General features: G+C 35.9%; 242 protein-coding genes, 8 tRNA genes, 1 other RNA gene, 1 pseudogene and 1 riboswitch (2 of these 253 only partly in view). Of the genes and pseudogenes, 140 read left to right on the top strand and 112 right to left on the bottom strand.

What is annotated here, in order from left to right; all coding sequences use genetic code 11:
* From U5B17_RS04715 to U5B17_RS04600, 24 genes are all read left to right on the top strand, one after another.
* Positions 1-1,042 carry the 3' portion of a lipopolysaccharide biosynthesis protein gene (locus U5B17_RS04715; protein ID WP_430804210.1) on the top strand. Its footprint begins 458 nt before the window's first position, so only the last 1,042 of its 1,500 coding nucleotides appear in the window; its start codon lies off the left edge, out of view; its stop codon occupies positions 1,040-1,042.
* The gene (locus tag U5B17_RS04710) at positions 1,026-1,790 is read left to right on the top strand and encodes an HpcH/HpaI aldolase family protein (protein ID WP_430804209.1); all 765 of its coding nucleotides are present in this window, start codon (positions 1,026-1,028) and stop codon (positions 1,788-1,790) included. The genes U5B17_RS04715 and U5B17_RS04710 overlap by 17 nt, the downstream gene beginning before the upstream one ends.
* The gene (gene kdsB / locus U5B17_RS04705) at positions 1,787-2,563 is read left to right on the top strand and encodes a 3-deoxy-manno-octulosonate cytidylyltransferase (protein WP_430804208.1); all 777 of its coding nucleotides are present in this window, start codon (positions 1,787-1,789) and stop codon (positions 2,561-2,563) included. The genes U5B17_RS04710 and kdsB overlap by 4 nt, the downstream gene beginning before the upstream one ends.
* A complete protein-coding gene (locus U5B17_RS04700; protein ID WP_430804207.1) occupies positions 2,538-2,786 on the top strand; it encodes a hypothetical protein in 249 nt (82 codons plus the stop codon). The genes kdsB and U5B17_RS04700 overlap by 26 nt, the downstream gene beginning before the upstream one ends.
* A gap of 17 nt (positions 2,787-2,803) precedes the next feature.
* The gene (locus U5B17_RS04695) at positions 2,804-3,124 is read left to right on the top strand and encodes an acyltransferase (RefSeq protein ID WP_430804206.1); all 321 of its coding nucleotides are present in this window, start codon (positions 2,804-2,806) and stop codon (positions 3,122-3,124) included.
* Positions 3,125-3,137: 13 nt separating this feature from the next.
* A complete protein-coding gene (locus U5B17_RS04690; RefSeq protein WP_430804205.1) occupies positions 3,138-4,010 on the top strand; it encodes an FkbM family methyltransferase in 873 nt (290 codons plus the stop codon).
* Positions 4,010-4,939 carry an NAD-dependent epimerase/dehydratase family protein gene (locus U5B17_RS04685; RefSeq protein WP_430804204.1) on the top strand — a complete coding sequence of 310 codons (930 nt, stop codon included), beginning with the start codon at positions 4,010-4,012 and terminating at the stop codon, positions 4,937-4,939. The genes U5B17_RS04690 and U5B17_RS04685 overlap by 1 nt, the downstream gene beginning before the upstream one ends.
* Positions 4,932-5,591, top strand: coding sequence for a CatB-related O-acetyltransferase (locus U5B17_RS04680; RefSeq protein WP_430804203.1), 660 nt, complete (start codon positions 4,932-4,934; stop codon positions 5,589-5,591). The genes U5B17_RS04685 and U5B17_RS04680 overlap by 8 nt, the downstream gene beginning before the upstream one ends.
* A complete protein-coding gene (locus U5B17_RS04675) occupies positions 5,592-6,500 on the top strand; it encodes a class I SAM-dependent methyltransferase (protein ID WP_430804202.1) in 909 nt (302 codons plus the stop codon).
* A gap of 12 nt (positions 6,501-6,512) precedes the next feature.
* A complete protein-coding gene (locus U5B17_RS04670; protein WP_430804201.1) occupies positions 6,513-7,445 on the top strand; it encodes a phosphoglycerate dehydrogenase in 933 nt (310 codons plus the stop codon).
* On the top strand, positions 7,442-8,335 hold the full coding sequence (locus U5B17_RS04665; protein WP_430804200.1) for an NAD-dependent epimerase/dehydratase family protein: 894 nt from the start codon (positions 7,442-7,444) through the stop codon (positions 8,333-8,335). Before U5B17_RS04670 ends, U5B17_RS04665 begins: the two co-directional genes overlap by 4 nt.
* Positions 8,328-8,990 (top strand): cyclase family protein, encoded by a 663-nt coding sequence (locus tag U5B17_RS04660; RefSeq protein WP_430804199.1) that lies wholly within the window; start codon positions 8,328-8,330, stop codon positions 8,988-8,990. The genes U5B17_RS04665 and U5B17_RS04660 overlap by 8 nt, the downstream gene beginning before the upstream one ends.
* On the top strand, positions 8,983-9,621 hold the full coding sequence (locus tag U5B17_RS04655) for an HAD family hydrolase (protein WP_430804198.1): 639 nt from the start codon (positions 8,983-8,985) through the stop codon (positions 9,619-9,621). Before U5B17_RS04660 ends, U5B17_RS04655 begins: the two co-directional genes overlap by 8 nt.
* Positions 9,618-11,129: a hypothetical protein gene (locus tag U5B17_RS04650; protein WP_430804197.1), complete on the top strand. Its 1,512-nt coding sequence runs from the start codon at positions 9,618-9,620 to the stop codon at positions 11,127-11,129. Before U5B17_RS04655 ends, U5B17_RS04650 begins: the two co-directional genes overlap by 4 nt.
* Positions 11,126-12,412, top strand: coding sequence for an aminotransferase class I/II-fold pyridoxal phosphate-dependent enzyme (locus U5B17_RS04645; RefSeq protein WP_430804196.1), 1,287 nt, complete (start codon positions 11,126-11,128; stop codon positions 12,410-12,412). Before U5B17_RS04650 ends, U5B17_RS04645 begins: the two co-directional genes overlap by 4 nt.
* 14 nt (positions 12,413-12,426) lie before the next feature.
* Entirely contained in the window at positions 12,427-13,206 is a 780-nt protein-coding gene (gene rfbF, locus U5B17_RS04640; protein WP_430804195.1) for a glucose-1-phosphate cytidylyltransferase, read from the top strand.
* Positions 13,206-14,306 carry a CDP-glucose 4,6-dehydratase gene (rfbG, locus tag U5B17_RS04635; RefSeq protein WP_430804194.1) on the top strand — a complete coding sequence of 367 codons (1,101 nt, stop codon included), beginning with the start codon at positions 13,206-13,208 and terminating at the stop codon, positions 14,304-14,306. The genes rfbF and rfbG overlap by 1 nt, the downstream gene beginning before the upstream one ends.
* Positions 14,294-14,698 carry a dTDP-4-dehydrorhamnose 3,5-epimerase gene (locus U5B17_RS04630; protein WP_430804193.1) on the top strand — a complete coding sequence of 135 codons (405 nt, stop codon included), beginning with the start codon at positions 14,294-14,296 and terminating at the stop codon, positions 14,696-14,698. The genes rfbG and U5B17_RS04630 overlap by 13 nt, the downstream gene beginning before the upstream one ends.
* A 9-nt stretch (positions 14,699-14,707) precedes the next feature.
* Entirely contained in the window at positions 14,708-15,055 is a 348-nt protein-coding gene (locus tag U5B17_RS04625) for a hypothetical protein (RefSeq protein WP_430804192.1), read from the top strand.
* A gap of 32 nt (positions 15,056-15,087) precedes the next feature.
* Positions 15,088-15,420, top strand: a complete 333-nt coding sequence (locus tag U5B17_RS04620; RefSeq protein WP_430804191.1) for a hypothetical protein — start codon at positions 15,088-15,090, stop codon at positions 15,418-15,420.
* The gene (locus tag U5B17_RS04615; RefSeq protein WP_430804190.1) at positions 15,413-16,525 is read left to right on the top strand and encodes a DegT/DnrJ/EryC1/StrS family aminotransferase; all 1,113 of its coding nucleotides are present in this window, start codon (positions 15,413-15,415) and stop codon (positions 16,523-16,525) included. Before U5B17_RS04620 ends, U5B17_RS04615 begins: the two co-directional genes overlap by 8 nt.
* Positions 16,515-17,426 (top strand): glycosyltransferase family 2 protein, encoded by a 912-nt coding sequence (locus U5B17_RS04610; protein WP_430804189.1) that lies wholly within the window; start codon positions 16,515-16,517, stop codon positions 17,424-17,426. Before U5B17_RS04615 ends, U5B17_RS04610 begins: the two co-directional genes overlap by 11 nt.
* Before the next feature lie 276 nt (positions 17,427-17,702).
* Complete coding sequence (locus U5B17_RS04605; RefSeq protein WP_430804188.1) at positions 17,703-18,779, top strand: glycosyltransferase; 1,077 nt, start codon at positions 17,703-17,705, stop codon at positions 18,777-18,779.
* Positions 18,779-19,591, top strand: coding sequence for a glycosyltransferase (locus tag U5B17_RS04600; protein ID WP_430804187.1), 813 nt, complete (start codon positions 18,779-18,781; stop codon positions 19,589-19,591). The genes U5B17_RS04605 and U5B17_RS04600 overlap by 1 nt, the downstream gene beginning before the upstream one ends.
* Positions 19,592-19,593: 2 nt before the next feature.
* Here the strand turns inward: U5B17_RS04600 and U5B17_RS04595 are convergent, their stop codons facing one another.
* On the bottom strand, positions 19,594-20,535 hold the full coding sequence (locus U5B17_RS04595; protein WP_430804186.1) for a sugar transferase: 942 nt from the start codon (positions 20,533-20,535) through the stop codon (positions 19,594-19,596).
* A 100-nt stretch (positions 20,536-20,635) separates the two neighbouring features.
* On the opposite strand from U5B17_RS04595, the gene U5B17_RS04590 reads away from it, so the two are divergent.
* Genes U5B17_RS04590 through U5B17_RS04580 form a run of 3 tightly spaced genes read left to right on the top strand, consistent with a single transcriptional unit; the run spans position 20,636 to position 22,762 of the window.
* Complete coding sequence (locus tag U5B17_RS04590) at positions 20,636-21,391, top strand: RICIN domain-containing protein (protein WP_430804185.1); 756 nt, start codon at positions 20,636-20,638, stop codon at positions 21,389-21,391.
* Between the two features lie 10 nt (positions 21,392-21,401).
* Positions 21,402-22,208, top strand: coding sequence for a cytolethal distending toxin subunit B family protein (locus tag U5B17_RS04585; RefSeq protein ID WP_430804184.1), 807 nt, complete (start codon positions 21,402-21,404; stop codon positions 22,206-22,208).
* On the top strand, positions 22,205-22,762 hold the full coding sequence (locus tag U5B17_RS04580; protein WP_430804183.1) for a toxin: 558 nt from the start codon (positions 22,205-22,207) through the stop codon (positions 22,760-22,762). Before U5B17_RS04585 ends, U5B17_RS04580 begins: the two co-directional genes overlap by 4 nt.
* A gap of 89 nt (positions 22,763-22,851) precedes the next feature.
* Here U5B17_RS04580 and U5B17_RS04575 read toward each other — a convergent pair whose 3' ends face one another.
* The 4 genes from U5B17_RS04575 to sstT form a co-directional block, all read right to left on the bottom strand.
* Positions 22,852-23,694 carry a cysteine ABC transporter substrate-binding protein gene (locus U5B17_RS04575; protein WP_430804182.1) on the bottom strand — a complete coding sequence of 281 codons (843 nt, stop codon included), beginning with the start codon at positions 23,692-23,694 and terminating at the stop codon, positions 22,852-22,854.
* Between the two features lie 106 nt (positions 23,695-23,800).
* Positions 23,801-24,241, bottom strand: a complete 441-nt coding sequence (locus tag U5B17_RS04570; RefSeq protein ID WP_430804181.1) for a hypothetical protein — start codon at positions 24,239-24,241, stop codon at positions 23,801-23,803.
* Positions 24,235-25,956, bottom strand: coding sequence for a M3 family oligoendopeptidase (locus U5B17_RS04565; RefSeq protein ID WP_430804276.1), 1,722 nt, complete (start codon positions 25,954-25,956; stop codon positions 24,235-24,237). The genes U5B17_RS04570 and U5B17_RS04565 overlap by 7 nt, the downstream gene beginning before the upstream one ends.
* 84 nt (positions 25,957-26,040) lie before the next feature.
* Positions 26,041-27,300 (bottom strand): serine/threonine transporter SstT, encoded by a 1,260-nt coding sequence (sstT, locus tag U5B17_RS04560; protein ID WP_430804180.1) that lies wholly within the window; start codon positions 27,298-27,300, stop codon positions 26,041-26,043.
* 141 nt (positions 27,301-27,441) lie between these two features.
* On the opposite strand from sstT, the gene metK reads away from it, so the two are divergent.
* Positions 27,442-28,641 carry a methionine adenosyltransferase gene (metK, locus tag U5B17_RS04555; protein WP_430804179.1) on the top strand — a complete coding sequence of 400 codons (1,200 nt, stop codon included), beginning with the start codon at positions 27,442-27,444 and terminating at the stop codon, positions 28,639-28,641.
* A gap of 146 nt (positions 28,642-28,787) precedes the next feature.
* On the opposite strand, the gene U5B17_RS04550 is transcribed toward metK, so the two are convergent.
* On the bottom strand, positions 28,788-30,104 hold the full coding sequence (locus tag U5B17_RS04550; protein ID WP_430804178.1) for an apolipoprotein N-acyltransferase: 1,317 nt from the start codon (positions 30,102-30,104) through the stop codon (positions 28,788-28,790).
* Here U5B17_RS04550 and yajC point away from each other — a divergent pair.
* From yajC to U5B17_RS04475, 15 genes are all read left to right on the top strand, one after another.
* Positions 30,077-30,346: a preprotein translocase subunit YajC gene (gene yajC, locus U5B17_RS04545; protein ID WP_230056652.1), complete on the top strand. Its 270-nt coding sequence runs from the start codon at positions 30,077-30,079 to the stop codon at positions 30,344-30,346. The two genes, U5B17_RS04550 and yajC, sit on opposite strands and share 28 nt — an antisense overlap.
* Positions 30,347-30,349: 3 nt before the next feature.
* Positions 30,350-31,930: a protein translocase subunit SecD gene (secD, locus tag U5B17_RS04540; protein WP_430804177.1), complete on the top strand. Its 1,581-nt coding sequence runs from the start codon at positions 30,350-30,352 to the stop codon at positions 31,928-31,930.
* A gap of 2 nt (positions 31,931-31,932) precedes the next feature.
* Positions 31,933-32,904 (top strand): protein translocase subunit SecF, encoded by a 972-nt coding sequence (gene secF, locus U5B17_RS04535; protein ID WP_430804176.1) that lies wholly within the window; start codon positions 31,933-31,935, stop codon positions 32,902-32,904.
* 9 nt (positions 32,905-32,913) lie between these two features.
* Positions 32,914-33,252, top strand: a complete 339-nt coding sequence (locus U5B17_RS04530; RefSeq protein WP_230056649.1) for a DUF6394 family protein — start codon at positions 32,914-32,916, stop codon at positions 33,250-33,252.
* Positions 33,253-33,260: 8 nt separating this feature from the next.
* Positions 33,261-35,726 (top strand): leucine--tRNA ligase, encoded by a 2,466-nt coding sequence (leuS, locus tag U5B17_RS04525; protein WP_430804175.1) that lies wholly within the window; start codon positions 33,261-33,263, stop codon positions 35,724-35,726.
* A 3-nt stretch (positions 35,727-35,729) separates the two neighbouring features.
* On the top strand, positions 35,730-36,263 hold the full coding sequence (gene lptE, locus U5B17_RS04520; RefSeq protein WP_430804174.1) for an LPS assembly lipoprotein LptE: 534 nt from the start codon (positions 35,730-35,732) through the stop codon (positions 36,261-36,263).
* Positions 36,250-37,812 carry a GGDEF domain-containing protein gene (locus tag U5B17_RS04515; RefSeq protein WP_430804173.1) on the top strand — a complete coding sequence of 521 codons (1,563 nt, stop codon included), beginning with the start codon at positions 36,250-36,252 and terminating at the stop codon, positions 37,810-37,812. The genes lptE and U5B17_RS04515 overlap by 14 nt, the downstream gene beginning before the upstream one ends.
* 4 nt (positions 37,813-37,816) lie before the next feature.
* Positions 37,817-39,010 carry a Mur ligase family protein gene (locus U5B17_RS04510; protein WP_430804172.1) on the top strand — a complete coding sequence of 398 codons (1,194 nt, stop codon included), beginning with the start codon at positions 37,817-37,819 and terminating at the stop codon, positions 39,008-39,010.
* Positions 38,991-41,933: a transcription-repair coupling factor gene (gene mfd, locus U5B17_RS04505; protein ID WP_430804171.1), complete on the top strand. Its 2,943-nt coding sequence runs from the start codon at positions 38,991-38,993 to the stop codon at positions 41,931-41,933. Before U5B17_RS04510 ends, mfd begins: the two co-directional genes overlap by 20 nt.
* On the top strand, positions 41,930-42,706 hold the full coding sequence (locus U5B17_RS04500; protein ID WP_430804170.1) for an ATP-binding protein: 777 nt from the start codon (positions 41,930-41,932) through the stop codon (positions 42,704-42,706). The genes mfd and U5B17_RS04500 overlap by 4 nt, the downstream gene beginning before the upstream one ends.
* A complete protein-coding gene (locus U5B17_RS04495) occupies positions 42,706-43,359 on the top strand; it encodes an endonuclease III domain-containing protein (RefSeq protein ID WP_430804169.1) in 654 nt (217 codons plus the stop codon). Before U5B17_RS04500 ends, U5B17_RS04495 begins: the two co-directional genes overlap by 1 nt.
* Before the next feature lie 61 nt (positions 43,360-43,420).
* The gene (cysK, locus tag U5B17_RS04490) at positions 43,421-44,326 is read left to right on the top strand and encodes a cysteine synthase A (protein WP_430804168.1); all 906 of its coding nucleotides are present in this window, start codon (positions 43,421-43,423) and stop codon (positions 44,324-44,326) included.
* Positions 44,327-44,887: a serine O-acetyltransferase EpsC gene (epsC, locus tag U5B17_RS04485; RefSeq protein WP_430804167.1), complete on the top strand. Its 561-nt coding sequence runs from the start codon at positions 44,327-44,329 to the stop codon at positions 44,885-44,887.
* 63 nt (positions 44,888-44,950) lie between these two features.
* On the top strand, positions 44,951-45,580 hold the full coding sequence (locus tag U5B17_RS04480; RefSeq protein ID WP_430804166.1) for a hypothetical protein: 630 nt from the start codon (positions 44,951-44,953) through the stop codon (positions 45,578-45,580).
* Positions 45,581-45,589: 9 nt separating this feature from the next.
* On the top strand, positions 45,590-46,057 hold the full coding sequence (locus tag U5B17_RS04475) for a molybdate transport repressor (RefSeq protein ID WP_430804165.1): 468 nt from the start codon (positions 45,590-45,592) through the stop codon (positions 46,055-46,057).
* Here the strand turns inward: U5B17_RS04475 and U5B17_RS04470 are convergent.
* The 4 genes from U5B17_RS04470 to U5B17_RS04455 are packed head-to-tail and all read right to left on the bottom strand — an operon-like array spanning position 46,050 to position 48,785.
* Positions 46,050-47,900 carry a primosomal protein N' gene (locus U5B17_RS04470; RefSeq protein ID WP_430804275.1) on the bottom strand — a complete coding sequence of 617 codons (1,851 nt, stop codon included), beginning with the start codon at positions 47,898-47,900 and terminating at the stop codon, positions 46,050-46,052. The genes U5B17_RS04475 and U5B17_RS04470 overlap by 8 nt on opposite strands.
* A gap of 2 nt (positions 47,901-47,902) precedes the next feature.
* A complete protein-coding gene (locus U5B17_RS04465) occupies positions 47,903-48,313 on the bottom strand; it encodes a type II secretion system protein (protein WP_430804164.1) in 411 nt (136 codons plus the stop codon).
* Positions 48,313-48,549 carry a hypothetical protein gene (locus tag U5B17_RS04460; protein ID WP_430804163.1) on the bottom strand — a complete coding sequence of 79 codons (237 nt, stop codon included), beginning with the start codon at positions 48,547-48,549 and terminating at the stop codon, positions 48,313-48,315. The genes U5B17_RS04465 and U5B17_RS04460 overlap by 1 nt, the downstream gene beginning before the upstream one ends.
* Positions 48,550-48,551: 2 nt before the next feature.
* Positions 48,552-48,785 (bottom strand): hypothetical protein, encoded by a 234-nt coding sequence (locus tag U5B17_RS04455; protein ID WP_430804162.1) that lies wholly within the window; start codon positions 48,783-48,785, stop codon positions 48,552-48,554.
* 110 nt (positions 48,786-48,895) lie between these two features.
* Here U5B17_RS04455 and uvrB point away from each other — a divergent pair, with 110 nt between their 5' ends.
* From uvrB to U5B17_RS04440, 3 genes and pseudogenes are all read left to right on the top strand, one after another.
* A complete protein-coding gene (gene uvrB, locus U5B17_RS04450) occupies positions 48,896-50,875 on the top strand; it encodes an excinuclease ABC subunit UvrB (RefSeq protein WP_430804161.1) in 1,980 nt (659 codons plus the stop codon).
* A 151-nt stretch (positions 50,876-51,026) separates the two neighbouring features.
* Positions 51,027-52,921 (top strand): annotated as a pseudogene (locus U5B17_RS04445) (HsdM family class I SAM-dependent methyltransferase); the annotation flags it as partial.
* On the top strand, positions 52,895-54,100 hold the full coding sequence (locus U5B17_RS04440; RefSeq protein ID WP_430804274.1) for a restriction endonuclease subunit S: 1,206 nt from the start codon (positions 52,895-52,897) through the stop codon (positions 54,098-54,100). The pseudogene U5B17_RS04445 and the gene U5B17_RS04440, both read left to right, overlap by 27 nt.
* Positions 54,101-54,139: 39 nt before the next feature.
* On the opposite strand, the gene ybaK is transcribed toward U5B17_RS04440, so the two are convergent.
* The 5 genes from ybaK to U5B17_RS04415 form a co-directional block, all read right to left on the bottom strand.
* A complete protein-coding gene (gene ybaK / locus U5B17_RS04435) occupies positions 54,140-54,640 on the bottom strand; it encodes a Cys-tRNA(Pro) deacylase (RefSeq protein WP_430804160.1) in 501 nt (166 codons plus the stop codon).
* A 67-nt stretch (positions 54,641-54,707) separates the two neighbouring features.
* The gene (gene prfB / locus U5B17_RS04430) at positions 54,708-55,808 is read right to left on the bottom strand and encodes a peptide chain release factor 2 (RefSeq protein ID WP_430804159.1); all 1,101 of its coding nucleotides are present in this window, start codon (positions 55,806-55,808) and stop codon (positions 54,708-54,710) included.
* Between the two features lie 63 nt (positions 55,809-55,871).
* Positions 55,872-56,111: a hypothetical protein gene (locus tag U5B17_RS04425; RefSeq protein WP_430804158.1), complete on the bottom strand. Its 240-nt coding sequence runs from the start codon at positions 56,109-56,111 to the stop codon at positions 55,872-55,874.
* Positions 56,096-56,371: a hypothetical protein gene (locus U5B17_RS04420; RefSeq protein ID WP_430804157.1), complete on the bottom strand. Its 276-nt coding sequence runs from the start codon at positions 56,369-56,371 to the stop codon at positions 56,096-56,098. Before U5B17_RS04420 ends, U5B17_RS04425 begins: the two co-directional genes overlap by 16 nt.
* A 413-nt stretch (positions 56,372-56,784) precedes the next feature.
* Positions 56,785-59,694, bottom strand: a complete 2,910-nt coding sequence (locus tag U5B17_RS04415; RefSeq protein WP_430804156.1) for an autotransporter domain-containing protein — start codon at positions 59,692-59,694, stop codon at positions 56,785-56,787.
* A 200-nt stretch (positions 59,695-59,894) separates the two neighbouring features.
* Here U5B17_RS04415 and panC point away from each other — a divergent pair, with 200 nt between their 5' ends.
* Genes panC through tilS form a run of 3 tightly spaced genes read left to right on the top strand, consistent with a single transcriptional unit; the run spans position 59,895 to position 63,074 of the window.
* On the top strand, positions 59,895-60,716 hold the full coding sequence (gene panC / locus U5B17_RS04410) for a pantoate--beta-alanine ligase (protein ID WP_430804155.1): 822 nt from the start codon (positions 59,895-59,897) through the stop codon (positions 60,714-60,716).
* A gap of 56 nt (positions 60,717-60,772) precedes the next feature.
* Positions 60,773-62,080 (top strand): 30S ribosomal protein S12 methylthiotransferase RimO, encoded by a 1,308-nt coding sequence (gene rimO / locus U5B17_RS04405; RefSeq protein WP_430804273.1) that lies wholly within the window; start codon positions 60,773-60,775, stop codon positions 62,078-62,080.
* Position 62,081: 1 nt separating this feature from the next.
* On the top strand, positions 62,082-63,074 hold the full coding sequence (tilS, locus tag U5B17_RS04400) for a tRNA lysidine(34) synthetase TilS (protein WP_430804154.1): 993 nt from the start codon (positions 62,082-62,084) through the stop codon (positions 63,072-63,074).
* Positions 63,075-63,148: 74 nt separating this feature from the next.
* On the opposite strand, the gene U5B17_RS04395 is transcribed toward tilS, so the two are convergent.
* The gene (locus U5B17_RS04395; protein ID WP_430804153.1) at positions 63,149-64,267 is read right to left on the bottom strand and encodes a GGDEF domain-containing protein; all 1,119 of its coding nucleotides are present in this window, start codon (positions 64,265-64,267) and stop codon (positions 63,149-63,151) included.
* 178 nt (positions 64,268-64,445) lie between these two features.
* Between U5B17_RS04395 and U5B17_RS04390 the strand changes: the two genes are divergently transcribed.
* The 10 genes from U5B17_RS04390 to U5B17_RS04345 all read left to right on the top strand — a co-directional run bounded on the left by U5B17_RS04390 (position 64,446) and on the right by U5B17_RS04345 (position 67,134).
* Positions 64,446-64,521: transfer RNA gene (locus U5B17_RS04390), tRNA-Lys, on the top strand.
* A 1-nt stretch (position 64,522) separates the two neighbouring features.
* Positions 64,523-64,598 (top strand) — tRNA-Val (locus U5B17_RS04385).
* 84 nt (positions 64,599-64,682) lie between these two features.
* Positions 64,683-64,759: transfer RNA gene (locus tag U5B17_RS04380), tRNA-Asp, on the top strand.
* A 4-nt stretch (positions 64,760-64,763) separates the two neighbouring features.
* A tRNA-Lys gene (locus U5B17_RS04375) sits at positions 64,764-64,839 on the top strand.
* 13 nt (positions 64,840-64,852) lie between these two features.
* A tRNA-Glu gene (locus tag U5B17_RS04370) sits at positions 64,853-64,928 on the top strand.
* A gap of 22 nt (positions 64,929-64,950) precedes the next feature.
* Positions 64,951-65,026: transfer RNA gene (locus tag U5B17_RS04365), tRNA-Val, on the top strand.
* An 84-nt stretch (positions 65,027-65,110) separates the two neighbouring features.
* Positions 65,111-65,187: transfer RNA gene (locus tag U5B17_RS04360), tRNA-Asp, on the top strand.
* A 139-nt stretch (positions 65,188-65,326) separates the two neighbouring features.
* Entirely contained in the window at positions 65,327-65,671 is a 345-nt protein-coding gene (locus tag U5B17_RS04355; RefSeq protein WP_430804152.1) for a hypothetical protein, read from the top strand.
* Positions 65,672-65,674: 3 nt separating this feature from the next.
* Positions 65,675-66,847, top strand: coding sequence for a peptidase M50 (locus tag U5B17_RS04350; RefSeq protein ID WP_430804151.1), 1,173 nt, complete (start codon positions 65,675-65,677; stop codon positions 66,845-66,847).
* Positions 66,844-67,134: a metal-sulfur cluster assembly factor gene (locus U5B17_RS04345; RefSeq protein WP_430804150.1), complete on the top strand. Its 291-nt coding sequence runs from the start codon at positions 66,844-66,846 to the stop codon at positions 67,132-67,134. Before U5B17_RS04350 ends, U5B17_RS04345 begins: the two co-directional genes overlap by 4 nt.
* Positions 67,135-67,162: 28 nt before the next feature.
* Here the strand turns inward: U5B17_RS04345 and U5B17_RS04340 are convergent, their stop codons facing one another.
* The 3 genes from U5B17_RS04340 to rpmB form a co-directional block, all read right to left on the bottom strand.
* Complete coding sequence (locus tag U5B17_RS04340) at positions 67,163-69,244, bottom strand: RNA degradosome polyphosphate kinase (protein ID WP_430804149.1); 2,082 nt, start codon at positions 69,242-69,244, stop codon at positions 67,163-67,165.
* A 248-nt stretch (positions 69,245-69,492) separates the two neighbouring features.
* A complete protein-coding gene (locus tag U5B17_RS04335; protein ID WP_430804148.1) occupies positions 69,493-70,629 on the bottom strand; it encodes a potassium channel family protein in 1,137 nt (378 codons plus the stop codon).
* Positions 70,630-70,648: 19 nt separating this feature from the next.
* Entirely contained in the window at positions 70,649-70,840 is a 192-nt protein-coding gene (rpmB, locus tag U5B17_RS04330) for a 50S ribosomal protein L28 (RefSeq protein ID WP_430804147.1), read from the bottom strand.
* A 145-nt stretch (positions 70,841-70,985) separates the two neighbouring features.
* Here rpmB and U5B17_RS04325 point away from each other — a divergent pair, with 145 nt between their 5' ends.
* From U5B17_RS04325 to U5B17_RS04310, 4 genes are read left to right on the top strand one after another with little or no spacing between them, the layout of a single operon-like run.
* On the top strand, positions 70,986-71,720 hold the full coding sequence (locus U5B17_RS04325; RefSeq protein WP_430804146.1) for a hypothetical protein: 735 nt from the start codon (positions 70,986-70,988) through the stop codon (positions 71,718-71,720).
* A complete protein-coding gene (locus U5B17_RS04320) occupies positions 71,717-73,090 on the top strand; it encodes a hypothetical protein (protein WP_430804145.1) in 1,374 nt (457 codons plus the stop codon). The genes U5B17_RS04325 and U5B17_RS04320 overlap by 4 nt, the downstream gene beginning before the upstream one ends.
* Before the next feature lie 11 nt (positions 73,091-73,101).
* A complete protein-coding gene (gene rpe, locus U5B17_RS04315; protein ID WP_430804144.1) occupies positions 73,102-73,749 on the top strand; it encodes a ribulose-phosphate 3-epimerase in 648 nt (215 codons plus the stop codon).
* Positions 73,746-74,519: a 3'-5' exonuclease gene (locus U5B17_RS04310; protein ID WP_430804143.1), complete on the top strand. Its 774-nt coding sequence runs from the start codon at positions 73,746-73,748 to the stop codon at positions 74,517-74,519. The genes rpe and U5B17_RS04310 overlap by 4 nt, the downstream gene beginning before the upstream one ends.
* A 23-nt stretch (positions 74,520-74,542) precedes the next feature.
* On the opposite strand, the gene U5B17_RS04305 is transcribed toward U5B17_RS04310, so the two are convergent.
* The 6 genes from U5B17_RS04305 to U5B17_RS04280 form a co-directional block, all read right to left on the bottom strand.
* Positions 74,543-75,076: a hypothetical protein gene (locus tag U5B17_RS04305; RefSeq protein WP_430804142.1), complete on the bottom strand. Its 534-nt coding sequence runs from the start codon at positions 75,074-75,076 to the stop codon at positions 74,543-74,545.
* Entirely contained in the window at positions 75,069-75,590 is a 522-nt protein-coding gene (locus tag U5B17_RS04300) for a hypothetical protein (RefSeq protein WP_430804141.1), read from the bottom strand. Before U5B17_RS04300 ends, U5B17_RS04305 begins: the two co-directional genes overlap by 8 nt.
* Positions 75,587-76,591, bottom strand: coding sequence for a DUF8341 domain-containing protein (locus tag U5B17_RS04295; RefSeq protein ID WP_430804140.1), 1,005 nt, complete (start codon positions 76,589-76,591; stop codon positions 75,587-75,589). The genes U5B17_RS04300 and U5B17_RS04295 overlap by 4 nt, the downstream gene beginning before the upstream one ends.
* A 68-nt stretch (positions 76,592-76,659) precedes the next feature.
* The gene (locus U5B17_RS04290) at positions 76,660-77,175 is read right to left on the bottom strand and encodes a tetratricopeptide repeat protein (RefSeq protein WP_430804139.1); all 516 of its coding nucleotides are present in this window, start codon (positions 77,173-77,175) and stop codon (positions 76,660-76,662) included.
* On the bottom strand, positions 77,175-77,903 hold the full coding sequence (locus tag U5B17_RS04285; RefSeq protein ID WP_430804137.1) for a tetratricopeptide repeat protein: 729 nt from the start codon (positions 77,901-77,903) through the stop codon (positions 77,175-77,177). Before U5B17_RS04285 ends, U5B17_RS04290 begins: the two co-directional genes overlap by 1 nt.
* Positions 77,904-78,215, bottom strand: a complete 312-nt coding sequence (locus tag U5B17_RS04280) for a type II secretion system protein (protein ID WP_430804136.1) — start codon at positions 78,213-78,215, stop codon at positions 77,904-77,906.
* Positions 78,216-78,399: 184 nt separating this feature from the next.
* Here U5B17_RS04280 and U5B17_RS04275 point away from each other — a divergent pair, with 184 nt between their 5' ends.
* Complete coding sequence (locus U5B17_RS04275) at positions 78,400-78,888, top strand: tetratricopeptide repeat protein (RefSeq protein WP_430804135.1); 489 nt, start codon at positions 78,400-78,402, stop codon at positions 78,886-78,888.
* An 8-nt stretch (positions 78,889-78,896) separates the two neighbouring features.
* Here the strand turns inward: U5B17_RS04275 and U5B17_RS04270 are convergent, their stop codons facing one another.
* Genes U5B17_RS04270 through U5B17_RS04260 form a run of 3 tightly spaced genes read right to left on the bottom strand, consistent with a single transcriptional unit; the run spans position 78,897 to position 81,511 of the window.
* Complete coding sequence (locus tag U5B17_RS04270) at positions 78,897-80,090, bottom strand: MFS transporter (protein ID WP_430804134.1); 1,194 nt, start codon at positions 80,088-80,090, stop codon at positions 78,897-78,899.
* A 3-nt stretch (positions 80,091-80,093) separates the two neighbouring features.
* Positions 80,094-81,077 carry a hypothetical protein gene (locus tag U5B17_RS04265; protein WP_430804133.1) on the bottom strand — a complete coding sequence of 328 codons (984 nt, stop codon included), beginning with the start codon at positions 81,075-81,077 and terminating at the stop codon, positions 80,094-80,096.
* Positions 81,078-81,088: 11 nt separating this feature from the next.
* Entirely contained in the window at positions 81,089-81,511 is a 423-nt protein-coding gene (locus U5B17_RS04260; protein WP_430804132.1) for a copper resistance protein NlpE N-terminal domain-containing protein, read from the bottom strand.
* Positions 81,512-81,578: 67 nt separating this feature from the next.
* On the opposite strand from U5B17_RS04260, the gene U5B17_RS04255 reads away from it, so the two are divergent.
* Complete coding sequence (locus U5B17_RS04255; protein WP_430804131.1) at positions 81,579-82,493, top strand: SPFH domain-containing protein; 915 nt, start codon at positions 81,579-81,581, stop codon at positions 82,491-82,493.
* A complete protein-coding gene (locus U5B17_RS04250) occupies positions 82,490-82,897 on the top strand; it encodes an NfeD family protein (protein WP_430804130.1) in 408 nt (135 codons plus the stop codon). Before U5B17_RS04255 ends, U5B17_RS04250 begins: the two co-directional genes overlap by 4 nt.
* Before the next feature lie 23 nt (positions 82,898-82,920).
* On the opposite strand, the gene U5B17_RS04245 is transcribed toward U5B17_RS04250, so the two are convergent.
* Complete coding sequence (locus U5B17_RS04245; protein ID WP_430804129.1) at positions 82,921-83,256, bottom strand: hypothetical protein; 336 nt, start codon at positions 83,254-83,256, stop codon at positions 82,921-82,923.
* 142 nt (positions 83,257-83,398) lie between these two features.
* Here U5B17_RS04245 and U5B17_RS04240 point away from each other — a divergent pair, with 142 nt between their 5' ends.
* From U5B17_RS04240 to U5B17_RS04225, 4 genes are read left to right on the top strand one after another with little or no spacing between them, the layout of a single operon-like run.
* Positions 83,399-84,445, top strand: coding sequence for a dehypoxanthine futalosine cyclase (locus U5B17_RS04240; protein ID WP_430804128.1), 1,047 nt, complete (start codon positions 83,399-83,401; stop codon positions 84,443-84,445).
* The gene (locus U5B17_RS04235) at positions 84,446-85,672 is read left to right on the top strand and encodes a M16 family metallopeptidase (RefSeq protein WP_430804127.1); all 1,227 of its coding nucleotides are present in this window, start codon (positions 84,446-84,448) and stop codon (positions 85,670-85,672) included.
* Positions 85,669-87,483, top strand: a complete 1,815-nt coding sequence (recG, locus tag U5B17_RS04230; protein WP_430804126.1) for an ATP-dependent DNA helicase RecG — start codon at positions 85,669-85,671, stop codon at positions 87,481-87,483. Before U5B17_RS04235 ends, recG begins: the two co-directional genes overlap by 4 nt.
* 56 nt (positions 87,484-87,539) lie before the next feature.
* On the top strand, positions 87,540-87,725 hold the full coding sequence (locus U5B17_RS04225) for a hypothetical protein (RefSeq protein WP_430804125.1): 186 nt from the start codon (positions 87,540-87,542) through the stop codon (positions 87,723-87,725).
* A gap of 51 nt (positions 87,726-87,776) precedes the next feature.
* Here U5B17_RS04225 and U5B17_RS04220 read toward each other — a convergent pair whose 3' ends face one another.
* From U5B17_RS04220 to U5B17_RS04205, 4 genes are read right to left on the bottom strand one after another with little or no spacing between them, the layout of a single operon-like run.
* On the bottom strand, positions 87,777-88,232 hold the full coding sequence (locus tag U5B17_RS04220; RefSeq protein WP_430804124.1) for a hypothetical protein: 456 nt from the start codon (positions 88,230-88,232) through the stop codon (positions 87,777-87,779).
* Positions 88,222-88,962, bottom strand: a complete 741-nt coding sequence (locus U5B17_RS04215; protein ID WP_430804123.1) for a lysophospholipid acyltransferase family protein — start codon at positions 88,960-88,962, stop codon at positions 88,222-88,224. The genes U5B17_RS04220 and U5B17_RS04215 overlap by 11 nt, the downstream gene beginning before the upstream one ends.
* The gene (gene miaB, locus U5B17_RS04210; RefSeq protein ID WP_430804272.1) at positions 88,946-90,247 is read right to left on the bottom strand and encodes a tRNA (N6-isopentenyl adenosine(37)-C2)-methylthiotransferase MiaB; all 1,302 of its coding nucleotides are present in this window, start codon (positions 90,245-90,247) and stop codon (positions 88,946-88,948) included. The genes U5B17_RS04215 and miaB overlap by 17 nt, the downstream gene beginning before the upstream one ends.
* A complete protein-coding gene (locus U5B17_RS04205; protein WP_430804122.1) occupies positions 90,244-90,486 on the bottom strand; it encodes an HP0268 family nuclease in 243 nt (80 codons plus the stop codon). Before U5B17_RS04205 ends, miaB begins: the two co-directional genes overlap by 4 nt.
* A 148-nt stretch (positions 90,487-90,634) precedes the next feature.
* Here U5B17_RS04205 and nusA point away from each other — a divergent pair, with 148 nt between their 5' ends.
* Entirely contained in the window at positions 90,635-91,741 is a 1,107-nt protein-coding gene (nusA, locus tag U5B17_RS04200) for a transcription termination factor NusA (RefSeq protein WP_430804121.1), read from the top strand.
* A 670-nt stretch (positions 91,742-92,411) separates the two neighbouring features.
* On the opposite strand, the gene ruvX is transcribed toward nusA, so the two are convergent.
* Genes ruvX through ilvC form a run of 4 tightly spaced genes read right to left on the bottom strand, consistent with a single transcriptional unit; the run spans position 92,412 to position 95,965 of the window.
* Positions 92,412-92,813, bottom strand: coding sequence for a Holliday junction resolvase RuvX (ruvX, locus tag U5B17_RS04195; RefSeq protein ID WP_430804120.1), 402 nt, complete (start codon positions 92,811-92,813; stop codon positions 92,412-92,414).
* A complete protein-coding gene (gene dprA / locus U5B17_RS04190; protein WP_430804119.1) occupies positions 92,810-93,589 on the bottom strand; it encodes a DNA-processing protein DprA in 780 nt (259 codons plus the stop codon). Before dprA ends, ruvX begins: the two co-directional genes overlap by 4 nt.
* Complete coding sequence (locus tag U5B17_RS04185) at positions 93,573-94,940, bottom strand: divergent polysaccharide deacetylase family protein (protein WP_430804118.1); 1,368 nt, start codon at positions 94,938-94,940, stop codon at positions 93,573-93,575. Before U5B17_RS04185 ends, dprA begins: the two co-directional genes overlap by 17 nt.
* A 2-nt stretch (positions 94,941-94,942) precedes the next feature.
* Entirely contained in the window at positions 94,943-95,965 is a 1,023-nt protein-coding gene (ilvC, locus tag U5B17_RS04180) for a ketol-acid reductoisomerase (RefSeq protein ID WP_430804117.1), read from the bottom strand.
* Positions 95,966-96,115: 150 nt separating this feature from the next.
* On the opposite strand from ilvC, the gene U5B17_RS04175 reads away from it, so the two are divergent.
* From U5B17_RS04175 to rpsR, 6 genes are all read left to right on the top strand, one after another.
* Entirely contained in the window at positions 96,116-96,934 is an 819-nt protein-coding gene (locus U5B17_RS04175; RefSeq protein WP_430804116.1) for an HDOD domain-containing protein, read from the top strand.
* A complete protein-coding gene (locus tag U5B17_RS04170) occupies positions 96,931-98,865 on the top strand; it encodes an RNB domain-containing ribonuclease (RefSeq protein ID WP_430804115.1) in 1,935 nt (644 codons plus the stop codon). Before U5B17_RS04175 ends, U5B17_RS04170 begins: the two co-directional genes overlap by 4 nt.
* Positions 98,858-99,856, top strand: a complete 999-nt coding sequence (holA, locus tag U5B17_RS04165; RefSeq protein ID WP_430804114.1) for a DNA polymerase III subunit delta — start codon at positions 98,858-98,860, stop codon at positions 99,854-99,856. Before U5B17_RS04170 ends, holA begins: the two co-directional genes overlap by 8 nt.
* A gap of 84 nt (positions 99,857-99,940) precedes the next feature.
* Positions 99,941-100,363, top strand: coding sequence for a 30S ribosomal protein S6 (gene rpsF / locus U5B17_RS04160; RefSeq protein WP_430804113.1), 423 nt, complete (start codon positions 99,941-99,943; stop codon positions 100,361-100,363).
* An 11-nt stretch (positions 100,364-100,374) separates the two neighbouring features.
* Positions 100,375-100,956, top strand: coding sequence for a single-stranded DNA-binding protein (locus U5B17_RS04155; protein WP_430804112.1), 582 nt, complete (start codon positions 100,375-100,377; stop codon positions 100,954-100,956).
* Between the two features lie 13 nt (positions 100,957-100,969).
* On the top strand, positions 100,970-101,230 hold the full coding sequence (gene rpsR / locus U5B17_RS04150) for a 30S ribosomal protein S18 (RefSeq protein ID WP_430804111.1): 261 nt from the start codon (positions 100,970-100,972) through the stop codon (positions 101,228-101,230).
* A gap of 94 nt (positions 101,231-101,324) precedes the next feature.
* On the opposite strand, the gene U5B17_RS04145 is transcribed toward rpsR, so the two are convergent.
* The 3 genes from U5B17_RS04145 to U5B17_RS04135 are packed head-to-tail and all read right to left on the bottom strand — an operon-like array spanning position 101,325 to position 103,116.
* Entirely contained in the window at positions 101,325-101,822 is a 498-nt protein-coding gene (locus tag U5B17_RS04145; protein ID WP_430804110.1) for a chemotaxis protein, read from the bottom strand.
* On the bottom strand, positions 101,807-102,256 hold the full coding sequence (locus tag U5B17_RS04140) for a 2-thiouracil desulfurase family protein (protein WP_430804109.1): 450 nt from the start codon (positions 102,254-102,256) through the stop codon (positions 101,807-101,809). The genes U5B17_RS04145 and U5B17_RS04140 overlap by 16 nt, the downstream gene beginning before the upstream one ends.
* Positions 102,253-103,116 (bottom strand): D-amino acid aminotransferase, encoded by an 864-nt coding sequence (locus U5B17_RS04135; RefSeq protein ID WP_430804108.1) that lies wholly within the window; start codon positions 103,114-103,116, stop codon positions 102,253-102,255. Before U5B17_RS04135 ends, U5B17_RS04140 begins: the two co-directional genes overlap by 4 nt.
* Before the next feature lie 95 nt (positions 103,117-103,211).
* Between U5B17_RS04135 and U5B17_RS04130 the strand changes: the two genes are divergently transcribed.
* Positions 103,212-103,712, top strand: coding sequence for a hypothetical protein (locus U5B17_RS04130; RefSeq protein WP_430804107.1), 501 nt, complete (start codon positions 103,212-103,214; stop codon positions 103,710-103,712).
* Between the two features lie 28 nt (positions 103,713-103,740).
* Here U5B17_RS04130 and U5B17_RS04125 read toward each other — a convergent pair whose 3' ends face one another.
* On the bottom strand, positions 103,741-104,031 hold the full coding sequence (locus U5B17_RS04125; RefSeq protein ID WP_430804106.1) for a hypothetical protein: 291 nt from the start codon (positions 104,029-104,031) through the stop codon (positions 103,741-103,743).
* A complete protein-coding gene (gene rsmH, locus U5B17_RS04120; protein WP_430804105.1) occupies positions 104,028-104,951 on the bottom strand; it encodes a 16S rRNA (cytosine(1402)-N(4))-methyltransferase RsmH in 924 nt (307 codons plus the stop codon). The genes U5B17_RS04125 and rsmH overlap by 4 nt, the downstream gene beginning before the upstream one ends.
* Before the next feature lie 101 nt (positions 104,952-105,052).
* Here rsmH and U5B17_RS04115 point away from each other — a divergent pair, with 101 nt between their 5' ends.
* The 7 genes from U5B17_RS04115 (at position 105,053) to U5B17_RS04085 (ending at position 114,186) form a co-directional block, all read left to right on the top strand.
* Positions 105,053-105,631, top strand: a complete 579-nt coding sequence (locus U5B17_RS04115; RefSeq protein ID WP_430804104.1) for a class II aldolase and adducin N-terminal domain-containing protein — start codon at positions 105,053-105,055, stop codon at positions 105,629-105,631.
* 123 nt (positions 105,632-105,754) lie between these two features.
* Entirely contained in the window at positions 105,755-107,215 is a 1,461-nt protein-coding gene (locus U5B17_RS04110) for a peptidylprolyl isomerase (protein ID WP_430804103.1), read from the top strand.
* A gap of 6 nt (positions 107,216-107,221) precedes the next feature.
* Positions 107,222-108,604: a cell division protein FtsA gene (ftsA, locus tag U5B17_RS04105; RefSeq protein ID WP_430804102.1), complete on the top strand. Its 1,383-nt coding sequence runs from the start codon at positions 107,222-107,224 to the stop codon at positions 108,602-108,604.
* A 9-nt stretch (positions 108,605-108,613) separates the two neighbouring features.
* Entirely contained in the window at positions 108,614-109,747 is a 1,134-nt protein-coding gene (ftsZ, locus tag U5B17_RS04100) for a cell division protein FtsZ (RefSeq protein WP_430804101.1), read from the top strand.
* 119 nt (positions 109,748-109,866) lie between these two features.
* Positions 109,867-110,880 (top strand): bifunctional 3,4-dihydroxy-2-butanone 4-phosphate synthase/GTP cyclohydrolase II, encoded by a 1,014-nt coding sequence (locus tag U5B17_RS04095; RefSeq protein ID WP_430804100.1) that lies wholly within the window; start codon positions 109,867-109,869, stop codon positions 110,878-110,880.
* Between the two features lie 180 nt (positions 110,881-111,060).
* Positions 111,061-111,633 carry a cytochrome C gene (locus U5B17_RS04090; RefSeq protein ID WP_430804099.1) on the top strand — a complete coding sequence of 191 codons (573 nt, stop codon included), beginning with the start codon at positions 111,061-111,063 and terminating at the stop codon, positions 111,631-111,633.
* A 27-nt stretch (positions 111,634-111,660) separates the two neighbouring features.
* Positions 111,661-114,186 (top strand): molybdopterin-dependent oxidoreductase, encoded by a 2,526-nt coding sequence (locus U5B17_RS04085; RefSeq protein WP_430804098.1) that lies wholly within the window; start codon positions 111,661-111,663, stop codon positions 114,184-114,186.
* 61 nt (positions 114,187-114,247) lie between these two features.
* Here U5B17_RS04085 and U5B17_RS04080 read toward each other — a convergent pair whose 3' ends face one another.
* From U5B17_RS04080 to U5B17_RS04055, 6 genes are all read right to left on the bottom strand, one after another.
* Complete coding sequence (locus U5B17_RS04080; RefSeq protein ID WP_430804097.1) at positions 114,248-114,820, bottom strand: thiamine phosphate synthase; 573 nt, start codon at positions 114,818-114,820, stop codon at positions 114,248-114,250.
* Positions 114,813-115,973 (bottom strand): 2-iminoacetate synthase ThiH, encoded by a 1,161-nt coding sequence (gene thiH, locus U5B17_RS04075; protein ID WP_430804096.1) that lies wholly within the window; start codon positions 115,971-115,973, stop codon positions 114,813-114,815. Before thiH ends, U5B17_RS04080 begins: the two co-directional genes overlap by 8 nt.
* The gene (locus U5B17_RS04070; RefSeq protein WP_430804095.1) at positions 115,963-116,730 is read right to left on the bottom strand and encodes a thiazole synthase; all 768 of its coding nucleotides are present in this window, start codon (positions 116,728-116,730) and stop codon (positions 115,963-115,965) included. The genes thiH and U5B17_RS04070 overlap by 11 nt, the downstream gene beginning before the upstream one ends.
* Positions 116,731-116,754: 24 nt before the next feature.
* Complete coding sequence (gene thiS, locus U5B17_RS04065) at positions 116,755-116,949, bottom strand: sulfur carrier protein ThiS (protein WP_230056571.1); 195 nt, start codon at positions 116,947-116,949, stop codon at positions 116,755-116,757.
* 28 nt (positions 116,950-116,977) lie between these two features.
* A riboswitch (TPP riboswitch) is annotated at positions 116,978-117,077 on the bottom strand.
* Positions 117,078-117,094: 17 nt separating this feature from the next.
* Positions 117,095-117,544, bottom strand: a complete 450-nt coding sequence (locus U5B17_RS04060; protein ID WP_430804094.1) for a GatB/YqeY domain-containing protein — start codon at positions 117,542-117,544, stop codon at positions 117,095-117,097.
* 21 nt (positions 117,545-117,565) lie between these two features.
* Positions 117,566-118,507 carry a Ppx/GppA phosphatase family protein gene (locus U5B17_RS04055; protein WP_430804093.1) on the bottom strand — a complete coding sequence of 314 codons (942 nt, stop codon included), beginning with the start codon at positions 118,505-118,507 and terminating at the stop codon, positions 117,566-117,568.
* Positions 118,508-118,554: 47 nt separating this feature from the next.
* On the opposite strand from U5B17_RS04055, the gene U5B17_RS04050 reads away from it, so the two are divergent.
* On the top strand, positions 118,555-120,099 hold the full coding sequence (locus tag U5B17_RS04050; RefSeq protein WP_430804092.1) for an inorganic phosphate transporter: 1,545 nt from the start codon (positions 118,555-118,557) through the stop codon (positions 120,097-120,099).
* 42 nt (positions 120,100-120,141) lie between these two features.
* On the opposite strand, the gene U5B17_RS04045 is transcribed toward U5B17_RS04050, so the two are convergent.
* The 3 genes from U5B17_RS04045 to rnpB all read right to left on the bottom strand — a co-directional run bounded on the left by U5B17_RS04045 (position 120,142) and on the right by rnpB (position 121,975).
* Positions 120,142-121,020, bottom strand: a complete 879-nt coding sequence (locus U5B17_RS04045) for a TPM domain-containing protein (protein WP_430804091.1) — start codon at positions 121,018-121,020, stop codon at positions 120,142-120,144.
* On the bottom strand, positions 121,020-121,616 hold the full coding sequence (locus U5B17_RS04040; protein WP_430804090.1) for a LemA family protein: 597 nt from the start codon (positions 121,614-121,616) through the stop codon (positions 121,020-121,022). Before U5B17_RS04040 ends, U5B17_RS04045 begins: the two co-directional genes overlap by 1 nt.
* 44 nt (positions 121,617-121,660) lie before the next feature.
* Positions 121,661-121,975, bottom strand: an RNA gene (rnpB, locus tag U5B17_RS04035) — RNase P RNA component class A.
* Positions 121,976-122,029: 54 nt separating this feature from the next.
* Here rnpB and U5B17_RS04030 point away from each other — a divergent pair.
* The 11 genes from U5B17_RS04030 (at position 122,030) to U5B17_RS03980 (ending at position 134,710) form a co-directional block, all read left to right on the top strand.
* A complete protein-coding gene (locus U5B17_RS04030) occupies positions 122,030-122,851 on the top strand; it encodes a thiamine-phosphate kinase (RefSeq protein WP_430804089.1) in 822 nt (273 codons plus the stop codon).
* Positions 122,829-123,935 carry a tRNA pseudouridine(13) synthase TruD gene (gene truD / locus U5B17_RS04025; protein WP_430804088.1) on the top strand — a complete coding sequence of 369 codons (1,107 nt, stop codon included), beginning with the start codon at positions 122,829-122,831 and terminating at the stop codon, positions 123,933-123,935. The genes U5B17_RS04030 and truD overlap by 23 nt, the downstream gene beginning before the upstream one ends.
* Positions 123,936-124,018: 83 nt before the next feature.
* Positions 124,019-125,224: an ankyrin repeat domain-containing protein gene (locus tag U5B17_RS04020; protein ID WP_430804087.1), complete on the top strand. Its 1,206-nt coding sequence runs from the start codon at positions 124,019-124,021 to the stop codon at positions 125,222-125,224.
* 11 nt (positions 125,225-125,235) lie between these two features.
* Positions 125,236-125,982: an SDR family NAD(P)-dependent oxidoreductase gene (locus tag U5B17_RS04015; protein ID WP_430804271.1), complete on the top strand. Its 747-nt coding sequence runs from the start codon at positions 125,236-125,238 to the stop codon at positions 125,980-125,982.
* Positions 125,983-126,001: 19 nt separating this feature from the next.
* Positions 126,002-127,690, top strand: a complete 1,689-nt coding sequence (locus U5B17_RS04010) for a Na+/H+ antiporter NhaC family protein (protein ID WP_430804086.1) — start codon at positions 126,002-126,004, stop codon at positions 127,688-127,690.
* Positions 127,691-128,800: a tRNA (uridine(54)-C5)-methyltransferase TrmA gene (gene trmA, locus U5B17_RS04005; protein WP_430804085.1), complete on the top strand. Its 1,110-nt coding sequence runs from the start codon at positions 127,691-127,693 to the stop codon at positions 128,798-128,800. It abuts the gene before it with no gap.
* Positions 128,801-128,862: 62 nt separating this feature from the next.
* A complete protein-coding gene (ilvA, locus tag U5B17_RS04000; protein WP_430804084.1) occupies positions 128,863-130,074 on the top strand; it encodes a threonine ammonia-lyase in 1,212 nt (403 codons plus the stop codon).
* Positions 130,075-130,124: 50 nt separating this feature from the next.
* A complete protein-coding gene (locus U5B17_RS03995; protein WP_430804083.1) occupies positions 130,125-130,817 on the top strand; it encodes a DUF4230 domain-containing protein in 693 nt (230 codons plus the stop codon).
* 115 nt (positions 130,818-130,932) lie between these two features.
* Positions 130,933-132,078 (top strand): iron-containing alcohol dehydrogenase, encoded by a 1,146-nt coding sequence (locus U5B17_RS03990; RefSeq protein WP_430804082.1) that lies wholly within the window; start codon positions 130,933-130,935, stop codon positions 132,076-132,078.
* Positions 132,079-132,148: 70 nt separating this feature from the next.
* Complete coding sequence (locus U5B17_RS03985; RefSeq protein WP_430804081.1) at positions 132,149-132,862, top strand: CPBP family glutamic-type intramembrane protease; 714 nt, start codon at positions 132,149-132,151, stop codon at positions 132,860-132,862.
* Positions 132,863-132,904: 42 nt separating this feature from the next.
* Positions 132,905-134,710, top strand: coding sequence for a menaquinone biosynthesis decarboxylase (locus tag U5B17_RS03980; protein WP_430804080.1), 1,806 nt, complete (start codon positions 132,905-132,907; stop codon positions 134,708-134,710).
* A 38-nt stretch (positions 134,711-134,748) separates the two neighbouring features.
* Here U5B17_RS03980 and U5B17_RS03975 read toward each other — a convergent pair whose 3' ends face one another.
* The 17 genes from U5B17_RS03975 to U5B17_RS03895 form a co-directional block, all read right to left on the bottom strand.
* Positions 134,749-135,309, bottom strand: a complete 561-nt coding sequence (locus U5B17_RS03975; RefSeq protein WP_430804079.1) for a hypothetical protein — start codon at positions 135,307-135,309, stop codon at positions 134,749-134,751.
* A gap of 42 nt (positions 135,310-135,351) precedes the next feature.
* A complete protein-coding gene (locus U5B17_RS03970) occupies positions 135,352-136,143 on the bottom strand; it encodes a methyl-accepting chemotaxis protein (RefSeq protein ID WP_430804270.1) in 792 nt (263 codons plus the stop codon).
* A gap of 481 nt (positions 136,144-136,624) precedes the next feature.
* Positions 136,625-137,122, bottom strand: coding sequence for a PAS domain-containing protein (locus U5B17_RS03965; protein WP_430804078.1), 498 nt, complete (start codon positions 137,120-137,122; stop codon positions 136,625-136,627).
* A 47-nt stretch (positions 137,123-137,169) separates the two neighbouring features.
* Complete coding sequence (locus U5B17_RS03960) at positions 137,170-138,393, bottom strand: type II secretion system F family protein (RefSeq protein ID WP_430804077.1); 1,224 nt, start codon at positions 138,391-138,393, stop codon at positions 137,170-137,172.
* A gap of 2 nt (positions 138,394-138,395) precedes the next feature.
* Positions 138,396-140,123 (bottom strand): GspE/PulE family protein, encoded by a 1,728-nt coding sequence (locus tag U5B17_RS03955; protein WP_430804076.1) that lies wholly within the window; start codon positions 140,121-140,123, stop codon positions 138,396-138,398.
* Entirely contained in the window at positions 140,123-140,665 is a 543-nt protein-coding gene (locus tag U5B17_RS03950; protein WP_430804075.1) for a hypothetical protein, read from the bottom strand. The genes U5B17_RS03955 and U5B17_RS03950 overlap by 1 nt, the downstream gene beginning before the upstream one ends.
* The gene (locus U5B17_RS03945) at positions 140,662-141,402 is read right to left on the bottom strand and encodes a hypothetical protein (RefSeq protein WP_430804074.1); all 741 of its coding nucleotides are present in this window, start codon (positions 141,400-141,402) and stop codon (positions 140,662-140,664) included. The genes U5B17_RS03950 and U5B17_RS03945 overlap by 4 nt, the downstream gene beginning before the upstream one ends.
* Positions 141,395-142,192: an AAA family ATPase gene (locus U5B17_RS03940; RefSeq protein WP_430804073.1), complete on the bottom strand. Its 798-nt coding sequence runs from the start codon at positions 142,190-142,192 to the stop codon at positions 141,395-141,397. The genes U5B17_RS03945 and U5B17_RS03940 overlap by 8 nt, the downstream gene beginning before the upstream one ends.
* Positions 142,192-143,637, bottom strand: coding sequence for a pilus (MSHA type) biogenesis protein MshL (gene mshL, locus U5B17_RS03935; protein WP_430804269.1), 1,446 nt, complete (start codon positions 143,635-143,637; stop codon positions 142,192-142,194). The genes U5B17_RS03940 and mshL overlap by 1 nt, the downstream gene beginning before the upstream one ends.
* Positions 143,638-143,653: 16 nt before the next feature.
* The gene (locus U5B17_RS03930; RefSeq protein ID WP_430804072.1) at positions 143,654-144,001 is read right to left on the bottom strand and encodes a hypothetical protein; all 348 of its coding nucleotides are present in this window, start codon (positions 143,999-144,001) and stop codon (positions 143,654-143,656) included.
* Positions 143,998-144,630: a type 4a pilus biogenesis protein PilO gene (locus U5B17_RS03925; protein WP_430804071.1), complete on the bottom strand. Its 633-nt coding sequence runs from the start codon at positions 144,628-144,630 to the stop codon at positions 143,998-144,000. Before U5B17_RS03925 ends, U5B17_RS03930 begins: the two co-directional genes overlap by 4 nt.
* Positions 144,630-146,102 (bottom strand): hypothetical protein, encoded by a 1,473-nt coding sequence (locus U5B17_RS03920; protein WP_430804070.1) that lies wholly within the window; start codon positions 146,100-146,102, stop codon positions 144,630-144,632. The genes U5B17_RS03925 and U5B17_RS03920 overlap by 1 nt, the downstream gene beginning before the upstream one ends.
* Positions 146,103-146,111: 9 nt before the next feature.
* Complete coding sequence (gene era, locus U5B17_RS03915) at positions 146,112-146,981, bottom strand: GTPase Era (protein WP_430804069.1); 870 nt, start codon at positions 146,979-146,981, stop codon at positions 146,112-146,114.
* A gap of 19 nt (positions 146,982-147,000) precedes the next feature.
* The gene (gene hslU, locus U5B17_RS03910) at positions 147,001-148,323 is read right to left on the bottom strand and encodes an ATP-dependent protease ATPase subunit HslU (protein WP_430804068.1); all 1,323 of its coding nucleotides are present in this window, start codon (positions 148,321-148,323) and stop codon (positions 147,001-147,003) included.
* The gene (gene hslV, locus U5B17_RS03905; RefSeq protein WP_430804067.1) at positions 148,323-148,865 is read right to left on the bottom strand and encodes an ATP-dependent protease subunit HslV; all 543 of its coding nucleotides are present in this window, start codon (positions 148,863-148,865) and stop codon (positions 148,323-148,325) included. The genes hslU and hslV overlap by 1 nt, the downstream gene beginning before the upstream one ends.
* Positions 148,866-149,312 (bottom strand): 50S ribosomal protein L9, encoded by a 447-nt coding sequence (rplI, locus tag U5B17_RS03900; RefSeq protein ID WP_430804066.1) that lies wholly within the window; start codon positions 149,310-149,312, stop codon positions 148,866-148,868.
* A 13-nt stretch (positions 149,313-149,325) separates the two neighbouring features.
* Positions 149,326-150,552, bottom strand: coding sequence for an argininosuccinate synthase (locus tag U5B17_RS03895; protein ID WP_430804065.1), 1,227 nt, complete (start codon positions 150,550-150,552; stop codon positions 149,326-149,328).
* An 80-nt stretch (positions 150,553-150,632) separates the two neighbouring features.
* Between U5B17_RS03895 and U5B17_RS03890 the strand changes: the two genes are divergently transcribed.
* Genes U5B17_RS03890 through U5B17_RS03875 form a run of 4 tightly spaced genes read left to right on the top strand, consistent with a single transcriptional unit; the run spans position 150,633 to position 153,245 of the window.
* Positions 150,633-150,878, top strand: coding sequence for an RNA-binding S4 domain-containing protein (locus U5B17_RS03890; RefSeq protein ID WP_430804064.1), 246 nt, complete (start codon positions 150,633-150,635; stop codon positions 150,876-150,878).
* Positions 150,875-151,273 carry a tRNA (adenosine(37)-N6)-threonylcarbamoyltransferase complex ATPase subunit type 1 TsaE gene (gene tsaE / locus U5B17_RS03885; RefSeq protein WP_430804063.1) on the top strand — a complete coding sequence of 133 codons (399 nt, stop codon included), beginning with the start codon at positions 150,875-150,877 and terminating at the stop codon, positions 151,271-151,273. The genes U5B17_RS03890 and tsaE overlap by 4 nt, the downstream gene beginning before the upstream one ends.
* Positions 151,266-151,994 carry an LPS export ABC transporter ATP-binding protein gene (lptB, locus tag U5B17_RS03880; protein WP_430804062.1) on the top strand — a complete coding sequence of 243 codons (729 nt, stop codon included), beginning with the start codon at positions 151,266-151,268 and terminating at the stop codon, positions 151,992-151,994. The genes tsaE and lptB overlap by 8 nt, the downstream gene beginning before the upstream one ends.
* Positions 151,995-151,997: 3 nt before the next feature.
* Positions 151,998-153,245, top strand: coding sequence for an RNA polymerase factor sigma-54 (locus U5B17_RS03875; RefSeq protein ID WP_430804061.1), 1,248 nt, complete (start codon positions 151,998-152,000; stop codon positions 153,243-153,245).
* 175 nt (positions 153,246-153,420) lie between these two features.
* Here U5B17_RS03875 and U5B17_RS03870 read toward each other — a convergent pair whose 3' ends face one another.
* On the bottom strand, positions 153,421-154,245 hold the full coding sequence (locus tag U5B17_RS03870) for an adenylosuccinate lyase (protein WP_430804060.1): 825 nt from the start codon (positions 154,243-154,245) through the stop codon (positions 153,421-153,423).
* A gap of 395 nt (positions 154,246-154,640) precedes the next feature.
* Here U5B17_RS03870 and U5B17_RS03865 point away from each other — a divergent pair, with 395 nt between their 5' ends.
* Positions 154,641-155,609 (top strand): putative transporter, encoded by a 969-nt coding sequence (locus U5B17_RS03865; protein WP_430804059.1) that lies wholly within the window; start codon positions 154,641-154,643, stop codon positions 155,607-155,609.
* Between the two features lie 11 nt (positions 155,610-155,620).
* On the opposite strand, the gene U5B17_RS03860 is transcribed toward U5B17_RS03865, so the two are convergent.
* The 10 genes from U5B17_RS03860 to U5B17_RS03815 are packed head-to-tail and all read right to left on the bottom strand — an operon-like array spanning position 155,621 to position 167,330.
* Positions 155,621-158,365, bottom strand: coding sequence for a M16 family metallopeptidase (locus tag U5B17_RS03860; RefSeq protein WP_430804058.1), 2,745 nt, complete (start codon positions 158,363-158,365; stop codon positions 155,621-155,623).
* A 45-nt stretch (positions 158,366-158,410) separates the two neighbouring features.
* Positions 158,411-159,433, bottom strand: a complete 1,023-nt coding sequence (mnmH, locus tag U5B17_RS03855) for a tRNA 2-selenouridine(34) synthase MnmH (protein WP_430804057.1) — start codon at positions 159,431-159,433, stop codon at positions 158,411-158,413.
* On the bottom strand, positions 159,427-159,906 hold the full coding sequence (locus U5B17_RS03850; protein ID WP_430804055.1) for an HIT family protein: 480 nt from the start codon (positions 159,904-159,906) through the stop codon (positions 159,427-159,429). The genes mnmH and U5B17_RS03850 overlap by 7 nt, the downstream gene beginning before the upstream one ends.
* On the bottom strand, positions 159,906-160,694 hold the full coding sequence (gene trpC, locus U5B17_RS03845; RefSeq protein WP_430804053.1) for an indole-3-glycerol phosphate synthase TrpC: 789 nt from the start codon (positions 160,692-160,694) through the stop codon (positions 159,906-159,908). The genes U5B17_RS03850 and trpC overlap by 1 nt, the downstream gene beginning before the upstream one ends.
* On the bottom strand, positions 160,694-161,935 hold the full coding sequence (locus U5B17_RS03840) for a tetratricopeptide repeat protein (RefSeq protein WP_430804052.1): 1,242 nt from the start codon (positions 161,933-161,935) through the stop codon (positions 160,694-160,696). Before U5B17_RS03840 ends, trpC begins: the two co-directional genes overlap by 1 nt.
* A complete protein-coding gene (locus tag U5B17_RS03835) occupies positions 161,911-162,282 on the bottom strand; it encodes a YkgJ family cysteine cluster protein (protein WP_430804051.1) in 372 nt (123 codons plus the stop codon). The genes U5B17_RS03840 and U5B17_RS03835 overlap by 25 nt, the downstream gene beginning before the upstream one ends.
* Positions 162,269-162,973 (bottom strand): tRNA1(Val) (adenine(37)-N6)-methyltransferase, encoded by a 705-nt coding sequence (locus tag U5B17_RS03830; protein ID WP_430804050.1) that lies wholly within the window; start codon positions 162,971-162,973, stop codon positions 162,269-162,271. The genes U5B17_RS03835 and U5B17_RS03830 overlap by 14 nt, the downstream gene beginning before the upstream one ends.
* On the bottom strand, positions 162,970-165,012 hold the full coding sequence (locus U5B17_RS03825; protein WP_430804049.1) for a hypothetical protein: 2,043 nt from the start codon (positions 165,010-165,012) through the stop codon (positions 162,970-162,972). The genes U5B17_RS03830 and U5B17_RS03825 overlap by 4 nt, the downstream gene beginning before the upstream one ends.
* Position 165,013: 1 nt before the next feature.
* Complete coding sequence (locus U5B17_RS03820) at positions 165,014-165,973, bottom strand: NAD(P)-binding domain-containing protein (RefSeq protein WP_430804048.1); 960 nt, start codon at positions 165,971-165,973, stop codon at positions 165,014-165,016.
* Positions 165,957-167,330 (bottom strand): class II 3-deoxy-7-phosphoheptulonate synthase, encoded by a 1,374-nt coding sequence (locus U5B17_RS03815; protein WP_430804047.1) that lies wholly within the window; start codon positions 167,328-167,330, stop codon positions 165,957-165,959. Before U5B17_RS03815 ends, U5B17_RS03820 begins: the two co-directional genes overlap by 17 nt.
* 126 nt (positions 167,331-167,456) lie before the next feature.
* On the opposite strand from U5B17_RS03815, the gene rarD (U5B17_RS03810) reads away from it, so the two are divergent.
* From rarD (U5B17_RS03810) to U5B17_RS03775, 8 genes are all read left to right on the top strand, one after another.
* A complete protein-coding gene (gene rarD / locus U5B17_RS03810; RefSeq protein ID WP_430804046.1) occupies positions 167,457-168,350 on the top strand; it encodes an EamA family transporter RarD in 894 nt (297 codons plus the stop codon).
* Complete coding sequence (gene rarD / locus U5B17_RS03805; protein ID WP_430804045.1) at positions 168,337-169,233, top strand: EamA family transporter RarD; 897 nt, start codon at positions 168,337-168,339, stop codon at positions 169,231-169,233. Before rarD (U5B17_RS03810) ends, rarD (U5B17_RS03805) begins: the two co-directional genes overlap by 14 nt.
* Positions 169,234-169,293: 60 nt before the next feature.
* Complete coding sequence (locus U5B17_RS03800) at positions 169,294-169,824, top strand: isoprenylcysteine carboxyl methyltransferase family protein (protein ID WP_430804044.1); 531 nt, start codon at positions 169,294-169,296, stop codon at positions 169,822-169,824.
* A gap of 36 nt (positions 169,825-169,860) precedes the next feature.
* Complete coding sequence (locus U5B17_RS03795) at positions 169,861-170,307, top strand: hypothetical protein (protein WP_430804043.1); 447 nt, start codon at positions 169,861-169,863, stop codon at positions 170,305-170,307.
* Positions 170,308-170,318: 11 nt separating this feature from the next.
* Positions 170,319-170,522, top strand: coding sequence for a DUF4492 domain-containing protein (locus U5B17_RS03790; protein ID WP_430804042.1), 204 nt, complete (start codon positions 170,319-170,321; stop codon positions 170,520-170,522).
* Positions 170,523-170,628: 106 nt separating this feature from the next.
* The gene (locus U5B17_RS03785) at positions 170,629-172,158 is read left to right on the top strand and encodes a cytochrome ubiquinol oxidase subunit I (protein ID WP_430804041.1); all 1,530 of its coding nucleotides are present in this window, start codon (positions 170,629-170,631) and stop codon (positions 172,156-172,158) included.
* Entirely contained in the window at positions 172,151-173,272 is a 1,122-nt protein-coding gene (locus U5B17_RS03780; RefSeq protein ID WP_430804268.1) for a cytochrome d ubiquinol oxidase subunit II, read from the top strand. The genes U5B17_RS03785 and U5B17_RS03780 overlap by 8 nt, the downstream gene beginning before the upstream one ends.
* 10 nt (positions 173,273-173,282) lie before the next feature.
* Positions 173,283-173,417, top strand: coding sequence for a hypothetical protein (locus U5B17_RS03775; RefSeq protein WP_268250082.1), 135 nt, complete (start codon positions 173,283-173,285; stop codon positions 173,415-173,417).
* 53 nt (positions 173,418-173,470) lie between these two features.
* Here the strand turns inward: U5B17_RS03775 and U5B17_RS03770 are convergent, their stop codons facing one another.
* The 7 genes from U5B17_RS03770 to U5B17_RS03740 all read right to left on the bottom strand — a co-directional run bounded on the left by U5B17_RS03770 (position 173,471) and on the right by U5B17_RS03740 (position 179,714).
* Positions 173,471-174,874: a DNA recombination protein RmuC gene (locus U5B17_RS03770; protein WP_430804040.1), complete on the bottom strand. Its 1,404-nt coding sequence runs from the start codon at positions 174,872-174,874 to the stop codon at positions 173,471-173,473.
* Positions 174,875-174,963: 89 nt separating this feature from the next.
* A complete protein-coding gene (locus U5B17_RS03765; protein ID WP_430804039.1) occupies positions 174,964-175,530 on the bottom strand; it encodes a YceI family protein in 567 nt (188 codons plus the stop codon).
* A 100-nt stretch (positions 175,531-175,630) separates the two neighbouring features.
* Positions 175,631-176,278, bottom strand: coding sequence for a thiol:disulfide interchange protein DsbA/DsbL (locus U5B17_RS03760; RefSeq protein WP_430804038.1), 648 nt, complete (start codon positions 176,276-176,278; stop codon positions 175,631-175,633).
* Between the two features lie 59 nt (positions 176,279-176,337).
* Positions 176,338-176,613 carry a hypothetical protein gene (locus U5B17_RS03755; RefSeq protein WP_430804037.1) on the bottom strand — a complete coding sequence of 92 codons (276 nt, stop codon included), beginning with the start codon at positions 176,611-176,613 and terminating at the stop codon, positions 176,338-176,340.
* The gene (lpxD, locus tag U5B17_RS03750) at positions 176,610-177,560 is read right to left on the bottom strand and encodes a UDP-3-O-(3-hydroxymyristoyl)glucosamine N-acyltransferase (RefSeq protein ID WP_430804036.1); all 951 of its coding nucleotides are present in this window, start codon (positions 177,558-177,560) and stop codon (positions 176,610-176,612) included. Before lpxD ends, U5B17_RS03755 begins: the two co-directional genes overlap by 4 nt.
* A gap of 1 nt (position 177,561) precedes the next feature.
* Positions 177,562-178,023, bottom strand: coding sequence for an acetolactate synthase small subunit (ilvN, locus tag U5B17_RS03745; RefSeq protein WP_430804035.1), 462 nt, complete (start codon positions 178,021-178,023; stop codon positions 177,562-177,564).
* On the bottom strand, positions 178,020-179,714 hold the full coding sequence (locus tag U5B17_RS03740; RefSeq protein ID WP_430804034.1) for an acetolactate synthase large subunit: 1,695 nt from the start codon (positions 179,712-179,714) through the stop codon (positions 178,020-178,022). Before U5B17_RS03740 ends, ilvN begins: the two co-directional genes overlap by 4 nt.
* Positions 179,715-179,809: 95 nt before the next feature.
* On the opposite strand from U5B17_RS03740, the gene hemW reads away from it, so the two are divergent.
* The 5 genes from hemW (at position 179,810) to U5B17_RS03715 (ending at position 183,967) form a co-directional block, all read left to right on the top strand.
* Entirely contained in the window at positions 179,810-180,862 is a 1,053-nt protein-coding gene (gene hemW / locus U5B17_RS03735) for a radical SAM family heme chaperone HemW (RefSeq protein ID WP_430804033.1), read from the top strand.
* Positions 180,863-180,931: 69 nt separating this feature from the next.
* Positions 180,932-181,396, top strand: a complete 465-nt coding sequence (tatB, locus tag U5B17_RS03730; RefSeq protein ID WP_430804032.1) for a Sec-independent protein translocase protein TatB — start codon at positions 180,932-180,934, stop codon at positions 181,394-181,396.
* Positions 181,396-182,142: a twin-arginine translocase subunit TatC gene (gene tatC, locus U5B17_RS03725; protein WP_430804031.1), complete on the top strand. Its 747-nt coding sequence runs from the start codon at positions 181,396-181,398 to the stop codon at positions 182,140-182,142. The genes tatB and tatC overlap by 1 nt, the downstream gene beginning before the upstream one ends.
* Positions 182,139-183,161 carry a tRNA preQ1(34) S-adenosylmethionine ribosyltransferase-isomerase QueA gene (gene queA, locus U5B17_RS03720; protein WP_430804030.1) on the top strand — a complete coding sequence of 341 codons (1,023 nt, stop codon included), beginning with the start codon at positions 182,139-182,141 and terminating at the stop codon, positions 183,159-183,161. The genes tatC and queA overlap by 4 nt, the downstream gene beginning before the upstream one ends.
* Complete coding sequence (locus tag U5B17_RS03715) at positions 183,158-183,967, top strand: hypothetical protein (protein ID WP_430804029.1); 810 nt, start codon at positions 183,158-183,160, stop codon at positions 183,965-183,967. The genes queA and U5B17_RS03715 overlap by 4 nt, the downstream gene beginning before the upstream one ends.
* A 2-nt stretch (positions 183,968-183,969) precedes the next feature.
* Here the strand turns inward: U5B17_RS03715 and U5B17_RS03710 are convergent, their stop codons facing one another.
* The 4 genes from U5B17_RS03710 to U5B17_RS03695 form a co-directional block, all read right to left on the bottom strand.
* Positions 183,970-184,464 (bottom strand): GDYXXLXY domain-containing protein, encoded by a 495-nt coding sequence (locus tag U5B17_RS03710; RefSeq protein WP_430804028.1) that lies wholly within the window; start codon positions 184,462-184,464, stop codon positions 183,970-183,972.
* A complete protein-coding gene (locus tag U5B17_RS03705; RefSeq protein WP_430804027.1) occupies positions 184,451-185,683 on the bottom strand; it encodes a DUF2157 domain-containing protein in 1,233 nt (410 codons plus the stop codon). Before U5B17_RS03705 ends, U5B17_RS03710 begins: the two co-directional genes overlap by 14 nt.
* Before the next feature lie 62 nt (positions 185,684-185,745).
* Positions 185,746-186,159 (bottom strand): nickel-responsive transcriptional regulator NikR, encoded by a 414-nt coding sequence (nikR, locus tag U5B17_RS03700; RefSeq protein WP_430804026.1) that lies wholly within the window; start codon positions 186,157-186,159, stop codon positions 185,746-185,748.
* A gap of 137 nt (positions 186,160-186,296) precedes the next feature.
* Positions 186,297-188,870 carry an ATP-dependent Clp protease ATP-binding subunit gene (locus tag U5B17_RS03695; protein ID WP_430804025.1) on the bottom strand — a complete coding sequence of 858 codons (2,574 nt, stop codon included), beginning with the start codon at positions 188,868-188,870 and terminating at the stop codon, positions 186,297-186,299.
* A 201-nt stretch (positions 188,871-189,071) separates the two neighbouring features.
* Here U5B17_RS03695 and U5B17_RS03690 point away from each other — a divergent pair, with 201 nt between their 5' ends.
* The 8 genes from U5B17_RS03690 (at position 189,072) to U5B17_RS03655 (ending at position 196,258) form a co-directional block, all read left to right on the top strand.
* Positions 189,072-190,352: a S41 family peptidase gene (locus tag U5B17_RS03690; RefSeq protein ID WP_430804267.1), complete on the top strand. Its 1,281-nt coding sequence runs from the start codon at positions 189,072-189,074 to the stop codon at positions 190,350-190,352.
* Positions 190,353-190,367: 15 nt separating this feature from the next.
* The gene (purS, locus tag U5B17_RS03685; protein ID WP_430804024.1) at positions 190,368-190,601 is read left to right on the top strand and encodes a phosphoribosylformylglycinamidine synthase subunit PurS; all 234 of its coding nucleotides are present in this window, start codon (positions 190,368-190,370) and stop codon (positions 190,599-190,601) included.
* Positions 190,598-191,263, top strand: coding sequence for a phosphoribosylformylglycinamidine synthase I (gene purQ, locus U5B17_RS03680; protein ID WP_430804023.1), 666 nt, complete (start codon positions 190,598-190,600; stop codon positions 191,261-191,263). The genes purS and purQ overlap by 4 nt, the downstream gene beginning before the upstream one ends.
* Positions 191,257-192,525: an SH3 domain-containing protein gene (locus U5B17_RS03675; RefSeq protein WP_430804022.1), complete on the top strand. Its 1,269-nt coding sequence runs from the start codon at positions 191,257-191,259 to the stop codon at positions 192,523-192,525. The genes purQ and U5B17_RS03675 overlap by 7 nt, the downstream gene beginning before the upstream one ends.
* Complete coding sequence (locus U5B17_RS03670; protein ID WP_430804021.1) at positions 192,506-193,195, top strand: lysophospholipid acyltransferase family protein; 690 nt, start codon at positions 192,506-192,508, stop codon at positions 193,193-193,195. Before U5B17_RS03675 ends, U5B17_RS03670 begins: the two co-directional genes overlap by 20 nt.
* Positions 193,195-193,527, top strand: coding sequence for a fluoride efflux transporter FluC (locus tag U5B17_RS03665; RefSeq protein ID WP_430804020.1), 333 nt, complete (start codon positions 193,195-193,197; stop codon positions 193,525-193,527). The genes U5B17_RS03670 and U5B17_RS03665 overlap by 1 nt, the downstream gene beginning before the upstream one ends.
* Before the next feature lie 98 nt (positions 193,528-193,625).
* The gene (htpG, locus tag U5B17_RS03660) at positions 193,626-195,488 is read left to right on the top strand and encodes a molecular chaperone HtpG (RefSeq protein ID WP_430804019.1); all 1,863 of its coding nucleotides are present in this window, start codon (positions 193,626-193,628) and stop codon (positions 195,486-195,488) included.
* 230 nt (positions 195,489-195,718) lie between these two features.
* Complete coding sequence (locus U5B17_RS03655) at positions 195,719-196,258, top strand: DUF3237 domain-containing protein (RefSeq protein ID WP_430804018.1); 540 nt, start codon at positions 195,719-195,721, stop codon at positions 196,256-196,258.
* Between the two features lie 31 nt (positions 196,259-196,289).
* Here U5B17_RS03655 and U5B17_RS03650 read toward each other — a convergent pair whose 3' ends face one another.
* The 5 genes from U5B17_RS03650 to U5B17_RS03630 are packed head-to-tail and all read right to left on the bottom strand — an operon-like array spanning position 196,290 to position 200,938.
* On the bottom strand, positions 196,290-197,639 hold the full coding sequence (locus U5B17_RS03650; RefSeq protein WP_430804017.1) for a DUF945 family protein: 1,350 nt from the start codon (positions 197,637-197,639) through the stop codon (positions 196,290-196,292).
* Positions 197,636-198,214, bottom strand: a complete 579-nt coding sequence (locus tag U5B17_RS03645) for a DedA family protein (protein WP_430804016.1) — start codon at positions 198,212-198,214, stop codon at positions 197,636-197,638. The genes U5B17_RS03650 and U5B17_RS03645 overlap by 4 nt, the downstream gene beginning before the upstream one ends.
* Before the next feature lie 8 nt (positions 198,215-198,222).
* On the bottom strand, positions 198,223-198,810 hold the full coding sequence (locus U5B17_RS03640) for a lipid-binding SYLF domain-containing protein (RefSeq protein WP_430804015.1): 588 nt from the start codon (positions 198,808-198,810) through the stop codon (positions 198,223-198,225).
* Between the two features lie 12 nt (positions 198,811-198,822).
* Complete coding sequence (gene rny, locus U5B17_RS03635) at positions 198,823-200,376, bottom strand: ribonuclease Y (RefSeq protein ID WP_430804014.1); 1,554 nt, start codon at positions 200,374-200,376, stop codon at positions 198,823-198,825.
* A complete protein-coding gene (locus U5B17_RS03630) occupies positions 200,285-200,938 on the bottom strand; it encodes a 5-formyltetrahydrofolate cyclo-ligase (protein ID WP_430804013.1) in 654 nt (217 codons plus the stop codon). The genes rny and U5B17_RS03630 overlap by 92 nt, the downstream gene beginning before the upstream one ends.
* Before the next feature lie 53 nt (positions 200,939-200,991).
* Between U5B17_RS03630 and U5B17_RS03625 the strand changes: the two genes are divergently transcribed.
* From U5B17_RS03625 to radA, 5 genes are read left to right on the top strand one after another with little or no spacing between them, the layout of a single operon-like run.
* Positions 200,992-201,609, top strand: a complete 618-nt coding sequence (locus U5B17_RS03625; RefSeq protein WP_430804012.1) for a redoxin domain-containing protein — start codon at positions 200,992-200,994, stop codon at positions 201,607-201,609.
* Positions 201,609-202,475: a signal recognition particle-docking protein FtsY gene (gene ftsY / locus U5B17_RS03620; RefSeq protein WP_430804011.1), complete on the top strand. Its 867-nt coding sequence runs from the start codon at positions 201,609-201,611 to the stop codon at positions 202,473-202,475. Before U5B17_RS03625 ends, ftsY begins: the two co-directional genes overlap by 1 nt.
* Positions 202,472-202,852, top strand: coding sequence for a VanZ family protein (locus U5B17_RS03615; protein WP_430804010.1), 381 nt, complete (start codon positions 202,472-202,474; stop codon positions 202,850-202,852). The genes ftsY and U5B17_RS03615 overlap by 4 nt, the downstream gene beginning before the upstream one ends.
* Positions 202,849-203,730: a DMT family transporter gene (locus U5B17_RS03610; RefSeq protein WP_430804009.1), complete on the top strand. Its 882-nt coding sequence runs from the start codon at positions 202,849-202,851 to the stop codon at positions 203,728-203,730. Before U5B17_RS03615 ends, U5B17_RS03610 begins: the two co-directional genes overlap by 4 nt.
* Positions 203,731-203,732: 2 nt before the next feature.
* Positions 203,733-205,073 carry a DNA repair protein RadA gene (gene radA / locus U5B17_RS03605; protein ID WP_430804008.1) on the top strand — a complete coding sequence of 447 codons (1,341 nt, stop codon included), beginning with the start codon at positions 203,733-203,735 and terminating at the stop codon, positions 205,071-205,073.
* Between the two features lie 197 nt (positions 205,074-205,270).
* Here the strand turns inward: radA and cmoA are convergent, their stop codons facing one another.
* The 11 genes from cmoA to U5B17_RS03550 all read right to left on the bottom strand — a co-directional run bounded on the left by cmoA (position 205,271) and on the right by U5B17_RS03550 (position 215,300).
* Entirely contained in the window at positions 205,271-205,975 is a 705-nt protein-coding gene (cmoA, locus tag U5B17_RS03600) for a carboxy-S-adenosyl-L-methionine synthase CmoA (RefSeq protein WP_430804007.1), read from the bottom strand.
* Complete coding sequence (locus U5B17_RS03595; protein ID WP_230056487.1) at positions 205,972-206,832, bottom strand: bifunctional riboflavin kinase/FAD synthetase; 861 nt, start codon at positions 206,830-206,832, stop codon at positions 205,972-205,974. Before U5B17_RS03595 ends, cmoA begins: the two co-directional genes overlap by 4 nt.
* Positions 206,798-207,505 carry a 23S rRNA (cytidine-2'-O)-methyltransferase TlyA gene (tlyA, locus tag U5B17_RS03590; protein ID WP_430804006.1) on the bottom strand — a complete coding sequence of 236 codons (708 nt, stop codon included), beginning with the start codon at positions 207,503-207,505 and terminating at the stop codon, positions 206,798-206,800. The genes U5B17_RS03595 and tlyA overlap by 35 nt, the downstream gene beginning before the upstream one ends.
* Positions 207,495-209,441 carry an NAD-dependent DNA ligase LigA gene (gene ligA, locus U5B17_RS03585; protein WP_430804005.1) on the bottom strand — a complete coding sequence of 649 codons (1,947 nt, stop codon included), beginning with the start codon at positions 209,439-209,441 and terminating at the stop codon, positions 207,495-207,497. The genes tlyA and ligA overlap by 11 nt, the downstream gene beginning before the upstream one ends.
* Positions 209,442-209,489: 48 nt before the next feature.
* A complete protein-coding gene (folP, locus tag U5B17_RS03580) occupies positions 209,490-210,629 on the bottom strand; it encodes a dihydropteroate synthase (protein ID WP_430804004.1) in 1,140 nt (379 codons plus the stop codon).
* The gene (locus U5B17_RS03575) at positions 210,626-211,246 is read right to left on the bottom strand and encodes a DNA polymerase III subunit delta' (RefSeq protein ID WP_430804003.1); all 621 of its coding nucleotides are present in this window, start codon (positions 211,244-211,246) and stop codon (positions 210,626-210,628) included. Before U5B17_RS03575 ends, folP begins: the two co-directional genes overlap by 4 nt.
* Position 211,247: 1 nt before the next feature.
* Positions 211,248-211,787 carry a HobA family DNA replication regulator gene (locus U5B17_RS03570; protein WP_430804002.1) on the bottom strand — a complete coding sequence of 180 codons (540 nt, stop codon included), beginning with the start codon at positions 211,785-211,787 and terminating at the stop codon, positions 211,248-211,250.
* Positions 211,787-212,989, bottom strand: coding sequence for an aspartate kinase (locus U5B17_RS03565; RefSeq protein ID WP_430804001.1), 1,203 nt, complete (start codon positions 212,987-212,989; stop codon positions 211,787-211,789). The genes U5B17_RS03570 and U5B17_RS03565 overlap by 1 nt, the downstream gene beginning before the upstream one ends.
* Positions 212,989-213,453 carry an RNA pyrophosphohydrolase gene (locus U5B17_RS03560; RefSeq protein ID WP_430804000.1) on the bottom strand — a complete coding sequence of 155 codons (465 nt, stop codon included), beginning with the start codon at positions 213,451-213,453 and terminating at the stop codon, positions 212,989-212,991. The genes U5B17_RS03565 and U5B17_RS03560 overlap by 1 nt, the downstream gene beginning before the upstream one ends.
* Positions 213,454-213,563: 110 nt before the next feature.
* Positions 213,564-214,343: a glutamate racemase gene (murI, locus tag U5B17_RS03555; RefSeq protein ID WP_430803999.1), complete on the bottom strand. Its 780-nt coding sequence runs from the start codon at positions 214,341-214,343 to the stop codon at positions 213,564-213,566.
* Between the two features lie 54 nt (positions 214,344-214,397).
* The gene (locus U5B17_RS03550; protein ID WP_430803998.1) at positions 214,398-215,300 is read right to left on the bottom strand and encodes a LysR family transcriptional regulator; all 903 of its coding nucleotides are present in this window, start codon (positions 215,298-215,300) and stop codon (positions 214,398-214,400) included.
* Between the two features lie 150 nt (positions 215,301-215,450).
* Between U5B17_RS03550 and U5B17_RS03545 the strand changes: the two genes are divergently transcribed.
* The 8 genes from U5B17_RS03545 (at position 215,451) to U5B17_RS03510 (ending at position 222,252) form a co-directional block, all read left to right on the top strand.
* Positions 215,451-217,028, top strand: a complete 1,578-nt coding sequence (locus U5B17_RS03545) for a flavocytochrome c (protein ID WP_430803997.1) — start codon at positions 215,451-215,453, stop codon at positions 217,026-217,028.
* Complete coding sequence (locus U5B17_RS03540; RefSeq protein ID WP_430803996.1) at positions 217,028-217,441, top strand: cytochrome c3 family protein; 414 nt, start codon at positions 217,028-217,030, stop codon at positions 217,439-217,441. Before U5B17_RS03545 ends, U5B17_RS03540 begins: the two co-directional genes overlap by 1 nt.
* Positions 217,438-218,040 (top strand): cytochrome c3 family protein, encoded by a 603-nt coding sequence (locus U5B17_RS03535; RefSeq protein WP_430803995.1) that lies wholly within the window; start codon positions 217,438-217,440, stop codon positions 218,038-218,040. Before U5B17_RS03540 ends, U5B17_RS03535 begins: the two co-directional genes overlap by 4 nt.
* A 166-nt stretch (positions 218,041-218,206) precedes the next feature.
* The gene (locus U5B17_RS03530) at positions 218,207-218,392 is read left to right on the top strand and encodes a nitroreductase family protein (RefSeq protein ID WP_430803994.1); all 186 of its coding nucleotides are present in this window, start codon (positions 218,207-218,209) and stop codon (positions 218,390-218,392) included.
* Positions 218,341-218,883 (top strand): nitroreductase family protein, encoded by a 543-nt coding sequence (locus U5B17_RS03525; protein ID WP_430803993.1) that lies wholly within the window; start codon positions 218,341-218,343, stop codon positions 218,881-218,883. The genes U5B17_RS03530 and U5B17_RS03525 overlap by 52 nt, the downstream gene beginning before the upstream one ends.
* Positions 218,884-218,954: 71 nt before the next feature.
* Positions 218,955-220,019: a tyrosine-type recombinase/integrase gene (locus U5B17_RS03520; RefSeq protein ID WP_430803992.1), complete on the top strand. Its 1,065-nt coding sequence runs from the start codon at positions 218,955-218,957 to the stop codon at positions 220,017-220,019.
* Between the two features lie 53 nt (positions 220,020-220,072).
* The gene (locus tag U5B17_RS03515) at positions 220,073-221,233 is read left to right on the top strand and encodes a peptidoglycan glycosyltransferase FtsW (RefSeq protein ID WP_430803991.1); all 1,161 of its coding nucleotides are present in this window, start codon (positions 220,073-220,075) and stop codon (positions 221,231-221,233) included.
* Positions 221,227-222,252 carry a UDP-N-acetylglucosamine--N-acetylmuramyl-(pentapeptide) pyrophosphoryl-undecaprenol N-acetylglucosamine transferase gene (locus U5B17_RS03510; protein WP_430803990.1) on the top strand — a complete coding sequence of 342 codons (1,026 nt, stop codon included), beginning with the start codon at positions 221,227-221,229 and terminating at the stop codon, positions 222,250-222,252. The genes U5B17_RS03515 and U5B17_RS03510 overlap by 7 nt, the downstream gene beginning before the upstream one ends.
* 1 nt (position 222,253) lies before the next feature.
* On the opposite strand, the gene U5B17_RS03505 is transcribed toward U5B17_RS03510, so the two are convergent.
* From U5B17_RS03505 to U5B17_RS03495, 3 genes are read right to left on the bottom strand one after another with little or no spacing between them, the layout of a single operon-like run.
* Complete coding sequence (locus U5B17_RS03505; protein ID WP_430803989.1) at positions 222,254-222,886, bottom strand: YggS family pyridoxal phosphate-dependent enzyme; 633 nt, start codon at positions 222,884-222,886, stop codon at positions 222,254-222,256.
* Position 222,887: 1 nt separating this feature from the next.
* On the bottom strand, positions 222,888-223,994 hold the full coding sequence (rseP, locus tag U5B17_RS03500; RefSeq protein WP_430803987.1) for an RIP metalloprotease RseP: 1,107 nt from the start codon (positions 223,992-223,994) through the stop codon (positions 222,888-222,890).
* Positions 223,995-224,186: a hypothetical protein gene (locus U5B17_RS03495; RefSeq protein ID WP_430803986.1), complete on the bottom strand. Its 192-nt coding sequence runs from the start codon at positions 224,184-224,186 to the stop codon at positions 223,995-223,997.
* 123 nt (positions 224,187-224,309) lie between these two features.
* Here U5B17_RS03495 and U5B17_RS03490 point away from each other — a divergent pair.
* Together U5B17_RS03490 and U5B17_RS03485 are read left to right on the top strand one after the other, a co-directional pair.
* Positions 224,310-224,386, top strand: a tRNA-Arg gene (locus U5B17_RS03490).
* A gap of 100 nt (positions 224,387-224,486) precedes the next feature.
* Entirely contained in the window at positions 224,487-225,233 is a 747-nt protein-coding gene (locus U5B17_RS03485) for an imidazole glycerol phosphate synthase (protein ID WP_430803985.1), read from the top strand.
* Positions 225,234-225,533: 300 nt separating this feature from the next.
* Here the strand turns inward: U5B17_RS03485 and flgH are convergent, their stop codons facing one another.
* A complete protein-coding gene (gene flgH / locus U5B17_RS03480; protein ID WP_430803984.1) occupies positions 225,534-226,235 on the bottom strand; it encodes a flagellar basal body L-ring protein FlgH in 702 nt (233 codons plus the stop codon).
* Between the two features lie 65 nt (positions 226,236-226,300).
* Here flgH and pta point away from each other — a divergent pair, with 65 nt between their 5' ends.
* Complete coding sequence (gene pta, locus U5B17_RS03475; protein WP_430803983.1) at positions 226,301-227,659, top strand: phosphate acetyltransferase; 1,359 nt, start codon at positions 226,301-226,303, stop codon at positions 227,657-227,659.
* A complete protein-coding gene (locus U5B17_RS03470; protein WP_430803981.1) occupies positions 227,659-228,849 on the top strand; it encodes an acetate kinase in 1,191 nt (396 codons plus the stop codon). Before pta ends, U5B17_RS03470 begins: the two co-directional genes overlap by 1 nt.
* A 21-nt stretch (positions 228,850-228,870) precedes the next feature.
* Here the strand turns inward: U5B17_RS03470 and U5B17_RS03465 are convergent, their stop codons facing one another.
* Both U5B17_RS03465 and U5B17_RS03460 read right to left on the bottom strand, forming a co-directional pair.
* The gene (locus U5B17_RS03465) at positions 228,871-229,287 is read right to left on the bottom strand and encodes an SEL1-like repeat protein (RefSeq protein WP_430803980.1); all 417 of its coding nucleotides are present in this window, start codon (positions 229,285-229,287) and stop codon (positions 228,871-228,873) included.
* Positions 229,287-230,686: the 3' portion of a Mur ligase family protein gene (locus U5B17_RS03460; RefSeq protein WP_430803979.1), read on the bottom strand. It continues 34 nt past the right edge of the window; only the last 1,400 of its 1,434 coding nucleotides appear in the window; its start codon lies off the right edge, out of view; its stop codon occupies positions 229,287-229,289. Before U5B17_RS03460 ends, U5B17_RS03465 begins: the two co-directional genes overlap by 1 nt.

The following is a 230,686-nucleotide window of genomic DNA, read 5'->3' as shown; positions in this document are numbered from 1 at the left end:
TCATAAACTTTCTATGCTTGGACTGATTTTTTATATTGTATTTAATTTTTCATTAAATTTACAAAGCTACTTTATTTATCAGTTTATCTCTTTTGGTGTTTTTTTACTTGTTGTTTTGGTTGTATTTTTAAAGAGTAAAATTTTTTATGATTTGCCGAGATTAACACCGGATTTGTTTAGAAGTATATCAAATGAATTTATAAAATTTTGTCATCCACTGGTTGTCCATTCTGTTGTTACTGGATTTGCAGCCTTTTTTGATATTTGGCTTTTGCAAAAGGTTTCTGGTGGAGCAGAAGTTGGATTTTATGGACTTTCGTATAGCTTGGTCGCTGTTACTTTTATATTTTCAGCCTCTATGACACCCATAATCACAAGAGAATTCTCTCTAAATTATGCCAATAAAAACTATGAAGCACTAAAAACACAGCTTATTAAATATTCTCCACCACTTTATTGTATAGCTGCCTTTTTTGGAGTTTTTATATCGTTTCATTCTAGTGAAATTTTGCAAATTTTCGTTGATGATAAATTCAAAGGTGCTACCTTTGCGTTAAGTATTATGGCATTTTATCCGCTTCATCAAACATATGGGCAGATAAGCAACGGACTTTTATATGCTAGCTCTAGGACAAATTTGGCTAGAAATATCTCGCTTTATATAACACCTTTTGGGATTTTGATCAGTTTTATTTTGATATATTTTTTTCGTTTTGGCTCTGTAGGACTTGCCTTAAAAATAGTTTTAATACAAATAATAAGTGTCAATATCTCTCTTTATTTTAATACAAAAATGCTTGGCATAGGTATAAAATTTTTTATTTACCACCAAATTTATTCAGTTTGTATATTTGTAATTTTAGCCTTTTTTTCAGGATTTTTTAAATTTTTTGAAAGTGTTTTGCTAAATTTTTTCGTATTTGGCTTTTTTTATGTTTGTTTTGTTATAATTTCGTTTTTGTTATTTCCAAGATTATTGACGGCTGATGATGCAAAGAGTGCTGTCTATTTGCAAAGGATTAAAAGTGTCTTTAAAAAATAAACTTAAAAACAATGAAATAACGATAGGCTCTTGGATAACAATAGCTCATCCATCGGTTGTTGAAGTGATGGCTAGTGCTGGGTTTGAGTGGCTTGTTGTTGATATGGAACATACCTCTATAGATCTTTTTCAGGCTCAAATTTTAATCTCAACAATACAATCTTGCGGACTTAAAGCACTTGTTAGGGTGGCTAAAAATGAAGAAGTAACTATAAAAAAAGTTTTAGACATGGGTGCTGATGGCATTATAGTTCCCATGATTAAAAATTTATCTGATGCAAAACAGGCGGTTGATTATGCAAAATATCCACCAACTGGAAAAAGAGGCGTTGGGCTTTTTAGGGCTCAAAAATATGGGTCTGGATTTAATGAATACAAAAATTTTATGAAAGATGAGCTTGTTATAATAGCTCAAATAGAGCATTTTGAAGCAGTTGATAACATAGAAGAAATCATCAATATAGATGGTATTGATGGAGTTATAATAGGACCTTACGATTTATCTGCTAGTATGGGACTTGCTGGGCAGTATGATGATGCAAGAGTTGTTGAACGCATTGATAGAGTTGTAAAAATTTGCAAGGATAGAAATTTCCCATCCGGGTTTCACATTATACAAACAGATGCAAAACATATTCAGGATAAAATTTCTCTTGGTTGCAAATTTTTGGCTTATAGTTTGGATTTTTTATTTTTGGGCGATTGTGCGAGAGATGGAATGCGAAAAATTAAAGAGGAGTTAAAATGAACATAATATCAATCATACCAGCTAGAATGGGTTCAAGTCGTTTTCCTGGTAAGCCGATGAAAGAGATTTTGGGTATACCAATGATTGGGCATGTCTATAAGCGAGTAAAAATGAGTAAAATTTTAAACGAAGTTTATGTAGCAACCTGTGACAGTGAAATTTTTGATTATATTGTCTCAATTGGGGGCAAGGCTATTATGACTAGTGATACTCACGAGAGATGTTCTGATAGATGCGCGGAAGCTATGCTTAAAATAGAGGCTCAAAGTGGGCAAAAGTGCGATATAGTGGTTATGGTTCAAGGTGATGAGCCGCTAACTTTCCCCGAAATGATAAATGAGGCAGTAGAGCCCATGGTTAAAGATGATAAAATTTTAATTACAAATTTGATGGCAGATCTGCCAGACCTATACTCTTTTGAAAATCCAAACGAGGTAAAAGTGGTAGTTGATAAAAATAACAATGCACTCTATTTTAGCAGAGAACCAGTTCCTAGTCGCAAAAAGGGCGTTTTAGATGTTCCTATGAAAAAACAGGTTTGTGTGATACCATTTAGGCGAGATTTTTTATTGCAGTACAACCAAATGCAACCAACTGCACTTGAAGTAATCGAATCTGTTGATATGATGAGAATTTTAGAAAATGGACTTGATGTAAAAATGGTGCCAACTAGTTTTATCACAAAAGCTGTTGATACAAAAGAAGATTTGGTTGAAGTCTCGGAAATGATGGCAGAGGATAGGCTCTTTGAAATTTATAAGAAAAATATTTAATCTATCTTTTCAAATTTATATCGCATTTTTTAAATATATTCCAACTGAGATTGGCGTTAGACTTAGGTATTTTGCCTATAAGCCACTTTTTAAAAAAACAGATGGGTTTTTTAGGATAGACTGTGGCGTTACTATTTTGGGTTTTAAAAATATTAAGATTGGTAAAAATGCTAAATTTATGGAGCGTAGCTACATTTATGCCAATGAGGGGGGGGGGTTATAATAGGTGATAATTTTGCCATGAATACAAATTCTCAAATCGGAGCATCTGGTGGAGAAATCATCATAGGTGACAACTGTTGTATTGGTCCAAATTGCGTTTTAAGATCAGCTGATCATAATATAAAAAATTTACAAATTCCCATTAATAAACAGGGGCATATTGGTGGAAAGATTATTTTAGAAAATGATGTCTGGATAGCTTCAAATTGCGTTATATTAAAAGATGTTACACTTAAAAAAGGCACAGTTGTCGCAGCTGGTGCTGTGGTAAATAAAAATTTTGATGCATATAGTGTTCTTGGCGGTGTTCCAGCAAAGGTGATTAAAAAAAGAGAATAAACAAGGGGTTAAAATGAGTGTAAAGTCTGTAATATTTAATTTTGCAAAAAAGGCTTATGTTTGTTCGGCATTTGTCATTCCAGGTTATTTGGGCAAGAGATTTCGTTGTGAAGTTTCAGAACAGATGGTTGTCATAGATGAGATAAAAACTATTTACGGAAAAATTAAATATTTTTGTTTCGGACATATCTCTTTGTGGCGTTCAAAAACACTTTTTAGTAAAGAGCCAGAGATGATAGAGTGGCTTGATGCCATACCAAAGATGACCGGAAATAAGCCAACTATTTTTTGGGATATAGGTGCAAACATTGGGTTGTATTCTGTCTATGCTGGTATTAAAGGCTTGAATGTTTTTGCCTTTGAGCCATCTGCTTTAAATACCTTGTTTTTATCTAAAAATATAGAAATAAATGGGCTAAAAGATAGTGTCATTTTATATCCGATAGCAGTTAGCGATAAGAGTGAATTTGGATTTTTAAATATGTCAAGCACTCAACTGGGGGGGGCTTTTAATGAATTTAGTGATGAAAATTTACAAAAGGTTGGACAGGGTGATTATGAAATGAGTGTCGTTTTTAGACAGGGAATGTTTTCATATAGTATAGATGAGCTTGTGTGTAAATATGGTTTCGAAGCGCCGAATTTCATTAAAATAGATGTTGATAGTATAGAAGATAAGATAATATATGGCGCAAAAGAAGTTTTATCAAGAGATAATTGCGTGAAGTCAATCTTTGTCGAGCTTGATGAGTTTGATCTAAGAACGCAAGAGGTTATAAAATTTTTATCAGATAAGGGTTTTGAGCTAAAAGCCAAAAAACACTCAGATTTATTTAATGATAGTAAATTTAAAACTCAGTTTAATTATATTTTTGAAAGAGAGTGATGAAATTTTTAGTAACTGGTGGAGCTGGTTTTATCGGTGGAGCTTTGGCAAAAAGGCTTTTGTTGCAGGGTGATGAAGTATATATAATTGATAATTTAAAAACTGGCTACCTATCAAATGTTACAAAAGGGGCTATTTTCATAAATGGTGATTTTAGCAACGATGAAATCATATGCAAGCTAAATGATTTGAGATTTGATGGGATCTATCATATAGGCGGACAAAGTAGCGGTGAGATAAGTTTTGAAGATCCAGAGTATGATATACAGACAAATACAGTATCAACATTAAAACTTTTACAATATGCCGTAAAAAATAAAATCCCAAAATTTATATACGCTAGTACAATGTCTGTTTATGGCGAACAAGATGGAAAAGAGAGATTTTCGGAAACAGACAAGACAAATCCTAAGTCATTTTATGCAGTTGGAAAACTTGCTAGCGAAAAATATATGGATATTTTTTCAAAGCATTTTGGTATCAAGTGTGTTTCGTTAAGGTATTTTAATGTTTATGGGCCAGGGCAAAATTTACAAAATCTAAAACAAGGGATGGTTAGTATATACTTAAAACAGTTTCTTGATGATAGTTTTAAAAGAGTGATTGTAAAGGGTGATTTGGCAAGATTTAGGGATTTGGTCTATATAGATGATGTTGTGAGTGTAACGATCGATGCTATGCAAAAAGATATTTATGATAACCAAATTTTAAATGTCGGCACAGGCAAAAAAACAACTGTTGGTGAGATTTTAGAACTGATTAGAAAAGTTACGAAATCAACAAAACAGATTGAAGTCCAGTCTGGTACTCCTGGTGATCAGTTTGGTATCTATGCTGATAATTCAAAACTAATGTCGCTTTATAAAAAACCTATTGTGGAGTTTGAAATTGGACTTAAAAATATGATAGAGTGGATCAAAAATGAATAATATTATCCAAGAAAAAGTAATAATTGCTAAAACAGCAAATGTTAGTAATTCGACTTTAAAATATTATTCAAGACTTAAAGATTATGTTGAGTTTAGGGATAGTGAGCTTGGGAAGTATAGCTATGTGTCTCAATATAGCGTTATAAATAGAACAAAAATAGGCAAATTTTGCTCTATTGCCAGCGGTGTTTATATTGGACTTTGGGAGCACAATACCGATGTATCAACACACTCATTTTATCTTTATGAGCATTGTGGAAATTTTGTAAAAGGCTATAAAAGCTATAAAAAAGACGATATTACAACAAGTGTAGGAAATGATGTTTGGATAGGTGCAAATTCTATTATTTTAAAAGGAGTTAGTGTCTCAGATGGTGCAATAATAGGAGGTGGAGCGGTAGTAACAAAGGATGTGCCAGCATATGCGGTTATGGTTGGAAATCCGGCTAAAATCTTAAAATTTAGATATCCAAAAGAAGATATAGAATTTATGTTGCGGATAAAATGGTGGGATTTTAGTAGGCAAAAATTACAAAATTTAGTCGATCAAAATGCCTTTGATAATTTTCATAAATTTAAAAAAATAGTTATGGGGGGGGGTATGAGGTCATCTCTTCTTAGTCAAAATATTTACTCGTTAAAGGTTGCCTAGATGAAGTGCAGATTGTGTCAAAGTAACAAAGGTCAAAAACTTAGAGCAACAGATGTTTTTGGCGGCACGCAAGAGCATAAATTTTGGGAGTGCAACAATTGCGGAGTTGTCTATCTGTATCCGTATTTATCACCAGAACAAGAGAGGGAATTTTATAAAAAAGAATTTGAAAAATTTATGTCAAAGCGTGTTGGAGACCATAGGGATTGGAGTGGAGCCAAAGAGCACTCGATAAGCAATCTTGACCAGGTAAAAAGAAGATGGAAATTTCTGCAAAAGCATCTAGATATACATAAAGATGTTGGTGCAAATAAATTATTAGAAATAGGCTGCTCATCTGGATTTATGCTTAGTGCTTTTAGGGATTATGGTTTTGATTGTTATGGGATTGAGCCATCTGGTGAGTTTTTAGAATTTTTGCATAAAAATGACTTTAATGCCTATGAGAGTTTTGAAGAGCTTGTGCTTGCAAATAATGGGATTAAATTTGATATTATAACTCATTTTTTTGTATTTGAGCATATTTCAGATCCGCTTAGTTTTTTAAAAAACACCTATGATTTATTAAATGAGGGGGGGGTTATTGTGGCTGAGATACCGTCTTGCACAGATATTCTTACCTCTGGTTATAAAATTCCAGCCTTTGAAAAATTTTATTGGTCAATAGCTCACCATTACTACTATAACCCAAAATCCATAAAATATATTATGGATAAGCTCGGCTATAAATATGAAATTTTACCAGAACAAAGATACGATCTATCTAATCATATTACATGGCTTATGGATGGTATTCCAGGAGGACAAGGTAGATTTGAATTTTTCTCACAAGCTACACTAGATAGCTATAATCAAGATCTTAAAAATGCTTTTAAGTGTGATACTATGATTTTATTTATTTATAAATAGCAAGGATTTGCAATGCAACAAAAATTGGCAATAGCAGCTACTTCACCGTCTTTTTGTAAAAATAGTGTTTTGCGGAATGCAATTTGTAAGATTTTTCCAAATACTAGGTTAAATTTAGAAGGAAAAAAATTTAGCAAAGGTGAACTTGTTGAGTTTATAAAAGATTGCGATGGTGTAATCGTCGGTCTTGAAGAGATTGATGCTAATCTGCTTAGCAAATGCAAAAATCTAAAAATTATTTCAAAATATGGTGTTGGGTTAAACAATATAGACTTGGATGCTGTCAAAAAAAGAGATATAAAGATAGGTTGGAGCGGTGGCGTAAATAGGCTTTCTGTTGCCGAAATGACACTTGGATATATGATAATGTTTTGTAGAAATTTATTTGTTACTTCAAATCAGTTAAAAAATGGTATTTGGAATAAATCTGGCGGTTTTGAGCTTAGTGGTAAAAAAGTGGGCATAATTGGTGTCGGCTTTATAGGGAAAGAACTCATAAGACTCTTAAAGCCTTTTGGGTGCGAAATTTATGTTAACGACATAATTAATCAAGATCAATACTATGCTGAAAATGGATTAAAAAGTGTAAGCAAGAATGAAATTTTTAGTATTTGTGATATCGTAAGCATACATACACCTTATGATAAAAGTACAGAAAATATGGTTGATTTGGAAATTTTTAAAACTATGAAAAAGAGCAGTTTTGTCATAAATAGTGCAAGGGGTGGAATCTTAAATGAAAACGATCTAAAATTTGCTTTAAAAAATGGACTTATTGCCGGTGCCGCAATTGACACTTATATCGATGAACCACCAACTGATATGGATTTGTTGTCGTTGCCAAATTTAATATGCACTCCGCATATTGGAGGTAATTCACAAGAGGCTGTTCTGGCTATGGGAATGAGCGCAATAAAACATTTGAAGGAATTTTTTTACAAATGAAAAAGGTTGTGATTTTTGGCGGAAGTGGTTTTTTGGGTGGTTATGTAGCTGATGAGCTAACTAGGCGTGATTATAGTGTGATTGTGGCTGATAAATTTTGTTCGGATTATATCAAGGATAGGTATAAATTTGTTGAAGCTGATATTTTGGATGAAAAAAGTGTAGAAATGGCGGTTTTAGGTGCTGATATAGTTTATAATTTTGCTGCAGTTGCAGAGCTTGAAGAAGCTATAGCAAATCCTATTAAAACTATCAATATAAATGTTTTAGGAAATTCTCATATTTTGCAAGCTTGCAGAAATTCAAAAACTGTTCAAAGGTTTGTATATGCAAGTAGTGCTTATGCTTTAAGTATCGATGGTTCGTTTTATGGGATTAGTAAATATGCTTCTGAAAAAATTACGGCTGAATATTATAGAAGATATGGATTAAAATATACCATTATAAGATATGGCTCCTTGTATGGTGAAAGGGCAAGTTATAATAATTATATCTACAATCTTTTGACAAAGGCATTAAGAACGGGTAGATTGGAATATAAAGGGGATGGTCAGGATTTAAGAGAGTATATACACGCAGCTGATGCGGCAAGACTTTCAGTTGATATTTTGCAAGATATTCAGTATGAAAACGAGCATGTTATTTTGACTGGAATAGAGAAATTAAAAAGATTGGAGCTTTTGACTATGATAAATGAAATGCTTCAAAATAGACTTGAAATTTGTCAAATTTCTGATAGCAATTTTGGTCATTATAAGATTACTCCATACTCGTTTCACCCAACTACCGCCAAAAAACTCGTCGCAAATCCATATATAGATATAGGGCAAGGTTTGCTTGAATGTATTCAAGAAATTTATCAAAAACAGCAAGAAAAGCAAGATGATTAAGTTTCTTTCATACGCTATCAATGAAAATACTCCCACATATGGCAACAAAGATAAATTTAACATATCAAAAACCACTTGCATAAGCGAAGGTGCAGTTGCAAATAATAGTTTTATTTCCACAACAACTCATATTGGAACTCATATTGATATGCCATATCATTTTTACGAAAATGGACAGAGCATCTGTGATTTTGATGATAGTTTTTGGATTTTCAAAAATGTAGTTATAGTTTGCATAAATCCTTTAAGCCTTGTAATTGAAAAAGAGTTGATGCATAGTCTAGAAAATTTTGACTCAGATTGTGACTTTCTTATCGTTAAAACAGGCAGTTGCCTTTTTAGAGATGATAGTAAATATACAGAGGTAAATTATGGCTTTTCTCCAAATCTTTATGATTTTTTATTAAGCAAGATGCCAAATTTAAAAGTTTTTGGATTTGACACTATCTCTGTTTCAAGTTTTAAACATAGAGAGATTGGCAGAGATGCACATAGGCGATTTTTGAATCCAGATCGTCCAATATTGCTTTTAGAGGATATGGATTTAAATTCTGTTGATGAAAACACAAAATTTAGTCAAGTTGTTATTGCTCCACTTAGGATACAAAACTGTGATGGTTTGCCGTGTAGCGTGATTGGATTTATTGATGATTAAAAATATTATTTTTGATTTTGATGGAGTTGTGATTAATAGTATGCCTATTCGCGGATTTGGGTTTAGAAAAATTTTTGAAAATTTTGATAAAGAACAAGTTGATAAATTGATAGAATTTCATAATCAAAATGGAGGTCTTTCAAGGTTCATAAAAATAAGATATTTTTATGAAAGTATTTTAAATTCACATATTGGCGATGATGAAGTTCTCAAATATGCAGAAAAATTTAGTCAAATTATGAAAAAAATGCTTTGCAATAAAAAAATTTTAATACAAGATACTGTTGATTTTATTTTATCAAATTATGACAAATTTAATATGCATATAGTATCTGGATCAGAAGAAAATGAGTTAAATTTTCTATGCAAAAAGCTTGAAATATATAAATATTTTAAAACCATACAGGGTTCCCCAACAATCAAGCAAAATATACTTATGGATATTTTAGATAAATTTTCTTACCAAAAAAATGAAACTATATTAATCGGCGATAGTATAAATGATTATGACGCAGCAGTTGCGAATAAGATAGAATTTTACGGATTTAATAATATTGTATTAAAAAAATACTCAAAAACATATATTGATAGTTTTAAAAATCTGGATTTAATGCAGGAATTTGGGCTATGATTAAAGGTGGTTTTGATCCAATGTATTTAAATGAAAAGTATTTACAAAACAAAGATGGGTTTCACACATATATCAATAATATAAAAAGAAATAGTAAATGGGATATATATACTATAACTAATAACACATTAATAAAAAATCCATATTTAAGCACCTTCCCACTTAATTTTTTCTTATCAAAATCACCTAAAGATAGTATTGTTAGATTATTAATCAGAAATTTTGTGTTGTATTACATTAAAGGTTTTTACTATTTTATCTCATATTTTATCTCATATTTGATATTTAAATTTTATGGCAAAAGAATAGACAATAGTAAAATAGAAAATATAGTAGATACATTTTGTGTTGTTGATAATGTGAATAATTTAGGCTACTATAAAGAAGCATATTTGAGTGGTATATATGAAATTTTAGATGACTTTAATAAAAAATATTTTGTTTTATTAAGGCTTTATGGCATTAATAAAAATCCTTTTAAACTTATCAAGATGATAAAAATAATCAATAAAGATAGTAAAAATTTTATTTTTGAGTATGATGTCTTTGAGTTATTTGATTTCTTAATGTTATTTTGGATGTATGCTGCTTATCCTTTTAAAACTCTAAGATTGTTTCAAAAAAATAAAAACAAATATGATCAAATTTTCAATAAATCACTTATGCAAGATATTTCTAAATTTAACTTTCAGTCCTTTGTTAGGTATATTGTTGGAAAAAATCTAGCGAAGTTGCAAAATATAAAAAATATATACTCTTGGTCAGAATTTCAAGTGATTGAAAGAAGTTTTAATCTTGGCATTAGAAGACATAATAAAAATATAAAAATCTATGCAATTCAAGCTTTTATTGGTTATGAGATTTATTTTAATGCTATCGTAGATGATTTGGATTTTCAGATGCTTTCAAGTCCGCATAAAGTTTTTGTAAACGGCAAGCATTATCTTCAAAAGCGAAATCAGGTTATGTATGATATTTGTCCATCCTTTAGATATCAAAAGATATTTGAATTTGACGGCATAAGATCTGAAAGTAATATATTGTGCCTCGGATCTTATGTTTTAAATGATACATATAATATGTTAAAAATTTTGTCTAGCTTAAAAATGGATATTGTTTTTAAAAATCATCCTTCTGTAAATTTATCATCCTTTGGGCGGTTACCAAATAATATCAATGTATCAAATGAAGAAATATATAAACTTTTTGAAAACTCAAAAATAGTTATTTGCACCGCGTCGGGAACTGCCGTTGAAGCTGTAGCTTGTGGTTTATCGGTTATTATTATAGCGAGTTTTGATAATTTTACCGCAAATCCATTGGTGGATATTGGAAAGGGTGAAATTTGGGATTTAGTTTATGATTTTGATGAATTAGATACCGTTTTAAATATCTTACTAAAATTTAGAAATAGTAATCCACAAAAAGTCAATAATTTGTCTGCTTGGTATCGTGAAAATTTCTTTACTAAAATTACAAAAAGAAATCTAGATAAGGTATTTGTATGATAAAAAAAATAGTGGATAATTTATTTATTTACCCACATTATAAAATGAATATTTTTAGTGGGACAAATACAATCAAGGATTTTTTTGGGGTTTTTGGATATATGTTAAATCCTAAAAAAAATGATAGCAAAGATTATTTAATCGAATATAAGCAAAGAATAGATTGTAAAATTGGTACAAACTCTTTTTTGTTTGCCAGTGGCAGAATGGGATTTTATACCATTTTAAAAAGTATAGATATAAAACCAGGCGATGAAATAATAGTTCCTTCATTTACATGTGTAGTTGTTATTAATGCTATTTTATATTGTGGCGCAAAGCCTGTTTATTGTGATATTACTCAAACTGACTTTAATATAGATATTTTAAAAATAGAAAAATTAATAACGCCAAAAACAAGAATTATTTACGCCCAGCATACCTTTGGTCAAATGTGTGATATTGAAAATTTATTAATAATTACAAAAAAATATAGTATAATTTTGATTGAAGATGCCGCTCTTTCACTTGGTGCAAACAAGAATGGTAAATTTGCTGGAACAATCGGAGATTTTGGATACTATTCAACTGATAGAAGCAAGGTTATAAATACTGGGCTTGGTGGGATTGTAAGTGTAAATAATCCTATGTTTTTAGATAAATTTAATCAATTATATTCAAATGTTGAAAACCTAGATTATAAAATGGTATTTAAAATTTCATTTACATTTTTGGCAAATTTGATATTATTGCACCCTTTGGTTTATTGGATCGGAAAAATCATAAATTTGGTTTTACAAAAATTTGGCTTTTTGGTTTATTTTTTTGATGAAAATTTAAGAAGCAAGGATGATATAAAAAAATATCCATATCCAGCAAAAATGCCAAATATTTTGGCAAAAGTTGGTATATCGCAAATAGAAAGTCTTTCTAAAAATATACAAAATAGAAAACAAAAGGCAAAATTTTACAATAACATATTAAAATTTTACTCAGAAGAATATATGAATATGCCTGAAAATATATTTTTAAGATATAGTTTTTTAATAAATAATCGTGATAAATGGGAGAGAAAATTTTCTAAAGTAATTGATTTGTCGGTATGGTTTAAAAGTATCGCAAGCGGTTGCAATGATATTGCTAGTCTTGGATATAAAAGAGGGCAAAATCCTGTCTCTGAATATGTTTGCGAACATATATTTAATCTTCCAACTCATGATAACATAAATTGTAAAAAGATTAAAAAGTTGCTTATGGAGTTAAAAAATTCAGGAGATATTATAACATCTAAGTATATAATATAAATAGGAGCTGAAAAATGAAAGTATTATTATTAGCTGGTGGTCTTGGAACAAGACTAAGCGAAGAAACAGATATAAGACCGAAGCCTATGGTTGAGATAGGCGGAAGACCTATTTTATGGCATATTATGAAAATTTATAGTCACTACGGATTTAATGATTTTGTGATTTTGTTAGGCTACAAAGGTTATTATATAAAGGAGTTTTTTGTGAACTATTTTTTGCATAGAAGTGATATAGTCATTGATATTGCAAATGGCAAAATAGAGATCTTGAATAATTCAAGTGAGCCATGGAAGGTAACTTTGATTGATACTGGACTAGATAGTATGACTGGCGCAAGGATAAAAAAAGCAAAAAAAATAGTCGGAAATAACCCATTTATGCTTACTTATGGTGATGGTGTTGCTGATATAGATATTAATGCTTTGATTAAATTTCATAATTCTCATGGCAAGATCATAACTATGACCTCGGCGCAACCAGATGGTAGATTTGGCGCATTGGATATCTCAGATAGTAATCAGGTTTTAAAATTTAAAGAAAAGCCAAAAGGAGATGGAAGTTGGATAAATGCTGGCTTTTTTGTATGTGAGCCAAAGGTTTTTGATTATATAGATGATGGTGATGATGTTGTATTTGAACAAGAGCCACTTATGAATTTAGCTGATTGTGGAGAAATTTTTACATACAAACATGATGGTTTTTGGATGCCAATGGATACATTACGAGATAAAAACAAGCTTAATCAAATGTGGAATGATAAGCAGGCAAAATGGAAAATTTGGAATAAGTAATGTTTGGTAATGTTTATTATGGTAAAACAGTATTAATAACTGGCAATACGGGTTTTAAGGGTAGTTGGCTTACAGTATGGCTTTTAAAGCTAGGTGCAAAAGTTGTTGGTGTTTCAATAGATATTCCGACAAGTCCATCTATGTTTGAAGTTTTAAATTTAAGAAATAAAATTATCTACTATCAAGAAGATATAAGAAATTTTGAAAAATTAAAAGAAATTTTTGAGCTACATAAACCAGATTTTATCTTTCATTTGGCGGCACAGCCAATAGTTTCGGTTTCCTATAAAGATCCATTAGGCACTATATATTCAAATGTTATGGGAACCGCAAATGTTTTGGAAGTATTAAGGGTTTTGAACCAAAAATGTATAGCTGTCATTATAACAAGTGACAAGGCATATGATAATATTGAGCAGGTTTGGGGGTATAAAGAAAATGATTCTATGGGTGGCAAGGACATTTATAGTGGCTCAAAAGGGGCTGCCGAGCTTGTCATAAAATCATATTTTTATTCGTTTTTTAATAAGGATAATTCTAATGTCAAAATTGGAGTTGGCAGAGCTGGAAATGTTATTGGTGGCGGAGATTGGGCAAAGGATAGGATCGTGGTTGATTGTATGCTTTCATGGAGCCAAAAAAGACCAGTTGAAATTAGATCTCCAAGATCAACCAGACCTTGGCAACATGTTTTGGAGCCATTGAGTGGATATTTAAATTTGGGTATGGTTTTGCATAATAATCCAAGTTTTAATGGGGAGTGCTTTAACTTTGGACCTAGAGGTGAACAGAATCGTAGCGTCGAAGAATTACTCTTGGATTTGAGTCAAATTTGGAATTTTAAAAATGAAAATGAAGCATTTGATATAGTTCAAAATAGTGATTTTAATGAGGCTGGACTTTTAAAACTAAATTGCGATAAGGCACTTTTTTATCTCAAATGGCAAGCAAATTTAGATTATGATCAGATGATTGAATTTACTAGTGGTTGGTATCGAGATTTTTATAAGGCAGATGTAGATATGCTTGATAAAACATTGGATCAGATTTTGTTGTATGAAAATTTAGCAAAATCAAAAGGAATCTTATGGACGGAGTGATCTTAACGCCATTAAAGCAGATACATCATCCAAAAGGCGATATATTCCATGCCATAAAGGTTAGTGATAATGGCTATGTTGGCTTTGGTGAAGCATATTTTTCAACTGTAAAAAAAGGCGAAATAAAGGGGTGGAAAAAACATACAAAAATGATATTAAATCTCGTTGTTTGTCTTGGTGAGATTAAATTTACTATCTATGATGAGAAAAGTAAAGATAGGTTTTATATAAATTTATCCCATAAGAATTATCAAAGGCTAACCATACAAAATGGACTTTGGGTTTGTTTTGAAGGAATTGGAGATTATAATATGCTTTTAAATATAGCAAATTTAGAGCACGATCCAAATGAGGCTGTATCTGCTGGGCTGGATAGTATTAAAATTAATTAGGAAAAATATATGAGAAAAATTTATCAGAAAGATTGGTTTGGGATTAGGTTTTCTGATTTTTACAAAACTGATTCCAGTAAAATTGCAGATACAAAATTTTATGAAGAGTTTTATAAAAAATTTTATGACAAATTTAGCTCTTATGATGATTTGCCTGAGCATTATAAAGAATGCAAGATAAATATAGCTAAAGATATAATTAACTTTTCTAAGGATTACGATAAAGTTTTGTCAATAGGATGCGGCAATGGAATAATTGAAGATTTTTTAATCAATAGCGGCAAAAAATGCGTAACCGCAATAGAACCATCGGATAATTCAAGATGGCTTTCTAGTGAGGGGGGGGGTGTGAGCTGATAGTTGGGTATTTTCCCAGTGCTATAAATGGTATGATAAAGTATAAATTTGGATATTGTAGCACTATTGATTATGTATTCAATGATGAGCAGTATCTTGGCTTTTTAAGATCAATATATGATTATGGATTTAAAGAATTTTATTTGACTGAGATTATAATTCCCAAAGAGGGCTTTGTTGTAAGTTTAAAGGATTTTGTAAAAGACATATTATCTTGTTTTGGACTATATGACAAAGGACAATTTTGGGGATATTTAAGAAACTTGGACGAACATATAGATTTTTTAAAAAAAGCTGGCTTTAAAAATATTTACCATGGACAACACAAGCACGGATCTTATTGGATCGGATTAAAAAATGAATAAAATTAGACTATCAAAATCAAGCATTTCTAGACTTGAAAAAGATGCTGTTTGTGAGGTGTTGGATAAAGAATATCTTGGTATGGGCGAAGAGGTAATGAAATTTGAAGTGGCTATTAAAGAGTATTTAGATACAAAAATGGATGTTGTCTGTGTAAGCACTGGAACAGCAGCACTTCACTTGGCATTATCTGCTTTAGATTTAGAAAATGGTGATGAGATTTTGGTTCCAACAATAACCTATGTAGCAACATTTCAAGCGATTACCGCACTTGGATTAAAGCCTATTGCATGCGATGTTTGCGATGATACATTATTTATTGATGTTAATGATGCCAAAAAAAGAATAACCAGCAAGACAAGAGTTATAATGCCTGTTTATTATGCAAGTAGTTCTAAGGGCATCAAAGATGTTTATAATTTGGCACAAGAGTTTAATTTGCGTGTTGTTGAAGATGCCGCACAGGGATTTGGGTGCTTGTGTGATGGGCAGAAGATAGGAACTTATGGTGATATATTATGTTTTAGTTTTGATGGTGTGAAAAATATTACAAGTGGTGAGGGCGGCGCTGTATTGTCGTGCGATAAAAATATTATTGAACGAATTAAAGATGCTAGATTGCTTGGAGTTGAAAAGGATAGCGAGAAGAGATTTTTGGGACAAAGAAGCTGGGATTTTGATGTAAAATTTCAAGGATTTCGTTATCATATGAGTAATATTATGGCGGCTATCGGCTTATCTCAGCTATCTAGGATTGATGAGTTTATAATAAAAAGGCGAGAGATTGCAAGAGGCTATATCAAGCTTTTAAATGATATAGATGAAATTAAAATTTTAAATTTTGATTTTGATGATATTGTTCCGTATGTTTTTGTGATAAAAGTAAATAATCGCAATGAACTAAGGGATTTTTTGATGCAAAATAATATAGAAACTGGCATTCACTATAAACCAAATCATCTTTTGACAAAATTTAGAACAGATTATTCATTACCTACGAGTGAGAAATTGTATAATGAGATTTTAACCTTACCTTGCCATTTTGATTTAAAGTTTGAAGAAGTGATATTTGTTGTAGAAAAAATAAGGGAATTTTATGCAAAATAAAAAACCATTAGTTGCTATAATAATGAATTGCTACAATGCTGGCGAATTTTTAAGAGAGGCTATAGATAGTGTCTTGGCTCAAACTTATTGCAATTGGGAGATTATTTTTTGGGATAATCAATCGACCGATGAAAGTGCAAATATTGTAAATTCATATAACGATGATAGGATAAAATATTTTTATGCACCAAAATTTACAAAGCTCTATGAGGCTAGAAATTATGCGATAGAAAAGTCAAGCGGAGATTTTATATCTTTTTTAGATTGTGATGATAAGTGGCATCAAGATAAGTTGGAAATTCAAGTTAATGCCATGTTAAAAACAAGAAGTGACTTTTGTTATTCCAATTACTATAAACTATATCAAAATAATCAAATATTAAAAGCAAATCAATCTACTCAGCCATCAGGTGATATTTTAAAATATCAGATAGCCAACTATTCAATAGGTATCTTGACCGTAGTGATTTCCAGGATGGCATGGGATAGTATGGAGGAAAAATTTGATCCAGTATATAACTATCCAGGTGATTATGATTTTTTTATAAGACTTTTGAAAAAAGTTCATGCTTGCTACATTGATAGCCCTTTGGCATTTTATCGAATTGATAACCCAAATAGTATATCTAATATAAAAAAACTTGATAATATAAAAGAATCAAAACAAAATATAAAAAAACTAAAAAAGACTTTTAGTGATGTAGATTTTCAGAAATATTTTAAAGTATACCAAATGAAATTAAATCTAAAAGAATCAGTGATTTATGCGCAAAAAGGAGATATTGAATATGCAAGAAAAATTTTAAGCACCTATAAGTTTCACGGACTAAAAAATTTTATTATGTATTGTTTGACTTTTATTCCAAATTTACTTTTATTTCTTATTAGAAATAAGAAATGAGGCACTTTGTTTTTAAGCTCAATTTCATAATTTTGTTATTGATTGGTATGTTTTTAAATAATATGGCGACACAGAATTTTTCTAGATTTGTTATTGATTATCTATTATATTTGGTAGATTTTAAGATTAATCAATTTAGTTCGTTGTTGCCACAAAAGCATGATTTGTTTGAGTTGGTTTTTGCCATTAATCAAATCGGTTTAACAAATGATAGCTACCATATTGAGTCTTTCATGTAAAATTTGGGTTATTTTTTGTTGACTGGGAAATTTGCTGATGAAAAATTATAAGATTTTACATATCTTAAACGATCATAAAGGTGGTATAAATACTGTTGTTGCTAAATTTATAGAAATTTTTCCAAATAGCGATTTTATTAATATAGATAATATGGATTTTTTTAGAATTTTACCAAAATTTAAGAATATATCCAAAAATTATGATATCGTTCATTTTCACGGCGCTTGGAATCTAAACATAATTTTGTCTAGCTTTACATCAAGACCTATCATTATTTCTCCACACGGTTCTTTTCATCCAGAGGGATTAAAAAAAAGTAAATTGAAAAAAATTATTGCCAAATTTTTATATGTTAAACGCTGCTATAATAAAGCAAATATTATATCCGCCTTAACAAATCAAGAGATGTTATACATTAAAGAATTTGGTATATATACACCAAGCATATCTGTTGTCTCAAATGCTATTGATTTTGATGAAAAATTAAGCATAGACATAGATACTAGAAATTATTTTCTCAATATCGCAAATGGTAGAAGGATTGTACTATTTCTTGCAAGACTAGATCCGCAAAAGGGATTAGAGATGCTCATTGATGCATTTGCTGAAATATCATCTAGTGCGGTTTTGTTTATTGCAGGAGATGGAAGTGATGATTTCGTTAGAAAATTAAAAAATAGAGTATTTGAATTAAATTTACATGATCGTGTATTTTTTGTTGGATATTTAAGCGGCGATAAAAAAACAACCTCATTTGATATTGCCGATGTTTATGTCTTGCCATCTTTTAATGAGGGATTTAGCATGACAATTTTGGAAGCCTATCGTCAAAAAGTTCCAGTTGCTACTACTACTACTACTCCATTCGAAGAAATAGATAGAATAAAATTTGGTTGGTATTTTGATCCAAATAAAGATGAGCTAAAAAAAGCACTACAAGACTCATTAAATAAGGATAAAGTGGAGTTGCTACAGTTAGGAGAAAACGGATATAATTATATGAAAAATCATTATGATTTAAAAAATTTTAAACAATCATACGAGCAACTTTATGATTGGATATTGGGTTTTAGTGAAAAGCCAAATTTTGTTTTTGACAAAATGGATAAATAATGAATTTTAGTCTTTTAATATCAATTTATGTAAAAGAAAAACCTGAGTATTTTAATAGAGCTATGCAAAGCATTTGGGATGAACAGTCAATTCGTCCAAATGAGATAGTTTTAGTTCAAGATGGTGCTTTAACGCAAGATTTATATGCAATTATTGAAAAATGGAAAAACAAACTCGGCAATATACTAAAAATAATACAACTTGAAAAAAATTTAGGTCTTGGAGATGCCCTTGCAATAGGATTAAAGAAGTGCAGTAATGAAATTGTTGCAAGAATGGATACGGATGATATAAGTTTGCCAGATAGATTTGAGAAGCAGTTGAAAGTATTTAAAGAGCAAGATGTTGATGTTTGTAGTGGTTGGATAAGTGAATTTGAGGGTCATGAAAGTAGGATTTATGCTTTTAGAAAGCTACCAGAATATCATTATGACATAGTAAAATTTGCTAAGGCTAGAAGTCCGCTAAATCATCCAGCCGTAATGTTTAAAAAATCAGCCGTTTTGGAATCTGGCAATTATCAAAAAATGCTTTTTATAGAGGATTATTACCTTTGGGTTCGTATGATTTTAAAGGGTTATAAATTTTATAATTTGCAATGTGTTATTGTAAATATGAGAGCAGGACATAGTCAGCTTTCACGTAGACAGGGGATAAAGTATGCCATAAATGAGTTGAAGGTTCAAATATTATTCTATAAAATGGGGTTTTTAAATTTTTATGGGTTTTCACGCAACTCTATACTAAAATTTTTAGTTCGTATCATGCCAAACTTTGTTGTAAAAATAATTTATAAATTTTTTAGAAGGTAAGGCTAAACACCTTTTCCACTAAACACAACGGCTAGTGTTTTAACTATCGTTAAAATTTCTAGCCAAAGTGACCAGTGTTTGATGTAGTATAGATCATACATTAGCTTTTGTTTGGCATCATATGCGTTTGCACCATATGGGTAATTCACCTGAGCCCAGCCCGTGATGCCAGGTCTTACAAGATGTCGTTCGTTATAGTATGGGATCTCTTTTTCAAACAGATCTATCCAGTATTTTCGCTCAGGTCTTGGACCTATGAGATGCATTTCGCCTTTTAGCACATTTATGCATTGCGGTATCTCATCGATGCGTGTTTTTCGCATAAATTTCCCAAACTCAAAAACCCTATCATCATTTTGACTGGCAAATTTTGCGCCATTTTTTTCAGCGTCAAGACTCATGGAACGAAATTTAGCACATTCAAATTCTGCTCCATTGATTCCGACTCTTTTTTGTTTATAGTAAATCTCTCCAGGAGATTGCTCATCTATCTTTTTTTTCACATAAAATTTCACAAAAAAATGCACCACAAACAAAACACCGGCTCCTAAATAATCAACAATCCGCTTTGCAATCAGCTGGGCAAAATTATAAGGCTTTATGTCGTTTAAGAAATTTAAATCTATATCATCATCTGGGATGTAGCATTTTTTTAAGTATCTTTCTAGTAGTTTTTCTATCGTAATGATGCGTATTTTTTTATGTTGCTTGCGAAACTGCAAAAGCGTGAGATATTTTATCATTTTACTATCTACTGGTGCTTTTGTGTTGATAACTAGGTATTTATACGGCTTTGTTGTTATGAGATTTTCTATCTTTTTTCTGGTTTGTCTTGATAAATTTTCTTGATGGTTTATGAAATCAATGGCATGAAATTTGCGTTCTAGTCTTTCTAGATCAAGCTTGTCAAATTTATATTTATGTCCTAAAATAAGTACTGCCACTATATGCCTATCAATTTTATTTAAGATACATTTTACTACAATTATACTTAAAATTATAAAACTAAGGAAATGATGCAATAATAAAATATAAGGAGCAATTATGGTTAAAATCTTAAGGCTAACCGCTTTGATAATGTTGCTATTATCTTTAAGTGGTTGTGGTCAAAAACATTCAAGCAAGCCATCGGTGGCAAATCCGATCGGAGGTGCCTTTGGTAGCCAAAGCGATACCGATCCACTAAAATTGGGCAAAACTCCAACCTTGCCAGATAAAAATTTCAAAAACCCAAGACCTATAAAGACGCCAGGTAAACTACCAGAATTTGAACTTCCGATAAAAAATTCACTAACAAAAAATAAGCCGATTTTAGGAGCTAGCCCAAGCCTTCCTGATATTTTTTCAAACACTAGCGATTTTAGTGTTATCATGGCGCCAAATGGCGTAGTGATAACGGTTTGGGCGACAAGACCTGGTAACTGGCTTTGGGGATATTCGCTGTATGAGAGTGAGGATTTAGGGGCTTATCGCGTTTGGCGACTGGCTATTTTGCCAAATAATGAGGTAATGATAATAAATGCAAACACTCGCGCAACTTGTATGAATACTTACAACAACGGCGTTATCCATGCCAATTGTGATGTTAAGAACGATGCACAAAAATTTACTTTGCGACCTATGAGCAATGGTGCTGTTCAAATTTATAATAAAAAATCAAACATGTGCTTACAAACACCTATTGATGATACAGCTGGGCTTGATGTTTTTGGTGCTATAAATTTGACAGGATGTACCGATACCCTCGATCAACAATGGTATCTTGTACCGCCACCATTTAATGCAAAGTTGCTTTATTAAGGAGTGAGTCATGAAAAAGATTAAAATTTTATTATGTTTTATAGCAACGCTTTGTTTTGCAAGTCCAGATGATTACAAACTTGCCACTTGGAATTTGCAAGGAAGCTCTGCGGCAACAGAGAGCAAGTGGAATATCAGTGTAAGGCAGATAGTAAGTGGGGCAAACGCTGCAGACATCTTGGCAGTCCAAGAAGCTGGCAGCATTCCAACTACTGCCATGCTTACTGGCAGAAATGAGAGATCTGCTGACACGATTGTTACTGAGTTTTTATGGCAACTTGGAAGTGTATCAAGACCAGAGCAAGCCTATATATACTATGCAAATATTGACTCTGGCGCAAATAGAGTTAATTTAGCCATCGTTTCGCGCACAAGAGCCGATGAGATCATTATTTTGCCACCGCCAACGACCGTTTCAAGACCTATTATTGGCATAAGGATAGGCAACGATGTATTTTTTAGCATTCACGCACTCGCAAATGGTGGCACAGACGCACCTGCGATAGTAGATAGTGTATTTAGGCATTTTGCAAACCGCCCTGAGATTATTTGGACGATTATGGGCGATTTTAACAGATCTCCGGAGAGTTTGCGTCAGAATTTAGAGCTTTCTATAAGAGTAAGAACAAGAGCCATCTCGCCAAATGCGCCTACGCAAAGAAATGGAGGAACGCTTGATTATGCTATAGTTGGCAACTCAGCTGGTTCTCTTGTGACAACCACGCTTGCTGCGGTTTTAATGCTGGCAAATTTACGAACACATATAGTTTCAGATCATTTTCCGGTAAATTTTAGAAATTTTGGAGGTAGCCAATGAAGATTTTGATATTTTTATCTGTTTTTATGATGGGATTGTTTGCAGATAGTAGTGCCGAAGATATCACGGATGCCTTTCAGATACGAAACGCAAAGACTGGCATACCTATAAATTTAAATAGAACTTCTAAAATTTTTAATTACCAAAACTGGTTTTTAAACGATCTTGGTATCGACAAAAAGATAAGAATAACCGACCAGCATGCAGATGCGTTTCCGTTTGGATATGTTCAATTTATGGTCGCAGCTAATGTTAAAATGTGCCTATCAATCGCACCGAGTGGATTTTTGGCATTAAAGGACTGCAAAAAAGATTATGAAAGCGGCGAATTTGAAACGATTTTTCAGATCATACCTACCGATACCGCGGCTGTGCAGCTACGCTCGATGGTACTTAAAAAGAATGAGTGTCTTGGAATTTTTACAAATCCAAATGTGCCAATTGTCGATAGAGTAGGGCTTGTGGATTGTGTCTTGGAGGATATTTTTAGTATCGAGCCAGCTAGACTTTTTACATTTACGCCACCATTGCTTGGCGCTAGGGTCATAAGGTAAATTTCTAAACATTTATGATAAAAATAGAGTTAGATTTGCTTTTTAAAAATCCTAGAAGATAATAAGGTCGGGCTTTCCGACCTTTCATTTTAAATTTTTCCGCCTTCAACTACAAGTGACTCAGGGTTTACGCTATCGCCATAGACTGGTTTTAGTGTAGCATCATATGCCTTATGAAAGAAATTTTCCTTTCCAAGAGTCTCAATCTCTTTGTTTAGCCACTCGAGTAAAATGGTATTGCCTTTTTTTACGGCTGGCGCAATAACATCAATATCGCCAAAAGCTTCTATGCCGACCTTAAAGCCAGCATTTTCCTTAACCCATGCAAAAAGCATAGCGTTATCGTGAGCAAGTGCCGCACCGCGCCTATCAAGAAGCGCTGCAAAGGTTTCTGTGTTATGGTCAAATTTTAAAAGCTCGATTTCTGGATGATTTTTAGTAAAATATGCGTCCGCTGTCGTTCCTTTGTTTACGATAAGCTTTTTGCCTTTTAGTTGCCCTATATCGGTTATAAGCTCGCCCTCGGGGCTAACAAGACCTAGCGAGACCTTCATATATGGTAGCGCAAAGTCAACCACTTTTGAGCGCTCAGGTGTTTTTGTAAAATTTGCAAGTGTGATGTCAACTTTATTTGCCACTAGGACTTCAGCTCTACTGGCGGCTTCAACTAGCTCAAATTTTATCTTATTTTCATCGCCAAGCAAATCCTTTGCGATGCGTTTTGCAAAGTAGATGTCATATCCTTGGTTTTTGCCATCCTTATCGACATAGCCAAACGGCGGCTTGTCGCTAAAAACACCGATACGAACGAAACCTTGTTCTTTGATCTTAGCTATCGCGTCAGTTTGTGCGCTAGCAACTTTGTCATCACCACAACCCGTTAGAAAGACGGCGGCGAATAGTGCCAAAAATGAAAAAAATGCTTTTCTCACTCTTTCTCCTTTGTTTTGAAATAGGACTATTTTTATATTAAATTTTTACTAAAAGTTAGTTGAAATTTTTAGCTTTTGTTTGAAATTACCAGATTTGTGAGTAAATTTAATGTTTTTTGCCTAAAATGCCTTTATTTTTGGGATTTGACTTAAATATCGACATAGATTTTTTACTCTCTTTTTTTGGTTTTGCAACAGCAAAATTTATCATAATAGTATTTTCTTCAACCATGATCTGCACTATACCAGAGAGTTTAACGCTAACAACAGAAGCAAAGTCATTTGGTCCAAAGCCAGCTTCAAAGCTTAGTGTATCTTGTGTGAGTTTTGCACTTTCAAAAGTATAGCCACCAAGTGCAAAAACGATGACTTTGTGTGAAAAAGAGCCTGCTATCTCATCTGGCAAGGGCGGCTCAAAGCTTGTTAGGTCAAGATTTGCAACGATAGCAAAGTCTGTGCCATTTTGTAGTAAAAAATCAACACATTCATACACATGCATTTTCATCAAAAGTGCGAATTTTTCGTTATTTAAAAGCTCATTTAGCATACTATCTCCTCAAATTCATTTAACATTTTTTCTATCTCTTTAAGTCCTATCTGCCAAAATTTCTCATCATCTATATCAAGACCAAACATCCCTACAAGCTCTTGCGGGCTTTTGCTCCCGCCACTAGCTAGAAATTTCGTGTAAATTTCTACAAAATTTTCACATTTTGTGCTCTTATAAAGCCCAAAAAGCGCAAGCACTAAAAGTTGCGCATAAGAGTAAGCGTAGCAGTAAAATGGAGTATGAATGAAGTGCGGAATGTAGCTCCACCAAATATCGTAATGATCGCATAAAGTCACGCTTTTGCCAAACATTTTTTGACTCTCTTCTCGCCAAATTTTATTTAGCTCTTGGCTTGATATCTCGTCTTCATAGCTATGCACTCGGCGCTCAAAGGTTGTAAAGTTTATTTGACGGTAAAGCGTGGCAAATATATCTTCCAGTTTGCCAGCGAGCAAGGCTTGTTTTTCTTTGCCGCTAAGTGTATTTTTAATATGGTCAAACACAAGCATCTCGCAAAAAACCGAGGCTGTTTCTGCTGTAGTTAGTGGTGTATCTGAGTTTAGATAGCCTACGCTGTAGCTTAAATTTTGATGTATTGCATGCCCTAGCTCGTGTGCAAGTGTAAAAAGATCTCTTCGTTGGTTAGTGTGATTAAGTAGCACATAAGGGTGGGCGTCAGCAGAGCCCGAGTGGCTAAAAGCTCCACCACGCTTCGAATCGCTCGGATAGACATCTATCCAACATTCATTAAAAGCCTGATTTGCTATTTTCCCAAACTGGGTGCTAAATTTATTAAAAGCATCAAGCACTATCTCTTTACTTTTCTCAAATGAATAGCTTTCATTTTTAGCTTCTAAAGGAGCATATCTATCATAGTCATAAAGCTCGTTAAAACCTAAAATTTCGCGCTTTTTATCATAGTATCTATGAACTAGGTTAAAGCTATTTTCACTGGCTGTTATAAGAGCATCTACGCTTTTTTTTGTTATTTGATTATCAAGGTGGCGTGGTGCTTCTGGAGAGTTAAAGCCTCTTAATTCGCAATCAGTTTTTAAATCAGTTTTTATCATATTGTAGATAAAAGTTAGTAGGTGTTGATGGCGTGAAAGCTCAGCTGAAAGTGACTCTGCGGCATCTTTGCGTACGCTTCGATCAACATCATGAAGTTTGCTTAAAATTTCTTCTTCGCCCAGATGCTTGCCACGAAACTCAAATTTCATCGCACTTATGCTCTCATCAAAAAGCCTAGCAAATGCCTGAGCTCCAGTATTTGCCGTGCGCAGTAAGACCTCTTCTTCTTTTACGCTTAACTGATGTGGTTTTTGTTTTTGTAAATTTTGAAGAAAGTAAGCATGGTTTAAAGAAGCATTTATGAAGCTATTTTGTGTGCTTTCATCAAGTTTGTTAAACTCAAGCTCAAAAAAGAGTAGGCTTTGTTGGGCTTTAGTGCAAAGCTCTTCAAATTTTGCATAAAATGCACCCTTTTTAGTATCTTTGGCAAATACCAAAAATGCGTATGTCATTATCTTTGATATGTCAGCATTTAGGCTCTCATAAAGTTTAAGTGCTTTGTTAAAATCATCTGGCGCTAGAGCATTTAGTTTGCTTGAAAATTTCTGTGAAAACTCTGCGCAGTTACTTATAGTTGTCTTACTAAAACTCTCAAGTTCGGCAGTATTTTTAAAAAGTGGAGTTAAGTCCCAAGTGTTCATCATGTAAAATCCTAAAAAATTATTTTTTAGTATTTTACACAAAGTTGTTTAAAAAAAGAGAATTTAGTCCAAGTAGGACTAAATTTAATCTTTTATCGTTTGGCTTGCAAAAGCTGTAAAGACGACATCAGATGAGCTGTTTAGGGCTGTTTCTACACTATCTTGAACGACACCTATTATAAAGCCAACAGCAACAACTTGCATTGCTATGTCGTTGTTTATACCAAAAAGTGCGCATGCAAGTGGGATAAGTAGCAGTGAGCCACCAGCCACACCAGAAGCACCGCAAGCACCAATGGCTGAGATAAAGCTTAAAAGCACAGCGTCACCAAATGTAACACTGACATGATCAAGAGAATTTACAGCAGCCAACGCAAGTACAGAGATAGTAACTGCTGCACCACCCATATTTATCGTCGCACCAAGTGGAATAGATATAGAGTAAAGCTGCTCTTTTAATCCAAGTCTTTTGCAAAGTGCCATATTTACAGGTATATTTGCTGCTGAGCTGCGTGTAAAAAATGCAGTAATAGCACTCTCTTTTATAGATGTTATAATGATAGGATAAGGATTTTTGCCAGTTATCAAAAAGCCAATGAGTGCATTGATAACAAACGCACAAAATAGCATTGTACCAACTAAAACTATGATAAGTTTTAAGTATCCAGCAAGAGCGTCAAATCCTGTTTCATAAATGCTTGTAGTAACAAGACCAAAGATACCAAATGGAGCAAGGCGGATAATAAAGCGAACTATCTTTGTTACGCCATCGCTTACATCTTTGAATAAATTTTTTGTCTCTTTTGTGCAGTTTCTCATCGCAATACCGCCACCAACAGCCCAAGCTATGATGCCTATATAATTACCAGTGCTTAGGGCGGTAACTGGGTTTTGAACTATTTTAAAGATAAGATCTTTTAAGACATCAACAACATTTTGAGGTGCCCCAAGTTCGGCAGCATTTACATTTTTAAGGATAAGCTCAACCGGAAATAAAAAGCTAACGCAAACAGCCGCTACAGAGGCCAAAAGTGTACCTAAAAGATAGATAAAAACTATCTTTCCCATACCTTTTGCTTCGCCAAATTCTTTCGTGATAATTGAAGTTGCAACAAGAACAAATACAAGAACTGGAGCAATAGCTTTAAGTGCGCCAACAAAAAGGTTGCCAAGTACTGCTATGCTACTTATAACTTTACCTGCAAAAGCTGCTGCTTGCTCATCAGCGCCAAGCTGCGAATGAGCCCAAAAACCAATGATAAGACCAAGTGTGATACCTACTAAAATTTGAATGATCATATTGCCGTCAGCATAGCGTCTGGCTAAGTTTGAAATAGCATTCATGTTTAACCTTTGTTTTAAATTAGTTGCCAAAAGTATAGCGAAAAAAAGCAGAATTTTATATTTTTAATAATTGATTAATAAAAATTTCAACTATAAATGTTACAATTATGCAATTTTCAATAAATTAAAGAAGGAGTTTTAATGTATTTATTTACCTCAGAAGTGGTTAGCCCAGGACATCCCGATAAGTGTGCTGATATCATAGCAGATAGTATCGTAGATAAAGTTCTTGCTCAAGATCCAAATGGCAGAGTTGCAAGTGAGGTCTTTGTTGCTGGCAAAAATATAATTATAGGTGGAGAGATAAACTCAAAAGTTGCTTTATCCTATAAGGACTACGAATACATCGTAAAAGACGCTCTTGCCCATATAGGCTATAACGGCAATCCATACTTTACAAAACAGCAGTGCTTGCATCCAGATGATATCGAAGTTAAGGTTTGTATAAATCAGCAAAGCCCAGATATAAATCAAGGCGTTGATCAAGAAAGTGGGGAGATCGGCGCTGGCGATCAGGGTATAATGTTTGGCTTTGCAAGTTGCGAAGCAGATGAGTATATGCCAGCTGCTATTACTTATGCAAGAATGCTTTGCGATAAAGTTTATAAATTTGCAAAGGAAAATCCAGACAAACTAGGCGTGGATATAAAAACGCAGGTCACAATTGACTATGGAAATAAAGATAACTTTGAAAGTTGCCGTCCGCAAAGCATACACACTATCGTTGTTTCCGCTCCTTGTGTTGAGAGCATGGATATAGCTACACTTAGAGCTTTGGTACAAAATTTGATTGATGAAGCAGGCTTGCCAAAAAGCCTTTATAATAAAGAAAAAACGATAATTTACATAAATCCAACTGGCAGATATGTAAATCACAGCTCACTTCACGATAGCGGCTTAACAGGCAGAAAGCTTATCGTAGATAGCTTTGGCGGATACGCTCCGATAGGTGGCGGCGCTCAGTCTAGTAAGGATTACACAAAGGTCGATCGTAGCGGACTTTACGCGGCACGCTATATCGCTAAAAATATCGTAGCAGCAGGACTTGCTAAAAAATGTATCGTTCAACTAAGCTACGCAATCGGTGTGGCAAAGCCAACATCAGTGAGCGTAGATACGATGGGAACGCATGTAGCTGGTGTTGATGATGATAAGTTGTCTGTTTTTGTAATGGAAAATTTCCCACTCACGCCACGCTGGATCACGCAAAAATTTGCACTTGACCGCCCAAGTGAGCAGACATTTTTATATGCAAAAGTTGCAGCCAAAGGACAGGTTGGAAACGCAAAGTATCCATGGGAGCAGCTTGATAGCGTAGAAATATTTAAAAAACTTGCTTGAACTAAAAATTTAAAATTTAACCAAAAATTTTTGAAACACCTTTGCTTGTCTTCTAAAAACTAGGAGGCAAGTTATAAACTTATGAGCAGACAATAATTCTATCACGCAAGAAACAGCCTACAAAAAAGCTTTTAAGATAAGCCTGCTTAAAGCCCAAATTTTCCTTTAAGCAGGCTTTGTTTTGGAGTTATAATCTCTGAACTAGAGCCATTTACGCTGTGATATATCGTTTTGTCATACTTTGTAGCGTAGTATTTTAGTAAATTTCTTTGTAAAATAGGCTGAGTAGAAGGTAAAAATTTATGTAAAAACCAGCCGTTGTTTGAGATGGCAAACATAACATCAAACTCTCCTTTATAAAGCTCATTTGTAGTGACCTCATAGCAGATGGCGTTACGAATTTTTACACCTTTAATCTCATAATCACTAACTTTTTTTGCTGTGGCAAAGTCGCTAGCACCGTCATAAAATAGCTCGTTTATAAAATTTTTAGCAAATTTTGGCAAGGGAATTTCTTCTCCAAAAGGCACTAAAATATGCTTATCAAATCGTAACATTTCGCCATCTTTAAACAAAAATGCGGAATTAAAATTTTGTCCATTTTCGTGCGCTAGTGCACCTGAAATGATAGCTATATCTTTAGAAAGCTCAAGTAGTCTTTGCCTTAAAAATCGCTCGTGTGTGATAAATAAAGGAAGTGCGCTTTCTGGCAGAAGTATGACATCTTTTTTTGCTATTATAGCTTGTTGTATGAGAGCTAAAATTTCATCCACTTGCTCATTTTTTAGGTCTTTATTCCAGCGATTTGTCTGCTCTATTTTTGTGTTTGCAAGCTCAAGCGAAAATGGCAAATTTACACCACTCACACTTTTAAACTGCAAGGCACAGACAAAGCATAACAAGATAGCTAAAAATTTAAAAGCACCCTTTAAATAGCTTGCTAAAATAGCTGCTAAAAATACAAAGCCAAGTCCTCGAATACTTGGCTCAAAAGCCCCTAAAACAAGTGTAGCTTCAAGGTTAAACCAGTTAAATCCAAAAGGGGTAATATAGCTAAAAACAAAGAGCAAAATAGCACGCAAAACCACAAAGCTAGGAAAACTAGCCGCTAAAAATATAAGCCCATAAACAAGCGAGATGCTCAAGATGACAACTGGCATAAGCCACGCAAGATCGTAGTAAATAAAGCTAAAGCTAACCCAATAAAACCACAAAATTCCCGTGAAAAATCCAGCTAAAAAAAATCCAGCCCTATCCAAATTTATAATGATATAAATACCTAAAAATGTTAAAAATGGCGAGACAAAACTAATCCAAAAATTCTCAAAAATGGAAAAATATATAAAATTTGCCAGCAAAAATGCTCCGACAAAGGCTTTTATTATATTTTTAATGCTAAAATATGGGGTTAAAGATTTTATTTTAAGGAACCCAAATGCAAGAAGGAAATTTTCTAGCTTCATTACTACCTCTCATCGTGCTTTTCGCGATATTTTACTTTTTGGTTATCAGACCACAGCAAAAACAGCAAAAGCAACACGCAGCTATGATTGCAGCCCTAGAAAAAGGCGATAAGATCATAACAAGTGGCGGACTTATCTGCGAGGTGGTCAAACCAGAAGATGATTTTATCAAAGTAAAGCTTAACGATGATGTAATCGTGCGAATTTCTCGCGATTTTGTCGCTAGAAAGATTGAAGCATAAGATATGCGAAGTGCAAAAGTAACATATCGACTGATAATCTTTATTGTTGCAATTGTTCTTGGACTTGGCTTTTCTTTGCCCTCATTTTTGCAGACTGAAAATGGCGCAAAAGTAAGCCTTGGACTTGATTTGCAAGGTGGTTTGTATATGCTTCTTGGTGTTGAAACTGAAGCGGCAGTTTATTCAAAAATGAAATCAGTTGCTGGAAGCATTAACTACTATGCAAAAAAAGAGGATATTTTAGTTGATAAGCTTAGGGCAAAGGATGAGATTGTAAGCTTTAGTATAATTGACAGCGATGATGCTGTTAAGATAGATAAAATGCTGGCTGAAATTTCAGGTCTTGATATGCAAAAAGAGGGACTAAACTACACTGTAAAGCTAACTGAAGAAGAGCGACAAAAGACACTTGAGTACGCAGTTTCTCAAGCTGTTGAGACGATTAGAAACAGACTTGATCAGTTTGGCTTAGCAGAGCCAACAGTCGCAAAGCAGGGTAGTGACAATATATTAGTCGAGTTGCCTGGCATAAAAAGTGAAGCTGATGAGGCTAGAGCTAGGGATCTTATAGCTAAGGCAGCACACTTGCAGCTTATGGCAGTTGATGAAAAGCGTCAAGATCAGGCGCACACTATGAGTGCGGCAGATGCCGAAAGCTACGGAAATACTATATATCCAGATGTAAAAAATGATAAGATAAAATATGTCTTAAAAAGTGTTCCAGTTCTTGATGGCTCTATGCTAACAGATGCAAGAGTGGCTTTTTCTCATCAAAATAACTTACCTATAATAAATTTTACCCTAAATTCGGAAGGTGCTAGAATTTTTGGTGATTTTACAGCTGAAAGTGTAGGAAAGCGGCTAGCTATCGTGCTTGATGGCAAGGTTTACTCTGCGCCTGTGATAAATGAGCGCATAGGTGGTGGTAGTGGTCAGATAAGCGGTGGTTTTACCGTTGAAGAGGCCCATGATGTGGCGATAGCACTTCGCTCAGGAGCGCTTCTTGCACCTGTAAAACTTCTTGAAAAGCGCAGCATAGGACCATCGTTGGGCGCTGAAAGTATTAATAAAAGCATGACTGCGCTAGCTGGAGCCTCTGTTTTGGTTGTTATATTTATGGTGCTTTACTATGGTTTTGCTGGAATTTTGGCAAACATAGCCCTTATAGCAAATATATTTATACTTACGGCTGTTATGGCACTTTTTGGTGCTACACTAACACTTCCTGGCATGGCTGGTATAGTCCTTACTGTCGGTATGGCAGTTGATGCCAATGTTATCATAAACGAACGGATGCGCGAGATGATGCGTGAGGGTGCAAATTTGCGCCTTGCGATACAAAAAGGCTATGAAAATGCAATGAGTGCTATCATTGATTCAAACATTACAACGCTCATAACTGTCATTGCTCTTTATGCTTACGGAACCGGGCCTATTAAAGGTTTTGCGGTAACAATGAGCATAGGTGTTCTTGCTTCGATGCTTACGGCTATTTTGGGTACTCATGGCTGCTTTGATTTCCTTGCAGATAGGATAGAAAAAAGTGGCAATACAAGATTTTGGTTTGGATATAAAAGGGGTTAGGCGTGCAAATTTTTACAAAAGCTAAAGTTTATGATTTTATGAAGTTCAGATTTGCTTCGCTTAGTCTGTCTGCTATTTTGTTTTTTGGTTCAGTTTTTTTGCTTTTAACAAAAGGTTTAAACTACGGCATAGACTTTTCTGGCGGTACTTTGATACAGGTAAAATACGAGGGCGTTGCTCCGCTTGATAAGATAAGAGAGGCTCTTTCAAAAAGTGAAAAGTTAAAAAATGCAAATGTAACAGAATTTGGTAGCGAACATGAGGTAAATATCCGTTTTTCTGGCTCGGATTCAAGTGTGAGTGGCGACATTGGTGCAGAAGTTAAGGAGCTTTTAAAAGAGACTGGAAATGTTGAAATTCGCCGTGTGGATATAGTTGGTCCAAAGGTTGGTAGTGAGCTTAGAGAAAAAGGCTTAATGGCTATCTTGGTTTCATTTGTCGCAGTGCTTATTTATATCACGCTTCGTTTTGAATGGCGTTTTGCTGTGGCTGCTATCATATCTGAAATTCACGATATTGTCATAACATTGGGTGCTATATCGCTATTTGCTATAAATGTAAATTTGGATACATTGGCTGCCATACTTACGATACTTGGCTACTCGCTAAATGATACTATTATCATTTTTGACCGCATTAGGGAGGGTGTAGTAACAAGTAAGCGTAGCGATATGATGGGCGTTATAAATGAAAGTATATCAGCAACATTATCAAGAACTATACTAACATCATTTACAACACTTATGGTTGTAGTAGTACTATTCTTCTTTGGTGGCGATATGATACATGATTTCTCTTTTGTTTTAATAGTAGGAATTTTGATAGGAACTATAAGCTCAGTTTATATAGCGGTACCGTTTCTTATATGGTTTAAATTTAATATTGAGCAATACAGAGCCAAGCTTGCTGAGAAGCAAAAACAGCAAAAAGAGCGTGAGCGTGAGCGTGCAATGTTTGAAAAAGGTGTAGTGTAAGGAGTTTTTATGAATTGGGGAAAAGTTTTTTATATATTTTTTGCTCTGATGAGTCTTACTACAACGGCTGGGTTTTTATACGATAAAAATGAGATAGCACTGTTTGTGGCAGCTAGTATAAATTTAGTATCTACTTTGCTTAAAATCGGTGTGAAAAATATACTCTCAGCCGAGCTTTTTGCTAGCTCACTTGTTGCTGACTTGCACCTTATACCAGCATTTATCGTACTTCAAGTAAGCTCAAATATGACGCTTTGCTATTCGCTTGCCATTGGTGCGCTGATAGCAAATATCTTTTCGCTTGCTCTAGTGCTTATCGAGTCAAGTAAAACTCAAGAAGAATTTTAGGAGAAAAAATGGCTGAAATTTTAAAATACGATGCATTAAATATTGAAAAAAAATGGCAAGAAATTTGGTCGAAAAATGAGGAATTTGAGCCAAAAAATGACTACACTTTACCTAAAAAATACATCCTTTCAATGTTTCCATATCCAAGTGGACGCATCCATATGGGGCATGTTAGAAACTACTCTATAAGTGATGTTTTAGCTAGATACTACCGCAAAAAAGGCTTTAATGTCTTGCATCCTATCGGCTTTGATAGCTTTGGCATGCCAGCAGAAAATGCAGCTATAAAACACGGCACGCATCCTAGAAAATGGACTTATGAAAATATAGATTATATGATAAAAGAGCTTAGAACTCTAGGGCTTTCGTTTTCTAAAAAGCGTGAGCTAGCCACTTCTGATCCTCTTTATACAAAATGGGAACAGAGCTTTTTTATAAAGATGTTTGAAAAAGGGTTGGTATATCGCAAAAATGCGGTTGTAAACTGGTGTGAGCACGATCAGACAGTTTTGGCAAATGAGCAAGTTGAAGAGGGTTGTTGCTGGCGCTGTGGTAACGAGATAGTTCAAAGGGAACTTCCTGGCTATTATTTTAAGATAACACAGTATGCTGATGAGCTTTTAAATGATCTGAAAAAACTTGAAGGCAAGTGGCCAAGTCAGGTTTTAACTATGCAAGAAAATTGGATCGGCAAGAGTTACGGACTAGAGTTTAAATTTGAATTAGACGAGGACTCAAAGAGTACTTTAGATGGTAAATTTGATGGGTTTGAGGTCTTTACAACTCGCCCAGATACCATTTATGGCGTGACTTATACAGCTCTTGCGCCAGAGCATGGTATTGTCAAGGCGTTGCTTGAGAGTAAAAATTTAGACGATGATAAAAAGATAAAGATACGCACTATATTAAATCAAAGTCCACGGGAGCGTCAAGCTAGCGCAAAAGATGGTGTGTTTTTAGGCATTTATGTTGTCCATCCACTTACAAATGAAAAAATTCCAGTTTGGGTAGCAAATTTTATCTTAGCTGATTACGGTAGCGGAGCTATCATGTCAGTACCTGCCCACGATCAACGCGACTTTGACTTTGCAAATGAGTTTGGTTTGCCTATCGTGCAAGTTGTTCGTCCAGAAAATGAAGAAAATGACACTAGTAAAGCAAATAGCGAGCCAGGTATTGCTATAAATTCGCCACTTATAGATGGACTAAAAACTCAAGATGCAAAAGAGAAAATAATAGCAAATTTTGAAAACAAAGGGCTTGGACGAAGAGTGACAAATTTCAAGCTTCGTGACTGGGGTATCTCTCGTCAGCGATATTGGGGTGCGCCTATACCTATTGTGCATTGCCCGCATTGTGGAGTTGTGCCAGAGGATGAGAAAAATTTGCCAGTAGCGCTACCTGATGATGTAAATATAACAGGCGAGGGCAACCCTTTAGATAAACATCCAACTTGGAAGTATACAAAATGTCCAAAATGCGGTGGCGACGCCATTAGAGAGACGGATACTATGGATACATTTGTGCAAAGTAGCTGGTATTTTGCAAGATACGCAAGTGATGAGCGAACTTGGGAAGATATGGCACTTGATAAAGATGGTGTTGATTATTGGATGAATGTCGATCAATATATCGGCGGTATCGAACATGCTATACTTCACCTGCTTTATGCACGCTTTTTTCAAAAGGTTTTTCGAGATTTGGGCTATGTGAGAGATGATGAGCCATTTGAAAATTTACTAACTCAAGGCATGGTGCTAAAAGACGGTAAAAAGATGAGTAAAAGCAAGGGAAATGTCGTAGATCCAGATGATATTATAAATAAATATGGCGCTGATACAGCAAGGCTTTTTATACTTTTTGCAGCACCTCCTCAAAAAGAGCTTGAGTGGAATGATAGCGCAGTTGAGGGTGCATATCGCTTTTTAAATAGACTTTGGGATAGAGCTATAAATTTAGCCCCAAGAAGTCAAATTCCAACTATAAATCATTCAAATCTTAGCAAAGAGGAGAAGTATGCTAGACTTAAGGTGTACGAAGCTCTTGTAAAGTCGCAAGATGTTTTTACGCAAAGTTTTACATTTAACACCTTAATCGCAGCTTGTATGGAAGCTCTTAATGCTATAAATGCCCAAAATAACGATGATGTAAGTGCTGAGGGTTTTTATATTATCTTAAATTTACTTGAGCCTATTGTGCCACACATTGCCTGCGAGCTTAGTGAGAGGCTTTTTGGTAGGAGAAATTTTGGTGAGATTAAAATTTTAGATGAAGTTTTTGTAAAAGACACTATAAACTTAGCCGTTACCATAAATGGTAAAAAGCGCGCAGAGTTTGAAATTTCAGCATCAGCCAAAAAAGAAGATGTACTAAAAGAGGCAAAAACACAAACGGCAAAATGGCTTGACGGTAAGGAGATATTAAAAGAAATTTATATACCTGGCAAGCTTGTGAATTTGGTTATAAAAGGATAAAATTTGAGATTTTTATTATGGTTTTTTATAACTTTTTTGCTTATTGGTTGTGGATATAAGCCGATCTCAAAACTCACACAAGATATCATGGATGAGAGGGTTTATGTTGATGTTATAATTAGCAAAACTGAGCCAAAAAATAGTGTTTTGATAAAAGATGCAGTAAAAGAGGGTATCGTATCAAGACTACATAAAACCCTTAGTGATAAACAAAGTGCAAACACGCTTATAGAAGTGTCAAACACATCCATTAGATACCAGGCGATGGTTTATGATGAGTTTGGGTATATCTCGGAGTATAAGGTTGTTTTGGGATTAAATTTTAAGACAACCTTTAAAGATGGAAAAACCGAAAACATATCAACCGTAGGCGAATATGACTTTAGTGTTTCAAGGCGCATTAGTAACATACGCTATGCAGATAGTGTCATAAGCGATACGGAGAAATTTACAGCTATCAAAGAGGCTTCAAAAGAGGCCTTTGATGAATATATATCAAAATTAGCAATAAAAGGATACAAACATGGCAGCAATTAGCGTTGCACAGATAGTTAAGGAGGCATTGGGTGAGATAAAAAATCGTCAGCTCATGCTAACACCAGAAAACTATACTGATGTCTATAATGAAATTTGTAAAAAATATGGCTTTACAACTGCTGAAAAAAAGCGCATAGAACAATACATCTCGCGTTTAGGGGTTGAGTTTAAAACTCAAGCTGCAAATATGAACATAAGTAGCATTGATGAGTTTGTGGCTTTTGTTACAGCTAGACTTAATCGCTCATCGCAAAGTGGTGCAGCTAGCGTTGATGACGATAAGGGGTATAAGTCGCTAAATGCGTTTGCGCGCCGTGTGCTTCAGGTTGTTGCAATGCTTCATAATAAAGAGGCTAAAGCCATGGCTGAAAAGTCTATGCAAATTTTATCTAAAAAGTGCGATCCAGTCGCGCTTGATGAGATAAGGGAGAAGTGGTTTGAGATTGTTAGTAGCTATGATGATGAGTATTTGGACTTCTTAAAACATTATGGTGTTAAAGGTAACGAAGACCTAAAAACGATGATGGGCGAGCTTGAAAATTTCTTAATGCTACAAAACGATAACGATATGTTAAACTCATTTGTTGAGCTTGTCGGCATTATGCTTGAACCGTCTATCACAAAAGAGCTTGACGATGAGATAGCTCAGATAAATGCTAGCATTTCAAAAAATCCTATGGAGATAAACTCACCAAACATAAAAGATGAGATAAAAAATTTAGTTGCTCGTCGTATCGAAACCGATAAAAATGAAGTAGCTCAGAAAATTTCATCGCTTAATAGCGTTTTAGGCAGTATCGGAAGCAGAATTTCAGAGCTTGCCAATACATCACGAGATAGCACTGCTAAGATGCAGGGCATTAAAAGTGATATTGCTGAGATAAGACTTGATACAAATAGTTTTGAGCAAGTAAAAGAGATGCTTTTTAACATAGCAAATGCACTTGAGATAGAAAGCCGTGAATTGGGAGCTGAGATGAGTAGCAAGCAAGCAACTATATCAGAGCTTCAAGAGCGCATAAATTCTCTTGAGCAAGAGCTTGAAGAAGCTAAGATAGAAAGCCGTGAGGACTTTTTGACAAAGACAGCGACTAAAAGAGCACTTATGGAGGAACTAAGGCGAATCGAAGAGGCTTACAGAAGATATGGGACTGATTATTCTGTTTGCTTCCTTGATATCGACTTCTTTAAAAAGATTAATGATACTTATGGGCATGACGCTGGCGATGTTATACTCGCTACAGTTGCGATGATATTTAAGAAAAACATAAGAAAAATTGATTTTATAGGCAGATATGGTGGCGAAGAGTTTATCGTTATACTTCCAATCACAAGTCAAAGCGAAGCGATTGTATTTGCTGAAAAGATAAGACAAACTATTGAAAGTTTTAAATTTATCTATAAAAATGAGCGTATAAAAGTTACTATAAGCGCTGGAGTTGCAACTAGAAGCCTAAGTTTAAGCGATATGTCTACTATAGAAAATGCTGATAAGATGCTTTATCATTCAAAGCAAAACGGAAGAAATCAGGTATCGCCAAAAAACTAACTTTATGAAGCTAGAGAAATTTTTAGAAGGCAAACCGCTCTTTTATAAAGAGATTGATTATACTCGTATGCCTCGTGCTTGGCAAAGCATTAAAGATAAATTTAAACCGTTTAAGATTATTCATGTCATAGGAACAAATGGCAAGGGTAGCACAGGGCGCTTTTTGGCTCAAATTTTACATGCAAATGGCAAAACTGTTGGACATTATACAAGTCCGCATATATTTGAGTTTAAGGAGCGTTTTTGGCTTAATGGAAGTATCGTTAGTGATGAAAATTTGGAGCTAGCTCACCAGAGATTGTTAGAAATTTTACCAGATGAGTTTAGGGTAAAAACTAGCTATTTTGAGTATGCTACGCTGCTCGCGGCTACTTTATTTGAGGAGTGTGAGTATTTTGTATGCGAGGCTGGAATGGGCGGTGAGCTTGATGCTACAAATGTCTTTGAGAAAAAACTTAGTCTTTTTACTCCGATAGGACTTGATCATGTCGATGTTTTAGGTGTTGATCTAAAGGCTATAGCAACTACTAAATTTAAAGCCATAAATGCCAATTCACCAGCTATTTTAAACGATAAAATGGACAAAATTTGCTCTGACATAGGTTTTATGATAGCAAAAAAATTAGGTGCAAAAATAGACTTTGCGAGTCAAATTTTAAAAAATGATGATAGAGATAGTATAAAAAAATACGCTCAGAATTTTGAACTACCAGAATTTTTAGTTTCTAATCTAACACTAGCAGCCGCAGCTGCAAAGATACTTTTGTCAGAATTAAATATAACAAATCTTGGCGGGCTTGATATTAGGGGCAGGTGTGAGCAGCTTGCACCAAATTTATATATTGATGTAGGACATAACGAGCTTGGAGCGCAGGCTATCGCACAAAAATTTGATGGCAAAAAAGTTTGTCTTATATATAATGCGTTTGCTGATAAGGACTTTTGTGCGGTTTTATCTACTTTAAAAAATATTATAAAAAATGTAAAAATAATCGACTACGACGGACATGGTCGTGAGCTTGGCGGACAGAGATTAATAGCGACTTTAGATAATTTAGAGCTTAAATTTAGCTATTTTGATGATATAGATATGGATGAAATTTTGCAGACAAAAGATGATGAAATTTATCTAGTTTTTGGTTCATTTTACCTTGTCGAGGCATTTTTAAGGCGATATCATGCAAGAGAAAGTTTATGAATATTTTCTTGGCAAAAATAGCGCTGATATTTTAATTTGCCAAGATGATAAAAGTGCCAGAGAATGTGCTGATGCAGCGTCTTTGACTGGGCTTAAGACATTTGTTTTGCCGGATTTTAGGGCTAGGTTTGGCGATGATTTGCGAAGCTTTAATGAAGAACTTGTAGATATTAGCAAAATTTTAAGTGATTATTATAAATGTAGCGATAAAAAACTCATTGTCTCACCATATTCAACACTTCTAAACCCACTTCCATCAAGCTTACAGCTAAAAAGCATAACGATAAATTTTGGCGACAAAATAGACATAAACGCCTTGCGCGATGAGCTACTTTTTTCTGGATATGAGATAGTTGATATAGCTGAAAGTAGGGGAGAGTTTAGCATTCGTGGCGATGTGATAGATATTTTTAGTCTAAATTATGATGAGCCAGTAAGAATTTTGCTTTTTGATGATGAGGTTGAGAGTATTAGAAACTATGATATTTCAACGCAGATAAGCTCAAAGGCTGAGCTTGAAAGTATTGAAGTTGTGCCATTTTTAGCTAAACTTAGTAAAAATGAGTATGAAAAAGCAAATGAAAAACTCCAAGATATAAATACAAATGCTATCGTTAGCGATTTAAATTCCCTTGGTTTTTGGGCGATAGATGGTTTTGAAAACTACCTTGAGAAATTTCACTGTGTTTTAGCGCAAGATGTTAAAGAGATAGATGATGAGCGTGATTTAAGCATATTTAAAAAATTTAGCGTTATTCCCCAAGCAAAGGAATTTAAACCACTTTTAGCAAGCCCAACTTCTGATTTTTTCGAGATAAACAAACACAAAGATATAACTGTTTTAGCTCGCAACGAGTCGCTTTTTAGCGCTTTAAATGTTGACAATGAGAATGTAAAATTATTAATTAGCCCACTTGTTGTAAATTTAACTTCGCCAACAAAAGTAATTATATCATTAAATAAATTTATCAAAAAAACAAGAGCTAAAAAGGCTTCACTCGTAGTTGATGAGTTAAAAGTAAATGATTATGTTGTGCATGAAGAGTATGGTATCGGTAAGTTTTTAGGGCTTGAAAAGATTACGGTTTTAGGGGCTACGAAAGAGTTTGTAGTTATCGCCTATCAAAATGATGACAGACTGCTTTTGCCAGTTGAAAATTTAAACCTTATAGATCGCTATATCGCCGTAAATGGTTCAATCGCCGTACTTGATAGACTTGGAAAAGCAAGCTTTACCAAGATAAAAGAAAAAGTACGCGAAAAGCTATTTTTAATAGCCTCAAAAATTATCGCTATGGCAGCCCAGCGTGAGTTGGTACAAGGGATTGTGATACAAAAAGACGATGCGCAGTATCTGAAATTTCTATCTCAAGCTGGCTTTGAATACACCACCGATCAACTTACAGCCGTTGGCGAAATTTCAGATGAGCTAAAAAGTGGTCGCGTGATGGATAGACTGCTTAGTGGTGATGTCGGCTTTGGCAAGACTGAAGTTGCCATGAATGCCATTTTTAAATGTGTGCTTTCTGGCTTTGTTGCGCTATTTTTTGTACCGACAACACTTCTTAGCTCACAGCATTTTAAGAGCCTAAAAGAGCGTTTGACTGAGTTTGATATCAAGGTTTTTAGACTTGATAGGTTTAGCTCAGCTAGGCAAAAGGCTGAGGTCACAAAGGCTTTAAGTGATGGCGAGCCTTGTGTTTGTGTTGGTACGCATGCTTTGCTTAATCTAAAGGCAAAAAATGTAGGACTTATTGTTGTTGATGAAGAGCATAAATTTGGCGTAAAACAAAAAGAAAAACTAAAAGAAATTTCATCAAATTCGCATGTTTTAAGCATGTCTGCTACGCCTATCCCTAGAAGTTTGAATATGGCTCTTTCAAAGATTAAGACCTATAGTGTGCTTAAAACTCCACCAAGTGAACGCCTTGATGTAAGGACTAGCGTAAAAGAGTGGGATGAAAAGATCATAAAAGAGGCGATAATGCGCGAGATGAGGCGCGGTGGACAGGTATTTTATATACATAATCACATCGCAGATATAGAGCTTTGCGCTAAAAATTTACGCAAAATTCTACCAAATTTAAGAATTTTGATACTTCACTCAAAGATAGACGCGAAGATAACTGAAGAGGAAATTTTAAAGTTTGAAAACGGCGAATATGATGTGATGGTTTGCACTAGCATTGTAGAAAGTGGCATACATTTGCCAAATGCAAACACTATGATAGTTGAAAATGCCAACAAATTTGGTATCGCAGACCTTCATCAGCTTAGGGGTCGTGTAGGCAGAAGCAACAAGCAGGGCTTTTGTTATTTTTTGGTTGAAGATAAAAATGAGCTTACACCAGAAGCGCTGAAGCGACTTGTTGCGCTTGAGAGCAACTCAGCGCTTGGTTCTGGAAGTGTGCTTGCTTATCATGACTTAGAAATTAGAGGTGGTGGCAATATTATAGGTGAGGCTCAAAGCGGACACATTGAAGCGATAGGCTACTCGCTTTATTTAAAAATGCTTGAAGATGAGATAAACTCGCTACTTAATCAACAAAGTGCAAAGCTAAACAAGATAGATTTAAAGCTTAGCGTAAATGCCTTTTTAAACCCTGAATTTATCCTAGAAGATCGTTTGAGGCTAGAGCTTTACAGACGGCTTAGTAAGGCTGTGAGCGTAGGTGAGGTTTATGATATAAGTGGCGAGATAGAGGATAGGTTTGGCAAGCTTGATAGCTACACAAAACAGTTTTTAGATATTATAATCATCAAAATTTTAGCACTAAAGCATGGCTTTAAAGCTGTATCAAATGCTGAGCAAAATATAGTTTTAACAAGCCAAAAAGATGAAAAGATAAGACTAAAGTCACGAAGTAAAGATGATGATGATGTGATTGGCGAGATAATAGGCTATTTAAGGAGTTTAAAATGATAGACTGGACTAGGGAGTTCGCGGCTATTTGGCGATCTAGCAAAGCACAGCTCGTGCCTGTGAAAGAGATTGATTTTGTTGATATCGATGATCTTGTCGGTCTTCAGACTCAAAAAACTCAGCTTATACTAAATACACAAAATTTTATAAATGGAAATGAGGCAAACCATGTCTTGCTTTGGGGTGAGATGGGATGTGGAAAGTCCAGCCTTTTAAAGGCAGTTTTTACCAAATTTTATAAAGAAAATCTCCGTCTTATAGAGATCGCATCTGATGAGTTTAAAAATTTGCCAGACATTATCGATGAGTTAAGGGAGCAAAATAAGTTTAAATTTATTATCTTTTGTGATGACATGAGTTTTGAAAACGGCAGTGCAGACTATAAGTTTTTAAAACCACTTATGCAAGGTAGCATATCAAAACCTCCTAAAAATATCCTAGTTTATGCCACTTCAAATCGTCGCCATCTAGTCAGTGAAAAGCAAAGTGATAATGATGGAGTGAGTATAAAAGATGGCGAAATTCATTACGGCGATACGGTTAATGAAAAGATGTCGCTTGCCGATAGATTTGGTCTTTGGATAAGTTTTTATCAGGGAAATTTTACTGAGTATCTAGATATCGTTGATCACTATTTTAAAAACGAAAATGTAGATAAAGAGATTCTTCATGATCTAGCAAAAAGCTATGCGACGCTTAGAGCAAGCCGTAGTGGTCGTACTGCAAAGCAGTTTTACTTACTTTATAGGGATAAAATTTCAAAGGATAAATAATGAACTCAACCCATCTTTTTTCTGGCTTATGGCAAGACTTTGATGGTGAAAAAAGCTTGCTTGTTTGGCCTGGAGAGGGTAGCTTTGAAGTTGTTGTGGGTGCTATATTGGTTCAAAATACAGCGTGGAAAAATGTAGAGAAAGCTTTGCAAAATTTGCGCACAAAAGAGGCTTTAAATCTAGAAGCTATCTTAAAAATGAGCAGCGAAGAGCTTGCACTTGCCATAAAACCAAGCGGTTTTTACAACACAAAAGCCAAGCGGCTTCACACGCTTTGCAGGGCTATAAAGTCAGAATTTAAAAATTTTGAAAATTTTAAAACCAGCGTTAGCCGCGAGTGGCTACTTAGCATTAAAGGTGTTGGCGCTGAGACTTGCGATGCGATATTGGCTTATGCATGCGGGCATGCAGTAATGGTGGTTGATGCTTATGTTTTAAGGATATTAAATCATCTTGGATATGAGTTTGAAAGCTATGACGAGGCTCAGGAGTGGCTTATGGACATTGATGTGGTAAAAATTTCAGAGCTTGTTAGCAATGCTAATGAGGCTGAAATTTTTAAAATTTATCATGCGCTTGTGCTTGAGTTTTGTAAAAAACATTTTAAAGGCAAGCTACTTAGTGATGTGGGGCGCGAGAGACTTAGGTTTTAAAAGAGTTGGTTTAATGTTTAATATTTTACGATAAATTTACTATAAAATTTAAGGAGTAAATATGATATATGATAACATTATCAAAACAATCGGTAATACGCCGGTTGTAAAGCTTGATACAAATTATGATGAGGCTCAGATTTATGCCAAACTTGAGTATTTTAACCCAGGTGGTTCAGTAAAAGATCGTATAGCACTAAATATGATAATGCAGATGATACAAGATGGCAGACTAAAAGATGGTGATACGATAGTAGAGCCAACTAGCGGAAACACTGGTATTGGGATCTCGATGGTGGCGGCTGCTCTTGGTTTTAAGGTGATTTTATGTATGCCTGAAAGTATGAGTATTGAGCGCAGAAAGATAGTTGCGGCTTATGGTGCAAAGCTTGAACTTACTGAGGCTGCAAAAGGCATGAAAGGTGCTATTGCAAGAGCTAGCGAGTTAGCAAGCCAGCCAAATCACATCATGCTAAGTCAGTTTGAAAATGCTTACAACCCACAAGCACACGAAATTTACACGGCAAAAGAGATAATGGCTGATTTTTCTAGTCTTGATGTTTTTGTGGCTGGGGTAGGTACTGGCGGGACTTTAAGTGGAGTAGCAAAGGTGCTTAAAGAAAATGGATACTCAACGAAAATTATCGCAGTTGAGCCAGAAGCGTCGCCAGTTTTAAGCGGAGGAAGCCCAGCTCCGCATAAGATTCAAGGCATAGGTGCAGGATTTGTGCCAGGGACTATGGATCTTTCATTGGTTGATGAGATAGCTAAAGTAAGTAATGAAGATGCGATGGCTGCGGCTAGGCATATCGCAAAGAGTTGTGGGATATTGCTTGGTATTAGCAGTGGTGCGGCATATGTGGCAGCAAAAAGGATAGCTGCTAATCTTGGCTCTGGCAAAAAGGTACTATTTATCGCTCCTGACACTGGTGAGAGATATCTAAGTACTGAACTTTATGGAGTATAAATGAAAATTTTAGACAGAGTAAAAGAGGCGGTTAGGGTAGTTCGCGAGAAAGATCCATCGGTGCAAAACTGCTGCACTCTGGCTATACTTATAAATACACCGGGCATTCACGCTTTGGCTTTTTATCGTATCGCGCATAAATTTTATAAGAGTGGGCACCCATTTTTAGCCCGCTTTATCTCGCAGATAGCTCGGTTTTTAACTGGTATTGAAATTCATCCTGGTGCAAAGATAGGTAAAAGATTTTTTATCGATCATGGTATGGGTGTTGTTATAGGAGAAACAGCCGAGATAGGTGATGATGTTATGCTTTATCATGGAGTTACTTTGGGTGGGACTGGCAAGGAGTGTGGCAAGCGACATCCGACCGTTGAAGATGGCGTGGTTATTGCCGCTGGTGCAAAGGTTTTGGGCGCTATAACGATAGGCAAAGGCTCAAAGATAGGTGCAAATTCTGTTGTTTTAAAAAGTGTTCCGTCCTATGCTACAGCAGTTGGTATACCTGCTCGTATTGTGCGTGTAGACGGAAAATTACCGCCAGAGCCTGAATATAGTATTTAAGCGTTAAAAACTATAAAAAATTTTAAATTTTATGCTACAATGTTTCATTTTGAAGGATACAAAATGAATATAAAGCATTTGTTTTTGGCTATTTTTCTCCTTATTTTTGCTGGTTGTTCTCGTGGTGGCATGCCATCAACTCCGCAAATTTCTGTAAAAAGCACGATACCTGTTTTTATCACTCAAAATTCCGATCAAAATATAACAAAAACTGATGCAAACGCTACAAAAACGCTGTATATAAAATTTAAAAACTCATCAGGACAGCCTAATAGCCTAGAGAAAACTATCGCGACAAAGTTAGAGCCTTTGGGCTATATACAAATTTCTCAAATGCAAAAAGCAGACCTTGTAATACTTGGAGATCTTTTAAGTATGGAGCGCTACGAGCATAGAGAGCGTGCTAGACCTAGGATGTTTATGAATATGGGATATGGCTGGGGTAGGCGCTGGAGTGGACCTAGTATGAGTATGGGTATGATGATGCCGTTTTTTTACGATGACTGGGATGATTTTGACCGTACGGAGTATTATGTATACCGCGGTCTTGTGAGTATTTTGATACAGACTAATGGTAGTGAGCAGCGCACAAATTTAGAGGTACAAAGTGAGAGAAATCTCTACTCACCAAGCTATATTATGCCATATATTGAAGATAAGATCGCTACGCAGATTTTAAATTTTTTCTACTAAAGAGTTAAGATGCAGATAAATGAGAGCAAAAGAAGGTTATTTATACTTTTTATCACATCGATGATTTTGTTTGGTGTAGCGTATGTTGGACGAAAATACTATGATATGGGCGCAAGCACCGTCTTTACAATGCTTGTGGCGACTGTGTGCCTTGCAGTTTGCGTTATAAAACTTTATCAAATAAGTTTTATTTTGATAGAAAGTGATGGATTTGTCATAACAAAAGGCAAGAAAAGCTTAAAAATAAATTTTAAAGATATAGATGATGTTGGCATAAAAGCGATAGGTCAAAAGCAAAAAGCAGAGGTTTTGATGATAAATTTTAAGAAAAATAAGCTTAACATACAACAAGTTTACGGCTTTGCGCAGCCACTTGGTGAGAATGAGCTTATCATTTTTGATAGATACGAGCTTAGTAAGGATAAAATTTGTGAAATTTTAAAGAAAAAACTTAAAGAATACAAAAAATCTAGCTAAAATTTATCGGGTCAATATCAACATCGCAAATCTCACTAACACAGATATTTGCCACTTTAAGTAGTGCATTTGGGTTTTTTGAACGAAGTAGAATTTCATATCTAAATTTATCGCCTATACGCTCTATAGCGCACTTTCCATACCCTATGATACTAAGCTCAAGTTGTTTTTGTAAAAGAGAAATTTGCTCCACACATCTATTTGTTTCAAGCTGTGCAGTCTGCTCACTTTTGTGCGATACGATAAGCCTTAAAAGCCTATAAAAAGGCGGATATAGCTCTTGCCTAAACTCAAGCTCATCTTGTAAAAATTTATCATAATCATGTAAATAATTCTCAAAAAACTCACGCTGTTTAGTTTGCAAAACAACCCTGCCAGCCCCAGCCCTGCCAGCCCTGCCAGCTACTTGCATAGCAAGTGCTAGCGTACGCTCTCTAGCTCTAAAGTCAGGGTATGCCAAAAGCTCATCTATGCCCATTATCACGGCTAGATCGACATTGTGATAGTCGTGCCCCTTGCTTAGCATTTGTGTGCCAACAAGGATATCTATCTTTTGATCGTTAAATTCCTTAAGTGCCGTGACCAGCTTTTTTTGTGTAGTTATCTCATCACGGTCAAATTTTACTATCCTAGCATTTGCAAACTCACCGCTAAGCTGCTCAAGCAGTTCGCTTGTGCCTATCTTTTTTGCTTCTAAAAGCTCGCTACCGCATTTTTCGCATGAGCTTGGCACAGGGGTTTTGTACTCACAGTATTGACATTTTAGTAAATTTTGTCCCTTATAAAAGCTCATACCAACACTGCAAAATGGGCATTTTACTATATGCCCACACTCTTTGCATGAAATGTATCTAAAATTTGCCCGTGTTGGCAGGCAGATGATGGCTTGTCGTTTGTTTGCTAGCGTTTGTGCTACTTGCTCTTTTATGTTTTGCGTAAGCCCAGTTTCGCTCTCATCATATATAAAGCTTTTTTGTGAGCTAAAAAAACTCCCTTTCATGCGAAAAGTAGCCTGTTTATAAAATGTGCTTACGCTAGGTGTTGCACTACCTAGAACTAGCTTTATTTGTGTTTTGCTATTTAGAAAAAGAGCTAAGTCACGGGCGTTATAGTGTGGGCGTGAGCCAGTGTTTTTGTAGCTGTCATCATGCTCTTCATCGATGATAATAAGCCCAAGTCGCTCAAGTGGTAGAAATAGCGCCGAACGCGCCCCTGCGATAAGCCAAATGCTACCATCAAGCAAGCCTTGTAAAATTTCATCCTTTTGTTTAGAACTTACTTTTGAGTGCCAAGTCGCTACACTTTTACCAAAATACCCCTCAAGTCTTGTTTGCATTTGTGGTGTGAGTGAAATTTCTGGCATTAAGAAAAGTGCCTGTTTTTTCTCTTGTAGTACCTTTTGTATGGCACTTATATAAACCTCACTTTTGCCACTTCCAGTATCGCCAAAGAGCAGGGCAGTTTTATTAGATTGTATGAAATTTAGGGCATCTTGCTGGATATGATTTAGCTTAGGCGTAAGAGTAAAATTTGTTTTTTTGATCACTTTTTCTACATCTTTAAAAGGCTCAAAAAGTCCCAAAGAAACGCCAAGTTCACAGGTATAGTAGTGGGCTATAAACTCAGCTAAAAGGCGCTGGGTATCGGTCAGCTTTTGTGGTAGAATTTCTGTTATGTTTGTTGTTTTAAAGCTTGGTTTATTGCATTTTTTTACGATAACACCTTTTGTATCTTTGCCTTTTATGGGTGCTAAAACACAAGTAAACTCATTAATATCCTGCTCGCTTTCATATGTAAGCGGAGCTAAATTTTTGCCAAAAAAGCTAACAAGGTAGTAAAACATGGCTATTTTAACATGCTGCAAAGACCGCCACTAACGCAGACAAAACTACCATTTGTCTTATCATATTTGAAATTTGCTATACTATTTTTGTATTTAAAAACATAGTTTTCATCGCCTTCTCCTACCTTGCTCCAGCCTTCTTTGCCGTTTGCGTCAACTATGCCAATGGGTAAAACCGCACTAAAGAGCAACTGCGTGCTTTGAAGTGTTTGTGGGTAGTTTGGGTTTGCGCTAAGCAGTGTTTGGGAGTATTGTGTGCTTATGGCTGATTGGATGGCGGCTATCTCAGATCTTGTTTTTATGATAATGGCGTCATCTTTGCTGACCGAAATTTTTGGTAGCATAATACCTGCCAAAATGGCTATAACAACCACCACAAAAACTAACTCTATCATGCTAAAAGCGCGCCTCATCAGCTTCTTTTTAGCCTTTTATCTATCTTTTCTATGAGCGATAACATAGTACTTTCATCTTCAAAGCGATCAAAGCTTTTTTGAACAAAAAGATCAAGCATTTCTTTTGGATTTAGAATCTTTTTATTATTTCTAAATCCACCAAAATCACGCTCAAGTGTATTATAAAAGTCGTCATCATCTATCGTGATAACATAATCGCGAGATGCGATCGTGAGCGTGATCTCTCTTCTCATGGTTACTTGCTAAGAACTGCTTCAATCTTCTTAAGAACATCGTCTGCTTCGTTGTTCTTTTTGTTTAGCTCCTCTTCAAGGCGCATTATTTGATTTGTCTTTGCTTCATTTTGTGCTTTTAGGGTTACGATCTGGTTGTGAAGCTCTTCGTTTGCCTTTGTTAGCTCATCAAATTTTGTAAGTAGGTCATTTACTTTACTTGTTAGTGTGGTTAATACTTTATCATCTTCAAACATTTTTACCCTTTTTATAAAATTTAAGCCCTTATTTTAGCAAATTTGCGCTAAAAATTTCATAAGTTTAATTAATTCTTTGCTAAAATGTGTAAAATTTTACAAGGAATTTTATGTCTATTTTTCAAATTTCAAGCAAATTTTCCCCATCCCCAGACCAGCAAAACGCCATTGACGGTATCGTAAAAAGTATAAAAAACGGCAATAGATATAACACTTTGCTTGGCGTTACAGGCTCAGGCAAAACTTTTACAATGGCAAATGTGATAAAAAATCTAAAAATGCCAACGCTAATCATGACACACAACAAATCCCTAGCAGCCCAGCTTTATAGCGAATTTAAGGGCTTTTTCCCGCAAAATCATGTGGAGTATTTTATTAGCTATTATGATTATTATCAGCCAGAAGCCTACATCCCACGCCAAGATCTTTTTATCGAAAAGGATAGCTCTATAAACGACGAACTAGAACGCATGCGGCTATCTGCGACGGCTAGTTTGCTTAGCTTTGACGATGTCATCATCATCGCCTCGGTCTCGGCAAACTACGGACTTGGCGATCCAAGCGAGTATCAAGGCATGGTGCAGTATCTAAATGTTGGCGATGAGATAAGTCAAAAAGCACTCTTAAACCGCCTTGTAGATATGGGTTATACTCGAAACGACGCCTATTTTGACCGCGGAAATTTCCGTGTCAATGGCGATGTGATAGACATCTATCCAGCTTACTGGGGCGATGAGGCGTTAAGGGTTGAGTTTTTTGGAGATGAGATTGAGAGCATGTATCATTTTGAAGTGCTGGATAATAAGCGTTTAAAGGATATTTCTAAATTTACACTTTATGCTACAAGTCAGTTTATCGTGCGTGAAGATAGGCTAAAATCAGCGATAAAAGGCATCGAAGCTGAGCTTGAAGAGAGGCTGAAATTTTATGAAAAAGAGGGCAAATTGGTCGAGATGCAACGCCTAAAACAACGCGTCGAATTTGATCTTGAAATGCTTACAAGTACTGGCATTTGCAAGGGCGTGGAGAATTACGCAAGGCACTTAACAGGGCTAAAACCTGGCGAGACGCCATATACGATGTTTGATTATTTCTCACTGCTTAACGGCGGTGAGTTTTTAGTCATAGTTGATGAAAGTCATGTGAGTTTGCCGCAGTTTCGTGGTATGTATGCAGGAGATAGAAGCCGTAAAGAGACGCTTGTGGAGTATGGCTTTCGTCTGCCTTCAGCTCTTGACAACCGCCCTTTAAAATTTGATGAGTTTATCAACAAAAATGCAAATTTTCTCTTTGTATCAGCCACGCCAAACGAGCTTGAGCTTGAGCTTAGCAAAGATCATGTTTATGAGCAAATTTTACGCCCAACTGGACTTCTTGATCCACTCATCGAGATAAAAGATAGCGACAATCAGGTTGAAATTTTACACGATATGATTAAAGATGTAGTGTCTCAAAATGAGCGAGTTTTGATAACCGTGCTAACTAAAAAAATGGCAGAGGAGCTAACTCGCTACTACACTGAGCTTGGCATTAGAGTAAAATACATGCACTCAGACATCGATGCTATTGAGCGAAACGAACTTATACGCGGACTTCGTGGTGGTAGCTTTGATGTGCTAGTGGGTATAAATTTACTGCGCGAAGGGCTTGATCTGCCAGAAGTCTCGCTCATAGCCATAATGGACGCTGATAAGGAGGGCTTTTTACGCTCACGAACGAGCCTAATCCAAACAATGGGGCGAGCCGCACGAAATGTCAATGGCAAGGTCGTGATGTTTTGCAAAAAGGTAACAAACTCAATGCAAGAAGCTATCGATATCACGAGCGCAAGGCGTAAAATGCAAGATGAATACAATAAAGCAAACAACATCACGCCACGCTCAGCTTCAAGAAATATCGAAGAGAGCTTGCACGAGCAAGATGATGCTGAAATTTATCGCAAGGGCAAAAAACTAGAGAAGTTGCCAGCTAGTGAGCGAGCAAAACTAGTAAAAGAGCTAAGAAAGCAGATGTTTGAGGCAGCAGCGGCACTGGAGTTTGAAAAAGCCGCGGCATTAAGGGATGAGATAGCAAAGCTTAGGGATTTGTGAAATTTCAGGCAAAATTTAATACAATCAAATAAAAATTTAAAGGTTAAAAATGGCAAAATGGACACTCGAAGATGATGTAAATGATTTTGTAAAACAAAATTTCACTCGCTTAGGGCTTAAAAAATTAAAAGATTAAAATGTTGAATCAAGCATTTCAGAGTATTTAAAACAGAGTTTAAAAGGCTCAGCCAAAACGGCAAATAAAACAAATTTTGGCAAACCTGACTTTAGCATTGAAAAATATGAAATTCCTGTTATTATAGAAAATAAACTACACGCCAAAAAACTAGTCCAATCCACCAAAGACGGCATAAAATTTGACGATGCTTCGATTTCAAATTTTGCCGTAAATGGGGCGTTGTATTATGCTAGAAATATGATTGCTTCTGGCAAATACGATGAAGTTATCGCCATAGGGATTGCAGGCGATAATGATGAAAGCGTGGAATTACAAGTATATTTTGTATATGGTAGTGGCGATAGTGCATTTAAATTTATGTCAAAATACAAAACGCTAAATTTTTTAGAAAACAAATCCACATTTAGCGAATTTTTAAATGACGCAAAACTTACAGATGACGACAAACACCAAATTTTAATCTCATCTCAAATTCAACTCCAAATTTACGCCAAAAAATTAAACAAACTTATGCATAACCTAAATATCACTGCCCCACAGCGTGTTCTTTATGTCTCTGGTATGCTTTTAGCTATGCAAGATATTAAAAATGATAATGAAATTATCGGTTATGGGCTTACAAGCGATGATTTAAAAGGCGTAGCATTACAAGCCGAGCGAGACGGCGTAAAAATTGTAAATCGCATAAAAGAATTTTTAAAAAATCGTCAAATTCCACAAGATAAATTAAATCTCATGATTGCAAGTTTTTCAGAGATTTCAAAAGACCCACAAAGAGACAAACCGACCAAAAACGACAAAGAAATTGCTAAATTTTTAGATAAAGAATCTTCTATAAACAAGCAAATTTTTACATTTATTTATGAATTTATCTACAAACAAATTGACGGCTTTGGCGGACATATTGACATTATGGGCGAAATGTATAGCGAGTTTTTAAAATACGCTTTAGGAGATGGCAAAGAGCTTGGTATCGTACTAACTCCACCTTATGTAACTAAAATGATGGCTCAAATTTTACAAATTGACAAAGACTGCAAAGTTATGGATTTAGCCACAGGCTCGGCTGGATTTTTGATTTCTGCAATGGAGTTAATGTGTGAGAGTGCCAACAACGCCTACACCAAAAATTCAACCCAAGCAAATTTAGAAATACAAAATATCAAAAAACAAAAACTTCTAGGCGTTGAGCTAAATGCCGAAATGTATACCCTTGCGGCTACAAATATGATTTTGCGTGGAGATGGCTCGGTAAATATTCAAAAAGCAAATGCATTTGACACACCAGAGAGCCTTTATACTAAATTTAACGCAAATAGAATTTTGTTAAATCCGCCTTTTACATTTGATGAAAACGGAATGCCATTTATTAAATTTGGACTTTCAAAAATGCAAAAACACGGACTTGGAGCTATCATTATCCAAGATAGTGCAGGTAGCGGTAAAGCGATAAAATCAAACAAAGAAATTTTAAAACACCACACGCTAAAAGCCAGTATCAAAATGCCAACTGATTTATTTCAGCCTATGGAGGAGTTCAAACTAGCATTTATATTTTTGAAGAAGGTGTGCCGCATGATTATGAAAAAGTTGTCAAATTTATTGATTTTAGAAACGACGGCTACAAACGCACAAGCAGGGCTTTGCAAGAAATCGATGAACCTTTAAACAGATATGCCGACATTATACAAATTTACAAAAACGGCAAAAACGCAAAAGTTAAGGCAAAGTGGAATTTGGATGAAATTTTTGTAGAAGATTTTATTACGCCTAGTGGCAATGACTGGAATTTTGACCAACACAAAAAAATAGACACAATGCCAAATTTGGCTGATTTTAAAAAGACCGTGAGCGATTATTTAAGCTGGGAAGTAAGCCAAATTTTAAAAAAGGATAGTCCCAGTCGCAGTAGGATAAGCTTAAAAATCGAGAAATTAGAGCGTGAGTTTAAGGCTAGTGGTGGGGAGTTTAGGGAATTTCGGCTTGATGAAATTTTTGAGCTAAAATCCAGCAAAAAGATTTTTCACGCTCAAAATTTAAAAATTTATGATGAAATAATAGCAGGTAGCTATCCATATGTTGTTAGAAGCACCATAGACAATGGAATTCGTGGCTATGTTATCGAAGATGAGCAATATTTAAATGAAGGCAATACTTTAAGTTTTGCACAAGATACTTTTAGTGTTTTTTATCAAAAGTTACCATATTTTACTGGTAACAAAGTGAAAATTTTAAAGTCAAAATTTGACGACTTTAACTCAAAAATTGCACTTTATATAGTTGCAAATTTTAATAAGGTTTTAAGAGAATTTACTTGGGGTATCGGTTCAAATGTTGATAGTATATCAAGAATAAAAATTCTTTTGCCTACGATAGGAGGCAAAATAAGCTTTGCATTTATGCAAAGCTTCGTCGAGGAACTCGAAGCGTATCTTGCGGTAACTGGTTTAAAAGATTACAAACTAACGCAAAGCCAAAGCGAAGCGTTAGCGAAATTTGACGAAATTTACAAACGGGGGGGGGTAGAAAGCCTTAAATTTAGTGAATTTAGTATTGGGGATTTGTTTGATATTTATCCTACTAAAAATTACGGATATACAAATAGTGATTTATTTTCCACCATTGGAGAAACACCAGTTATAGTAAATTCAAGTCAAAACAACGGCATAGGCGGCTATGTTGATTTAAAACCTACTGAAAACGGCAATATTATAACTTTTAGCGATACTACAACTTCCGATAGTATTTTTTATCAGCCAAAAGATTTTGTTGGATATTCACATGTTCAAGGCATGCACCCTTACAATGATTTATGGCAAAAATATAGTTTGATTTATTTTGTGGTAAATTTTAGAAAAATAACAAACGGATTATTTAATTATGGCAATAAATTTAATCGTAAAATTGTAAAAGATATGCAAATCAAACTCCCAATAAACGAAAACGGCGAATTAAATTTTGATTTTATGCAAAATTTCATCAAGGCGGTAGAAAAACTAGTCATAAAAGATGTGGTTTTGTGGGCGGATAGTAAAATCGCGACTACAAAATTTATAATCACAAAAAATAAAACTAACCACTGCTAAAATCAAAATTTGACAAAAATACTAAGCTTGTTCTTGCTACTATGCAATGTCAGGAGTGCGTGTAATGGCAGCAAATTTTGCATTTACAGCGTGCGCTAAATCATGTGGCGCAAGGCATAGTTGTTTACCTCGCACGCCAGCTGAGATTAAAATTTGTTTTTGCAAAAGTGCCCTCTCGTCTATAAAGGTTGCAAAGTGCTTTTTCATAGCTATAGGAGAGCAGCCACCTCTTATATAACCAGTCGTTTTTTCAAGCTCTTTAAGCGCTAAGAGCTCACATCTTTTATATCTGCTCACGCTTGCAAGCGCCTTTAAGTCAAGCTCCAAATCTCCCTGAATGCAAGCTACTATATACTCCCTTGCGCCTACTTCACAGACTATGGTTTTGTAAATTTTTTCAATGCTTATGCCAGTTGCTTGAGCTAGATGAACAGCACTTAGATCACTCTCATCAACCTCGTACTCAAATATATCATAAGAAATTTTAAGTCTATCAAGAACTCTTGCCGCGTTAGTTTTATGAATCTCTTTTTTTCTCATTTTGTTTAATTATTTGCCTAAAGTGTGTTTTGATAAATAAATTTCAAATACACTTAATATAAATGGCTTATCTTTCTGATTTAAGGCTTATTAATACGCCTTCTATCATCTTTTTTATATCGCCATCAAGTATGGCATCCGTTTGGCTGTATGCTTCGCCACTTCTAACATCTTTAACTTGTTGATAAGGAAAAAGCACATAAGATCGGATCTGGTGACCCCAACCGATCTCGCTTTTTTCAACACTGTCGCTAGCTGCTTGTTGCTTTTCTAGTTCAAGCTCATAAAGGCGAGACTTTAGCATTTTCATGGCAGTTGCTCGGTTTTTGTGTTGGCTTCTGTCATTTTGGCATTGCACGACTATGCCTGTTGGCACATGTGTTATGCGTATAGCACTTTCTGTTTTATTTACATGCTGACCGCCAGCCCCACTTGCTCTATAGGTGTCTATTTTAAGGTCTTTTTCTTCTATCTCTATCTCTATATCATCATCTATCTCGGGGCTCACCATGACGCTTGTAAAGCTAGTATGGCGTCTTCCAGCACTATCAAATGGACTAACTCTAACAAGGCGGTGTATCCCATTTTCTGCTTTTAAGTAGCCATAGGCATTTTCACCCTTTACTATAAAGCTTACATCTTTTAAGCCAGCCTCTTCGCCCTCTTGAAAGTCAAGCGTTTCGACCTTAAAGCCTTCTCTTTCACAAAATCTTAAATACATGCGATACAACATGCTTGCCCAGTCATTGCTTTCAGTGCCACCAGCTCCTGGATGGATAGTAACGATAGCATTTTTACCATCATCCTCGCCGCTAAGCAACATCGAAATTTCAAGGCTAGTTATCGTATCTTCAAGCTTATCTGCTTCAGCAAAAAGTGAGTTTATCGTCTCTTCATCATTTTCGGTATTGGCTAGCTCATAAAGATCTCTTGCATCAATGACTGCGCTATTTGCTTTGTTAAATTTTTCAAGCATATTTGTTATCTTTGTTTTTTCTTTGCCAAGTGCTGTTGCGCGAGATACATCTTGCCAAAAATTTACATCTTGCTCAAGTTCTGAAATTTCATCCAAACGAGCTTTTATCTCATTTGGCTTTACGATAGCGCCGATATTTTGGGCTTTTGTTGTTAATTTTTTAAGAAGTTCTGTGTATTCGTATGCGTCCAAAATTTGCTCCAAATTCTATATTTTGGTGCGATTATATCATATTTAATTTATACTGATTTTAAACTATCTGGTGAAAATTTTTCTAAGCGTTGGGATAAGGATAAATTTATCAATCATACTAATAAATATCTCAGAAATTTTACCTTGATTTAAAAGCCTTAGCTCGTTTGTTATATCTGGCGCTGGATCGTTTAGCAGCACTTTTAGTTTGGCTTCTTCTAGCTTTAGTTGTCTTGAATTTTGTTTTGTCTGAAGCATAGAAAGAACCAAGTTTAGCTTTTGCTTTGTCATTTGGCTTTGCATTTTGCAACCTTGTAAAGTATGAATGAGATTAAAAAAGCTAAACCAGAAGTGGCAAAATAGCCATTGATATCGCCTAAAAATTTAGCAAAAAATAAATTTGCCCCAAGCAGTAAAAAGACAAAGCCAACAACTGCCAGTACTGCAACTACGCATTTTATTAAAAGCGCATCGGCGCTTGCAGTAAAACTTTGTCTAATATCAGTCGCTTGCGCCTCTACAAGCTCCACGACTGATACTATAGATTCAGATAGACTTGCCATTATTTTTTAAGTATCCAAGCAAGCAAAAAGCCCATGCCAGCAGCTACCGCCACACTTTTGATAGGATCATCTTTTATGGCTTCATTTACGCTATCAACGCTGCCTTTTCCTCTTAGCTTAATCTCACCAATATATTTTTTAAGCTCATCAGCGTTTAGTGAGTCTAGTATTTTGTCCTTGCTCTCTTAAGCTTTTGTATTGCCAAGCTCTTTTAATGACTTCAAAACATCTTTAAAGTCTGACTTTAGCGCGTCTATATCCTTTTTTATGCTCTCTAAATTTACCTCTTGTGCTGCCATTTTGACTCCTTTTGGGTTAGACTTATCTGTTTTGTAGTTTAGTATTTTTTGGTTAATGCTCATTAAATTAATACAAAATTGATATATGAAATTTTATATCTTGGTATTTTGTCTTTACCATCTCCATCCAATAGTAAAATTACCATTATAATATCCATCTTTAAAATTTGTCTTTGCTCCAAAGTTTATGCCTAGATTTAGATTAGGTTTTACCATTATGTCTAGACCAGTTTGCATTAAAGCATATGTTTGTTTAGATTTGTTTGAGCTTGGTAGTACAAACTTAGCAGTACTATCTATAAAGTTTACTACTATATCGTTTGAGGATTTATAGATTTGTTTTTGTCCTATTAGATTAATATATGCATATTGTCTATCGCTAAGATAGCTTCTATATTCAGCTCCTAATTTCATACTTAATTCTTTATTTCTTGTTTTGTTAAAGTGCATTGCTAAATTTCCACTTTCACTGAAATCGCTATTTTTTAGATAATAATATCCTATGCCAAAAATAGGTTTTATAAAATTATCATCATTTATCTTATAGGCATATCCATACTCAAGCTCCAAATTCGTATTTAAGCTATTATATGAGCCATCATTTACACTATGACCTAGTTTGGTTTTAACACCTCTTTTTAAATTCGTATTGCTATATCCTAAGCTAGCTTTTATGTCTAGCTCAAATCCATTATTATAATGTCTCATGTATGTTCCTATATTATAATGGTTAGCTTTTAAATCTATAATCGAGCTATCAAGCCTACTTTTTGCATAACTAGCATATATGCCAAGTAGTGTATCGTCATATAGTTTATCATATCCACTTGTAATGCCATATATTAAAGGTGATGATTTATTTGATTTTACATATCCTCTGCCACCCATAATGCTTTGATATAAATTTGAACTTGTTTTAAAGCTATTTATATAATCATTTAATTGAGCGGCTATTGTATTATTATTAGAAATTGCAAATTTATCTTTGCTTAGTTTATTTATAGCATATGCAAGAGCTAGATTATTTGTGTATGGATTTGAAGCTTTTACTAGACGAGTTGATGTGCTAAGTGATGCATTAAGATATATAGGATGAAATGATGAGCCTGCGCTTAAAATTTGATTAGTAGTTTTAAGAGATGAGCTTAAAGATGAGATAAAGGATTTAATATCTGACTCATCATTTGTTGAAATTATTTCAGATACTATATAATTTGAATTGGAGTTTTTAAGATTATCATAAAAATTTTGTTGGCTTGGTGAAAGGTTTAAATTTATAAGCTTGTTATACTCATCTTTTGCGGCCTTTAAAAGTATAGCGTACTCAGATACAATCCTTTTGCTATTATCTATATCTTTTTGTGTAGATTGGATAAACTTTTCTACCGCATCTAATCTACTTTTGAGCATCTGTTTTTGATCTGTGTTATCTGCGCCTATTTTGTCTATCTGAGTCTTTATATCGTTTAATTCATCGTTTAAAGCCCTTATTTTATCTATATTATCAATAAGATCATCATAGGTGTTTTGTAAATCTATATGCATATGAACAATGTTTGTCTCTAGATCATTTATTCTTTTAAATTTTTGCTCCTTTGCTTCTAATTCTTTTATCTTATCTTTTAACTTTTTATTATAATTGCTATTTGTGGCGATATTGTATGCGTCCTCATATATTTTAACTAGTTTTTGATAATCATAGCTTAAAACTTGCTCTGTGCTTTTTACAAGCTCTTTTGTGCCTTTTACATTTGAAATGCTCTTATCAAGCCTTCTGGCTTTATCTATAAATTTATCCATAGAAATATCATCTTGTGGTATCGTGCTTAACACATCATCTATCTTTAGTATGTACTCATTTATTTGTGTGGTCTCACTATAAAAGTGCAAAGATGATATGTGCGGTTTTAGTTTAATGATGATTTCATTTAGCTCTTTATCCTTTTTATTTATATCATCTAATATATTTAATTTATTGTATTCATAGCCTTTATTATTTGTATTAGACTCTGAGTCGAGGATAATTTTTAAAATTTTATCTTTGTTATTTACGACTTTATCTAAGTTATTAAGTGTTGTATCTAAAATTTTTGATATAGTATTTGTGTCTATATCATAATCAAGCAAATATTCATTTTCTTCGCCTATGCTTAGCTTTGCATCAAATATATTATTGATTATATAATGTACTACTTCATTTTTGTTTTTATTGTTTATATTTTTCTTGTATTTAATCAAATTTGATTTTATATTGTTTTCCAAGTTGTTGATAATATCATTAAATGAGTTTGATGTTAGCTCAAATATATCATCGCTCATTACCCCATATCCGAGTACAGAGTGTATATTATCCATCATATGTTGAGCAGATATAACAAACTCGGTGCTCTTTTGATAAAGACTGTTTAGTTCTTTTCTTAATATGGCTGCACTTGTTAAACTATCCTTTATGTCTTTTATTGCATTATAAGATGTAAGCGCATCATTTAATGAGCTCTTAGTTACTGATACTCTTGTAAGAGCATTTAATTCATTTGTTTTTAATTTTAAACTTCTTAAAGCATTAACTGCTTTAAATATATCTGGTTGATTGTTTGATAGATTTGCCCCAAGTGATATAAGTGTATTTAATGCACTTTGTTCCCGCTTTAAAATTTCTAAATCATATCTTTGATCTTGTATAATATCTCTTCGGTTTAAGGCTCTTTTTATAAGTTCGTGTCTTTGTTTGAAATATTGCTCCGTTAAAGATGAGTGTGCGGATGAGTTGAATATATTGTAAGTATTTGCATAAGAGAGTGTCGGATAGTGCGTGTATTTAGATGAGGTAAAATTTGCATGGTTGGAAGATGAGTTTATTATGGTTTGCACATGCTTACTATCATGTAAGCCTTCTAGATTTGGATTTATATCTTGGCTTGTATTTGATGTGGTTTGAATAAAACGACTCATATCGTTGGCTGTTAATTCTAAACTAAATGCTACACCTAAGAGCATAGCAAATGCTGTTTTATTAGCATTCATATATTCTCCTATTAAGTAATATGTTAATTTATGATTAAAGATGGCGGATTATACATTTTTAAATTTAATCCAACAATAAAATATTAATATTAAATCTTTTGGTTAAGAATTATGTGTTGGAATTATGTTTTAAATTTAATTAGCGATTCAACGCTTTTTTGCTAAAATATCCCATTAAATTTAATCAAAAAGAAGTAAAAATGAAAATTTTAAGAACAACAACTGAACTTTGCGAATTTGTTAGCGTAAATTACGGCAAAATCGGTTTTGTACCGACTATGGGAGCACTTCACGTTGGTCATTTAAGCTTGATAAAGCAAAGCATAATTGAAAATGGCATAACAATAGTTTCAATATTTGTAAATCCAACACAGTTTTTGCCTAGTGAGGATTTACATAAATATCCTAAACAAGAGCAAGCCGATGTGCAAATGTGTGAAATGGCTGGTGTTTCAGCGGTTTTTATACCAGATGTTAATGATATGTATTTTATAGATGAGCCACTGATTCTTGCTCCAAAAAAAATGGCTGAAATTTTAGAGGGCAAGATTCGCCCCGGTCATTTTGATGGTGTTTTGAGGGTATTAGTTAAGCTATTCAATTTGATTCAACCAAGTCGAGTATATATGGGCAAGAAGGATGCGCAACAGTTAGTCATTGTGGAAAATATGGTAAAAACATTGTTTATAAAAACGCAAATTATACAATGTGATATTGTCCGAGAAAGCAATGGTTTAGCGCTTTCAAGTAGAAATGTCTATTTAGATGAAATGCAAAAAAAAGAGGCGTTAAAGCTTTCAAAATCGCTTTTTAAAGCAGATGAACTGGTAAGAAACGGTGAGTTAGACGCAAATGAGATAAAAATAAAAATGAGCGAAATTTTATCGCCGCTTGAGGTTGATTATATAGCTATTGTTGATAGAAATTTTGCTGAAATTTCAGAAATAAAACTAAAAAATACGATAATTTTAGTTGCCGCAAAGTTGGGCAAAACAAGATTAATAGACAATTTATGGATATAAAAATGACATATAAAAATAAAAAATCAACCCAAATACTAGAGGCAAGAAGTAAAAAAATAGGCAAACTCCATCTAGTCTCGCTGGGATGTAATAAAAATTTAGTAGATAGCGAAATTATGCTTGGACGGCTATCACACTATGAGCTAACCGATGAGATCGAGCTTGCTGATGTTATTATAGTAAATACCTGTGGATTTATCGCCTCAGCAAAAGAGGAGAGCGTGCGCACGATCCTTGAGATGGCAGATGGCAAGAAAGAGGGCTCGACATTAGTGGTGACTGGCTGCTTGATGCAGCGCTACCGCGAGGAGCTGATGAGAGAGCTTCCAGAGGTTGATTTATTTACTGGCGTGGGCGATTATGATAAGATAGATGAAATTTTACTAAAAAAGCAGAATTTATTTAGCCCTGATGTGTATTTGCAAAGTAGCGAGGAGCGCGTGATAACGGGCTCAAACTACCACGCTTACATAAAAATTTCAGAAGGGTGTAACCAAAAATGTAGCTTTTGTGCGATCCCTACATTTAAAGGCCGCCTAAAGTCACGCTCGCTTGAAAACATCGTAGCCGAGGTAAAAAGTCTAGTAGCAAAGGGCTATTATGACTTTAGCTTTTTGTCGCAAGACAGTAGTTCGTGGATGAGGGATAACAGCGTAAGCGACGGACTTATTACGCTAATAGACGCTGTTGAAAAGATAGATGGCGTAAAGAGCGCGCGCATACTTTATCTATATCCTAGTACGACCACGCCAAGGCTAATAGAACGCATAATCGCCTCAAAAGTCTTTCATAACTACTTTGATATGCCTATACAGCACATCAACGATAAAATGCTTAAGATAATGAAACGAGGCAGCGGCGAAGGCAAGCTAAGAGAGCTTTTGGCGCAGATGAGAGCGGCACCAAACTCGTTTTTACGCACGGGTATCATCGTGGGTCATCCGGGCGAGGGCGAGGCTGAGTTTGAGGCGCTTTGTGAGTTTTTAAGTGAATTTAAATTTGATAGAATTTCAGCCTTTGCATATTCGCGTGAAGAGGATACGGACGCGTATGATATGGAGCAAGTTGCCACTAAAACGATCTCTAAACGCCTAAGTAAGATAGAAAAAATCATCAAAAAAAGCATAAATGAAAGCTTTCAAAACTGCGTAGGTAAGAGCGTGATCGCTAGTATAGAGGGTGAAAGTAGCGAGGGCGAGATGTTTTTTGGCGCGAAGATGGATATCTGGGATAAGGATATAGATGGTGAAATTTTGATAAATGAGAGCCAGATAGATGACCTTGAAATGGGCGGGCGATATGTCTGTGAGGTGAGTGAATGCGTGGATAGCAAGCTCATCGCAAAGGTCGTAAAAAGGGCGTAGCTTGATAAAACTGTCACAAGAGTGCTTAAAAATTTTAAAAGGTAGTAAAAATTTGCTTGCGTTTTCGCATGGCACAGATAGTACGGCTTTGTTTTATCTACTGTGCGAGCATGGGGTGGAGTTTGATCTGGCTATGGTTGATTATAACTTGCGCGCACAAAGCAAGGATGAGGTGGCTTCGGCTATGGCGCTTGCTAGGGAGTATGGCAAGGAGATTTATACGCGCTCTGTGCTTTTAGAGGATGGAAATTTTGAGAGCAGGGCAAGGCAGGTAAGGTATGAGTTTTTTGCTAAAATTTGTGCCGAGCACATATATAAAAATGTCATTTTAGCTCATCAGCTCGATGATAAATTTGAGTGGTTTTTAATGCAACTTGGGCGCGGCGCTGGACTAAATGAGCTGCTTGGGATGAGCGAGTGCGAGCAAAGAGAGCAGTTTTGCTTAGTTAGACCCTTGCTTAAGGTGAGTAAGGCTGAAATTTTAAAGTATTTGCAAAACTCAAAGATAAAACACTTTTTAGACGCTAGTAACAGCGATGAAAAGTATGCTAGAAACTTTATGCGTGCAAATTTTAGCGAGGCATTTTTGGCAAAATTTGGCACTGGAGTGGCAAAGAGCTTTGAGCTATTAGACGCGGATAAAAGGCGCTTAGAGCCAAAAGTAGCGCACCTTGGGGATATGGTTTATATCGTACAAAACGATCAAAATGCCATGCGTGGTGTGGATAGGGTGGCAAAGATGCTTGGTGTATTGCTAAGCGGAGCGCAAAGAGCAGAGTGTGAGCGGTGCATGCTAGCAAAGACTGATTGCGTTTTGGCTGGGCGCGTGGCAGTGGGATATGGTGATGATATGCTTGTTATAACACCATTTTTAAAGGTAAAAATGGACAAAGCTTTTAAAGAGCAGTGTCGCAAGGGTAAAATTCCACCGATAAACCGAGGCTATTTATATAAAAAAAGAGATCTAAGCCAGTTTTTTGTTTTTAGAAAATAAATTTTCTAAAAACTTAACCCTGCATAAAGGGTAAGAATACAGTACATTTTAACAGGCATGCTAATGCTAAGTTCTTAGCTTGCACTAAAAACTTGGTTTTTGCCGTTATTTTTAACCATATATACGGCTTTATCTGCCTCTTTTAGTAGCTCTTCTTTGTTTTTCATATCAGCTTTTGCACTAGCCACTCCGATACTTGATGAACCTAGCCAACATCCACTTTCGCACTCAACATGGAGTTTTGTTATCTTTTTGTATAGCTTATCGGCTAGTTTTTTCGCACCGTTTATATCTGTCTTTGGGCATATTATCAAAAACTCATCTCCGCCATTTCTACATACAACATCATCGGTTCTGACTCCAAATTTTAATGTTTCTGAAAATTCTCTTAAAACTTTATCTCCAGCGTCATGACCGAAGTTGTCATTTATCGTTTTAAAATTATCAAGATCAAGCATAATAACCGAAAATGGCGTATTATCACTTACAAATTTATTCCAGCATTCGCTTAATACATCGCTCATGTGTCTTCTGTTTGAAAGTCCTGTTAAAAGATCTGTCATGGCGATATGTTGAAGCTTTTTGTTTGCTTCTTCAAGCTCTTTTGTGCGTTGCTCGACCTTTTCTTCAAGCGAGGCTTTAAGGGCTAAAAGCTCTTCGTTGTATTTCATTAAAACACCAAAAAATCCATTAAATGACTTTACAAGGGTGTCTAGTTGCTCGTGATTTACTCCGCTTACCTCCTCGTATGCTTTTTCTGGTGTATATCCTGATTTTATAAGACGAATTTGAGCGGACATATTTTTATCGATACCAAGTATATGAAATGTCAGCCACTGCACCAAAAAGTCAAGCAACTCCTTTGCCTCTTGTTTGATGTTTTCTGGGTTTAAATTTTGATATTTTTGTGAGACTTCTTTGATAAAAATTTTATGTGCACTAAGATGCTCTTTTGCATGCCTAATATCAACGCCACTATTTTTCATTATCGTTTCTTCATTTTTAAAATGATACTTAGCGTATTCAAGTAAGTCAGTAAAAATAGGCGTAAGATCTTGTAATTTTGTGCTTTGTAAAGCTAGTTTATTGCCAAGAGTATTGATAATCTCTACCAAATAACGATGTTCGGAATCGACTTGATTTATGTTTGTCTCAAATTCTTTTCCCCATACAAATACTACTTGTTGCGCCATAGATGCTCCTTTTTGTAGTGTTATTTGGTTTATGATGTATTTATAATTATGTTAGGGTATCTAATTTTACCTTAAACTTGCATATAAATATTTCTATTTTTAAAATTTAAATTAAAGCTAGTAAAAACTTGACAAATAAAAAAGATTTTTGTATAATCCCAACTTCAATTTCGATTTTGTCTTGTTAGCTCAGTCGGTAGAGCATCTCACTTTTAATGAGGGGGTCGCTGGTTCGAATCCAGCACAGGACACCATGGTCGCTTAGCTCAGTTGGTAGAGCGCCACCCTTACAAGGTGGATGTCATAAGTTCGAGTCTTATAGCGACCACCATTTTATGCTTAAAGCATAATTTAGGCGATTAACTGCCCTTATTAATTTTGGGTGTTAAATCACCAAAAAGCTTAAATTTTAGGTGCAGCGGTAGTTCAGTTGGTTAGAATGCCGCCCTGTCACGGCGGAGGTCGCGGGTTCGAGCCCCGTCCGCTGCGCCACTTTGTCTTGTTAGCTCAGTCGGTAGAGCATCTCACTTTTAATGAGGGGGTCGCTGGTTCGAATCCAGCACAGGACACCACTTTTGGGTTCATGACCCTTTCGTCTAGTGGCTCAGGACTCTACTTTCTCAATGTAGAAACAGAGGTTCAAATCCTCTAAGGGTCGCCATTATGTAAAATTTGATAGGTTTGGTCGCTTAGCTCAGTTGGTAGAGCGCCACCCTTACAAGGTGGATGTCATAAGTTCGAGTCTTATAGCGACCACCATTTTATGCTTAAAGCATAATTTAGGCGATTAACTGCCCTTATTAATTTTGGGTGTTAAATCACCAAAAAGCTTAAATTTTAGGTGCAGCGGTAGTTCAGTTGGTTAGAATGCCGCCCTGTCACGGCGGAGGTCGCGGGTTCGAGCCCCGTCCGCTGCGCCACTTTTTAGACTTTCAATGCGGATTTTGCTTTAGAATTTTTATATTTTTCCTATAATTTAGTTGGTTTATTGAGCTTAATCAATGTTTCATTAAAATTTTAAGAGTATAATTGTCTGAAATTATTTTCAAAGGACAAAATATGAATTTTTTTGATGGATTTACTGAATTTGATGCCGATGGCGCTACGGTTAAATTTTATAAAAAAATAGACGGAGATACAACGATAATAGGCTTTGACTCACGCTCTTGTGTTCCACCTGAGCCGATGGTAAATGCTATGGTTGCGCTAAATTTTGTAAAAGATAAACATACAAGAGTTATAATGATAAATCATAAATTCCCAGCTGGACTTATCCCAAAAATAGAGCCAAATTTTAACATTGAGCGTGAAAATTTAGACGCAGAGCAGGTTAAGTTAGTTTTTAGCCTAAAAGATGGTGCTAACATAAAAGAGTTTGACACAAAGCAAGTTTGCCACGGATAACTCATGCTTTTAAATACATTTGCGCCACCATTTAGATTGGTTGGTGGCTATTTTATAGCTGGAATTTTGTTTTTGCTTTTGAGCATTTTTGCCTTTTTTAAAGCAGACTTTGATATGCTCACAGCTTTTAATACAGCTGGTTTTATACATATTTTTTTAGTTGGCTTTGTGATGAGTGTTATCATCGGAGCACTATATCAGCTTACTTCCGTAATCTTAGAAAGCCCGTTTTTTAGCATTAAAGGTGCATTTATAAATTTATTTATTTTTTGCGCTGGTACTATACTTTTAAGTTTTGGTATGATAGGTGCTAAAATAATGTTTTTGCATGCTGGTGGAGCACTACTTTTTATCTCACTTTGCTTTTTTGGCTTGACATACTTTTTGAGCTTTTTTATAAGCAAAAAACGCTCATTTGCGCAAACTGCGCTACTTATATCTAGTGTTTATTTACTTGTTGGCATTGTGCTTGGTTTTTTGCTTGTGATGGTTTTTGCGGGTGTGGTGAGTTTAAATTTTGAAATTTTATTAAGGCTACATGTTTATTTTGTGTCAGGCTTTGTGTTTTTTATTATCGTTGGCGTGGCTAGCGTTTTGCTACCTATGTTTGCACTCTCTCATGATGTGAGTTTTTTGGCTAGTAAAATTTCGCTTTGTCTTTTTGTTCTGGCTGGAGTTTTGCTTTGTTTTAAATTTGAGATTTCACTTTTGCTTATTGCTTTAAGTTTTTTTGCCTTTATCTTTCAGGCAGGACTTATAATCAAAAAGCGTGTGCGAAAGGCGTGGGATTATTGGAATTTAAATGTTATTTTATCGCTAGTTTCGTTAGTAGTAGCGTTTGTTTTTGTCTATTTTGATAGAACAAATTTTGCTGTTTGGCTTTTGATTTATGGATTTTTATATCCTTTTATAGTAGGACATCTTTATAAGATAGCGCCATTTCTTATCTGGTATCATTATATTTCTCCTTTTGTAGGTAAGACAAAGGTGCCTTTACTAGACAACATGATACTTAAAAAGCCAGCTTATGTGGCACTTTGTTTTAACATTTTAGCACTTATCGCTTATGCTTTTAGTGCAAATTTGGCGGTTTTATTTTTAACTATAAGTGTTATTTTGGTAGCATTAAATATGCTAAATTTCTTTAAATATACAAAATTTGGAGCAGAAAAATGAGAGATAAAATTTATGCAGAGTTAAGTACGATAGTTGATCCTGAGGTTGGTTTTGATATAGTGTCTTTGGGGCTTATATATGATGTTGAAGTGAGCGGCGATAAAGCCAAGGTGACTATGACACTTTCTACTCGTGCCTGCCCACTTCATGAGCTTATTCTTGGCTGGGTAAATGACGCCGTACTTAGGGTTGATGGTATCAATGAGTGCGATATAGACCTTGTATGGGAGCCAGAGTGGAACATCATGATGGCAAATGAGACTGTTAGAAAAGCGCTTGGAGCGTGATATAGCTGACGGGAAACTCCCGCCAGTTTTAACTCTCTTTTAAGAAATTTGTGGCGACCAGATCGGCTTTAGCTTTGTCGGTATCTTTTTTGAGCGATTTGTAAATTTTCCCCATATAGTTTTCTAAAATTTCATGGTTATTTATACTTTTGCCATCACTTTTTACCTTTATGTATTCACCATTTTCGTTTAGCTCAAAAGCAAGCTCATTGTCACTTAACTGTAGTTCTAAAAACTCTAAAAGTCGTTCTTGTAATCGTTTATCAAGTATAGGACTCATGAGCTCTAGTCGGCGCTCCAGGTTTCTTGGCATCCAGTCGGCACTTGATATATAAATTTTTGGCTCTGCATGTTTGAAGTAAAATATACGAGAGTGTTCTAAATATTTGCCTACTATTGAGCGGACTTTGATATTTTCGCTTTTGCCAGCTACACCAGGTCTAAGGCAGCAAATTCCACGCACAAGAAGATCTATTTGAACACCGGCATTCGAAGCTATGCTTAGCTCTGTTATAAGCTCTGAATCAACTAAAGCGTTCATTTTTGCGATTATTCTACCATCTTTACCTTTGGAGGCTTCGGTGCGAATTTTTTCTATGATACGCTCTTTTATTTGGAGCGGAGACATACTCATGGTTTGTAAGCGACGGTTTTTGTTGTATCCTGAGAGGATGTGAAAAAAGGTTGTCGTATCATTAGCAAACTCCTCGCTACTTGTAAATAAACTAGCATCGGTATAAATTTTTGCCGAGCTACTGTTATAGTTGCCAGTGCCAATATGCATATAAAACCTTAGTTTGTCTCCGACTTGGCGTATAACTTGGCTTACTTTCGCATGCACTTTAAAGCCAGTTATGCCATAAATCACATGCGCTCCAGCTTCCTCAAGTGCCTTTGCCCAGTGCAAGTTGTTCTCTTCATCAAAGCGTGCTTTAAGCTCAACCATTACTGTTACTTGCTTGCCATCGCTTGCTGCGTCTATGAGGCTTTGTATAATAGGTGAGTTTTTATCAACCCTGTAAAGTGTCATGCGTATAGAGATAACTTTTGGATCTTTGCTGGCTTCTTTGATAAATTTTACCACAGGATCAAAGCTTTCATAGGGGTGTAAAAGCAGGGCGTCTTCTTTGTCTATCGCATCAAACATACTGATATTTTCACCAAACGGCGGAAGAGTTTTGGGTACATAAGGCGGTAGGCTAAGGTGGCTAAAGTCCTTGTTGGAGGCTATTTGCCAAAGGGCGTTTAGGGTTAGTGGGATATTTGAAAAGTAGATATCTTTATGGAAAATTTTCATGTGTGAGTTTAAAAACTCAAGTATATCCTCATCTGCATTTTGAGCGATTTGCATACGCACAAAAGCCCCTTTTCTTCGCAGTTTTAAGCCCTGTTCTAGCATCATCATGAAATCATCTGCTTCCTCTTCTTCGATAACGATGTCAGCATTTCTTGTAATCCTAAAAGCACACGAGCTTAGTAATTTGTAGCCTGGGAAAATTTCTTCCGCATGACGCTCTACTATTGTGTGAATTGGTACATAGACATTTTCACTAGCTTGAAAAAACCGAGGTAAAGCACGCGAAATTCGTATCATGCCATATTTTAAAATTTCTGGATGTGTGTTATCGGCTAATTTTACCGCAAGTGAAAAGCTCAGGTTATTTAGGTGCGGAAACGGATGGGTGGCATCAACTGCTATAGGGACAATAACTGGTAAGACATTTGAGAAAAAGTATTCATCACATTTTGATTTTAGTGTATCTGTAACTTCGTTATAATCTTTTATAAAAAGTCCAGAATGTTCAAGCTCGGTCTTTGTTTGTTTATAAATTTGCTCGACTTTTAACTGCTCTTCGTGCAAGTAGCGCCGAATTTCTCTAAGTTGCTCTAGTGGGCTTAGCTCATCGCTACCACTTGCGGTGATACCAGCGGCAAAAAGCTGTTTTAACCCAGCAATACGAATCATATAAAACTCATCAAGATTTGTCGAGTAGATCGCTAGGAATTTTAGTCTTTCTAAAAGGGGCAAATTTTTCTCACATTGAGCCAAAACTCTGCTGTTAAAGCGAAGCCAGCTAAGTTCTCTGTTTATAAATAGGCTTTGAGCCATATTTTATCCTTTTTATTTTCATTTTATCTAAAAAGCACTAAAAATATAAGAAAATTTTGCAAAAAATGATAAATTTAGATAAAATAGCATAGTTTTAATAAAAAATGAGGTTTTCATGAGTGACTATGCCTTGCTTGTTGGAATTTTTATAGTTTGTGTCGTGGTTTTTGCGATACTAAAAAAGGTCTCTTTTTAAGCAGACCTTTTGGATTTTGATAAAAATATTATTTTATCAAGGCTCTTAAGTATTAGACATATTTTGCTTCGTCTGGTTTGTATTTACTCTTTATAACTTTTTTTGTTAAGCGAATACCAGCAGCTGTTCCTATAACCAAAAGTCTTGTTCCTGTACCTATCAGTGTCTCGCCGTTTGGCATAGCTGTGAATTTGCCATTTGCGTCTGAAATACCCACAACATCAGCATTTGTTATCTCTCGAAGCCTTGTCTCTTTTAGTCTTTTAAACCTTACCCAAGAGTATTCTGGAACCAAAATTTCCTCTATGTCAATAGGCGAGTCTTTTTTATATAAAAATTGCTCGAGCAAATTTTCCATATCTGGACGCACGCTGATAGCACTAAGGCGTTGGGCAACAAGCTTTGATGGACTTACAACACTATTTGCACCAAGCTTTTTCAGTCGCTCAGTATCGCTTTCATTATCAGAGTTTGACATCACAAAATATGGCTTGTATTTATCCCTTTTAAGCTCTTTTTCATATAGCCTAACTGAAGCTATTAAAGCGATATTATCAGCGATATTTGAGCTTAAAGTTATTAGCCCTTTTGCGCTTGAAAGATGAGCCTTTAAAAAGGCTGTTTGAGTATGCGGCTCGGCTTTGATAAAGTACGGATAGCGGTGTTTTTCAGCTAGTTCGGCTATGTCATCTCTGTCGTCAATAACTACAAAGGGTATGTGATTTTCGCGAAATTGCTGACTAAGCTCGATCGTATAGAGATTGTGATAACAAATAACGAAGTGATTTTTTAATCTTGCAATCTTATAAAGCATGTGTCTTTCCTTTAAGACGCTAATAAGCGCGCCCTTTTTTAAGACTTCTACCAAGATACCTATAGAGAAGGTAAATGTTAAAAATCCTAGTAAGATAAATACGATAGTAAAAATTCTACCAGCCGTCGTTATCTCTGAAACTTCGGTAAAACCGACGGTTGTAAATGTCATCCCAGCTTGATAGACAGCATCCATAAGCGTAAAGTTACTTGTGAAGATGTAACCTAATGTGCCAAAGAGCATCATTAAAACAACTGAAATAAGCGGTAATCTAAATGGTCTTAGCTGTTCGTAGAGTTCTGTGTTGAGATTTATTTCTGGCTTGCTTGTGCTTTGCCATTGGAGGAATTTTTTTAGCCTTGTTAAAAAAGCCATAAATTCCTCTTTTTATGCCTTATTTTGACTGTTTTTTCATTGTTCTTAGAGTTGAAGCGGCTACTTTCACTCTTATTGTGCTACCATCTTCTAGCGTTACACGGATAGTTCTAAGATTTGGCAAAAATCTTCTTTTAGTTTTGTTGTTGGCGTGGCTTACATTGTTGCCTACCATAACGCCTTTACCTGTTATATCGCATCTTCTTGACATATATATTCCTTAAAAACAAAATTTTTGGCTGATGATAGCGAAATAAACCAAAAAAAACGCTTAAATATATAAAATTTACATAGTTGATTTTTTATCAAATAAAAGATAAAATGCGGCATAAATTATCAAAAAAGTTTGAGCGAGTATGCTGGATAAAAAAGATATAGAGCAAATAATTGCAGGGTTGTCTAAAATTTCTGATAATATAAATAGATATAGTAGCACTTTAAATCAGGAGAATTTAGATAGTTTTTCAGATTTTGTAACCAAAGATAAAAATTTCGTTGCCTTTTTCTTGGCTGTTCTTCGCTCGGCTGATTTTGGTGATATTATAGCGCAAAATGGCAATCCCATAGTGCTTATGAATAGCATGGATAAGCAGATAATGAGTGCTATTGTTGTGCTTTATTGTGTGTTGTTAAAGATACCTAAAAATAGAAATATAATAACTCTTAGTGCGATAAAACTCGTTGAAATAAATGCAAAACTTCTTTTGGAGTGGAAAAATATTCTTACATTTTTAGGCAAATATGATCAGATAAATTTAAATCTTATTTGTTATACATTTGTAATAATTTTTATGTTTGAATGTGCCTTTGAAAAAGAGGCAGAAAAGCTTGATCAGATACTAGCACTTTCTGATATGAACTACTATGACGCCTTTAAAAATTTATACGATATTGATATTTTTGAAGTTATTTGCTCTCTAGCCGGTTTTGATGCTAAAAAAAATGGTGAAATTTTGCAGTATTTAAAGATGTTGCTTTTTTATAGATTTAGCAAACCAGAGTATGTAAATTCTAATTTAACTAAAATTTTAAGTTTTAGTAAAAAACCTAGCTTGCAAGATGCGGTACTTTTTAAAAGGGCACTGCAATGAAATTTACATATTCAGATGGCATTGTGGTGCTTAGGCCTGTTGGATTTTTAGATCTTGCAAATGATGACTGGCTAGATGATGAGGATGTAGCGCTTATTGTTGCTAAAAATACAAAATGTATGCTGCTCTCACTAAAAGAAGTTGTGCTGTTTTCTCCTGGCTGGATGACTTTTATAATCGATAAGTTAAAAAATTTAGCCAAACAGCACGATATAAGCGTGGCTATTTGTGATTATGACGGGATTATGCACGATTTTCTTATAAAAAGCTGTGCAAAGTTTATAAATTTCTCACTTTTTGCCAGTGAAGACTTGGCTAGACTTTTTTATTCGCAAAAATTTTATGATGTAAAAAGTGGAGAAATTTTGCTTTATAATGATCGTATCGAGCAGCGAGAATTTGTTGCCTCAAGGCTTAGTGAGCTTGGATATGAGTTTGGTTCATGTTCCGATAGAGATGAGTTTTTAGCTAAAAGTAAAAATGCAAAATATATTGTAGACTCAACTACGCACCTTACTATGGGGCATCTTGATTTTAAAGTCTGCTTTAAAGATGAAGTCGTTATCTATAAGATAAATGGTATGATAGACACTGAATTTATTAATAAATTTGACACCACTTATCATGAACAGCTGCTTATTTGTGGATATGAGTATTTTGTGTTTTGGGTAAATATGTCAGTAGGGCTTAATGCTCACGGTGCAAATTTTGTGATAAAACTTGCGAAAAATACCTACCAGTATGGTGGATTAGTTTGTATTTGTGGCGTAAAAGAGCAAAATATGTCGATTGAGCTTGTGATGAGTTTGTATTCGTCTGGAATTTTACTTTATCAAAATATTGGTGATTTTTTTAATGATGACGCCATTCTTTATCGCTCAAAAAACGATACACATGAGTTTTTAGTTAGAAATGTGACTAAAAATATCATCGACATTTTGCCATCTGTTATGAGTACAGTAGCTAATGTATTTGTACCGTTTTATAAAGATCAAGTATCTTTGGCAAATACTAAAATATCGACCTTGCCAGTTTTTGAAAGTGAGATGGTTTTTGGCTGTGCTGTATTTTATGAAGAGCTTGGCATGCGGTTATTGGTTGGCATAAAACTAGAAAAGATGCAGACTATTTGTGGTTTTTTTGGTGAAAATTCTAGTGAAAAAAGTTCTATCGTTAGCTCTTATGCAAAAATTTTCAGTATAATAACGGACAAAATTTTATACTTTTTGATGTCAAAAGGGATAAAAGCCAAGCTTTGTATGCCTAGGATTTTTATACAAAATTTCTTTTATGATGATAAAACCAAGGGTGCACTTTCCACGATAAAAAGTGCAGATGATGAGCTTGGTGTGATATTTTTAAGTAGATAAAAAGGAAGATAATGTACATAGCACCGAGTATTTTGTCGGCTGATTTTGGAAATTTGCGTGCTGAGATAGAGGCTATTTGTGAGGCTGGGGCGGATTTGGTTCATGTTGATGTTATGGATGGGCATTTTGTACCAAATTTAACTATCGGACCAGTTGTGGTAAATGCTGTTGCAAAAGTGGCAACAAAGCCACTAGATATACATCTAATGGTTCAAAATAACACATTTTTTGCGGATCTTTTTTTGCCATTAAAGCCTAAATTTTTAACATTTCATATAGAAGAGGAAAAACACCCTTTACGGCTAATCGATCATATACGCAAAAATGGGGTAAGTCCTGGCATAGTCTTAAACCCACACACTCCAGTTTCAAGCCTTGAATACATCATAAATGAAGTAGATATGGTACTTTTGATGAGTGTAAATCCAGGTTTTGGCGGACAAAGTTTTATGCCTAGCGTGCTAGATAAGATAAGACAGTTAAGAGCGCTGATAGATACTAAAAATGCAAAGTGCCTTATAGAGGTTGATGGTGGAGTCAATGGACTAAACGCTCCTGAACTTGAAGAAGCTGGCGCTGATATACTTGTAGCTGGAAACTATATCTTTTCATCAAATTCTTATGCGGAGGCGATCCGCGCGATAAAGCTTGAGTTTTGAAAAACTCATTTGAAAATTTACTTTCACTTCTTGCAAACAAAGACCTAGGGTACGAAGAATTTATTCAAAAAGCATCGCGCATTAATGAACTTGATGAGCTTTTTGATGTGAGTGATATTAATATGTGGCGTATACTTGGGCTTGATGTTGAAAAATTTGCAGGAAAAGTAGAGTTAAAAACAAGGCTTCGTCCTATATGTGAGCAGGAATTTTGCGTGGTAGATATAGAAAGTACCGGTGGAGTTGCTCATGGTCAGATTATCGAGCTTGGAGCTGTGAAGCTAAGAAACGGTATTGAAACAGCTCGTTTTTCAAGCTTTATCTTTGCGCCAGAAGTCCCTGAAAATATCACAGAGTTAACTGGTATAAGCACGCTTGATCTTGTTGATGCTCCAAGTCTTAGGGCTGTAATGGAGCGGTTTCGTCTTTTTTTGGGGAATGCTATCTTTGTGGCGCATAATGTAAATTTTGATTATGGATTTGTGGCAAAATCTATGAAGGAGTGCGGATTTGGTACGCTTTTAAACAGGAAGCTTTGCACGATCGAGCTAGCAAGGCGCACCATAGCGTCAGAGCGCTATGGACTTAGTGTTTTAAAGGATAAATTTAACATACAAAGTGAGCATCACAGGGCCCTTAGCGACGCTTTGTCTGCTGCTGAAATATTTAAAATTTCACTTTCTCTTTTGCCACAAAATGTAAAATATGCCGAAAATCTTATAAAATTTAGCAAAACAGCTCCAAATTTGCGTATAAAAAACTGTTTGTAATGAAGATAAAGCACTAGTTTGATTTACTTTTTCTGACCATAAACTTTAATGTTAAAAGTAGTGAGAATTTTTTCACCTTCACCTTTCATTTGTATAGGAAACTCAGCTTTTATTATGCTTTCATACTGCTTTAAGGCTTCTAAAAAGTCATAAAATTTTTGTGGTGTTTTTATAGAGGTCACAACGCTTAACTCATACAAGAAAAACTCATGCGCACTGCTTGCATCTGGGATGGGCGTAAGCTTTACATTATCAAAAAATTTAGATGCAAACTGGATAAATTTTGTTTGGTCAAACATCGTATCATAAGATTTGATGATAAAGACATTTTCCTCTTTTAGCCCCTCTAACTCTTTGCTTTTTTCATCATGAATACGTTTTACTTTTGAGTAAGCGCTCATAACGGAGCTATTTTGTTGTGTTAGTTTGCGATATTCCTTGATATTTGGTATAATAAAGCCAAATATCATAATAAAGCATATAATGATAAAAGCAAGTATAAAAAGCAAAAGCTTTACAAGGTCTATCTTTTCTAGGCTCGTATCTCTTTTACTCATTATAACCCTCTGATTTTTCTAACTTGTTTGTACTAACAAAGCCGTACCAGCCATTTTTGATTTGATAAAAGCTTGTATTTGAAGTTGTAAATATCGATCTTAGTGGAGAGGCTAAAAGTTGGTTGAAGACATCTTTTGTGGGTGTTATGCCTCTTATTATAAGCGATGCTCTATCCATAGTCACCTCTTCTAAAGTTATGCTGTCTGGCACTAGGTCATAAAGGTTGTGAAGGCTTTGTTTTAAAAGGTTGTTTGAGCTATAAATTCCTTTTGCCGCCTCTATTTTAGCAGTCAAATTCGCATCTAGTTCGTCTATATGATTGCTTTCTTGAGTAAGCCTAGTCTGTTCAGATGTATAGTTTTGTATGCGTTGTGCTATATCGTAATTTTTATATATAATGAAAAAATTTAGCACAACAAGTAGGGCAAAAAGAACGCCTATTAAAAATAGCCAAAGTCGGCTAAAGGTGCTTAGTATAGGTCTTAACTCAGGTTTTATAAAACTGTAACTCATAGCTGCAACTCTTCATACATAAGGTCATTCATGATATGCAAGGTATCAACTGGATATACCGCAGTCTCTACTAAAAGCTCAGCTTGTAGGTATTGTAAAAATGTTGCACTTGTTTTAGCGTTATCAAATATAATGACTTGTTCGACAAATGAGCCATTGTAAAGTGGGTTCTTGTAAAATTCCTTTATTGCTGAGGTGATATATTTAAACATATTCATATCTTTACCAAATATAGTAACAGAGACTGCCACATCGCTTGAAGCAGGCATATTTATGTCGTAGTTTAGATCCTCAAATTCCTCTTGCTTAAATCCATCATCAAAAAGCTCATCAAGATTTTTGAAGTCATCAAGAGAATTTATCTCCTCCTCTTCTTTTATGATTAGATCTTCGATGTCTGAAATCTTCTCCTCTTTAAAAATTTCAGTTGGCGTTTGCTGATCTATCTTGTCTATTTTGTAAAATGTTGCGAATTTTAGCTTTTGATCGCTTACGATGGCTATAGCTGCGCTATCTTGATGGTTATAGATATAAAGTGTAGTTTTTTCAGAAATTCCACGCTTTAAAAGCTGTGTGTAAAGTAGGGCTATTGGTGAGTAAAGCAAGTCTATGCTTTGTTTGCCAAAGGTATCACGAGCTTTTGAGATACCTAAAATATCAGCATAAATGCTAAATTCATCAGCTATACCAAGGCTTGTTACTCCATCATTTTTTATGTTAAATTTTTTAAATTCATCCATTTTTAGCGTTGGAAGCGCGCCTTGAAAGCTATCATTATAAAAAAGTGCGATATATACTGCATAAAAGCTATCTTCTTGGCGTTGTACATATAGCTTTACTTTGTCGTCAATATTGTATGGATCTATGTCTGTAAATTTTGCGTTTAGGGTTTTTATGACCTTGCCATTTTTAAAGACACGCCCATAAAATACGCACTCCGTCCCCTCTATCACAACGCTTAGAAAAAGGTTAGAAAATAGCCTACGAATAGAAAAAGCCATACCGCTCCAAAGGTTAAAAATTTGTTTATATTATCCAAAAACGCATTAAAAAGAATTAAATTTAACCATTATTTGTCCAAATTTTCAAGTAAAACACATGCTTGTTTATATTCAAGCTCGCAACTTTTTTTAAAAAGATCAATGGCTTGGTTAAAATTTTGCCTATCTTGTGCATAAACTAATATCGCTTGATTATAACACCCAACGCCATCGCTGCTAGCACAACCAAGCTTATAATAAGCAAGTGCTTTTTGGCTATCTTTTTTCTCATCTATCAAGCCATGTTCATAAATTTGTCCTAAATTTGAGCAAGCAGTAGCCAGTCCAAGCTCGCAAGATAGTGCATAAAATTTTGCAGCTAGCTCAAAATTTTTAAGGCTTGAATGAGCGACAGCTACATTATTGCAAATCACGCTGTCGCGCTCATCTGCGCATTTTTGCTCGTTTTGTTTTAGCTCTAGTTTAGTCTTTTCTTCTAAAATTTCCTCATCACTTTTTATAAGCCCAAATGTCAAAATGCTTTGCCATGAACACCCACTAAAGGCAATGAGACAAAATAGAGTAGCTATAAACTTAATTTTCATTATCTAATGCCTAGCTTTATCCCAAGCCGCTTCATATGAGAGCAAGCACGCTCAAGACCACGGTAGCAAGCAACTTTATAAATTCCATGTGCTCTTGCTTCATCTTTTGTAACACCAAGTCCTAGCTCATACATCGAACCGATGCTTGCACAGCTTGTTATGTCGCCAAGATCACAAGCATTTTTATACGCCTTGTGTGCCTCATAGTAGTCTTGTTTGACATATTCGCCCTTACGGTAGATATTTGCTAAATTATAGCAAGATAGTGAGCCTCCGTTGTTGCAAGATGTTTTATAGATATCTATGGCTTTTTCTGGGTCCTTTTTTGTTCCTTTGCCATTTTCATGCATATTTCCAAGGTTGGCGCAACCTATCTCAACAGCACCATCACATGATTTTTTGTAGGCTTGAAAAGCTAACTCATCTTCGCTTAAAAATTCATAATTTACCCCAAGGTCATTGCAGGCTTTCATATCGCCTTGCTCGCACTGTGGTAAGAGTAGCGTAACTGCATTGCGTGATATTTCTATTTTATCTATAGGTTGTTTGTCTTGGGTAAAATTTTGCTCTGGTTGAGGCTCTTTTGAGGGCTCATCTGTCTCATGCTCTGATGATGTTTGTTTGCTTGATGTAGTGCTTGGAATTTGCTTTGTTCTTGCATCATAGACATTTGTCAAAGAGCATCCGCTAAATAGTAAAAATATAAAAATGGTTAAAATTTTTTTCATCTATTTTCCTAAAATATAGTAAGTTTTTTCATTTACTTTTTCAAGGCTTAGCTTATTTTTCTCAGCCCATTTTGTGATAATCTCATCAACCGCACTCTTTATCTCAGCAATAGTGGCTATATTTTTTATCTTTAGCCTATCGACTGAACCGCTCATAGCAACAAAGCAAAGATGTGGCTTTAGATGGTCGTTTAATGCTATGACGCTTTGTACGGTCAGTCCATCGGTATTATTAAAAATTCTCTCAAGTTTTGACAAATTTACTTCGTCGTTGTTGTAGCCAAGTTGTGTTAAAAGTGCAATTCTATCCATTTTTGTTCCTTTGGGTGAAATTGTTTTTTATAATTATATTGAGTTAATATCATTTTTATCTTAAATTTGCTTTTAAATTCTATTGATTTAAGATTTTTTAGATAAAATTTACCAAATTTTAGTAAGGTTTGTGATGAAAAATTTTATTATTTTTATCTTTTTGTTAATTTTTTCTGGCTGTTTTATGATTCAAAAAACCCAAAATGATTTTGCGCAAGAAGATATTTTAGAACAAACTGATCCAAAAATAGCCGAGCTAAAAGAGGCATTTAAATTTCATAAAGATAAAAAATATGTGAGCGCGCTTAATATCTTTAAACATAAGGCTGATAACGGAAATGATGAAGCTATGTATATGATGGGTGTTTATAATATCAAGGGCTATGCGAGTAGTCGTGACTATGCGGCAGCGCTTCATTACTTTAAACTGGCTGGATTTAATGCAAATGCAAAGGCACTTCGTATGGCTGGATATATGTATGAAAATGGTATGGGGACAAAAAAAGATTACAAAAAAGCGGTGCGATATTACAAACTATCAGCACAAGCTGGCGAGATGCTTGCAAATTTAAGTCTCGGGGAGTTTTATCTATCGCAAGGCGAGAAGGATAAGGCTGTGGAGTATTTTACCAAAGCTTGCATTGGTGGCGTGAATGAAGCTTGCGCAAGATAGATTTAGCCCTAAAGTTGGTAGCGGTTTTTAACTGCCTTAAAGTATATCGCTCCAGCAAAAAAGAGTAAACCCATAAAAATCGTAATGCTAAAAAGTGAAAATCCAAGTTCAAAAAGTGTACCTATGCCAACTGAAATAGCCGCACTTACGCCCAAGAAAAACATATCATTATAAGCGATAACTCTACCATAAAATTTCTCATCACAGTGCTGCTGAACTAGCGTATATGTATAGCTCCAAAGTGTAGAGGTAAAAAAACCAGCACAAAACATACCGATAAAACCAAGATAAAAATTTTGTTGCAAGATTGCCCAGATTATTATGCCAACCCCATGACCTATATAAAAAAGATAAACATTTTGATTGTTTATAAATTTACTCAAAAACATCGGAGCAAACATCAAAGCAAGCGCACGAGAGGCGTTTGTAAGCCCGATAACCAGTGCTGTGCTTAAAATTCCTTTATATGTATTATCGGCTAAAAGTGCTATGAGTGCATCATAGGCAGTTATACCGACAAATGCATGAAGCAAGATAAGGTGTAAAATAAGGTGGTTTTGCTTTATGTAGGTAAAGCCTTCGGTTAGCATTTTAAAGGCTGATTGGTGTAAATTTGTGGTGATATTTGCGATATCTAGCTTTAAAAGTAGCCAAAATCCAAACAAATAAAGCACAAAATCAAACACAAATGCGCTTTTTACACCGAAAAAATGTATGTAAAAGCCAGCAAGACCCATACCCGCACTATAAGATACTGCCCAAATTATAGAGTGTATCTCATTTGCAAGTTTTAGCTCACTTTTTGTAAGAATTTTTGGTAGCAAGCTCATTTCAACTTGAAAGTATATCCCGCCAACTCCCATACGCAAAAATATCAGTGTTAAAAGCAACCATAAAAGTTCAAGAGTGTCAATAAAAACAAGCATCAAAACGCTTATGGCTTCAAAAAGTATCATCACTATAAGCATGGGTTTTGCTTTAAAGCGATCGATTAAAACTCCGCTAAATGGAGCTAAAATAATGCCCGGCACAAAAGCCATGGCTGCACTTATGGTTATAGCCCAAACAGGAGCTTTTAGCTCGATAAGCATTGTAAAAATACCAGTATGCGAAAACCATGCACCAAAGTAGCAAATAAGCTGTATAATGCTTATAAGCATAAAATTTTTATTTGTTTTTAGTAAATTTATGTATGCGTTCATTTGTTATAGCCAGTTTATAGTAATGCTTTTTATTTTTGCATCTAGTGGGATATGTTTTGAGTTTTTGCTAGTGTTTTCTAGCTCAAATATAATATTTTCAGGATCTATCTTGATAAAAATTTTATCTTTATTTATAAAAGTTTGTTCTATTTTGTAGGCGTTTTTTAGCTCATTAAAGCTAGAGCCTACTCCTATGTGTTTTGTGGTTTTAAAATTTTTATTTTGTGTTTTTATGGTTGAAATTTTATTATTAAATATAGTATAACTTAAAATTTTTGAGTTTGCGTTGTAGATATCATAGCTTGCAACATCTTTTTGTTCTTTATTTCGCTTTATGTTTTTTGCACCAAAAATTTTGATGATATCTTGATGGCTTGAGTTTATACTTAGTTTTCCTACTGAGCCTTTACTTATCGTCCAAGTTACATCAAAGGCTGTGAAGCTGACATTTTTAACGAAAGCTTTTTGTTTTAAAAATAGAAATTTATCATCTTTAAAATAGTAAATACCATCTCTAAATTCAAGCTCTTTTTCTAAAATTTCGCCATCATTTTTGGTTATAAAAATTATCGCCTTGTCATTAAATGGGGTAAATATGATGGTTTTGCTTTCATTTTTATATCCTTTTACATCTTTTACTAGGTCAAGTTTTGTGTAAATTCCATCGTTTTTAGAGGCAATGTGATCTTTATGGGCTGTAAAATTTTTACTATTTAAAAAAATTTCATTCATCTTATGTTTAAATACTCCACTTTCTTGTTGAGCAGTTTTTAAGTTTTCAAGGATAAATATATCATCTTCTTTTATGGTTAAAAGCTCGCTAGTTTCGATATTTATATAGCTTCCAAAGTATCTGAATTTATAACTTTTTAGCTCATCATTTTTTGAAATTTTAGCTGGACGAATAGGCATATTCAAGTCTTGTTTTATTAAATTTTGAGCATTAGAAAATGAAAAAAATATAAAAATAAGTAAAATTTTACGCATTATTTTACATACTATTTTACGCGTTTATAGCTATTTTTACTATTTTGCATATTATCTAAACTTTCTTCATTACTGTCTAAAGGGATTAATTCATTATTTTTTATCTTAAATTTTTGCTGCTCTTTGTAAAGATTTGTAGTGGTTAAAATGTCATTTTTTATCTCATAGACTCCACTTTGTTGCTCTTTTTCATTATCTGAAGTTTGATAAGCGTATTCAAGGTTAAATTTTTTATCTTCTGTGAGTACCAAAATAGCGTCTATACCACTGCAATCAGCACAAGCAAGTGTGGCTTTATAAGTTCCTACAACAAAGGCATTTTGACTTAAGCATTTACCGTTTGTATCACAAATTTTTGGCTCAGGTGAGCTTATTGCGCATCCTGCAAATAATAATGCAAAAAATGTAAGCGACATTTTGACGGTTGGTTTCATTTTAAATTCCTTTTAAAAGATGAAAATTTGTGATATGATAACAAAAATTTTATAATAAGGAAGTAAAATGCAAGTAGATGAGTCAGTTGTCATATTTTTGGTAGTTTTGGTGATCTTGCTCATAGTTTTTTTAAAAAGTGCTATAAAGATAGTTTCTCAGTCTGATATCTTAATCGTCGAGCGACTAGGTAAATTTCACAGTGTTCTTGATGGGGGTTTTCACATCATTATCCCGTTTATTGACCGCATTAGAGAGATTATAACTATAAGAGAGCAGCTTGTTGATATAACAAAGCAGCAAGTTATCACTAAAGATAATGTTAATATCAGTGTAGATGGTGTCGTCTTTTTAAAGGTTGTTGATGGCAAAATGGCGCTTTATAATGTTGAAAGTTATAAGCGAGCTATCGGAAATTTAGCCATGACAACGCTTCGTGGCGAGATAGGAGCAATGAATCTTGATGATACTTTAAGCTCAAGAGATCGTTTAAATGCGGCACTTCAGGTAGCTTTAGGCGATGCTGCAAATAACTGGGGTGTAAAGATAATGCGTGTGGAAATTTCTGAAATTTCAGTTCCTGCTGGCATAGAGGAAGCTATGAATATGCAGATGAAAGCAGAGCGTGAAAAGCGTGCAATAGAGCTAAAAGCTGAGGCTGATAAGGCGGCACTTATACGAAATGCAGAGGCAAATAAACAAGAAAAGGTACTTCAGGCTGAGGCGATAGAGCGTATGGCTGATGCTAAAAAATATGAGCAAATAGCCCTTGCAACAGCCCAAAAAGAGGCTATGGATATGATAAACGCTAGTATGGCTAGTAACGCAAAGGCTGCTGAGTTTTTGCTTGCTAAGGATAGAGTTTCGGCGTTTAATGAGCTTGCTAAAAATAGTTCAAAGGATAAAATTTTAGCCCCTTATGAAGCTAGCGAGATGATAGGCTCTATGAGTGTTTTAAAAGAATTTTTAGGCTCTAAAAAATGATGATTAGCGGTTATGTTTTGATGGCTATCGGTGCTGTTTTGAGCGTGGCTGAAATTTTTGCATTTGGATCTTTTTACCTACTTTTTTGCGGTATAGGATTTTTTGTAACTGGCGTCATAAGTGTGATATTTGGAGACTTTGCTTGGTATTTTGGCTTGCTTTATTCTCTGATTTTGGCAGTTGTTTTTGCTTTTTTGTTTAGAAAAAGAATGCTTGGTTTGATAAAGCCAAAAGAGAGTTTTGAAGCTGAGTTTCTAACTCAAAGTGGGGTTGGGGAAGTGCGAGAAAATATGGTCTATTTTAAGGGTACTTTTTGGCATTTTGATCCGAATTTGGATTTAAAAAACGGAGATAAGGTAGAAATTTTAGGCACAAAAGGCAATGAAGTTATTATAAAAAACTAGCCCAAATTTGGGCTAGTTTTATCTTACTTTACTGTGCAAAGTCCAGCATTTTGATGAGCCATGTCGCAAGGCATTTTTTGTCCTGGCTTGATATGAGCGTGATTTTTGTCATGTGGCATAGCTTTTAAATTTTTATGTGTTGCATCGTTTGGTATAGGTGTGCCAGCTTTTACATCTTTATGGGTCGCATCATTTGGAATAGGTATCATAGCTTCGTGCATATGATGGTGATGATGTCCTTTTTTGCAACCACAGCTAGCGTTAGTAGCGTTCATCTCATGGTGCATATGAGTCTGATGAGATGTGGCACAACCAGCGATAAATAAAATAGCACAAACGCTTAAAGCAAACTTTTTCATATCTATCCTTTAGATTTATTTATGGCAAAGCCATTGGATAATTTTACCTATAATATGTTTAAAAATTTTTAAACATATTTGATGTTTTCTAAAATTTTAAAGCATTTTTTGCTAAACTTATATAAAAAGTAAAAGGAAAATTTTGAATAGACTTAGTATAGAGCAAGCGGTTGGTCTTATAGAAAATGCGCCGCTTCACGAGCTTGGTGCCATGGCTTATGATAGAAAAAAGCAGCTACATCCTGATGGCACTACGACATTTATCGTTGATAGAAATATAAACTACACAAATGTTTGCTGGGTGGATTGCGAGTTTTGTGCATTTTATCGTCATGCAAAAGAGGAAGATGCCTATGTTCTTAGCTTTGAGGAGATCGGTAAAAAGATAGAGGAGCTTATAGAGATAGGTGGGACACAAATTTTGTTTCAAGGTGGAGTACACCCAAGATTAAAGATAGAGTGGTATGAGGAACTTGTGGAGTTTATCACAAAAAACTATCCAAGCATAACTATACATGGATTTTCTGCGGTTGAGATAGATTATATAGCAAGAGTTTCTAAAATTTCAGTAACAGAGGTTTTAAGGCGCCTAAAAGATAAAGGGCTTTACTCGATGCCAGGTGCCGGGGCTGAAATTTTAAGTGATAGGGTGCGCGACATCATAGCTCCAAAAAAGTGCGATACTGCTGTTTGGCTAGATATACACAGGCAAGCACATAAGCTTGATATAAAAACTACAGCAACCATGATGTTTGGGACTGTTGAGACTACGCGAGAGATAGTTGAGCATTGGGATCATATTAGAAATTTACAAGATGAAACAGGTGGTTTTCGTGCGTTTATACTTTGGAGTTTTCAGGGACTAAATACAAAGCTTATGGCAAAACATCCTGAAATTTCTAAGCAAAGCTCAAACCGTTACTTACGCCTGCTAGCTGTATCAAGACTTTTTTTAGATAACTTTTTAAATATTCAAAGTAGTTGGGTTACGCAGGGTAGCTATGTTGGTCAGTTGGCACTTAAATTTGGTGCAAACGATCTTGGTAGTACTATGATGGAAGAAAATGTCGTAAAAGCGGCTGGTGCAGCCTTTAGAATGAATCAGGCTCAGATGATAGATCTGATACGAGATGTTGGCGAGAAGCCAGCAAAGCGCAATACAAACTATGATATTTTAGAAAGATTTTAGATGAAAATTTTAAATTTAAATGTAAAAAATATAGAAATTCCAGTTGTTTTTGAAAGTTCAAATTCGCTTGAAGTGGCAAATTTAAAGCTTGTTTTTAAAGTGGCTGGTGCGTGCAAAAATAAAAAGTCAGGACTTGCTAGGTTGGCTGCAAATATGCTAAATGAAGGCACGAAAACAATGGGCTCAGTAGCTTTTGCTAGAGAGCTTGAGAGCAGGGCGATAAGCCTTGATGTTAGTGCTGGATTTGAGACATTTGGGATCGATATTAGCTGTTTAAAAGAGCATTTTTCTTTTGCGCTAAGTTCGCTAGCAAAGTTGCTTCGCGACCCAAATTTAACTGATGAGTGCCTTGCTAAATGCAAAACTATCACGCTTGGTGAGATCTCAAATAACCAAAATGACAACGACTATATAGCAAGATGTGGGCTTTACAAAATGCTTTATGATGGTACAAATTTGGCTGAGCCAACTATTGGTACAAGCAAGAGTTTACAGGACATTTCACTAAAAGATATAAGTGAGTTTTTGAGTTTGCATATGGATCTTTCAAATTTATTTATAGTTTTTGGTGGAGATGTAAAAGTAGATGAACTTAATGAGTTAAAGAGTGCCTTAAGCGCGCTTGAGATTGGCTCTAAGCGTGAACTTGAAATTTACAAAATGAGCGATAAGTGCGAAACTAGCATTATTACAAAGCAAAGTGAGCAAGCTTATATCTACTTTGGTTCACCGTTTAATGTTGCTAAAGATGAGAGATTTAAGGCTAGTGTCGCGATGTTTGTGCTTGGAGAAAGTGGCTTTGGATCGCGTATAATGGAGGAAATTCGCGTCAAGCGCGGTCTTGCTTATGCGGCTTATGCTAGAGGAATTTATAGTCTTTCTAGTACGCAAGTTTTTGGATATTTACAAACTAAAAATGAGAGCAAGGATGAGGCGATAAGCGTAGTAAGGGCAGAATTTGAGAAATTTATTAAAAATGGCGTAAGTAAATCTGAACTTTTACAGGCAAAGAAATTTTTACTTGGCTCATTACCATTGCGTTTAGAAACGCTTTTTAAGCGTTTAAATATAGCTCAAGATGAGTTTTATAGGGGCGAAAAGCTTGGCTCATTTATCCAAGAGCTTAAAAATATAGAGCAACTAACACAAGATGAGCTAAATGGCTTTATCTCATCACACAGCGAGATAGGCAAGCTAAGCTTTTGTGTGCTTTTTGATGGAAAATGAAATTTGAGCCAAAAGACCGTGAGGAGCTAGCAAGTATTGGGATCTTTAGCCTGCTTGACCTAGCGCTTTGTCTGCCAAAAAATTTTGAAAGCAGTTTTCTTACGCAAAGCCCAAGACAAGGTATGGTTTGCGTTGAGGCTGAAATTTCATCATTGCGGCGTGCAAATGGTGGCATGCTTGTAGCTAGTGCTTTTTGCAAGGCTTGGGAGTGTGAAATAAAGATAGTTATATTTCACGCAAAGAGCTGGCACTATGGTGCCTTTAAGCCACATAAAGAGCTTATTTTAAGCGGTACTTGCGCCTATGCTTACGGAGCTTGGCAGCTTACAAATCCAAAAATCATCACAAAAACTGGCACTATCACTCCAAAATTTCGTCGAGATATGAAAGATGAGAAGCTGTCAAAAATTATCGCAAAATATATAAATGAGCAAAATTTAATAGATGAAGGACTAAATGGCTTAGAAATTTCATATCTTTTATCGCTTCAAGGCGGTGATGAAAATGCCGTTTTGTTGCTTGAGAATCTAAGAAGTGGCGAGCTTGATACGAGTGTTTTGAAATTTGTAGAAATTTTTAACTATATAAAAAAACTAAATTCAAAAAAACTGGTTTATAAAAATCAAAAAGTAGATCTTTTTAAGATTGAGCAGTGGTTAAAAAATTTGCCATTTAGTCCAACAAATGACCAAATTTCAGCTATTTGCGATATAAGGGCAGACTTAAAAAACAATCACGCTGTACGGCGAGTGGTGATGGGAGATGTTGGTAGCGGAAAGACTATCGTTATGCTTGCTGGCGCTCTTAGCGTTTATCCGCAAAAAGCTGTCTTGATGGCTCCAACAAGTATTTTGGCTGAGCAGCTTTATAGCGAGGCTGTGCGACTGCTGCCAAAGTTTATGCATGTTGTTTTGTTAAAGAGTGGTGAAAAAAATTCTGACTTAGATAGCGCAAATTTGATAATCGGCACCCATGTTTTGCTTTATACCGATTTACCAAAAGCACCACTTGTTATGGTTGATGAGCAACATCGTTTTGGCTCGGCACAGCGCGCAAAGATAGAAGAGCTTGTAAAAGATGGCGACCGTATGGCCACTTTTGTTCAGTTTTCAGCTACACCTATACCTCGCACTCTGACGCTTATTAACTCATCTTTGGTAAGTTATAGCTTTTTACGAGAAATCCCTTTTAAAAAGCATATAAGGACGCAAGTCATTAAAAATGCAGACTTTTTGTCGTTTTTAAGCCATTTGCGCTCAGAGATAACAAACGGTAGGCAAGCCATCATCGTCTATCCGCTTGTTGAAAGTAGTGAGAATTTTAACTATCAAAGCCTGAGCGAGGCAAGCGAGTTTTGGCTTAAAAATTTTAAAAATGTCTTTATAACGCATGGAAAAGATAAAAATAAAGAGGAAATTTTGGCTAAATTTCGTGATGAGGGTGAAATTTTACTTGCTACTACGATCGTTGAGGTAGGTATATCTTTGCCGCGGCTTAGTACGATATTAATTGTTGGAGCTGAACGGCTTGGACTTGCTACTCTTCATCAGTTGCGCGGTCGTGTGGGTAGAAACGGCGGTGAGGGGTATTGTTTTTTATACACAAAACTTAAAGCCATCCCTGCAAGACTTACTGAATTTGCTGCAACGATTGATGGTTTTAAGATAGCCGAACTTGACTTAAAAAACCGCCAAAGCGGCGATATATTAAACGGTAGTGTGCAGCATGGGGCGACATTTGAGTATTATGATTATGAAGAAGAGATAACCCTTGCAGCAAAGGATAGGGCGCAAAAATTAAGCTATGTCTAAAATGCATGAAGTTACTTAATTGCTCTTTTTATTGCTCGTTAATAAAAGGATAAAAAATGAAAAATATAAAAATTTTCTTGCTTTGTATAGCGTGTGTGATTTTTGCAGGTTGTGCAAAAAAGAGTCTAGAGGAGCGTCTAACAAAACTAGAAGATCCCACAGCTAGATATTGCATGCAAGTTGGCGGTAAAATTTTACCAAGGGTAAAAACTGAGCCAAACAAGCGACTTCTTGCAGGCTAAGCCCTGTAAAGGTAGTTGATGCTTGGGAGCTTTATGAGACTTCACGAAAGCTTAATCCTTAAAAAGTTCACTTTTTAGCTTTAGAAAATTTTCATACATATCTTTGGTGTTTTGACGCAGCTCATCATCTCTTGTGTAAACACTTGTAAGAGTTACAAAATCATCGATCATGATCTCGCACATGATTTTTATCCGCTCTCTATCTGCCTTGCTTACGCCTTTATCGCTCATTGTACGAATTTTACTTAGATATTCGTTGCCTTGGGATATGTAGGCTACAAATTTTAGTGAGTTCGTAGCATTTGCGTGTGTTGCGGTTGCCATCTTGTTATATGCATCAATACTAAGTGCCTCTTTGCTTAGTTGTAAGGCTTGCTCGTAGTTTCCGATACTTTCGTAAAATCTTGCTTTAAAACTTAGCTGGTATGAGCCATCAGTCGCAAAGAAAAACGAAAATAGCAAAACAATCGATATGCCTAAAATAAGTGCTAAATTTTTAGCTCTCATTGCTTTGCTCGTTTTGCTTCTTTGCTTTTTTAGCCCACCAAATTTTAAGGTTTGCCACAAAGTCACTTTTATTTTGTTCTACACTTCTTCCGCCATCTTGCTCGCTAGCCAGCCACAGCTTATTTTGAATGAGCTCTTTTGCATCATCTTGTGACATATCGGCCACACTAAATGGCTTTGATAGGCTGAAATTTATAGTGCAAAATGGTTTTGGGATTATCATCTTATCCCAGCTTTTTAGCTCCCAAAATGAGCTTGCTTCGTAGTTTAGCGCGTAAATTTCACGCCCTGTTTTTTGCGCTATTACGACCGCTCCATCGGCTACGCTATGTCTTGGTCCGCGTGGGCCATCTGGTGTGATAATGACATCAGTGCCATTTTTTATCTCACGAAGTGCCTCGATGAGCGCCTTTGCACCGCCTCTTGAGCTACTTCCGCGGATAGTGCCGATACCAAAAAATTTTATGATTTTTGTTATTAGCTCGCCGTCTCTGTGATCACTTATGATGACCTTGCCAGCTTTTTTACCACCAAAGTCTTTACTCCAGTATCTTAAGTATGCAAAGCTCATAAAGGCTAGTCGTCCGTGCCAAAAGACAACGACACAACCATCTTGCGGAAGTTTAGTATTTGTATAAGTTTTTTTGCAAGTTAAAAATATAAGCCAAATCAGCGCATTTATCGCAATTGCAGCGCAATTTAGCTTAAAATTTTTAAACCAACTTACCATAAAGCACCATGCGCTTTGGATTATCAATGCGAACTTTTAGAGTCTTGCCAAGTAGCTCTTCACTGCCTTGAACTTGAACTAAGAAGTTATTAAAGCTACGCCCAGCTACACCGCCGTTTGCACGAAGCTCTTCAAAATATACTTCATGTATTTTTCCATTTTGTGTTGCAACTATCTCATCTAAAATTTCATTATGGCGATTTTGCAGGTGTGTTAGGCGTGTGCTGGCGATGTTTTCTGGGACTTGATTTGCAAATTCAGCCGCTTTTGTAAGTGGTCTAGGAGAGTATTTAAAGCTAAAAATTTGCTCAAATCTCACCTTTTCTATCACATCCATCGTATCCTCAAACTCCTCATCGCTCTCACCAGGAAAGGCTACTATGATGTCGGTTGAGATGCTTACATCGGGACAAAGTGAGCGAAGTTTTTGCGCTCGGTCTAAAAACCACTCTTTAGTGTATCCGCGCTTCATTTCGCGCAAAACCTTTGTGTTTCCACTTTGAAGTGGCATATGCATGGATTTGCAAATTTTAGGATTATTAGCAAAAATTTCAAGAAATTTATCATCCATATGAAGCGGATGTGGGCTAGTAAATCGGATACGCTCAATGCCATCGATCTCGCTAAGCCTTACCAAAAGATCTGAAAAGTCCATTTTTTCGTGCGCGTTTGAAAACCTTTTTCCATAGTTATTTACATTTTGACCAAGTAAGAAGATCTCGCTCGCACCGCTTTGAGCGGCTCTTTGCGCCTCTTTTACTATGAGATTTGCAGGGATTGAAATTTCATCGCCTCTGGTGTGCGGGACGATACAGTAGGTGCATTTTTTATCACAGCCGATTGAGATGTTGATATGGCTTTTATACGGCGAGCCACGAAACTCGCCAAATGCGTAGTCGCTCTCATCGTAGTTTATATCGGTTGAGATAAATTTTGGTGTTTTTATGGCAGTTGAAATTTTACTCACATTTCTAGCGCCAAGCACGAAATCAACATAAGGCGCGCGCTTAAAAATTTCACTCCCAAGGTGACTTGCCGTACATCCGCAAACGCCGATCTTAGCATCGTTTTTTTTGGCTTTTTCAAAAGCTCCAACCTCGCTAAAAAGCTTATGCACAGGCTTTTCACGCACCGAGCAGGTGTTTATAAGTATGAGATCAGCCTCGCTCATCTCATTTGTGAGCTCATAGTTATCTTTGTCTTTTAGCTCAGCGATGATATGCTCGCTATCGCGGACATTCATCGCACAGCCTAATGTCTGAATAAATAGTTTTTTAGCCATTATAAGATATGAACTTCATACATATAGTCGTTGTCATCAAGTCCGTACTTAACCGTTCTATGATATACGCTAAGCCCCTTTTCTTCAAAGTGTTCAACAAGGGCTATAAGCTGTTTATGGCTATTTTCTTTATCAAAGTAAAAAATTTTCTGTCCCTCTTTATTTACGGCAGCTTCTATCTTATCAAGCGAGATAGTCTTTGGCTTTGCATCTATCTCGTTTCTAGCAAGTTTTAACTCCATTTTTTATCCTTATTTTGACTTTTTGAATTCGCGAGTATATCAAAATGCTAATAAAAAGCACATTAAACTTTTTATTAGTAACAAAATTGTATAATTATCGAACTTCACGATTTAAATCCCAAAAATTTATCGTTACAACGGAGAGATAATGGAAAGAATTTCAGATATTATAGAGTCTATAGCAAACGAAAAAGGGCTTGAGATAGATGATGTCAAAGAGCGCGTAAAGCGTGCTTTGATAAACACTGCAAGACATGTTTATGGCGAGCATTACGAGTATGATGTAAGCCTTGATGCTAATAAAAATTTAAAGCTTTATCAAAAAATTTTGATATTAGCAAATGATGATGAGCGTTTAAGTGAGGATAATGAACATTTTATAGGTGTCAGTGAGGCGAGAAAGATCCATGGAAGCGTGGAAGTTGGAGATGAGCTTACATATGAGCTAAGCCTTGATAACCTAGGCAGAACAGCCGCTCAAACACTTCATAAAGAGCTTGAGTTTCACATACAAAGACTTGTTGAAGAGAAAATTTTTCAAAAATATGAAGAGATGATTGGAAATGTTGTTTTTGGAACGGTTGTGCGTGTTGATGAGCAGGAAAACACCTTTATTGAAGTAGATGAGCTTCGTGCGGTTTTACCGCGTAAATACCGTATAAAAGGTGAAAAATTTAAGATGGGCGATGTTGTAAAAGCGGTTATTAGAAAAGTTTATAGTGATAAAAATTTGGGTATAAAAGTAGAACTTTCTCGCACATCTCCTAAATTTCTTGAGGCACTTTTAATGGCTGAGGTGCCTGAGATAAAAGATGGTGGCATTGTCATACAAGGTAGTGCGCGCATACCTGGAGAGAGAGCAAAAGTGGCGATAATGTCAGTTTCTCCTAGCATTGACGCTGTCGGTGCTACTGTTGGTACTAAAGGCGTGCGTATAAATGCCGTAAGTAAGGAGCTAAAAAATGAAAATATCGATGTGGTTGAGTATTCTCATGAGCCTATTATCTTTATCACTCGTGCGATGAGTCCAGCCATTATTAGCTCTGTAAAGATCGATGATAAAAAGGCTATAGTAAGCCTTGTGAGTGAGCAAAAGAGCAAAGCTATCGGCAAATCAGGCATCAATATCCGCCTTGCAAGTATGCTAACTGGCTATGAGATAGAGCTAAATGAGCTTGGTGCTGGCAGTGCGAAAACAAATAGTGATGGCAATAGCATGACTCGTGATTTAAAAGCTTTATTTGGGGATTTGTAGCATTTACGAAAACGGCTTTGGTTGTTGTCGCAACTGGCGTGGTTGGGCATGAAATTTTACTTCAGCTTTTAGCCGATAAAAGATATGATAAAGTTATAGTTTGAGCTAGAAGGGAAGTTAAAATTTCTAGCTCAAAACTTGAAGTAAGGGTTATTGATTTTGATAAAATTTCAGAACTTAGCTTATATGGTGTGGATAAGGTTTTTGTACTCTTGGTACTACTATAAATCAAGCAAAAGCTCATGAAAATTTTATCAAGGTGACTTTGCATATACTTTTGAGATTATAAAAGTTGCTAAAATATTAGGTGTTCAAGAATTTATCCTAATCTCCGCTCCAAATGCAAATTCTACTTCAAAAAATTTCTATCTTTATATAAAAAGTAAGGTTGGAGGACGCGATAATGGATTTGGATTTAAAGCTCTATATATTGTTAGAGTTACATTTGATTAATGGCAAAAGAGCTAAATTTTGGCTTGGAGAGTGGATTTTTATAAAACTTTTTAAAATTTTGCCAAAGGGATTTTTGAAAACATATCAGCCCTTAGGCGGCGAGCAGATAGCAAAAAGTGGTGATGCCTAAGGCTCAGGATAGAAGCTTGGGAATTTGTGAGTATTTTGTATTTGAAATTTTAGATTAATACTTTTCCTAAAAAATCGTAGTTGCTTTTTATACTTTGTTAGTTTTATCAATATATCTTTTTAATATTATCATCGCAGCTATGCTATCAAATTTGCCATCTCGCTCATCTTTTGTAAGCCCACTTGCCTCAAAACTACTTAGCGCCTCATCTTGGTAAAAAATTTCCCCATCAAACTCTAAAAGTGATACAAAATGGCTAATCCGCCTTTTCATCTCATCTTCACTCGCGCCCCCAAGCGGAACACCAACAACTAAAATTTCAGCTTCTCTTTGTCTTATTGCATCACTTACATCTCGCGCGGCTTGGTTGCGATTTTTACGAAGTATGGGCGCAAGAGGTAAGACTACTTTGTCGTAAGAAAATGCTAAGCCTATGCGCTTTAGTCCTATGTCTAGTGCGATGATTTTGAGCTTTTTTGTACTTGTCATGCCATACTTTTTACTTGTAAATTTTTTATCTCAAGTTTGCCAAGAAGTTCATACTCATAAACTTTATCGCCAAATTTTGAAAGCGCCATATCAAGTGAAACGCCACCATTGCAAAATTCTAAAATCTCATCACTTTGAGTTTTAATTTCACTTTTTTTGCCAAAAATGCTAGCAAAATTTTCAAAGTTATCTATGATTTTTGCCTTGCCTTCATTTAAAAGTTTATTTGTGCCACAACTTTCATTGATGCGCTGCGGTAGGACATATATCGGCACTCCAAGCTCACTTGCTAGCCTTGCGCTTTGCATAGAGCCACTTTGTAAGTCCGCCTGTGCTATTACAAGGGCTTGCGAGAGAGCTACAACTATGCGATTTCTTTCTAAAAAGCGAAAGCCAAGTGCAGGTGTTTTAGCTGGATATTCACTTAAGGCAAGACCTTGTGCATAAATTTGCTCTATCGTTTTTGTGTTTGATGGCGGATATATAATGTCAAGACCAGTTGCAAAAACACCAATAGTACAAGGCAAAGATGCTTTATGTGCGACTATATCAACACCTATGGCGCCTCCACTAACAATACAAACACCAAAATTTACAAGCGTTTTACAAAGCTCATTAACACACTCTTTTGTATAAACACTCGCTTTTCTTGAGCCAACGACTGCTACTTTTGGCAGGCTTAACAGCTCTAAATTTCCGCTGTAAAAAAGCTCTTTCGGGATATTTTTTAGCCTTTTTAGATTATGCGGAAAATTTTGATTATTTAAGCAGTTCATAAGCTTCATTGATATAGATAAGCTCTACATCTTTAAGTAGTTCATTTGCTGATTTTAGCACGGCTATCGTATTTTTACGCGGATGACCTATGGCGATAGCAACACCATTTGTTTTGGCAATATGCACAGCTAGTTCAAGTTGTTTTCGTATCTTAGAGATGCTATCCGCATCATCAAGAAATACATCTCTACAAAAGTAGGGTACTTTATGATTTTTTGCAACCAGTTCGACCTTGCTAGAGGCTATGGTTTTGCTGTCCATGAAGATAAAGCCTTGATTTTGCAGTATCTCAAATGTCTTGTTTATGGCGTTAAAGTTACTTGTAAATTTTGAGCCAGTATGGTTGTTTATAAATTTTGCTTTTGGAAAGTCGGTGCGAATTTTTCTTATCTTCTTTTCTATGCTTTGAGAGCTTTCATTCACTAAAAGAGTTTCTGGCTCTTGGTTGCTTGAGTTTTGTGCTTGCATAGGCAGATGTATCATAAAATAGCCAAATTTTTTGGCTATCTCTTTGGTGTCTGGGTAGTTTTTTGATACAGGAAAAATGGATGGCGTCATCTTTAGTCCTGTTGATAACATCATGTTTACATGTGCATGCGTCGCAACATCATCTATGACTATGGCTAGCTTTGGTTTGCCTGTATTTAGGTATTTTGAGCCAGTTTGTTTTTTTGTTTTATATTCGCTAAATTTTGTGTTTTTGGTCTGGTTTTTAGTTTTTGGAATTTGTTTTTCTGTTTTTTCTTTTATTTGTATCTCTTGATTTAATGGTTTTTTCTCAGGTTGTGCTATGGGTTTTGTTAAATTTTCTTCTGGTTTTATGGATATTTTGCGCCAATCATCAGTCTCTAACTTGTCATTAAATATGATATCAAGCTCTGTTGGCATGTAAGTCTTGCTTTGATTTATCTCTGTATTAATATCTTGTGCTTTTGTTGTGTTAGTCTCAGGTTTTATATCTAAAACTTTACTGTCAGGTAGTTTTTTAATAGTCTGTTCTTTTTGTGTTTTTGTTTTTTGCGAGAGTGCGTGCGTTTCGTCTATGCTTTTTGGGTCAAGGAAAATTTTACTTAGATTTTCATCTTTATCAAATTTTATAACCTCTCGTACATTTTTTTGCTCTTTTTTTATCTTTTCTGAGACATTTACAGCTTTTATTTGCTCTGTTTTTTGCTGTTTTGGTTGTTCGGCTAAATTTGGTTTTTTGTTATCTAATGCAAGATAAAAAAGTCCAGCACACAACAGAATAAAAAGTAAAAGCGCAACATAAATCTTAGTTCGCCCAAGCGCAGGCTTTTTGCCTTTGCTCGAGCGTTTTTTGGCTAGTGCCGTAGGTTTTTTACTAGCCAAAATTAGTTTTTGCTTTGATCTACGATTTTATTAGCAGCGATCCACGGCATCATAGAGCGAAGTTTTTTGCCAGTTTGATTTAGCAAGCTTCTCTCAGCTAGCCCGCGCTCAGCGTTCATTCTAGCATATCCTGTTGTCTTTTCTAGGACGAAATTTTTAGCAAAAGTACCATTTTGTATCTCTTTTAAAATTTCCTTCATAGCCTTTTTGCTATTCTCGTTTATAACGCGTGGTCCGCTTACATAGTCACCATACTCGGCTGTGTTTGAGATAGAGTAACGCATATCAGCCATACCGCCTTGATACATGAGATCAACGATAAGTTTTAGCTCGTGTAAGCACTCAAAGTAAGCCATCTCAGGCTCATAGCCAGCCTCTACAAGCGTTTCAAAGCCAGCATTTACAAGTGAGCATAGACCACCACAAAGTACAGCTTGTTCGCCAAAAAGATCCGTTTCTGTCTCATCTTTAAATGTAGTTTCGATTATACCAGTTCTTCCGCCACCTATCGCGCTAGCATAACTTAGAGCAATCTCTTTTGCTTTGCCACTTGCATTTTGCTCAACTGCGATAAGATCAGGTATGCCGCCACCTTTTATAAACTCGCTTCTTACGGTGTGACCCGGTGCTTTTGGAGCTATCATAATGACATCAATATTTTTTGGAGCCTTAATCTGTCCAAAATGAATATTAAATCCATGTCCAAATGCAAGCGCAGCGCCATCTTTTAAATTTGGCCCAATTTCATTTTTATAAATTTCAGCTTGATGCTCATCTGGTGTAAGTATCATAACCACATCGGCGTCTTTTGTGGCCTCTGCTACCTCTTTTACACTAAAGCCTTTTGCCTCAGCCTTAGCCCAGCTGCTGCCACCCTTTTTAAGACCGATAGTTACGCTAACTCCGCTGTCACGCAGATTTTCAGCGTGTGCGTGCCCTTGTGAACCAAAACCGATGATGCTTACTTTTTTGCTTTTTATCAAGCTTAAATCGCAATCTTTATCATAGTAAATATTTACTGCCATACTCTCTCCTGTATTAAATTTTTGACTGATTATACATTTTAAGAGCAAAAATAACGCTGAAAGAGATAAAAATTTACACTTTAAGTTTTATAACAAGGCAATTTTGATACAATTGCCGATAAATTTTATAAGTAATGAGAGCTAAAAATAATGAATGATTCTATTTATACTAAGATAAAGACACTGCCACCGCTTGATGATACTGTTGTAAAAATTCAGCGTTTGTGCGCAGACGAGAACAGTTCTATTGGCGATCTAACCAAGATAATAGAAAAAGACCCTATGCTTACTGCAAATATCTTGCATTCAGCAAATTCTCCGCTCTATGGCTTTAGCAAAGAGATAACAGCTATATCTAGAGCTATCTCACTTTTTGGAATGGCTACTATCCGTGGTTTTGCTCTTTCAAGTGCCATGAAAAAGAGCTTTAGTATAAATTTAGAGCCTTATGGCATCACATCGCATGACTTTTTAAGTATCTCTATAATGCAAAATGCGCTTATGTATAATTGGTATTCTAAAATCAAGCCAAAAGACCTTGAGATACTCTCTCCAGCATCTTTTATGATAGAGGTTGGTAAGATAGTTTTGGCTAATGAGATAAGTGAAAGTGGTAAAATAAATGACTTTAAAGATCAGTTAAAAAATGCAACTCATCCAAGCGACCTTGCAACAATAGAGACAAATATGTTTGGCATTACAAACGAGGATATAACTGCTAAAATTTTCGAACAATGGAATCTTGAGAGCGAGCTTGTTGGCTCTATACAGTTTGCAAATGACCCAGATGCGGCTCCAAAACACATAGTCGAATATGCAAAAGCCCTAAAAGTGGTAAAAACTGCAGTAAATATTTTTGGTCAGCTTGATGACACAAGTATCCAAAATTCGCTAATGTTGCTTGATGAGTATGGTTTTGATCACGATACATTTTTAATGGCTGTTGCAAAAGTAAAAGATAATCTGTGAAGGAATTTCTCTACGCCCTTATTAATGGCGTAAAAGAGCGAGAGATCTCAAATGAAAATAGGGAAATTTTACGCAATCTTGAAAATTTAAAGGCTGTAAGCCAGCACAAAGCCAATTTTTATTTAAATGATGGTTTTGTTTGTGGGAGACTTGATATAAGTACAAACGGCACAGGCTATCTTGCGCCGTTTGATCCACGCTTTAAACAAGACATAATAATAGAAAATAAAAATTTAAATAACGCCCACTATGGTGATATAGTTTTAGCCAAAATTTTAAGAACCAAAAAAAAGCGCGAGAGCGCAAAGGTCATCATGAGCCTAAAGCTTGCGAACGAAACAAGTGTGGTTTATACGAAATTTTTTGGACAAGCTATACTTGGTGTAAATGTAAAAACTGGACTTAGCACAACCTTAAGGGCTAGCCAAAAGAGCCTAAAACAGCTACCTATAGGTACTTTGCTAAAGATAAACAACATAAATGGTGAGATTGCAGAGGTATTAGGCAATATAAACGACCCGCTGAGCGATGAGAAAATTTCACTTGCTATCTATAATAAAAATGATAAATTTAGCGATGCTTGCGAGGATGAGGCGCTGGCCTGGGGTGATAGCGTCGAGGCTAGCTTTTATCCAGATAGGGTCGATCTAAGAGAGTTGGAATTTGCTACTATTGACCCAGTTCATGCAAAAGACTTTGATGATGCGATATATTTTGATGTCAAAAAGCGTGAAATTTATGTTGCTATCGCCGATGTAAGTGAGTATGTAAACGCCTATTCTGCTATCGATAGCGAGGCAAAAAAACGCGGTTTTTCTATATATTTTCCACATATTGCTATACCTATGTTGCCACGAGCTTTGAGTGAAAATATATGTTCGCTTAAGCCAAATGTTGATAGGCTTGCATTTTGCTTTAAAATCTCACTTGATGAAAATTTAGATGTCGTTAAAGAGGAGCTTTTTGAAGCTATTATAAATTCAAAAAGACGCTTTAACTATGATGAGATAGATGAAATTTTAGACGATAAAAAAGATAGCGAAATTTCTTGGGTAAAACCACTTTTTGCTATCACCTCAAAGCTTAGAAAAAAACGCCTTGTAAATGCTTTTGACTTTCGTACTAGTGAACTTAGAATGAGTCTTGATGAGGCAGGTATGCCAAGGCAGACTATCTTTGAGACAGACAGCGACTCTCATAGGCTTGTTGAGGACTGTATGTTGCTTGCAAACAAAGCCGCTGCAAAGCGTATAGGGCGTGGAGTTTTTAGAAATCATGCTTCTCCAGATTTTAAGAAAATTTATAATTTACTTGAAGACTTATACTTGCTTGGTATAGATGTTACTTATGAGAATGACCTTGCTAAGTTGATACGAAAGATCCAATCTCAAGCTGATTTGTTGGGCAACCGTGAAGAGATAGATAAGCTTATTATTAAGGCACAAAAAAAGGCTGAGTATAGTAGTGAAAATTTGGGACATTTTGGTCTTGGATTTGACAGATATACGCATTTTACAAGTCCGATAAGGCGTTATTCTGATTTGATTTTGCATAGAATTTTAAAAGCAGGACTTAAGAATGATGAAAGACTTGTAAATTATCTGCTTTTAAATATTCAAAGCACATGTGCCACTCTAGGCGAGCTAGAGCATGAAGCAGATAAAGTAGCATATGATTTTATGGATCGTAAATTTGCACGCTGGGCGGCGCAAAATATCGGTAAAGAATTTCGTTGCTATATAAGCGAAAATCAAGATGTGGTAACGGCTAGGCTTGATGATGAACTAAAGGGTGCAAGAATTTTTATCACAGGCTTTAGTTGCGAGCTTTTAACTCCAGTTATAGTACGCATAACAGAGTCTGACATAGCTCTTGCAAAGATAGTTGGCAAAGTGGTAAGAAAGCTCGAAAAAAAGAGTTCTGATGTATAGAAGAGAGCTTGAAAATCAGCTAAACTTTGGTTTTAAGGCTAATTATTTTTTACTTTTTGGTGCCGATGAGTATCAAATAGAGATGTTCGCAAAGGAAATTTTAGCTATTTACTCAAATGATGATAGTAATGTTTTAAGCCTTTATTTTGATGAGTATGATTTTACTCTTGCAAAGTCTCATTTAGCCGAAAGTTCTTTGTTTGGAGGCGAAAATATACTTCATATAAAAACTGATAGAAAAATTCCAACCAAAGAGCTAAAAGAGCTTATAAGCATATGCGAAGCTGATAAAGACAAGAAATTTGTCTATGAGTTTTATGAGCATGATATGAAAATTGTTATGGATACACAAAAGGCTTTTGGGGTAAATTTTGCTAGATTTTTTAAGCCAAGCAATCCATCAGAGGCGGTAGAGCTTTTATCCAAAAATGCTTCAAAAATAGGGCTAAATATAACTCGCAACGCTCTTTTTGAGCTTTATGCAATACAAAATGAAGATCTATATCTTGCAGCCGCAGAGTTAAATAAACTTGCCAGCTTAAATACACACATTGAGCAAGATATGGTAAGAAAACTTGTTTTTGGGCTTGGCAGTGTTAGTTTTGATGATTTTTTTGCAAAACTTATAGGACTAAAAGATATAAAAAATGACTTTTTTACATATGAGCAAGATGTAAATTTTAATGAAATTTTGCTAATAAATTCACTCTACAAGGCATTTTCTAGACTTTTTAAATTATATTCTCATGTAAAAATAAATGGGCGTTTTGATATAAAAGAGACTCTTGGTTATGCTCCGCCAAAAAATATTGAAGAGGTGCTAAAAAAGCAGAGTTTATCTATAAATTTAAAGAGTTATAAGGATATTTTTATGGCTTTAAATTTGGCTGAATTTGAGCTAAAAACTAATAGCAAAATAGATAAAAATACCTACTTGCTTACATCGCTTCTAAATATCCAAAATATCATTTCAACAGCAAATATTAAGTAAAAAAAGAGTATAATCCCCAGTTGCCGTTTGGCAAACATCCTTGCTTATGCCAATAGGCACAGGCGAAATCCATAAGGAGAATACATGAGACATTACGAGCTTTTATTTATTCTTAAGCCAACGCTTACAGAAGAAGAAGCTAAAGCGAAAGTTGACTTCGTAAAAGAGGTTATTACTAAAAATGGCGGTGAGATCGCTAGGATAGACGAGATGGGTACACGCAAGCTTGCCTATACTATACAAAAGTATGAGCGTGGTACTTATTTTGTTATTTACTACAAAGCTCCACCAGCACTTCTTGCAGAACTAGTAAGAAATATCAGAATTACAGAAGATATTATTAGGTTCTTAAGTGTTAAATATGAAAATAAGCGTGAAATAGCTGCTTGGGATAGAATGAGCAAAGGCATAAAGCAAACTATCGTAAGAAAAGAGCGAGAACCAAGAGCACAACGCGAGCCAAAAGCTGAAAAAAGTGAAGAAATAGCTTTTTCAGAAGAAAACTAAAGGAATAAAAGATGTTTAATAAAGTTGTTTTGGTAGGAAATTTAACTAGGGATATTGAGTTAAGATATACTACAAGTGGCGCTGCTATAGGAAACACTGGGATAGCTGTTACTAGGCGTTTTACTGCAAACAACGAAAAGCGTGAAGAGACATGCTTTGTAGACATCTCATTTTTTGGAAAACAAGCCGAAATAGCAAATCAATACCTAAGCAAGGGTTCAAAAATCCTTGTTGAAGGACGCTTAAAATTTGATCAATGGACAGACAATAATGGTCAAAATCGAAGTAAACATAGCATAAGCGTTGAAAATATGGAGATGCTTGGAGGTGGTTTAAATCAAGGTGGATTTAATCAAAATAATCAGGGTGGTTATGGCTCAAATGGCGGTTATTCGCAGCAAAACAGCTACGGTAATCAAAATAATTCACAAAACTACGGTAATCAAAATAGCTACAACTCAAATAACCAGCAAAGAGTAGCCCAAAATCAGCTAAGCAAACAGCGAAACGATGATTATTATGAAGAAAAAATTCAAGAAGTAGATGTCAATGCCGATAAATTCGATATTGACGAAGATAATATACCATTTTAAAAAGGGATAACAAATGGCAGAGAAAAGAAAATATTCACGCAAATACTGCAAATTTACAGAGGCTAAGATTGATTTTATCGACTATAAAGATACTTCACTTTTGAAGTATTGTTTATCTGAGAGATTTAAGATTATGCCACGTCGCTTGACAGGTACATCTAAAAAATACCAAGAGATGGTAGAAAAGGCTATCAAGCGTGCTCGTCATGCAGCTATTATACCTTATATAGTTGATCGCAATAATGTAGTTTCAAACCCATTTGAGGGTCTATAATATATCAAAATTTCGCTCGGTTTTTTGAGCGAAATTTCTTCTTCTTTTTAAATTAATTTACGAAAAAGTAAATTTTATAAAGTATAAAATTTAGTTAATTAGTGTTATATTTATGTTTGGTTTTATCGGACTTAAAAATTCCCTCCATCAAAACCACAAACAGATAAAACATCTTTTCATCATTTGCTTTACAAATTTCTTGTAATGTTTGACTTTTACTTTTTACCTTTATATTGCTATCATTTAAAATTCGTGCCACATCTGCATTAAACTGCCTGCTAAGTTCATTTACTCTAATATCTTTTAACGCCTCGATAAAACGCGTTGTGTTGCATTCTAGTTCAACTTTTTTGCCTCGCAAAGCATTTGCAAATTCACTTGTAAGTTTTTTGATCTTTTTCTTTTTGATGTAAGCATGTATAAAAGATGTAGTCACAAGCATTATACCAGATATAGCGTGTATTTGTATTAAAAACTCGCTGTATTTGTCTTGATAAAACATAAAACCACTTACGCCAAGCAAAAATACAAGTGCTACTAAAGCTATTATTATAAGATATTTAAATATGACTTCAGCTAGATCACTTTGCATATCTCATCCTCGGAGTAAATTTTAACTCCTGCAGCACTTAGCCTTCTTGTTGTTAATCCTTGCCCGACAATTAGTTTTTTTCCAAAACTCCCATCATAAATTTGATAAACGCCACAGCTTGGGCTTCGCTCTTTTAAGATTGCTATTTTGCAGCTATTTTGTTGGGCTATATTTACGCATATTGTAGCACCCATTAAAAACTGCTCACTTACATCTGTGCGGCTAAATTTTGTAATTACTTTTTTACCTATTATCTCGGCAGGCTCTCTTGGAGTGCTAAGACCACCAAGCTCCTCAGGGCAGAGTGCTATGAGTTCAAATTTTTCTTTTAGAGCCTTTAAGTTTGGCATTAGTTCTTGCTTTAAGTTATTGCCACCATTGTATTTACAGTTTGTGCCAAGCAAACAAGCGCTTATTAAAATTTTCTCTTTCACTTTGCTTCGTTGATAAATTTCTGTTCATATAGTTGTCGTAACTGTTTTGTGTATTTACCAATTTGTCCGCCATTTATTAAATGCTTGTCGGCTTTAACTATAGGCAAAAGTATAAGTGTCGCCGCGCTTATAAAGGCTTCGTCCGCTTTATAAACTTCATCAATTGTAAAATCCCTAAGTTTAGTTTTTAGTCCAATTTTATCAGCAAATTCGAGTAAATTTTTGCGCCTTATGCCTGGTAAAATTTCATTTGAGAGCGGCTTAGTTATCAAAATATCATCTTTGATGATAAAAATACTTGAGCTTGAACCTTCACTTACAAGCCCATTTTCTACCATTATAGCTTCAAATGCGTCTTGTTTTGCCGCTTCGTTTTTTGCCCAACATTGCGCTAGTAGAGATATTGACTTTATGTCACGGCGTTTCCATCGTATATCTGGCACACTTACGACATTTATGCCACTTTTTGCAAGTGGGTTATTTATGATTTGGGCTTCGTAGCAAAAGATAAAAATAGTAGGGGTAAGTCCGCTTAAAAATTTAAAATCTCTTGCTGCTGAACCGCGAGTTATTTGCATATAAATGCCACCTTCTTTAAGCTCGTTTTTTGTTATGATACCTTGCAAAATTTTCTCAAATTCCACATGAGAGTATGGAAGTTTTAGTTCGATCTCACTCATACTTCGTTCAAATCTTTGCCAAAACTCAGCCTTATCAACCATCTTTGAGTTTAGCACAGGGACAACCTCATAAATTCCATCGCCAAATATAAAACCACGATCAAACGCACTCACTTTAGCTTCGTTTGCACTTACAAATTCGCCATTTACAAAAACTGTATTTTTTAGTTCAGACATCATTTTCCCTTTGTTTATTTTTTTAATTTTATCCAAAAATTTATCATATTTTGAAAAAATTTGCTATAATTTGCCAAAAATTTACAAAGATTGAGTAGATGTGTATAAAATTTAAAAAATTAATTTTAGATAGAATTTTTGTAGTTTCACGCCAACCAGTGCTTTTTAGAGATCTTCTGGAGGCAAATTCGCTTTATAATGAGGGTATGTTGATCGATTGTGCAAATCTAAATTTTAGGTTTGATACACTAAAAACATATGGAATTTACACGGTTATCTGTACTATTATGCTTTTTGTTTCACTGTTAATAACGCATAGCTTTTTGGCTAAAATAGACAGCCATATCTCAATAATAGGCACTATGGTTATAACATCTTTGATATTTTTAGGCTTTGATATGTTTAAAATTTGGGCTAGAAAAGAAAAGAGTGCTGAGCTTATAAAACAGGCATGGACTGTGCATTTTCCGTTTTTTGCCTATGAAAAATACTCAAAAAAAGTCGATGAAATTTACACTAAAGCTATAAAAGATGGCATTACAAAAAGTGACTTAGAACGGCATGTTTTAGAGAAGTTAGTTTTAGAGAGAAGTCAGTAGTTAAGGCTTTAGAGTGCAATTTATGCTGCTACCACTGCTCTGCTTGAAGTGGATTTTTGATATTTATTTTGTATTTTAATGCTTCTAATTTATTTTTTAAAACGCGATTCTCCTCAAGCAAAACATCTCTTTTGTTGCTAATCTCAGTTATTTCCATACTTATATAGTAAATTTTATTTGCAAAGTAGATTTTTGGTAAAAATATGCAAAAAGCTATTGCAAGGCATGCAAACGCCACAAATAGCGTTCTCCAACCCAAATTTTCCTCTCGCATTTGCTCAATGTCATGAAATTTTAAAAGCTCTTGTTTTTCACTCATCTTGATACCTTAAATACACGCATTTTTGCACAGCTACTACGCGAATTTTGTTTTATCTCGGCTTGGCTTGGTGTGATAGCTTTTTTGGTTATTATCTCTCCGATCGCATGATTGTTTCCGCAAACACAGCGCATTGTGCCACTTGGGCAGATGCAGCTTTTTGCCCACTCTTTAAATGTATTTTTTACTATTCTATCCTCAAGTGAGTGAAAACTTATGATACAGACTAGACAGTTGTTTAGTTCTGAGTTTTTGATACTTTGAAGTAAATTTTTAAGCTCATTAAGCTCGTTATTTATCTCAATGCGAATTGCCTGAAAAGCCAAAATAGCAGGACTAGCGGAGCGTCCCTTAAAGCTTTTTGTGCCGACTATCTCACTTAGCTCTTTTGCACTTTTTATAGGAGCGCGTTCTCTTGCACTCACTATCTTATCTGCGATCTTTTTTGCATTTTTTAGCTCACCATACTCAAAAAATATGCGTGAAAGCTCATCATGTGAGTATGAATTTACGACTTCGTATGCATTAATACCACTGCTTGTGTCCATTCGCATGTCAAGAGCGTCAGAATTTATGCTAAAACCGCGCTCATTTTTGTCTATTTGAAGTGAGCTAACGCCTATATCAGCTAAAATTCCGCGGATATTTTTTATCTCATTTTTGTCTAATTTATTAAGCAGGTTTGAAAAAGTTGATTTATAAATTTTTACTCTTTTGCCAAAATTTGCTAGCTTTTGAGTGCTAAAATTTATAGCCTCATCATCGCGGTCGCAGGCTATTAGCTCGATATTTTTATTATTTTCTAAAATTTCACTACTATGACCAGCGTATCCTAGCGTACAGTCAATGAAAATTCCGCTAATTTGAGTAAAAATTTCTTTCACTTCGTCAAGTAAAACACTTTTATGAGGACTTTGCAACTTTTTCCTTGTTTAAATTAATACGATAATTTAGCAAAATTTTACTTAAAATAAGAAATTGTGTATAATTTTACACAAAATTTTTCAAAAGGTGTTTAGATATGGAGATTAAGCGATCGATACAAGAGATGAAAAAAATTTCACTTGCGATGTTTAGAAAGAATTTTTTTGGTGTTTTTCATGGTTCTATCTCGTCAAAAGTAGAGGGTAATCAGTTTGTTATAAATAAACAAAATGCAATATTTGATGACATAGAAGATGATGATGTTGTTGTGCTTTCATCTAAAAAAGATTATAGATGGAATGATGCTAGTATGGATGCTGCTATACATCACAATATCTATAAAAATATAAATGAAGCAAGATTTATCTGCTATGCTATGCCTCATTATACGACTGCCTATAGCTTAAACCATAGTGTTTTAGTGCCAAAAGATTATTTTGGATATATGAAATTTGATGAGATAAACATCTATGATCCAAAGCAGTTTGAAGATTGGTATGAGCGCGCAGAAACTGAAATTTATAGGCACTTAATTGAAAATAAAACCAATATAATGATAATTAGAGGTTATGGTGTTTATGCTTATGCTAGAACTGCATCTCAGCTTGCAAAAGATGTTGCCATACTTGAAAATAGCGCAAAACTTTTGATGCTTTCAGAAGATACCCGCTCTTAACTAACAAAAAATTAGAAAAATGTTAGTAAAAATTTACCTTGAAAATGTCGATTTTAACGATATTTAAGGCTAAAAAATGTAAAATAACACATTTTTATGTTAGTAAAAGATTAAGGAAATTTTATGATAACTTGGATGCAGAAAAATAAAAAATATCTTGTCCCAACGATTTGGATAAGTACGATAGCCTTTGTGGGTGCTGGCTTTGTAGGTTGGGGTGCTTATGATATGAATACTAATCGCGCTACATCTGTTGCAAAAGTCGGCAATCGAACAGTAAGCATTCAAGAGGTTAATGAAAAGTATTCTCAGCTTTATAGCCAGTATAACAACATCTTTGATGGAAAGCTTACTGAAGAAAAAGCTGGCGAGCTGGGACTTCAAGGCATGGCTTTGCAAGCCGCCATACAAGAGAGTATGTTGCTAAATTTTGCAAATGAACTAGGGCTTAGTGCTAGTGATGAGGATGTAGTGAGATATATCGCAAAGAGCCAAGAGTTTCAAACAGACGGTGTTTTTAGTAAAAATTTATACTACGATACACTAAGAAGAGCTAGGATAAATCCAAATGATTTTGAAAAAGGCATTAAGCGAGCGGTGTTATTAGAAAAGTTAAATGCAGCACTGTCTCTTAATGCTAATGCAAAAGATGTTGAGATTGTGAATTCTGCTTTTTCTATGCAAGACACGATAGCTTTTAGTATTATAAGTGCTGATGAAAGTGAGATAAAGGTTGATGAAGCAGAACTTAAAAAGCTTTGGGAATCAAATAAAGATAAATATCTAACAAAAAAGTCATACGATCTTGACATATTGACTATTGGTATTAGTGATGATGAAGTTGATGAGACTTTGGTTAAGAATTTTTATGAGGAGAATAAAGCAAACTATCGAGATACAGAGGATAAGATTTTACCTTTTGAAGAGGCAAAAGAGCGTGCCAATAAAGACTATTTGATAGAGCAAAGTAGAAGAAGCGCGCTTGAAAAATATGTTGCTGTTAAAAAGGGTGAGTTAGCAACTGATGGAAGTTTAAGTTTTACAGAAGATGATGCAAAGCTGCCTCTTGAAGAGTTTAATAATGCCAAAAGCGGAGATGTTTTAAAACCTATACTAACTCATAATGGTTATATTATAGCAAAAGTTAGGAGTGCAAATTTGCCAAAGCCAATGGAGTTTGATGCGGCAAGAGAACAGGTTTTAAAACTTTATATGCAGGATAAATTTAGCGCATTAATGAGTGAAAAAGCAAAGAGTGAGTTGGCAAAATTTGATCCAAAAAATGCCGAAAAAACTACTATATCAAAAGACAAAGAGAGTAAAGTTGGCGATCTTGATATGTTTGAAGTTGGAAATTTTGTATCACATGTTTTTGACTCTGCTAACAAAAAAGGCTATGTGGTGTTAGGAGAAAAAGCTGTTATATACGAAATTTTGGAACAAAAATTGCTTAATAACAGTGATGAAAGTCATAATGTGTTAGCTATGCAAAATATGCAAGCTATGAAAAATAATGAGATGTTACAAGATCTCATAAAAGAGCTTCAAAAGCGCTATAAAGTAGAAGAATATATTAAAAGGTAGTCTGTTTTGGGAACAAAAATTTTAGGTATTGATATTGGCTCTTTTCAGATTAGAGCTGTTATGGCAGAGCAAACAGAAGACAGTATAAAAATTATAGGCATTGGTGAAGAAAAAGCTCAGGGTGTTAAAAAAGGGACTATTAGTAATATTGAGCATGCCTCAAGGTCTATTAAATCTGCTATCGAAAAAGCTCAGCGAATAGCTGGGACTCAGTATGAAAAAGTCGTAGTTTCTATCTCTGGCGCATACACAAAAAGTACAGAGAGTGGAAGTGTTGTAAATTTACCAAACCATGAAATAGGCATTAAAGAGATTGAGCGTGCCATAACTACTGCAAAACATAATGCCATGATACCTAGCGATTATGAAATTTTGCATGTGCTTCCTTATAGCTTTAAGGTGGATGAGCAAGAGCATATAGAAGATCCTCTTGGCATGAATGCTAATAGGCTTGAAGTTCAGACTTACATTATAATGGTCCAAAAGTCATATTTAAGCAATGTTAAAAAAGCAGTAAGTATGGCAGGAGTAAAGGCTGATAATATTGTTCTTTCTGGCTATGCCTCAGCTATTTCTACATTAAACGATGATGAAAAAGAGCTTGGTGTTGCACTTATAGACATGGGTGGCTCGACTTGTAATGTTGTGATACACTCTGGAAATTCTGTAAGATATAATGGATTTTTGCCAGTTGGCTCTACAAATATAACAAATGACATATCTATGGTCTTGCATACTCCGTTTCATAAAGCCGAAGAGCTTAAGCTGGAGTATGGCTCGCTTTTAAAAAGATCAACTGATATCATTGAAATTCCAGTGCTTGGAGATGAGAGTAAGACGAGTGAAGTTTCTATGGATATAGTTTCAAATGTTATATTTTCAAGAGTTGAAGAAACTTTAATGATACTAAATGAAATGCTTCAAACCAAACGAGAGCTAGTGGGTGCAGGAGTTGTTTTAACGGGTGGCATGACAAAGCTTGATGAGCTTAGAGATGCGGCTGGCGCTATATTTAAAAATATGCAAGTTCGCATAGCAAAGGCAAAAGAATTTGACGGTCTTTATGAACGAGATCCATCTCACTCTTGTGCTATTGGTCTTTGTATGTATGGGGCTGGCTACTTTACCCCTTACGAGCTTGACTCTGAACAAAAAATGAGGTACAAAGGCGAGGTCATAACAAAGCCAAGGGCTGAGTTTAAAAACATGCATACAGAGCATACAAAACCTATAATACAAGAGCAAAAACTAGATCTAAATTTAAGTGATATAAAGATAGAAAATACACAAGCTCAAGCTAAAAATGAACTGGCTGACATTAGCATAGAAAAACCAAAAAAGCCAAACATTTTAGCAACATTTTGGAATAAATTAACACAGGCATTTTAAGGAGCAACAATGGGAAATTTTAAGGTAGAAGAGAGCCACGGCACTTACGGCACAAAGATAAAGGTTATTGGTGTTGGCGGCGGCGGCGGAAATATGATAAGTACTATGATAAAGGAGTACCCAGATCTTGATATAGACCTTATCGTGGCTAATACCGATAGACAAGCACTTGATAAATCAAAAGCTTATACTAAGCTTCAGATAGGCGAAAAGATCACTCGTGGTCTTGGTGCTGGCATGAAACCAGAAGTCGGCAAGGCTTCTGCTGAAGAGAGCTATGATGAGTTAAAAAGTGCGTTTGAAAATACAGATATTGTGTTTATAGCCGCTGGACTTGGTGGTGGTACTGGTACGGGTGCAGCTCCTGTTGTTGCTCAAGCTGCAAAAGAGTGTGGAGCCCTTGCTGTTTCTGTTGTTACTTTACCATTTGCTAGAGAGGGTAAAAAGCGACGCTTACTTGCCGATCAAGGCTTGGCTGAGCTTAGAAAAGAGAGTGACTCTGTTATTGTTATCCTTAATGAAAAGCTTGTATCGCTAATTGATAGACGCATGAGTGTTTCTGATAGCCTAAAGATAGTGGACGGTGTTTTAACTCGTGCTGTTGGTGGTATGAGTAGTGTTATACTTGGAAATGGCGACATAAATATCGACTTTGCTGATGTTAGAACGATCATGAGTCATCGCGGTATGGCGATAATGAGTGTTGGAGAGGCTGTTGGCGAGAGCGCTGCTCAAGAGGCAATGAAAGAGGCGATACAGTCACCACTTCTTGATGACATTAGTATAGATGGAGCACAAGGTGTTTTGGTGCACTTTAAACATCATCCAGATACACCTCTTTATGACATTAACGAGGCTATGGAGATAGTAAATGACTCGGCTGATGACTATGCTGACATTATCTTTGGAACAACCGCTGATGCTAGCATGGAAGAGGGTAGAGTTGAAGTTACTATCGTGGCTACTGGTTTTGAAATTCCAGCCACTCAGACTATAACGCCAGAAAAAGAGGTTCAAAAGGAAGCTATAAAGCGTGATTATGTTATGCGTATTAAAAGAGCAAGTGGCGGAGAGGGTTTTGATAGTGAGGCTTATCTTGACCAGCTTGATACACCACCTTGCATACGCCACCAAATGGACTAAATTTTTAAACTGCATTTAAAGGGCATATGTCGTCCTTTAAACTCTATAAAACTTTTATCTTTAATCTGAAATTTTAAAAAAATAAGTATAATACATAAAAATTTAGTAAAAGGATTTTTATGGCTTTTGAAAAAGTTATACAAGCTATTGATGACATTAAAAACGGTAAAATGATTGTTATGGTTGATGATGAAGATAGAGAAAATGAAGGAGATTTGGTATTTGCTGCCGATAAAAGCGATATACAAAAGGTAAATTTTGCTATCACACATGCAAGGGGAGTGCTTTGTCTTGCAATGGATGAATATAATGCAAAGCGACTAGATTTACCGCTTATGGTACCTAAAAATACTTCAAGCCATGAGACAGCTTTTACTGTTACTATTGATGCAAAGCAGACGACAACTGGTGTTAGTGCTTACGAGCGAGACCTTAGTATGCGTTTGGCTGCTGATCAAAACTCAAGACCAGAGGACTTTGTAAGACCTGGACATATTTTTCCGCTTATTGCCAAAAATGGAGGAGTTCTTGTTCGTACTGGTCATACTGAAGGCTCAGTTGATCTTTGTCGCTTGGCCGGACTAACTCCGATGGCTTCAATCTGTGAGATAGTAAAAGACGATGGTAACATGGCTCGCAGAGATGACTTAGAAATTTTTTGTAAAAAATTTGGACTAAATATGCTTTCTGTTTCTGAACTTGTCGAGTATAGGCTAAGTAGTGAAAGTTTGGTTAGTGTTAGTGAGCCCATAAGTTGTCAGATAGCACAAAAAAACGCAATGCGCTATGATATTACCGATCATGAAGCTAACAAGCATGCCGTCTATATTTTTGGTGATATTAAAAATGTAACAAATGTAAAATTTATGAAATCAACTAGTGACTTTGATTTTGTTAGTTCAGTAAAGTTTGATGAGCTTTTGGTGGCTATTGAAATTTTAAAGAAAGAGGGTGGCTTACTTGTATTTTTATCAAGCCAAACAAATTCTACAAATGCTAAAGACTATGGTATAGGTGCACAAATTTTAAAATATTTTGGTGTAACACAAATAGCCCTTTTATCAAATAAAAATAAAGATTTTGTTGGCATCAAAGGGTTTGATTTGGATGTAGTTGAGTATAAAAATCTTTAATAAATTTTATATAATAAGTATTATCTAAAACTACATTCAAAAAATATATTCCAAAGATTTATCTACTGTTTTTGGAATCCCAACATAATTATAAATATTAAAAAAATATAAAATTTATCGACTATTTTCTATTTATAATTTTTTGGTATAATAAGATACATTTTATCAAAAAGGAGATGTATGAAAAAAATCATATTGTCAGCTTTATTGGCAGGCTCTTTGTTTGCTAACGCAGAGGTGTATTCAGACAAAGTTAAGCAGGTTTATGCTGATGCTAGTTCAAAAGATGTTATTGGAAGACTGCTTCCTACAAATGCTGTTAAAATTTTAGCCAAAGATAATGGTAGAATCAAGATAGAAGTTCAAGGCTATGTTAATCCAGAAGTACCAAGTGTTATAAATTTTAGTGACTCTCAGCGTGTATTTGCTCTTGCTTTTGCAAAGACGGCAAATTTTAAAACAGAGGTTATTAAAAAAGGAGAGAATGGCAAATGGGATCTTGTAAAAACTGTTGTTTATACAGATGATGCCGATTTTGTAGATGATGTAAAGCCGATGCTTTCGCGTGCTGCTGAAATTTACAAAAATGCCTGTGGAGTCTGTCATGGTTTGCACGATACTAGCCACTATAAAGCAAATCAATGGCCAGGACTTTTAAAGTCTATGATTAGTAGGACGGCTATTGACAAAAAAGATGAGTGGCTAGTGATACAATATTTGCAAAAACATTCATCTGATGTAAATTTAAAATAACTAAATATTTTTCCAAAGGGAGAAAAAATGAAAAGACGAAATTTTCTAAAAGGAATGGCTAGTTTGCCACTACTTTCAAGCGTAAGTGCTACAAATTTACTGGCCGATAATGCGAAAACTACACTCGTAAAAAATGGCAAAGTGCTAACAGCGGCCCACTGGGGTATTATGGATGTTGAAATTAAAGATGGTAAGGTGGTAGGATCAAAGTCGCATATCCAATATCCTGAGTTTGTTAATCCACTACCACAAAATACGGCTGATATGGTTTATAAGTCTCGTGTTAAGTATCCGATGGTTCGTAAAAGTTATCTTGAAAATCCAGACAGCCCAAAGCCAGAGCTTCGGGGTAAAGATGAATGGGTTAGGGTAAGCTACGAAGACGCTATAAAGTTAGTGGCTCGTGAGCTTAAAAAAACAAGAGCACAAAAGGGAATAAAGGGTGTTTTTGCTGGTGCAGAAGGCTGGCGCTCAACTGGCAATGTGCATAACTCTACATCTTGGTTGCATCGCTTTATGAATCTTAGTGGCGGATTTGTTAAATCTCTTGAGGATTATTCTACGGCAGCTGGACAAGTTATATTACCACATGTGCTGGGAAGCATTGAGGTTTATGAGCAGCAAACTAGCCATTCACTTGTGCTTGAAAACTCAAAGGTTATTTTGATTTGGGGTGCTGACCCACTTGCTACGCTTCGTGTTGCATTTTCATCAAATGAAGAGCGTGGGTTAAAATTTTTTGAAGATTTAAAAAAGCAAAAAGATAAAAAGATCATTATCGTTGATCCTATTAAAAGCTACACGGGGCAGTTTTTTGATGGTATAGCTGAGTGGATTACACCGATACCAAATACCGATACAGCTATGATGCTTGGTATGGCTTATCATCTTTATAAAACAGAAAAATATGATAAAGAGTTTATAAAAACTTATACAACTGGGCTTGATAAATTCTTGCCTTATCTATTAGGCGAAACAGACAAAACTCCTAAAACGCCAGAGTGGGCAGCCAAAATTTGTGGTATAGAAGCAAAAGTGATAAAAGAGTTAGTTGAAGTGTGTGTTCAAAATCGCACTATGATTATGGCTGGTTGGGCTATGCAAAGAGCCCATCATGGAGAGCAACCATACTGGATGATTGCTACGCTTGCTTCAATGATAGGTCAGATAGGTCTTCCTGGCGGCGGTATAGGATTTAGTTATCACTATGCAAATGGCGGCTCACCTACTTGCAAAGGTGCTGTTTTGCAAGGAGTTAATCGTGCAAGTGTAGGTGCATTTAATGATAGTGGAGATTTTATAGGCACTGCTACTGGACGAATGGAGAATGGTAAATTTGTAGTAGGTCAGGGCGTTGATGGCTTTAAAGAGCCACAAGGTTATGGTATCCCAACTTCACGCATAGCTGACGCATTATTAAAGCGGGGAGAGAAATTTCAGCACAACGGAAAGGAATTAACTTATCCTGATATTGACTTTATTTACTGGGCTGGTGGCAATCCATTTGTTCATCATCAAGATTTAAATTTATTTAAAAAAGCATGGCAGAGCGTTAGGACCGTGGTTATTAATGAGCAGTACTGGACACCAACAGCAAAAATGGCAGATATAGTTTTCCCTATAACAACACCTTATGAGAGAAACGACATTACAATGAGTGGGGATTATTCAAACATGCATATAGTGCCTATGAAACAAATTGTTGAAAAACAGTTTGAGGCAAAAGATGACTATCAAATTTTTACCGATCTTTGCAAAGCCTATGCTAAAGACTTAGTGGTAGCTTTTACTGATAATGGTAAAGATGAGTTTGATTGGATTAGATATTTTTATGAATCAGCTCGCGCTCAGGTTAAAGAATCACCTGAAATTTATGAACTTATGAAGCCGTTTGATGAGTTTTGGGCGGAAAATAAGTTAATTGAATTTGCTCCTACAATGGAGAGCAAAGAGTGGGTAAGACACGGTGAGTTTAGAGAAGATCCTATCTTAAATCCACTAGGTACTCCATCAGGGCTTATTGAAATTTATTCAGAAACTATTGCAAATATGGGCTATGATGACTGCAAAGCACATCCGATGTGGTTTGAGCCTGTTGAGTGGCTTGGTATGAGAGATAAACCAGCTAGCATGCATATGCTAAGCCCACATCCTGAGTATCGCTTGCACTCACAGTTAAATCAAACCAGCTTACGCGATAAGTATGCTGTGGCAAATCGTGAGCCTATTTGGATCAATAGCGAAGATGCTAAAGAAAAAGGCATTAAAGATGGTGACATTGTTAGAGTGTTTAATGCAAGAGGTGAAATTTTAGCCGGAGCAGTTGTTACACAAAATATTTCGCGCAATGTAGTTAGACTTTGTGAGGGGGGATGGTATGATCCAGATGAAAATGGACTTTGTAAGAATGGTTGCCCAAATGTTTTAACTATTGACCTATCAACTTCAAAACTGGCTAATGGTCCTATCCCTGATACCACTCTTGTAAATGTTGAGAAATTCAAAGGCAAAATTCCTGAGCTAACGGCATTTAAAGAGCCAAAATTTGCTTAAAGCTATTTGGAGGCGATGAAAGTCGCTTCCAAGCCTTTATAAATACATAAAATTTTACATACTATTTTACAAACTCTCTCATCATACAAGCTCCATGTGTACCTATACTTTTTATCATGTCAAGGTTGCTAAAATTTATACCGCCAATAGCATAAGTTGTGACATTAAGGCATAAAATTTCCTCTAAAAACTCAAGCCCGCGACCAGGCTCACCTGCATGGCTAGGAGTATCGAATATGTGTCCTGCGATGATGTAGTCAGCACCTAAATTTTGTGCTATTTTTGCCTGCGAGATAGAGTGTATCGACACACCCACTCCATCAAACTCATCAAAACTAGCACCGCCGTTTTTTAGCTCTACAAAGTCATCAAAGCCAAAATGCACCATTTTGACACCTAATTTTCGCGCGATATTAAAATGTGTATGTATGATGAGCTCACACTTGCTTGCATGCAAAATTTCACTAACGCTACGAGCTAATTTTTCATACTCACTTTCACTTAGTGAGCGCTCCCTAAGTATGAAATAATCAGGCTTTTTTTCATATGCTATACGCCTAACATCACTTAAAAAGTCATCGCTTAAATGGCGGTTGCTAACGTAGATGAGTTTAAAATTTTCACTGCTAGACATAGATGTGGTTACTCATCACAGGTGCTAAGCCAAGAGTTTTCATATCGGTATAAATTTGCTCGACATCACGGCAGTCGCTTATAATAAACTGACCATCGCCTTTTTTCTCATTTTTGCTATGCTCGCCCACACCTACACTTACTCCAGCTGAAATTTTACTAGCTGTCACGCCCACTACACCATTTCGAAATCGCTCGCTTTCTCTAGTTGAGATGGTAATATTTGCGTACGGTAAAAATATACGATACGCACAAAGTACGGCAAATAGCTCTTTTTCACTCACTCCATCACTACCTACGCTCCCATCGCTTTTTGTAGGGCGTAGCCTGGGTACTGATAGAGTTATCTCGGCATGAGGGTATTTTTGCTGTATGAAGTGTGCGTGAAGTGCTGTAGCTAGCGCGTCTTTGCGGAAATTGGCAAGTCCCAGAAGTGCTGCAAAGCCCACGCTTCGCATACCGCCCATTAGCGCGCGCTCTTGCGCGTTAAATCGATATGAAAAAACCCGTTTTGTGCCACCAAGATGTTTTTGCGCATAAATTTCAGTGTCATAAGTCTCTTGAAATACCACCACATAATCAACTCCACACTCGTGCAAATAAGCATATTCATCACTGTTTAGTGGATAAATTTCAACACCTACATTGCTAAATAGCTTGCTTGCCTGCTTGCACGCCTCTCCGATGTAGGTAAGGTCGCTTTTTTTGGTGCTTTCACCAGTTAGTATGAGTACATCTTTTAGCCCAGTTTTTGCGATATTTTCAAGCTCGGTGGCGATTTGTGTATCTTTTAGTCTTAGTCTTGATATCTTATTTCTTGCGCTAAATCCGCAATAAACACAGTTGCTATCGCAGTAGTTAGAGATATAAAGTGGGGTAAAAAGCTCGATGGAGTTGCCGAAAAACTGCCTAGTTTTTGCCTTTGCTACTTGTGCCATTTGTTCTATGAAATCGCTTCCAGCCTCGCTAAGCAGGGCTTTTAGCCCATTTATGCTAAGTCTTTCTTCATTTAAAGCGCGTACTACATCGGCGCGGACATAGCCTTTTGGATCGTAGTTTTCACGCTCATTTATTACTTTTTGCATGATCTCATCGCCGATGTCTTGCATATTTGCATGATAGTGTGTGGCGTCTAATGCGTAGCTAAATTTCATCTAAAAATCCACTCAAAGGCGAGCTGGCACGCGCACTTTCACTTACATCACCAAGTCCTGATAAATATGCCGCTCTACCAGCTTCGATACCCAGTCTAAATGCCCTAGCCATAAGCCTTACATCACCTGCTGTGGCTATAGCTGTATTTGCCATCACGGCCGCACAGCCCATCTGCATGGCTTCACATGCTTGAGATGGTGAGCCAATGCCAGCATCCACAATGATAGGAAGTGAAATTTCATCAAGTAAAATTTTTATAAATTCCTTTGTCGCAAGACCTTTATTTGTTCCAATCGGCGAACCAAGTGGCATCACGCACGAAGCCCCAGCACTTACTAAGTCACGCGCGACATTTAGATCGGGATACATATATGGCATGACGATAAAGTCCTCATTTGCGAGTATTTCTGTGGCTTTTATGGTTTGGTAATTATCAGGCAAAAGATATTTGCTATCGCGAATAACTTCAAGCTTGATAAACTCCCCACATCCAAGCTCGCGTGCAAGTCTAGCGATACGCACGGCTTCGTTTGCGTCTCTTGCGCCTGATGTGTTTGGTAAAAGAGTAACACCCTTTGGTATAAAATCAAGTATATTTTCTCGTCCTCCAACATTTGCCCGCCTTAGTGCCAGAGTGATGATCTGTGCGCCAGCTTCTTCTACGCATGCCTTGATGAGCTGTAGTGAAAATTTACCTGATCCCATGATAAATCTCGAGCTAAATTTATGTCCGCCAAGCTCTAAAATATCGTTCATTTTTATCCTTTTATACTATAAATTTCAGCCACCAGCTACAAAGCAGACTATCTCAAGGCTATCGCCATCTTTTAAAATTGTATCAAACTTATCAGCTGTTAAAATTTCCATATTTAACTCTGCTGCTATTACGCCAGCTGTGAAATTTTGACTTAGTAAAAACTCTTGCACACTTTTGCCTATGAAGCTATCTTGCTTTTCACCGTTTATTTTTAACACTATTTTTTCTTTTTGATTTATTTGTATCGTGGGACTTAAGGGATCTGCCTACGCTAGTATTATCTAGTTCAGGTCATAAGGGTTTAGGGCGATGCCCATTCTCAGCCAAAGCTCCCCTGATACATTTCGGTGATTATATCAAATTTTATCCGTTTTGTAGCAATACTTTTGCTATTTCGCTTATGCGTTTTGCATCCGCGCTTGCTCCAATCTCTTGTTTTGCTGCTTTTACAAGAGTGCCGAGCTCTTTTATGCTGTGTGCGCCAATATTTTCTGCCAATTGATTTACCTTTTCTTTTAGTTCATCATCGCTTAGCTGTACTGGTAGATAGCCAGATATGATAGCTATCTCATCCTGCTCTTTTTGTGCTAACTCAGCTCTACCGCCTTTTATGTAAAGCTCTGCTGAGTCGTTTCTTTTTTTGATCTCTTTTTGAAGTAAGGGTAGGGCGATCTCGTCAGTTATTGTAATACGCTGATCTACTTCTACTTGTTTTAGCGCCGCATTTAGCATACGCAAAGTGTCGCGCACGAAGTCGTTTTTATCTTTCATAGCCACTTTTATATCATCTAAAATTTGCTCTTTTATACTCATTTTAACTCCTTTCAAATTTTATTATTTTATTAAAAATTTACTTAAATTTCCATCTTTGTAAGCCGCTGCTACCCCTTCTCTTAAACCGTCATCTATGACGATTAGCTGGGCATCACACTCTTTTAAAATTTCAGCCAAAAGTACGCCACCAGCCACTAGGAGCATTTGTCTGTTTTTACCAAATATCTCGTCTGCTTTTTGTGCTGATATTTCTAAAAACTCAGCTGTTAAACTCTTTATATCATCAAGACTTAATCTTGTTTTGTTTATCTTGCTAGCGTCGTAGTTATAATATGTTTGACCTATTTTATATGCTGCCATTGTTGTGGGAACGCCAGATGTTAAAATGATATGGCGTGCGTTTAGTGAGTGTAGGAAAATTTTAGCTTCCATGCATGTTGTTTTTGCTGCTTCTTGCATTTTATCTAGTATTTTAAAATTTTCATAAAATGTTATGATGCCAAAGTTAAAGCTTTTATGCCTATCTTTATTTCCTATCTCAGTACTAGCCCCGCCAAGGTCGATAAATGCGCACTTTTTAAGATCCAAACCCTCTCTTTTTAGTGCATTTTTTACTCCTAAAAATGTTAAATTTGCCTCGCTTTTTCCCTCTATAATGCAAAAATTTAACCCAAATTTTTCCTTAATATCAGCTATAATAGCATTTGCATTTTTTGCCACACGCCATGCGCCAGTTGCTACGCCTTGGTGTTTTTGGGCTTTGAAGTTAAAAAGGTTATCAGCTTTTTCAAGGGTTTTATAGAGCGCATCTATGGCTTGGTCTGAAATTTTGCCAGTTTTATTTAGATTATGAGCTGCACCAATAATATTTTCATAAACTTTTATTTGCCTTAAATTTTCATCGACAAGCAAAAAACGCACAGTGTTTGAGCCTAAATCTATACTTAAAAACATCTCGTCTCCAAAAAATTTACTTTGTGTTGAAATTTTATCAAATTTCAATAAAATTAAGGCTATAATTTGGAAATTTTTGCAAAAAGGACAAGATCTTGGGACGCGAAAACGCCATTATGTCGGCTGGATTTTTAATCTGTTTAGCATTTTTTTCATACTGGGGATATAACTACATTCCATCTGAGCACCATTTTTTATTTTTTTTAACTAGTGTATTTGGCATATTTATGGCGTTTAACATCGGTGGGAACGATGTTGCAAATAGTTTTGGTACTAGTGTAGGCTCAAAGACGCTAACCTTAAAACAAGCTTTGATAATAGCCGCTATTTTTGAGCTAAGTGGGGCTATCTTTGCAGGCGCAGAGGTTACTGGAACTATACGAAATGGTATTATAAAATTTCCAAATAGTGGTGTTGATCCGATGAAATTTGTTGCTATTATGACCTCAGCGCTTCTTAGCTCTGGACTTTGGCTATTTTTTGCTTCAAAAAAAGGTTTGCCAGTCTCTACTACGCACTCAATCATCGGTGGTATAGTGGGAGCTGGTGTCGTTATGGGATATACAACTTATGGCGGAAGTGAAGCATTTGCTATGGTTAGCTGGAAGGAGATAGGTCGTATAGCTATTAGCTGGGTCATCTCTCCACTGCTTGGTGGAGCGCTATCTTATGTTGTTTATGGATATATAAAAAGTAAAATAGTTGAGCCTACTTTAATGCTTAAAAATTCTCTAAAAGTGCTAAAAAAAGAGCGTAAGCAGTATAAGGAAAATTTTATAAAATCTCTTGCACAAAAACCACACGATGAGCAGATACGCACACTTTCGCACATGGTTTTGACAGATGATGATGAAGTTGAAAGTATAGGATATAGCGAGTATCGTTCACAAATGCGAGCCATGAAAGAGCGTGAAAAGCAGATAGATACATTTGCAGCCATTAAAAAGCATGTGCCGTTTGTTGCAGGGTTTGCAGCCATGATGATATCTATAATGATGCTTTTTAAAGGACTTAAAAACTTACATCTAAATTTTGATGTCATAGAGACTATATGGATAGTGTGTGTGATAGGAATTCTAGCATATTTAGCTAGTTTTGCTATTATAAATTTGATGCTTAAAAATGACAGTGAAAAGAGTGTAAATCGTATATTTTCATGGTTTCAAATCTTTACTGCTAGTGCCTTTGCTTTTTCTCATGGTGCAAACGACATTGCAAATGCTGTTGGACCGTTTGCAGCCATCATAGATGTATTAAAAACTGGAGCTATAAACGAAAAGTCAGCAGTGCCTGATATGGCTATGTTGATGTTTGGTATTGCTCTTGTTGTTGGACTTTGGTTTTTGGGTAAGGAAGTTATAGGCACCATAGGCTCAAAGCTGGCTGAAATTTTACCAACCACTGGCTTTAGTGCCGAGCTTGCTTCAAGTATAGTTATTTTAGTTGCTACAAAGCTTGGCATACCTGTAAGCTCTACTCATATCCTTATCGGGGCGGTTATTGGTATCGGTATACTTAATAAAAATGCCAACTGGGTGATGGTGCGACCTATCATTTTGGCATGGATCATCACTTTACCAACCGCAGCAGTAAGCTCTGCTCTATTTTATATGATACTTAAAAATTTTATGGGGCTTTGAAATTATTTGTAGTTAAATTTATAAAAGGCTAGGCTCTAAAGCTCACCAGCTTCCGCTAGAACCTCCACCACCAAAGCCACCTCCGCCCCCACGAAAGCCGCCACCTCTACTACTTCTACTACCAAAGCCGCCGTTTATACCGCTTCCAAAGTCATCGTTTTCGTCGTCTGTATAGTGGTTTTGTCTAGGTTTTGCGCTAGATATCATCATATAAATCAGCGCAAAAATACAGACAAAAAGCCCAATCCCCATAAATGAGAACGGCTCAACAGCAAGCGCATCATTAATAAAAGTGGCTAAAAGCCCTGAAAATGTAAGAGAAAAACCCAGTTGTTTGCCAGTTTTGCTCTTAAATATCGCGCCCAAAAAAGTAAGCGCAAAGCCAAATAGTGCTCCCATTAGAGAAAACGGCAAATCTTCGCTACTACTATCTTGACTAGCCTCAAACGCTCCGCTTGCCGCCGCGATGATATTTGCAATGCCATTTTTTACACCAGCGTCGTAGTTGTTTTGGCGAAATTTCGGAAGTATTGTTTGCTCGAGGATAAGGCTTGCGATAGCGTCTGTTATTTCCCCCTCAAGCCCATATCCAACCTCTATGCGAACTTTACGCTCGTTTGGGGCGACAAGTAGCAAAACTCCGTTGTCTTTGCCTTTTTGTCCGATGCCCCATGCTCTTGCTAGTTCGTTTGCATAACTTTCTATGTCTTTATTTTGTAGCGAATTTATAGTGGTTACGACGACTTGCGTGGAGCTGTTTTGTTCGAAATTTGCAAGAATTTGCTCTAGCTCATCTTTTGTGCTTTGGTTTAGAATTTGTGCGCTATCTACGACACGACCGCTAAGTTGAGGAAAATCAAGCGCAAAAATTCCACTAAAAATCGTGCCAAGAAGCAAAAAAAGAGCTAGAATTTTACGCACTATTTTTTCTCAAAATTTACTGCTGGAGCGCTTTGCTCGGCTTCGCTAGCTTCAAAATTTGCCTTTGGACTTAGGCTAGGGTGTAAAAATTTCGCCACTAAGTTGCCAGGAAATGTTCGAAGTGCGACATTATACTCTTTAACTGCCGTTATATAGTCTTTGCGAGCGACAGAGATGCGATTTTCTGTGCCTTCTAGCTGGTTTTGTAGAGTGATAAAATTTTGGTCTGCTTTTAGTTGTGGATAGTTTTCGCTAACTGCCATTAGTCGTGATAGCGCTCCGCCAAGTGAATTTTGTGCTTCTAAAAACGCCTTAACTTTGGCTGGATCGTTAAGTGAGCTAGCGTCAAGTGTGATGTTTGAAACCTTGCTTCTAGCCTCGGTAACTTCGGTAAATACGCCTTTTTCATGTTCTGCATAGCCTTGAACGGTGCTTACTAAATTTGGTATGAGATCCGCCCTGCGTTTGTACTGGTTTTGAACCTGTGACCACTTTTCTGTTACGCCCTCATCAAGAGCTGGGAATTTGTTATATTGTGGTACTATAAATACCCCAAGAAGAAGCAGTGCGCCTACTATAATGCCAAGAATTTTCATATCTTTCCTTTGTAAATTTTAGGCAAATTATAGCTAAATTTTGTAAATAAAGCACAGCGGTAAGCCGAGTTCTGTCGTGAGTGATCATTTATCTACACTTGCATTTGCATACAAGTTTTAGCGAAGGGTTTAATATAAGACTAAAACCACCCCTTCTTGCTGCCAGTTGGGTTTATAAATGCGCGTGTTGCCAAGCGCAATGGTGGGCTCTTACCCCGCCGTTTCACCTTTACCGCTAGTGCGGAAGTCTGCTCTCTGTTACACTTTCCCTTGGGTTGCCCCAGCCATCCGTTAGATGGAACCGCGTCTTATTGCAGCTCGGACTTTCCTCTCTTTTGAGCGATCACTTGCTGTGCTTAGGGCAATTATATCAATTTTGCCTTAATTTAATTTGTATTTGCTATAATTTACAAATGGACAAAGAGCAGTTTGTTATAGATGGGTTTAAAAACCGATTTTTGGGTGATGATGGCGCTGTTGTTGGGCGGCAGGTCTTTAGTAAGGATCTATTTTGCGAAGGTACGCACTTTTTGCGTGAGTGGATGAGTCTAGATGAGATCGGATATAAGGCGATGGTGGTAAATTTTTCAGATGCCATCGCGATGAATGCAAAGCCAAAATTTGCGCTTCTTGGGCTGGGTTTGCCAAAAACTATAACAAATGCTGAAATTTCAGAGCTTAGCGCTGGCATAAAGCGCGCATGTGATGAATACAGCGTGCAAATTATCGGTGGCGATACGATAAAAAGTGATAAAATTTTTATTAGCGTTAGTATCGTGGGCGAGCTTATGGGTAAGCCTATTTTGCGAAGCGGGCTTAAAAACGGCGATCTGATCGCATATACAGGCAAGCTTGGCTCTAGCATAAGGTCTTTAAATTCGCTTCTTAGAAAGGGCGAAGCAAGTAAAAACTCACGCTTTTTTGCACCGATTTTAAGGAATGAATTTTTTTATAAAAGTGCGAAATTTATGCGCTCTGCGATGGATATAAGCGATGGGGTCGAGCAAGATCTGCCAAAGCTTTGCAAAAGTGCAAAACTTGGCTTTAAATTTATCAAAAAACCGCTAAAATACGAGCTAAAAAGTGGCGAAGAATATGAAGCGCTATTTAGCTTTGCACCAAAAAATTTATCCGCGATCAGGCGTGTTGCAGCTAAAACTCGCACGAAAATAACAATTTTTGCTAAAGCAGTGAAAGGAAGATGTAAAGACAATGTCAGAAAACACCATTTTTAAGCCACTTTATGCGCTAACACACTCGCCTATAAACGCCCATTTTAGTAAAAATTCAGATGATTTTGTGGTGCGTGAAGTCCCACTTTATGAGCCAAGCGGACAGGGCGAGCATCTGATGCTTCACATACAAAAAAAGGATATGACAACACAAGAAGCATTGCGTGTTCTAAGCGAGATAAGTGGTGCAAAGATGCGAGAGTTTGGCACGGCAGGACTTAAGGATAAGCAAGGGCTTACAACGCAATATGTTACGATGCCAGCTAAATTTGAGGCAAAACTTAGTGGATTTAGTCACGATAAGATGAAAATTTTAAGCTCAACACGCCATAATAATAAACTTCGAACAGGACATTTAAAGGGCAACAATTTTTTCATACGTTTAAAAAAAGTCATGCCAACCGATGCGCAAAAGCTAGCTGGAGCGCTTGATAAGATAAATGAGATGGGGTATGCAAACTACTTTGGCTATCAGCGCTTTGGAAAATTTGGCGACAATGCCAAAAGTGGTCTTGAAGCGCTAAAGGGCAACGGCGTGCGAAATGTCAAGCTAAATGAGTTTTTGATTTCTGCCTTTCAGAGCGATCTTTTTAATCGCTGGCTTAGTAAGAGGGTTGAGATGTCGCGATTTGCGCAAGATTTTAGCGTTAGTGAGCTTTGTGATATTTATAAATTTGATAAAGAGAACGCAAAAGAGCTAAAGTCGCAAAAGCAGTTTTTCAAGCTTTTAAGGGGCGAAGTTTTAGGGCATTATCCATTTGGTAAGTGTTTTTTATGCGAGGATTTAGAAGCTGAAATTTTACGCTTTAACGCAAGGGATATCACAAGCTGTGGCTTGCTGGTGGGCACAAAAGGCTTTGAAAGTACTGGTGTGGCGCGTGCGATTGAAGATGAAATTTTCGACCCAGCACAGGAGTATTTAAGCAAAATGCAAGGTTCGCGTCGCTTTGCATGGAGCTATTTGTCGGATTTGGAGTATAAATACATCCCTGAAAAAGCGCACTTTCAGTTTAGTTTTATGCTTCAAAAAGGCTCTTATGCCACGGTTGTTTTAGAAGAGATTTTGCATAGAGACATTTTTGAGTAAAAATGCAAAAAATTAAGCAATTTAGCCATTTTATAAGCTATATGATTTATAAAATTTGCTAAAATGTTAAAAAGGAGTAGTTTTTGAGAGTTAAATTTCTTATATTTTTGTTGTTTTTAAATATAGCTTTTGCTAATCACTGCGAACTTTTAAAACAAAATCCACTTGAGTATCTAAAAACAAGCAAAATATTAAACGAACATGAGTTTTTTTGCGATGGTTCGGCGCTCACACTAAATGAATTACAGAGACTTTTTGCAGTAACAAAAAATATAAGAGATGAAAATGAAGCATGTGTTGGCAATGCTGTTGTGAGTGAGAATTTATCCAAATTTGGCAAACGAGTTTTGCTTGCTAGCTATGCCCACGAAAGCTACCTAAAACTGCTTAAAAGACCAGAAACTGCCGAGGCTATAAAAGATGAACAAAAAGCATTTTTAAGGTACTGGGGCTATCAGTGTTTTGATAACTTTTTAAAATTTAAAGAGTTTTGGACGGCGTATAATGAGGCACAAACTCCGCTTGTAAAATTTTATGAAGCGAAGGGACTTGATACTCAAAGTGCAGCATTTTATGCAACTAGTATTTTAAATGACTTTTTGGATTTTGCAGTTGGCAACCAGCTTATAAAAGATGCTGATATTAGCCCTGAACAAAAAGCTTTAAGCGATAGAAGTAGCGACGAAGAAGCGCTTTTAAGTATGCTTTATTCGAAAAAATTTAGTCAAAATGAACTTGATGAAATTTTAAAAACAGCACTTCTTTTAAATAAAGATACGCAAATCATAGCACAAATTTTAAGACTCTCGCAAGGACTTGAAAGTACAAATGAAAGTATGCTATTTTATGCACTGGGTTCTGAGCAAAATGTTGAGTTTTTGTTAAAAAATGGTGCGGACATAAGGTTTAAAAATACTTTTGGTGCAAATGTCTTGTTTGATGCTGTAAAGTTAAAAAATGCAAAATTAGTAAAAATTTTAATTAACGCTGGAGCAGATATTAATCAAAAACTAATCGATCAAAACACCAAGAGTATGATGGCTGGCATGGGACAAAGTTTGCCGTTTTATCTTAAATTTTGCGAGCTAGAGCATACTGCTATGAGCCTTTTTATGCATGCTGCAGCAACTTCAACGGTTGAAATTTTAGAAATTTTAGTTGAAAATGGTATTGATGTGAATGCGCTCGATGATCTTGGATTTAATGCGCTAGATTATGCAAAAAGAGCAAAAAATGGTGAAAATATAAAATTTTTAGAACAAATTGGATTAAAAGCAAATATTGAATGAGGGGTACAAAGATGAAGGCAACGGCATTTATAACTGGTGCAACAAGTGGTTTTGGTGAAGCCATAGCAAGAAGACTTAGTAAAGAGGGATACAAGATCATAGCTCTTGGACGCAGAAAAGAGCGTCTTGCAAGGCTTGCAAACGAGCTTGGCAACACACACATCATCGCTTGCGATATACGAGACAAAGAGGCTGTTTTAAAATCAGTTAGTGAGCTTCCAGAAAATTTTAAGGATATTGAAATTTTGGTAAATAATGCAGGTCTTGCCCTTGGTACTAACGGTGTTTTGGATGCTAGTATAGAGGATTTTGAGGTTATGGTGGATACGAATATCAAAGGGCTTTTATACTCGACAAAGGCTGTTTTGCCACTTTTAAAACAGAGCAAAAATGGATATATCTTTAATCTTGGCTCAACTGCTGGCGCTTGGCCTTATCCTGGAAGTAATGTTTATGGTGCAACAAAAGCATTTGTAAAACAGTTTAGTAGAAATATCAGAAACGATCTTCGCGGTACAAATATCCGCGTTACTGAGATAGCTCCAGGACTTTGCAAGACTGAGTTTAGTGAGGTTAGATTTGGTGGAGATAAGCAAAAAGCAGATGCTGTTTATGAAGGTACAAATTTTATCACAGCTGATGATATAGCTGAGATTTTAGTAAACTGCCTAAATATGCCACCTCGTGTTAATATAAATATTGTTGAAGCTATGGCAAATACTCAAACTTGGGCTGGCTTGCATATAGAAAAGTTATAAATTTATTAAAAGGAAAACAATGGGGAGATTCTTATTTTTATTGATGGTGTTTTTGCCAGCCGTATTGCTTGCAGATGCAGCTGAAAATGCAAAAATTTTTGGTATATGGACGCTTGTTCCGCCAGTAGTGGCGATAGCGTTAGCGTTTATTACAAAGGATGTTATATTATCACTTTTTATAGGGGTTTTTAGTGGAACATTTTTGATAAATATCATAAATGAAAATATCTTTATGTCTTTTATTAAAGGATTTACTGGTATAGTTGAGCGCATAGTTGGCTCCATGGCTGATAGCTGGAATGCTGGTATCATGCTGCAAGTGCTTTGTATCGGCGGTGTGGTTGCGCTAGTGACTAAAATGGGTGGAACAAAGGCTGTTGCTTTGTGGCTTAGTAAAAAGGCAAAAACAGGAATTTCTGCACAAATTTCAACTTGGATAATGGGTATTTTTGTCTTTTTTGATGACTATGCAAATGCGCTTATAGTAGGTCCTATCATGAGACCTATAACTGATAAGTTTAAAATAAGCCGTGAAAAATTAGCTTTTATAATCGACGCAACAGCAGCACCTATCGCTGGTATAGCCATCATATCAACTTGGGTTGGACTTGAAATTTCGCTTATTAAAGATGGTTATGGACTTATTGGCATTGAAAATATCAACTCTTATGGAGTTTTTATAGAGACCATACCATATAGATTTTATAATATCTTTATACTATTTTTTATAGTTTGTACAGCCTTTATGCAGCGTGAATACGGACCAATGCTTATGGCTGAAAGGCGAGCTAGAAGAGGTGAACTTCACTCTGGAAAGACCATGATGGAGGATATTGAAGATAAGACGCTTGAACCAAAAGAAGGGATAAAACTTCATATGTCAAACGCTGTTGTGCCTATTTTGGTACTTATTGTAGGGGCATTTGTAAGTTTTTACTTTAGTGGTTTAAAGGCTCTTGAGGGTGAGGCTCTTGAGGCTGCTTTGGCTAATCCGCTGTCTTTTATGACTTTTAGAGAGACCTTTGGTGCAGCAGATGCTTCTGTGGCATTATTTCAGTCTGCTCTTTTTGCAAGTATTGTTGCGATAACTATGGGTGTTTGGCGTAAAATTTTTACTGTTAAAGAGGCTATAGGTACTTGGGTAAAAGGCTGGAAAACGATGATTATAACGATAGTTATCTTGCTTCTTGCTTGGAGTCTTAGTTCGGTTATTAAAGAGCTTGGCACATCTAGATATTTGGTTGAGTTATTAAGCGATACCACGCCTAAGTTTATCTTACCAGTTGCCATCTTTATGCTTGGCTCATTCATATCTTTTTCAACGGGAACTAGCTATGGTACGATGGGAATTTTAATGCCACTTGTTATACCGCTTGCAAATGCTATTGGGTTAAATTATGGGCTAAGTGGCGAAAGTATGCATGCATATATGATAGTAAATATCTCAGCTGTTTTAACTGGAGCAATCTTTGGCGATCACTGTTCTCCGATCTCTGATACGACGATACTTTCATCAATGGGTGCTGGTTGTAACCACTTAGACCATGTAAGTACTCAGTTTGTATATGCTTTAAGTGTAGGGGCTATAGCTATTTTTGCAGGATATTTGCCAGTTGCATTTGGTGTTAGTATTTGGATAGTTTTACCACTTGGACTTTTTGCTACTTGGGCTTTAGTTCGTTTTGCTGGTAAAAAGGTGGAAGCATAGTTGAATTGTATCCATTTTGGTGAGTGCGGTAGCTGCGTTCTTGGTGGAAGTTATGAGAAGCAAAAAGCTTTAAAGATAGATAAAATTTCAGCTGATTTTGCTGAGTTTTATGATGGCAAACTAGAGTTTTTTGCTTCAAGTGAGAAAAACTACCGTATAAGGGCTGAGTTTGGCATTTGGCATGATAAATATGATATTTGTTATACTATGCATGCTAGACAAAAAGGTCGCAAAATTTTTATAAATGAGTGTCCAAAGGTTGCAAAACCAATAGCAAAGTTAATGCCAGATGTTCTTAAAAATTTGCAAAGTAATGAGATACTAAAAACTAGACTTTTTGGAGTTGAGTTTTTAGCCTGTACAAGCGGAGTTTTGCTGACTTTGCTGTATCATAAAAAACTTGATGAAAATTTTCAAAATGAACTAAAAGTTTTTGCTAACAAACTCAATATCACCGCCCTTGCTCGTTCTCGTGGGCAAAAAATTTTAAGTGATGAGCTTAGTCTTATCGATGAGCTAGAAATTGATAAAAAAATATACAAGCTTAGTCTTAGTGAAAATGCTTTTACTCAGCCAAATAAAGCCGTAAATGAAAAGATGATAAGCTGGGCAAGGGGCTGCGTGCAAAACTCCAGTGATTTGCTTGAGCTTTACTGCGGACATGGAAATTTTACCATCCCACTTAGCTCTTGTTTTACTCGTGTTTTGGCTACTGAGATTTCAAAAAGCTCAATCTTAAATGCGACAAAAAATTGCGAATTAAACAATATAAACAATGTCTTATTTTTAAGAATGAGTGCAGATGAGCTGATGAGCGCATTTAAAAAAGAGCGCGAGTTTAACCGCCTGCGCGAGATTGATCTGGACGAGTTTAACTTTTCACACATTCTTGTTGATCCGCCACGCGCTGGACTTGAAGATAGCGTTATAAATTTTATAAAAAAATATGAAAACATTATCTATATATCGTGTAATCCACAAACATTAAAAGATAATTTAAAAGAGCTAAGTTTTACGCATGAGATAGTAAAATTTGCTATTTTTGATCAGTTTGCGCATACAAATCATATAGAGTGTGGTGTTTTGTTAAGGGCAAAAAGAGCTTTTTGAGTAAAGAAAAGCTTAAAAACAGCAAAAAGCTGATAGAATAAATGCTTTAAAAAAGGAAGAAAATGGTATCACTAAATAAAATAATTCAAGCAAAAATAACCACTGGACATTTTATTAACAAAACTCCACTTGCTTTTTCACAGCGTCTTAGCGATATTAGTGGCGCAAAAATTTATTTAAAAGAAGAAAATTTACAACGAACCGGAGCATATAAAATCAGAGGCGCTTATAACAAGATAGCAAACTTAACTCCGGAGCAAAGTAAAAATGGCGTAGTTGCCGCAAGTGCAGGCAATCATGCTCAAGGAGTTGCCATTAGTGCTAGAGAATTTGGAGTAAAGGCAATAATAGTCATGCCTGAATCAACCCCTCTTTTAAAGGTCTCTGGTACAAAAGATCTTGGAGCTGAAGTTATTTTAAAAGGAAATAATTTTGATGAAGCTTACGAGTTTGCGACTGAGTATGCAAAAGAGCATAATATGTGCTTTGTTCATCCTTTTGATGATGAGTTTGTGCAAGCTGGTCAAGGAACAGTTGGTCTTGAAATGCTAGATGAGATAAGCGATTTTGACATTGTTGTTGTCCCAGTTGGTGGTGGTGGTCTTGTAAGTGGTGTTGGAAGTTGTGTAAAACAAGTTAATCCAAATATAAAAGTTGTTGCAGTTGGGGCAAAAGGTGCGCCAGCTATGTTTAATAGCTACAACGCTAAAAAGAGCATAAATTCAAAGTCTATTAGAACTATCGCTGACGGCATAGCTGTTCGCGATGCAAGCGAGATAACTTTGGCAAATATACTTGAGTGTGTCGATGAGTTTATTCAAGTTGATGATGAAGAGATAGCGACCGCGATACTTTTTTTGGTTGAAAAACAAAAGATAGTTGTTGAGGGTGCTGGTGCTGCTGGTGTCGCAGCCTTAATGCATAATAAGATAAAACATAAAAAAGATGCCAAAATAGGCATAGTTTTAAGTGGCGGAAATATCGATGTGCAAATGCTTAGCATAATTATAGAAAAAGGTCTTATAAAGTCATCTCGTAAAATGATAATCAGAGTAACGCTAATCGATAAACCAGGCGCACTTTTAAGCCTTACTGACTCGCTTAAAAAAGCAAATGCAAATATCGTTAAAATAGACTACGACCGTTTTTCTACTGAGCTTGACTATGGCGATGCAAATATAACTATAACTCTTGAAACAAAAGGTAAAGAGCATCAAGAGCAAGTCGCCAAGTCTTTAAAAGAGTCTGGTTTTGAGTTTAAACAAATTTTTTAATTTAATATAAATTTGCTTAAACTTGTTAAAATTCCTAAAAAGGATAAAAAATGAACGAGATTGTAACACTTATACTTGCTATTTTGTTGCTTGTATCATTTGTATTTATATACCGTGCAAATAAAGCACTAAAAGATAAAAAAGATAGTAGTGAGACAAGTATGGTAAGTGACATTTCTCAGCTAAAAAGCATCGGTGAGCTTAGCGTTTTTCAAATTTATAGCAAAGAGATAATTACAAAAACAGATCATGCTTTTGGAAATTTTGGTAAAGAGTACTTGCGCTGGCTTATAAGTGAAAAAAAGCTCTCTATGATATTTGAGTTTGAGATAAACTTTATATATGATCTGCGTTCTACAAAGATGGAGATTTTACCACTTTCAAGCTTATCTTATCTTATAAAAATGCCACCTTGCAAGTATAAATTTTCAATTGCAAATATGAAATTTTATGATGAAGAAAATGGCAGATTTATACCATTTTTGCTTCCAGACTCATTAAATGGCTTTTTTGGTGGTGGTTTTAGGGAAGAGGATAAAAACAGACTTATCATGCAGGCACGCGAAGAGGCTGAAAAAATGAGCATAAAGCTTATTAGCGACCTAGAATATAAAATTCATAAATCAGCAGCTGATACGCTAGAAGCTATTGCAAAGAGCTTTGGTGTTAGTAGAGTAAGTTTTGAATTTAATGACAACAAAGATGAACTCACAAACAACCCAGTCTTACAAAATATAGCTTAAATTTCTATCTAATTTTTATAAATTTGTAGGATTAGGCAAGAAATTTGTAGAATCTATATAACACTTTGCAAAGAAATTTCGGTAAAATATTATAAATTTTATATAAAGGATAAATATGACAAATTTCAGTTTCTGTAATCCCGTTCGTGTCGAATTTGGCAAGGATAAAGAGAAAAAGATCGGCAAGTATATGAGCGAATTTGACGCAAAAAAAGCTCTTGTGCTTTATGGAAGCGAGCGCGTGCGTCAAAGTGGTCTTTTGGATGTTGTTGAGAAAAGTTTGCGCGAAAACGGCGTGGAGTTTGTTCTGCTGGGCGGCGTTAAGTCAAATCCAGTTTTAAGCAAAGTAAAAGAGGCGATAAAACTCGCTAGAGAATTTGGTGCAGATAGTGTGCTAGCAGTTGGTGGTGGAAGCGTGCTAGATAGTGCAAAAGCCGTAGCCGCTGGAGTCTGTTATGATGGCGATGTGTGGGATTTTTTCACTGGTAAAAGCCCAACATCTGCGCTTAAAATTTTTGATATCATCACGCTAGCAGCTACTGGCTCTGAGATGAACCAAGGCGGTGTCGTAACCAACGAAGCTACAAAACAGAAGTATTCTTTGCATTCAGACTGCTTATATCCAAAGGTTTCAGTTATCAACCCACTTCTTCAAGCAAGTGTTACGCGCGAATATTTAGTTTATAGTGCATCTGATATAATCGCGCATAGCATTGAAGGATATTTTACGGCTGCATCTCACCCTGAGCTTGTCAGAATGCAGATCGAAGCAAACATCAAAACCGTTATCCGCACAACTGAAATTTTGCTTGCAGATCCAAATGATTATGACGCAAGGGCTGAGTTTGCATGGGCTGCAACGCTTGCATTAAATGGCTATACTTATCTTGGTGTAGATGGCTTTAGCTATCCAAATCACATGATAGAGCACGCTATAAGTGCTGTCACAGATTGCGCACATGGCGCTGGACTGAGCGTAGTTATGCCAGCGTGGATGAAGTGGTATGCGCTAAAAAATCCAGCTGCATTTGAGAGATTTGCCAGTGAAATTTTTGGTAAAAGCACCGCTTTAGAGGGTATAGAAGCTCTAAAAGCGTGGTTTGATAAGATAGGTACGCCAACAAGTCTAAGTAGAGTAGGTGTAACGGATGCAAATTTAGCTGAAGTTATCCAAGTTGCACTTATGCACTCAAAAGATTGGGGTATGAGCGACATCTATATGCGCGAGAGCCTTGAGGCTATCTTCAACCTAGCAAAATAATACAAAATTTCGCCATTTTTGTGGCGAAATTCTTATTTTTTTGGTAAAATTAACTTCAAAAAGGATTAGTTTGACAAAGCTACGATACTTAAATTTTACTGATATTTTGATACTTTCTTTTATAATGTTCTCACTTGCGATTTATGACTCGACGAATTTTCTTTTAGAAAATTTTATAAGCGGTGCTGATGTGCTTGTTAGCGACACTATTGAGATGGATGATAGCGGGCATTTGCGGATTATTGCACAGGAATTATTTACTGCTTCACTTGCGCTTTTATATTTATGGTATAGGCGCTTTGACTTTAGCTTGTGGCAGTTTAAAATCAGTTTAAAAGATACAGCTCTTGCTGTAGCGATGTTTTGCATATGTGCGATTTTGATGGATCTATTTTTTTACATTTATGATGTGATTTATCCATTTACACAAGAGCAAGACGCACAAGAAAATAGCTCACTAGTCTTACAAATAAAGGCTCTTAGCATACTTAGCTCGCTTGTAAATGGTAGCTTTGAGGAGTTATTTTTCATAGCTATTTGTCTTAATGTAAGGCGTGAAAATTTGATGAGAGTTTTTATCTTTTCGCTCATCATTCGTATTAGTTTTCATACCTATCAAGGGCTTTACTCTGCGGTTGGCATAGGCTTGATTTTAGGGCTTTTTTACTTTTTTATCTATCAAAAGCTTGGCTACAAAAATTTATATGCCTTTTTTCTTTCTCACGCCATCGCCGATGTTTTCGGGCTTGGACTTGTCAATTTTTTCTATTTTGAGTTTGTATAAAGTTTAAAAAAGTATAATTTAGTAAAAATTTAAAGGCGTAAGATGAATTATATTGAAGTTTTAAGACAAAATGGACTTTTGCGTGAGATTAATGAGCCTTGCGATATTGAGCTTGAGATAGCTCACGCAAGCTATATTGAGGTAAAAAAAATAGATAGTAAGGCACTTTTATTTACAAATGTGACTGATAAAAATGGTAAAAAATATCCACCAGTTTTAACAAATATCTTTGGTTCAAAACGAGCTACCGAACTTATTTTGGGCGTTCATCCCGATGCTGTGGCTAGCGAAATTTCATCGCTTTTAAAACTTAAAAAACCTAAAAATTTTAGCCAAAAGCTTGACTTTTTAAACTATCTTTTTAGTATGCGTAAAGTTTTTACTAAACGACTGCGTGAGCGTGGTGAGTGTCAGCAGGTGGCGTATTTTGGTGATGCTGTGAATTTAGCCGATCTGCCAGTGCTTAAAACTTGGGAGTTTGATGGCGGAGCGTTTATTACGATGGGGCAGGTATATACGCAAAGTCTTGATGGAAACTTGCAAAATTTAGGTATGTATCGCCTACAAGTGTATGGTAAAAACCGACTTGGTATGCACTGGCAGATACATAAAGACGGTGCAAATTTCTTTAACGAGTATAAAAAAGCAGGGCGTAAAATGCCTGTGTCTGTGGCTATCGGTGGCGATCCACTTTATATCTGGTGTGGTCAGGCGCCGCTTCCAAAAGGTGTTTTTGAATTGCTGCTTTATGGTTTTATCCGAAAAGAGCCAGCCCGTCTTGTAAAATCGCTAACAAATGAAATTTATATCCCACACGATGCAGACTTTGTGATCGAGGGATTTGTTGATACAAATAAATTTGAGCTTGAAGGACCTTTTGGCGATCATACGGGCTTTTACACGCCCATAGAGCCGTTTCCAGTGATGGATGTGACGGCTATAACTCATAAAAAAGAGCCGATATTTGCCGCCACGGTCGTGGGCAAGCCACCACTTGAAGATAAGTATATGGGCTGGGCGACTGAGAGAATTTTCCTACCACTTTTGCAAACAACCGTTCCAGAGCTAGTTGATTATAACATGCCTGAAAATGGCGTTTTTCATAACCTGATCTTAGCTAAAATCAAAACGCTTTATCCAGCACACGCCAAACAAGCGATGCATGCATTTTGGGGTGTGGGACAGATGAGCTTTGTAAAGCATGCTGTTTTTGTTGATGAGAATGCACCAGATTTGAGCAAATATGATGAAATTTCAGACTTTATCTTAAACAGATTTGGAGTAAAAAGCATGCTAATTAGCGAGGGTGTGTGCGATCAGCTAGATCATGCTTCGCCAAATTCTTGTTACGGTGGAAAGCTTGGTGTAGATGCTACGGCTGATTTTAGCGATGATGCACCTGAGATTTTAAGTGATGATGAATTACTGGCAAAATTTCAAAGCACAGTGGGCGAAATTTTGGCTCTTAAGCAATATAAGACAAATACTAAAAACCCAATCTGTGTAGTAAAAATAGACAAAAAAGAGCCAATTAAATTTGCTTTTGAAAAGTTAGTAAAGTTTAGTAATAATTTTAGAATTCTTATATTTGTTGGTTGTGAAAATCGCTTAGAAAATGCTTATATGTTGCTTTGGCGAGTAGTAAATAACATCGATGCTTTGCGTGATATTTTTATAAACAAAACAGTAGTTGGCATTGATGCTACAAGTAAAAGCGTGGAAGATGGATATGAAAGGGAGTGGCCAAAGCAAACTGACTGCAGCCGTGAAGTAGTAGAAAATCTTATCAAAAAAGGTATAGTTAAAGACGATAAAAAACTATTTGAAAAATTTGAAATTTTTGGGTGAGTTTGCCTAAAAAGCGGTAGGTTGGCAAAACAGTTGATCTACCTGATATCTTTTAATCTAATCCATGCAATTATTTGTATAATAAAACTTGCTATGATCATAAAAATTCCGATGCCAAAAGCAAGCATAATAAGCCCAATAACATAAAAACATGCATGATAAAAAAATAATGGATCGCAAGAGATGAGAGAAATTTTTTTAAAAACTTTAAAATACATAAAAGTAGCTACTGCCAATAGGTAAACTCCAACGATCCCTATTATAAGTCCAGTTGCATTTTGTGGGCTTATTGAAGCACAAGATACGCCGTAGATGAGTTTATCACTAAATATACCAGCCAAAAATAATCCAAGCATTATCAAGGCAAGGGATATGACTGTACCAAAGATAGAGATAAGATAGCCTTCTCTTAGTTTATAATCTTTACTAAGTTCTGAAATTTCTGTAATAGCATGTAGTAAAAATATATATCCAGCTACGATAAATATCAGCCCAAAGTAGGGTAGCCCACCAAAGACAAGAGGTAGGGCTGAGCCTGCTACTCCAAGTCTTTTAATGCGTGAAATTTTATCGCTAGAGTTAGTCTTGATGTTTTGCACAAAAACTCTTTTTAGAGTTATGCTCGAAGCTTTTAGCTTGCATTACTCTTTATGCTCTTGTACCATTTGATTATAAATTCTAAAAATTTCTTGACTTAGTGTCTCAATGTTTTTAAATCTATTAACTATAACATCGATATTTGCACTATCAAAACCATCTTGTGTTAATATTAGGTTGGTTTCTATATTTTTTAAAAATTCTTCAATGGGTGCTTTTAGTTTTTTATATGAGTGCGTGTTGCCAAAATTTTCTTTTGCATCATTTTCTATCCAAGTGCGTAGCTTTTGTGCCATCTCTTGACTATTTTGTAAATTTACCGTTTCATTTATAATGTCTGAATATGCTCTTGTTTTTAGGACAATCTGTGAAATTTTAGCCACTATGGCTAGATTTTTATTTTCAACATGTTGTGAGGTTTGAGCTGTGTTTTTTGCATCCTTATCAAACTGTAATACAGAGTGTTTAAATTCCTCGACACTTGCGCTTGAGCTTTGAGCGATCTTTGCTATCTCATCTGAATTTGAGCTTATTTCTCTTGCTTCTTGTTGTAGAGTTTGTATGCTTATGCCGATCTCGCTTGTTGCTTTTTGAGTGTTTTCGGCTAGTTTTCTCACCTCATCTGCAACAACAGCAAAACCCCTACCATGTTCGCCAGCACGAGCTGCTTCGATAGCCGCATTAAGAGCTAGTAAATTTGTTTGCTCTGCTATGTCTTTTATAAGATCAACCACTGAGCTTATCTCATCAGTACGCGTAGATAGAGATCGGATAGAGTTACTTGAGTTGCTAATAAGCTGTTCTAGTGTGCCGATATTTAAGCTTAGTTGGTTCATGTTGTTTAGTGTTTGGTTTGCTGTTTGAGCTGTCTGTCTAGCATTTTTTGCCATTTGTCCAAGTATATGTATGCTTTCATCTAGGTCTGTTTGAACTTCATTCATACCTTCATTGCCATTTCCAAGCTTACCAAATTTTTCAGATAAAATGCCTCTTGTCTTACCCTTTTGTCCCTCTTGTATGCCTATAATGCCCTTATTCATACCAGTAGCATTTGTTTTGAATAATCCACGAAATCCATCCTCAAAGATATTTCTATACTTTATACCATTTTGAGCTTGAGTTACGCAGGTTGCCATTTCGCGCTGAAGAGCCTCTACTTGGTCTAGCAAGTCATTGATACCATTTGCTATCTCATAAAGTGGATCGCTTGGATCTGGATTTATAACGCGTGGTTCTAGTATACCGTTTCTGGCAGCTGTTATAACTTTTAAAATTTCATCTTTACATTTTGATTTTTTACTAAACATTGTTTTGCCTTTATAGTCTTTGTAGGTTATTCATAAACTCATTGTAACTAACGCCTTTTTTATCCAAAATTTCATCTAGCATCTTTTTTGAAGCGTCTAACCCTCCACTTCTTTCAGCCAAAAGCAGTTGCTCATAAAGTGGTTTTATAACCTCAAGTGCTTTTGGATTTGGCTTGCGACGAACTGAATAGTAGCCAACTATGTTGCCATTTTCATCAAGAGAAGCAGTAACATTTGCAAAGACCCAGTAATACCCACCATCAAAACTTCTATTTTTTACATAGGCAAAAATTTCCTCTTTATTTTTTACATATTGCCAAAGTAATTTAAAAACTATGCGTGGCATATCGGCGTGGCGCACTATGTTGTGTGGCTTACCTACTAGTTCGCTGCCTTTTGCACCGACTATTTTTATAAAAGGTTTATTGCAGTATGTTATGATACCCTTTAGGTCAGTTTTTGAAACCAAAAATGAGTTGTTTTCAACCTCTTTTATAAATTCTGACATGAAAAATCCTGTTTAAAAAATAAAAATTATATTCTAATATAAATTCTTTAAACTTTTATGATTTGTGCCATATCCCACATTGGTGTAAAGATACCAAGTGCTAAAAATGTTACAAAAAGCGCCAAGACGCAAAGTAATATAGGCTCGATATAAGATGATATATTTTGTATAATATTTTCAAATTTTTGCCTAAAATACTCACTAACTTGTTTTAACATCTCATCTAAATTTCCACTTTGCTCACCAGCATTTATCATAGCTATTAGTATATTTTCAAAAATTTTAGTCTGCTTAAGGCTATTTGTAAGACTAATGCCTTGCATGATGTTTGTGTTTGCTAAAAGTAGTTTTTGTTTTAAATGTTCATTGCTAATGGTATCAATAGCCGTTCTTAGCGCTTGAGAGATGGGGATGCCAGCTTTAACAAGTTCAGCAAAAATAAGTGAAAAGCGACTCATATTTGAGTAAAAAATGATATTGCCAATTAGATAAATTTTAAGCACAAAGTTATCAAATTTTAGTTTAAAATATGGATTTTTGTTGTAGATGTTTTTAGTGTATGTCCATATAAAAAGAGAGGCTATAAGTAAAAATATAGCATAGTTTGCAAAGAATTTTTCTAACCAGATGAGAATTTGTGTTGTAAATGGAAGCTCTGAGTTAAAACTATCAAACACAGCTTTAAATTTTGACACAACAAGCGTTATAACAAATATAAATGCAGCTATGAGTGAGATTATGATGATGGTAGGGTAGCGTATAGCTTTTTTAAAATTTTTTTCATTTTGTTCGATACCTTCTAAAATTTCAGCGAGCTTAGTAAGGCTTTCACTCATATTGCCGGTACTTTCGCCAAGCTTTATAAGTGCTAATGTAATGTCTCCGACTTGTTCTTTAAATACACTTAAAGCAGCTAAAAGGCTTAGCCCTTGAGATAGGTCTGTAGCCACTTTACTAAAAATTTTCTTTACCCTTACATCATCGTTTGAATTTGCAATCTCTTTAATACTTTCGTTTATAGCGATACCAGCACGGCTCATAACGCTAAGCTGTCTTATACATGCGATAAGAAGTGGTAAAGGAAGTTTTGGTTTAACAAAAAGTCTTAGAAATTTATCTTTTAAGCTTACTTGGTTATCCTTAATGATACTTTCGCTTAGTTTTGTTATCATGCCTTTTTTGCTACTAGTTGAGATGTTTTTGCTATCTACTTTTATTGATATTTTTTGATGTTTGTCGTCTTTTATCTCATCTATCTGGATATTTTTCATGCTTAAGCTTTTGCTACTCTAAAAACTTCTTCAAAGCTGGTTATGCCGTTTGCAGCTCGCAGAAGTGCATCTTCAAACATATCTTTAAACCCATCTTCTGTAGCGCATAAAAGTAGCTCATCTTTGCTGGCTTGGTTTGCTATAAGACTTTGTAGTTTTGTTGTAATAGGTAAAATTTCGCCTACCATCTCGCGTCCAATGTAGCCAGTTTGTGAGCAGTGGTGGCAGCCAACGGGAGCATAAAACTGATATGAGCTTGGCAAAAGATGTTCTATATTTTTTAGTTGATGGTGTGTTGGCAAAAATTTTGCTTTGCAGTGCGGGCAAAGTTTGCGGATTAGACGCTGAGAAAGGACTGCAACTAAAGAACCACTTATAAGATATGGCTCAATACCCATGTCAGCTATTCGCGTTATAGCTGAAAATGAGTCGTTTGTATGAAGCGTAGAAAAGACAAGGTGCCCTGTAAGTGCGGCGCTAACTGCAATACGAAGCGTTTCATGATCACGAATTTCACCAACCATGATAATATCTGGATCTTGACGCAGTATCGAGCGCAGAGCATTTGCAAAACCAAGCCCAGCCTTTTCATTTACTTGGACTTGTTGTATGAGATTTAGTTGATATTCGACAGGGTCTTCGACTGTTATTATCTTTGAGCGTATGCTTTTTATCTCATTTAAACCAGCATAAAGTGTTGTTGTTTTACCACTTCCTGTAGGTCCTGTTACAAGGACTATGCCGTAAGGCTGACGCAAGCTAGTTTGAAATTTGGATAAGTTTTGCTCACTCATACCTAGATGTTTTATATCAACGATAACGCGGGACTTATCAAGTATGCGAAGAACTATACTTTCACCATTTAATATAGGCAGTGTTGAGATACGAAAGTCATACTCACGCTCTAAAATTTGTTTTGAAAATCTGCCATCTTGCGGCTTTCTTCGCTCGGCAATATCCATGCCAGAAAGTAGCTTTAGACAGCTTGCCATAGGCGCATAGATATCTTTATCAAAGATAAATGTCTCACTTAGCATGCCATCTATGCGACTTCTTATGATGCAGTTTGTGGCTGTAGGCTCTATATGGATGTCGCTTGCGCGTTGAGCTATGGCTGTTTTTAGGATAACTTCAATAAGTTTTAAAATTCCAGAGTTTTGCTCATTTTGACTTTTATTTGTATTGTTTGAAATTTTATGGCGGATTTCAGTGATGAGGTCTTTGATATTTTCATTTAGTTCTAGTTTTGATATATAGCGGTCTATCTGGATCGGTTGAGCTAGTGCAGGCTTTAGAAGCTTATTGGTAAAAAGCTCTTGTATGCTATCTTGCGCGATGATATCAAAAGGGTTTTTAAACACCACATGCACATTTAGCTCATCCTCTTTTATGGGCAATGCACCAAATCGCCTAAAATGTGCTGCACTACTTTTTTCTGCTATACGGTAGTCAATATCAATGTCATCAAGATTAAAAATTTCAATACCATATCTTTTGCTGGCACTTTCTAAAAACTCTTTTACATCAAAGCCAAGCTTATTTGTAGCCTGTTCTATACTTATCTCATTTTTGCGAAAAAGCTCAACTGCAAAAGATAAAAGCTCACTTTCGCTTAGCAAATTTTGCTTTAAGATAGCTGTTGTTAAGCTCTCATCATTGAAGTCTATCTGAGATTTTATCGCATTTTTTGTATGTAAAAAATTTAGCAGAATTTTTTCAATTTCATTCATTAGAAATACTCGATTTTTTCTAAAATTTTATTATTTTTATGTATTGTTAGGATTATTTTTGGTATTTTTGTGCTGTTATCGGCATAAAGCTCATAAAAAATATCTGAATTTTTCTCTCTAAAAATATACCTATCATCTTCTTTTTTAAAATCATTTTTTACAAATCTATCAAATATCATAGATAAGATATAATCACTCTTTGAAAGCCTTATATAGCTTATATCTATGTTGTCAATGAGTGCATGATAAAGTAGCTTTTTCTTAAGCAAAATGTCAGCAAAATAGGCTGCGTTTTCTCTAGATTGTGGGCTTTGCCTAAGCTTTGTGATGGGCAAAAAGAGGCTATTTATCTTATGTATTTTAATACAAGCCGTAGCATAAAGACTAAACAACGCTTCATCATTTGCTTTTAAGCATAAATTCTCTACACTTTTACTACAAACTTGCTCAAATTTTTGCTCATCAAATAGCATTTTAACATCGCTTATACTAAGCGCAAATAGTGCATTAAACAGTACAAAAAATAGCACAAAAACTCTCATATCTCACCCTTTTTTATCTCTCTTATTAATAAATTTACACTTTTTTTGTTTTTGTTTGCATTGTAGCTTTCAAGAACTCTTAGCGCCCCTGCTTTATCGCCTAGTTTAAATTTTGCTTTTGCAAAGATAAGCCAGCTATCCTCTTTTTGCTCATCTATCTCATTTGCCATAATAGCAAGCTCCAAAGCTTTAGTAAATTCGCTGTTTTTATAAGCACTGTTTGCAAGCTCTATAAGCTCGTTAAAGCCTAAAATGCTCTCATTTTGCACTGTTTGTTTAGCTGGTTTTAGTGTTATTTTTGATTTTTGTTTTTGTGATTTATCTTCTAAGGCTTTTGTCTCTTGTTGTGTTAAATTTTCTATATTTTTAAGCTCAATAGCATTTAAATTTAAATATCCTTGTTCGCTTTGCTTGGCTAAAACTTTCTTATCTTTTTCCTGCTCTATTTGTGCGTTTTTTGTAGTTTGCGAGAGTTTAAAATTTAGCTCTGAAATTTTAGCTTTTAGTAAAGCCACTTCACTTTTATTTTGCGTATTTAAGTTTTGAGTAGAGTTTTGCTCTGTTTTTATACTCTTTTGCTTTGTAAAAAAGTTAAAACTAGCCACACTAAGGGCTATAAAAAGAGCTAAAATGCTTAAGTATTTGTATAAATTTTGGTTTTTTTGTATTGGTTTTCGCTTTGTTTTTAGGGTGTTAAATTTTACTTCAAGTTCATTTAGTTCATTAATGCTAAGCACTTATAGCTCCTGTTGCGATAGCTGCCATGAAAAGCACTTTTTCGTTAATATTCGGTTCGGTTAGCTTTGATGGTATTTGCGCTTCATAGCTTTCAAAAATTTCAAAAAATTTATACATTAGTTTGTTTAACGATCTTAAATTCGCATTAGAAAATTTAAATATAAGCTTAAAGTCGCTTTCACTAAAAAAGAATTTTTCACTCTTAATTTTTTCAAGCACATAAAGTCTAATTTCGTTAATATCAATCTCTTTAAGCTCTACTCTTTCCCAAATTCTAGATTTAAAATGATCCTTGGCTAAAAGCTCCTCATTGTTTGTCTTGTGAATGGTAAATAGAAATTTAAACATCCTTGTATCGCTCATAAGACGAATTTTTTCGACTAACTCATCTGGGTAAAGTTGTGCCTCATCCAAGATGATTGTCTTTTGGTTTTTTAGAATTTCGCTATTTTGTGTAAAATTTTGCGTATAATAATACATAAAACTTTCAAAATTTTCCACATTTTCTAGCTTTTTACCATAAATTTTCTCACAAAGAGCAAAAATAAATTCTTGCTCATTAAAAAACGGATACGCAAAAAATATCAAATTGCTATCTTGTTCTGAAATTTTATTTAACAAAAAAGTTTTACCGCTACCAGGATTGCCATAAAAAAGCACTATTTTAAGTGGTCTTGCAAGCACTTTAAGTAGTTTTTGTTCGCACTCAACAGAGCTTTTAAGTCGGATAAACTCGCCACTATCGCTATTTATAAAAAGATCTTTTATCTTTGCATAGATACTATTCATTACATAGTCCCAGAAAAACCAAGCTCTTTTAGTGTTTTTGTATTTGGTGAAAGTGGGTTGCTAGCATCTACGATCTTTGGCGTGATGATGAAAATAAGCTCGGTTGTTGAGGTGATATCTTTGTTTGATTTAAACGCATTGCCAATAAGCGGTATAGCTGACAAGAAAGGTACTTGTGTGTTGTCTTTGCCTTTTGTTTGTCCTATAAGTCCGCCAAGGATAATTGTATCACCATTATTTACATGTACGACGGTTGAGAGCTTTTTTTGGTTTGTGTCTGGCGCTATTTCTCGCACTAGAGTGCTTCTAGCGTCATCTTCGCGGTACTTAAAGCTACTTAGACTAGGATTTATACGAAGCATTATCTTATCATCATCTGAAATTTCAGGCAGTAAATTTAACAAGATACCAATAAATACGGAATATTGTTTATATGTGGTTGTTGTGCGGGAGTTTATTGTGCCTGATTCGTTTTCTTCTTGAACTCGGTAGTTTATATTATCGCCAACTGATATGAGTGCTTGCTGGTTATTTAGAGTGGTTACTTTTGGGCTTGATATAACCTTTGCCTTACCGTTAGTTTCTAAGAAATTTAGAACACCATCAAGACTAAAATTTAAATTCGCTGCTATACTTAGCGTGCGCGAGAATCCATCACTAAAGCTATTTGTTTTATTCTTCCAGACGATACTAGATGTCCTAGACGGGTCATTTCCTATGTAGCTGTTAAAGCCAAGCTCAAATTTGCTCCAGTCAACACCTCTTTTGTACTCATTTTTTAGCTCAACTGATATAATGGATACATCTATTAGTACTTGGCGTTTTAGGCGTTTTTGCATATTTTCAATGTAACTTGAGGCTCGAGCAAGTTGAGATGGTGTGGCTGTTATAGTTATAAGACCTGCATTTTGATTTATGACAGGATCTGGCGTAATTATGCTTTCCGCACCGTTATTTAAAATGGCTTTTAGCTCCTCATTTAGCTTCTCCCAAAAGTCAAAGCGTTCAGTTGAAGTGATGATATTGTCCTGAGTTGAGTCTTGTTTGTTGTTTGCTCTATTTTCACCTATTTCAATCGGAGCTGAATCCACTGAAGCCTTTGTTGTCGCCACTCCAGTTCTTATAGATGTTATGTAATCAAGCTTGAAGGTTTGTGTTTTTAGGGCGGAAATTTTTAGGATATTTTTAGAAAACTCATAGTTTAAATTTCGCTCTGCGATAAGAACATCAAGGACATCATGTAATGAAAGATTGTTTATGTTTATCGAAGTTGCGTTTTGCTCAAGTATCTTTTGTGCTCCCATATCTTTTGCAACAACGCTAAATCCGCATATATCAGCTATTTCGTTTATGGCTTCGCTAAGTGTCGTTCCATCATTTGTCAGCTTCATACTTAAGCTTTTGTTTGTGCAGTTTGTTGCATTTAAATTTGTTAGAAAAATCATTAAAAATATCAGAATTTTATTTGATTTTAACACGGTTTTCCTTTGAAATTTTTAGTTTTCTGGTTTCATTGGTAGATTTTAGTATAACTGAGTTTTTATTTATTTGCACAAGTTTAAATCCGCCTATCACTTCTCCTAAATTTAGCCACTTGTTATTGATTTTTGCCTTTGTTGCAAGTATGGCATTTAGCCTTAAATTTGGTTGTTTTTTACTGTTTTGTTGTTTTATTTGTGTGTCATTTTTGATAATTTTAAAGGGATTTTTGAGCATATCTATCTGCTCTTTGCTTGGCGTTTGCTTAAATGTAGTATTTTGCGCTGATAAAAGTAGGCAAAATAGTGATATAAATGCCAAAATTCTCATCTTGCTATGCCCCAAATTCCTATAACAAGCTCAAAATCTAAAGTGTTTGAATTGCTTGTGATGAGTAGGTTTTTTATTTTTAATAGCGGAATTTGCATCTCAGTCTCGCTTAAAAATTTTAATATATCTTTAAACTCGCCACTAGCTTTTATGTTTATTGATAAAATTTGGCTTATATGTCCTAAAATAGCCGATGTTTGACTGTTTGTTATCTCTTTTATACTGATTTGATTTTGTTTTGCTAAAATAGCTATGTCATCTAGGAATTTTGGCCAGTTTTTAGTGCTTGGAAGTAACTGAAGTGCTTCATTTAAACGCTTATGTAAAAGCTCATTTTCAAGTTTTGTGGATTTTAACTCTTGTATTGTTGTATTTAGTTTGTTCTCATAGGTCTTTAAAATTTTATCTTTATTTGAAATATCAAAATCTTTTAAAGAAATTTGTTTTATATCGTTTAGTTTTTGTAGTGCTTGAGCGTTTTTACTATTTTTATCACTCAAAAGGCTATTTGATGCTTCAAAAAATAGCAAATAGGACAAAAACGCACTAATTAAGAAAGCAAGTATGGCTAAAATTCGCCTATCGCTCGCATTTTTAGTATCTAAGTACTCATTTATAAGTCTTAGCATTATCGTAGCCTTATGGTGATGTTACTATCAAAAACACCATTTTTAAATGAAATTTGCTCAGCATTTATGGTATGGATTTGACTTATCTTATGGATAAAATTTGTAAGACTAACATCATCATCACTTAATAAATTTAGCGTTATATTTTCATCTTTTTGGTTATAAGATGAGAGCAAAATGTCTACTTTATTTAGCTCTTTTGTTATCTCAAAAAGCGTTGTACTCGCACTTTGGTCGCTTACTTTTTTACTAGTAATGTCGTTTAGCAAATTTTGATTTAGCTCTTTTTTTGTTTTTTCTGTTTCTAATTGTTTTTGTGTAGTATTTTGTTCAGATTCTAAGGCTTGAGCTTTGCTTTTAAAGTCTAACAAACTATATTCAAGCTCATTAAGCTCGCTTTGTAGCTTTTGTGTTTTTAAATTTATAAAAAATGCCTGAGAGTAGTTAATGGCAGGATAGATAAAGGCGAGGATAAATCCAAGACTTGCATATATGATTAGCTTGCCAGCCTGTGTTTTGAAAAGAGGTTCTGGGCGTTTAAATATGCTAAAGTTTATCTCGTCATTTGTAAGGTTGGCAGCATAAAGTCCTAGCATCGCATGAGTGTTGTTAAAGTCATTTTTTGAAGATGTAAGTGCACTTAGACTCGCGCATTTTATACCAGTTGTTTTTGAGATAAGCTCTACAAGTCTTTGTGTTTGCTTACAAAAAATATCAAGAAATATGGAGTTAATTTCTATATCGTGTATTCGTTTTAGGCTTGTTAAAACATCATTTATATACAAAAAACACTCGTTTAAGATAGAATTTAAGCTTTCTGTATGCTCGCTATCTTTTGAAAAATCACTATATTTTTCAAGCTTATTTAAAAAATTTTGCTCATTAATGTGCTCATCAACGAGTTTACAAAACTTATCTTTTATAAAGTTTAAATTATATCTTAAAGCCCTTGTAGTAAGCAACTCTCCATCTTTATAAATTGCCAAAAAGGCATCATCATTTTCAAATCTTATAAAGCAGGCAGTGTCCTTTTTGGGTAATTTATCGCATGCATAAAAAGAGGCATAGAGTAGGGGTGCTGGAAGTATATGGTCTATGTAAGTTGTGTTGTTTGCTACTCCGATAAATGCTGAGTTTATCGTATCGTGCGAAGAGATAAAGACATTAAATATACTGTTTTGTGAACTTTGCGTTGGTGCTTGGATGTAGGCTATTTTGTATTGGACTTGTGGATCAAGGTTAAAATTTGTATAAATTTTTTGCGTTATTTCATTTGCAAAATCACTTGTTTTTATAGTTTTTGAAAGTTCTACTTGCCCTGTTTGTAGATGGATTTGCTTTATGTAAGAGATGTAAAAATTTCCCTTTTTTAGCCCTTTTTGTATATTAAAAGGCTCACTATTACTACCAGTTACTTTAAAGCTCGTCTGTGTATAAGGATCAATGGTTATTATTGCTGGATTTTTACTCATTAGATATTATTAATAATTATTTATCTTTTTAATCATATTTTCATCCTTGCTCCAACCCTTTTTTACTACCACGACAAGCTTAACAAAGACCTTTTTGCCTGTTAAATTTGCAATAAGTTTGCGTGCGTGAATGCCAATACGCTTTATCGTTTCGCCGTTTTTGCCGATGATCATTGATTTGTGGATTTCTCTTTCGGTTATGATGGTCGCATAAATTTCAGTTATATCTGTTTTATCAACTACTTTATCGACCAGAACATCTGTGGAGTAGGGGATCTCATCGCTTAAATTTTCATAAATGGCTTCAAGAATGAACTCGCGAAAGATCTCTCTTTCGTTTGTATTTGTAATAAACTCAGGATCAAAAAAATACTCATGCTCTGGCAAAAGTTTGCAAATTTGCTCCAAAAGTGGCTTTTGATAGGTTTTTTGCTTAGTGCTAAACGGCATCAGAGCGGCAAAGTGGGTTTGAAATTTTTGATACTTGGAAAATTTAGCCAAGACAGCTTCGTTTTTAACTTCATCAACCTTTGTAAGCACCAAAATATGTGGCTTTTGCGGATTTAGCGTAAGAAATTTCTCATAATCGCTCGTATCATCGTGAATGCTTGCTAAAAATACGATCAGATCGCAATCCCCCATCGATTTTATCGCTTCACTGATCATCAGCTGATTTAGCATTTTATCACTTTTGTGAAGTCCGGGCGTATCTATGAAAATGATCTGATCGCCCTCGTGCATCACGATGCCGTTGATTTTGCGGCGAGTGGCGTTTTGCTTGTGCGAAACGATGGCGATTTTTTCGTTTAAAAGGGCGTTTAAAAGCGAGCTTTTCCCTGCATTTGTGCGACCGATTATGCTTACAAAGCCTGATTTCATCTCGACCCCTTAAATTTCATCATAAAATATACCTTGCAAGATCTTGATCTTTGACGACATCGCTCAGTCGCTCACGCACAAGCTCATCAGTCACCACGATGCTCTCACCAGATTTTTCACTTGCCTCAAAGCTAATATCCTCAATCACTCGCTCAATCACCGTATGAAGCCGTCTAGCACCGATATCCTCCATGCTTTCGTTGGCGTTTTGGGCGATTTTAGCGATCTCTCGGATTGCACTATCATCAAATTTTAGCTCGACATTTTCAGTCGCCAAAAGTGCGATGTATTGCTTTAAGAGTGAGTTTTTAGGCTGGGTTAGGATTGCATAAAGTGCCTCTTCATCAAGACTATTTAGCTCAACACGAAGCGGAAAGCGCCCTTGAAGTTCTGGGATAAGATCACTTGGCTTTGAGATGTGAAACGCACCAGCCGCGATAAATAGTATATGATCGGTCTTTATGCTACCAAATTTTGTCGAAACAACAGAGCCCTCTACGATCGGTAACAAATCGCGCTGCACGCCCTCTTTGCTCGGATCTTGGCGACCAGAGTTGCCGCTACTTACTGCGACCTTATCGATCTCATCGATAAAGATTATACCTTCATTTTCGGCGCGTCTTAATGCTTCGGTTTTTATATCTTCGATGTTTAAAATTTTCTCGTTTGCTTCGCTTTCTAGAGCTTTTTTAGCGTCTTTTACCTTCATCTCTTTTTTGACAGCTTTATTTGTCATGCCGATGATTTTGATAAAACTCTCTTGCATTTGAGCCATATCTGGCGGGATATTTGAGTTTTCAGTAAGGGTTGGCTGTTGGATTTCGATCTCAATGCTTAAATCATCTAGATCTCCGCTACGAAATTTAGCTACCATCTTCTCGTAACTTCGCTCGTAATCAGCCATCTTCTCTTCGCTTGCACCTTTTGGAAGTGGCGGCAGGAGCTTTTTTATGATCTTATCTTCGATATACTCTGAAATTTTATCTTGATTTTTTTCGCTTTGCTCCATTTTAACAAGGTTATATGAGGCCATCGCAAGGTCACGAACCATACTTTCAACATCGCGTCCAACAAAGCCAACTTCGGTGTATTTGCTAGCTTCAACTTTGACAAAAGGCAGTCCCATCATCTTTGAAAGGCGACGCGCGATCTCGGTTTTGCCCACGCCAGTTGAGCCTATCATCAGGATATTTTTAGGCATTATATCATCTTGTATCGCCTTTTCTAGCTTCATTCTGCGGTAGCGGTTTCTTAGAGCTATGGCAATGATTTTCTTAGCATCCTTTTGCCCAATGACATAATCATCTAAAAATGCAACTATCTGTTTTGGTGTCATATCCATTAAATTTTATCCTTAATCACATAAGTTTTTATGTTTGTGTTTGTATAGATGCAGATCTCGCCAGCGATTTTAAGGCTTTCTGTGACTAAAATTTCAGCGTCTATATCGGCTAGGCGATCAAGCGCGCGAGCCGCTGAAAGTGCGTAGTTGCCACCACTTCCGATCGCTGCTATCTTGCCATCTTCTGGCTCGATAACATCGCCAGTTCCGCTTAGTAAGAAAATTTTATCTCGGTTAAGGACAAGCATCATCGCTTCTAGTTTTCGTAGATATTTATCCTTTCGCCACTCTTTGCTAAACTCGATCACAGCCTTTAAAAGGTCGCCCTTTGCCTGATCTAGCTTGTTTTCAAACATATCAAAAAGGTTAAACGCATCAGCCGTGCTTCCAGCAAAACCAGCCAAAACTTTACCATCTCTTATACTTCTGATTTTAACGGCATTGCCCTTTAAAATGGTGTTGCCAAAGCTTACCTGTCCGTCGCCGCCGATGACAGATTTATCCTTGCCTTTGTAGGCTAAAATGGTTGTTGCATGAAACACTTACTCGCCCTCTACTTGCAGTTTTAGCTTGGCATGAACGGCGTGTCCGAGCTTAACATCAACATCGTAAATTCCGGTCGCTTTGATCGTGTGAGCGAAGTCAAATGCCTTTTTATCAACGATTAAATGGTGCTTTTCTTCAAGAGCGTGAGCGATTTCATCTTTTGTTACGGCACCAAAAAGTGCGCCATTTGCACCGAGTGGTTTTGAAATTTTAAGTGTGATTTTTTCGATCTCGCCTTTTAGCTTTTCGATGTTTGCTAGTTCGTATTTTAGCTCTTCTGCTTTGCGTTTTTGCTCTGCCTCATATTGGCGTAAAACCTCTGTTGTAGCAGCTTTTGCAAAGCCTTTTCCGATTAAAAAGTTATTGCCGTAGCCATCTTTTACCTCTTTTATCTCACCTGCTTTTCCTAAGCCTTTTACATCTTTGATTAATAATACTTTCAAATTTTATCCTTTCTTATTTACTAAAATTTCTACCCGCTTTTTTGCCGATGATGAAACGAAGTGCATTTAGCTTGATAAAGCCATTTGCGTCCTTTTGATCATATACGCTATCTTCTTCAAATGTGCTAAACGCCTCGTTGAAAAGATTGTCCGTTTTGCTATCGCGACCCAAGATTATGACATTGCCTTTGTAAAGCTCCACTCGCACCGTGCCATTGACATTTTCTTGGCTTTTGTCGATCAAAGCTTGTAGCATTAGTCGCTCTGGCGACCACCAGTAGCCGTTGTAGATTAGTTCGGCGTATTTTGGCATGATCTCATCTTTTAGGTGGGCTGCACCGCGGTCAAGCGTGATACTTTCAATCGCTCTGTGTGCTTTTAGAAGTATCGTGCCGCCCGGTGTTTCGTAGCAGCCGCGACTTTTCATACCGACAGAGCGGTTTTCAGCGATGTCAAGGCGACCGATGCCGTGCTTTGCACCAAGGCGGTTTAACTCGGTTAAAAGCTCGCTCGCACTCATCTTTTTGCCGTTTATGCAGCATGGATCGCCGTTTTTGTAGCCGATCTCGATAATCTCGCTTTCGTTTGGTGCATCTTTTGGATCAGTCGTCCAGCGCCACATATCCTTTTCTGGGGCATTGGCTGGGTTTTCAAGGACTAATCCTTCGTAACTTATGTGAAGTAAATTTGCGTCCATTGAGTATGGGCTTTTACCCGGTTTTTTCTCGATAGAAATGCCGTTTTTTTCTGCATATGCTAGGAGTTTTTCACGGCTATTTAGATCCCATTCGCGCCAAGGAGCGATGATAGTTAAATTCTCGCCAAGTGCGTAATATCCAAGCTCAAAACGCACTTGATCGTTACCTTTGCCAGTTGCTCCGTGGCTTACGCCATTGGCTCCGACAAGCTTTGCGATTTCAGCTTGTCGTTTTGCGATTAAAGGACGCGCGATCGATGTGCCTAGCAGATACTCGCCTTCATATACGGCATTTGCACGAAACATAGGAAATACAAAATCACGCACAAATTCTTCTCGTAAATCTTCTATAAAGATATTTTCAGGTTTTATGCCAAGTTCAAGCGCCTTTTTGCGAGCTGGTTCAAGCTCTTCGCCCTGACCGATGTCAGCGGTAAATGTCACCACTTCGCACTTATACTCATCTTGAAGCCACTTTAAGATAATGCTAGTATCTAATCCGCCAGAGTAAGCCAAAACTACCTTTTTTACATCTTTTTTCATCTGCATCTCCTTGTGTTTTAAATTCTATGATTTTATAAAAAAAATGTTTTAATTAAGCTTTATTTGGCTAAAATCTCGCTATGAGAGTAGATAAATTTTTAAATGTAGTCAATATCACAAAGCGAAGAAGCGTAAGCGAGGATATGTGTAAAAGTGGCGTCGTAAGCATCAATGGCGTGGTCTCAAAGCCCAGCAAAGATGTCAAAATCGGCGATAAAATCACGATAAAATTTCTAGTACGCGAGGCAAATTATCAGGTTTTGGCGATCCCAACAACAAAGTCGATCCCAAAATCCGCTCAAAGCGAGTATATTAAAGAGCTATGAAGATAACGGCAAATTTAGATGAAATTTACAAAGTTGTTGAGCTTTTGCCAGAGCAGGGTGTTGTAATCTTGCAGGGTAACTTAGCCAGTGGTAAAACTACATTTGTGAAGGCTTTGGCAAAATTTCACGGCATAACAGAGGATGTAACATCGCCGACTTTTAGCGTTATGCAAAGCTATGAGGATAGAATTTTTCATTATGATATTTATCAAAATGGCATAGATGCACTTTTAGCAAATGGTTTGTTTGAAAATTTACTTGAAGATGGGCTTCATTTGGTAGAGTGGGGCGATGAGAGGCTGGAAAATTTATTAAAAAAATATGAGTTAAAATACACAAAAATTATTATAAAAACGATAGAAAATGCAAGAGAATATGAGGTAGTTTGTGCATAAGTTACAGATAAAAGAGCTAAAAAAAACGATAAAAAAAACAGACATTATAAAAGGAATTTCGCTTGAAATTCAAAGCGGGGAGGTTGTTGGGCTTCTTGGTCCAAATGGAGCGGGCAAGACGACTACTTTTTATATGATTTGTGGACTTATAAGTCCAAGCAGTGGAGGTGTGTTTTTAGATAGTGTAGATGTTACGACCACTCCGCTACACAAAAGGGCTCAGATGGGGATAGGATATTTGCCTCAGGAGAGCAGTATCTTTAAGGATTTAAGCGTAGAGGAAAATTTACTCCTTGGTGCAGAACTTATATATAAAGATAAAGCAGAATGCATACAAAAGGTTGAAGAAGTGCTAAATCAATTAAATATAGAGCCCATCCGTGAACGCAAGGGCGTTAGTCTTAGTGGTGGAGAGAGAAGACGCTGTGAGATAGCACGAAGCCTTATGATAACGCCTAAATTTTTACTTCTTGATGAGCCATTTGCTGGAGTTGATCCCATTGCTGTTAGTGACATACAAAACATAGTTAGAGAGCTTAAAGAGTATGGTATCGGAGTATTGATAACTGATCACAATGTCCGTGAAACACTTGCGATATGTGATAGAGCTTATGTTATGCGAAGTGGCGAGCTACTTGCTAGCGGTACAGCAAAAGATGTAGCAAATGATAAAAATGTACGCACTCACTATCTTGGTGAAGACTTCAAACTTTTAGAGTAGGGTATGCTACGGCAACATCAAGCACTTTCTGCAAAAACTAAGCTTAATCAAACTCTTCGTAGCTGGCTTCCGATATTGCAAAGTTCGCTTGATGAGCTAAAAGAGACACTTGAGCCATTTGTAAAAAATAACCCTTTTGTTAGTGTTGAGCAAAATAGCTCACACCAAAAGTTAAAGAAAAATTTCTTTAAAGAGCTCAGTAAAAACTCAGTATCAAGTACTCTTGAGGCAACAAGCGTGCAAAAAACAAGCCTTTATGAAAAACTTCTTGAGCAGATAAATCCACCACTTTTTCCTACAACAAAGTCTCAAAATATCGCCTATAAGATCATAGAGTGTATAAATGATGAGGGCTATTTTGAGTATGATGAGCAAATTTTGGGCGAGTTTTGCATGGATGATGTGGATCGTATAAGAGCTAGATTTGCCCATCTTGAGCCAGTTGGTGTGGGGGCAAAAGATTTAAAAGAGAGTTTTTTATTTCAGCTTGAAAGTTTTGAGTATGAGTCAAAAATTTATGAAACTGCAAAAAAAATTATAGAAAATTTCGAAAATATTGAAAATATGCGAAAGCTAAAAAATTACGATGATGCTCTAAAAATTATAAAAAAATTTAAAAATCCACCAGCCATTGAGTATCTTGATGACGAGATGCAAATAGTCCCAGACATCGTCATAATCACGAAAAACGGCGGTATAAGTGTAAGTGTAAATGAGCATTTGTATCCTGAAATTTTGTTAGATATTGATGGTGTAGATGAGAGTGTGGAGTTTGTTGCTAGTCGTGTGCGTGAGGCTAGGGTGCTTATAGATGCTCTTGAGATGCGAAAAGCAACGCTTTATAAGATAGGTTTGATGATAGTTGAGTATCAATACGATTTCTTTTTTGGTGGCGACATTAAGCCCATGAGACTTAAAAATTTAGCCGAGGATCTAGGCAGAAACCCATCTACTATCAGCCGTGCTATCGCAAATAAATACCTAGAGTGCGCACGCGGCACCATACCGCTTAAAAAATTTTTTGCCACTGGGCTTGATGAAGAAATCTCAAATGAGATGGTAAAAGATTTGATATTAGAACTTGTAAAAAATGAAAATCCAAAAAAACCGCTAAGTGATCTAAAAATAGTTGAGATAATAAAACAAAAATTTCAAATCCCTATCGTTAGGCGAACGATTACTAAATACCGCCAAGCACTAAATATAGGTAGCTCTGGCGAAAGGCGTAGGATTTATGAGATAAACGGGTAGGGTGTATTTTAATAAAAATTGATAATGGCTATTTTACTTAAACGCTCATCAAGCTCAGTATTTCTTAAGCGGTATGGTGCCGCGTGCGCACTCTTTTAGTGTTTGGCATAATTTTTAATCAAACACTAAAAGAGCAGGGAGGGGCTTGGGAGTGTTTTTCTGGATGAGAAGGTGGCTAGGCACTTAGGACACGCTCTTGCTCTTTAAAAAGTGGCTTTAGGGCTTCGTATGCAAGTTGAATTTTTTCAAATTGCTTTCGGTAGGCATTTTTTACAATATCTGATTTGTTTGAGTGGCGATCTGGATGATAAATTTTAACCAAGCAAAGATAGCTCTCGCGAACAGCCTCAAAACTACTTCCAACAGCGCATCCAAGGGCTTCAAACTGCTCAGAAAACAGTGATGCCACTGAGTTAAATCTGCTTTTTATCTTTTGAGAAACGCCATTTTTGTAGTTAGTTTTAAACAAATTTAGCTTTTGTGCATCATAAGTAAAGCTTGCTATAAAACGCAAATGCTTAGTGCTTGAAATAAACTCACAAAGTGCCTCTATGTCATCATCTGTTCTCATTTTTAATGTGAGCGTTGAAGTTTTTTCGTTTAGTATATAGTTGCATTTTTCAAAGCTTTTAATAATATAGGTAAAAAACAGCTTATCTTTTTTATCAATGGAAAAAATAGCATTATCCTTTGCAAAATCAACACCTACACAAATCACCTTTGATAGAGTGTTTTGTTGTATATAGTTTAGTTTTATGGTTTTGTATTCAGCAAATTTTATATCGATGGCTTCGTTATTTTCACGCTCATAAAGGCGTTTTATGAATTTTAGAAAATATTTACGCTGAGGCATCTCGTTTTCGTCATAAAACGAGATAGTTTTACCTTTGCTTTTTAATGTTTTGCTAAAATTTTTCTCTATCATTACACGCAAATCAGTATAAATTTTATCATCATCAGTTAAAATACTTAACGACTCAAGCGTATTTTTGATTTTCATAAAAGCTCCAAAAATGTTATTTAGAATGTTTAAAGCAAAAAATGTTCCAAAAACTTTGAAAATAAAATCAGAGTATAAAATTTTTTACTATAAATTTGTATAATAATATGACAAAAGGTTAAATTGCTACTATTTTTCATATTTTGTATTGAAAACTATAATTTTCAAATAAATATATATTTTGCTGCTCTGCTTGCCTTTTGTATTTTAAAACGCCTAAAATTAGCCTTTTTGTAGGCTTTACTTTTTGGATGATAAAAATTTATCCATAAAATTTAGCACATAAAAATACAAAATATTTGACATAAAATTTTCATATATACTTTTTGGTGTTTTCATTATGTTTTTACATTTTTTTGGCTATTATCTATATTTTAAAATTTTAAGGAGAAAAGATGTTTTCATCATTTTTTGCAAGTAAAAAATGGCTACTTTGGGCATATCTTGGACTTGCATTTTTGCTCTGCTCTACTTATGCACAGGTGCAACTTATGGTTGAGATAAATGCCTGGTATAAAGGCTTTTATGATATGCTTCAAAATGTCAAAAACTACAAGATAGATGATTTTTGGGGTGCGATCTCAAAATTCGCAATGATAGCTTTTCCGTATGTTTTAATAGCAACGATAACTAATTATTTTACTCGTGTATGGACCTTTAAATGGCGCGAAGCTATGACTTTTGACTATCTTTGCTACTGGCAAAAAGTTCAAAAAGATATAGAAGGTAGCTCGCAGCGTATCCAAGAAGATATATATCGTTTTGCTAAAATTCTAGAAAGTCTTGGCTCTCAGATCGTTGATGCTATCATGACGCTAATAGCTTTTATTCCAATACTTCTTGCTTTAAGCTCTCAGGTGCAAGTAACTTTTATGGAAAATGTATCTGGTGCTTTGGTGTGGATAGCGGTGGCTACGAGTGTTGGAGGGCTTGCTATATCGTGGTTTGTGGGCATTATGTTGCCTGGACTTGAGTATAATAACCAAAAGGTAGAAGCATCTTTTAGAAAAGAGCTTGTTTATGCTGAAGATGATAAGCTAAATCACGGCGGAACTGAGAAATTTACATCACTTTTTAATGATTTAAAATATAACTATGGTAGGCTATTTTTGCACTATGGATATTTTGATGTGTGGCGCTACTCTTTTAGTCAAGGCATGGTTTTGATACCACTCATAGCTATGGCACCAAGCGTTTTGGCTGGAGCGATAAGCCTTGGTGTCATGATGCAGGCAACAAACGCATTTAGACAGGTGCATGGCAGCTTATCTGTTTTTATGAATAACTGGACGGTTATAACCGAACTTCGTTCAATACATAAGCGTTTAAAGGAATTTGAAGAAAATATAAACTATAAAAAGTAAGCCGTGATGGCTTACTTTGCTTGGCTTGGACCATTTATTGTAGTTATGATATTTATATCATTTAGATACTTTTTGACCGCCGTTTTTATGTCATCACTTGTTATATTTTTAAGTGCATTTTCGTACCATTTTCTATCAAAAAGCTCACCTTCAAAAACAAAATGTCTCATCAAATTTACTAGCCAAAATTCAGCATTTTCTAGGTTTTTTGGTATTTGAGTTAGGCTTGCTTTTTTGAAATTTTGCAGATGTTCTTTGCTTGCGCCCTGCTCTTTTAGACTAAAGATACTCTCATGGATAGCATTTATAACATCATTTAAATTTTTAGGATCAGTACTAAAAGATATGTTGGCAAGGGAGTTTTTGTATGGAAATTTATCCAGCCTAATGTTTGTCGCAAAGCCATATGTTTGCCCCTTTTCCTCTCTTATATTTTCACGCAAGAGAGCACTTAAAACAGAATTTAAAGCCCTAGCCTTTAAGCTTTCTAGTCTTGAGTAAGTTATATTTTTATCTTTAAACATTATGCTTACATCGCTTCTATCCATGGTTTGAAGCTCTTTTTTAAACTCTAAAACCCCTCCCCTACTTCGCACACCATCATCTATAAAATTCTCTTTTTTCCCGTTGCTTGGTAAATTTGCTATATATTTTTGCAAAAGTGGCTCTAGCTTTTTTATTTCAAAGTCACCAACTACAAAAAAGATAAAAGAGCTTGCATTTGTAAATTTATCATCTATGATTTTTTTAAGCTCATGCAAATTTAAAGAATTTATCTCGTTTTCGTTTGGCTCTTTTGTGCGAGGATTATCGTTGTATAAAAATTTAATAAACTCTGTATGAAATTTATACTCTGGGAGCTCTTTACTCTTTTTTAAGCTATCGATAGCTTTTGTTTTTATCTGATTTAAAATGTTTTCATCAAGTCTTGGAGTATTAAACTCAAGCCATATCGCTTGTAAAAGTGACTCAAAGTCGCTAGTTGAGCTAGAGCCATAGTATCCTTGCGTTAGTTCACTAATGCGCTTTTCATAGCTTATGTTTTTTCCGCTTAAAATTTTTGCCAGTTCATAGTTGTTAAACTCGCCAGCCCCACTTTCATTAGATACTTGCACGGCATACATGCTTTTGTGTGGCTGAGCTAAATTTGATGTACCGCCACGGCTTATACCCCAGAGTTCTATTTTATTTTTGTGTGTTTTTAGTTCCTTTAGTACAACTTTTGTGCCATTTTTAAACTCTAAAATCCAAAAATCACCATTTTTATTATGCTCTTTTGTGGCTATTTTTTGTATTTTTAGCTCTTTTGTGGCTAAGCTTTTTGGTAAAATTTTACCGAGCGTGTTTAGATTATGTGGTTTTGCTGTTAAAACTAAACTTTTGTATTCATCGTTTAAAAGGCTAAAGTCTTGGGTGGCTAGTATGTTTAGCTCGCTTGAGTTTAGACTAGTTATCTCGTTAAAACGGTTCATAACTTCATCAAGGCTTATCTCGTTTAAAAGTTTCATGTTTAGCTCAAAACTATCTTTTTCGCTAAGTATAGTGGAGCCGTTTGATAGTGATGAGGTGATGGCATTAAGTATGTTTTGTGACTTTTGATTTTTGGCATTTTTATACCTTGTTTTGGTTAAAGATATAAAATTTTGCCTAGCTATCTCAAAGTCATCTTTGCTAAATCCATGCTCTTTTATGCCTTTTATTAGGCTGTTGATTTCAGTAATTGATGCGTTAAAATCGTTATTTAAAACATTTGCGCCAAATGTATAATAAACCTTTTGGTTGGCTATGACTGGTCGTGTTAGACTTACTTGAAGTGGATTTGTGCTCTCATTTTGACGCTTATCATAAAAACTTAAAATAAGACTTGAGATATAGGCATCAGTTAAAATTTTTCTAGCTACAGCATCGTTTGTGCGCGCTTCATAGCGGTCTATAAACACAAGACTTGCGGAGTTTTGCCCTATCTCTTTGCTATCATAAATATTTATATTAAACCCATTTTGAAATGGTATGGTTTTATCTGGAATTTGATAGTTATTTGTATTTTTGGCAGCTCTAAAATGTGTTTTTATAAGTTGTTCTATCTTTTTGACATCAAAATCACCAACGGCTATAAATTGCATATTTCTTGGCTGATAAACTCTATCATAAAATGCTTTTATCGTTGCCACATCTACATTTTTAACAACATTCATATCGCCTATTGGAAATTTATCAAAGTAGATACTGTCTTTGTATAGATTTTTGGCTTGTTGTAAAAATAGCCTATACCTTGGCGTGTTGCGTTGGCGTTCTTCTTCGATGATGACTCCGCGTTCCTTTTCAAGCTCAGTTGGGTCAAATTTTATCCCATCTATCCAATTGCTAAAAACTTGAAATGCACTTTTTAAATTTTCATCATTTACTGAAATTTCAAGAGTATAAGCCGTTTCATCATAACTAGTATGGGCATTTAAGTCAGCGCCAAATCGCACGCCAAGACTTTCAAGCTTTTTTATAAGTTCGTTTTTGTCAAAATCACGACTACCATTAAATGCCATATGTTCTACAAAATGCGCTAATCCTCGCTCATTAGGTGCTTCATCTATCGACCCAGCATCTATCACTAGATAAAAGTGAGCCGTTTTTGCAGGTTTTGCATTTTGTTTTATGTAATAACTTAATCCATTTTCAAGTTTTGCAGAAAGCAAATCAGGATCTTGCTTAAATGCAAAAAGACTAACAAAAAATAGTAGTAGAAGTAAAATTTCTCTCATTTTTTCTCCGTAAAATAGACCAAAAAAGTAAAAATATGTAAAATTTTATGTATTTTGCATATTTTGTTTGTGATAAATTTTCATAAGCTCATTGACGGCTGTTTCAAGATCGTCTGAACAGATGGTGTGGTCTATGCGTTGTTGTTTTTTATAGACTTTGTCATAGTATTTTTCAAGTAAAATCTCACATACTTTTGCTATGTTGCCATCTTCATATGCATTTATGGCGTCTGATTTTACCTGTGATGAGATAAATGGAGTAATCTTTCGCATGCACTCATAAAAAAACGAGTCATCTATCTTTGCATAGTCTTTCATCGTGCATTCTACGCGCTTTGGCATGCTGGCTATAATTTGGATATTTACGCCATTTCTCATCGCCTCATAAATACTCGCTGGAAGCGTAAGCGCGCCTATACGACGACTCTCACCTTCTATAAAACAAGTTTTTACGGCCTGCTCTTTTAGTGATAAAATTTTTTCAAAAAGCTCATCTTCAAATGCCTTTTGACTCGGCTGTGCGCCACCTATCGCGCCAAAGACTGAGCCTAGGTGATTTGCCATTTTTTCTAAATTTATTGATGGCTCTAGACGCTCAATAAGCTTTGTTTTGTAGCTTCCAGTGTTGCCAAATAGCGTTATGAAATTTATATCACAAGGTGCATTAAGCTCGCGTAAAACATGTTCTCTGTAAGCTTTATAGCCGCCAACTAGACGCACCACTCTATATCCTATCATATCTAAAACATGAGCGATAGAGGATGACCGCATACCACCACGAGCACAGTAAATCCCAACCATCGACCCAACCCGTGAAATTTGGGCTATTTGTTGTAGATGAGTGGCGATATTTTGTGATATATATGTAGCGCCAAGAACCTTTGCGCTGGCTCGATTTTCCTTATAAAGTGTGCCAGTTTCTTTGTGTTGAGCATCATTTAAGGCATAAAAATTTTTAGCCGAAGCTATATTTGAATACAAAAATTCATTTGGCGAGCGAGCGTCAATAAGCAGGTCAAATTCACTTCTGGTCTTAAGCCAGTCTGAAATTTCAAGCTCTATCAGCACGAAAATGCTCTTTTTAGCTTTTCAAAAAGTGGAGCAAAAGGAACGCCATTTACCCTTATATCAGCAATAGTAGTGATAAAATTTGTATCTCTTTCCCAGCGCGGAACAAGGTGGTAATGCACATGTTCGGCGATACCAGCACCAGCCGATGCACCAAGATTCATGCCTATATTTACACCAGTAGCATTTAGCTCTTGTTTTAAAATTCCCACACCCTTTCTTACAAACTTGCTCATTTCTAGCCAAGTAACTTCGTCTAGTTCTTCTATTTTATCAGTATGAGTGTAAGGTATAACCATGAAGTGACCTGGCGAGTAAGGGTAGCGGTTCATCACGCCAAAACAGTGTTTCGCACGAAATATAACACCAAGCTCATCATCTTTTTTATCCTCTTTTATGATCTCACAAAATACGCATCCATCACGCTTTTGTGAAAAATATTCAGCTCGCCACGGAGCGCACAAGTGATCCATTATACCTCTCCTTTTATTTTTCTAAGCGCATCTAAAATACTATTTTGTCGCATAAAATGTTCGCCTATCAAAAAGGCATCAACTCCAAGTTTATTTAGCCAAACAAGTTGTGAGTGTTCATATATCCCACTCTCTGCGACGATTATTTTATCATTTCCAATAAGTGGCACTAGTCTTTCACAAAGGCTCATATCCATATCAAATGTTTTTAAATTTCTGTGATTTATACCAATAATCTTAGCATCTGCATAAAGTGCTTTTTGTATGTCATCTTCATCGTGAGTTTCAACAAGAGTGCAAAGTCCAAGTGATATAGCATAGTCGTTTAGTTGTTTTAGATCTGACTTTTGCAGCGCTTTTGCGATAAGCAGAACAAAGTCCGCTCCATAAATGAGTGCTTCTAGGATTTGATACTTATCTATGATAAAATCCTTTCTTAGTAAAGGCGTTGCACTGTAACGGCGAATTTGTGTAAGATACTCCAAATTTCCTTGAAAAAAGTGAGGCTCTGTAAGTATGCTCATGGCATTTGCGCAAGCACTTTCATACTCTTTTGCTATGGCAAGCGGATCGAAATTTTCTCTTATAACACCCTTGCTAGGACTTGCTTTTTTAACTTCAGCTATTATGCGAAATGGCTCGTCTGGTGTGCTTTTTAGTGCAGATACTACATCTCTTGGCTTGTAATGGTTGGCGCTAAATGCCTTTTCTAGCCACGCTTGCGGATAGGAAAGCTTTCTTTTTTGTAAGTCAAGTTTGGTTTGGTTTAAAATTTTATCAAGTATCACTATTTTTCCTTGCATTCATCTATGGCTTTTTTGTGTTTTATGGCTTCATCGTCTTTAGCAAATTCCTCATCTTTTAAAGCCTTAGTCATCTCTTCTTTGGCTGCTTTACATTTTCCAAGCTTATAATATCCCCACGCCAAAGAGTCTATATAATACACCGAATCTGGCTCAAGCTCAAGTGCTTTTTTAACTAGCTCAATGCCCTTTTTTATATCAATGTCATGATCTATTAGCAAGTATCCATAGTAGTTAAAGTAAAGCGCATCGTTTAGTGAACTCACGCTAGCTTCAAAGTTTTCTATGATGTTTTTTAATGTTTTTTTATCTGGCTTTTCTCTAGCGTTTTCATACTCATAAATAGCCATTAAAGCTTGCATTTGTGGCTCTTTTGTGCGTTCAAATGAGCTTTTTGCAAGGTCATAAGCTTTTTTAAATTCTTTTAGCTCAGCATATCCTTTTGAAGCCAGCTCATCATTTATGGGATTTGATTTTATAAGCTCTTCAAAACCCTTTGTATCTCCTGCTATTATGTAGGCACTAAGGGCTCTTTTGAAGTGACTTTCATCTTCGCTTAATCTAAAAAGCTCCTTGCTTGTGTTTGCGACTAGGTCAAATTTTTTATTATTAGCATAAATTTCAGATAGCGTTTCGCAAACATTTATTGTGCAACCATTGCGAGTTTTAAAATTTTCAAGATATTTTTGTGCGGTTTTGTCATCTTTTGTTTTTGAAAGTAAAACGCTTGCTAGTCTCATTACGCTCTCTTCGCTACCATCAAGCTCATAGGCTTTTTTAAAGCTTTTTATCGCTTCTTTTTCATTATCTGTAAAGATGTAAATTCCACCAAGTATGATAAAGTTTCTAGCGTCTGTTTTTTCCTTTTTTATAAGCTCAAGTGCTATCTTTTTTGCTAGTTCAAACTCACCTTTTGAGATGTGTTGTATGATGAGCATGCGGTTAAATTCAGTGTCGTTTTTAAGTTGATTTTTGCCCTTTTTTAAAAGTTCATCTAGTTTTTTGGTATCTTGAGAGTTAATGGCAAGTCTGATAGCTTCTTTTATATATGCGCCATCTTTTGTTGTGTTAAAAAGTTTTTCATAAATTTTCATCGCCTCAATATTTTTACCCTCATCAGCTAGCATAAGTGCCTTTAGAATCTCTAAATTTTGCTCATTTGATAGCGATTGAAGTGGTAAAAAAAGTCCAAAAATAAGTGTTATAAAAATTTTACGCCAATACATTCTTGCTTTAACTCCTCTAAATTTGTCTTAAAATGCTCCCAAAAAGGAAAGCTTCTGCACTGCTTTGGTCTGTACTCATAAATTCCACAATTTTGCTCTTTTTCGTCAAAAAATATACAAGCCTGACCGCCTTTATAGGGTTTTTCTTTTATACTAAATTTTCCTTTGTATATAAATAAAAACTGCTCTTTAAACTGTTCTATCTCAAAATTTAAATATTTTGCAAGAGCTGCTATCTCACTATCGTCAATCCATATTAGTCCGCTATCTCCAGTGCAACACTTGCCACCACAGCTTTGACAAAAACTCGGGTCAAATTCCCATGCAAAGCCCTCAGCCCTTAACATCATAGTCCTCACTTAATGTATTGGCTCGCTTAAAAATTTCTTCTGCCTTTTTTGAATGCTTACCATTTTCTTGCATAAAAAGTGGCGCTAAAACCGTGCATTTTGAGTGCGAGTTTTTTTGTGCTTTAATTAAAACTAGTTTTGATGGCTCGTTATTTGTAGAATGGACAAATTTTAGCGCAGTTGGCTTTAACTTTAATGTGTGAAATTTGATAAAAATCTCATCTATCGCTCTACTTTCATAGCAAAAATAAAGTGTTCCATTGGGCGTTAAATGGCTATTTGCCACGCTTAAAAACTCATCAAGTTTTAGATGTTTTGCATATCGGCTTAGGTTTATATGTTCGCTTGTGCTCTCTAAGACTCCCTCACTATAAAATGGTGGGTTTAGCACGATATTTTCAAAACGATCATCACTTTTAAATTTTCTAAAGTCAATCGTTTGAAAATTTGCTTCAAGAGTGTTTAATCTTGCATTGTGTGTTGAAATTTCAGTGTTTATATCTTGTAAATCAATTCCAAAAAGAGAAATTTTAGGAAAATCTCGCTTTAGCAAAAGCCCTAGTATCCCACATCCGCAGCCAACATCAAGCACTTTATGTTTAAGACTTTGAAAAGATGAGATAAAGTCATACAAAACAAGCGTATCTGAGTTGTAGCGATAGCCATTTTTAAGCTGTGCCAATCTCATCTATAAGCCTTTATGATAAAGCCACGAGAGCTTGAGCGAAGTACTATTTCGCTACTTATACTTATGCGTGCAAAGTCACCAAATTCGTCCCTTATAAGACTAGCCGCAACCATAGCGCGCTCTTTGCCAACACCATAATTTACATATTTATTAAGTGTATTAAGCTCATCTTTTTTGAGCATTTTTTTAGCATCATAAGGCATTGCAAAAGACTTTTCATCTACAATAGGGACGATCTCATAGATGTAGTTTGAGTTATAGCGCTGCAAAAATTCGCTTAAGCGGTTTTTGCACATTTGGCTTGGAGTGTTTTGCATGTCCATATCTAAACACTCAAATTTTTCTACAAAAACAAGCTTTTTAGGCACTTCTGGCTTTGTTTGTGTTTGCAATATCGCTCGTAAATTCGCATTTTCATCTTCAAGACGATCTTGATTGTTTAGGCTTGCTTCGATGTCTTGAGTTAGCTCTTCTATGCGTTTATAATACTCAGCACTACTCATCGCGTCTTTACTAGTTTTTGAAATTTGTAATGTGAGTGACTCTATGGTTTTGTTGTTTTCATTTAACAAGGCTTGGTTTTTGCGTAGTTGTTCTTCAAGCTCTTTGATACTTTCGTTTATTTTTACACTCTCGTCTTTTTTAAAATTTGATAACTCTTTTTTGAGTGCAGCTATTTGTAGATTTAAAATTTCATAGTTTCTAGCATCGACTTTTGTTGACTTTTCAAGTTTTTTAAGCTCACTTTTTGCGCTTATAAGTTCATCTTTTACGATGGTTGCATTGCCTTCTAAATTTCTAATATTTGTATTTTTTATATCAACTATATTTTTTAAGTCATTTACGCTTTTCATAAGCTCTGCAATAGTGTCGTTTTTTATCTCAATCGTGCCATTTAGCTCTTTGTTTTCACTGCTTAGCTCAGATATGATCTTGTTTAAAGACTTTGTTTTATTTTGTTCGCTCATTAGGTTTTGGCTTATTAGTTCTAGCTCTTTTTTTGTTTTATTAAAGTCTAAATTTTCACTTAAAAGCCCAACTAGTGTTGAGTCTAGCTCTTTGCTTTTTTTTTCGACATTTTCAAACATTGTTTTTGTTATATTTGCTAAATTTATACTTGCATTTAGCTCTTTTTTTAGCGCACCTATCTCGTTTTCAAGATCTATTATCTTATTTGATTTTCTTGAAAGTTCATCTTCTAGTGTTGTTTTTTGCATTACAAAACCATCTTGTATGTCTTTTATGCTCTTGTTGGCATTGATTTGCATAGTTTCAAGCTCTGTTTGTTGGTTTTGCAGCTGTGTTTTTAGGGCATTTAACTCAGTATTTATCGTGCTAAGTTCTAGTTTTTTGGCTTGTATATCGTTGTTTAGTTCGAAATTTTGCCTTTTTAAAGTAGTTTGATTTTCATCACTTTGTCTTATAAACTCAGCAAAAGCTTCGCGCTCATTGCTTTGATTTCTATCAACATCAAGACGAAATTTTACCATCTCATTTTCCAGGATAGCTATGCGTTTTTCATAGTTTGAGATACTGTTAATGCCCTCTTTTTGAACTTCGTTTAGCTCTTTTGTAAGTCGCTGAATATTTTCATAATGCTGACTTTCTTGTCTATTTAAAAGCTCTTCATTTTTTGCATTTAGCATACTTTTTTGATATTCAAGTTCTGCCTTTATACCCTCTAGTTTTTCTATGAGTGCTAAATTTTTTTCACCAAGATCTATGTTATCAGCTACTAGAGCTTTGTTTTGACTTAAAAGCTCTAAAATGCTAGTGCCATTATCTTCACTTACAGCAAAATTTTCACTATAGCTTTTTGGAGTTATGTAACCACCATACTCGTAAAGATCGTCTTTGTTTATATATCTTTCTTTTTCAGCTTGAGGCAGATCTGAGAATTTTAGTGGGTAAATTTTGTACTCTTTTTGTGTAGTCTGCTCATTTTGCTGGGGCTGACCAAAGTTTTTGCTTAAAAATGGTAGTGCAAAAAATACAATAAGGCATAAAATAAGGATAAAGACAATCTTATAGATATTCAAATTAGCCTCGTTTTGATAATATATCTTTTATAACACTATGTGCATGATTTAGCGCAACAACGATAGAGCCGCCATTTTTAAGTACCAAGTCACCACCTATATAAAGCCCTTTTATGTTGCTTTCAAAATTTTGATCTACTTCTGGGTTGCCTTTTTCATCGGTTTTGATACCACATTTTTGTAAAAAATCAACTGGACTTGAGCCACCTATGGCATAAACCACTCTATCATATACACGAATTTTGCCATTATCAAAATGCACTCTAACCTTGCCAGACTCGTTTTCTATCTGAGTTATGTCATGATTTAGTCGAACTTTTATCTTGTCCTTTTTCTCAAGTGCCCACAATGCTTCTTTGTTGGTTTCATTTGCACGGGAAAAGTTATCTTTTCGGTATGCGATGGTTGTTTTGTTGTACGCACATAGCTCAATCGCATACTCTACTGCTGAGTTTCCGCCACCAACGACTAAAATTTTCTCTTTGCTAGAGCAGTTGTTTAGATTAAAATTTACCACTTCGTTTAGAGATGGTGGGATTTTGTAATCTGGCTTATTTGGTCTTCCCATTTTACCAATAGCAATTACTACATTTTTAGATAACAAGTCGCCTTTGGCTGTTGTAACTACAAAAAATTCATCTGAATTTTTCTTTATCATCTCAACTTCGGAGTTAAAAAAAACTTCTATCTTTCCATCGTCAAGAAGCTTATCGAAAAAATCAAGTGTACTCTCTTTCGTGCCATCTTCAAAGGCTACGATACCATGTATAGTGCTTTCTTGACCTTTGTACTCTTTATCTACACGCTTGTTGTCTTTATAAAATTTTCTAATGGTTTGCATATGGTTGTCGCCTTTTTCAAGTAGCACAACATGCTCAAATCCAGCACCTTTTGCTTCAACGACGCAGGCTATACCGCAAGGTCCACCGCCTACGACGACTAAATCATAAACATTTGACATCTTTTACCCCTTTTTGTTTGAGTTTTTTAAGAAATTCTGCTATTAAAAACGCAAGCTCAATTGCCTGATCAGCATTTAACCGTGGGTCACACTGCGTTTCATATCTATTTTTAAGTGTTTCGTCAGTAACATTAAACGATCCCCCAGTGCATTCAGTGACATCTTGTCCTGTCATCTCAAGATGCACGCCACCAGCATGCACGCCTTCAGAAGCACAAATTTCAAAAAAGCTACGAACTTCGCTTGTTATCTTGTCAAATTCGCGAGTTTTGTAATTTGTTGAGCTTTTTGTTGTGTTTCCGTGCATAGGATCTATACTAAATAGTATCTTTAGCCCATCAGCCTTGCATTCTCTTAAAATTTTAGGCAACTTTTCGCCTATTTTATCTGCACCCATTCTTATAATGACATTAAACCTTCCAGCTTCATTTTGTGGATTTAGCTTTTGGCTTAGTTTTTTTATGTCATCGCTAGTTCCATTTGGTCCTATCTTTACGCCAAGTGGGTTTTTTACACCACTTAAAAAGTGTACATGAGCATCATCTATGCCACGAGTTCTCTCGCCTATCCACAGCATATGAGCCGAGCAGTCATACCACTCACCGCTTAGGCTATCTTGCCTTGTAAGTGCCTCCTCATAAGGTAGCAATAATGCTTCGTGTGATGTATAAAATGCTGTTTGGCTAAGGGTTGGTGTATTTTTTGAGTTTAGTCCACATGCTTGCATGAAGTCCAGTGTTTGTGTTAAATTTTCAGCTAGAGTGGCAAATTTTTCGTTTATTTCCGCACGCCTTACAAAGCCTAAATTCCACTTATGGACCTGATGTAAGTCAGCCAAACCACCCTGAGAGAATGCCCTAAGTAGGTTCATAGTGGCTGCTGCTTGATGATAGGCTAGTTCCATTCGCTTTGGATCTGGTACACGCGCAAGCTCGTCAAATTCAAAGCCGTTTATAATGTCGCCACGATAGCTTGGCAGACTAACTCCATTTAAGACCTCTTCATCTGAGCTTCTTGGTTTTGCAAACTGTCCAGCCATACGACCGACCTTAACTATAGGGCAACTACCTGCGTATGTAAGAACTATCGCCATTTGAAGGATAACTTTAAACATATCTCGAATGTTATTTGCGTTAAAATTCATAAAACTTTCAGCACAATCACCACCCTGAAGCAAAAATGCCTTTCCTTCACATACATTAGCAAGCTCAGACTTTAAATTTCTAGCTTCGCCGGCAAAGACTAGAGGTGGAAAGCTTTGAAGTCTTTTTTCAACTTCTTGTAGCTCGTTTTGATCTAAGTATTTTGGTTGCTGAAGTATATTTAATTTTCGCCAACTCTGCCTACTCCACTCCATAAAATTCCTTAATATATAAATTTAAAGCAAAGATTATAACATTAAAAAGCTAAATTTAAACAACTTCAACTATAATTGCCACTTTAAAAGTGTGGTTTTGGGTAAAATTTGTTAAAAGGAGCTGGTGTGAATTTTAATGATAAGCGCACGCAAGGGTATTTGCTAACAGCGCTATCGTTTTTTATGTGGGGTATGTTTCCACTATTTTTTAAGCTTTACGATAAAAATGTTGACTCCTATGAAATTCTCATTCATCGCATTATATGGTCGGTTGTTTTCTTGGGGGTTTTTATTATTTTTCGTAAAGAGTTGGGTCAAATTTTAGAAATTTTAAAAGATAAAAGATTGCGCAATACTCTTTTTTTAAGCGGCTTGATGATAAGTACTAACTGGTGGATATATGTTGTAGCGGTAAGTCATGATCAAATTTTACAAGCAAGTCTTGGGCAGTTTTTAATGCCGCTTATTAGTATGGGGCTTGGTGCTTTAGTGCTTAAAGAGCCGCTTAACAGAGCGTTAAAAGTTGCTATATCTATCGTTTTTATAGCGGTTTTTATACAAGTTTATGCACTTGGTGAGTTTCCTTATATTGCGCTAATACTAGGCTTTACATTTGGGTTTTATGGACTTATTAGAAAAAGAGCAAAAATAGCTGCAGTAGCTGGAATTTTTATAGAAGCTCTACTTCTTTTACCTTTATCTCTTGTTTATTTTTTTTATTTGCAGACAAATGGGCAAAATCATTTTGGGATAAATGCAACTGGTGTTTTGATGATATTTTCTGGTGTTATCACGGTTGTTCCTTTGGTGCTTTTTAATATAGGAACCGAGCGTATAAGCTTAACAACTATTGGCTTCATGCAATACATTATCCCTGCGATGTCTATTGGTTTTGGAGTGTATTTTGGCGAGGAGCTTGGAGTGGCTAAAATTTTATCCTTTATGCTCATTTGGATAGCTATCATGATAGTTACAGTATATGGGTTAAGGCAAAAAAGAGTAAAAAATGCCCAAAGATGAACAAACAAAAGGCTTTTTATATGCATTTTTAGCCTTTCTTGGCTGGGGTGTTTTATTTCCGATATATTTTAGTCTTTATGATGGCGTAGGTTCTTATGAGGTGCTTATACACCGCATAATATGGTCTGTATTTTTTATGGCTATATATCTTGGACTTAGTGGAGGATTTGCTAAAATTTTAAACCTTTTAAGGCAAAAACGCACACGCAATGCTCTTTTTTTAAGTGGAATTTTAGTTAGTTTTAACTGGTGGATATATGTTTATGCTGTTGGTAGCGGACAAATTTTAGAAGCTAGTCTTGGCTATTTTATAAACCCTTTAATGAATATGTTGCTTGGTGCGATCGTGCTTAAAGAGCGACTAAATACGGCTTGTAAGTTTGGCATAAGCATAGTTTTTTGTGCTGTGGCTTTTCAGATTTATCTACTTGGTTCTTTGCCTGTTATTGCGATATTTTTGCCACTTTCATTTGCACTTTATGCTCTTGTTAGAAAGCAAATAAAAGTGCAAGCTATGCACGGGCTTTTTATAGAAACACTACTTGTTTTACCGTTTTCTTTGATTTATTTTGCATATATTTTTATGAGCGGTGAGAGCCATTTTGGAGTAAATTACAACGGCTTTTTAATGGTATTTTCAGGAATTTTGACTATATTTCCGCTTGTTGCTTTTAATGCCGCAGCAACAAGGATAAGTCTAACTTCGCTTGGCTTTATGCAGTATCTTAGCCCTACTCTTGCCGCTTTGGTGGCAGTCTTTGTTTTTAATGAGGATATGAGTACAAGTAAAGCTGTATCGTTTGGGTTAATTTGGTTGGCGATAACTATGGTGAGTATTGAAGCGATATTAAAAAGCAAGAAAACAAAAGGGATAGACATATAAATTTAAGCCTATATTTGATATAATCAACTCTTTTGATTTAAAAATTTTTAAAGGCATAATATGGAATATTTAGTTTATCTTTTATTTACAGCTATATTTGTTTTAAGGTTATTTTTCTTAAAAATTTCAAAGCAAAATGAGATTATAATTTTACAAACTGGTGGCGTAGAATATGGCATAAAAAATACAAAATTTCTAACACTTGCGCATATTTTATTTTATGCTGGTTGTATTGTGGAGGTAGTAATAAATGGTCAAAAGTTTGATACGATTTCAGTGATTGGACTTGCGTTCGTGGTTTTTGCATTTTTGATGCTTTATTATATTGTAAATTTTTTACTAAAAGGTATTTGGACAGTTAAGCTAATGGTAGTTAAAAATCATAAATACAATCCGCACTGGCTTTTTAAGACAATCAGACATCCAAACTACTACTTAAACATAATCCCAGAGCTTATCGGACTTGCACTTCTTTGTCATGCGAAATTTACTTTTATTATCATTATGCCTATTTATTTGATAATTTTATCTGTGAGAATTAGACAAGAAGACAAGATTTTAAAAGAGATTATAATACCAAACAGTAAGTAAATGTACAGATAACTATAAATGCAAAAGGTATAAACCATGTATAACTCAACATTGATGTTGCTCGTAGTCGTGGCTGTTGGCTTTGCTCTTTATATGCAGATACAAAAAATGACGCAAAATATAGATGCTAATGAAGCTTTAAATGGGCAAAATTATGGAAATTTCACGGAGCAAGATGATAGCGAAAAATACAAAGCTTTTTGTGACAAGATAGATCAAAAAATAAGAGAACTTAGAGTGCTTTTGGATGATGAGCTGATAGAAGGTAAAAAAGATGGATTTTTAGAAAAACTTAGTCAGATAAGCAAAAAGCTAATCTTTGTACAAACTATGAACAACAACTCAAGCAAGGAAAAGTGGGAAAATGAGCTTTTTTTGTTACTTGTACAAATCGAAGAATCGATAAATTTTGGAGTAAAAGATGCGCAAAATGCCATAGAAAATATGCGAAATGATTTAAAGCAAAGCTTTGAAAATTTATAAAAGATAGAAAAATGATTAAAAATGTAATAAATTTTTATGTTGATGGTTTTAAAAACATGAAAATCGGAAAACGACTTTGGCTTATAATAGCCATAAAGCTACTTATAATGTTTGGTGTTTTAAAGGTATTTTTCTTTAATGAAACTTTAAATACAAAATTTGAAACAAATGAACAAAAGAGTGAGTTTGTGATAGAAAATATGACAAAAAAGTAACTTTTATGATATAAATATAAAAAGTTATAAAATTTTAATTTTTTATCTAAATACAATTTAAAGTATACTATAATACAACATTCAACAATATTTTTAAAGGAAAGTTATGGCTGAATTAGGTTCAGTAGATTGGTCTAGAGCGCAGTTTGCACTAACAGCACTTTATCACTTTTTGTTTGTTCCGCTTACGCTGGGACTAAGTTTTATTATAGCTATAATGGAAAGTATATATGTCAAAACTGGTAACCAACAGTGGCGAGATATTACAAAATTTTGGCTAAAGCTATTTGGTATTAACTTTGCTATCGGTGTTGCAACTGGTATCATTATGGAGTTTGAGTTTGGAACAAACTGGGCAAATTATAGCTGGTTTGTGGGTGATATATTCGGTGCGCCACTAGCTATAGAGGGTCTTCTTGCTTTCTTTTTGGAGAGTACATTTTTTGCTATTATGTTTTTTGGTTGGGATAAAGTTAGTAAGAAATTTCACCTTATCTCAACTTGGCTTGTTGCCATAGGCTCAAATCTTTCAGCACTTTGGATACTTATAGCAAATGGTTGGATGCAGTATCCAATAGGTATGAAATTTAACCCAGATACTGCTCGTATGGAGATGCAAAACTTTTTTGAGGTTGCTCTAAGTCCAGTGGGCATAATCAAATTTCTTCATACTGTTACAAGTGGCTATGTTATCTCTGCGCTGTTTGTTATAGGAATTTCAGCATGGTTTATACTAAAAGGTAGACACCTTGTAATGGCCAAAAAGTCAATCATAGTCGCAGCTAGTTTTGGTCTTATGACTTCTGTATTTTTGCTATTTAGTGGTGATGAGAGTGCATATCAAGTAACTAGGACTCAGCCTATGAAACTTGCTGCGATGGAGGGGCTTTATGAAGGCGATACAAGACAGGGTCTTGTAGCAATGGGCATCCTTGATCCAACAAAGGTTCCAGGCGATGGAAAAGATCCTTTTTTAGTTGATATAGAGCTTCCTTACTTGCTTTCGCTTCTTGGAAAGAGAGATATAAATGGCTTTATAGCAGGCATAGATGATCTTGCTTATGGAAATGAAAAGCATGGCATTGAGAGTGTAGCAAGCAAGATGGAAAAAGGAAAACTTGCTGTTGACGCGCTCAAGCAGTATAAAGAGGCTAAAAAGGCTGGTGATAGTGAAAAAATTGCACAATATGGAGAGATACTAGAGCAAAATATGAAATTTTTAGGGTATGGCTATCTTGAAAGACCAGAAGACGCTATCCCTCCAGTGGCGCTCACTTTTTATAGCTTTCATGTTATGGTAGCACTTGGTAGCTATTTTATAGCGCTATTTTTTATCGTTATTTATTTATGCATGGCAAACAATATTGAGAATTTTAGAAAGTTACTTTGGCTTTGTGTTTTTACTATACCTTTAGGTTATATAGCCGCAGAAGCTGGATGGATAGTTGCTGAAGTTGGACGGCAGCCGTGGGCGATACAAGACTTAATGACGGTTGGAGTAGGAGCAACAAATCTAGCAGATACAAATGTCAAAATTTCATTTATGTTATTTGCTGTACTATTTACGACACTTTTGATTGCCGAGGTTAAGATTATGCTAAAACAGATAAAGATAGGATTTGAAGAACATGCTTAGTTTGGAAATTTTACAAGTTTATTGGTGGTTTATAGTTAGTTTGCTTGGAGGGCTTTTGGTTTTCATGATGTTTGTTCAAGGCGGACAAACTCTTATGTTTTCGCTTGGAAAGAGTGAAATTCAAAGAGATATGATCATAAACTCAATAGGCAGAAAGTGGGAACTTACATTTACAACTCTTGTTATGTTTGGCGGGGCTTGTTTTGCGGCTTTTCCACTCTTTTATGCAACAAGCTTTGGTGGTGCATACTGGGTTTGGATGGCGATACTTTTTTGTTTTATATTACAGGCTGTTAGCTATGAATATAGAAAGAAGCCAGATAATTTTTTAGGACAAAAAACATATGAAATTTTTTTATTTATAAACGGCTCTGTTGGAGTTGTTCTTATAGGAATGGCTGTAAGCACATTTTTTTCTGGAAGCAACTTTGTGCTAAATGAGCAAAATTTTGTCGAATGGAAAAGTGCTTTGCGTGGTCTTGAAGCTTTATTTAACCCAGCTCTTTATCTGCTAGGCATAGCCATGTTTTTTCTTGCTCGCATTGGCGGGGCACTATATCTTATAAACAATATCGAAGATACAGAGCTTAGAGCAAATGCAAGAAAAGCCGTTTTGAAAAATACCATTGCATTTTTGCCATTTTTCTTAGGTTTTTTAGCTTGGATACTTACAAAAGACGGTTTTTCGTATGATCAAGATAGTGGTGTTATAAGTATGGTAGCTTATAAATATGCTTTAAATTTTATCCAAATGCCAGTTATCATCATAGCTGTTTTAGCTGGTGTTTTTCTTGTGCTTTTTGGAGTTTTTAAAGGTGCGTTTAGTAGCAGTATTTATGGTATTATACCTTTTGGTGTGGGTGTTGTACTTGTTGTAACTTCACTATTTTTAATCACAGGTTTAAACTGCACTGCATTTTATCCATCTTATGCCGACTTGCAAAGTTCCTTAACTATAAAAACAGCAAGCTCTAGCCACTATACACTAAATGTTATGATGTATGTTAGCTTTCTTGTTCCTGTTGTTTTAGGATATATATTTGTTGTTTGGCGCGCCATAGATAGTAAGAAAATCACACAAGATGAGATCAAAAATGATCATCACGCATATTAAGGAGTAAGAGATGGTTTCGGCATTAGTGTTTTTATTTTTATGGGTTCTTGCTCTTTACTTGGGTTATAAATTTGTATTTTTAAACATAAATCAAACCGAAAAATATCCTGAAAGATATTTTGACTTAGAAGAGAAAAAAGAGTAGAGTCTTGTGGCTAGTTTTTGCTAGCCACTTTTTTGTATTTTCGTAAAAATTACTTATTCTTGCTTTAAATTTTCAAGCCTTGCATTTTCTATATCAAGTTCTAGCTCTAAAACCTCTGGCATATTTTGTGTTGCCTTTTGTGAAAGCTGTTTAAATCGCCCTACTTTGCCATAAAGCCCTTGCTTTCCAGCCAAAGATATTACTGTTTGGTTGTATTGTTTTGTTGCAGTATTTAGCGTAGTGCCAAGTTTGTTTAAATTTTCTGCTACAGCGCAAATTTTATTATAAATTTCGCCAGCACTTTGGGCTATTGCAAGGGCTTCGGTATTTCCTTGTTCTATACGCCAAAGATTTGCTACGGTTCTAAGGATTGGCATTAGTGTTGTGTGTGAAACTAACACAACTTTTCTTTCATACCCATAGCCAAAAAGCGATCTATCGTACTTTAAAGCCTCGATATAGGCAGGCTCTATCGGTATAAACATCATCACAAAGTCTGGACTTTTAATCGCATTTATAGAGCTATAATCTTTCTTGCTAAGTTCGTCAATGTGTGCCTTTAATGATTTTGCATGCTCAGCTAAGCTTGCCATTAAAACGCTATCATCGCTTGTACTCACTGCTGTTTCGTAAGCAAGAAGAGAAACTTTACTGTCTATGATGATATGCCTATTATCTGGCATTTTAACGACAATATCTGGTATTAAGCGCTCACCACTCTCGCCCTTAAAGCTTTGCTGTGAAAAATAGTGTTCATCTTTTACTAATCCTGCCGCCTGCAAGCTTGCTTCAAGTTGAGCTTCGCCCCAGTTTCCAGCGACTTTATTGTTTCCTTTTAGGGCATTTGTGAGGTTTGTTGCCTCTTTTGACATACTTAAACTAACTTCAAGAACTCTTTTTAGTTCGTTTTGCAAATTTAGATTGCTCTCTTGGCTCTTATCATGTATCTCATTGCTTCGTTTTTGAAAGTTTAAAATTTGATCTTTTAGAGGATTTAACATCATCTCAATAGACTGCTTGTTCTCTTTACTAAAACTTTCGCTACGCTCTTTAAAAATTTTATTTGCTAAATTTTCAAACTCTACACCAAGACTTTTTTTGGTTAGTTCAAATGCCCTTTCTTGCTCTTCTTGACTTTTTGTTCGCTCATTTATTGTTGTTTTTAATTCAGAAATTTTAGTTTTTAACTCAGAAATTTCTGTTTCAAGAGCTGCATTTTCAATATTTTGTCGCTCGATTTTTTGGTTTAAAATTTCATTTTGAGCTCTATTTTCATTAAGTTTTTCGATGTTATTTTCAAGTTTTACTTTTTGTTCGATACTTAAGTTTTCAAACTTATTTAAACTTTTTATAATGTTTGATATATGCTTTGATTTATTAAGTATAATAGCTATAAAAACTATGCAAAGCAGACATAAAATTATCGTTATAATGTAAAAAATATAAAGTTCGTTCATGATATTTCTTTGTGTTAAAATGATAGAAATTTTAGCGAATTTGAGTTATTAAAGTCAAGAAGTGATTGGCAGCATATGGCTGCCAAAGTTTATTTTGAGTCTGCTTGGGCTTCGATTTGTATGCTAACTTTGTCAGATATAGTTAAGTTTGAGCTATCTTTGCCAATACCAAAGTCTTTTCTGTTTATATCTGCCTCTAAGTTAAAGCCTATCTTTTCGCCCTTGTCTGTTTTGTGAAAACCACCTAGCTCAAAGTCAAAAACAACTGGTTTTGTAGTGCCTCTTATCATAAGATCGCCGTGAATTTTACCTTCATTATCGCTTTCTTTGACATATTTTGTCATTTTAAAGCTAAGTTTCTCAAATTTATCAGCCTCAAAAAAGTCAGCACTTCTTAGATGATCATCGCGTTTTGTATTTTGGGTATTTATAGATTTTGCATCTATTGTGGCGTTAAATGCTTTTACTTCGTTGCTTGCTTTATCAAAGTCTATAGTAGCGTCAAATGAACCAAAATTCCCACGAACTTTTGATATGCTAAGGTGAGTAACTTTAAATGAAACATCAGTATGAACTTTGTCGATAGCATAAGGAGCGGCATTTGCTAAAGTAACTGCTAATATTAAAGAAAGTGAAATTTGTGTAAGTTTTTTCATTTTTTTCCTTTTTTAAGATTTTGAAAATTATATCTGTAAAATAAAAATGAAACGCAAATGTATTATAAATTTATCAAGCACCAAAATAGGTGCTCTAAATTTATTTACTTTGAAGCTCTTTAATAAGCTTGTTTAAGTCGCTAATAGACTTGATCTTAGCTGAGTCTATGGCGTATTTGCCGCCCACTACAAATGTTGGTACGCCTTGTAATTTTGCTACTTCATAGCTTTCTTGCCAAAGCTCAAATCGCTCTTTTACAAGTGGATTTTTAAGTGCATTTTCATACTCTTCAAGACTCATGCCAGCTGCATCAAGCGCAAATTTTAAAAATGCCGCTTTGTCGCTTTTGCCATCATTTGTTTGAAATTTCTCGCCTTTGTCGTGAGTAGCTTTATAGATAGCCATTTTCGCCTTTTTAAATTTTGACTTATCGCTAAAAATATCTACTCCAGCCTCTTCATCTTGCAAGAGTGTGACGATGAAAACATGGCTTGCGGTTTCGCCAAATGAGCCTTTGCTACTTAAATGAAATGGAGAGAACTTACCCTTTTCAAGCTCAGCTGCAACCTTTGGCGTGACACTTTTATCAAATTTGTAGCAATACTGACAAGCGTAACTAAAAATTTTAACCACTGAATCTTTCGCAACACTTAGTGGTTTTTCAAGTTTTATATAATCAACTCCCTCAGTATAAGCTCCTAAATTTAGCGCTGCAAAAAGAGTTGTAACGGCTAGAAATTTTGTCATTTTTTATCCTTTTAATTTATTTTTTATCTTGTAACATTTGAACCATTAAACAGCCTGTATTATCTTTTAACTCGCATGTTTTTGCAAGAAATTTTTTGCCATTTGCATTTATTATTTTGTTCTAAAAACATTGCGCCTACCTGCCGACAAGATGCGCCGTGATCTAGAAGATCGCAGTTGCGTTGCCAAATGACTTTTGCTTCATCAAATTTGCCCTCAATAAAACACCCTTGTGCAAATGTAAAATTCTCATCTAGGCTTGGCACTTTAGAAATTGGTTCTGCATACAAAAGTCCTACAAATGTCAAAAATGATAAAATTTTTAAAAATTTCATGATTTTTTAGCTAGTCTTATAAGTTTTGCCTGGGTTTTAAAATGCTCACCAAGCTCTACTGCTGGGTGTCCTGCATATTTTTTGCCACCTTCAAGGCTTTTGCTAACACCACCACGAGCAGCAACTTGGGCAAAATCGCCAATACTTAGATGTCCTCCTGTGCCACTTTGACCGCCCATTACGACATTTCGTCCAAGCTTTGTTGAGCCTGCTAGTCCAGTTTGTGATACTATAAGGCATCCTTGACCCATTTGGCAGTTGTGTCCTATCTGAACGAGATTATCAATCTTGGTAAATTTTGCTACGATAGTGCTTTCAAATACGCCGCGATCTATAGTTGTGCATGCGCCAATTTCGACAAAATCCTCTAAAACAACATTTCCATTATGATAAATTTTTATGTGCTCGCCAGTGGCTGTGTGGGCATAGCCAAAGCCGTCGGAGCCGATAACACAGTTTGCGAGCAAGTGACACTCATCGCCTATAACACAGTCGTTGTAGATGACCACATTTGGATGGATGATGCAGTTTTTACCGATAACGACATTATCTCCGATAAAGGCTCCCGCCATTACGATGGTATTTTCGCCTATGCTGGCATTTGAGCCGATATAAACATTTGGCATTATCTTTGCGCTTTGTGCTATACTTGCTGGTTTTGGCTCGGTAAATAGCGGCTTTGCGTAGTCTTTGCTAAGTATGGCAAATGCGAGATGTGGATTTTGACATACTACCGCGGTAATCCCATCTGGAACGAGCGATACCATATCTTTTGTAACTAGTATCGCGCCTGCGTTTGAGGTTGGTATAAATTTAGCATTTTTTTCACTATCGCAGTAGCTAAGCTGTGCTTTGTTTGCATTTTGAAGTGAATTTAATGCGAAAATTTCGATATCCTCACCTATAAAATTTGCCCCTGTTTTTTGTGCTATTTCACTTATTTTCATATTACAGATCCATTAAAACTGAGCCACCACGGACTATATCAACTGGATTAAATTTTTTAATCGCCTTTAAGAAATTTTCAACCCTGCTTGTATCATCGCAAACCATTACGATTATGTAGTTTTCGTTTGTGTTTGCAACATTGCCGTTATAGGCTTTTAGTATCGCATCAAGCCCTGAAAAATTTTCACTGAGTGGAATTTTTACAAGCGCCATCTCTTTTTCGACAAAGTCCCCACTTTCAATAACCTTATATGTTGGGATAAGCTTGTGAAGCTGTTTTACTATCTGCTCTAAAACCCTCTCATCACCGCTCGTTACGATAGAAAGGCGTGAGAATTTGCTCTCAGGGATGGGTGCGACTGTAAGGGTGTCGATATTATACCCTCGTCCTGCAAAAAGCCCTGAAATGCGAGCCAAAACACCGTCTTCGTTTAAAACTATTACAGATATTACTCTTCTCATCTTTGACCCTTATCATCAAGTATCATATTATATATCGCAGCGCCCGCTGGAACCATCGGAAGGACATTTTCAAAGCGGTCTATCGCTACATCTAGCAAGGCTGGCTTGCCACTTGCTACGGCATCCTTTAAAGCCTTTTCAAACTCCTCTTTTGTTTTTACTCTATAGCCCACTCCACCAAGACTTTGAGCCAGCTGGATGAAATCAGGCTGAAAGCTTAGGTCTGTGTTTGAGTAGCGACTCTCGTAAAAAAATGTCTGCCACTGGCGCACCATGCCAAGGAAGTTGTTGTTTAAGATGATATTTATGACAGGTTTTTGACTTATGGCGCTTACTATGAGCTCTTGGATATTCATAAGTATCGAGCCATCGCCTGTGAAATTTACCACGACCTTATCGCTCTTTGCCCACTTTGCGCCTATGGCTGCGGGTAGCCCATATCCCATAGTGCCCTGCCCGCCACTACTTACTAGAGTGCGTGGCTCGTTAAATGGATAAAACTGCGCCACCCACATCTGATGCTGTCCGACATCTGTTGAGATGATGGCATTATCCCCTAAAATTTCAGCCGTTTTTTTAATGACCCATTGCGGTTTTAAAACCTCGTTGCTGTCGGTAAATTTAAGTGGATAAAGTGAGTTATAGCGAGCTAAAATTTCACGCCAAGGACGAAATCTCTCAGGATCATAGCTCAGTCTCTCTCTAAGTTCGCTCACTACATTTTTTACATCGCCTACGATCGGAAAGTGTGCATTTACGATCTTTGATATTGAGCTTGGGTCAATGTCGATGTGGATTATCTTTGCGTGTTTGGCAAATTCACTAAGCTTGCCTGTGATGCGATCGTCAAATCTCGCTCCAAGTGCGATAAGAAGATCAGACTCGCTTAATGCCATATTTGCTGCGTAGCTTCCATGCATGCCCGCCATGCCTAAATTTAGCTCATCATCACTTCTTAAAACTCCAAGCCCCATCAGCGTTGAGATCGCTGGGATGCCACTCTTTTTGGCAAATTCGCGCAAAATTTCACTTGCGCCACTTGCTATCGCGCCACCGCCGATGTATAGTAGTGGTCGCTGTGAGCTTTCGATCGTTTCGGCTGCCTTTTTTATCTGTCTTGCGTTGCCTTTGTAGGTTGGCTTGTAAGTTTCTATACTTATCTCTTTTGGATATTCAAATTTGCCAGTCGCAGCGGTTATATCTTTTGGAATATCGATATGAACGGGTCCTGGGCGACCTGTACGAGCGATATAAAACGCCTCTTTTAGTATCCTTGGAAGCTCTTCTATATTTTTGACCAAGTAGTTGTGCTTCACACATGAGCGTGAAATTCCTACTGCATCGATCTCTTGAAAGGCGTCTGTGCCTATTAAAGATGTTGCGACTTGTCCGCTTATAAGCACAAGCGGTATGCTATCTGAATACGCCGTCGCAAGCCCAGTAACAGCGTTTGTAAAGCCAGGTCCTGATGTAACAAAAGCCACACCTACTTCGCCACTAGCGCGCGCATAGCCATCGGCTGCATGGACGGCTGCTTGTTCGTGGCGAGTTAGAACATGCGTGAAATAGTTTTGTTTGTAAGTTTCATCATAGATGTTTAACGCAGCACCGCCAGGATAGCCAAATACAACTTTTACACCCTCTTCTTTGAGTGCTTCGCTTATCATTTGTGAGCCGTTTAACTCTTTCATAAAGTGCCTTTTTTGAAATTTATAAGCTAGATTATATCTTTAAAATTTTAAAGTTATGCTAAAATGGCTATTTTAGTTATTAATAAAGGATATTTTTGCTACTTTATGCACATGTGCCGTTTTGTGAGAGTAAATGCCCATACTGCGCCTTTGGCTCGGTTGTTGGGCGAGATAAAATGGCTAAAAATTATTTTGATGCGATGATCATTGATTTTAAATATCAGGCGCAAAAATTTGCCATGAAAAAAGAAGAAATTTCAACACTTTTTATAGGTGGTGGAACTCCAAGTGCTGTAAATGCAGAACTCTATGAAAAACTTTTTGATGAAATTTCACCGTTTTTGGCAAAAGATGCCGAGATCACATCTGAGGCAAATCCAAACTCCGCCACACTTAAGTGGCTAATTAAAATGCGAAAATTTGGCGTAAATCGCATAAGCTTTGGCGCACAAAGCTTTTTTGAAGATAAGCTTAAATTTCTTGGTCGCACACATAGCGCAAGGCAAATTTACAAAGCCGTTGAAATGGCGAAAATTTCAGGGTTTGACAACATAAACATTGATTTAATCTATGGTACAAAACTAGATAACAAAAAGCGCCTTACCGAAGAGATAGAAAATGTAAAAAATTTAGAAATTTTACATCTTAGCGCATACTCTTTAACTCTTGAGCCAAAAACACCATTTTATAAAAAAAATGAGTATAAAAAAGATAGTCCAACACTAGCTAAATTTCTAATCAATCAGATTGAAAGTATCGGCCTAAAGCAGTATGAAATTTCAAATTTTGGGCAAGTTTGCAGGCATAATCTTGGCTATTGGCAAGCCCAAAATTATATCGGAATTGGAGCGTATGCGATCGGATTTTTGGATGACTACAGAGTTTATTCACCTGAAAATTTGGATGAGTATCTAAAAGATCCGTGCGCTAAAAAATTTGAGCATTTATCAAGTGATGAGATGAAGCTTGAACGGCTATTTTTGGGCTTTAGAAGCATTGTTGGAGTTGCGGCAAGTGAGCTTAGCAAGGAGCAGATTGCTAGAGCTAACATTTTAAAACAAGCAAAAAAACTAGATTTTAAAGATGGCAGATACTATGCGAGAAATTTTTTACTAGCTGATGAGCTTGCGCTTTTTGTCGCAAACTAGCCGAAATTTATCAAATTTTGAGCTAAATATAGTTAAAATGGCTAGTTTAATTTAATTTTAGGAACAAAAATGTTTGGTATGAGCCTTCCTGAGATACTTATCATTGCAGTTATTGCTGTATTGGTGCTTGGTCCTGACAAACTTCCAGATGCTATGGTTAGTATCGCAAAATTTTTCAAAACTCTTAAAAAAGGTATAAATGATGCCAAGGCGACATTTGATCAAGAGGTAAAGATCGCAGAGCTTAAAGAGGATGCAAAAAAATACAAAGATAGCATCACTCAAGCGACCGAAGGCGTGCGAAAAAAGCTTACATTTGAAGAGCTTGACGAGATCAAAAAAGGTGTCAGTAACGCAACTAGTGGCATAAATGACGCAGTAAATAGTGTTAAAAAAAGCGTAGAAGCAGTCAAAGATCCAGTAGGTGCAGCAAAAGATGCAGTTTTAAGCGAGAAAAAAGGCGACGCACAAGATGTGCAAACCCAGATAAAATCAGCCCAAAACGCTGAAATTCCTGAGAAAAAAGAGGCATAATGTTTGAAGAATTAAAACCTCATTTAGTTGAACTTCGTAAAAGACTAGGCATAAGCGTTGCAAGCGTTATCGTTGCATTTGTTGTTTGTTTTAGCTTTTGGAACCCGATATTAGCGTGGATGACTGAGCCACTAAAGGCTGTTTTGCCAGAAAACTCAAGCATTATCTTTACATCTGTGCAAGAGCCATTTTTTACTGCGATGAAGGTGGCGTTTTTTGCTGGACTTGTAGTGGCTTTGCCTATCATCTTTTGGCAGTTTTGGCTTTTTGTCGCGCCGGGACTTTACGAAAATGAGAAAAAATATGTCATACCATTTGTCCTAGCCGCAACGATAATGTTTTTGTGCGGAGCTAGTTTTTGTTACTTTGTAGTGATACCACTTGGATTTAACTTTTTGGTAAATTTTGGTGGTCAGCTTTTTACGGCGCTTCCTAGTATCGGCGAATATGTAGGCTTTTTTACAAAGCTTCTTATAGCTTTTGGTATAGCTTTTGAGATGCCAGTTATAACATTTTTCTTGGCAAAACTTGGTATGGTAAATGCTAGCCAACTTAAGGGTTTTTTCAGATACGGAGTTGTTATCATATTTATATTTTCAGCGATTGTAACGCCACCAGATGTTTTAAGCCAGTTTTTAATGGCAGTTCCTATGATGTTGCTTTATGGACTTTCTATATACATAGCAAGCGTCACAAATCCTGAAAAACCAGATGATGAAACTAACGAGCAAGACGAGGCGCAATGAGCGATATAAACGCGCTTTCAGCGTATGATTACGAGCTACCGCAAGAGCTTATAGCAAGCTCTCCTGTGATGCCAAAAGAGCATGCAAGACTGCTTGTTTATGAGCGTGCTAGCGGTAAAATTTTACACCTTACTTTTGGCGATTTGGCTAGTGTTATCCCTAAAAAAACAGCGATCATTTTTAACGATACAAAGGTTATAAAGGCGCGATTATTTGGCAAAAAGCAAAGTGGCGGGGCGATAGAGCTTTTGCTAAATCAACCACTAGAAGATGGGAAATTTAGTTGCTATATCCGTGGTAAAGTTAGTGTAGGTCAAAGGCTGGAGTTTCAAAACTGCATTGAAGCAGAAATTTTAGAGCTTTTTAATGATGGTTTGCGAGTTGTAAAATTTTATAAAAATGATGCCTTGCTTGGCGCAAACACTCTATTTTGCGAGCTTGAAAAGATCGGACATGTGCCACTTCCACCATATATAAAGCGTGCTGACAAGAAGCAAGATGAGAGCTGGTATCAAAGCATATTTGCGAGTAAGGCAGGCGCGGTTGCTGCCCCAACGGCAAGCCTTCATTTTAGTGATGAGATGATGAGTGAAATTTCGGCAAATTTTAAAACTGCATACATCACGCTACATGTGGGCGCAGGCACTTTTAAGGGTGTTGAGTGTGAGGATATAAGACAGCATGTGATGCACGGCGAGTTTTACAGTATTAGCGATGAAGCAGTTGATCTGATAAACTCAGACACTGCACTACTTGGGGTCGGAACAACCAGTACAAGATGTGTTGAAAATTTTGCTAGAAATGGTGTAAAAAGCGGTATTTGCGAGCTGTTTTTAAATCCAAACAACCGCCCTATCCGCCAAAATTATCTACTTACAAATTTTCATCTTCCGCGTTCAACACTTATAATGCTAGTGGCAAGCTTTATCGGACTTGAAAAGACTATGCAAATTTACGAAACTGCCGTAAAAGAGCGATATCGCTTTTACTCTTATGGTGATGGGATGCTTATAATATGAAGCAAATAGACTTTGTTGAGCGGCTAAATTTTTTACTTGAGACACTTTATTATGATGCTTTAGATGGCAAAAATAGAATCATCTTTGAGTATGATCCTAGTTATCCACGAGTTTTTGCTATTGATTCAAACAATGTCTTAAAAACTATGGAGTGGATAGCTAAAGCTTACTTGTTAGGCACTAGTGAGGCAAATATTAATATAAATTTTAAACTAACAAACTACAACGCAGATACCGTATTCTTTTCTGTTTTTTTTAGTGTAGATAAAGATGTAAAACTAGACGAATTATCAATACAAAAAGCAAACAAATTTGCAGCTACTGCAAAGGCAAAAATTTTAATTACAAATAATAATCAAATAGTACTTTACACCAGTGCCACACTTGATCGTGAGATAAAGTCTAAAAATATAAGTTTAAAAAGCAATGTGATAAAGTCTTATTATGCTATTGCGGCGTACGAGGATAATCTTGGCTTTGAAATTTTGCGTAATATACTTAAAGTCATTGGTGTTAAAATCGGCTCAAAAAGTGATTTTGTGACATTTAAAAAACATATAAAAGATAGTATCTATATGCCTTCGGTTGTTTTTGTAAGCATGGATTATTTTAAAACCGAGCAAGATTTGGATGAACTTTTAGAGATTCAAAAACTAAAAGGCTACGGTATAGTTGTTGTCTGCCATAAGCAAAGCAAATTTGAAGCAAAATTTAAAGAGCATGCCATCATACTTAGAGAGCCATATACATATGACGCTATAGTGGCTGCGTTAAATTATTGCTACACAAAGAGCTTAAAAAGATAAATTTACTTATCGCTTTTTTCTATCTTGACTAGCTCTATATTTATAAGTCTCGCGTCGCCTTTATAAATTTTAAGATGTGCGATAGCTTCAAACTCACTATCCCTTAGTTGCTCTTCAAGTTCAAGTGCTTTATTTTTTGGCTGAAAGTATTTCTCCACTCCAAAACTTGATAAGTAGTCGTATTTACCACTTATATATATACCGTCTTTGGGTTTTTCTAAGCTTATTTTACTTGTTTTATAAAGCTCTCCATCTTTTTCTAAGATAGCATAAATTTCATATATTTTATTGCTATAACTTTCACTGACATTTACATCCATTTGATTAAAATCATAACTTAAATGAACATAATTTCCGCGGAAAAAATCACGCGGGTCATACCCTTGCGCCTTTATAAAAACATCATCGCCAAGCCATATGGGCATATACGCATAAAAAAACATCCCAACAAGTAGGATTGGCTGAACTAAAAAAATTAAAAAACTAAATTTTTTCATGTTTTTTTCTCATTTTCGTTATGATCAGTATGCTAATGGCAAAGGCTAAAAATAGCAAGCTTGTACCTATGTAATCGCCTATTAATCGCATGTACTGGACGATAGATACATAAAAAATAAGCCCAACACCTTTAAACACAAAGTCATTTTTAATAAGTAAAATTCCAGTGCTTACGATAAAAATTGAAAGTAGTATCGTAGCATTTATATGTGCAAGTAAAAATGGCAACAAAATGACAAAAATGCTTACAGCTATTAAAATTTTATCCTTAAAATAAAATCCCACACCAAGTGAAGCTAGAGAAAATATAGCAAATATATTGCCAAAGTTATTATTTAACTGACTAAAAATTTCATTGAAATTTAAATAAAACTCAGTACTTTCAGCAAAGCTAGCAAATGTAAAATAAAAAAGCATTAAGGCAAAGAAGCTATATCCAGCGATAGTGCTAAGATAGTTTGCATTTTCGTACTGCGAAAATTTGTTTAAAAAATGACTTAAGCTAAACATTAAAAGAGTATAGGAAAGGGTTGAAAATATCGACGCATACATAAAAATTTCAAAAGCTTCATAATTACCAAAGATATAGCAGCTAAGGCTTATAAATATACCAAAAACCAGCAGTCTTGAGCTATCTTTTAAAGCAAGCCAAATCCCCCCAAGCAAAAAGATAAGATAAAAATTTATACTAACTCCGACTTGCATTAAACTACTTAAAATCCAAATCGCACTAGCAATCAGCCCAACACCCATGACTAGCGACTTTTGCGAGCCTAGTCCAACTATAAAAGTGCCAACCACCCAAAGTAAAACGCCATTTGAAAGGTTTTTATCAAGATTATAAATTTGCGCAATGAGTGTTATACTAATACCAAAGGTAAGGCTAGCAAGGACTAAGAGTGCGCTACCATAGCCATCTTTGCCGTTTTTTAGATTATAAAATCCAGCGAAATTTAACACAGTCGTAAGAGCGATTAGTATAAATGTCCGAATATCTGGCGCTATATCTTCCCAGTTTGCCCCAACAAGTGTTAAAAGTGAACAACCAAAAAAGAAGTAAGCGACGATACGAAGTATAGAGTTGCTCTCATTCGCATTTGTGGCAATGTCTATATCATACTTTGCAGCTATCGCTGTAGCCGTTTTTGTATCCACAAGCCCGTCATTTTGCCACTTTACAAGCTCTTTGGCTAAGAAATTTTTATGAAAAAAATGCAAATTTCACCCTTGTTTAAAGTAAAAATCGCATAAGTTTAGCCAAGCTTAGCTTAAATTTTATTTTAAGCTGTAGTAATTGCTGCTTTTACAAGCTCTGAAAATTTTACCCCTTTTGTTCCTGAAATTTTATCACAAAATAGCTTTATATCCTTTGATTTTCCACGAAGCACAAATGTATCAAGGCAGTTTTGTGGATCAATGTTTACATGAGTGATGCACATAATTTTTACCTTTGTTTGATGTTCTAAATTTAGGATTTTATTTACTATCTCATTTTGTTCATGTAAGTAAATTATACTCATAACGCCGATAAGTTCACTAGTTGATGTCTCCCAGCTATCTTTAATGATCTTCTCTCGTATAAGATCACGGGTAAGTTCGCTGCGCGATGCATAGCCTTGTTGTTCGATCTTTGCATCAAGTTCTTGCAAGAGCGATTTTGGCAGTGATACACTAAATCTTATAATATCATCCACAAAAGACTCCTTTCGTTATTTTGTCATTTAAAAATTTACTATATCTTAACTAAAAAAAAGATTAATAAAGTAAATAAAAAACTAAAACAAATTTTTATTTTTAAAGCATTTAGGCTACATAGTGTAGCCTAAAAAAACTATTTAGCAGTAATTACTATCTCACTCTCATTTGCATTAACTAAAATTTCATCTTTGGCTTCAAGTTCGTCGCGCAGTATCATCTCAGCCAGCCTGTCTTCGACTAGCTCATAAAGCGCACGGCGAAGCGGACGCGCGCCATACACTGGGTCAAATCCAGCCCTAGCTATAAATTTCGCCGCATCATCGCTTAAACTAGCCTTTATATCGCGCTCGGCTAGGCGTTTTGCAAGCTCGTTAAACATTATATGCACGATATTTACAAGCTCGTCTTGGCTTAGCGGATTAAAGATAATCGTATCATCAAGGCGGTTTAAAAACTCTGGTTTAAAGTAGTTTTTAAGCTCGTTTTTAACGGCATTTTCACGCTCATCTCCGCTTAGCTCCATAATAAAATTTGACGCGATATTTGATGTCAAAATAATAATGGTATTTTTAAAATCAACCGTAACACCCTTATTATCAGTAGCTCTGCCGTCATCCAAAATCCCAAGCAAGATATTAAAAACATCTTTATGAGCTTTTTCTATCTCGTCAAACAAGATCACGCTGTAAGGTCTGCGACGAACGGCTTCCGTTAGCTGTCCACCATCTTCAAAACCTACATATCCTGGAGGTGCGCCAAGTAGCCGTGAAACGCTATGCTTTTCCATGTATTCGCTCATATCAAAGCGTATGAGTGCGCGCTCATCATCAAATAAAAATTTCGCTAGAGCCTTGGCTGATTGCGTTTTGCCAACGCCAGTTGGTCCTAAAAACAAAAATGAGCCGATCGGTCGCGCACCCTCGTTTAGCCCTGCCTTATTGCGCTTTATCGCTCTTGATAAAGCGTGTAGTGCGGCGTCCTGACCGACTACGCTATTTTGCAGATACTGCTTGATATTTAGGTATTTTTCCCTTTCGCTGGCTAGCATTTTGCTTACTGAAATTCCTGTCCATTTGCTTAAAATTTCAGCCACAAGCTCATCATCGACTTGGTTTTTAAGCAAGACACCATTTTTTTTCATCTCCTCCCACTTTTGGCGAAGTTCGTTTTGAGAATTTGTAACTTCTAAAATTTTACCATACTCAATCTCAGCAGCTCTTTGAAAGTCCCCATTTCTGCGAGCTATCTCAGCTTCACTTTTTAGCGAATCAACCTGTTTTGTGGCATTTGAGATACCATCAAAGACAGCTTTTTCGTTTTCAAATTTTACATCAAGCTTTTGTTTTTCTTCATTTAAATTTGCTATTTCTTGCTCGATTTGCTCTAGCCTTTGATCGTTTTTATCACTCTCTTCCATCTTTAAAGCCGCTTTTTCGACCTCAAGAGTTGAAATTTCGCGCTTTATTTTTGCAAGCTCAAACGGCTCGCTTTCTATCTGCATTTTAAGCTCAGCCGCAGCTTCATCTATAAGATCTATAGCCTTATCTGGCAAAAAGCGGTTTGAGATGTAGCGATCGCTTAGCTTTGCCGAGGCCACGAGCGCGTTATCTGTGATAGTTACGCCATGATGGACTTCAAGGCGCTCTTTTATGCCTCTTAAAATTTGCAATGCCTCATTTACGCTTGGCTCGCGCACATCGATAGGCTGAAATCTGCGTTGTAAAGCTGCGTCTTTTTCAAAATATTTGCGGTATTCTTTAAGGGTCGTAGCGCCAACAGCGTGAAGCTCTCCGCGGGCAAGTGCTGGCTTTAGGATGTTTGCCGCGTCCATACTGCCTTCGCTCGCGCCAGCTCCAACTATAGTGTGAATTTCATCGATAAAAAGTATGATATTGCCAGCCTTTTTGACCTCGTCTATGACTGCTTTTAAGCGATCTTCAAACTCACCACGATACTTTGCTCCAGCTATGAGCGCGCTCATATCAAGAGCGATAACTCGCTTGTTTGCAAGGCTAGTTGGCACATCTTTTGCTATTATTTTTTGCGCTAGACCTTCAACGATAGCTGTTTTGCCAACTCCTGGCTCACCAAGTAAGATCGGGTTGTTTTTGCTTTTTCTTATTAAAATTTGCATCATTCTAGTTATCTCATCATCGCGACCAATCACTGGATCTAGCTCGCCAGAAGTGGCTTTTGCTGTTAGATCTATGCCAAATTTAGCTAAGCTATCAAGCGTTTCATCACTTGTTTGGCTATCTATCTTACGCCCTGCACGCATTGCTTCAAGCGTTTTTTTAATTTCTAAAATGTCTGTAAATTTTGAAAGAATTGCTTTTATGGGCTCAGTATTTAAATTTGCGATTAGCCAAGTATCAACAGCTATAAAGCTATCTCCAAGGCTAGTCATTAATGCTTGTGCATTTTCAAGCGAAAACATAGTATCTTTAGAAATTTTTAAGCTCTCTTTTGTAACATTTGAACTGGTTGGTAGATTTTTAATATTTGATTGAATTTCTAGCACTAAGGCTTCCTTAGTGACATTATTTTTATTAAAAACCTGATTAAGTATAGAGTTGCTATCTGTTGTTAAACCCCATAAAATATGAAGAGGCATCATCTCTTGATTTTTAGCATGGAGTGCTAAACTAGCCGCATTTTCAAGACTTTGTGTCATCTGAGCTGTAAGCTTTTGAAGTATATTTGCCATTTTTCATCCTTTATATTTTTTATAATGATGATATTATACAACTTTAGTCTATTAATGTCAAGTTTATTAAAAAAACTAATTTATATCTATTGATGAATTTAAATTTATAGTTATAAAATTTGAAAATTTATCCTATTTTTAGGCAAAAGCTACTAAAATATACAATTTTATAATTGATTTTAGGAGTGGTTTTTGAAAAAAATGAATTTTATTGTAGGTGGGTTTTTAGCGCTTTCATTTTCTACTACGCTTTTTGCTGCAAACAATGATACGAGTGCAAGGATTGAGGCACTGGCAAAGTTAAATAAAACGATAAACACAGTCGAAAAATATTATGTTGATGATATAAAATTTAAAGAGATTATAGATAAGGCTATCGCAGGGTTAATGCAAAATTTAGACGCTCATAGCGCATTTTTAAATGAAAAATCCTTTAAAGATATGCAGGTACAAACAAGCGGAGAATTTGGCGGACTTGGTATCACTGTTGGCATGAAAGATGGCGCACTAACTGTTATCTCTCCAATAGAAGGGACTCCTGCTGATAAAGCTGGTGTAAAGGCTGGCGATATTATACTTCGCATAGATGGCAATGCTACTATGGGAGTCACTATGGATGAGGCTGTTAGTAAGATGCGAGGTAAGCCAAAGACTTCTATTACGATAACTATAGTTAGAAAGGGCGAGCAAAAGCCGTTTGATTTAAATATCATAAGAGATATAATAAAAGTCGAGTCAGTCTATGCAAAGATTATAGAAAATGAGGAAATTTTATATCTTCGTGTGACAAATTTTGATAAAAATGTAGTTAGTAAAGCTAGCGAATTTATAAAAAAACATCCAAAGGTAAAAGGCATAGTTCTTGATCTTAGAAATAACCCAGGAGGTCTTTTAAATCAAGCTGTAGGCTTGGTTGATCTCTTTGTTGATGATGGTATTATAGTTTCACAAAAAGGTAGAGATAATGCTGAAAATTCAGAATTTAGAGCAAGTAAATCAAATACCATAACAAAGCTTCCACTTGTTGTTTTAGTAAATGGCGGAAGTGCAAGTGCTAGCGAGATAGTCAGCGGAGCACTTCAAGATGTCAAGCGCGGTGTAGTAGTTGGAGAGAATACATTTGGCAAGGGTAGTGTTCAGGTGATATTACCAGTTGATGAAAAAGAGGCCATAAAGCTTACTATCGCACGCTACTATTTACCTAGTGGCAAAAGTATACAAGCTGTTGGCGTTACCCCAGATGTTATAGTCTATCCTGGTAAAGTTCCTCAAAATGATAAAGATGCATTTAGTATAAAAGAGAGCGAACTTAAAGCACACCTACAAGGCGAGCTTGAAAAACTAGCTCCAGCCACAGCAGAAGCAAACAAAACTGAAGAGAAAAAAGATGAAAAAGAGCTTATAACAACCAAAAAACTAAATGATGATATTCAGTTAAAAAGTGCTGTTGATGTGATAAAAGTTTTGCAGATTAGAAAATAAATTTAAAGGTCAGAAATGAAAGCAGTTATAAATATCTCACTAAAAAATGGCGTTCTTGACCCAGCAGGCAAGGCTACCGAGCACGCTCTTGGCTCACTTGGTTTTAGTAATGTATCAGAAGTTAAAATAGGCAAGCAAATTGTTTTAAATATCGATGCAACAAAAGATGATGCTAGAAAACAGCTTGAGGCGATGTGCGAGGAACTTCTTGCAAATACTGTTATTGAAGATTATGAGATAGTACTATGAAAGTAGCCATACTTCTTTTTCCTGGCACAAACTGCGAAACAGATACCTCTTATGCTTTTAAGATGTTTGGTTGCCAAACGCAAATTATCTGGCATAAAGATGAGCATATAGATGCCGATCTTGTAGTACTTCCTGGCGGTTTTAGCTATGGAGATTATCTGCGAACGGCTGCGATAGCGAAATTTTCACCAGCCATGAAAGCAGTCATGCAGCATGCAAAACGCGGTGGATATATACTTGGTATTTGCAATGGCTTTCAAATGTTGCTTGAGCTTGGGCTTTTGCCAGGTGCGATGAGAAGAAATGAGAGCATGAGTTTTATTTCAAAGTACCAGCCACTAAAGGTTATTTCAAACTCAAATAAATTTCTGTCAAACTTAAGTGTTGGCGAGATAGTTAATATACCAGTTGCACACGGTGAAGGTAACTACTTCACTGACGCTAATACGCTAAAAAAATTATATGATAATGAGCAGGTTTTATTAAAGTATTGCGATGAAAATGGCATGGAGATAAACCTAAACGGCTCAGTTGATAATATAGCTGGCATTTGTGATGAAAGCAAGAAAATTTTTGGTCTTATGCCACATCCTGAGCGTGCTTGTGAGAAAATTTTACACTCAGATGATGGGCTTAAAATGCTTAAGGGGTTAGTTTGTTAAAACTCTTAAGTGCCCTACTTTTCGCACTTAGCTTGCATGCCAAACCAAGTATTTTTGACGAGCCAAGAGAAGATAAATTTGCTAACAAAAATACACAAGATGAGAATAAAAAAAGACAAAATGACACCATGCTTGAGCGCAATATGCAAAGAAAAATGGGCATCGGTGTTTCTGCTGAACAACTAAAAAATATCGCTCCTACGGACGAGCAATATCTAAATTTGCCTGATTCCCAAGTTTATGAAACTGTTAAAAAACGCGAAGTTACGCTAAAAACTGTAAGTATTCCAAAAAGTGTTTTTGTTGGAGAAATTTTTGAGTTAAAACTTAGTGTTAATCCTCAAAATGAGCTTGAATACAGCTTTGAAACTAAAGTTGATGAGAGTAATGTTAAATGGCTAAATCCTAAAAATACTGAGTGGGTAAAACAAAGCGATGGTAGCTATGTCGCTCTGTTTTTTTTACAAGGTAAAAATGAAGACGCAAAATCTACAAAGATAGAGCTAAATTTAAAGCGAAATGGTGAGATATATCATAGTGGCACGATGAATCTATTTTTGCCAAAATTTAAAGACTTGCGAGCTAGGAGCGATTTTTCTGGTATTGTGGCTGATAGTTTGGTTGTTAAAAAATTTAAAACAACTAAATTTGATGAAACTAGCCTTATCATGATAGTCGAGATGGAAGCTAAAAATGTCAATCTTACATCGTTTAATTTACCTGACAAGACTCTGCTAAAACAAGGCATGGATAATGTTGCAGGTGATTTTGCAAACCAGAGTGGCTATTTTTTTGCTGTTTTTAAACCCAATAAAAACTCACTTGACTTTAGTTATTATAACCTTAAAAGCTCAAAATTTGAGAGCTTTTCCTTACTGGTAAGTGTTGAAGATGATGATGTTAGCACACAAATTGGACTAAATCCAAAACAAAGCGAATTTAGTACCTATAAAAATATCGTTCTTTACAGTTTTTCGGCTCTATTTTTAATACTTTCGGTGATGCGAAGAAAAGTTAGCTACTTTATAGCTACGGCACTTTTTATTGCGGTCAGTATCTACTCATATAACCCATTTAGCAAAGGCACCCTAAAGCCAAATGTAAGTGTGAAAATATTGCCAACTACAAAATCTACGATCTTTTATACATCTACAACTAGTGAAAGTATTGAGATACTAAGTGAGCGAACAGATTATTATAAAATTTTATTTACAGATGGTAAAATAGGCTGGGTAAAAAAAGATGATATTATCAAGAATTAAGGCATTTTATTACGCTATTGAGTTTGTTATTAGTGTAGTTATAGTTGTATTTTTGATGTGGCTTTTTAGTTCTAAAATTCACGCAGTTCGCCGTTTTTGGGCAAAAACTCAACGCTGGCTTGGCTTTTATAGTATTGAGGTTGTGGGCGAGCCAAAACCTGATACACAAATGATAATGATAAACCATAAAAGCATGCTTGATATCGTAGTTTTAGAAGAAATTTACCCCAAAAACCTCTGTTGGGTAGCCAAAAAAGAGATCGGCGATATTCCTATCATAGGCAAAATTTTAAGTGTACCAAAAATGCTTCCTGTAGATCGCTCAAATCCAAGAGCAATAGTAAATTTGCTAAAAGAGGCAAAAGATCGCATAGAAAATGACCGCGTTATAGCTATATTTCCTGAAGGAACGCGTGCTAAAGGCGACAAACTTCTTAAATTTCAAAGTGGTGCAAAGGTTATAGCTGATAAACTTGACTTAAGAGTTCAGCCTGTTGTTGTAGTTGGAAGTGATATTATGGATTCTAAAAAATTTAGTTTTAAAAATGGAAAAATCAAAGTTATATATCTAGATCAGATAGATCGCAGTGATGAGTCTTGGCTAGAAAATACTCGTAGCAAAATGCAAGCCGTACTTGATAGCGAGCGTCAAAAAACTGATATAAGCTAATGCTTGAGCTTATTTTAGTAGGTTTTGGCGGATTTATAGGTGCTATTTGTAGAAGTTTGCTTAGCACTGCACTCTCAAAGTTTTCAACACTTTTTCCATTCTCAACACTGCTTGTAAATATCCTTGGTAGTTTTGCCATAGGGGCATTTTTAGCTTTAAATTTATCACAAAATGCAAAATCATTTTTGGTTATTGGTATTCTTGGCGGCTTTACTACATTTTCAGCTTTTTCATATCAAAGCGTTGCTCTATTTTCAACATCGCCTTTTAAATATTTTACCCAATGTCATTTTATCACTACTTGCTTGCTATGTTGGTATTGTCGTTTTTAGATAAATTTTTCAAACATTGATATACTTACTATCAACTTTAAAATTTATTTTAGCACAATACGCTATAATGTGCTAAATTTTTTAAAAAGGATAGAAAAATGGCAGATAAATTTGAGTTTCAAACCGAAGTGAATGACCTATTAAATTTGATGATTCACTCGCTTTATTCAAACAAAGAGATATTTTTACGCGAGCTTATCTCAAATGCAAGTGACGCGCTGGATAAGTTAAACTACCTTTGTTTAACAGACGAAGCCTACAAAAACCTTTCTTACACGCCGCGCATCGACATAAGCTTTGATAAAGAGAAAAAGAGCTTAACTATCAGCGATAATGGTATTGGTATGAGTAAAGATGATCTTATAAGCAACCTTGGCACCATAGCAAGAAGTGGAACAAAGGGCTTTTTGCAAAATTTAAGTGGAGACGCTAAAAAAGACAGCTCGCTCATTGGACAGTTTGGCGTGGGCTTTTACTCGGCTTTTATGGTAGCTTCAAGTATCGAAGTAACGAGCCGCAAAGCGCTACGCGACGAGGCTTTTGTGTGGAGCTCAGATGCTAAAAACTACACTATCGCTCCCACTAGCAAAGAGACTCATGGCACCACCATTGTTTTACACTTAAACGACGATGAGTTTGCCGATGAGTGGCGCGTGGAGGGTATCATTAAAAAGTACTCAAACCATATCCCATACCCAATTTTTATGGATAAAAGCGAGTATATCGCGCCAAAAGACGGTGAAAAAGAGGGAAATTATGAGAGTAAAAACACACAGATAAACAAAGCAAGTGCGCTTTGGCGCATGAATAAAGCTGGATTAAAAGAACAAGAATATAACGACTTTTATAAGCAAATTTCACACGACAGCACTGATCCGCTCTTTCACATTCACACAAAGGCTGAGGGCAAGATAGAGTATAGCACCCTATTTTATGTGCCTAGCACAGAGCCGTTTGATATGTTTAGGGTGGATTATCAAAGTGGTGTGAAGCTCTATGTCAAGCGTGTGTTTATCACAGATGACGCAAAGGAGCTGTTGCCTCCATTTTTACGATTTGTACGAGGAGTGATCGATGTGGAGGACTTGCCGCTTAATGTAAGCCGTGAAATTTTACAAGAAAATGCGATAATGCGAAGCGTAAAAGAGCAAAGTGTTAAGAAAATTCTCGGCGAACTTGCTAAGCTAAAAGAGAAAGATAGTGAAAAATACATAAAATTTTACACACTTTTTGGCAAAGTCATCAAAGAGGGACTTTATGGCTTTGGCGCTGAAAAAGAGCAGATCCTTGATCTTGTGATGTTTAAATCAAGCAAACGCGACGGACTAGTGAGCCTAAAAGAGTATAAAGAGGCGATGAAAGAAGAACAAAAAAGTATCTATTACATAAGCGGAAATAACGAAAATATGCTTCGTAACTCGCCGTTGCTTGAAAATTTCAAGAAAAATGACATCGAAGTTTTGATAATGAGCGAGGAGATAGATACAATAGTCATGCCTATGGTAAATGAGTTTGATAAAACTCCGATAAAATCAATCTCTCACGCTGATATAAATGATGAGATAAAAGCCGATGAAGAGCAAGCAAAAGCCGATGAGAGTAAGGTGGCTAGCACGCTTGTTAAAATGCGTGAAATTCTAAAAGATGATGTTAAAGATGTACGCGTTAGCTCTCGTCTGAGTGACTCGCCAGCGGTGCTGATTTATGATAAAAATGATCCAGACTACGCTATGCAGGCGATGTTAAAGCAGATGGGTCAAAGCGACTTGCCAAAGATCAAGCCTATCCTTGAGATAAATGCAGGACATGAAATTTTTACCAAACTTGAAGCAAATGAGCTTATGATAAACGATGTGTCGCATTTGCTTTTAGATATGGCTAAGATAAATGAAGGCATACAGCTTGACGATCCAGCTGAGTTTAGCAAAACACTTACAAAAGTTATGATAAAGGCGATCTAATGCATTTTGCACCCTATTTTTGGGTGCAAAATTTTAGCTGCGCGTAAGAACATAGATATTGAAATAATTACTCTGACTACTTGATATGGAAAATTTTAATATTGTAGTATTTATGAGATTTGTGTGATTTATTATAAAATTTTTATTATTTAAATTCAATTTTTTAGCTAAATTTTATTATTCTTACTCTAATATTAAAAAATATATTTACTTTTTTAAAAGGAGATAAGATGAAGAAAATTTTTGTTGCCATTGTGGCTTTGTTTGGATTTAGCATATTAAGTACTAATGAAATTTCAGCAAAAGATGTGAATGAACCACGCTTGGAGCTTGCGTTTATGATAGATATAGAAGTTGAAAAGCCTCTTGTCGTGGGTCAAGATAGCGAGCACGGGCTTCGCAGACTTATTTACATAAAAAGTGGAAAAGTAAGCGGAAAGTTAAATGGCAAGGTGCTTCCGTATGGAGTGGATAGTCAAGTCGTTAGACCTGATGGGCTAACTGAGCTTACAGCAAGATACGCGATAAAGCTTGATGACGGCGCGCAAATTTACATTGACAACTCAGGCATGCGCCATATCACAGACCCAGAAGTGGCAAAAGAGGCAGCTAAAGGCAAGATAGTAGATCCAAAACATGTGTATTTTGCAACTGTAACTAAGTTTGAGACTTATGACGCGAAGTATAAATGGATGGAGCGTGCGATATTTGTCTGCTACGCTATGCGTTTGCCAGATAAAGTTTTACTAAAATTTTATGAAGTTAAATAATTAAAAAGTCTAGCCAAGGCTAGACTTTAGCTTAAAAACCACCTAGTAAATTGCCCAATCTTTGCTCTTCATTTATGATAATGTCTTGTTCTTTTGGCTCAAATCTAAATGTCATTTTTTGCATATCTTTTTCAGTTTTTAAAATTTGTAACTGTTCAAGTATCATACCAAAGCCAGCGATATCTGGAAACTGCGACAAAAAGCTGGCTATATTTGGCTCGATACTCAAAACTCCATCAAATTTTATGGCATCCATTAGGCTATTTATATCCTTAGAGCTTTCTTTTAAAGCAAAATTTGTGGTTATATTAAGTTTATTTGACGCTGCATTTTTTACGCTAAACTCATTTAAGTTTAACTCTGGTTTTGCTTTTGAAAGTTCAAAAAATATAGGCGTAAGTTTTTCATAATTTACTTCATACTCATCTTCGCTTAAACTTGAATAAACATCGATGATTTTTTTAAAGCTCTGTATGTGTAAATTTTTAATATCCATCTTTATCGCAAATTCTTTAAACTCCACACCGGCAACATTTATCTTGCTTATACTTAAAATATCTTTGCTATTAAAAAGAGTTTTACCAGTATCCCCATAGCTTGAGTTACCATTTGCTTTCATGTCATAAAAAAGCACTTCTTTTCCACTTTCTGTGATTTTTATATTTTCAATACTTGCATCATAGATATAAGGGGCTAGATTATACTCTATCTCTTTAAACTCGATAGGCTCTTTATGGGTAAGATCATAGTTTAGTTTTTCAAGCTCTATTTTTATGCTATTTTCTATAAAATTATCTGATTCTTGGCTAAATAAAATTTTATCAAAACTAAAAGCACCTGAGCTAAGCTTTGTTCTATCAGTCGCTATATCTAGCTTCACACCTTGTGTTTTTAGTTCTGATAGCTCTTGCTTAAATGAAATATCTTTTAAATTTATGCTGATATCTTGCTTGCTGTCAAAAATGCTGCTTTTTGCATGGGCTGTTGCGATGATATTTGAGCCAAATACCTCTTTTAGCTTCTCTTGTGCTCGAATGTTTAAAATAGCGATACTTGAGCTAGACTTAAAGCCATTTATTAGTGAAAATAAATTATTACTAATGTCGCTTTTGATATTTATTTTTAAAGTTTTACTTGTGTCACTTTCACTAAAGCTCTCATCTAAAATAGGTAAAACTTTCTGATCTAACTCCATATCAAAACTAGCTTTTGAGTTTAAAAAACCTCGCTCATAGGTATCATTTGATATACTTATGCCCTCCATGGCTTGTAAATTTTTAAGTGTATTTTTATAGCTTTGCTTAACCTTTTGGCTAACAAAATAGTTACCTCCAGCAAGTAAAACAGCCGCAATTGCGATAGATATAAAAATTTTTTTCATATTTTTCCTTTTGTTTTTTTTCTAGTTGCAATATGCAAAAAGTAGTAAATTCCACCTATTAAACTCATCATAAAAACTGGCATAATCCAACTATTTTCACCTAAAAATTCGCTAATTTGCTCAAAAGTTGAGCCTATATAATAAGCCGAAATTCCAACCACTAAAGCCCAAACAATGGAGGCAAAAATGTTTATTACAACAAATTTTTGTACAGAGTAGCTTGGCGTAAAGCCTATGGCTATTGGTATAAGTGTTTTTAGTCCATAAATGTACTTTTTGATAAAAAGCAACTTATCGCCTTGTTTTTTCATAAGCATGCATGAATACGCAAATTTGCGCTTATGGTTTTTAATGTAAGGTCGTATCATATCTTTGTTGTATCGACCAAGATAAAAAAGAAGCATGTCGCCAAGAGCGTTTGAAAAGGCGGCTATAGCGATACTGACGCCTAGATCCATTTTTCCAAGGTGTGAGAGTATCCCAGCTGCTATTAGAGCGACCATACCTCCACCCAGAGTGTAAACAAAAAGTATTATATATCCATATGTAGATAGTGAAGTTAGCATATCTTGCATTATTTGCCTTAGTTGTTTGTTAGTGAGTTTTGAAGTTGTTCAAAAGCATATCCGCTTTGAAGTAAATTTTCGTCATTGTGGCTAATTACCGCTCCGCCAAAGCTTGCTCCAGCAAAAAAGCCAGCGTTTGTAGCATAGGCATATATGCTGCTTGTAAATTTAAAATCGCTTGTTTTGTTATAGGCCCTGCCACCATCGCCAAAACTAAATGATGCATCAGCTTGTATCGTAAATTTGCCATTTTTAATGTCATTTACTAAATTTTCATCTAGCACAAAAAGCACAAGCGAGCTATCTTCGTAACCTACTTGAAGCCCAAAACTTCCGCCACTTATGCCTACTGAGTACATCTCTTTCTCGCTTGAATTTACAGGGGTTATCATCACGCCATTGCCACCCATACCACCAACTAAAAAGCCTATCTTCTTTACACTTGGAAATATGATAACAGCTTTGGCTTGTTTTATTAGTGCGTTTGTAGGTGCATTTGGATTTGCTCTAAGTACCATTTGATATGAATTTGCGGAGCTTAAAACTAAGTCCTCTCCACCAAATAATCTAACAACAAATGCTAAGATAAATAAAATTTTTTTCATTAAATCTTTTCTTTATTTTGCAAAATCTATGGCGCGAGTCTCTCTGATGACATTTACCTTTATCTCGCCAGGATACTGCACTTTTGCTTCTATCTCTTGAGCAATCTCCTTTGCAACAAGAACCGCTTCATCGTCGTTTATGAGCTTGGCATTTGCGATAACGCGAATTTCACGACCCGCATTTATAGCATAAGCTTGCTTGATACCATTTTTGGTTTTTGCAATATTTTCTATCTCTTCAACTCGCTTTAAAAAGCTTTCAAGTACTTCACGCCTTGCGCCAGGACGAGCAGCACTTAAGGCGTCTGCCGCGCATACAGCAGCACTCTCAACACTTGTCGCCTCTTCGTGTCCATGGTGTGCATAAATAGCATTTATAACGACCGCATGCTCTTTATAGCGCTTGCAAACCTCTGCTCCAAGATCAACATGCGAGCCCTCAAATTCATGCGTTAGTGCCTTACCTATATCATGCAATATCCCTGCTCTTTTTGCAAGCTTTTCATCTCCGCCAGTTTCAGCCGCTATGATACCTGCAAGATGTGCGACTTCAAGGCTGTGAGCTAAAGCATTTTGACCATAGCTTGCACGAAATTTTAGTTTTCCGATTAGTTTTACTATCTCTGGATGAATTTTATTTAATCCTAGGTCAATAACTATATTTTCGCCCTCTTCTTGCACGCTTTGCTCAAACTCTTCTGTAACTTTTTTGTGAAGTTCTTCTATCCTTGCTGGCTGGATACGACCATCTTCTACTAAAAGCTCTATAACTCTTGTTGCGATTGCACGGCGATAAAGGTTAAAACTGCTTAAAATTATCGCATTTGGTGTATCGTCTATGATAATATCAACACCCAAAACCATCTCAAGAGTCTTTATGTTTCGCCCCTCTTTGCCTATGATACGACCCTTTAACTCATCGTTTTTGATATTTACAACATTTATAAGTCGCTCAGTTGCAAATTCTCCCGCAAATCTCGAAGTAGCCTGTGCTAGGATATAGTTTACTCTCTTTTTTATATCTCTTTTTGCCTCTTCTTCGTGCTTTCTAACTATGTGAGCTATGTCTGCACGACTAGCTTCTTCAACCTTTTTTAAGACGATCTCTCTAGCCTCTTCTTGAGTTAGACCAGCTGCGTGTTCAAGTACTTTTAAGGCTTCGTTCATTTTATTTTGGTAAGTTGTTTTTAGACTCAGTCCCTCTTCGTATGTTGATTTAGCATTATTTCGCTCGCTCTCAAGCGCTAGCTTGCTTTCGTGTAAAATTTCTTGCTCGGTTTGTAAAGTACTCTCTTTTTTGCTTAGTTCGTCAAATTTTTGAGTGTAGTCACGCTGTAGTTTTGTGGTTTTTTCATCATACTTTTTTTTGGCCTCAAATTCTGCTTCTTGGACTGAAATTTTTGAGTTTTTCAAAATAAGCTCAGCCTCGTGCTCGATAGCCTTTGCCTTTGCCTTTGCTTGTTCTAAAAATATATTATAATTTGCATCGTTTATCTTTTTTGCATACAGATAACCTACGCCAACTCCCGCCACACCAGCTCCTAAGCCGACTAAAACTTCTATCATAGTTTCCTCTTTTTATATAGTTTTTATTTGGGGTTAGGTAAATATCGCCACAGATGTCATACTCTTTGGAGAGAATTTTATCCGTATAAAAGTCTGCCGCTTGAACAAATACTATCAATCTTGGACGATAAGGCAGGTCGCTAAAAAATCTATCATAAAAACCTTTGCCGTGACCTATCCTGCGCATAGCCCCATCAACCCCATTACATGGGACTATAGCCATATCAATGCGATCGTTTGCAAATTTTGATGCAAGTGGCTCGCGTAAGTTAAATTTTTTTAACTCAAATGGCAACCTTAATTTTACCATTTTTAAGCTAATATCTACCATAAATGGCACAAAAATATCACGATTTGACAAAAATCTACGCATTTTATAAACATCTACTTCATAAAAAAGTGGCATGTAGAGTAAAATTTTTTTAGAATTTGTAAATTTTATGAGATTACTAAGCCTTTTTATGACATTTTGACTGCGACATTTTGCTGAAATTTTTACCCGTTTTCTTGTATTTTTTATAGCGTAGGCTCTAAATTCATCTTTTGTTGATTTAACACTCATTTTATTATCTTTTAGTATAATTTTACTCAAAAACAATCACAAGGACTATTTTTATGAAACTTAAACACAAGATTATAGCATTTTTAGCTGTTTTTTTACTTTTGGGTTGCCAAAGCAAAGAAGAGAGTAAAGAGATTAAAACACAGCCAAGCAATATAGAGCAAAATTTAACTAAAAATATAGAAAAAAACGAGACAAGCGAAGTAAAAAATACTAAAAAAAAAGCTGTTTATGATAAACAAATAGCACTTGGTTTGATAGATGGTAGTGAGTTTAAATTTAAAATCAGAGATGATTATGGGCTTGATGTTGATCGTGAACAAAAGAAAGCAACACTTTTTGTGTTTTGGGCGACATGGTGCCCACCTTGTAGGGCTGAAATCCCACATCTAAATAACTTGGCTGAGAAATTTAGGAAAGATTTAAATATCGTTGCTATCTTGCTTGAAGATAAGAGCGTTGAGCAGATAAAAGAGTTTGCTAAGAAAAATAACATAAAGTATGATGTTGCGGTTGGAAAGGAAAATTTTATCCTAGAAAAGGCTGTCGGAGGCATTACTGGGCTTCCTGCCTCAGTGCTTTTTAAGACAAATGGAGACTTTCATGATGGCTATGTTGGACTAGTTCCTGAAGAGATGCTAGAAAATGAAATTTCAAAGGCGATCAATTAATGTTTGACTTTATAAAAAAAGGTTTTGTAAAAACTTTTGGCGCTATAAATAGCGTAAAAACAAGTAAGATCGTAACAAAAAGCGAGCTTGAAGAGATGCTTTTAGAAGCCGATGTGACTTATGAAATTATAGAAGAAATTATTTATTATTTACCGCCACAAGATGAAGTAAAACGCGATGATTTGCGCCGTGTGATGAGTAGCTACTTTATCTATGAAAAAGATCGCTCAGTGGCTAATGATAAGCCATTTGTCGATCTGATTCTTGGCGTAAATGGTGCTGGTAAAACAACAACTATCGCAAAGCTTGCAAATTTATATAAAAAAAGTTCAAAAAGCGTTATTTTAGGAGCTTGCGATACATTTCGCGCTGGTGCGATAGAGCAGCTTAGGCTCTGGAGTGAAAAAGTCGGTGTGCCTATCGTGCTAACACAGCAAGGACACGACCCCTCGGCAGTGGCATTTGATACGATAAACTCAGCCCTTGCAAAGGGCATAGATAGGGTTATCCTAGATACGGCTGGCAGACTGCAAAATCAAACAAATTTGGCAAATGAGCTAAGCAAGATAGTAAGAATATCTCAAAAAGCATACGCTAAAGCCCCACATAGAAAGATTTTGGTTCTTGATGGTACTCAAGGCAATGCCGCTGTTGCGCAGGCAAAGGCATTTAATGAGATGGTGGAATTAAACGGCGTCATCATAACCAAGCTTGATGGCACTGTCAAAGGCGGAGCTCTATTTGGCGTAGCACGCGAGCTGGAACTCCCTATACTTTACATAGGTGTGGGAGAAAATATGGACGATCTTGTTAAATTTGACCCAGATGAGTTTTTAGATCAGCTTATGGATGCGATATTTGCGTGAGAGTAAAATTTGCTAGATTTTTGTTTTTTATCTGTCTTTTTGCGATTGAATTTTTGGCAACCACATCAAGAAGCATCCCTGTAGTAGAAAATTCTTGGGATAAAGCAAACCACTTTTTAGCATTTGGGGCACTTTATATTTTGCTCTCACTTGGTTGGCGAAGTGGATTGTTTGCAAAATTTTACATAAAATTTTGCGTATTACTTGCCTTTGGAGTGCAGATAGAGCTAGTTCAGTCTATGCTTCCTAGCCGCTATTTTAGCCTGCTTGACATATTTGCCGATATTATAGGAATCTTTTTTGGGGTACTTGCTTTTTGGGTTTTAAGGCAAATTTTTGCAAACTTTTTATCATCTCATAAAAGTTGGCAGCCTTGAGGCAACTTAACACAAACGAGGCTAGTTTTGCACTAGTTATAGGCTGTGTTTTTTTTGGGCTTGGTAGCATTATAGTTGCAAATATTAGTGTTGGTGCGTTTGCCATTGCATTTTGGCGACTATTTATAGCTGGAAGTATATTTTTTGTGCTCACAAAAGCTTTAAAACTACCTTTGCTAAAAAGCAAAAAAGCCAAGCTTTATGCCGTATTATCAGGGGCTTTTTTAGGTATCGACCTTGCGCTTTGGCATGAAAGTATTTATGCTGTTGGTCCTGGAATTTCAACACTTTTAAATAGCTTGCAAATTTTTTGGCTTACATTTATTGGCTTGTTTTTCTTTAGCGAAAGACTTAGTAAATTTGGCATATTTGCACTAATATTGGCTAGTTTTGGCATATTTTTGATAGCCTTGCCCGAGTTTAATGCAAATTTGCATGCTGGATGGGGATTTATTAGCGGGATACTTTCTGGACTGCTTTTAGCTCTTTCTATGATTAGCGTAAAAAAGGCTAGCGAAAGTGAAAAAGCGCATATTATTACTCTCATGTTTTATATCGGAATCGGCGGTGCTAGCGCACTTTTAGCGCCAAGTATACTTTTAAATGGTGCAAATTTTTTCCCAAAGGGTGTGAGCGAGATTTTGCTTACTTTTACATATGCGGCTGTTATGCAGTGCGTGGCATGGGGCATGATAGCTTACTGCGTACCACTACTCTCGCTAAGTCTTACGGGGCTACTTTTGCTTTCAGAGCCAATAGCGGCGCTTTTTATAGATGCGTTTTTATTTAGTAAAGATATAATTGTGTGGCAGTGGACTGGTGCCTTTATCACGATGTTAGCGATATATCTAGGCTCGTTAAAAAGTAAAAAAGGATAACAATGGCAAAAATTAAGAGTGTTTTTGAGTGTCAAGCTTGTGGTAATCAGCAAAGCAAATGGGTTGGTAAATGCCCAAACTGCGGTGCTTGGGATAGTTTTATCGAGCTAAATTCCACTCAGATAAAAGCGAGTGAAGAGCTAGCAAAAATTTCACACTCGCCAAGTAAGGCTACGAGCATTGATAAGGTGCAAATCGAGCAGATAAATCGCTTTAGTACAAAGGATAAAGAGCTTGATTTGGTGCTCGGTGGAGGTGTAGTAGAGGGCTCACTGGTGCTAATAGGCGGCAGTCCTGGTATTGGCAAATCAACGCTTTTGCTAAAAATCGGCTCAAATTTAGCAATGGATGGCAAAAAGACGCTTTATGTAAGTGGCGAGGAGAGCGCGAGTCAGATAAAAATGCGCGCCGATAGACTTGATGCTGTGGATGAAAATCTCTTTTTGCTAACTGAAATTTGCCTTGAAAATATAGTCGCAGAGGTTAAAAAAAGCGAGTATAAAGTGCTAATTATTGACTCGATCCAAACACTTTACAGTGAAAAGATCACCTCCGCCCCAGGCTCAATAACGCAAGTAAGAGAGATAACATTTGAGCTGATGAGACTAGCAAAAGATAATGACATCTGCGTTTTTATCATCGGTCACATTACAAAAGAAGGTGCGATCGCTGGACCTAGAGTGCTAGAACATATGGTCGATGTGGTGCTTTATTTTGAGGGAGATGCTAGCCGTGAGCTTCGTTTGCTTCGTGGGTTTAAAAACCGCTTTGGCTCAACCAGTGAGGTTGGTATTTTTGAGATGACAAAGAACGGACTTGCGAGCGCTACTGAAATCTCAAGTAAATTTTTTACGCGTGGAAATGCAGTAAGCGGCTCAGCCATAACCATCATAATGGAAGGCTCGCGCGCTATAAGCGTGGAAATTCAAGCCCTAGTTTGCGAAAGTGCCTATCCAAAACGAAGCAGTACTGGCTTTGAGAAAAATCGCCTTGATATGCTTTTAGCTTTGCTTGAGCGCAAACTTGAACTTCCGCTGGGCCATTATGATGTATTTATAAATGTCTCAGGCGGAGTAAAGATCAGTGAAACAGCCGCCGATCTAGCCGTGATAGCTGCCATAATCTCAAGCTTTCGCAACCGCCCAATCAGCAAAGAGAGCGTCTTTATAGGTGAGCTTAGTCTAAATGGTGAAATTCGCGATGTCTTTAATCTTGATCAGCGTCTAAAAGAGGCAAAAACACAGAAATTTAAAAATGCTATCGTGCCATCAAAACCGCTTGACGCACAAGGCGTGAAGTGCTTTTTTGCAAAGGAGATAAGCCAAGTTTTAGAGTGGATGTAAGCAAGGCTTGGCTTTTTGTAAGTGTAAATTTCTCATCTTATCAAAGCCAAGTGCGCAAACTAAGATATTATTTGCACCTACAAAACAATAAGGCTGGACTATAAATTTTCATACTTCACTTTTCTTATCATACTTAATCTCGATTTTTATACTAAAAATTACGCCTATATTCTTTCTTTTAAGTTTAAAGCCAGCAATTATTTAAACGCTATAAAGCTCATAAAATTTCCCCACTTAAACAAGCTTTGCACCTCTTTAAATCCAGCCTCAAGCACCAAAGTTTTATTTTCTTGTTCGGTGTAAGGGATTAAAACATTTTCAAGAGCCTCGCGTTTTTGAGCTATCTCATAGCGTGAATAGCCCTGCTCAGCTTTATAATCTTCATAAATTTCTATCATATTTTTTGCAAGTGTTTTGTTTTCATAAATGATCTTTTCGCTAAATACAAAAACTCCACCGTCATTTAGTCCATCATAAATTTTTCTTACAAACTTAGCCCTGCAAATCGGTCTAATAAACTGCAAAGTATAGTTTAATAAAATTGCATCAAATCTGCTAAGCTCATACTCAAGCACATCTGCAAGTTCTAAATTTAGCTTTGCACCAAATGCCACACCCTTTGCTTTTGCATTTGCTAGCATAGCTTCTGAGTTATCTACCCCGAAAAACTCAAGGTCATTTCTAAGTGCAAAAAGTGCTAGTAAGCTAGTTGCGGTCGAACAGCCAAGGTCTATCACGCGGGCATTTTGAGCTAAACTTTTTGCTAAAATTTGGCTTACTAGTTTTACATTAACATCATAAAACGGCACACTACGCCCTATCATATCATCAAAGACACTAGCCACAGATGCATCAAACTCAAACTGCTTTTTTATCGGCTCTTTAAAAATTTCATCTCTCATTTTTTTCCTAAAAATAGCTCGCAAACACCGCAATACTGGCTTGCTTGGTCTATGTCTTTTTGTATTTGTTCTTTTAACTCAAAAAGGCTGTTAAATTTTTGATTTTTACGCAAAGCTTTTACAAAGCAAACCGCGATACGCTCGGCAGTTGGTGGTATTTGTTCACCGATAATGTGCGTTTCTACGCTAAAGGCACCATCTGTACTAACTCTGTTTCCAATAAATGTCACTGAACCATAGGTCTTGTTGCCTATGCGTGTGCGAGTGGCGTATACCCCAGAGTGTGGCAAAAGATAGGTTTTTATCTCTAAATTTAGGGTAGGAAAAAGCTCTTTTGCACCTATGCCCTGCCCTTTTACAACCTCGCCCTCAATTGAGTATTCACGCCCTAAAAGAGCGTTTGCAGCGGCTATCTCACCGTTTTTAATATACTCTCTGATAGTTGAGCTATGTACGCCCATGCCATTAAAACAATACTCATCTACAACAATCACTTCAGCATCAAATATACGCACCAAGTCGTGCTTATCCCAAGCTCTGTTTCGTCCAAAACGAAAGTCAAAACCAACAACTATACGCTTTAAATTTACAAAGTCACGCTTTAAAAGTGCTATAAATTCCTCTCCGCTTAAATCTTTTATGCTCTCAAATTCATACAAAAAGCACGGATAACTAGAGTACTCTGCCCGTTTTAGTTTTGGAGTGATATTTGCTTTGTTTTTGTCTATAACAACAAGCCCGCCATACTCGCCTAGCCTTGATAAAAGCTGCTTATGCCCCCTGTGCACACCATCAAAATGCCCTATCGCAACAGCTGTAATATTATGCTTTGTTAAAAGCGTAGAAAAATTCGGCATTTCCTTCCTTTCCTTTTATCTCGCACTCTTGTGTTTGATTTAAGTTCCATCCAAGCTTGGCTGCTGCTAACTCAAATTTCTTTTGAGCCTGAATAATAGCATTTTTATCACTAACAACACCTTTTTTGTTGCGTTTTACATCTTTTCCGACTTCAAATTGTGGCTTAAAAAGTATGATGATAAGTGCGTTTTGGTTAGCCTTTTCATTTATGGCTGGTAAAATTTCAATAACCGATATAAAGCTTACATCGCAGGTTATTAGATCAAATTTTTTCTCATTTTTATAGTTTCTAATGTCACAATTTTCAAAGATTTCTACTCTAGCGTCAGTTCTTAAACCAGTATCTAGCTGGTCGCTTCCCACATCGACTCCAACCACGCTTTTTACGCCATTTGCTAATAAAATTTGCATAAATCCGCCAGTTGAGCTACCTATGTCAAGGGCATTTGTACCTGAAATTTCAAAGCTATTTTTATTTAAAAAGCTCTTTAGTTTTAACGCTCCACGACTGACATAAATTTCATCAAGAAGGCTAATTTTGCCGCCATACACTTCAAGGCTAACTCGTTCGCAAATTTCACCATCGAGTGCGATTTTACCGCCTTTTATAAGCTCACTAGCCTTGTTTCGGCTGATATTTAGCTTGTTTGCCGCATATAGATCAAACCTCATTTTTTAGCCTCTCATACTCGGCCTCATCTATCACTCTCACACCAAGCTCTTTTGCTTTTTCAAGCTTACTTCCAGCCTCACTTCCAGCTAGAACAAAATCAGTTTTTTTTGATACCGAACTAGATACCTTTGCTCCGTAGCTCTCAAGCTCAGCCTTAAACTCATCGCGTGATCTGCTTAGTGTTCCAGTTATTACAATGGTTTTTGTGCTAAAAATATTTTTGGTTATCTGTTTTTGATTAAAAGTAGGCTTAACTATATCCATAAGCTCAGCAATGGCATGAGAATTTACATCGGTAAATTCAACAAAACTAAGTGCCATCTCCTTACCAAAGCCATCAAGGGCTAGTATCTCTTCAAAGCTGGCTTTTGCCCAGTTTAGACCATATGCTTGTGCGATTTTCTTGGCTGCTACTTCGCCGATATGTTCGCATCCTAGTCCCGCTATAAATCTCGCAAGGTCTGCGCCATTACTTGCATTAATCGCATCTAGTAAATTTTGCACCTTTTTTTCTTTAAATCCCTCAAGAGTTATCAAATCTTCAAATTTTAATGAGTAAATATCTGAAATTTTGCTAATCAAGCCTTTTTCATATAGTAGCGTTACTATCGCCTCTCCTAGCCCATCTATATTTAGGCATTTTTTTGAAGCATAGTGTATCAATGAGCCTAAAATTCTAGCTTTGCACTCTAAATTTTGACACTTTACAAAAACCCCCTCATCAAGCAAATGCGACCCACACTCAGGGCAAAACTGCGGTCGCTCTATAGCCATCTGGCTACCATCTCTACGCTCTTTAAAAACGCCAGTTATCTTTGGTATGACATCGCCTGAACGAATAATGCTGATAAAGTCATTTTTCATAACTCCAAGTCGCTCTATCTCATCAAAGTTATGCAAGGTTACTGATTTTATCATAGCTCCATCGATATTTACTGGCTCTAGCACCCCAACAGGCGTTACAACCCCACTTCTTCCAACTTGCAAAGTAACATCAAGCAGGCGTGTTGTTTTTTCAAGGGCTGGAAATTTATAAGCTATCATAAATTTTGGAAATTTCTCAGTATATCCAAGCTCTTGTGAAAACTCTAAATCATCCACGCGCATGACAAGCCCATCCATCATAAAAGGCTTTTTATCTCGGATAGATAAAAGCTCGTTGTATTCATTTTGTAAGCTTTCAAAGCCTACAATTTCTTTAAAAAACTCTTCTTTAAAAAATCCCAGTGAGTAGATAAACTCCATCACCTTTTTATAGCTTTTTAATCCCAAATTTTGAGTTCCAAAACCCCAAGGGCGAAACTGAAGTCTTCTGCTGGCAGTGACTTTACTATCAAGCTGCCTAAGGCTTCCAGAGGCTGCATTTCTAGGGTTTGAAAGCAGTTTTTCACCGTTTTTTAAGTTTATCTTATTTATCTCTTCAAAATCATCCTTTGCTATAACGACCTCTCCACGAATTTCGATCCTGCCCTCATAAGCTATCTTAAAAGGAATGCCCGCTATAACCCTTGCGTTATTTGTTACATCTTCGCCAGTTACGCCATCTCCTCTTGTTATGGCTCGCACTAAACTGCCATTTTCATAAAGCAAATTTAAACTAGCCCCATCAAATTTTGGTTGTAGGATAAATTTTTGTTGAGTTTTATCGCCCCGTTTTAGCCAAGCCAAGAGCTCATCAGCGTCAAAAATATCCTCCATAGACCACATACGCTCTATATGCTGTGCTTTTTTAAACCCCTCACTAACTGCTCCACCAACACGCTTTGTAGGCGTAAAGATAGAAATTTCATTTGGATTAATGCTTTCAAATTCTAGTACTTTATGATAAAGCTCATCATACTCCTCATCACTAGCTATGGGTGCGTCAAGCTCGTAATACGCCTTTGCCCATTCATTTAATAGCTCAACTGCACTTTCATACTCTTTTTTTGTCATCATATCTCCGTTTTAACTCGTTTTTGCCATAAAATTTTACAAATACACTCACCAGATATTTGCTTTGTTCATAGCTGCGTGCATATCAAAAAGTTGCTTATGCTCTCTTACATCATGAGCGCGTATGATGCTTGCACCATTTTCAAAAGCCTTTAAATGCAGATAAAGTGAGCCAGCGAGCCTGTCTTTGACCTCGCTTGGATGATAAAAATTTATAACTGATTTTCTACTTGCACCCACTAAAAGCGGATAGCCAAAGTGCAAAAAGTGTTCCAAATGCTTAATGAGAAGTAAATTTTGCTCGGCAGTTTTGCCAAAGCCGATGCCTACATCAAGAGTGATCTGCTTTGCGCCTATGGCTAAAATTTCATCTATTTTTTGCGCAAAAAACTCATCTATCTCGCCGATTAGATCATCATAATGCGGCGCATTTTGCATAGTTTTTGGATCATTTTGCATATGCATTAAGCAGTATTCGCACTGATATTTTAATGCAAGCTTTGCAAGGCGTGTGTTTGCGGTTATGTCATTTATCATCTTAAAGCCGTGATTTAGTGCGTATTCAAGGCAATATTCATCAAAGCTATCAAGGCTAAATTTCGCCTTTTCGTGCAAATTTTGCCTATAAATTTCAGCCACTATATCTTTTATACGCACAAACTCCTCATCACGCCCGCAATACTCGCTTCCAGGGCGTGAGCTAACACCGCCGATATCGATATAGCTAGCACCTTGTTCTATCATATCTTTTATGCGCTTGATACCGCTTTTTGTATCTGCACGGCTGTTTTCGTTAAAGCTATCTTGATTGAAATTTAGCACGCCCATGATTTGTGGTTTTTTGGGCTTTAAAAATTTCACACTTAAAAAATTTGCCAAGCCTTTAAGTCCAAAATCTTGAAGCTTTTCTTTTTTAGCCAGAGCTTCAAACTGCGCATTTGAGCCTATTAAAAGCGCTTGTGAGTTTAGCTCTCTTCCAAAAATCGTATCCTTATGGCACACCAGTTCAGCTCCTACGCTAAGAGCATCTTGTTTTAAGATATTTGCAGCTGGGGAGCGGATATCTGAGATATATATGAAATTTAGGTTTGCTTTTTTTGACATCAAACTAACGCCAGCCAAACTTGGCATTATACGCTCGCAAATAGCATTAAAATCACTATTTACATTGATTTTATAAAATTTCAAGGTCGTCCTTTTTGAAGTATCACTAAAAGTAAAGGCGTAAGAAGCTGTGGCGACTTTGTATTAAGTTCGGCCAATCTTACCAACGAGTAAAAATATTCAAGCTCATCTTGGCTAAATTTAAATCCAAGCTCAAGAGCCTTTACAACAATGTTTGAGATTAGCTCCTTTAACTCATTTTTGTCGATTTTATCAGATCTTTCATCATTTTCAACACGAGCTAAGAAGTTATAAATTTCAGCTATATCAAGCTGAGCCAAATTTATATCAAGATGCGGTCTAGGCTTTGTTTTTAGTAAATTTTGACAAATCATACGCGAGCGTATAGTTTGCAATAGCAAATTTTTACTTGTAGCTGCAATTAAAAATGATACATTTCTTGGCGGCTCTTCGATAATTTTAAGAAGTGAGTTTTGGGCTTCTATGCGGTAGTTTTTAGCCATTATAACTAAAAGTTTTTCGCTACTTTCGGCGATATATGCTTCTTTTACTACCTCATGAGCATTTTCAAGCAAGAAGTCCTCGCTTATAAAAAAACGCAGGTTGCTTATGCTAAATTCAGCCTCAAGACTATTTTTAAGTGCGTCAAAATCATTTGTGATGACTATTTTGCTTTGCATACTAGACTAAGCTTACTTGATTTAAAAGAACTGCATCGATGCTTTTATCAAAAAGCTTTAAGAGCTGCACGAGTTTTATGTCTAAATTTTCATCATTTGAATTTAGACATATGGAGTTATGGGTTTGCTCGTCAAATAGCCACATATAGCTATCCTCGCTATTTTTGGCGATATTTGCTCGTTTGTCGATATTTTTGCCGATATAAAAATAGACATATCCATTTGGAAATGCAAGGTTTAGCATGTCTTCAAGTAGTGAAATTTGCTCGCTTGAGTTTATCTCATCAAGACTAGGATAAAGTGCTTTTAGGCTTACAAATGGCAAAAGTGGGCGCGCACCTGAGCGGTTTATCTTTTTAAGCAAATAACCCTCAAACCATGTGCGCTCATCATCGGTAATAACTATAAAAACTCGTCCCTCAAGCAAGTACTTTAGCCTAGAACCAAGCAATGCTATCCACTCAATGCGGAAATTTTGCATAAAAGTACTCATGCCCTCTTTGACGATGGTGTCATTACTCCATTTTACGAAGTCTTGCATTATTTATCTAACTTATACGCTTCGTGCAGCACGCGAACGGCTAGTTCGCCGTATTTTTGATCGACGACGACTGAAATTTTTATCTCACTTGTTGAGATCATCTGTATGTTTATGCCCTCTTTTGCAAGTGTTTCAAATGCCGTGCAGGCAACGCCGCTGTGGCTTTTCATACCCACTCCAACGACTGATACTTTTACGATCGCATCATCATACTCAACATGCTTTGCAGCGGATAAATTTTGCATAGTCTCTTTGGCGATCTCAAGCTCATTTTGTGGTACGGTAAAGCCTAAATTTGTAGTTCCGTCATGCCCTACATTTTGGATAATCATATCAACATTAATATTTTTACTAGCAAGCGCACTAAAAATTTCTGCTGCAATGCCCGGCTTATCTACTACGCCACGCAGAGTTACCCTCGCTTGATTTTTATCCAAAGCTATACCGCTTACCAAAACTGCTTCCATGTATTCCTCCTCGTTTGCTATTAAAGTTCCTTCGTTGTGGTTAAAACTGCTTCTTGTAACTAGCTTAACATTTAGCTTTTTTGCCATCTCAACAGAGCGATTTTGCAAGACTTTTGCGCCAGAGCTTGCAAGCTCAAGCATCTCGTCATAGCTTACAACATCAAGTTTTTTAGCCTTTGGCTCGATGCGCGGATCTGTAGTATAAACACCATCAACATCTGTAAAAATTTCGCATAAATCAGCATCAAGCGCTCCAGCTAATGCAACCGCACTAAGGTCACTACCACCGCGTCCAAGTGTTGTTATATCACCTTTTTCATCTATGCCCTGAAAGCCAGCTACCACTACTATCTTGCCAGCCTTTAGCTCGCTTTTAATACGGCTTGTATTTATCTTTTCAATGCGTGCTTTTGTATGTATGTCATCGGTTATGATACCAGCCATAGCTCCAGTTAAACCTACACATTCATAGCCTTTTGCATTTAATGCTATCGTTAGTATTGCCGTCGTTACTTGCTCTCCAGAGCTAAGCAACATATCCATGGCAATGCCATTTGGCTGCTTACTAAAGTGCTCGCCGTACTCGACAAGTTGGTTTGTTACGCCACTCATTGCCGAAACAACCACCACAACATCTGCTCCTGTGTTTTTAGTCTCAATGACACGCTGGGCTACTGCTTCTATTCGCTCAAGCGTTCCTACGCTCGTTCCGCCAAATTTCTGAACAATTAGCATTAAAAATACCCTTTCTCTTTAAAATAACTTAAAACTTTCGCATATATCGGTCTTTTGAAATGATTTATCTCTTCAAAAATCCCCTTATAACTTAGAAATTTATACTCACTAAACTCAGGCTGTTTGCACTCTAAATTTATCTTTGCACTTGGCTTTAAACGCACTAAAAAATACTTTTGCGTCTGTCCGTCAAACGGATACATTTTCGCACTTATAGTATTTGGAAAATCATAGCTTAGCCACTCTGGATACTCAGACAAAATTTCGACTTCATCAGTGCCTATCTCCTCTTTTAGCTCGCGCATTAGCGCATCTTTGGGGCTTTCGCCATCATCTATGCCGCCTTGTGGAAACTGCCATACTCCGTCCATATCACATCTATTTGCAACAAAAATTTCACATTTAAATGGGTATTTTGACGATAAGATGACAGCGGCAACATTTGGTCTATATTTTTTTTGCATTGCATGCCTTAACATTTTTGCTAGATTTTAACTAAAACTATATTATATAGCGTTTAAATCGGCACAAATTTTAACCAAGACTTTTAAAGTGTTAAAATTTGGCAAAATTTTTATGAAATTTCTCGCACCTTTTCAAGATGTTTTAAGTATAAATTTAACTTTTCTAGCTCTTTTTTATCAGTTACTTGGGTTCCTGAATAATAATACTTTACGGATGAAATTTTATCGCCTGAAATTTCTATGTTTGTTTCACTGATTAGCCTATTTATCGTGCCTTGTATGCCGTCTAAAATTTTTATATCGCTTGGTAAAATTTCACGCAAAATTTCTTTAAAATAGTTAAAATGCGTGCAGCCAAGAACTAATGAGCCATAGTTTTTAAGCTCAAATTTAGACAATTTTTCCTTCAAATACTCACGCACTTGCTCGCTGTCAAACTCAAAATTTTCAGCAAATTCTACAAGTTTTGGAAGTGCCAAAAGATCGACTATCTCATTTGCATTTGTTTTTTGTATAAGATCGTGCAGTTTTTGACCTGCAATCGTGATCGGCGTAGCTATGACAAGCGTTTTTTTGCCATCATTTAGATCAACTGCTCGCTTTAAGGCTGGCTCCATACCGATGATCGGCTCATTAAAATTTGCCCTAAGCTGCGTTATAGCCGCACTTGTGGCGGTGTTGCACGCTACAACTACAGCCTCCGCGCCCTGCTCTATCAAAAAACCAACCGCATCAAGGCTAAATTTTACAACCTGCTCGCTTGTTTTATTGCCATAAGGGACATTTTTTTTATCTGCAAAAAATAAAAACTCATTTCCGCCAAGCTGCTTTATAGCCTCGTTCATTACGCTAAGCCCACCAATACCCGAGTCAAAAAATCCAATCTTCATAATCTATCCATTTTAAACCATTTAAAAGTAAAATTATACAAAATTTCTCGCCTTTCACTCACTATTTTTAAGCAATTTTATAAATTCTTTTATAAGTTTTGAGGATTTTTTATAAACAACAGAGAAGCTAAGCTTTAAATTTTCATCATCTATCACATCAAAAAAGCTGATAAAATCCTTTTGCTCATCACTTACACACTCACTAAATCCAAACGCCACACAAATGCCAGAACCAGCCATCGACATGGCTAAATTTATATCAGTCGTAGCACAAGCGAGCTTTGGCTTAAACCCAGCTCTTGCAAATATCTGCTCAAAGCCAGTTTTAAGCCTGACATTATCAGAGCCTATGGCAAATTTATCATCTCTAAACTCGCTTAAATCGCACTTTGGATATTTATCATTTGAGTTTGCAGTGATTTTTGAAACTGCTATATGAGTTGAAGGAACGGCTAGCAATGGAGCGCGTTTAGCCACTAGCTCATATTCTAGCTCACTATCTTTTACGCTTTCAAAATGCACCGCATATGCGGCATCTATAACGCCATCTTTAAGCATTTGCAAAAGCTCGATGTCGGTTTGTGCGTGTATGATTTTAATGTCTGCATTGGCAAATCTCGCATAAAATGACGGCAGTTTTTTTTCGATAAATTTAAAACTAAGCGTTGTGACACCTATGCTTATCTTACCATTTTTAAGCGATGATAGGCTTCTTATCTCGCTGTTTAGTTCATTGTTTAGCCTTAGTAAATTTTTAGCTTTTGAGATGTATATCTCACCTGCATAAGTAAGGCTTAGTCCGTTTTTTCTATCAAAAAGCTCAGCTCCTAGCTCGTCTTCTAAAAGCGATACACTTTTTGAGAGAGATGGCTGTGAAACACCAAGCTTCTCAGCAGCCTTTGTAAAGCTTTTTAGCTCCGCGATACTTACTGCTATTTGCATATGTCTTAGGCTCATCTTACTCCTTTTTATAACTTTTAGTTATGTTATTATACACTTTATAATATTTGACTTATATTAAAAAATATTTTATCATTCGCACAATTATTTTTAAAAGAAAAAATTACTTTTTCTGCTTAAAGATAAAATGCTAAAAAGGAGAAAGTGATGTTTGATGCATCAAGGAGAAAATCCCTAAAAACACTTGCCTGTTGTTCTGCTGTGCTAAGTATGCCAACATTATCACCTGCAAAAACAAATGCAAGTGAAGTTAAAAAATGGGACAAAGAGTTTGACGCTATCATTGTTGGTAGCGGTTTTGCTGGAAGTGCGGCTATGCTATCTATGCTTGAAGAGGGCGTAAATAATGTCATAATGATAGAAAAGATGCCATATCTTGGCGGAAATTCAGCTTATAGTGCTGGCTCGATGGCGGTTGCTGGGACAAAAATGCAAGAGCGTGATGGCATAAAAGACGATCCTGAGCTTCACATACAAGATACGCTAAAAAGCGGACACAATCTAAACGATATAGACATCGTAAAAACGATGGTTTATAAGGGTCCTGAGCTGCTTGATTGGTTAGTAAAAAACGGCGTTAAAATAAAATGGGTAATAAGAGACGGCGGACATACTCACCCTCGCTCTCACTCTGTTGGCGTTGGCAGCTACATGACTATACTACTTCAACAAAGGATAAAAGAGCGTGGCGGCAAGATCGCTACTCGCGTGATAATGGATGAGATAATTTACGGCAATCAAGGCGAGGTTGTGGGCATTAAAGTGCGTGAAAAGTATGAGTTTAATTTTGATACAAATTTTAAAGAAGAGGATAACAAAAGCGGTCAAGTAAGATACTATAAATGCCACGGCGGACTTGTTTTGGCTACTGGTGGCTGGGCTGCTGATGTGGAGTTTAGACAAAAATTTGACCCAGCACTTACGGCTGATGTATTTAGCACAAATCACGCTGGCGCAAATGCATATACAGTCAAGAAACTACTAGCAGATGATATAAAATTTATCGATATGGACTACATTCAGCGTTTTCATGTAACATCTGCTGATGAGTCGTTTTTTGGCTTTGCGTATCGCTGGATGATGCGTGGATATACTTATGGAATGATGGTCAATCCAAAAACAGGACTTCGCTTTGTAAATGAGATAGCTGACCGCAAAATTTCATCAGATGCTATATGGGGGATGAACGAAGGCGGTAAAAATCACCCCGTACTTATCATGGATATAGAAGGCACAAAGACGGTTGATATACATGACTTTCAGCGTGGCTTAAGCGTGGGCGCAATAAAGCAGTTTGACACAATGGATGAACTAATAGCACACTACAATATCAACAAAGAGCCGTTTTTAGAGCAGCTTAAACGCTACAACTCCTATGTCGAGGCCGCTTCAAAAGATGAAAACTACCGTGACCCTGAGTTTGGTAAAAATTTCTCTCACTACAAGGGCAAATACATAAAACTAGAAAAACCGCCGTTTTTTGCCGTTCGTCCAGGACCAAAGGTGCATCACTGCATGGGTGGGGTTAAGACCACAGTTGATTGCGAAGTGTATAACAACGACATGCAACTCATACCAAAACTATACGCATGCGGCGAACTAACTGGCGGCAGACACGGTTATAACCGACTTGGCTCAAACTCGGTGCTTGAGTGCATAGTCTTTGGTCGCCAAGCAGGACTAAAACTAGCCAAAGTCTTTAACGAAAAAAGAAGAGGTGTGTGATGAAGAAAATTTTACTTATAGTTTCACTTTTATTTGCCTGTGTCTTTGCTAGCGAGCTTAGAAACTCAAAAGGTGAAGTGGTTACAAATTTTGATGTGAAAAATTTTCCACTTATAGGAATTCATCAAAAGCTATCACTAAAATGCACCGACTGCCACAAAGAAAGCGATCAAAAAGACTACTCGTCAGCTATGAACAGTTCTTGCTTGGATTGTCACAAAAGCTATGAGAAACTAGCCGAGCGAACAGGCGTTTTAGGTCATGCGGATAATATCCATGCCAACCCACACTACGAGTCGCTTGATTGTGATACTTGCCATAAGGCACACACTCCAACTGTAAATATGTGCGTTCGCTGTCATACGCAAGATAGCCTAAAAATCGCTAATCGTAAAATAAGGAGGGTAAAATGAAAAATTTAATCAAAATCGTAGCCATAACTTGCTTAATTACGCTTATCTTGGTTTTTGCGGGACACAAAGTTATAGTAGCAACAGGCGAATATCCGTTTTGTGGTTCATGTCACGCATGGGACGGAGCTATCGCACAAACAAACCTAGCTGACCCTATCCACGGAGCTTCAAATAAAAAGGGTATAAGCGTAAAATGTACCGACTGTCACTTACCACACGATAGCCTAGCAAGCTATCTAATCACAAAGGCTAAAAACGGCGTGGCTGAAGGCTGGACGACATTAACAGGCGATCCTAGTAAAAAAGACTGGATAGCAAACAGACCTCACGCAAGAGCAAACTATACCTTTGACAGCTCATGTCTAAGGTGTCATGATGGCATAGTAAAAACCAGCGAAGCAAACGCAACTCGTGAAATTTCAAAAATGCACGCAAAGTATTTGGAATTTAAAGGCAGCAAAGATGAGCTAAAATGCACGAGCTGTCATCAAAATGTCGGACACTACGAGCTTGGTAAAATGCTAGTTGAGCAACAACACAAGACGGCAAACAGCTGGGATGAGTGGGAGAAAATGTATCAAGATAAAAAACAAAAATAATACAAATTTTGGGTTTTTGCAAATTAGCATAAACCCAAATTTCACTCACTTTTTATAAAATTTCACTGTTTTTATAATTTTTAGCTATATAATTATACACTTTATGATATTTGACTTATGCTAAAAAATATTTTATCATTGTAAAAATTTAATCAAAGGAGCAAAAATGCTAGATTTTCAAACGACAGTAAGATCTCGTCAGTCTATAAGGGATTTTTTAGATAAGCCACTTAGCAAGGATGAGATAAATGAAATTTTACTTGACGCACAAGCCGCACCATCGGCATGTAACACTCAGCCTTGGCTAACTCATATCATCTCAGGCAAAAAGGCAAAAAGGCAAAAGAGCTAAAAGAAATTTTAAAAGACAAATGGGCAAAGGGCGAGACAAAATCAGACTTCATATGGGATCAAACTCAGTTTAAAGACAAGCTTAATGAGAGGCTAAGAAATCAGTACAAATTCGTCTATGACGGCTTTGGTGTGACCCGCGAAGATAAGCAAGGCAGAGCTGATATAATGATAAGAAATTTAGAATTTTACGGTGCACCACATGTGGCAATGCTGTTTATGCCAAGCATTACTGATAATGTCAATGTCGCAGCCGATGTTGGCATGTATGCTCAAAATTTCATGCTCTCATGCACAGCTAGGGGATATGGCAGCATACCGCAGCTCGTCTTTGCGATGTTTGCCGATACTATAAGAAAAGAGCTTGGCGTAAGCGATGAGCTAAAACTGCTATTTGGCATATCTTTTGGCTATCCAAACTGGGAGGCACAGCCAAACAAAAACCACCTATCACGCGTCCCACTAAGCGAAAGTGTAACATTTCACAAGTAAGTAAATTTTGGCTTTTTTGTAATTTAAAGAGCCAAAATATGCTATAATCAAGCAAAAATTAAAGGCAAAATGTGAAATTTAAGCTTGATTGCAAGGCAGATTTTAAGGCTTCTATGCTTTTTTGGCTCGCTCGTTATGTTAAATTTAAACTAAGCTCACTCTCAAACAAAGAACTTCGCAACGCTCAGGCACTAGCTAGCGTAAATTTTGCGCTTAACAAAGAGTTGCGCAGCATTGACGAGCTTGATGGACTTGTCAAAAAGGCGCGTAATGCTGGGCTAACTGGCATAAACACATACTTTAATCCGCTTCGTAAAATTTACCAAACCATTTGCTTTTACGAGCTTGAAAGTCTAAAACAAATCGATGAGCAATTTATCAGCGAAGTGCTAGCAAGTACAACTGGCGGGCTAAGTGACGCAAGCAAGAAAAACTACCGCATCGCAGCCATAAATTTCTTCTCATTTTTAGATAAGCAAAACGAAGAAGATGGCAAAGCACATGTCTTTGACATAGAGCTTAAAAACTGGGGTGGAATAAGTGGTGCAAAGGGGCAAAAACTGCCTGAGTTTATGAGCGAAGATGAGGTAAAGAAATTTCTAAATGCCATTGACGAAGCCGAGTTTAAAAGCAATGAAAATCGCAATAAACTTATCATCAAGATTATTATTTTTACTGGCATTCGTGTAAGTGAAGCGCTAAATTTAAAGCGGAAAGATATCAGCGAAGAAAACGACCTTTATATCATCCGCATCCGCGGCAAAGGTAACAAATATAGAATCGTCATGATAAAGCGCCATTTAATAGAGCATTATCTTGATGCGATCGCCATAAATTTTATCAACAAAGAGGGATATTTGTTCGTAAATCGCAAGGGCGAGAGGCTAACCCAAGCCTATGTAAGCCGAATAGTCGAGCAAATTTTGTTTCGCGCGGGCATAAGAAAGGAAAAAAACGGTGCACACATGCTTCGTCATACTTTTGCGACTATGCTTTATAAAAAGCAAAAAGACCTAGTTTTAGTTCAAGAAGCCCTAGGGCACGCAAGTCTTAACACGAGTCGAATTTACACACACTTTGATAACGAAAAGCTAAAGCTAGCTGCACAGGTAGCAGAGGATCTAAGCGAGAGTTAAAAGCTTTATAAGGCTTTTTTGACTAAAATTATTCCTTTAAATTTGGAGTAAATTTGTATACAGATAGAAAACTTTTTTACCTTTGCGTTTGTTTGCTCGGCATAAGTGCGATATTTTCGCTATCTTTGTCGGTTTATACTGTACGCTTTTTTCACTATGAAGAGTATCATTTTTTTATAAGGCAGTCTATTGTTGTAGCTATTGGGATTTGCCTTATGTGGGGACTTTCTCAGCTTAACCCAGATAAGGCACTGAAATTTATTGGCTTTGGTCTATTTTTTTCTTGTCTTATTTTAATGGGCGCTATGCACTTTTTACCAGCTTCATTTGTGACAGAGTCAGGCGGCGCGCGGCGCTGGATACGCTTGCCTGGTTTTTCGCTTGCGCCAGTTGAGTTTTTTAAAATAGGCTTTGTCTATTTTTTGGCATGGAGTTTTACAAGAAAGATTGATGAAAAAAAACGCACAATGCAAGAGGATTTGGCCATACTTTTTCCGTATATTTTGCTATTTTTGCTAATTGTTTATCTTATCGCTGTTATGCAAAATGACCTTGGTCAAGTTGTTGTTTTAGCAGCTACTTTTATCATGATGGCACTTTTTGCAGGCACTAGCCTTAAAATTTTTATGGTTGGTGTGAGTTTTGTGCTTTGCGTTGGAACGATCATTATCATAAATAGCGAACACAGGATAAATCGTATAAAGTCGTGGTGGGTAGGGGTTCAAGATATAGTTTTAAGCGTTTTGCCTGAGAGTTTTGCGACACTAAGAGTTGAAAATGCCGATGAGCCGTGGCAAATTTCAAACTCACTAAATGCCATAAATCATGGTGGGCTTTTTGGTCAAGGGCTTGGAGCCGGAATTTTTAAACTTGGCTTTTTAAGCGAAGTTCATACGGACTTTGTTATAGCTGGTATTACCGAAGAGATCGGTCTTTTGGGTATATTTGGTGTGGTTGGAATTTTTATTGCGGTGCTATTTAGAATTTTTAAAATTTCAGGAAGAAGTGAAAATAAAGTCTATCATCTTTTTACTCTTGGCGTAGGGCTTGTGTTTTCATTTTCATTTATAATAAATAGCTATGGTATTACCTCTATTACGCCGATAAAGGGCATAGCGGTGCCATTTTTAAGCTATGGCGGTAGCTCTGTTTTGGCGACATGTATTGCAGTTGGTATGGTTTTGATGATAAGCAAAAAGGCAAAGATATGGTAGCGATAACTGGCGGGGGGACTGGCGGACATCTTGCTATAGCGCGTGCATTTTGTGCCCAGTTTAAAGGGCTTGGAGAAAATTCTATCTTTATCGGATCAATGAGTGGTCAGGATAAAATGTGGTTTGAAAATGATGAAAATTTTACAGCACGCTACTTTTTACAAAGCTCTGGAGTTGTAAATAAGCAAGGTCTGGCTAAAATTTTTAGCCTTTTTAATATCATAAAGTCAGCCTTAAAATGCTGTAAAATTTTTAGACAAAACGGCATAAAAGTAGTCGTTAGCGTGGGCGGATACTCGGCTGCTCCAGCGGCATTTGCAGCGCTTTTGTGCGGGCTTCCGCTTTTTATCCACGAACAAAACGCAAAAACTGGCAGGCTAAATGAGCTTTTGCGCAAATTCGCCAAGGGTTTTTATAGTTCGTATGAAGCGCCATTTTGGTCCTATCCTGTTGCAGATAAATTTTTTGTAACGCAAAGGGAGCGCAAAGAGCTTAAAACTCTACTTTTTCTAGGTGGCTCACAGGGCGCAAATGCAATAAATGAGCTAGCCCTTGTAATTTCGCCAATGCTGCGTGAAAAAGGCATTAAAATCATACATCAATGCGGCAAGAACTCGCTTGAAAATTTACGCCAAAAATATGACAAAATGGACTTTACAGCAGACGAACTTGAGCTTTTTGACTTTAGTTCAGAGATAGAAAAAAAGATATACCAAGCCGATCTTTGTATAAGCCGTGCTGGGGCAAGCTCACTTTGGGAGCTTAGCGCCAATGCTCTGCCTTGCATCTTTGTGCCATATCCTCATGCAGCTGGTAACCACCAGTTTCATAACGCAAAATTTTTACTTGATAGAAATTTATGCCAAATTTCATTACAAAAAGATGGTGCGGCTGATGTGGATGAAATTTTAGAGCTTATACAAAACTATGAGATAAATCGTGTTAGCAAAGGGCTTATGCAAGTTCTTAGCAAAGATAAAACAAGTGATATTATAAGAGAAATTTTATCTACCTTATAAGCTAAACATAAAGCATCGACCCCAGACGAAGCATGTTTGAGCCACATTTTAGCGCTAAATCATAATCAGAGCTCATTCCCATAGAGCAAATTTGTGCGCCATGGCTGGATAAATTTTCATAAATTTTATATGTCGTCTCAAAGCTTTTTGCGATCTCGTGCCAGTCATCACTATGCGAGCCGATACTCATCACGCCGAGCAAATTTATATTTTTACACTGCATTTTAATTTTTAGATAAATTTCCTCAGCTTCGCTTGATAAAACACCTTGTTTGCTCTCTTCATTTGCCGAGTTTATCTGCAAAAGAGTATCTAGCCTGAAATTTAGCCGCTTATCTACCTCTACTGCCTTTTCAAAACTATCGCAGCTTTGCCAAAGAGTTGGCTTTAGGGCTATAAGCTGGTTGATTTTATTACTTTGAAGCCTGCCTATCATATGCCATTTTAGTCCCAAATGCGCAAGCTCGCTTTGTTTTTTAGCAAGCTCTTGCACCCTATTTTCGCCGTATTCTAGCTGTCCTTGGCTAAAAAGCTCTAAAACCTCTTTGCTAGTTACATTTTTGCTAACGGCAATGAGCTTTGCTTTGGGATTTAGTTTGTAAATTTTCTCTAAAAGTTCGCTTAAAACTATCATTTTAACCCTGCATTAATCTGTTTATATCGTTAAATGTCGCCACAACCATAAGCGAAAGCAATACCGCCCAGCCAGCATATGTCAGCCAAACAAAAACCTTTTCACTTACCTCGCGCCTAAAAATTAGCTCATAAAGATTAAACAAAATATGCCCACCATCAAGTGCTGGAATCGGAAGCAAATTTAACACCCCAAGATTTACCGAAAGCAAAGCTGTGATGATTAAAAGAACGGTAAAATCGCTCTTTGCAGCTTTTGTTGTTATGTCAGTTATCTGAACGATACCACCCACCTCTTTTATGGGCACTACACCTTCTATGAGCTTGCCGATACCTAAAAATATAAGCTTTGATGCTTTTATGGTCTCATCAAATGCGTATGAAACAGCATCAAGCCCACCATAACTAACCTTTACGACATCGCCACTAGGGACTATGCCTATGAGTGCTCGCTGCTCGCTTTCGCCAAAAATACTCTTTGTCTCGCTAATCCTTGGTGTGAGTAAAATTTGCATGAGTGTTCCATTTCTGTCTATGCTTATACTCATTTGATTGGTGGTAACATTTTTTTTGATGTCTTCCCATTCAGTTATCTTTGTATCATTTATGGCTAAAATTTTATCCATTTTTTGTATTGTAGCATCCATAGCAGCCGAGCCATCAATCACGTTTCCAACAGTTGGCGCAAGCTTTTCAACTCCCATATATCCAAGCATGATAAATATAAAAAATGCCAAAATAAAGTTAAACGCTGGTCCTGCAAATAGTATGGCTATACGCCCAAGCGGACTTAGTGAGTTGTAGCTATCTGGATCTAGGTTTTTATTTTTTGGATCTGTATCATCTTGTCCTTTTAATTGAACATAGCCACCAAGCGGTATAGCAGATATAGCATACTCTGTTGCCCCGATACGCTTTTTAAGTAGTTTTTCTCCAAAACCGATACTAAAAGTATGTACGCAAACCCCAAGTACTCTTGCCACCAAAAAATGCCCTAGTTCATGGAAAAATACTAAAAATGAAAGTACAAAAATAGTAATAAAAAAATACCATGAGTAAAAATAAAGCCCACCAAGCACCAGCAATACCAAAAAAAATAAGCTTTTCATCTAAAATTTTCTAACATCGCTATGTTTTATATAGTTTAAAAACTCCTGTGCTAGCTGCTGCTCTTTTTTTGCAACAACCTCCTCTTTACTTATGCTATCTTTTTGTGTTGGTTTTGTTGGCTTTTTTTCATCGCTTTGCCCTTTTACAAGCTCTTTTTTTATCTCTTTTAGGCTATCAAAAAAATCATTCATTTTACTTCATCCTTTAAAAATTTTAGACAAATTTAGCAAATTTTCGCCAAATTTTTTATAAATTTAGTCATATATGCTTTTTTTAAGGAAACTTTGACTATAATCACATTTCTTTTTTATAGTGCGCTCGTAGCTCAGCTGGATAGAGCATTTGATTGCGGTTCAAAAGGTCAGAGATTCGAATTCTCTCGGGCGCACCACTCTTTTATAATTTACAAAATTAAAGACAAAAATTCAACTTTTATAAGATTTTTAAATTTTAAATAGTAAAATCAGCTAAAAATTTACGGAAAGCAAAAAATGGATTTTAAAAATATAAAAATTCAGATTGAAAAAGTTAACGAGATGCTTGTGGCTTTTGAAAGAGATGAAGAGCTTTTAGCAAAAGAACTTGAACCTTGCATGGATGTTTTTGAATTTAACTCAACAATCGATAAAACAAAAGAAAAAATACGAAACACTGCCGATGAGGGAACTTTTTTTAAAAATGTTTTTAATACCAGCGACTATTATGAAAATATCAGCTTATATCTTGAGCAAGTTCAGTTTTCCATTGATCACAAAATCAAAAAAAGTGGCATTAGCCCAGAATCAAACATAAAACTACAAAAAAGCTTAAAGACCATCGAAGATACGATAGGAATTTTAGTCACAGAGTATGGCAACTCTATAAAAGCAGATAAATATCGCTTTATAAAACACGATAATACAGTTCGAGTAAATATAAAAAAGGTGCTTAACGAACTTGTAGCGCTTAAAAAGCGACTTGAAAAAGTGATAAAAATAGAGTCTAAAATCATATCAAATGTCATATTGAAAGACTTTAAGACTATTTTTACTTTTTTTGCAAATTGTGTTAAGGTTGCAAAAAGCCGCAAAGATGAACTTTTGCTAGTTGAGATAGCTGGAATTTCAGATAAGTTTTTAAATATGATAAAACCAGTTTTTGGTGATAAAAGCCTTGAAACTGATAATATGATATATTACTATCTTTTTTATGAGATACGAGAAATAAAAGCTAGCGCTATAGGACAAAAGCTGGCTTAAATTTTAAATTCCTAGTTTTTTAACTGGGAATTTAAAATGTTGTTTTTTATAAATTTTAATCACAAATCTTATTATGCCAAAAATGCAGTAAATTCTATCACCATTAAAAAACAAATAACCGTGATAAAATTCTAAACCGATTTCTTGTGCCTTATCAATGATTGATTGTCTTGCTCTGTAAAAGTATCAATCCATAAATCTTATACCCTAAAATGCATCCTATACAAAGACTACTCTTATCCACTAGCTTTTAAAACGCTCATAATTTTACAAACATCCATACATTATCCTATTTTACAATTAGAAAGGCCAAATAGTCTCCATTATGCGAGTACCCCATGGCTTTTTGGTAGACTTATCAAGATCACCTTCAGTTTTATACAAAATTTTTGCATCAGCGATATATTTTGAGTTAATCTCATTGCGTTGCGAGATGTCATAAGGGCGGATAACACCACTAATTTGAATAATCTGCTTTTCTCCATTTACCAAAATTTCTCGAGAGCCCTCTATAAAATAGTTGCCATTATTTAAAATTTTAACTATACGAGCTGAAATAGTGGTTGTAAAACGCTCACTTCTGCTTACTGAGCCACCGCCCTCAAACTCATTTCCTCCACCAGCTTTAAAACCGATATTGCCAAATTTATTTAGCTGGTCAGCAATCTTTGAAAGCCCGGGTCCGCTAGCTGTAAAAACACCACCACCAAGAGAGGTTGTACTATCTCTGTTGGTTTTTTTATTACCACTTGAGGTTTGCGAAGCCGTCTCTGTGATGATTATTGTTACGATATCATTAACATTCATTGCCTTTCTATCTGAAAATAGTGGGTCTTTACCACGCCCATAAAGACTGCCTTGATTTGAACTTTTTGAAATATCTTTTGCTGGAAGCTGATCGACATACACTGGAGCTTTCATGTCTATATGGGGATCGACACTGGGTGTACAAGCCGTAAAAATGATTAAAGTGCCGCCTAATATTAGGTAATTAATTTTCATAAATTGCCTTAGTATAAAGATTTTATGCTAAAATCAAGCAAAAAAAGTTCCAAAAAAGGTAGTAGATGAACTCTTTTTATCTGATATCATCACTAAATTTAGCAAATTTAAAAGAAAAAGTTGCTTTAAAATTTAAAAATTTTACCACCTTTGAGATAAAAATAGATGAAAACGCTTATCTGACATCCAAAAAACAAGAAATTTTAAAGCTTATAGATAAATTTGAAATGCTTAAAAGAGAGTATGATTTTATAATAGTGATTGGCAGTAAGTTTAAATTTCTTGGCACAAATGAGACAAATTTAATGCTTGCAAAAGAGCTAAACTGCCCTATCTTTGCCGATGAAAATTTAAATGAATTAAGGGTTATAAACTCAGGCTCAAGACTACTTATCACAGATGATCTTGATGAAATTTTAAAAGTCGAGCAAAACATCACAACAAAAATAAAATTTGAATACAATCTAGCAAAACTCGCGAAAAAACTAAAAAAACATATCATACTTCCAGAGAGCGAAGATGAGAGAATTTTGCGTGCTGCAGCTGAAATTTCTGCTAAAAATTTAGCTAAACTTACTCTTCTTGGCAATACAAGCGATACAAAAAAAAGAGCTTATGAGCTTGGACTAGACTTAGAAAATGTGGAAATTTTAGATCCTCAAACAAGCGAGCTTACATCAAAGTTTGCCGAGCAAATTTTTGAAGCAAGAAAAGCAAAGAATCTAAGCTACGAACAAGCGCAAATTTTATCTAAAGATCGTAACTATTTTGCTACGATGTGTGTTAAAAACGCGCTTGTGGATGGTATGGTAAGTGGTGCCGTAGGAACTACCGCAGATACAATACGCCCTGCACTTCAACTTATAAAAACAAAGCCTGGTATAAGTACAGTCTCTGGACTATTTTTCATGGCTTTGGATGAAGAAATTTTACTTTATGCTGACTGCGCCGTGACTCCAAAACCTGATGCTAATACACTGGCACAAACTGCCGTTTTATCTGCAAAAAGCGCAAAAAATTTTGGCATCATACCTAGTGTGGCTCTTCTTAGCTACTCGACTAAAGAGAGCGGAGCTGGCGAAAGTGTAGAGACAGTAAGGCTAGCAACAAAGATAATAAATGAAAACGAGAGCTGGCTAAACGCAGATGGTCCTTTGCAATATGACGCAGCAACAAATTTAGATACTGCCGACAAAAAAGCTCCTGGTTCAAGCATAGCAGGTAGTGCAAATGTCTTTGTATTTCCTGATTTAAATAGTGCAAATATCTGCTACAAAGCAGTTCAAAAATGCGCAAATGCACTAGCTGTTGGTCCCGTGCTTCAGGGCTTAAACGCACCAGTTAATGACCTTAGTCGCGGAGCAACCGTACAAGATATAATAAATACAATACTAATAACAGCGATACAAGCAGGAGAAAACTAATGAAAATTTTGGTTCTAAATTCAGGTTCAAGCTCTATAAAATTTCAGCTTTTTTTAATGGATAGCGAGCAAAGTATCGCAAGTGGTCTTATCGAGCAAATCGGACTTGGTGACTCTCATGCTATATTAAAAGCAGATGGTAAGATTTATGAGAAATTTTTACCTATACCAAACCATCATGCTGGACTTGATGCAATGAATGAACTTTTGCATGAATCAAACACCTTGCACGACCTAGCAGAGCTTGACGGCATAGGACATCGCATAGTTCACGGAGGAGAGAGTTTTTCTTGTTCTGTTTTGATAGATGATGCAGTTATAAGAGAGCTTGAGCGTATTAGCCCCCTGGCACCACTACATAATCCAGGTCATATCGCAGGTATAAAAAACGCCATGCAAAGTAGCAAAAATGTACCACATGTTGCTGTTTTTGATACTGTATTTCATCAAAGCATGCCAGAATATGCCTACAGATATGCTTTACCTTATGACATCTGCAAGGAACATCATATACGAAAATACGGCTTTCATGGCACTTCTCATAAGTATGTTTGTAAAAGAGCGAGCGAACTTATGGGTATAAATTTTGATAATTTTAATGCCATCTCTTTACATCTTGGTAACGGTGCAAGTGTATGTGCTGTCGAAAATGGAAAAAGTGTGGATACTTCAATGGGGCTAAGTCCGCTTGAAGGACTTATAATGGGCACACGAAGCGGAGATATAGACCCAGCAGCACTTGTATTTTTACTAAATGCTGGTGTGTTAAAGTGGGATGAGATAGATGCATTTTTAAATAAACAAAGCGGACTCTTAGGGATTTGTGGCTCATCTGATATGAGAGATGTTGTAGCAAAAATGAAAGATAATGAGAGGGCAAGACTTGCTTATGAGATGTTTTGTTACCGAGTAAAAAAATATATCGGAGCATACTATGCTGTGCTTGGACGAGTTGATGCTGTTATATTTACTGGTGGTATTGGCGAAAATGCACCAAATACGCGTCAAAAGATAACAAATGAGCTAGCTCATATAGGGCTAAGTGTAGATAGGGATAAAAATTTTGACACAAGCCTTAAAGGGGAACGCTGCTTAGACTTGCTGGATGCAAAGATAAAAACATTTGTTATACCAACAAATGAAGAGCTAGAGATAGCTAGAGAGACTAAGCGATTGGTTTTAGGAGAGTAAATCAGGCTATTTTGTCTGAGTTTATTCGCCGATAGTAGCGTTTAAGTCACCTACAAACTCAACTGCAAGCTCATCATATTTGTCTTTTGCTGTTTTTAGAACTTCATTTGGGATTTGCACCTCTTTTGCAAGATCTAAAATGCTACTACATCCATTTAAATATCCTAGTGAGCAGCTTTTGACAAGGTATCTTATACCTAGCTGAGTTGAAGGAATTTCAACTAGGCGTGTGTCAATTTTCTCACTAACTTCGTTATTTATATACATATATCCAAGTTCTTCGCACGCAAGTGTATCACCAGCCTCACATCCAGCAAAAAATATCTCAAAACCCTGTTCAAAATTTCCATTCTTAAGAGCATAGATGCCTTTATTAAGATCATCTATATCAAAACTAAATGCAAAAACAGCTACTATAAAAAATATAATTTTTTTCATTACATAAAGCTCGGTGCGTCGTTTGAAAATAGTATCAAGTCGCCACTTCTGGTATTTTGAGCTAAAATTTGTGTCATCTGAGTTTTATCCTTTATGATGATGATCTCCGGTTTATTTAAATGTTTTAACAACGCTCTAGCATTTAGTGGACTTGATATCATGACGATGTCAAATATCTCATTTATAACGCGAGAAAGATTTTCATTTTCTTCTTGGGTTGACTCTACTATCCCTGGAGTTATAAGTACTTTTCTACCAGCATAGCTTCTTACAAGCTCATAGCTTGCACTCATGCCAGCAAAATTGCCGTTAAAACTATCATCTATTATTATCTTTCCACCAGCATCTATACGCTGAAGTCTATGCTCAACATTTTTAAGCCCAAAAAGCACCTTGCTTATATTCTCTTCTTTAGCACCAAGATATCTTGCCACGCCGATACATGCGGCTAAATTTATGGCGTTAAACTCCCCAAGAAGTGGAGTAAAGTAATGTTTTTCATTAAGTGTAAAATTTATACCATCAAGAGTTGCGTTGATATCTTTTAAATTTTTATCATAAATTAAAATATTTTTATCCTGCTCTTTTAGTGTCGAGCTATGCAAAAAAGCCATCTCAAGTCGTTTGCTGCAAAGTGCTTCAAGCTTTGTAGTACGGATATTTTCTATGGTTTTAAAGTACTCTATATGCTGCTCGCCTATCTGCCCTATGACTACTATATGTGGATTTAAAAAGGCCGAAATTTGGGCTATATCGCCACTCAGTCTTGCACCGGCTTCTGCGATGTAGATCTGAGTTTTTTCATTTAAGTTTTCATTTACATCTTTTATAAGTCCAACTAGCGTATTTACGCTTCTTGGTGTTTTGTGCGTTACAAAATCATCCTTTAAAAGCTCATAAAGGAAGTTTTTTATGCTTGTTTTGCCATAACTTGCGGTTATCAAAACTATTTTTAAATTAGGCAAATTTGCAAGTTTTTTATCAGCTTTTTTTCTAAAATTTAAAGCATTAATTTTTTCAAAAAAATGACTTATCAAAAGACTCACCACGATAGGCAAAACAGGTTCTATTTTTTTATTTTCACTTAAAAAGGCAAATAAAATTTGCACACAGATAGCGACTATCAAAAATATAAAAAAACGCTTTATTCTTGCCGTAAAAACCAGTTTTTTATCAAGCTTTTTATGCCAAAAGTAGATACATGTTAAATATGCAAAATAAAAATAGATAAAAAACCATCTGCCAGTTGTGTAAAAAAGCACAAGCGGGATAACAACAAAAACAACATGCCAAAGCGGTCTTGTAAAATGAAAAATAACACGCTCTAGTTTATAAGAAAACCATTGAAAACAAGTTATTATGTAAAAACTTAGCGCAAGTGTAAAAAATGCCGTTGAAA

The sequence above is a fragment of the Campylobacter australis genome, from assembly GCF_050586305.1.
GTDB lineage: Bacteria > Campylobacterota > Campylobacteria > Campylobacterales > Campylobacteraceae > Campylobacter_A.
Note: the sequence above shows the minus strand (reverse complement) of the source record. Positions and strands in the feature narration are given on the sequence as shown.

Bases quoted from the DNA above. Each gene is read 5' to 3' on its own strand.
- U5B17_RS04425 (WP_430804158.1), bottom strand. From the start codon at position 56,111: ATGCAAAGCCAAATGACAAAGCAAAAGCTAAACTTGGTTCTTTCTATG.
- U5B17_RS04675 (WP_430804202.1), top strand. From the start codon at position 5,592: ATGAAGTGCAGATTGTGTCAAAGTAACAAAGGTCAAAAACTTAGAGCA.
- rpsF (WP_430804113.1), top strand. From the start codon at position 99,941: ATGAGACATTACGAGCTTTTATTTATTCTTAAGCCAACGCTTACAGAA.
- U5B17_RS04205 (WP_430804122.1), bottom strand. From the start codon at position 90,486: ATGGAGTTAAAACTTGCTAGAAACGAGATAGATGCAAAGCCAAAGACT.
- U5B17_RS04610 (WP_430804189.1), top strand. From the start codon at position 16,515: ATGCAAAATAAAAAACCATTAGTTGCTATAATAATGAATTGCTACAAT.
- U5B17_RS03630 (WP_430804013.1), bottom strand. From the start codon at position 200,938: ATGAGTGTTAAATCAACAAAAGATGAATTTAGAGCCTACGCTATAAAA.
- U5B17_RS03465 (WP_430803980.1), bottom strand. From the start codon at position 229,287: ATGAAAAAAATTATATTTTTTATAGTAGCTGTTTTTGCATTTAGTTTT.
- U5B17_RS03780 (WP_430804268.1), top strand. From the start codon at position 172,151: ATGCTTAGTTTGGAAATTTTACAAGTTTATTGGTGGTTTATAGTTAGT.
- U5B17_RS04630 (WP_430804193.1), top strand. From the start codon at position 14,294: ATGGACGGAGTGATCTTAACGCCATTAAAGCAGATACATCATCCAAAA.
- ruvX (WP_430804120.1), bottom strand. From the start codon at position 92,813: ATGACAAGTACAAAAAAGCTCAAAATCATCGCACTAGACATAGGACTA.
- U5B17_RS04660 (WP_430804199.1), top strand. From the start codon at position 8,328: ATGATTAAGTTTCTTTCATACGCTATCAATGAAAATACTCCCACATAT.
- rseP (WP_430803987.1), bottom strand. From the start codon at position 223,994: ATGAAAAGCTTATTTTTTTTGGTATTGCTGGTGCTTGGTGGGCTTTAT.
- ilvC (WP_430804117.1), bottom strand. From the start codon at position 95,965: ATGGCAGTAAATATTTACTATGATAAAGATTGCGATTTAAGCTTGATA.
- U5B17_RS04570 (WP_430804181.1), bottom strand. From the start codon at position 24,241: ATGCTAAATGAGCTTTTAAATAACGAAAAATTCGCACTTTTGATGAAA.
- U5B17_RS04530 (WP_230056649.1), top strand. From the start codon at position 32,914: ATGAATTGGGGAAAAGTTTTTTATATATTTTTTGCTCTGATGAGTCTT.
- U5B17_RS03550 (WP_430803998.1), bottom strand. From the start codon at position 215,300: ATGAGCCTAAGACATATGCAAATAGCAGTAAGTATCGCGGAGCTAAAA.
- U5B17_RS04680 (WP_430804203.1), top strand. From the start codon at position 4,932: ATGAATAATATTATCCAAGAAAAAGTAATAATTGCTAAAACAGCAAAT.
- U5B17_RS03965 (WP_430804078.1), bottom strand. From the start codon at position 137,122: ATGTCAGAATTTATAAAAGAGGTTGAAAACAACTCATTTTTGGTTTCA.
- U5B17_RS03695 (WP_430804025.1), bottom strand. From the start codon at position 188,870: ATGGCAAATATACTTCAAAAGCTTACAGCTCAGATGACACAAAGTCTT.
- U5B17_RS03795 (WP_430804043.1), top strand. From the start codon at position 169,861: ATGTATAACTCAACATTGATGTTGCTCGTAGTCGTGGCTGTTGGCTTT.
- tatC (WP_430804031.1), top strand. From the start codon at position 181,396: ATGTTTGAAGAATTAAAACCTCATTTAGTTGAACTTCGTAAAAGACTA.
- U5B17_RS03765 (WP_430804039.1), bottom strand. From the start codon at position 175,530: ATGAAAAAACTTACACAAATTTCACTTTCTTTAATATTAGCAGTTACT.
- U5B17_RS03875 (WP_430804061.1), top strand. From the start codon at position 151,998: ATGCTACGGCAACATCAAGCACTTTCTGCAAAAACTAAGCTTAATCAA.
- U5B17_RS04275 (WP_430804135.1), top strand. From the start codon at position 78,400: ATGATTCAAAAAACCCAAAATGATTTTGCGCAAGAAGATATTTTAGAA.
- mfd (WP_430804171.1), top strand. From the start codon at position 38,991: ATGCAAGAGAAAGTTTATGAATATTTTCTTGGCAAAAATAGCGCTGAT.
- U5B17_RS04235 (WP_430804127.1), top strand. From the start codon at position 84,446: ATGAAAATTTTAAATTTAAATGTAAAAAATATAGAAATTCCAGTTGTT.
- U5B17_RS04460 (WP_430804163.1), bottom strand. From the start codon at position 48,549: ATGAGAAGAGAGATCACGCTCACGATCGCATCTCGCGATTATGTTATC.
- ybaK (WP_430804160.1), bottom strand. From the start codon at position 54,640: ATGAGAAAAAAAGAGATTCATAAAACTAACGCGGCAAGAGTTCTTGAT.
- truD (WP_430804088.1), top strand. From the start codon at position 122,829: ATGTCAGAAAACACCATTTTTAAGCCACTTTATGCGCTAACACACTCG.
- U5B17_RS03570 (WP_430804002.1), bottom strand. From the start codon at position 211,787: ATGCAAGACTTCGTAAAATGGAGTAATGACACCATCGTCAAAGAGGGC.
- U5B17_RS03930 (WP_430804072.1), bottom strand. From the start codon at position 144,001: ATGAGAATTTTGGCATTTATATCACTATTTTGCCTACTTTTATCAGCG.
- tlyA (WP_430804006.1), bottom strand. From the start codon at position 207,505: ATGAGGTTTGATCTATATGCGGCAAACAAGCTAAATATCAGCCGAAAC.
- ftsZ (WP_430804101.1), top strand. From the start codon at position 108,614: ATGGGAAATTTTAAGGTAGAAGAGAGCCACGGCACTTACGGCACAAAG.
- U5B17_RS03505 (WP_430803989.1), bottom strand. From the start codon at position 222,886: ATGATAGTTTTAAGCGAACTTTTAGAGAAAATTTACAAACTAAATCCC.
- U5B17_RS04290 (WP_430804139.1), bottom strand. From the start codon at position 77,175: ATGAAAATTAAGTTTATAGCTACTCTATTTTGTCTCATTGCCTTTAGT.
- U5B17_RS03980 (WP_430804080.1), top strand. From the start codon at position 132,905: ATGAATTATATTGAAGTTTTAAGACAAAATGGACTTTTGCGTGAGATT.
- U5B17_RS04250 (WP_430804130.1), top strand. From the start codon at position 82,490: ATGATGATTAGCGGTTATGTTTTGATGGCTATCGGTGCTGTTTTGAGC.
- U5B17_RS03840 (WP_430804052.1), bottom strand. From the start codon at position 161,935: ATGTATTGGCGTAAAATTTTTATAACACTTATTTTTGGACTTTTTTTA.
- U5B17_RS03650 (WP_430804017.1), bottom strand. From the start codon at position 197,639: ATGAAAAAAATTTTTATATCTATCGCAATTGCGGCTGTTTTACTTGCT.
- U5B17_RS03670 (WP_430804021.1), top strand. From the start codon at position 192,506: ATGATATTATCAAGAATTAAGGCATTTTATTACGCTATTGAGTTTGTT.
- U5B17_RS04060 (WP_430804094.1), bottom strand. From the start codon at position 117,544: ATGAGTATAAAAGAGCAAATTTTAGATGATATAAAAGTGGCTATGAAA.
- U5B17_RS03645 (WP_430804016.1), bottom strand. From the start codon at position 198,214: ATGCAAGATATGCTAACTTCACTATCTACATATGGATATATAATACTT.
- hslU (WP_430804068.1), bottom strand. From the start codon at position 148,323: ATGGATATGACACCAAAACAGATAGTTGCATTTTTAGATGATTATGTC.
- U5B17_RS04175 (WP_430804116.1), top strand. From the start codon at position 96,116: ATGAATGATTCTATTTATACTAAGATAAAGACACTGCCACCGCTTGAT.
- U5B17_RS04650 (WP_430804197.1), top strand. From the start codon at position 9,618: ATGATTAAAGGTGGTTTTGATCCAATGTATTTAAATGAAAAGTATTTA.
- U5B17_RS04500 (WP_430804170.1), top strand. From the start codon at position 41,930: ATGATAGACTGGACTAGGGAGTTCGCGGCTATTTGGCGATCTAGCAAA.
- U5B17_RS03640 (WP_430804015.1), bottom strand. From the start codon at position 198,810: ATGAAAAAAATTTTATTTATCTTAGCATTTGTTGTTAGATTATTTGGT.
- U5B17_RS04070 (WP_430804095.1), bottom strand. From the start codon at position 116,730: ATGAACGATATTTTAGAGCTTGGCGGACATAAATTTAGCTCGAGATTT.
- rfbF (WP_430804195.1), top strand. From the start codon at position 12,427: ATGAAAGTATTATTATTAGCTGGTGGTCTTGGAACAAGACTAAGCGAA.
- pta (WP_430803983.1), top strand. From the start codon at position 226,301: ATGAACTCTTTTTATCTGATATCATCACTAAATTTAGCAAATTTAAAA.
- U5B17_RS03895 (WP_430804065.1), bottom strand. From the start codon at position 150,552: ATGAAAAAAGATGTAAAAAAGGTAGTTTTGGCTTACTCTGGCGGATTA.
- holA (WP_430804114.1), top strand. From the start codon at position 98,858: ATGTATAGAAGAGAGCTTGAAAATCAGCTAAACTTTGGTTTTAAGGCT.
- U5B17_RS03560 (WP_430804000.1), bottom strand. From the start codon at position 213,453: ATGCAAAAAAAATATAGACCAAATGTTGCCGCTGTCATCTTATCGTCA.
- U5B17_RS04620 (WP_430804191.1), top strand. From the start codon at position 15,088: ATGATAAAGTATAAATTTGGATATTGTAGCACTATTGATTATGTATTC.
- U5B17_RS03990 (WP_430804082.1), top strand. From the start codon at position 130,933: ATGACAAATTTCAGTTTCTGTAATCCCGTTCGTGTCGAATTTGGCAAG.
- tsaE (WP_430804063.1), top strand. From the start codon at position 150,875: ATGAAGATAACGGCAAATTTAGATGAAATTTACAAAGTTGTTGAGCTT.
- rpmB (WP_430804147.1), bottom strand. From the start codon at position 70,840: ATGTCAAGAAGATGCGATATAACAGGTAAAGGCGTTATGGTAGGCAAC.
- ligA (WP_430804005.1), bottom strand. From the start codon at position 209,441: ATGACAAAAAAAGAGTATGAAAGTGCAGTTGAGCTATTAAATGAATGG.
- U5B17_RS03740 (WP_430804034.1), bottom strand. From the start codon at position 179,714: ATGAAAGAGTTAAACGGCTCACAAATGATAAGCGAAGCACTCAAAGAA.
- ilvA (WP_430804084.1), top strand. From the start codon at position 128,863: ATGGTATCACTAAATAAAATAATTCAAGCAAAAATAACCACTGGACAT.
- recG (WP_430804126.1), top strand. From the start codon at position 85,669: ATGAAATTTGAGCCAAAAGACCGTGAGGAGCTAGCAAGTATTGGGATC.
- U5B17_RS04495 (WP_430804169.1), top strand. From the start codon at position 42,706: ATGAACTCAACCCATCTTTTTTCTGGCTTATGGCAAGACTTTGATGGT.
- U5B17_RS03830 (WP_430804050.1), bottom strand. From the start codon at position 162,973: ATGAGATTGGCACAGCTTAAAAATGGCTATCGCTACAACTCAGATACG.
- queA (WP_430804030.1), top strand. From the start codon at position 182,139: ATGAGCGATATAAACGCGCTTTCAGCGTATGATTACGAGCTACCGCAA.
- U5B17_RS03540 (WP_430803996.1), top strand. From the start codon at position 217,028: ATGAAGAAAATTTTACTTATAGTTTCACTTTTATTTGCCTGTGTCTTT.
- U5B17_RS04010 (WP_430804086.1), top strand. From the start codon at position 126,002: ATGGGGAGATTCTTATTTTTATTGATGGTGTTTTTGCCAGCCGTATTG.
- U5B17_RS03865 (WP_430804059.1), top strand. From the start codon at position 154,641: ATGTTTTCATCATTTTTTGCAAGTAAAAAATGGCTACTTTGGGCATAT.
- ftsY (WP_430804011.1), top strand. From the start codon at position 201,609: ATGTTTGACTTTATAAAAAAAGGTTTTGTAAAAACTTTTGGCGCTATA.
- U5B17_RS04155 (WP_430804112.1), top strand. From the start codon at position 100,375: ATGTTTAATAAAGTTGTTTTGGTAGGAAATTTAACTAGGGATATTGAG.
- U5B17_RS03690 (WP_430804267.1), top strand. From the start codon at position 189,072: ATGAATTTTATTGTAGGTGGGTTTTTAGCGCTTTCATTTTCTACTACG.
- U5B17_RS04470 (WP_430804275.1), bottom strand. From the start codon at position 47,900: ATGTTTTACTACCTTGTTAGCTTTTTTGGCAAAAATTTAGCTCCGCTT.
- panC (WP_430804155.1), top strand. From the start codon at position 59,895: ATGAAAATTTTAAGAACAACAACTGAACTTTGCGAATTTGTTAGCGTA.
- U5B17_RS04285 (WP_430804137.1), bottom strand. From the start codon at position 77,903: ATGAAAAAAATTTTAACCATTTTTATATTTTTACTATTTAGCGGATGC.
- U5B17_RS03790 (WP_430804042.1), top strand. From the start codon at position 170,319: ATGATTAAAAATGTAATAAATTTTTATGTTGATGGTTTTAAAAACATG.
- cysK (WP_430804168.1), top strand. From the start codon at position 43,421: ATGATATATGATAACATTATCAAAACAATCGGTAATACGCCGGTTGTA.
- U5B17_RS04295 (WP_430804140.1), bottom strand. From the start codon at position 76,591: ATGGCTTTTTCTATTCGTAGGCTATTTTCTAACCTTTTTCTAAGCGTT.
- U5B17_RS04685 (WP_430804204.1), top strand. From the start codon at position 4,010: ATGAAATTTTTAGTAACTGGTGGAGCTGGTTTTATCGGTGGAGCTTTG.
- U5B17_RS04645 (WP_430804196.1), top strand. From the start codon at position 11,126: ATGATAAAAAAAATAGTGGATAATTTATTTATTTACCCACATTATAAA.
- U5B17_RS04095 (WP_430804100.1), top strand. From the start codon at position 109,867: ATGGCTTTTGAAAAAGTTATACAAGCTATTGATGACATTAAAAACGGT.
- U5B17_RS04420 (WP_430804157.1), bottom strand. From the start codon at position 56,371: ATGGCAAGTCTATCTGAATCTATAGTATCAGTCGTGGAGCTTGTAGAG.
- U5B17_RS04130 (WP_430804107.1), top strand. From the start codon at position 103,212: ATGTGTATAAAATTTAAAAAATTAATTTTAGATAGAATTTTTGTAGTT.
- U5B17_RS04395 (WP_430804153.1), bottom strand. From the start codon at position 64,267: ATGGCGCAACAAGTAGTATTTGTATGGGGAAAAGAATTTGAGACAAAC.
- U5B17_RS03850 (WP_430804055.1), bottom strand. From the start codon at position 159,906: ATGGATCACTTGTGCGCTCCGTGGCGAGCTGAATATTTTTCACAAAAG.
- U5B17_RS03835 (WP_430804051.1), bottom strand. From the start codon at position 162,282: ATGTTAAGGGCTGAGGGCTTTGCATGGGAATTTGACCCGAGTTTTTGT.
- thiH (WP_430804096.1), bottom strand. From the start codon at position 115,973: ATGAAATTTAGCTACGCATTAGACGCCACACACTATCATGCAAATATG.
- U5B17_RS04475 (WP_430804165.1), top strand. From the start codon at position 45,590: ATGCAGATAAATGAGAGCAAAAGAAGGTTATTTATACTTTTTATCACA.
- U5B17_RS03870 (WP_430804060.1), bottom strand. From the start codon at position 154,245: ATGAAAATCAAAAATACGCTTGAGTCGTTAAGTATTTTAACTGATGAT.
- U5B17_RS04245 (WP_430804129.1), bottom strand. From the start codon at position 83,256: ATGAAAAAGTTTGCTTTAAGCGTTTGTGCTATTTTATTTATCGCTGGT.
- U5B17_RS04255 (WP_430804131.1), top strand. From the start codon at position 81,579: ATGCAAGTAGATGAGTCAGTTGTCATATTTTTGGTAGTTTTGGTGATC.
- U5B17_RS04515 (WP_430804173.1), top strand. From the start codon at position 36,250: ATGGCAGCAATTAGCGTTGCACAGATAGTTAAGGAGGCATTGGGTGAG.
- U5B17_RS03625 (WP_430804012.1), top strand. From the start codon at position 200,992: ATGAAACTTAAACACAAGATTATAGCATTTTTAGCTGTTTTTTTACTT.
- secD (WP_430804177.1), top strand. From the start codon at position 30,350: ATGCGAAGTGCAAAAGTAACATATCGACTGATAATCTTTATTGTTGCA.
- U5B17_RS03775 (WP_268250082.1), top strand. From the start codon at position 173,283: ATGGTTTCGGCATTAGTGTTTTTATTTTTATGGGTTCTTGCTCTTTAC.
- U5B17_RS03800 (WP_430804044.1), top strand. From the start codon at position 169,294: ATGGAATATTTAGTTTATCTTTTATTTACAGCTATATTTGTTTTAAGG.
- U5B17_RS04600 (WP_430804187.1), top strand. From the start codon at position 18,779: ATGAATTTTAGTCTTTTAATATCAATTTATGTAAAAGAAAAACCTGAG.
- U5B17_RS04415 (WP_430804156.1), bottom strand. From the start codon at position 59,694: ATGAATGCTAATAAAACAGCATTTGCTATGCTCTTAGGTGTAGCATTT.
- U5B17_RS03820 (WP_430804048.1), bottom strand. From the start codon at position 165,973: ATGTCAAATGTTTATGATTTAGTCGTCGTAGGCGGTGGACCTTGCGGT.
- lpxD (WP_430804036.1), bottom strand. From the start codon at position 177,560: ATGAAAATAAGTGAAATAGCACAAAAAACAGGGGCAAATTTTATAGGT.
- U5B17_RS04220 (WP_430804124.1), bottom strand. From the start codon at position 88,232: ATGAGAGCTAAAAATTTAGCACTTATTTTAGGCATATCGATTGTTTTG.
- purS (WP_430804024.1), top strand. From the start codon at position 190,368: ATGAAAGCAGTTATAAATATCTCACTAAAAAATGGCGTTCTTGACCCA.
- dprA (WP_430804119.1), bottom strand. From the start codon at position 93,589: ATGAACTGCTTAAATAATCAAAATTTTCCGCATAATCTAAAAAGGCTA.
- U5B17_RS04670 (WP_430804201.1), top strand. From the start codon at position 6,513: ATGCAACAAAAATTGGCAATAGCAGCTACTTCACCGTCTTTTTGTAAA.
- metK (WP_430804179.1), top strand. From the start codon at position 27,442: ATGTATTTATTTACCTCAGAAGTGGTTAGCCCAGGACATCCCGATAAG.
- U5B17_RS03770 (WP_430804040.1), bottom strand. From the start codon at position 174,874: ATGAACGAACTTTATATTTTTTACATTATAACGATAATTTTATGTCTG.
- U5B17_RS04340 (WP_430804149.1), bottom strand. From the start codon at position 69,244: ATGGCTCAAAGCCTATTTATAAACAGAGAACTTAGCTGGCTTCGCTTT.
- epsC (WP_430804167.1), top strand. From the start codon at position 44,327: ATGAAAATTTTAGACAGAGTAAAAGAGGCGGTTAGGGTAGTTCGCGAG.
- U5B17_RS04690 (WP_430804205.1), top strand. From the start codon at position 3,138: ATGAGTGTAAAGTCTGTAATATTTAATTTTGCAAAAAAGGCTTATGTT.
- U5B17_RS04015 (WP_430804271.1), top strand. From the start codon at position 125,236: ATGAAGGCAACGGCATTTATAACTGGTGCAACAAGTGGTTTTGGTGAA.
- U5B17_RS03655 (WP_430804018.1), top strand. From the start codon at position 195,719: ATGAAGAAAATTTTTGTTGCCATTGTGGCTTTGTTTGGATTTAGCATA.
- U5B17_RS04265 (WP_430804133.1), bottom strand. From the start codon at position 81,077: ATGCGTAAAATTTTACTTATTTTTATATTTTTTTCATTTTCTAATGCT.
- rpe (WP_430804144.1), top strand. From the start codon at position 73,102: ATGTACATAGCACCGAGTATTTTGTCGGCTGATTTTGGAAATTTGCGT.
- U5B17_RS04510 (WP_430804172.1), top strand. From the start codon at position 37,817: ATGAAGCTAGAGAAATTTTTAGAAGGCAAACCGCTCTTTTATAAAGAG.
- leuS (WP_430804175.1), top strand. From the start codon at position 33,261: ATGGCTGAAATTTTAAAATACGATGCATTAAATATTGAAAAAAAATGG.
- U5B17_RS03920 (WP_430804070.1), bottom strand. From the start codon at position 146,102: ATGAGTAAAAATCCAGCAATAATAACCATTGATCCTTATACACAGACG.
- U5B17_RS03495 (WP_430803986.1), bottom strand. From the start codon at position 224,186: ATGAATGATTTTTTTGATAGCCTAAAAGAGATAAAAAAAGAGCTTGTA.
- U5B17_RS04655 (WP_430804198.1), top strand. From the start codon at position 8,983: ATGATTAAAAATATTATTTTTGATTTTGATGGAGTTGTGATTAATAGT.
- U5B17_RS04480 (WP_430804166.1), top strand. From the start codon at position 44,951: ATGAATATAAAGCATTTGTTTTTGGCTATTTTTCTCCTTATTTTTGCT.
- U5B17_RS03970 (WP_430804270.1), bottom strand. From the start codon at position 136,143: ATGAACCAACTAAGCTTAAATATCGGCACACTAGAACAGCTTATTAGC.
- U5B17_RS04325 (WP_430804146.1), top strand. From the start codon at position 70,986: ATGCTGGATAAAAAAGATATAGAGCAAATAATTGCAGGGTTGTCTAAA.
- U5B17_RS04625 (WP_430804192.1), top strand. From the start codon at position 14,708: ATGAGAAAAATTTATCAGAAAGATTGGTTTGGGATTAGGTTTTCTGAT.
- U5B17_RS04455 (WP_430804162.1), bottom strand. From the start codon at position 48,785: ATGTTTGAAGATGATAAAGTATTAACCACACTAACAAGTAAAGTAAAT.
- rny (WP_430804014.1), bottom strand. From the start codon at position 200,376: ATGATAGAAGTTTTAGTCGGCTTAGGAGCTGGTGTGGCGGGAGTTGGC.
- U5B17_RS03950 (WP_430804075.1), bottom strand. From the start codon at position 140,665: ATGAGAGTTTTTGTGCTATTTTTTGTACTGTTTAATGCACTATTTGCG.
- murI (WP_430803999.1), bottom strand. From the start codon at position 214,343: ATGAAGATTGGATTTTTTGACTCGGGTATTGGTGGGCTTAGCGTAATG.
- U5B17_RS03815 (WP_430804047.1), bottom strand. From the start codon at position 167,330: ATGGAGTGGAGTAGGCAGAGTTGGCGAAAATTAAATATACTTCAGCAA.
- kdsB (WP_430804208.1), top strand. From the start codon at position 1,787: ATGAACATAATATCAATCATACCAGCTAGAATGGGTTCAAGTCGTTTT.
- U5B17_RS03925 (WP_430804071.1), bottom strand. From the start codon at position 144,630: ATGCTAAGACTTATAAATGAGTACTTAGATACTAAAAATGCGAGCGAT.
- U5B17_RS04605 (WP_430804188.1), top strand. From the start codon at position 17,703: ATGAAAAATTATAAGATTTTACATATCTTAAACGATCATAAAGGTGGT.
- U5B17_RS04695 (WP_430804206.1), top strand. From the start codon at position 2,804: ATGAATACAAATTCTCAAATCGGAGCATCTGGTGGAGAAATCATCATA.
- U5B17_RS04345 (WP_430804150.1), top strand. From the start codon at position 66,844: ATGAGAGATAAAATTTATGCAGAGTTAAGTACGATAGTTGATCCTGAG.
- U5B17_RS03510 (WP_430803990.1), top strand. From the start codon at position 221,227: ATGGTAGCGATAACTGGCGGGGGGACTGGCGGACATCTTGCTATAGCG.
- U5B17_RS04615 (WP_430804190.1), top strand. From the start codon at position 15,413: ATGAATAAAATTAGACTATCAAAATCAAGCATTTCTAGACTTGAAAAA.
- U5B17_RS04280 (WP_430804136.1), bottom strand. From the start codon at position 78,215: ATGGATAGAATTGCACTTTTAACACAACTTGGCTACAACAACGACGAA.
- U5B17_RS04110 (WP_430804103.1), top strand. From the start codon at position 105,755: ATGATAACTTGGATGCAGAAAAATAAAAAATATCTTGTCCCAACGATT.
- flgH (WP_430803984.1), bottom strand. From the start codon at position 226,235: ATGAAAATTAATTACCTAATATTAGGCGGCACTTTAATCATTTTTACG.
- U5B17_RS04590 (WP_430804185.1), top strand. From the start codon at position 20,636: ATGGTTAAAATCTTAAGGCTAACCGCTTTGATAATGTTGCTATTATCT.
- U5B17_RS03940 (WP_430804073.1), bottom strand. From the start codon at position 142,192: ATGAATAGTATCTATGCAAAGATAAAAGATCTTTTTATAAATAGCGAT.
- era (WP_430804069.1), bottom strand. From the start codon at position 146,981: ATGAAATCAGGCTTTGTAAGCATAATCGGTCGCACAAATGCAGGGAAA.
- U5B17_RS03955 (WP_430804076.1), bottom strand. From the start codon at position 140,123: ATGAATGAAATTGAAAAAATTCTGCTAAATTTTTTACATACAAAAAAT.
- U5B17_RS04270 (WP_430804134.1), bottom strand. From the start codon at position 80,090: ATGAACGCATACATAAATTTACTAAAAACAAATAAAAATTTTATGCTT.
- U5B17_RS03535 (WP_430803995.1), top strand. From the start codon at position 217,438: ATGAAAAATTTAATCAAAATCGTAGCCATAACTTGCTTAATTACGCTT.
- U5B17_RS03485 (WP_430803985.1), top strand. From the start codon at position 224,487: ATGGATTTTAAAAATATAAAAATTCAGATTGAAAAAGTTAACGAGATG.
- U5B17_RS03595 (WP_230056487.1), bottom strand. From the start codon at position 206,832: ATGCCGAATTTTTCTACGCTTTTAACAAAGCATAATATTACAGCTGTT.
- mshL (WP_430804269.1), bottom strand. From the start codon at position 143,637: ATGATTTTTCTAACAAATTTAAATGCAACAAACTGCACAAACAAAAGC.
- htpG (WP_430804019.1), top strand. From the start codon at position 193,626: ATGGCAGATAAATTTGAGTTTCAAACCGAAGTGAATGACCTATTAAAT.
- U5B17_RS04335 (WP_430804148.1), bottom strand. From the start codon at position 70,629: ATGGCTTTTTTAACAAGGCTAAAAAAATTCCTCCAATGGCAAAGCACA.
- U5B17_RS03995 (WP_430804083.1), top strand. From the start codon at position 130,125: ATGAACGAGATTGTAACACTTATACTTGCTATTTTGTTGCTTGTATCA.
- yajC (WP_230056652.1), top strand. From the start codon at position 30,077: ATGCAAGAAGGAAATTTTCTAGCTTCATTACTACCTCTCATCGTGCTT.
- U5B17_RS04305 (WP_430804142.1), bottom strand. From the start codon at position 75,076: ATGAGTAAAAGAGATACGAGCCTAGAAAAGATAGACCTTGTAAAGCTT.
- U5B17_RS04465 (WP_430804164.1), bottom strand. From the start codon at position 48,313: ATGAGGCGCGCTTTTAGCATGATAGAGTTAGTTTTTGTGGTGGTTGTT.
- U5B17_RS04225 (WP_430804125.1), top strand. From the start codon at position 87,540: ATGAAAAATATAAAAATTTTCTTGCTTTGTATAGCGTGTGTGATTTTT.
- U5B17_RS04550 (WP_430804178.1), bottom strand. From the start codon at position 30,104: ATGAAGCTAGAAAATTTCCTTCTTGCATTTGGGTTCCTTAAAATAAAA.
- U5B17_RS04665 (WP_430804200.1), top strand. From the start codon at position 7,442: ATGAAAAAGGTTGTGATTTTTGGCGGAAGTGGTTTTTTGGGTGGTTAT.
- U5B17_RS03755 (WP_430804037.1), bottom strand. From the start codon at position 176,613: ATGAAATTTTTAAAAATTTTATCATTTTTGACATTTGTAGGACTTTTG.
- ilvN (WP_430804035.1), bottom strand. From the start codon at position 178,023: ATGAGAAGAGTAATATCTGTAATAGTTTTAAACGAAGACGGTGTTTTG.
- U5B17_RS04115 (WP_430804104.1), top strand. From the start codon at position 105,053: ATGGAGATTAAGCGATCGATACAAGAGATGAAAAAAATTTCACTTGCG.
- rarD (WP_430804045.1), top strand. From the start codon at position 168,337: ATGCCCAAAGATGAACAAACAAAAGGCTTTTTATATGCATTTTTAGCC.
- U5B17_RS04565 (WP_430804276.1), bottom strand. From the start codon at position 25,956: ATGAACACTTGGGACTTAACTCCACTTTTTAAAAATACTGCCGAACTT.
- tatB (WP_430804032.1), top strand. From the start codon at position 180,932: ATGTTTGGTATGAGCCTTCCTGAGATACTTATCATTGCAGTTATTGCT.
- U5B17_RS04135 (WP_430804108.1), bottom strand. From the start codon at position 103,116: ATGATGTCTGAACTAAAAAATACAGTTTTTGTAAATGGCGAATTTGTA.
- U5B17_RS04355 (WP_430804152.1), top strand. From the start codon at position 65,327: ATGAATTTTTTTGATGGATTTACTGAATTTGATGCCGATGGCGCTACG.
- U5B17_RS03890 (WP_430804064.1), top strand. From the start codon at position 150,633: ATGAGAGTAGATAAATTTTTAAATGTAGTCAATATCACAAAGCGAAGA.
- U5B17_RS04090 (WP_430804099.1), top strand. From the start codon at position 111,061: ATGAAAAAAATCATATTGTCAGCTTTATTGGCAGGCTCTTTGTTTGCT.
- U5B17_RS03710 (WP_430804028.1), bottom strand. From the start codon at position 184,464: ATGAAAAAATTTAGTTTTTTAATTTTTTTAGTTCAGCCAATCCTACTT.
- U5B17_RS03760 (WP_430804038.1), bottom strand. From the start codon at position 176,278: ATGACAAAATTTCTAGCCGTTACAACTCTTTTTGCAGCGCTAAATTTA.
- U5B17_RS04585 (WP_430804184.1), top strand. From the start codon at position 21,402: ATGAAAAAGATTAAAATTTTATTATGTTTTATAGCAACGCTTTGTTTT.
- U5B17_RS04350 (WP_430804151.1), top strand. From the start codon at position 65,675: ATGCTTTTAAATACATTTGCGCCACCATTTAGATTGGTTGGTGGCTAT.
- nusA (WP_430804121.1), top strand. From the start codon at position 90,635: ATGGAAAGAATTTCAGATATTATAGAGTCTATAGCAAACGAAAAAGGG.
- U5B17_RS04125 (WP_430804106.1), bottom strand. From the start codon at position 104,031: ATGAGTGAAAAACAAGAGCTTTTAAAATTTCATGACATTGAGCAAATG.
- rfbG (WP_430804194.1), top strand. From the start codon at position 13,206: ATGTTTGGTAATGTTTATTATGGTAAAACAGTATTAATAACTGGCAAT.
- rpsR (WP_430804111.1), top strand. From the start codon at position 100,970: ATGGCAGAGAAAAGAAAATATTCACGCAAATACTGCAAATTTACAGAG.
- sstT (WP_430804180.1), bottom strand. From the start codon at position 27,300: ATGAATGCTATTTCAAACTTAGCCAGACGCTATGCTGACGGCAATATG.
- uvrB (WP_430804161.1), top strand. From the start codon at position 48,896: ATGTCTATTTTTCAAATTTCAAGCAAATTTTCCCCATCCCCAGACCAG.
- U5B17_RS03785 (WP_430804041.1), top strand. From the start codon at position 170,629: ATGGCTGAATTAGGTTCAGTAGATTGGTCTAGAGCGCAGTTTGCACTA.
- U5B17_RS03715 (WP_430804029.1), top strand. From the start codon at position 183,158: ATGAAGCAAATAGACTTTGTTGAGCGGCTAAATTTTTTACTTGAGACA.
- U5B17_RS03530 (WP_430803994.1), top strand. From the start codon at position 218,207: ATGCTAGATTTTCAAACGACAGTAAGATCTCGTCAGTCTATAAGGGAT.
- U5B17_RS04085 (WP_430804098.1), top strand. From the start codon at position 111,661: ATGAAAAGACGAAATTTTCTAAAAGGAATGGCTAGTTTGCCACTACTT.
- U5B17_RS04580 (WP_430804183.1), top strand. From the start codon at position 22,205: ATGAAGATTTTGATATTTTTATCTGTTTTTATGATGGGATTGTTTGCA.
- U5B17_RS04260 (WP_430804132.1), bottom strand. From the start codon at position 81,511: ATGAAACCAACCGTCAAAATGTCGCTTACATTTTTTGCATTATTATTT.
- U5B17_RS03470 (WP_430803981.1), top strand. From the start codon at position 227,659: ATGAAAATTTTGGTTCTAAATTCAGGTTCAAGCTCTATAAAATTTCAG.
- U5B17_RS03565 (WP_430804001.1), bottom strand. From the start codon at position 212,989: ATGCTAATTGTTCAGAAATTTGGCGGAACGAGCGTAGGAACGCTTGAG.
- purQ (WP_430804023.1), top strand. From the start codon at position 190,598: ATGAAAGTAGCCATACTTCTTTTTCCTGGCACAAACTGCGAAACAGAT.
- U5B17_RS03960 (WP_430804077.1), bottom strand. From the start codon at position 138,393: ATGAAAAATATCCAGATAGATGAGATAAAAGACGACAAACATCAAAAA.
- U5B17_RS04215 (WP_430804123.1), bottom strand. From the start codon at position 88,962: ATGGTAAGTTGGTTTAAAAATTTTAAGCTAAATTGCGCTGCAATTGCG.
- U5B17_RS03665 (WP_430804020.1), top strand. From the start codon at position 193,195: ATGCTTGAGCTTATTTTAGTAGGTTTTGGCGGATTTATAGGTGCTATT.
- cmoA (WP_430804007.1), bottom strand. From the start codon at position 205,975: ATGAGAGATGAAATTTTTAAAGAGCCGATAAAAAAGCAGTTTGAGTTT.
- U5B17_RS04030 (WP_430804089.1), top strand. From the start codon at position 122,030: ATGGACAAAGAGCAGTTTGTTATAGATGGGTTTAAAAACCGATTTTTG.
- U5B17_RS04080 (WP_430804097.1), bottom strand. From the start codon at position 114,820: ATGTCTAGCAGTGAAAATTTTAAACTCATCTACGTTAGCAACCGCCAT.
- U5B17_RS03545 (WP_430803997.1), top strand. From the start codon at position 215,451: ATGTTTGATGCATCAAGGAGAAAATCCCTAAAAACACTTGCCTGTTGT.
- U5B17_RS04300 (WP_430804141.1), bottom strand. From the start codon at position 75,590: ATGAGTTACAGTTTTATAAAACCTGAGTTAAGACCTATACTAAGCACC.
- U5B17_RS04320 (WP_430804145.1), top strand. From the start codon at position 71,717: ATGAAATTTACATATTCAGATGGCATTGTGGTGCTTAGGCCTGTTGGA.
- U5B17_RS04145 (WP_430804110.1), bottom strand. From the start codon at position 101,822: ATGCAAAGTGATCTAGCTGAAGTCATATTTAAATATCTTATAATAATA.
- radA (WP_430804008.1), top strand. From the start codon at position 203,733: ATGGCAAAAATTAAGAGTGTTTTTGAGTGTCAAGCTTGTGGTAATCAG.
- U5B17_RS03575 (WP_430804003.1), bottom strand. From the start codon at position 211,246: ATGCAAAGCAAAATAGTCATCACAAATGATTTTGACGCACTTAAAAAT.
- U5B17_RS04040 (WP_430804090.1), bottom strand. From the start codon at position 121,616: ATGAAAATTCTTGGCATTATAGTAGGCGCACTGCTTCTTCTTGGGGTA.
- U5B17_RS03860 (WP_430804058.1), bottom strand. From the start codon at position 158,365: ATGAGAGAAATTTTACTTCTACTACTATTTTTTGTTAGTCTTTTTGCA.